We start from the raw sequence: 197,589 nt of genomic DNA, 5'->3' as shown, positions 1-197,589 counted from the left end.
ACGGCGTGGCCGATCACCACGTCCAGGGCCAGGTCATCGTCGAACTGGACCTGGGGGTTGGCGGCCACGAAGGCCATCAGGGTGAGCAGGGTCTCGATGCAGAGCCGGCGGTACTCCGGCGCTTCGATCTTGCTCAGCAGGTGCTCCACCAGGATCGCGAAGTTCTTCTCCCCCGGTGTCTTCTCGCGCAGCAGCGGGGCGCTCTCCAGACGGTTGCGCCGCTCCAGCTTGTCGCCGATCACCAGGCCCCGGCAGTGGTAGAGGAGGTCCCAGATGCCCGGATAGAAGTCCTTCGGCACCCGCTGCAGCGCCCCGAGCCGCATGCGGTGCTGCAGCCAGCTGCCGTCCTTGGGCAGTTCCGCCAGGGGATCGGGCACCTCCCAGCGCACCCGCCCCCGCAGGTGCAGCTGCTCCTTGCGCTGCAGGGAGGCCCGGGCGTGCTCCACGTCGGCCAGCACGGCCCGCAGACGGCGGCGGATGGCGTGGGGCGGCAGGCCGCAGAGGGCCTCGAAGGCCTCGCTGGGGCTGAGGTTGGCCTCCGCCGCCAGCTCGCCGGTGAGCAGCAGCAGAAACTGCCCCAGCTGCAGGGTGAGGCTGCCGCTGAGCAGATCCACGTCCGAGCGGGCCAGGGCGTCGATGGCCAGCAGCAGCTCCTGCTGCAGCATCCATTCCCGGCCATCCTCGCCACTGAAGCGGCGGACCATCGCCGCGATCGCCAGGCTGCCCTCCGGGTGGCTGAGCAGGGAATCGCGGGTGTAGTTGCGGCCCACCACCACCTGCTTCTGGCGCAGCAGCAGGTCGGTGAGGGCATCCTCCAGCTGGGGGTGCACCAGACCCATGGCGCCGGCAGCCCGGCGCACCACGCTCCAGTCGGCGTCGGCGAGGCCGCGGCGGTAGACCTCCTCCAGCAGCACCATCAGTCGCACGCCCGGGCCGCTGCGGGGTCCCTGCAGGCGGGCATTGGGGCCCAGCCGGCGGCTCAGCAGCTCCAGCACCTCGGCCTGCTCCTCCAGGGAGCGGCTGGCCCACAGCCGGTCCACCAGGTGGGCCAGCGGCACGTCCTCCAGTTCCTGCTCCTGGCGGGCGGTGAGCGGCTGGTGGCTGGAACTGGGCGGCAGCAGGGTGTGGCCGTCCGGCACCAGGTCGCAGGCCGCCAGCGCCTGGGGCGGCAGGTTGACCAGGCTGGCGAGCGGCACCAGCTCCTCCAGCGACACCAGCCGCACCGGCACCGCGCCCAGCTGGCCCTGCCGCAGATCGCGGCCCAGGTTCAGGAAGGCGTCGGGGTCGCGGCGGAAGGGGCCGGCGGCCACCGGCACGAGCAGCAGCGGGGCGCCGGAGCCACGCCAGTGGCGCTGCAGCACCCGCACCTCGGTGGCCACCGTGTCCACCAGCACCTGGGCATCGTCGGCCAGGTAGAAGGTGTCCTCCTCCAGCACCGCCGGCAGGAAGCCGATCAGCTCGCCGTCGTGGCGGTAGAGCCGGGCGGTGGCCTGGGTCTCCATGCGCACCGGCGGATGGCCCGAGAGCCCCAGGCGGCCGTTGGCGCCCACCGTGGCCAGGCGCCGGGCCAGCTCGCGGGAACTGGCCACCCGCAGGGGGGCCGCCCCGTCCGAGGGCCGCCGCACCGGCAGGCCGGCCTCCGCCAGGGCCGCGGCGATGGCGTCATCGGCCGGAGCCAGGGCCACCAGCACCTCCTCGGCGCCCGGGGGGCTGGGGTGGCGGCGCCCGCAGGGATCGAGATCCTCAGCGGTGATCAGGCCGTGCAGCAGCAGATCCGCCAGCCAGGTGAGGCTCTGGGTCCAGAGCAGGGGCACGTTCTCATTGGGGACGCGGATCTGGCTGCCCGGCTGGCGTCGCTCGGCCTCGATCAGCCGCTCCGGCACCAGATAGAGCTCCGGCAGCAGCGCCTCCCCGTCCACCGGCACGCTCAGCTCCTCCAGCTGCTCACGCCAGCGGCGGGCCTCCTCCCAACGGCCCTCGCAGCAGGCGGTGATGAGCTCATAGGCCAGGAACAGGGGCCATTCGCATTCGATGTGCTCGAACTGGGCCAGCTCCTCCCGTTCGTAGTGGAGCCTGGTCACGTCTTCGAGGACGGTCTGGTGGCCGTCGCGCCGGAAGCGTTTGTAGCCGTAGGACCCGGCCAGCTCGCTGCGGATCTTCTCGCGGGTGCGCTCCACCAGCGCTGGATCCTCCACGGCCCAGGCCGGGTAGCCGATCACCGACAGGCAGGCGCTGTCGGCTTCCTTGCTGGCCGACTCCCTCGGCAGCAGACCGCGCAGGGCGCGCCGCAAACGGACGATGGCGTCATGGGGGATGGTCAGGCAGCTGCTGCCGTCGCCATGGGGCCCGTAGAGATCCAGACCCACCAGGGTCTCGAGGGCGGCCTTCACCATGCCGATCGAGCTGGCGTTGCGCTCCGGCTGGCCGTGGTTGCCCTTGTCGCCCCGCTCCCAGATGCCGTAGTCAGCCACCCGGTAGGCCCGGGCCACGTAGTAGACGAGGTTCTGAAGAAAGTCGCGCTCGTGGCTGGTCTGCACGATCACCAGGCCCGAGCGGGTGAGCTGGGCGAGCTGCAGCAGGAACAGGGCGGTGGCGTCGAGCTGCAGATGGCCCCAGCCGTCGTCGGCCACCACCGGATCCCCCGTGGCGGTGTCGAACTTGGCGTGGATGGCGTCGAGGCGCTCGAGGCTGGTCTTGAAGCGCTCCACCTTCGCCGACTGGCGCATCATCGAGCGCATCAGCCCTCGCATCAGCTGCAGCACCCGCTGCTCCAGCTCGAAGCTGCGCCGGCAGGGCCCATTCAGCCGCCGATGGGCCAGGGACAGCCCCCAGACGCACTGAATGGAGTAGACGCAGTCCCGCACCCAGGCGTCGCCATAGTTCCCGTGCACGGTGCTGGCGGTGCTGGCGGGCAGCAGACCCGTGATCGGATGCTGGCGCCGCAGGACGACGTGCTCGATGCCGCGGTCGAGCCGTTCCAGGAGCTCTCTGGCCTCCGCCTCGCCGGTGGGGGGCGCGGGCGGATCGATCACGCCTCTGTCGCCATTGCTCGCCGTGCTCATCATGGTCGCGTCAGGACGGGGGGTGCCGGTGGCGGCGGCCGTGGAACCAGGCCATAGATTCTCCCCGCCGTCGTTCCTTCCCATGGCAGCCCTCGCGACCACGCCGGTCCGTGCCCGCGTCCTGGGCATTCCTGTGAATGTAAGCAACGACGTCTTCCGCGACGCCGTGGACCTGCACGCGGCCGGCGGCGGCCAGATCGTCACGCTCAATGCGGAGATGACGATGGCGGCCCGGGCGGATCCCGCCCTGGGGGCGGCGATCGAGGCGGCCCGGATGGTCATTCCCGATGGGGCCGGTGTGGTCTGGGCCCTTGGGCGGCAGTCGCACCGGGTGCGCCGGGCCCCGGGCATCGAGCTGGCCCGCCGCCTGCTCGACCATGCGGCCGCCAGCGGCTGGCGGGTGGCCCTGGTGGGGGCGAGTCCGGCAGTGATGGATCAGCTGCGGGACCGCCTGGTCCACGACCTGCCGGGGCTCAAGCTGGTCTTCAGCGTCCACGGCTACCAGAGCGCGGACGCCTGGCCCGGGCTGGAGGGACAGCTGCTGCAGTGCCGCCCCGATCTCGTCCTGGTGGCCCTGGGGGTGCCGCGCCAGGAGACCTGGATCCAGGCACTGCCCGGCCCCCGCAGTGGCCTCTGGATGGGGGTGGGCGGTAGCTTCGACATCTGGGCCGGCACCAAAAAAAGAGCCCCCGCCTGGATGGGCGCTCTCCACATCGAGTGGCTCTACCGGCTGATCAAGGAGCCCAGCCGCTGGCGGCGGATGCTCTCGCTGCCGGCCTTCGCCTGGGCGGTGCTGCGCGAACGCCGCTGAGGGCTGTGTTGCAGGAACTCCGCTGATCAGCGGAAGCCGACCGAGGCCTGCCAGACGAAGGCCAGCAGCAGGAAGAACAGGGGGATGATCGGCAGGATGTCCACCAGGGGGCCGAAGGCCTGGTACGCCTCGGGCAGCTGGGCGAGAGAGTGGGGCGCGTAGCTGGCCAGCAGGGAGAGAGCCATGCCTGGGGGAGAACCATTGCAATGGCCGGAACCTACCACGTGTGGGCGGCCGGGGAGTCGGGCTCCCAGGGAGCGAAATCCTCTGAAAAACATCCCTCGCCGATGGCCTGGGCCATGGCGGTCGTGAAGCGCAGCAGGGTGGTGAGGTTGTGCAGGCTCAGCAGGGTGCGACCCAGCAGTTCCTCGCTGCGGAACAGGTGGTGCAGATAGCTGCGGCTGTGGTGTCGGCAGGCAAGGCAGCCGCAGCTGGGGTCGAGGGGACCGTGGTCGTGGCGGAAGCGGGCATTGCGCAGGTTCCAGCGCTCCCCCCCCACCAGGGCGGTGCCATGCCGGCCCAGCCGGGTGGGCAGCACGCAGTCGAACAGGTCGAAGCCGTTGGCGACCGCGATCGCCATCTCCCGCAGGCTGCCCACCCCCATCAGGTAGTGGGGACGCTCCTGCGGCAGCAGGGGGCCGACCTGCCGCACCACCCGGTGCATCTCCTCGGCGGGTTCCCCCACGCTCACCCCCCCCACGGCGATGCCAGGCAGGTCCATCGACGCGACCACCCGCGCCGAGGCCTCGCGCAGATGGGGGAAGCAGCCCCCCTGGACAATCCCGAACAGGGCCTGGTCGCCGCCGCCGTGGCAGGCGACGCAGCGCTCCAGCCAGCGGTGGGTGCGCCGGCAGGCCTCGGCCACCGCCGCTTCGCTGGCGGGATAGGGCGGGCACTGGTCGAAGGCCATGGCCACGTCGGCCCCCAGGGCCCTCTGGATGGCCATGGAGCGCTCGGGGGTCAGGTCGATCCGCGAGCCGTCCCGGGGGGAGCGGAACACCACGCCGTCGTCGTCGATCCGGTTGATGGCGTCGAGGCTGAACACCTGGAAGCCGCCCGAGTCGGTCAGCAGGGGGCCCTCCCAGCCCATGAAGCGGTGCAGCCCGCCGGCCTCCGCCACCACCGCTTCTCCCGGCTGCAGATGCAGATGGAAGGTGTTGGCCAGCACCATCTCGGCCCCGGTCTCCCTGAGCTGGGGTGTGCTGACGCCCTTGACGGTGGCGGCGGTGCCCACCGGCATGAACCGGGGCGTGTGGACGGGGCCGTGGGGGGTGGTGAAGCAGCCGCAGCGGGCCCGGGTGCGCGGGCAGCGGGCGGTGATCGTGAAGTCGAAGGTGATGACGCCGCAGCGGCTCAGCGCTGACGCTAGGCGCCGCTGCTGCGACGCTACCCGGGGTTCCCGCCGCCACATCCACTGCCACCGCCCTGCCCATGTCCCGCCTGAGCGCTCCACCGTGGCTGCGGGATCTGGCCGGGGCCTGGATCTTCTATTCGGTGCTGCCGGCCTGGCCGGCGCCGGCGCCCCGGTTCGAGCGGATCGCCCGCTTCGCCCCCTGGATCGGTGTGGTTCTCGGCGCGTTGCAGGGGCTGCTCTGGTGGGTCCTGGAGGGGCGGGTGCCCCTGGTGGCCCAGGTGGCGCTGGTGCTGGCGCTCGGCCTGTGGCTGAGTGGCGGCCTCCATATGGATGGCGTCATGGACAGCGCCGATGGCCTGGCGGCGGGGGACCGCTGCCTGGAGGCGATGGCCGACAGCCGGGTGGGGGCGAGCGGTGTGCAGGCCCTGGTGCTGGTGCTGCTGCTGCGGGCCGGGGCCCTGGCGATGCTGGGGCCGGCGGCGCCGGTGGCGCTGGTCTGGGCGGCGGCCTGCGGGCGGGTGGCGCCCCTGCCCGCCATGGCCTGGTTCCCCTACCTGCGGCCCGGCGGCAGCGCCGCCTTCCATCGCGCCCACGGGGCCGGCCTGGCGGTGGAACTGCGGCCGGCCCTGCTGCTGCTCCCGGCCCTGCTGCTGCTGCCCTGGCCGGGCCTGGCCACCTGGCCCGTGCCCGTCGGAGCGCTGGCCCTGGTCCCCGCCCTGCTGGTTCCCCTGGTCCTGGGCCGCCGCCTCGGCGGCCACAGCGGCGACAGCTACGGCGCCTGCGTGGAGTGGACCGAGTCGCTGGGCCTGCTGCTCATCGCTGCGGCACTGACGGTGTGGGCAGGCTGAGCCGGAAGGCGTTGCCCTGCTCAGGCAGAGCCTCGGCCACGGCCCGGGGTGGCACCACCAGCGCCAGCTCGCCGCCCAGGCTGCGGGCCAGATCGCGGCCGAGGGCCAGGCCCAGGCCGGTGCCGGGCAGGTCCTGGCTCCGGGTTCCCCGCACCCCCCGCCCGAAGATCGCCTCCCGTTCCGCCTCGGGGATGCCCGGCCCGCCGTCCCAGACCGTGAGCTGGAGTCCGCCGGCGTCGCTGGCCCAGTGCAGGCCCACGGCGGCGCCCGGGGCGCTGTAGCGGAAGGCGTTCTCCAGCAGGTTGGCCAGGATCTCCGCCACCGATCCGCTGTCGCCGCTCCAGTCCGGCAGGGTCCGGGGACCGTGCCACTCCCGCCCCTGCAGGGTCGCGGTGGCGGCCGCCCGCTGCAGCAGCGGCTCGAGCAGCCCGGCCAGGGGCTGGCCCTCGGGTCCGCTCAGCAGGGGGGGCAGCAGCAGGGGCTGGGGGGAGAGGGGGGCGGCGAGCCGTCCCTCCGGGTGGACCAGCGCGCTGATGGCCTCCACATAGCGGTTGATCTGACGCTCCTCGGCCAGCAGGCCCTGCACCAGGGAGCGGTCGTTGTGGTCGGGGCCGAGGCGCCGCAGCAGCAGCTGGCCGAAGGTGCGCAGGGCCGTGAGCGGGTTCCGAAGCTGGTGGAGCAGCAGGCCCAGCTGTTCCTCGCGCTCCGAGAGTCGCTGCCGCAGCTCCCCGCCCTCCAGGTCCAGCCGCAGGGCTTCGGTGAGGGCCAGGGCCACGGCCTGAAGCCGCTGGGCGAGCGGCTCCGGCCAGGGGTTGCGGGCGGCCTCCACCTGCAGGGCACCGAGCAGGCGCTGACCGTCCCGCAGGGGCAGCCAGCGCCGCTGCTCCGCCGGCACCCGCAGCCGGCTGACGCTGTCCACCGCCGGCAGGGCCCGTTCGTCCGGGGGCCAGTGGCCGACCGGCAGCAGGCTGGGCTGGCCCGTTTCCCCCTGCTGGGTGACGTAGACCACCAGGGAGCGGACCTCCGGGCAGTCCACGAACTGGCCCAGCTGGAACCCCACCAAGGCCAGAAACCGTTGCGAGACAGGCATCACCAGCCGCGGACCGGGTCCTTCCGGGAAATTTTCAGGAGAGGCGTGTCGAAACGCAAAAAAAGTTTTAAGATCTTGGTAACGACCACTACTTCGCAGTCCTCGGACGGGCGGAAAGTTGCAGTCGTAACGGCCTGTGTTGCGCTTTGCCCGCAACCAAGGCTACAGCAGAGGCAGCTGCGCACCGCCTCTGTACCGGCCACGACCTCCTCCGGGAGCCGGCCGGCGTTACTGACGGTGATTCTCTCCGACCAGCCCCAGGTCGACAGTCGTATGGACGTGGACCCGCCACCTCTGGGTGGTCGGTCCTCCCTGTCGTTCGTCGCCGGCTTCGGCCTCCGTCGCACGTCTGCAGCCCCCCCCCACTCCACCTTTCGGTCTCCCTTCACCGGGATCCATGCCATGTCCAAGAAGCGCAAGCGGATCAGTCGCCGTCGTCTCGCAGGCCAGCGGGTCCTCGCCCATGTCCCGACCTTCAACCTCGAAACCGGCTCCCACAAACCGGTGACGGCAGCGCGCCGCTACATCGCCGAAACGGAGCTGACGGCTCCGGCGATTCTCAACGTGCGCCGCAACGAGCACACCACCGACCGCTTCTTCTGGGGGGAGAAGGGCCTGTTCAGCGCCCAGTACGCCGAGGAGAACCACTTCCTGTTCCCCTCCCTGCGGCTGATCGTCGACAGCATCGGGGAGGAGGTGCTGTTCGAGGGTCTCGAAGCCCTCGCCTCCGACGACTGGGAGGAGATGGAGGAGTACGAGTACGCCTTCGTCTGAGTGCCGCCTTGGGGCTCCTGGTCAGCGTCCCTGCCAGCCCCTGACCAGGAAGTCCCGCACCGGGGCGATCAGTTCGGCATCGATGCTGTGGCCCCCCGGGAAGGCGATTCGCCGCACCGATCCCCCGACGTCCGTGAGCGATCGCTGCAGGGCCTCACTGGCCGCGAACGGCACCACCGGATCCTGCTCGCCATGGGTGAGCAGGATCTCTGTCCTGGGCGTCCGGGGCTGCCAGTCGGGATGGGGATAGCCGCTGCAGGCCACCAGCCCCGCCAACGGCAGCGGCTCACTCCCTTCAGGGCCGCCGCCCGTGGCCACATCGATGGCCATGGCGGCTCCCTGGGAGAAGCCCAGCAGGCAGGTGTGCTCGAGCGGCACCGAAGCGCCCAGGGCCAGCAGCCGGCGCCGCAGCGCCTGGCGGGCTTCGGGCAGCTGGGGCCACTCGGGCTGCTGCAGGTCGTACCACTGGCGGCCAAAGCCGGCCGGATGGGGCAGGGGCGCCCGCAGGGCCACCACGCTCAGGCCGATGCTGGCCGGATCGGCCTCCAGGAGCACCGCCCCCAGATCGAGCAGGTCATCGGCGTCGGCGCCCCAGCCGTGCAGCAGCACCAGCCGGCGGTCGGCCTGGCGCGGGCCGGCGAACAGGGCGGTGGCGTCGTCTTCGCTCGGCTGGACGTCGGCGAGGGGATCCGTGGGCACGGTGGCGTTCGGCTGTTGCTGCGTAGGTTGGCTCCTCCCCAGCCCTTTCCGCCGTCATGGCTCCCACGGCCCTTCTGAGTGTGTCCGACAAGCGGGGCCTGGTGCCGCTGGCGGAGGGGCTGCTGGCTCAGGGCTATGCGCTGCTCTCCAGCGGCGGCACTGCCGCGGCCCTGGCCGCCGCCGGCCTGCCGGTCACGAAGGTGGCGGAGCACACCGGCGCTCCGGAGATCCTGGGCGGCCGGGTCAAGACCCTCCATCCCCGCATCCACGGCGGCATCCTGGCCCGCCGGGATGATCCGTCCCACCAGGCCGACCTGGAGGCCCAGGGGATCACCACGATCGATGTGGTCGTGGTCAACCTCTATCCCTTCCGCGCCACCGTGGCCGACCCCGCCGTCAGCTGGGAGACGGCCATCGAGACCATTGACATCGGTGGCCCGGCCATGGTGCGCGCCGCCGCCAAGAACCACGCCGACGTGGCGGTGCTCACCGATCCCGACCAGTACCCGGCCTTCCTGGGGGCCTTGGCGGCCGGTCAGGTCGACGCCACCCTGCGGCGCCGGCTCGCCCTGGCGGCCTTCGCCCACACCGCCGCCTACGACGCGGCCATCGCCAGCTGGATCGACGGCCGCCTCGGCGAGGAGCCGGGGCAGCCGCTGCGGCTGGAGCTGCCCCTGCGGCAGGTGCTCCGTTACGGCGAGAACCCCCACCAGGGCGCCCGCTGGTTCGGTGAGGCGGGCATGGGCTGGGGGGCGGCCCGCCAGCTCCAGGGCAAGGAACTCAGCTACAACAACCTGATCGACCTGGAGGCGGCCCTCACCACGGCGGCGGCCTTCGGCTACGGCCCCGGCGCCGAGCCGGCGGCGGTGGTGATCAAGCACACCAATCCCTGCGGCGTCGCCATCGGCGCCGACACCGCCGAGGCCCTGCTGCGGGCCCTCGATGCCGATCGGGTCTCCGCCTTCGGGGGCATCGTCGCCCTCAACGGCCCGGTGGACGGGGCGGCCGCCGAGCACCTGGCGGGGCTGTTCCTCGAATGCGTCGTGGCGCCGGCCTTCTCCGAGGAGGCCCGCCAGCGGCTGGCGGCGAAGGCCAACCTGCGCCTGCTGGAGCTCGACCCCGCCGCCGTGGCCGGAGCCGCCGGAGCCCTGCAGCTGCGCAGCGTGCTCGGTGGGGTGCTGGCCCAGCAGGCGGACGACGGCCCCGCCGATCCCGAGGCCTGGCAGGTGGTGAGCGAGCGCCAGCCCAGCGCGGACGAGTGGCGGGATCTGCGCTTCGCCTGGCAGGTGGTGCGTCATGTGCGCTCCAACGCCATCCTGGTGGCCCGGGGCGGGCGCACCCTCGGGGTCGGGGCGGGCCAGATGAACCGGGTGGGCTCGGCCCGGCTGGCCCTGGAGGCCGCCGGTGAGGCCGCCCGTGGGGCCGTGCTGGCCAGCGACGGCTTCTTCCCCTTCGATGACACGGTGCTGCTGGCGGCGGAGCACGGCATCCGGGCCGTGATTCAGCCCGGTGGCAGCAAGCGTGACGCGGATTCGATCGTCGCCTGCAACGCCAACGACATGGTGATGGTGATCACCGGCCGTCGTCACTTTCTGCACTGAGGGCACGGAGAAGTTGTAACTTCGATGCACTCACAGCCGGCCCTGGCCCGGTGGAGTTCCAACGCGTCATGTTCGCCGCCCTTCCCGCTTCGATCGCCTTCGGCCTCAACTTCGCCCACCCCCTGCTGATGTGGGTGCTGCTGGGCCTGGCGGGCTACGCCATGGTCCTCGGGATCAAGGCCAAGAAGACCCGCACGGCCAGCGCCGAGGACCGCAAGGAGCTGATCAAGGGGCAGTTCGCCAAGCGCCATTTCCAGTTCGGCAGCATCGTGCTGGCGCTGATGGTGCTGGGCTGCGTCGGCGGCATGGCCGTCACCTACATCAACAACGGCAAGTTGTTCGTCAGCCCGCACCTGCTGGTGGGGCTCGGCATGCTCTCCCTGATCGCCCTGGCGGCCTCCCTCTCGCCCCTGATGCAGGCCGGCAACCTGATCGCCCGCAAGGTGCACGTGGGCCTCAACATGACCCTCATGACCCTGTTCCTGTGGCAGGCCGTCAGCGGCATGCAGATCGTCAACAAGATCCTCACCGCTCCCGCCCCCTGAGGGCCCCAGCCCCTCAGAACTGGGCCCGGCGCCGGGGCGGGCAGGGGATGCCGTGGCTGGCGTGGAAATCCTCCTGGACCTTCCAGGTGAGCCGGCGGGAGATCTGCCGCACGATCTGCCGCAGCAGGTGGTCGCCGCTGCTCTGGACCAGGTGCTCCGGGAGCAGGGAGAGCATGCCGGGCAGGCGCAGCCAGACGGCCAGGTCAAGCTGCCAGCGCACCAGGGTGTGGAGCATCACCCCATCCACCTCCTCGTGGGACACCTCGGAGCCGCTGGCCTCGTCGAGGCACAGGGAGGCCGCGAACTCGACGTCGTAGAGCCCCCGCAGGGCCGCGTCGGAGTGGGGCAGGGGAACGGTGACGATGCGGTAGATCCCGGCGGCCTGGGGCAGCAGCTCCAGGCCGATGGTGGGCTCCACCTCGAAGCCGAAGTTGCCGAAGCGGCCGAGGGTCAGCACATACCCCTGGCTGCCGATGGGCTCGACCGTCATCGGGGCGGCGCAGCGGCGGAACCAGCCCTCATGGCGGTCGAGGTAGGCGCCCACCACGGCGGCCGGCGCCCGCATCTCCATCAGATCGGCGAAGGCGCTGGCATAGCGGCGAATGGCAGGGTCCGTCCTGTCGCGCAGGGGCTCGCTCGGAGTGGCCCCGGTGTCATCGGGACCCTGGTGCAGGGAGGAGCCTGCCGCCATCGTGGTCTGGGGCGTGCGGTGGGTCAGAGGGGAACGGCCAGAAAGGACGGGGGGTCTGATCTCCCGGGCGGCCCTGGGGGGAGGAAAACCTTTCGTGAATGTAAAGCCACCCGGTGGGGGTTCACTCTTCGCTGAGGCCCACCAGTCGCTCGATCACGTCCTCCACCACCCGGTCAGGGGTGGAGGCGCCGGAGGTGATGCCCACCCGCACCGGACCCTCCGGCAGGAAGGGCTCCAGGGTCTCGAGCTCGCCGCCCAGGGGCTTGTGCTCGATGCGGTTGCCCGGCCCGATGCGCTCGGGGGTGTCGATGTGAAAGGAGCGGATGCCGCGGCTGACGGCGATCTCCTGCAGGTGGGTGGTGTTGGAGGAGTTGTAGCCGCCGATGACCACCATCAGGTCGAGGGGCTCGTCCACCAGGGCGAACATGGCGTCCTGGCGCTCCTGGGTGGCGTCGCAGATGGTGTTGAAGGCGAGGAAGTGCTCGTCGAGCTCGGCGGGGCCGAAGCGCTGCATCATGGTGCGCTCGAACAGGCGGCCGATCTCCTCGGTCTCGCTCTTGAGCATGGTGGTCTGGTTGGCGACGCCCACCCGCACCAGATCCCTGTCGGGATCGAAGCCGGGGGAGCAGGCATTGGCGAAATGGCTCATGAAGGCCTCGCGATCGGTGGCCCCCTGGCCCCGCTCGAGGATGAAGTCGCTCACCATGCGGGCCTCGGCCAGGTCGAGCACCACCAGGTAGGTGCCGGCGAAGGAGCTCGTGGCCAGGGTCTCCTCGTGCTTCACCTTGCCGTGGATGATCGAGGTGAAGGCGTGCTTCTTGTGCTTTTCGACGGTGTTCCACACCTTCGAGACCCAGGGGCAGGTGGTGTCGACGATGTGGCAGCCCCGCTCGTTGAGCAGCTGCATCTCCTGCACCGTGGCGCCGAAGGCCGGAAGGATCACCACGTCCCCGGTGCCCACTTCGGAGAAGTCCTTGACGTCGTCGTCGACCGGGATGAAGCGGACGTCCATCTGGCGCAGATGGGCGTTGACCGAGGGGTTGTGGATGATCTCGTTGGTGATCCAGATCCGCTCGCTGGGGTAGTGGCGGCGGGTTTCGTAGGCCATCGCCACCGCCCGCTCCACGCCCCAGCAGAAGCCGAAGGCCTCCGCCAGGCGGATCCTGAGACGCCCGCGCTGCAGGACGTGGCCGTTTTCCCGCAGGCTGGCGATCAGGTTGCTCTGGTAGGCCTGCTCGAGGCTGCCCGCGACCTCGTCGCCCAGGCCGAAGCCGCGGCGGTTGTAGCGATCCGAGTGGTGGAGGGAGCGCTTGAAGGCACGGGTGTCCACAGGCAGGTACCGGGTTGTGCCGACTCTATGGGGGTCGGCGGTGGGACGGGCGAAAAAAAACCGCGGCGCAAGCCGCGGTCGGGTGCGGGAACGGGGCCCGCAGGGTCAGTTCGAGGCGGCCACGAAGTCCGGGTAGGCCTCCATGCCGTGCTCGCTGATGTCGAGACCGACCAGCTCCTCCTTCTCATGCACCCGGATGCCGCCGGTGAGGGCGCCGAGGATGCTCCAGAGGATCCAGGCGGTGATGATCGTGAAGATGGCGTAGGCGAAGACGCCCAGGAACTGCAGACCCAGCTGGTTGAAGCCCTTGCCGAAGAGCAGACCGGCGTCCTTGTTGAACAGGCCCACGGCCAGGGTGCCCCAGATGCCGCCGACACCGTGGACGGAGAAGGCGCCGACGGGGTCGTCAATACCGATCGAATCCATGAAGCTGACGGCGTAGACGACGATGGCGCCGCCGATGAAGCCCACGACCCAGGCCGCCCACATGGGGAAGCCGTCGCAGCCGGCGGTGACGCCCACCAGGCCGGCCAGGATGCCGTTGATGGCCATCGTCAGGTCGGGCTTGCCGGAGTGGATCTGGGAGATCAGGGTGCCGGCGATGCCGCCGCCCGCGGCGCCCAGGGTGGTGGTGACAGCGATGTAGGGGACGGTCTCGTTCATGGCCAGGACGGAGCCCGGGTTGAAGCCGTACCAGCCGAGCCAGAGAATCAGGCAGCCAAGGGTGGCCAGGGCCAGGCTGTGGCCGGGGATGGCCTGGGGCTTGGAGTCGACGTATTTGCCGATGCGGGGGCCGAGGATCATGGCGCCGACGACACCGGCCCAGGCGCCGACGGAATGGACCAGGGTGGATCCGGCGAAGTCGATGAAGCCGAGCTGGTTGAGCCAGCCGTTGGCGTTCCACTTCCAGCTGCCGGCGATCGGATAGATGATGCCGACCAGGATCAGGGAGAAGATCACGAACTCCTTGAACTTGATGCGCTCGGCCACCAGACCGGAGACGATCGTGGCGGCGGTGCCGGCGAAGGCGGCCTGGAAGAGGAAGTCGACGCTGGGAACGAGCTTGCCTTCGGTCACCATCTCAGGGGTGACGGTGGGGTCGAAGAACAGGCCCTTGAAGTGGAGCCAGCCACCGGCGATCGAGTCGCCGTACATCAGGGAGTAGCCGATGAACCAGTAGGCCGTCACCGCCAGGGCGAAGACGATCAGGTTCTTGGCCAGGATGTTGACGGCATTCTTCTGGCGACAGAGGCCGGCCTCCACCATCGCGAAGCCGGCGTTCATGAAGATCACCAGGAAGGCCGCGATGGCCAGCCAGAGGTTGTTGACCAGGAAGGCGGGGGTGAGCTCGGGCAGTTCGGCCGCGTGGGCCGAGAGGTTGAACACGCCCAGGATGAACAGGGCCAGAGGCACACAGGCGAACCAGGTCAGGCCCGCCCGTGAGGAGAGACCACGAACCTTGCGCATCAACAGAGCTGGGGCCTCAAGCAGGCTGGCCTCGCTCAGACTTTTCGGCGGTCGAACCTTGTGCGGGTGACTTGAATCGATCATGGGAACGTGGTGAAGTGAACGTTCGACTTCTGACGCCGGAGTAGGCATCAACAAGCTCCGACTATCCATGACGGACACCCGTTCCAATGTCTGATTCGCTACCAAATGAGCCCGAGGCCATCGCGCCGCCCGCCAGGCCGCGGCGGGAGCGAACCTTAAAGGATGCAAAGAGTTTCCCAAAAAGTTCAACCTGGACAGTGCAGAGGCGCTAGAAATGCATCAGGGAAGCCACGCCGGCCTCCCCATCTCCGCCTTTGTCGCCATGGCCCGTTCTGCCCTCTGCTATCGCGGTCTCCCCTACGACCACTCCCACGACGCGTCCCCTTCCCCCGCCCCGATCGACCACGTCTACCGCGGTCATCACTACGACGCACCGCTGCGGCACGAGCCGTCCCCGGTGGATGAGGCCCTGGACTTCGTCTACCGCGGCACCCATTACCACCATCACCACGCCTGAGCGGCCAGGCCCAGCCACGTCACCGCCGTGGCATCGAAGCTGTAGCGGCAGGGCAGCACCTCCACCCCGGCCGCCGCGGCGGCCCTGAACAGCTCGCCGTAGCGGGGGTCGGCGCTGTCCCCCGGCACGAAGCGCGTCACGTCGCCGCGGCTCAGGCACGGCACCAGCACGGCCCGGGCCGCGGGCACCAGGGCCGTGAGTTCCACCAGGTGCTTCTGGCCCCGTTCGGTCACCGTGTCGGGGAACAGGGCCAGGTCGCCATCGCTCCAGGTGGTGTTTTTCACCTCCACATAGATGGGCCGCGGGTCGGCGGCGCCCTCCGCCGGTGTCAGCAGCAGGTCGATCCGGCTGCGGCGCCCCTCGCCGTAGGGCACCTCGGCGCGGATGCTGCCGATGGGGCCCAGCCAGGGCTCAAGACAGCCTGCCTCGATCGTGGCCCGCACCAGCCGGTTGGGCAGGGCCGTGTTGACCCCCACCCAGACCGGGCCGCCGCCGTGGCCGGGCACCTCGGCCTGCTCCCAGGTCCAGGCCAGCTTGCGGCTGGGTGAGGGGTCATGGCGCAGGCGCACCCGCCCGCCCGGCCGCAGCACCCCGGTCATCGGCCCGGTGTTGGGGCAGTGGGCCGTCACCGTCCGGCCATCGTCCAGCTGCACGTCGGCCAGGAAGCGCTTGTAGCGCTTCAGCAGCACGCCTTCCACCAGCGGGCCGGTGGACAGCACGGGCTCGGCAACGGTCGCTGGGGCCATGGGGTCGGGTGCCCGGGGGGAGCCGGCCATACTGCCGTGCGTTCCGATGGGCACTGTCCCGCCGCCATGGCCCGATCCCTGCGCCGGATAGCCCTGATCGTGGGGGCGGCGACGGCCCTCAGCAAGGTGGCCGGTCTGCTGCGCCAGCAGGTGATCGCCGCCGCCTTCGGCGTGGGTGCGGCCTACGACGCCTACAACTACGCCTACGTGCTGCCGGGGTTCCTGCTGATCCTGCTCGGCGGCATCAACGGCCCCTTCCACAGCGCCATGGTGAGCGTGCTGGCCCGTCGGCCTCGCCATGAGGGCGCCCACGTCCTGGCCAGCATCAACACCCTGGTGGGGGCTGGGCTGATCATCGTCACCCTGCTGCTGCTGGTGGCCGCCGATCCGCTCATCGATCTGGTGGGTCCCGGCCTCGACCCGGAGCGCCACGCCCTGGCCGTGCTGCAGCTGCGCTGGATGGCGCCGATGGCCCTGTTCGCCGGCCTGATCGGTCTCGGCTTCGGAGCCCTGAACGCCGCCGACGTGTTCTGGCTGCCCTCGGTGAGTCCCCTGCTCTCCAGCGTCGCCGTCATCGGCGGCATCGGCCTGCTCTGGTGGCAGCTGGGCAGCGCCATCACCCTGCCCGCCGCAGGGGTGATCGGGGGCGTTGTGCTGGCCGCCAGCACCACGGTGGGGGCGATCCTGCAGTGGCTGATCCAACTGCCGGCCCTGGCCAAGGAGGGCCTCAACCGGCTGCAGCTGGTCTGGGACTGGCGCGATCCGGGTGTGCGGGAGGTCTTGCAGGTGATGGGGCCGGCGACCCTCTCCTCCGGCATGTTGCAGATCAACGTCTTCGTCTCGCTGTTCTTCGCCTCGGGGATGCCGGCGGCGGCGGCGGGCCTGGGCTACGCCAACCTGTTGGTGCAGACGCCCCTGGGCCTGCTCTCCAACGTCCTGCTGGTGCCGCTGCTGCCCGTCTATGCCCGGCTCACGGCGCCGGAGGACCGGCCCGAGCTGGTGACGCGCATCCGCCAGGGCCTGATGCTCTCCAACGCCACCATGCTGCCCCTGGGCGCGCTGATGGTGGCTCTGGCGGTGCCGATCGTGGCCCTGATCTACCAGCGCGGCGCCTTCGATCGCAGCGCCGCCGACCTGGTGGGCCAGCTGCTGATGGCCTACGGGATCGGCATGCCCGCCTACCTGGGCCGCGACGTGCTGGTGCGCGTCTTCTATGCCCTGGGCGACGGCAACACCCCCTTTCGCTGGTCCCTGGCCGGCATCGCCCTCAATGCGGTGTTCTGCTGGGCCTTCACCGGTGGCCCCACGCCGGGCTGGGGCCTCCAGTTGCCCATGCTCAACGCCGGTGCCGCCGGCCTGGTGCTGGCCACCGTGGCGGTGAACCTGATCACCTGCGCCGGTCTTCTGCTGGCCCTGAGCCGCCGGTTGGGGGGGCTGCCCCTGCGGCTCTGGGCGGCCGACAGCGGCAAGCTGCTGCTGGCCGCCCTGGTCGGTGGGGGGGCCTGCTGGTGGCTGTCGCTGGAGGTGGCCTGGCCTGCGGGCCTGGGGGGGCTGCTGCTCCAGAACATCCTCTGCGCCGCCCTGGCGGTCGGCCTTTATGGACTGCTGGCCAGCCTTGCCGGCGTGCCCGAGGCGGGCCAGCTGCTGCGGATGGTGCGCCGCCGGGCCTAAGGGAGCCGCACCTGGCGCTCCTCGCGGACCTGCACGGGGATCTCCAGATGGGAGCGGCCGATCATCTGGGGGCCATCGATGGAGAAGATCCGGGCCTCGATGCCGAAGTCCCGGAAGGCGCTCTCCAGTTCCTGGATCAGGACCTTCTCCACCTGGGCCTCCGCGTCGACCACCTTGCCGATCAGGCGCCCGCCGAGCCGGCCGATGCGCTGGCGCACCACATCGCGGGCATTGGTGACTTCGATGACCAGCACGACCCGCCTGCGTGGGGCGTCACCCTATCGGCAGACAGGCCTTCCGGCAGCAGGTGTCAGCAAAAGGGTTGCAGCACGTCTTCGAGATCCCTCAGCTGACCGGCGGGCACCAGGCGCGCCAGGGGCAGCCGCGTCGCACCACCGCCGATCGGCACCTGCACCGCCTCCAGGGCCTGGCGGGCGCAGACCTCGGCGCCCTGCTCGAGCCGGGCGGCGCATTCGATGGCCAGGGTCTGGGCCAGGCCCGCATCGCCCAGATAGAGATGCCAGCCGGCCACCTGCACGTACAGACGGTCGGCGATGGCCCGGGTGAGTTCCTCGAGATCGGTGGCGGCAAGCGTCATGGCTGGGGCTCGGGGCGTTGCAGCACCACCACGCTGCCATGGACCAGCAGCAGGGTGGCCCAGCCGATCGTCAGCCAGCTCAGGTGGGACCAGGGGTGGCGCAGGCCCTGCACGAACCAGAGGCCGCTGTTCACGGCAGCGAAGAGGGCGGCATGGAGGGTGAGGTTCACGATCCGCGCGAAGTGCCGGTAGGTGGGATCGTCGGGATCGGCGGGGCCGTACCAGCGGATCGGCATGGGGGGAGAACCGCCGCAGGCGGTGGTTGCGCTCTGTTGCGGACCCTATCGGGCCGGGGGTGGCGGCAGCGTTGTTGACGGATCGGCACCCCGTGGGGTGAGAATGACCGGGCAGGCGCTTGTAGCTCAGCGGATTAGAGCATCTGACTACGGATCAGAGGGTCGGGAGTTCGAATCTCTCCAGGCGCGTTCCTTCCCACACCGCCCCACGGGGCGGTTTTTTTCTGGCCACCACCGGCGTCCGGCCCCCGGCCTGTCCGAGCCCGGTCAGGCCTGCGGCGTTTGCCTACGATCGGTTTCACACCGAGTAGCCCCATGGCGGACCGAGCGGATCACGGCCCTGCGCATCCTGCAGCCTCCATCGACAGCCCCCTGGCCAGCGGCGATCCGGCCATCGCGGCCCTGATCGAGAAGGAGCTGCGCCGCCAGCAGACCCACCTCGAGCTGATCGCCAGCGAGAACTTCGCCTCCCGGGCGGTGATGGAGGCCCAGGGATCGGTGCTCACCAACAAGTACGCCGAGGGCCTGCCCCACAAGCGCTACTACGGCGGCTGCGAGCACGTCGACATCATTGAGGACCTGGCCATCGCGCGGGCCAAGCAGCTGTTCGGCGCGGCCTGGGCCAACGTCCAGCCCCACAGCGGCGCCCAGGCCAACTTCGCCGTGTTCCTGGCCCTGCTGCAGCCCGGCGACACGATCCTGGGGATGGACCTGTCCCACGGCGGCCACCTCACCCACGGCTCGCCGGTGAACGTGTCGGGCAAGTGGTTCAAGGCCGTCCACTACGGCGTCGACCCCGAGACCCACCAGCTCAACTTCGACACCATCCGCCAGCTGGCCCTCGAGCACCGGCCGAAGCTGATCATCTGCGGCTATTCCGCCTACCCCCGCACGATCGACTTCGCCGCCTTCCGTGCCATCGCCGACGAGGTGGGGGCCTACCTGCTGGCCGACATGGCCCACATCGCCGGCCTGGTGGCCTCCGGCGTGCACCCCAGCCCGGTGCCCCACTGCCACGTGGTCACCACCACCACCCACAAGACCCTGCGGGGTCCCCGGGGCGGCCTGATCCTCTGCAACGACGAGACCTTCGGCCGCCAGTTCGACAAGGCCGTCTTCCCCGGCTCCCAGGGGGGGCCGCTGGAGCATGTGATCGCGGCCAAGGCGGTCGCCTTCGGGGAGGCGCTGCAGCCCAGCTTCCGCAGCTACAGCCAGCAGGTGGTGCGCAACGCCCAGGCCCTGGCCGAGCGGATCCAGGAGCGGGGCATCGCCGTGGTCTCCGGCGGCACCGACAACCACCTGGTGCTGCTCGACCTGCGCTCCATCGGCCTGACCGGCAAGCTGGCCGACCGCCTGGTGAGCGACGTCAACATCACCGCCAACAAGAACACGGTGCCCTTCGATCCGGAGTCGCCGTTCGTGACCAGCGGCCTGCGCCTGGGCAGCGCCGCCCTCACCACCCGCGGCTTCGATGCCGAGGCCTTCCGCGAGGTGGCCGACGTCATCGCCGACCGGCTGCTCCACCCGGATGACGCCGCCGTGGAGCTCCGCTGCCGCGAACGGGTGGCTTCCCTCTGCGGCCGCTTCCCCCTCTATGGACGACAACGTGAGCTCCAGCACGCCTGACGGCCCCGTTCGCCCGTAACGTGTCGCCTTCAGGACCGCACTCTTCCGGCCCGCCGTTGTGACCCTCGCCTACAGCCCCAACGCGGCGGCCCTGCTCACGGCCACTGCGGCGGCCCTGCTCACGGCGCTGATCGTGCCTGTGGTGCGGAGGCTCGGTCTGCGCTGGGGGCTGGTCGACCCGCCCGACGACCGCAAGCAGCACACCCTGCCCATGGTCCGACTCGGCGGCGTCGGCATCGTGGCGGGCTTCAGCCTCTCGCTGGCCTGCACCTGGGCCTTCGGCGGCTTTGCCGAACTCCCTCCGGACAAGGACCAGCTGATCTGGACCACCCTGGCGGGGGCCCTCTGCTTCTTCGTGATCGGCCTGGCGGACGACCTGTTCGCCCTGCCCCCCCTGCCCCGCCTCTGCGGCCAGGTGCTCGTGGCGGCGGCGGTGTGGAACCAGGGCGTGCGCATCGGCAGCATCGACCTGCCCTTCGGCCTGGGCACCTCCGCCGCCGGCCTGCCCCTGCCGGAGGGGCTGAGCCTGCTGGCCACGGTGGTCTGGCTGGTGGGGATCACCAACGCGATCAACTGGCTGGATGGCCTCGACGGGCTGGCGGCGGGGGTGAGCGGCATTGCCGCCGTGGGGCTGCTCTCGGTGAGCTTCAGCCTCAGCCAGCCCGCCGCCGGCCTGCTGGCGGCGGCCCTGGCCGGCAGCTGCCTGGGCTTCCTGCGCCACAACTTCAACCCGGCCCGCATCTTCATGGGTGACGGGGGCTCCTACTTCCTCGGCTTCGCCCTGGCGGCGATCAGCATCGTCGGGCCGGCCAAGCGCCTCACCAGCGTCAGCCTGCTGCTGCCCCTGATGATCCTGTCCCTGCCCCTGGCCGACATGTCAGCGGTGATCATGGGTCGCCTCCGGGCCGGCCGCTCGCCCTTCTACCCGGATCGCCGCCACCTGCATCACCGCCTGCTGCGCGCCGGCTTCAGCCACCGCCGCACCGTGGTGCTGATCTACGCCTTCACCCAGTGGCTGGCGTCCATCGCCCTGGTGCTGGCCAATGCCGAGATGCGCTTCCTCTGGCTGGCGCTGGCCACGGCGGTGCTGATCGCGGTGCTGGTGGTCTGCCGCAGGCAGATGCAGGAGGAGGCCAAGTGAGCGGGGCCCCCGGCGGCGCCGGGGTGGAGGTGCTCTGCATCGGCACCGAGCTGCTGCTGGGCAACATCGTCAACGGCAATGCCCGCTGGCTGGCCGAGCAGCTGGCCGCCCTCGGGGTGGTGCACCACCGCCAGCAGGTGGTGGGCGACAACCGGGAGCGGCTGATCGAGGCGGTGCGGCAGGCGGCGGGCCGCTGCCAGGTGCTGGTCACCACCGGCGGCCTGGGGCCCACCCCCGACGATCTCACCACCGAGGCGATCGCGGCGGCCTTCGGCGCCGAGCTGGTGGAGCACGGCGAGATCTGGGCGGCGATCCAGGCCCGGATCACGGCCCGGGGCCGGATCGTGGCCCCCTCCAACCGCAAGCAGGCCCTGCTGCCTCGTGGTGCCGCCGTGCTGCCCAACCCCACCGGCACCGCGCCCGGAATGATCTGGACCCCGCTGCCGGGGTTCACCGTGCTCACCTTCCCTGGCGTTCCCAGCGAGCTGCGGGCCATGTGGGAGGCCACCGCGGCCCCCTGGCTGCGGGAGGCGGGCCTGGCGGGCGGGGTGTTCGCCAGCCGCATGCTGCGCTTCTGGGGGGTGGCCGAGTCCGATCTCGCCGAGCGGGTGCACGACCTGCTGGCGCTGGAGAACCCCACCGTGGCGCCCTATGCCGGCGCCGGGGAGGTGAAGCTGCGGGTCACGGCCCGGGCCGGCGACGCGGCCGCCGCCGCCGCCCTGCTGGCCCCGGTGGAGGAGGAGCTGCGCCGCCGCACCGGCACCAGCTGCTTCGGCGCCGACGGCGACAGCCTGGCCTCGGTGGTGCTGGCGGCCCTGCGGCGCCGGGGCGAGACCCTGGCGGTGGCCGAGTCATGCACCGGCGGCGGCCTCGGGGCGGCTCTGGTGGCGGTGCCGGGGGCCTCGGAGGTGTTTCTCGGTGGCGTGATCGCCTATGCCAACGCCGTGAAGCGGGACCTGCTGGGGGTGCCGGCCGAGCTGCTCGAAGCCCATGGGGCGGTGAGCGACCCGGTGGCCGAGGCGATGGCGGCAGGGGCCCGGCGCCTGACCGGGGCCACCTGGGCCGTGGCGGTGACGGGCATCGCCGGACCCGCTGGCGGCACGGCCGGGAAGCCGGTGGGTCTGGTCCACATCGCCGTGGCCGGGCCCGATGGCTGCCGCAGCGAGGCGGTGCGCTTCGGCAGCGGCCGCGAGCGCGGCTGGATCCAGACGCTGACGGTGGGGGAAAGCCTGAACCGTCTGCGGTTACGGCTGAACACTGGGGCGATCTGAGCCGGCCTGATCGGAACATCTGCTGCCGCGGCCGCCATCGATCACGAATCCTGAGGCATGGACTTTTCCCCCCTGCCTGGCCCTTTTCCCCCGAAAGCAGGGGTGTTTTCCACAGCTGGCGGCGGTCGGCCCGAGCTGCCGGAGGGGTCCTGGCTCCGGGCTGCGGGAAAGGCCTCCCCCCCTTGACCGCGACCCCCGGCAGGTACCGCTCCGGCGGCCACCCCCGGGCGGCGGCCGGGAAGCCGCCCCGCGCCGGGATTCTCAGCGGCGGTCCCTTGGGACCGGCCCGGTGGGGGTCGCTTTGACGCGGGGGGCGGCCCCATGGCCTGATGGGGGGGACCGACGACCAGCGCCGCATGAGCCAGATTCCCGACCACGCTCCCCGCACCGTGAGCATCGAGAACCAGATGCCGGAGGACCTCTTCGAGGCGATGCGGGAGTTCATCCGGGTGCACCCCCAATGGGACCAGTACCGCCTCATGCAGGCCGCCCTGGCCGGTTTCCTGGTCCAGCACGGCAGCCATGACCGCGCCGTGGCCCGCCACTACCTCAACGGCCTGTTCCGCCGGGAGCCGGCACCGGTGGAACACCCTCCTTCTAGGGTGGTTTCTGACCGTATCGATCCTTCCTCTTGAGCGCCGGCACCCTCTACGACAAGGTCTGGGAGTTGCACCGCGTCGCCGACCTCCCGGGCGGAGCCACCCAGCTGTTCATCGGGCTGCACCTGATCCACGAGGTCACCAGCCCCCAGGCCTTCGCCGCCCTCGACGACCTGGGCCTGTCGGTGCGCCACCCCGAACGCACGGTCGCCACGGTCGACCACATCGTTCCCACCACCTCCCAGGCCCGGCCCTTCGCCGACCCCCTGGCCGAGGAGATGCTCGCCACCCTGGAGGGCAACTGCGCCCGGCACGGCATCACCCTCCATGGCCTCGGCAGCGGCCGCCAGGGGATCGTGCACGTGATCGCCCCGGAGCTGGGGCTCACCCAGCCCGGCATGACCGTGGCCTGCGGCGATTCCCACACCTCCACCCACGGCGCCTTCGGTGCCATCGCCTTCGGCATCGGCACCAGCCAGGTACGTGACGTGCTCGCCAGCCAGAGCCTGGCGATGGGCAAGCTCAAGGTGCGCCGGATCCGGGTGGAGGGCACCCTGCAGAGCGGGGTCTACGCCAAGGATCTGGTGCTGCATGTGATCCGCACCCTGGGGGTGAAGGGCGGCGTCGGCTACGCCTATGAGTTCGCCGGTCCGGCGATCGAGGCCCTGTCGATGGAGGAGCGGATGACGCTCTGCAACATGGCCATCGAGGGCGGGGCGCGCTGCGGCTACGTCAACCCCGATGTGGTCACCTTCGCCTATCTGAAGGGGCGGCCCCATGCCCCCGCCGGCGAGGCCTGGGAGCGGGCCGTCGCCTGGTGGAGCGCCCTCGCCTCCGGCCCCGACGCCGTCTTCGACGACGAGGTGGTGTTCGATGCGGCCACGATCGCGCCCACCGTCACCTGGGGCATCACCCCGGGGCAGGCCATCGGCGTCGATGAAGCCGTGCCCACCCTCGAGCAGACCGACAGCGACGAGCGGCCGATCGCCGAGGAGGCCTACCGGTACATGGATCTGCGCCCCGGGGCGCCGATCGAGGGGCTGCCGGTGGATGTCTGCTTCATCGGCAGCTGCACCAATGGCCGCCTCAGCGACCTGCGGGCCGCCGCCGCCGTCGCCCGGGGCCGGCAGGTGGCGTCGGGCATCAAGGCCTTCGTGGTGCCGGGCAGTGAGCAGGTGGCGGCCGCGGCCGAGGCCGAAGGCCTCGATGCGGTGTTCCGCGAGGCCGGCTTCGAGTGGCGCGAGCCGGGCTGCTCGATGTGCCTGGCCATGAACCCCGACCGGCTCGAGGGACGCCAGATCAGCGCCAGTTCCAGCAACCGCAACTTCAAGGGGCGCCAGGGTTCCGCGTCCGGCCGCACCCTGCTGATGAGCCCGGCCATGGTGGCCGCGGCGGCAGTGAGCGGCCATGTGGCCGACGTGCGCCGCCTGATCGCCACCCCGTCCTCCCCAGAGCCCGCCACCACCCGAGCATGAGCGCCACCCCCTTCCCGGCCGGACCGATCCAGCACTGCCGGGGCCGCGCCGTCGTCGTGCCCGGCGACGACATCGACACCGACCGGATCATCCCGGCCCGCTATCTCAAGTGCGTCACCTTCGACGGCCTGGCGGAGGGCGTCTTCGCCGATGACCGCCGCGAGCGGGCCGGCGACCACCCCTTCGACCGCGCCGACAGCCAGGGCGCCGCGATCCTGGTGGTCAACCGCAACTTCGGCTGCGGCTCCAGCCGGGAGCACGCCCCCCAGGCGCTGATGCGCTGGGGCATCCGGGCGGTGATCGGCGAGAGCTTCGCCGAGATCTTCTTCGGCAACTGCCTGGCCCTGGGGATCCCCTGCCTCAGTGCCGACCACGACACGGTGCTGGCCCTCCAGGCCGCCATTGCCGCCCATCCCGGCGCCCGGCTGCAGCTTGATCTCGAGCCGCCCCGGGTGACGCTGGCGGCCGATGGCGAGCCCCTGGTATGGCCCCTGGAGCTGGCGGCCGGCCCGCGCCGCATGCTGGTGAGCGGGGAATGGAACGGCACGGCGCAGCTGGTGGCCCATGACGCCGAGCTGCGGGCCACCGCCGGCAGGCTCCCCTACCTGGCCAGCTTCGCCGCCACCTAGAAGGGGCGCTGCAGGGCTCCCTGGGTGGGGTGGTAGGGGATGAAGGGCGTTCCGGGCCCCTGGAAGTTGAAGTCGTTGAGCCGCACGCGGATGCCACCCAGTCCGTCGTAGGGGCTGTAGTAGACGCCGATTTCGTAGGAGCGCCTCTGCCAGCGCAGCTCCAGGTAGGAGCCGGTGACGTCGCCGTAGAAGCCGGAGTTGGGATCAACGTTGATGCCGATGCCGCCGCTGAAGACGAGCGGGCCGACCAGCTGCTGGGAGAGACCGATGCCCACCGTGCCCAGGTCGACGGCCCGGTCAAAGTTGAGCGGGCTCTGGCCCTGGCGCAGGGTGATGCCGCCGGTGACGGTGAGTTGGGTGTAGTCGAAGAACGGCTTCTCGAAGCGACCCAGGGTGAGGGTGGGGCCGAAGGAGAGGCCGATGGTGTTCTGGTTGGTGCCGTCGCTGAAGTAGGCGGCCACCCCGAGCAGGTTGGCGTTGAAGCGCAGGCCCGGAACGATCGGCACGGGGGAGTTGGCCAGGGAGACCACCGGCGGGCTGGTGGTGGGCTTGGCGGTCCAGATCGGGTAAGAGAAGTTCATCGACCCGATGGCGTTGGCGCGCCACACCTGCAGGAGGTCGGGGCTGTTGGCCTGGGCCGCCTGGAAGTTGCCCACCCCCATGCGCCAGTAATAGCTGCGGGCCAGTTTTCCCCAGCTGGGCAGTCCGCCCTGCTGCTCCAGCGAGACGCCGTAGGCGGAGTAGACGTCCTGCTCCCCCAGGGAGCCGTTCCAGGTGCGGAAGCGGTAGGCGCCGAAGATGCGGAAGGTGCTGAAGCCGATCACAGGCAGCTTCACCAGCCGGGCCAGGTCGCCGAAGCTGCGGGTGCCGTTGGCGAAGTTGTCGGGATTGAGGGTGGAGAGGGAGAGGCGGGCATCGGCGTTGAAGCCCAGCAGCGGTCCGGTGAGACGGGCATCCAGGCCGAAGTAGTCACCGCCCTTGGCGGGCTGCTCGACGATGTTGGTGGAGCCGGCCGGCGAGCCGGGCAGCGGATAGGCGTCGGTGTTGCCGGTGTAGAGGCGCTGCACCATCACCTGGGGCTGGAGGTTGAGGAGCCCCTTCTCGCCGATCTTGATCGGAATGTTGTAGCCGAGGAAGAAGCCGTCCCGGTCCTCCCGGTCGTTGCCGATCACGAGGGGATTGCTCACCTCGTCGTCCTTCTGGATGCGGCGCTGGCGCACCACCCGAATGGGCAGGCGATCCTCCAGGCGCAGCGTGTTGCGCCTGGCCTTCACCAAGGTGTCGCCGTTGGGGAGCAGGGTGATGACGACCTTCTCCGAATCCATCCACGACTGGGCCGGGGTGAACGGATCGTTGGTGAAGCCCACCCGATCGCCCGAGAGGGTGTTGGGGGTGATCTTGAGGCGCCGGGCCTGGATGCGCCAACGGCTCACCGTGCCCTTGATCAGCTCCTGGTTGCCTTCGGTGGTCTGGTCCTTGAGCTGCTCGGGCCGGGTGGTGCCGAAGTCGTTGGCGATTTCCGGTGTGGTGAACTCGCGCGGGAAGCCGAAGCGCCGCTCGGCCTTGAGGCTGCGCTCGAAGGTCACGTTCTCCACCCGCTGGGGGATCCGGGCGATGGCCTCACGGCGCAGCCGTTCCTGGTGCCGGGCATTGCGCCACACCCCACCTTTGTCTTCAGGGGGCTTGGCGGCGGGAGTCGGGGCCGGCTGCCGGCTGGTGCCGGTCCAGCCCGGTCCCATCGTCACCTGCTCGAGCTGCTGGGCCAGCCCATCGGGTTGCTCGCTGGCCAGGGGCGGGGCTTCCGGGCAGCCCTGGGCGGGGGGCACCGGCATCGGCTGACTGGCGGGCTTGTCGGAGCCGAAGCGGTAGCGCAGGCCGACCAGATAGGCGTTGCTGCCCTCGCTGACGCCGCTGAAGGTGCCATAGGCGCCGGAGCGGTGGTGGATGCGGCCGACGGCTGACCAGCGGGGGGTGACCAGCGCCTCCACCTCGAAGGCCAGATAGTTGAGCAGGCGTGCCGAGTTCTGGCGGAAGGTCTGCTCGTAGTTGCTCTTGGCGGTGAGGACGCTGAGGCCCTCGACGAAGAACACGTTGAGCCAGGGCCGCAGCCAGAGGCGCAGACCGAGACCACCGGTGAACTCCCCGAAGGTCTGGGAGGGGGTGTCGGAGAAGGGGACGGCCTGGTTGAAGCCGCCGCCAGGCTGGGCACTGGCCCGGTGACCCAGCAGGTTGGCATCGAACTCCAGCGACAGGGGCCCAGCCTGGAAAAGGCGGCGCTGCAGGCCGATGCCGCCCAGGTATTCGGGCCGGAAGCGGCCGCTGAAGGTGAAGGTGTCGCCGAATTCACCGGCATACATCTGGCCGGCCCAGGTGGTGACGGCCCAGGGGTACGGCTGCCACTCGGGCACGGCCGGATAGGAGGGGGTGCAGCTGATCGGCTCCGGCGGCGGCAGGGGCTGGGAGGCCTCCGCCTCGAGGTCGAAGTCCTCCTTGGTGGTGTCGAGATCGATGACGCCATAGACATCGTCGATCTCCCCGACCCCCTCCAGCAGGGCATAGCGGAGGCGGCTGCCCTGCAGATACTGCTGGCCGCGCTGAAAGCGCACGTTGCCCACCGCATAGATGGTGCGGGTGCTGGCCTCGAACTCCAGCCGGTCGGCCAGCAGCCGGCCACCGGCCAGGCGGGCCATGACGCTGCCGGTGGCCACGAAGCGCTGCAGTTGGCCGTCGTAGCCCTGCTGGTTGGCGGTCAGCTCCAGCTCCAGGGGCATGGCGTCGCTCGCCGGGGAGGCATCGAGACCCAGAACCGGCACGGTCGGGGTGGCGGGGTCGGCCGGGATCGGTTCCGGCGTGGGCGGGGGGGTGACCGCCAGGGGGCGGCGTCGGGGCGCCGGGGGCTGAACGGTGGGTGCTGGCTCCGCTGGGGGCTCGGCTCCGGCCTGGGTCCCGGCGGGCGGCGCCGGCAGGGGCTCGTCGTCGAAGGGATCGGGGGTGGAACCTGTGGTGGGGGTGGCTGCCGGGGCCGGGGCGAGCTGCGCCTGGGCGGCCTGGAGCCTGGAAGGTGTGTCCGGCCGTGCCTGGACCGGTGCGGCCGTCAACGCCAGCGCACAGGACGTGCCCAGCCACAGGCCCAGCCCAGGGGTCAGGCCTTCAGGGGCCTGGCGACGTCCCGAGCGGGGATGGAGCACCACAGGCAGCGGATGGTCAGCAAGAACGCGGCCGATCCTGCCATGGGAGTTCGGGGGCGACCCCCGCGGCGGTCCGGTTGTCCGGACGGGTGGCGGGTGGCGCCGCCGCCGAAGGGGTCAGTCCTCCAGGTCCTTGCGGCTGGGGGAGCGGGTGGGATCGCTGGCCAGGAAGCCGAAGACGAAGATCCCGATGAAGAAGAAGACGACGGAGTAAACCGAGATCTTGAGAGCGAGCATGGTCTGTCCGGCGGGTGACAGGGAGTGACAGGCGCCGGTACGGGTCTCGATGACCCCTCGGCAGCCGCATCATCTTATGGGTGGTGGTTGGCCATCCAGGCTGTCCGATGCCGTTTGGCGGGGGCAACCGGCTCCGATTGAAACGTTTCGGTCACGTTCCCCATGCCCCGGCCCCTGGATCTCCAACCCCTCTGGCAGGCCGACCAGCCCGGGGGCGGAAGCGGTCCGGCGCTGGGGGGGGCGTGGGGACGCGACCACCGTCCTGACTGGGCGGCCCGGGGCCTGATCATCTGGCCGCGGGGTGGCCAGTGGTGCCATCTGAGGCTGCGCTGCCCATGCCCGGAGGCCTGGGCCCCCCTGGCGGCGGGGGCCCGGGCCCGGCTGGCGCTGCGCTGGTGGGCCGACAGCGCCGAGCTCTGGGTGGATGGCGAGCGCATCCACAGCGGCGATCTGTTCGACACCGCCTGCCGCTGGCCCCTGCCCGAGCGCTGGTGGCGGGGGGAGGCCCTCGATCTGGAGCTGCGGCTGCGCAGCCCCCTGCACGACGACGGCGCCCTGATCAGCAGCCGCATCGAGCTGGAGCCCCTGGATCCGGCCGATCCCCTCGGCCTGCTGGCGGCCACCGCCGCCGAGCTGCGGGAGCTGCGCCGTGAGCACCGCCACGACGGGGAGCCCGGGGAGGGGGTGATTCAGGTGCTGGGCCACGCCCACCTCGATCTGGCCTGGCTGTGGCCGGTGGCCGACACCTGGCAGGCGGCGGAGCGCACCTTCACCTCCGCCCTCGATCTGATGGAGCGCTTTGGGACGCTCCACTTCGGCCATTCCACCCCGGCCCTGTATGCCTGGCTGGAGCGCCACCGGCCGGCCCTGTTCGAGCGGGTTCGCCGGGCGATGCGGGAGGGCCGCTTCGAGCCGCTCAACGGGCCGTGGGTGGAGAGCGACTGCGTGCTGCTCTCCACCACCTCGCTGCTGCGCCAGTTCCAGGAGGGCCAGGCCTACAGCCTGCGCAGTTTCCCGGAGTGGAGCCACCGGCTCGCCTGGCTGCCGGACAGCTTCGGCTTCGCCGCCGGCCTGCCGGCGCTGGCGGCGGCCACCGGGGTGCGCTGGTTCTGCACCCACAAGCTGGCCTGGAACGCCACCAACCCCTTCCCCCACCGGCTGTTCCGCTGGCGCAGCCGCTGCGGCGCCGAGGTGCTGGCCCTGATGACGGCGCCGATCGGCACCGACGGCGATCCGGTGGCGATGGAGCGCTACCGGCTGCAGTGGCAGCAGGCCAGCGGCTGCGCCGATGCCCTGTGGCTGCCCGGGGTCGGCGACCACGGCGGCGGGCCGACCGCCGAGATGCTGGAGCAGCTGGCGCTCTGGCAGGAGCAGCCCGTGGCCGCCGGCCAGCGCCACGGCACCCTGCGCTCCTATCTGGAGCCGTTGGAATCGCTGGCGGGGCAGCTGCCGGTGTGGCGCGACGAGCTCTACCTGGAGCTGCACCGCGGCTGCCCCACCAGCCGGCCGGACCAGAAACGCCACAACCGCACCCTGGAGCGGCTGCTGCGGGAGGCGGATCTGGTCGCGGCGCTCTTCGGCCGGCCGGCGCCGGCCGCCGCCGACGACTGGCGCACCCTGCTGTTCCAGCAGTTCCACGACATCCTGCCGGGCACGGCGATCCCGGAGGTGTTCGAGCAGGCCGAGCCCCAGTGGCGGGGCGCCCGGCGTCGGGCCGCCCGCCGCCGCGACCGGGTTCTGCGGCGGGGCCTGGCGGCCGAGGCGACCGGCGCCGCCACGGCCGGGACCGCCGCTGAGTCCTGGTGCGTCGTGCAGCTGCAGCCGCTGCCGGCCCAGCCCCGCACCCTGCGGCTGCCGGCCGGCGACTGGTGGCTGGCGGCGGAGCACGGCGAGCAGCGGCTGGCGGGCCAGCCGGCCCCCGGGGGCGGCCAGTGGCTGCAGATCCCTGGCCTTGAAGGAGTGGGGGTGCGGCGCCTGCGGCGGCAACCGGCGTCCGCCGGCAGCGAGCGGGCTGCGCCCGTGGCGGGGCCGGTCCGCCTGGAGCGGGTCGCCGGCGGCGGGCCGGACCACTGGCGGCTGGGCAACGGCCTGGTGTCGGCGCTGATCGGCCCGGCGGGGGTGGAGCAGCTCTTTGATGGAAACGGCCGGCCCCAGCTGGCGGGGCCGCTGGCCTGGTGCCGCTGGCGCGACCGGGGCGAGTTCTGGGATGCCTGGGATCTGGCCGCCGACTACCGCGAGCACCCGCTGGAATGGAGCTGGCAGGGGGTCCCCCAGTGGCTGGAGACGGGGCCGCTCTGCGCCCGGTTCGTCTGGCGCGGCCGCTGCGGCGAGAGCCCGGTGCGCCTCGACGGCCGCCTGCTGGCGGGCAGCCCCTGGCTGGAGCTGGTGCTGGGCACCCAGTGGCGGCAGCGCCACGAGCTGCTGCGGCTGGAGATTCCCCTGGCCGATCCGGCCTGCCGCTGGGCGGCCGACACCGCCGGCGGGGTGATCGAGCGGCCGGCCACGGCCCGCACCGCCCGGGAGCGGGCCCGCTGGGAGGTGAGCGCCATCAGCTGGATGGCCGCGGTGGGCCCCGGCCGCGGCGATGGGCTGGCGTTGCTGCTGGATGGCCCCCAGGGGGTGTCGGGGACGGCGGAGCGCCTGGGGGTGTCGCTGCTGCGGGCGCCCACCTGGCCCGATCCCGGCGCCGACAACGGCTGGCAGCGCCAGCGGCTGGCCCTGCTGCCCTGCCCCGGCGGCTGGCGGGCGGCCGCCGCGCCCCAGCAGGCCACCCGGCTGCGGGAGCCGCTCTGGTGCCGGCCGATGGCAGCGGCCGGCGGCGCGGGCGCTGGGGAGCCGGCCGAAACGCTGTTCCCCTCCCTCGGCGAGGACCTGCAATTGGTGGCCCTGCGGCCCCTGCCGGCAGAGGACGGCACCGAAGCAGACCGCGCGGTGAATGGCAGTGAGGTGGAGGCGGGCGACGTACTCCTCAGCGTCCAGAACCTGGGGCCCTGCCGGCGGCGCTTCTCACCCGGCCCGCACTGGAGCGTGCTGGGGGCCTGCGATGCCCTGGGCCAGCCTCTGGTGGCTGGTGAGCGGGAGGATCCGCCCGGCGAAGGGCCCGAACCCCTGGCGCTGGGACCGTGGCAGCTGGGGCACTGGCGGCTGGGGCGAGGGCCGGCGGGGAGCGCGACGGCTCAGTCGTCGTGATCGTCGAAGGGGTCGGTGAGGCCCTTGGACGGCGGCCCGAAGGCGGTGTACACCCCGAAACCGGTGAGGGCCAGCAGCACGGCGAGGACCGCGAGGGCCACGGAGAGGGCGGGGGAGGTGCTGGCGGCGGGATCCATGGAGGGGTCTCAGGCGGGGGAGGGGTCGCGGGGCCGGGGGGCTTCCGTCACAACTCTCGACAGCCCAACTCGGTGCGGCCGGCAAGACCCTTACAGTAAGCACCGCGATTCCGTGCCCGAGAGGTCCGAGCTGCCATGGCCCAACGCACCCGTCTGGGAAACCTGCTGCGCCCCCTGAACTCCGAGTACGGAAAGGTGGTGCCCGGCTGGGGTACCACCCCCGTGATGGGCGTGTTCATGCTCCTCTTCCTGGTGTTCCTGCTGGTGATCCTGCAGCTGTACAACAAGTCCCTGCTGCTTGAGGGCATCAACGTCAACTGGAACGGCGTCGGCTGATTCCTCTCGCCCCCTGTCCATGAACATCTTCGGCATCGGTCTGCCCGAGATGGCGGTGATCGCCGCCATCGGACTGCTGGTCTTCGGACCCAAGCGGCTGCCCGAGCTCGGCAAGACCCTGGGGCGCACCCTGCGCGGCTTCCAGTCGGCCTCGCAGGAGTTCGAGAAGGAGTTCCGCACGGCCGTGGGCACCGAGCAGCCCATCGACATCTCTGGTCCCCCTGCCGCCGTGCCGCCTGCGGCCGAACCCGCCGCGATCACGCCCGCTGCTGACGCGGCAACGCCGGCGGCGGTGGTCGAGGAGAGCGCCGCACCCTCCAACGGCCCCGCCAGCTGAGGACGGCCATCCGTTGGATCTGCAACTGCTGGTGGGCCTGGGCAATCCCGGCCCCCGCTACGCCGACACCCGCCACAACGTCGGCTTCATGGTGCTGGAGCGGCTGGCCCGCGCCGGCGGCGCCAGCTTTCGCAACCAGGGCCGCCTGCACGGGCTGCTGGCCGAGACCGGCCAGGGGGAGAGGCGGCTGCGGCTGCTGATGCCCCAGACCTTCATGAACGACAGCGGCCGCTCGATCCGCGCCGCCCTCGACTGGTTCCGGCTTGAGCCCGCCCAGATGCTGGTGCTGGTGGACGACATGGACCTGCCCCTCGGGCGCCTGCGGGTGCGGGCCGCGGGCGGCGCCGGGGGGCACAACGGCCTGCGCAGCACCATCGCCCACCTGGGCAGTGAGTCCTTTGCCCGGTTGCGGATCGGCATTGGTGCGCCGGGCGAGACCCCCGAGGAGCGCCGGGCCCGCACGGTGTCCCATGTGCTGGGCAAGTTCTCCGCCGCCGACCGGCCGGTGCTGGAGACGGTGCTGGAGGAGGTGGAGGCGGGCATCGACCTGATCCGGCGGGTGGGGCTGGAGAAGGCGGCCAACCGTTTGAACAGTTTTCGTGCCGATCCGCCGCCATCCTGAGAGCATCGATCGACACCGACGCCACCCCCGCCACCCGCCGCAGCCCCCGCCTCCCGTGAGCCGCCTTCCCGCCACCACCGCCCAGCTGCGGGTGCTGCGCCAGAGCTTCAGCCCCTGCCTGCTGGAGGGGGAGATCAGCGCCGGCAGCTTCCAGTGGCGCTTCCGCTGGGCCTTTGATCGGGGCGAGCTGCAGGTGGAGCCGTCCCTGGGGCGCGCCCTGATCCAGGACGCCCTGCTGCGCTTCCTGCTCAAGGCCGACTACCAGCTCGAACCCGGCGGCGACTACGTGTTCACGGTGCGGGCGTCGTTCTGATCAGCTCCCATCCCAGGCGCCGCTCCAGCAGCAGCTGGGCCACCACGTCGTCGTAATCGCGGGGGGGCTGGCGCAGGCCCAGGGGCAGGAGCCGCCGCCAGCCCCGGGCAGGGAACAGCTGCCAGTAACGGCGCCGCGCCGCCAGGGTGGTGCCGCGCTCATCCACCAGCTCCACCGGCAGCAGGGGCTCCAGGCGCCGCCGCCAGGGGCCGCTGCCGGTGCCGTCGCCGATCACCACGGCCGCCAGGCCCTGCTGGCGGTGCCACCGCTCCAGCCGCTCCCAGGCCGCTTCCGGGGGCAGCACCAGGGCCTCACGGATCTCGCGGCGCTCGGGGTCGGTGAGCACCAGGCCGCATTTGCTGCGGCCGGGATCGAGGCCCGCCAGGGGGCCCGGGCCCGCCAAAGGAGCGGTGGTCACGGCCGTCCCGGCCGGGTGGCTCCGGCGCCACCCGGCCGGAGCCAGCGCAGCTCCACCCCGATCGGGTCGGGGGTGTCGGCGTTCTGGAGGGCCACCGCCTCGAGGTTGGCGGTGACGCCGGCGGGGCGCTCGCTGAGTTCCCGGGCCAGGGCGTTGAAGCCGGCGGCATCGAACTGGAGGCCGTTGACCAGGGTGCCCTGGCGCTGGGCCTTGGCGAAGGCGGCGGCCAGCAGCAGGTTGAGGCGGCTGCGGACGGCGTCGATCTCGCGCACGTCGGGCTCCAGGGCGGTGCGGGAGAGCACCTCACCCTGCTCCACCACCTGGCGGTTGGGGCGCAGGTCGGGGAAGGCCAACACCTGGGCCTCGCCCCGCAGCACGTTGGCGGCCGAACGGATGCTGACCACCCAGACGCCCGGGGTGGCGAGCAGCGATTCGAGCCGGAGGATGTCGCTGCGGGGCACCAGCAGGATCTGGCGGTTGGGGGGCTGGCCGGGCAGCAGCTGCTGGAAGGCGGCCCGGTTGGCCTCCTGCAGCAGGGCATCGATCACCTGGCGGGCCTGGTCGGGCCGCTGCAGCTGCACCTTGGCGGTGGCCAGGGGCTGGCCGCTGGCGATCACCACATCGCCGCGGCGCAGGGCGATGACGTTGGTTTCCAGGTCCTTGAGTTCCTTCTCGCCGGCGGCGATGCGACGGCGCACATTGGCCAGTTCGGCCTCGGTGCGGCGGATCTCGGCGTCCCGGCCCTGCACCTCCCGGCTGAGCCGGGCCCGCTCGGCCTCCAGCCGGGCGCGCTCGGCCTGCAGGGGCTGGAGCTCGCGGCGCAGGGTGTCGACGCGGCGCTCGGCGGCCAGCAGCTGGTCGCGGGCGCGGCGCTGGCTGGCCAGGGCCTGGTCACGGCGCCGCTCGGCGGTGATCAGATCGAGGCGGCTGCGCTCCAGCTCCCCCCGGGTGCGGGTCAGCTCGCCTTCATTGCGCTTGAGGGCGGCGCGGCTGTCCCGCAGGCGGTCCTGGATCTGGTCGAGCTCGAAGAGCCCCACCCGCAGGCGCTCGCTCACCAGCAGCATCAGCCCCAGCGACACGGCACTGATCAGGCTGCCGGTGAGCACCGTGATCACCACGGCGGTCTTGCGGGGCCGCAGGTTGAACAGGCTGAGGCGCGCCTTGCCGACGCGGCTGCCGAGCCGGTCGCCCAGGGTGGAGAGCACTCCGCCGAGCACCAGGAGCGCGAGGATCAGCAGCCAACCCGACACCTTCCGAGCCCCGGTTCCGCGATCCACCAAGTATCCCTGCCGGTGGCCTCACGGCACCCGGCTGGGGCCGCCCGATCAGCTGAACCGCTTGGCCAGGGCGATGGGGTCGAAGACGGTGATCTTCTTGCGGTCGATCTGGACCAGGCCGTCGTTGCGCAGGTCGCCAAGGAGGCGGGTGATGGTGACTCGGGTGGAGCCGATCGCCTCGGCGATGGCCTGGTGGGAGAGGCGCAGGTCGATGGTGATCCCCTCGGCGCCGGGAACGCCGAAGTCGCGGCAGAGCACGAGCAGGAAGCTCACCAGCCGGGAGGACATGTCCCGGTGGGTGAGGGTCTCGATCATGGTCTCGGTCTGGAGGATGCGGGAGGAGAGGCCCTGGAGCAGCAGCAGGCCGACGCTGGCGTCCTGCTCAATGGCGCGCCGCACCGAGGTGGCCGGGGCCGTGACCATCTCCACCCGGGTGAAGGCGATGGCGTGATAGAAGCGGTCGGAGCGCTGGCCGGTGAGCAGGGAGAGCACTCCGAAGAGGCTGTTCTCGCGCAGCAGGGCCACGGTGATCTCCTCGCCCGACTCGTAGACACGCGAGAGGCGCACGGCGCCGCGCCGCAGCAGGTAGACGCGCTCGGCCGGGTCGCCGGGGAAAAAGATCGTCTTGCCGCGCTCGATGGTCTCGACGCTGCTGCCGGCCAGGCCGCGGATCACGTCCAGCAAGGTGGTGGCCAGGGCGCCGGGGGCGCCCATGGGGGTCACGGAGCCGGGGGATCCGCTGGAAGGGCTGCTGGGGTAGCGGCTGAAGCCACGCGTAGCGCCGACCATCAAGGCGTGGCGATTGGTGATGAACCTATGGATCGGTCTGGCCGATCCATGTAGCCAATGACACTCTTTAGCCGGTCGTGGTGCCTGGCGCCACAGCCAGGGCCTGGCGCTGGGCCTCCTGCAGGTCCCGCAGGCCCGGTTCGGCCAGATCCAGCAGGGCGTCGAGGCGGGAGCGGGAGAAGGGGGCGCCCTCGGCGGTGCCCTGGATCTCCAGCAGCCGGCCCTGCTCGTCCATCACCACGTTGAGGTCGACCTCGGCGCGGGAATCCTCGGAGTAGTCCAGATCCAGCAGGGCCACACCGTCCACCAGCCCCACCGACACGGCCGACACCTGCTGGCGCAGGGGCGAGGCGGCCAGCACGCCCTGGTGCTGGAGGCGCTCCAGGGCGGCGGCCAGGGCGATCCAGGCGCCGGTGATCGAGGCGGTGCGGGTGCCGGCGTCGGCCTGGAGCACGTCGCAGTCGACCAGCAGGGTGCGCTCGCCGAGGGCCTCCAGGTCGAGGGCGGCCCGCAGGCTGCGGCCGATCAGCCGCTGGATCTCCTGGGTGCGGCCGGAGAGCTTCATCAGCTCGCGGCCCTGGCGGCTGGGGGTGGAGGCGGGCAGCAGGCGGTATTCGGCGCTGAGCCAGCCGCTGCCGGAGCCCTTCCGCCAGCGGGGCACCTCGGGATCGAGGCAGACGCTGCAGAGCACGCGGGTGCGGCCGGCGGCGAAGAGCACCGAGCTGAGGGCGAAGCCCATCGGGTCCCAGTCGACGGCCACCGGGCGCAGGGCGTCGGCGGCGCGGCCGTCGTTGCGGGGGGCGTCGGCGGGAGTGGTCACGCGGCCTTTGGCGGAGCCGAGCCAGCGTAGGCGCCGCCGGTGGTACGTCTGTTCCCAGCCACTACCGATGGTGTGCCGGGCTGGCGAGGGCCGCTACATTCGGGAGGTGAGCGGCCGGGGCGATCCGTCCGGACCTTTCACACCAACGCTTCCGTGGGGTGTCCATGACCGCCAGCCTCATCGACCCCGGCCACCCCCGGCGCACGGCCGCCCCGGCGCGCCCGGAGCCGCTGGCCCTGGTGCCGCCGCTGCGGCTGGTGAGCCAGCCGGAGGGGCTGCTGCAGATCCACACGGCGCCGTTCCGGGGCAGCTTCGCGGCGGTGTTCAGCCAGGCCCTGCGCAGCGCCGGGCTGGGCAGCCGGGTGTTGGTGAGCCAGTTCCTCAAGGGGGGCGTGGAGCAGGGGCCGGCGGGCAGCCTGACGCTGTGCGGCCGGCTGGAGTGGCTGCGGCCGGGCACGCCCCACTGCCTCGATGGGCCGCCGGGCTCGCAAGGGGAGGAGGGGGCCACGGCCGAGGAGGCGCTCGAAGCGGTGGCGGAGGTGTGGGAAGTGAGCCGCGAGCGGCTGCTGAAGGGGGATCTGGATCTGCTGGTGCTCGATGAGCTGGGTCTGGCGATTGCCCTGGGCTATCTGAGCGCCGAGGCGGTGATCGAGGCGCTTGAACAGCGGCCGGCCCATCTGGATGTCATCCTGACGGGCCCCTCGATGCCGGCCAGCCTGATGGCGATGGCCGATCAGGTCACCCAGTTGCGCCGCGGCGGCTGACGCCATGCTCAAGAACGACCACTGGATCAACGAACAGGCCGCGGCCGGAATGCTGGAGCCGTTCCAGCCGACGCTGGTGCGCCACCTAGATCCGGAGGGCCGGACCGGGCCGGTGCTGAGCTTCGGGTGCTCGTCCTACGGGTACGACCTGCGGCTGTCGCCGAAGGAGTTCCTGATCTTCCGCCACGTGCCGGGCACGGTGATGAACCCGAAGCGGTTCAATCCGGCGAACCTGGAGCCGGCGCCGATGCACAGGGATGGGGACGGCGAATTTTTCATTTTGCCGGCCCATTCCTACGGACTGGGGGTGGCGCTGGAGAAGATGAAGGTGCCGTCGAACATCACCGTGATCTGCCTGGGCAAGAGCACCTATGCGCGGCTCGGCATCATCGTGAACACCACCCCCGCCGAAGCCGGCTGGGAGGGCCACCTCACCCTGGAGTTCAGCAATTCCTCCGGCGCCGACTGCCGCATCTACGCCGGCGAAGGCATCTGCCAGCTGCTGTTCTTCGAGGGCGACCCCTGCGCCACCACCTACAACGACCGCCAGGGCAAGTACCAGCACCAGCCTGAAAGGGTGACGCTGGCGAAGGTTTGAGGGGATGAACAGTTGGTTATCGGGTCCGACTAAATCGCCAGTCTGGGACGGGGCCATGGCGCTCAGGGCCTGCGGTGGAGAGGTTCCGGGGGAATTGCCGGCGCTGCAGCTTCTTCTTAAGCGGCTGAGAGCCTGCCTTTTGGGTGGTTATCGGAACCGTCATAAACAAGTGGCCATTTCCGAAGATGGGGATCAGCAAAGTGAGAGCTGAGATGAGAAGCGATTATGGAAGAATGCGATGAATAGCCAACATACCGACCTCACGTTCTTTACGAATGGGTCGAACCAGACCCTGCTGGATCGCTTCAAGGCTACACTGGCGGATACGCATCTTTTTGATGTTCTGGTCGGCTATTTTCGCGCCAGTGGTTTTTATCAGCTTTATGACAGTATCGAGCCGGTGGAGAAGACCCGTATCCTTGTAGGCTTGGGGATAGACGATGAGTCGAACCGGGCCATTCACGCCTACCGAAGCCAAACTGTTCTGGATTTTGAATCCCATAAAAGCGCCAAAGATCAGTTTCAGCAGAACCTGATCGAAGAGATCGAACAGTCAGAAGAGGCAGATGACAAACTCGAACTGGGGCTGAAGAAGTTTATTGAGTTCCTGAAAACGGAATGTGCCGATTCAGCCAATGACCGCAACCTAGGCGGCAATGGGCGGAAACTGGAAATCAGGGCCTTCCCGTCCAGAAATATCCACGCCAAGGTTTACATCGGCCGTTTTGCTCCGGATGACCGTGATTATGGATTTGTCGTAACCGGGTCGAGTAACTTTTCCTATTCCGGCCTGGTTGCCAACCGCGAATTCAACGTTGAGCTTCGGCAGCGCCGGGATGTTGAGTACGCCCTAGAGCAGTTTGAAGACTTGTGGCGGCAGTCTGTCGACATCTCCGACGATTTTGTCGACGCGGTGCAGAATAAAACCTGGCTCAATGACTCTATCACCCCTTACGAACTCTATTTAAAGCTGATTTATGAGTACCTGCAGGAAGATATCAACCTTCAAGACGATATCGAAGTTTTCCTCCCCGAAGGATTCATGTTGCTGCAATACCAGCAGCAGGCGGTACAGCAGGCGATCAAAAAGCTCAAGGAACACAATGGGGTCTTCCTGGCAGATGTCGTCGGTTTGGGCAAAACCTTTATCGCCGCGCAACTGCTGCAACAGCTCAAAGGGCGAGCTCTGGTCATCTGCCCGCCGGTTTTGAAAAGCTACTGGGAAGAGAGCCTGCACGATTTCCGCGTACCGGCGCGGGTCGAGTCGCTCGGCAAACTGGAGAAGGTGATTAAATTCGGCCTTGATCGGTTTGACTATGTGGTCGTTGACGAGGCGCACCGCTTCCGCAACGAGCGGACCCGTTCCTACGCCGATCTGCACGACATCTGCCGAGGGAAAAAGGTCATCTTGGTAACGGCCACACCACTGAACAACACCATCGACGATATCATTGCCCAGCTCAAGCTGTTCCAGGTGCCCAAGAACTCGACCATTCCCGGCATCCCGAACTTGGAGCGCTTCTTCGCTTCACTGCGCGGCCGTTTCAAAGGGCTGGACCGAACCGATCCAGCATACAAGGAGGCCATTAAATCGGTCTCGCGCGAAATCCGCGAACGTATCCTAAAGCAAGTCATGGTTCGCCGTACCCGATCCGATGTCATGACGTACTTCAAAAAAGACACCGAAAGCCAGGGACTCTTTTTCCCCGAAGTTCAGGACCCCCGCCGAATCATCTACGAATTTGAAGGTGAGCTGGAGGCAACCTTCAACCAGACCATTGGTCTGCTTCAGAATTTCCGTCATGCACGTTATATTCCGCTGCTTTACTACTCCGGCAGCAAGCAGCTTTCCGAATTCGAACGCCAGCAGCAGCGCAACGTCGGCGGCTTCATGAAGGGGATTCTGATCAAGCGGCTGGAAAGCAGTTTTTATGCATTCCGTAAAAGCATCCGACGCTTCATCGAATCCTACGAGCGGTTTATCGGCATGTACGAAGGCGGCACCGTTTATATCAGCAAGCATGTCGATGTGTACGATCTGCTCGACAATGACGACATTGATGTGCTGGAAAAATATGTCGAAGAGGAGAAAGCCGTCAAATACGCAGCCGAGGATTTTCGCGGCGACTTTGGCCCTGACCTTCATCACGACCTGGAACTGCTTCGGCAGGTTGAGGCGCTTTGGAAACACGTCGGTGAGGACCCCAAGCTGGATGCCTTCTCCAAGCAGTTAAAAACGGATCGCGCATTGAAAGAGCGTCTGGTCGTCTTTACGGAATCGAAGGAGACCGGTGATTACCTGTTTGACGAACTTAACCGGCAGTATCCGGGCCGGGTCATGTTCTTCAGCAGCCAGGGCGGACGTGCCGGTTATCCCGCCGTCACCCATAATCCTGCGTTGGCCCGTGACCTCATCAATGCCGCCTTCGACCCCAACCAGAAGGAATATGACGAGAACCTGCGCATCCTGATCACCACTGATGTTCTCTCCGAGGGGATTAATCTCCACAGGGGCAACGTGCTGATCAACTACGACCTCCCCTGGAACCCGACCCGCGTGCTGCAACGCGCCGGGCGCGTCAATCGCCTCGGCACGGTGCATCCCGATATCTTCATCTACAACTTCTTCCCGACCACCCAGGCTGACGTCCACCTCGGGCTCGAAGCCAATGTCACCAACAAGATCCAGATGTTCCACGACATTCTCGGTGAAGACGCCAAATACCTCTCCGACGGCGAGGAGATCGGGAGCCAGGAGCTGTTCGAGACCTTGAACCGAAAGCAGATTTATACCGGTGAAGAGGAAGAAGGCGATTCCGAACTGAAATACCTAGAGCTGATGCGCACTCTGCGGGATGAACAACCGGAGCTGTTCGAGAAGATCAAGCGCCTGCCGAAAAAAGCCCGCTCCGGGCGGAGCGTCGAAGGGCTGGGGGCGAACCAGCTGGTCAGCTTCTTCCGTATCGGCCCCTTGAAAAAGTTCTACTGCACCCAGGAGGGCGAAAGTGGCGAAATCACCTTTATCGAGGCGGTCAACCTGCTTGCCTGTCTGCCCGACACCCCTAGGCACTCCATTCCGAAGGAGTATTACCACTGGCTGGAGATGAACAAGCAGCGATTTGCTTTGGATTCCGTGCAGGAAGAAGAACCAGCCGCCCCCGGCGGCGGCCGCTCCAATGCCAGCTATATCGAAAAGCGCTTGAAGGACAAGGTGTTCCGCAGCTGCAAGAAATTCACCGATGCCGACGAGGAGTTCCTCGATGGCGTGCGCAAGATGATCGCCCAGGGCCTGATGGCGAAAAAGACCGCCCAGACCATCAAGAAAGCCTTCGAAAAAACCCTCGATCCGCTGGAGCTGCTCGCTATCCTGCGCAAGCACATCCGCGCCGTTGATGAGGGGAATGCACAGCCCCAACGCGCCAGCGGCGCACGGCGAGAGATCATTCTCTCCGGCTGCCAGATAGCCGCAGGGGGGAAGTAAGGCATGGATAAAAATCAGGCACACAAGCTGATCCAGCGGCTTTTCTCCCAGAGCTTCGATCTGGAGAGCTACCGGCATTTTGTCCGCAACCTGCTTAACCATTACGAAGATCGCAGCGGGCACTACACCGGCAACTACATCCCCGATGCCTTCAAGCAGCACGTCAACCAGTACTGGCGCATCGGCAAGTATGTCGACCCCGACGGCAACCAGCTTGATCTGCTGGTGGTGGAGGTCAAATCCCTCGCCAAGCTGGAGCGCGCCCGCTCATCCTTGCGCAACTTTGCCGTCAACCGTCTCAAGCAGTTCGAAAAAGAGGCGTCGCTGATCGCCTTCTATGCCCAGGATGATCATGGGGCGGACTGGCGTTTCTCTTTCGTCAAGATCGAGCACGAGGCCTACCAGGATGACAAGGGCAAGGTCAAACTCAAGCAGGAGCTGACCCCGGCGCGGCGTTACTCCTATCTGGTCGGCCAGCACGAAAACAGCCACACCGCCTGCAGACAGCTGCTGCCGGTCCTGGAGATGGACTACGCCGACCCGAAAGTCGAGGAGATCGAGGCGGCCTTCTCCATCGAAAAGATCACTGACGAATTTTTCGACCAGTACAAGGCGCTGTTCCAGAAGCTGGCCGAACAACTCAAGAAACAGACATGGTTCAGGCAAGCTAGCAATGAAGAGACCGACCAGGCGGTCAGTCGCTTCGCCAAGAAGCTGCTGGGCCAGATCGTCTTCCTCTACTTCCTGCAGAAAAAAGGCTGGCTGGGCGCAGCCAAAGGCAAGGCCTGGGGCGAAGGCTCCAGGCGCTTTCTGCGTGAACGCTACCAGCAGTCCGAACAAGTAGGCGGCAACTATTTTCGCGATTTCCTGCAATATCTCTTCTACGAGGCGCTTGCCTGCAAGCGCGATAAACAGGACGACCCCGGTTACTACGACCGCTTCCAGTGCCGGGTACCGTTTCTCAACGGTGGCCTGTTCGAATCCGATTACGACTGGCGTCAAGTCAATATCGAGATTCCCAACAGCCTGTTCCATAACGATGAGAAGACTAGGGCCGGCGATGTCGGCACCGGCATCCTTGATGTCTTCGACCGCTATAACTTCACCATCAAGGAAGACGAACCGCTTGATAAAGAGGTGGCCGTCGATCCCGAAATGCTGGGCAAGGTCTTCGAGAACATGCTGGAGATCACCGAGCGCAAATCCAAGGGTGCCTTCTACACCCCGCGCGAGATCGTTCATTACATGTGTCAGGAGAGCCTGATTCATTATCTGGACAACCGGCTCAACACCTACCCCACCAGCTACGAAGAGCTCGACTCGCCCCAAACCAGCCTGCTGGCCAACACCACAAGCAAGGGGCAACTCAAGCTGAGCTCTGAGCATCAGGACATCAAGGTACCGAAAGCGGACATTGAAACCCTGATCCGCAAAGGCCATTTAGCGCTGGAGAACGACACCCGAGTGCTCAGCAAGGGCAAGGAAACGAAGGATTATAAATTCCAGCTTCCCGAATCGGTGCGTGAACACGCCAATGCCATCGACGACTCCCTGGCCGATATCAAGGTGTGCGACCCGGCCATCGGCTCCGGGGCCTTTCCGGTGGGGCTGCTGCACGAGATCGTGGGTGCCCGACAGGCCCTAGCTCCGCACACCGGCAACAATCGGAGCGCCTACGACCTGAAGCGCCATGCCATTGCCGAATCGATCTACGGCGTCGATATCGACGCCTCGGCGATTGATATTGCCCGGCTGCGGTTGTGGCTGTCGCTGATTGTGGACGAGGAGGACTACGGCACCATCGCCGCGCTCCCCAACCTCGATTACAAGATCGTGCGGGGGGATTCGCTGGTTGGATTCCCGGAAAACTGGACCAGCCCGGCCTTTGCACAGCTTGAAGCCTTGAAAAAGCAATTCTTTGCCGAAACGGATAACGACAAGAAGGCTGCGCTTAAGACACAGATTGACATCCAGATTCAGGAACGGCTGGCCAATTCAAAGCAGGTGTTCGGCCATCAGGTGGATTTCGATTTTCGGCTGATGTTCTCCGAAATCTGGCACAAGAAGGGCGGGTTCGATGTGGTCATCGGCAACCCGCCGTATTTTAATATAGATACATTCGGAGCCAAGTCCCCCATTCAGGAGTTCTTGAAGAAGAACTACAAAGTCTATATGGATAAAAGCGACATCCTTTTTTATTTCTTCGAAAGAGGGTGCAGGATCTCATCTGGATTAGTTGTGCTTATCACATCGAATGCCTTCCTTAACGCCGAGAAAGCAAAAAAACTTAGAACCTTCCTTCTTGAAGGCGACTGGATACGCAGAATCATAAACTTTGAAAACTACATGGCATTCAAAGAGGCAAGCATAACAACAGCGATTAGTCTTTTGCGTAGAAGAGGAGCCCAGCCAAGTTACTTAAATCTACAGAAAGAGACCTACAAGGATGATGAGCTTCTAACGCTAATGGCCCAAGAGAGCAACTACGTTGTTGCTAATGATTGGAACGCTGATGGCTTCACGCTAGCAGATGCTAAGCTCTGGCCGATCATTAAATCCATTGACGGAAACAATCCAAGGCTTTTTGAAAAATATAAAATCGGCAGCGGAATGCAAACCGGTTACAACAATGCATTTGTCTTCAAAGAATACCCAAAAGAATTTCCTTCAGAGTGCATCAAAAAGAGAATTACAGGAGGAATCATTGAAAAATACACATCAAAACCACCTAAAGAATGGATCCTCTACATCGAAGATATTGATCATTTCGAGGACATTCCAAAACCAGTAAAGGATCATTTGACTTATTACAAGAATGAGCTTTCTGGCCGAGCGGATAAAAGAAGGCGGAAAACTGCAAAATGGTGGAACTTTACCTTCCCAATGCATAAAGATCTTTATGCTAACGAAAAGATATGGTGTTCATATCGCGCGCCTGAGAATAGGTTTTGCCTGGATGACACAAATGATTTCATAGGCCTTACTAATACAACGGTGATATTCAACACTAGCAAAACAGTCAATTTTAAATACACGCTAGCTTTGCTTAACTCTGAGGTGGCTACGTTCAGATATAGATTCATAGGTAAAAAAACTGGCAATAACCTTCTTGAATATTTCGAGAATGGTGTTGGGAAAATCCCACTTGTTATAGCTGATACCAGTGTGCAAGAGGTTATATCGATGTTAGTTGAGTTTATACTTAGTCTAAACCGTACTAATCATAAATTGGTTGCTCAGTTTTTCGAGCAACTAGTCCACGGATTGGTCTACGAACTCTACTTCCCAGCCGAACTCATAGCCGCCGGAAAAGACATCCTCCGTCACCTCGGCAAACTGGCCCCCATCACCGACGCACAGAGCTCTGAGGAAAAACTCGCCATTATTCAGCGCGAGTTCGACCGCCTCTACGACCCCCGCCACCCGGTGCGCAACATCATCGAAACCCTGGACAGCGTCGAGGTGGTGCACACCATCCGCGAGGCGTTGAAGCGATGAATCTCAAGGAGCTGACCAAGGAAGTTGCCCTCGGCGAAGATTCCACCCGCCAGTTCAAGGCGGATGTGAATATTGGCGATTCCCAGCCCTTGGAGATGACGGCCCCTGCCAATACCCATGGCGGCACCATCTTTATCGGCGTGTCCGATAACGGTGCGACGCCGGGGCTTTCGCAGCAGGATGTGGCCCGCATCAATCAGCACCTCAGTAATGCCTCCAGACAACTGGTGCGCAGCCCGCTGGCGGTACAGACCGGGAACCTGGCATTGGACAACGGCCGCATCTTTTCGTGCGAACCGTGCCAAAGGGAATCGACAAGCCCTATTTCGACAAGAACGGGGTGATCTGGCTCAAGGCCGGAGCCGACAAGCGGCGGGTGAACTCCTATGAAGAGCTGTGCCGCCTGTTTCAGCTCACCAACCAGTTCCGCGCCGACGAGCTGCCTACCAAGGCAGGGATCGACAAGCTGGACAAGTTCCGCTTTCGCGACTTCCTGCGCGAAATCCACAAGCAGGAGTACCCCTATTCCCCCGCCGTCCTGACCCGGCTATTGCAGAACATGAACCTTGCCTCTGATGGAGGCAATCTGAATCTGGCCGGGATGCTGCTTTTCGTCGAACAGCTGAAGTGTATCGTGCCTCAGTTCGTGGTCAAGACGATCCGCTACCCCGGCAACAACATCCACACCACCGACTATATCGACACGGAGGACTTTTCCGGACTGCTTCCGAAACCCTTTGAGGTGACATTGGCCTTTGTCATGCCCAACCTGCACAAGGTACAGGCCGGGCGCGGAGTGAATGCGCCGGGCTTGCCTGAGACCCTCGAAGTGCTGTTTGGGGAGCTGCTGGTCAACGCCCTGGTGCACCAGGATTATCTGGTCAGCGCTCCGATCCGCCTGTTAGCCTTCGACAACCGCATCGAGATCATCAGCCCCGGCCACCTGCCCAACAACCTGACGGTGGAGAAGATTCGAGCCAGAAACTCGAATATCCGCAACAGGATTCTGGTGTCCTCTGTTACCAAATGGCTGATGCCTTAGCTTGGCCTGGGTTCGCGCATCAGACGGGCGCTGGAGAAATGGACCGCTATCGACTTTGCCGATGTCCACGACGGTTGCCTGTTCACCGCAACAGTGCACCACACGTGGAAAGAACTGCTTTTGACCGAATGCCTGGGAAAAACGCAGGTAGAAATGCTGGTCAACACACCCGACCTGATCATGGCTGACCTCCGGAGAACGCCGCGTTCCACCCTGGCCGAGGTGGCGTCCACCATTGGGAAGTCTGTTTGCGCCGTTGAACGGGCCATCGCCAAGCTGGTTGATGCCGGGAAGCTGTGCCATGTCGGCTTCAAAATAGATGGGTACTTGACAGTCCTCGAATGAGAATCCAGACCATCGAAATCACCAACTACAAAGCCTTCCTCGGCACCCACAAAATTGAGGTCGGCGGCAAGAATGCCTTCATCTACGGCGAGAATGGCAGCGGCAAGAGTTCGCTCTATTACGCACTGAAGGATTTCTTTCAGTCCTCCATGGAGGATATTGACCTCACGAACTTGGAGAATGTCTTCGTCCCGGCTGGGAAAGAAGGCAAGACCGCCGTCAGGGTCACCTTCAAGCCGAATCACCAAAGGCAGAACAAGAAAAAGTCCTATTTGTTCAATGCCGCGATCAATGATGCCCGCGACCCCAGTGACACCAGCATCCGCGACGGCAACAGACTCAAGAGCTTTCTTACCTACAAGCACCTGCTCGCCATCCACCACCTGAAAAAGGATGAAGAAATCAATCTGTTCGACCTGCTGGTCAAGGGGGTGCTCAAGCATTTCAAATACTCGCTGACCCGCGGCAAGGAGCTGGGCGAACTTTGGGCCGATGTCGAAGAGACGATTGCCCGCAGCACCGGCAAGGAATACCCGATCAACAAGAAGAAGGGGGATGTCAACGCGGCGATCAAGGCCTTCAACGAGGCCTTCGGCGAGCTGTTCAAGCCGGAAAGTCCGGAATATATTCTCAGGCACGCCCAGCCGTTCCTTGACTACTTCAGCCACAATCTGGCCTTGCAACTGCGCTTTGCCCAGGTGCGGCCGACCGATGATTACTTGCGGCTGAATGGCGCTCAGGTGCGGGTCGAACTCAGCTACGCGGGCAAGGCCATCGACAAACCCCACCTGTTTCTGAACGAGGCGCGGCTTTCGGCCATTGCCATCTCCATCTATCTGGTCATGATCAAGCGCCATGTGCAGGGCATCCCCTGCAAGGTGCTGTTTCTGGACGACATCTTCATCGGCCTTGACATCGCCAACCGGCTGCCGCTGCTCACCATTCTTGATAACGAATTCCCCGAGTACCAGGTCTTCATCACCACCTATGACAAGCCATGGTTCGAGCATGCACGGGGCTTTCTTGAGCAGAAGATGGCGGACTGGAAAACCCTAGAGTTTTATGCTCAAGCTTGCGCAGATGGCGCGGAAACGCCTTTCATCATGGATGGTACGGATTTCTTTGCCAAGGCAGAGGCGCATCTGAATCGTTGCGATTACAAAGCTGCTGCGGTCTACGCCCGATCCGCTTTTGAAAAGCTGATTCGCATCCATTGCGAGCGCAAAAGTAAAGCCGTTACCTTCAAAACCAAGCTGAAGGATTACAAAACGGAAGACTTTTGGAGAGTCGTCAAAGGTGACTTGCCTGCGACCACCCAAGCCGATATCGAAACCTATCGCCCGCTTGTGCTCAACGCCTTCAGCCACTACAACACGGAGCGGCATGAGATCAAAACGGAACTGATCAGGACGATTCAGGCAATAAAGAACCTCAAGGTAGAGTTGGCGAAGCTATGAGTATGGATTGCATCTTCCGATTAGCGGAATCGAAATAGAAAAATATAGTGAAATGGGTAACGACAGGATCGAGCGGACGTCGCTCCGCGCCACGGCTGATGCTGAACGTCAGCAGTCGAGCCTATTGATTGTTATGTTTAGATGGTCATGAGATAATACCTTGAATGGCATGAAATGTATAATTGTCTTGCTGCTAGTGGCTCGGGTTGAAATGGCAATTTGGTAAGTGTGCCGCCAAAATGCTCCAATCACAGCCAAACACCCTGGCTGCCTGAGATCCATGCGCGGATCAGACCAGAGTGCAAGATACACCACGGATTCGCGGCAATGGGCAAGCTCGCTCATCCGGGCGCAGGGCTGCTGAACACGGACTCCAGCCAGTCGTAAGCACGCTGATGGAACAGTGAACGCGCCATTTCCTCGCAATGGCCGCCGGCGCCTTCGGCTGTGGTGAAGCGCACGAGGGTCCTAGGACACTGCAGCGCGTCATGCAGCTGCACCGCGAAGCGCGCGATCGGATCGCCTTCCGCCCAGGCCACCAGCGTGGGGCAGCGGATCTGTTCCGCGCGCCCCCTGAGGCTGTAGTCGCCGGCGATCCGGAAGTAATCGGTGAGGGAATCGAGGCCATGCACCCAGAGGGCCCGCTGGAACGTCCAGTGCAGGGATGGATTGGATCGGATCTGGTCCTGCAGGGCTTCAAGATCGGCGGGGGCGATTTCGGGCAGGCGTTCGCGCACGGCAGGCGGGAGCGGCAGGTTCGCCCGCAACGCTTCGAGAAGGTCCCACTGGCCGGGGTCGGCGATGCAGGCCGCCAGGCGGTGCTCCCCGCTGGCTGCACGGGGCGCCAGATAACCACCGAAACTCCAGCCGATCAGCGCCATCCGCTGCGGGTCCACCTCCGGGCGGGAGAGCGCGTAGTCGACAACCGGGCGCACCACGTTCTCCCAGTCGGAGCGGAACACCAGGCCCTGGTGGATGAGGGGTCGGCCCTGGCCGGGGCCGTCGAAGGTGAGGCAGTGGTAGCCGCGGCGCACAGCGGCCACGGCATGGGCAAAGTGCGCCTCGTGCACGGTGGCGTCGTAGCCGTTGGTGGCGATCACCAAGGGGCGCGGCTGGCCCGAGTCATCGGCACGTTGGAAGTAGCCGGGCAGGCTCGTGCCCTCGTAGGGGATTTCCACGGCCTCCACGGCTGGCGACATTCGGGCGGCTGCTCTGGCGAACGCCTCGGCCTCCCGGTCGAAGGCCTCCACCAGCCGGACGTCCACAGGTGCACCGAACAGCGGCAGGTAGGACGTGCGGTAGTAGTTGCTGGCCCGCAGGTAGGCCTCGCGGGCACTCACCGCGTGGCCGGCAGCGGCACAGGATTCGGCGATCTGAATCACACGGTCGGCGGTGGCGGTCCAGGCCCGATACCAGCTATCCGGATCCGCGGGCGTGATCTGAGAGGCCGTGACGAAGCACTCGCCGAAATCAGCACCCCCATAGAGCGCGTGCGACAGGGCGCGGACGGCAAACCGCTCAAAGAGCGGATCTTGAAAGAAGAGCCCCATCGAGACGATCTCCGGCGGCCGAGCGAAGACGACCATTGACGGTCTGCATCATCACCGAGGACTTCGGCGCCAGACTTCCCCAGTTCAGGACAAGCCAGGCAAGCCTGCGATGGCGACGCTGAAGGCGGGTGTCTCTGTCGGCCGATTGTGATCCAATCTGCTCTACAGCGCCTTTCTGGTCACTCCTCTTGGGAGTGGTTGGATCTGGGTGGCGCTCCATTCCATTGAGCGCTCGTTGCCGTTCCCAGGCAGGCTGCATCTTGCTGTAGATGATGGCGCCCGTGAATCCTTTGGCTGAGCCCGGCCCCACCACGGTTGGCATCGACGTGGGCGGCCCCCGCAAGGGATTCCATGCCGTTGCCCTCAGCGGCGGCGCCTACGCCGCCCAGTTGGCCACCAGGGATGCCGAGGCCCTCGCCCACTGGTGTCGCTCCGTGGTGCAGGCGCGCGTGATCGCCATCGATGCCCCCTGCCACTGGAGCCGCGATGGCCGCGCCCGACCCTGCGAACGGGAGCTGAGGCAGCAGGGGATCATCTGCTTCGCCTCGCCCACCCGGCAGGCCGCCATCGCCCACCCCACCGGCTACTACGACTGGATGCTGCAGGGGGAGGCGCTCTATGATGCCCTGGAGTCGTCCCACCCCCTCGTCCGCTGCCTGCCCATCGAAGGGCCGGCCTGCTTCGAAACCTTCCCCCATGCCATCACCTGGCACCTGCGCGGCGGCCAGGCCCAGGCCTCCCAGAAGCGCGCGCAGCGCCGGGAGTTGCTGCAGCAGGCGGGCCTCGACCTGGCAGCCCTCACCTCAATCGACTGGATCGATGCCGCCCTCTGCGCCCTCACCGCCCACCACGCCGCCAGCGGTGGCGCCTGCGTGGCCTACGGCGAACCGGAGACCGGCTGGATCGTGGTGCCTCAGTGAACCGCCGGGGCCTCGGCCCCGCGGCTAACGGAGATCACCGCTCCCACCAGGCCGAGGGCGGCCGCCAGGCGAAAGGCCAACTGCTGGGCGCCCAGAAAGGCCTCCAGCTGGGACCCGCCCAGCCGCGCTCCCACCTCCCCGGCCAGGGCGGCGTCGGCACCGGCGGCGCCGAGACCGTGGGCGAGCAGGGAGGCCGCCAGCGCCGTCCCGATCGCCTGGCCGAAGTTGCGTGCCGTCGACAGGAACCCGTTGGCCACGCTGAGGTGCTGCGCCGGCACCGTGTTGAGCGTGGCGCTGTTGTTGGGGGGATGGAACAGGCCGCCGCCCATGCCCAGCAGCACCAGCGGCCCGATGATGCTGGCGTCGCCAGCGTCCGGTCCCAGCCAGGACAGGCCCACCAGGCCCGCACTGACGCAGAGCATGCCGGCCGTGCTGAGGTTCCGCGCCCCGGCCCGATCCCCCAGGCTGCTCACCGTCAGGCTCGTGGCGGTGAGCACCAGCGAGAGCGGCACGATCAGCACCCCCGCCATCACCGGCGAGCGGCCCAGCACCAGCTGGGCATACAACGGCAGCAGGAAGTAGCAGGCCACCGCGGCCACGAAATAGAAGGCGGCGGCGACCGAGCCGAAGGTGAAGGCCCGCGATCGGAACAGGCCGAGGGTCAGCAGCGGTTTCGCCAGGCGCTGCTCCACCGCCACGAACAGGGCCAGAGCCGCCGCGCCGCCCAACAGGATCGCCAGGCTGGCCGGGTTCAGCCCCTCCTGGGAAAGCTGCTCGATCACCAGGAAGGGCGCGCTGGTGGCCACCACCGCCAGCACGGCCCCCGTCCAGTCCATGGCGCTGCGGTCCTGGCTGCGGGGGCGGGCCTTGAGGATCCGCAGGCTGAGGATCAGTCCCGCCAGGCTCACCGCCAGGATCACCAGAAACAGGGAGCGCCAGCCGAACTGGCCGATCAGCAGGCCGCCGAGCACCAGCCCAGTGACCTGGGCCAGCGCCAGGATCGAGGCGTTCACGGCCATGGCCTTGCGCCGCTCCTGCTTCGGGAAGACCGCGGTGATCTCGGCCATCACGTTGGCCAGCACCAGGCCGCCGCCCACCCCCTGGAGCACCCGGAAGGCGATCAGGGTCTCCACCGTCGGCGCCAGCGCGCACAGCACCGACGTGACGACGAGGACGCCCATGCCGATGACGACGATGCGCCGGCGTCCCCAGATGTCGGCCAGGCGTCCGGCCGGCAGCAGGGTGACCGTCACGGTGAGCAGGTAGGCGACGATCACCCACTTCAGAACCGGCAGCCCGACGCCGAACTGACGCGCCATCGCCGGCAGGGCGAGGGTGACGATGAACCCGTCCATGTAGACAACGAAGTTGCCGCATTCCACGGCGGCCAGGGTCCACCAGCGGTCGGGATTGGCCGGCGGCGCTTCCCCCGGACGCTGGACGGCTGGGTTGACTTGGTCCATGGCCGGTGTTGCCCTGATCTCCAGATGGCCTGCAGATACTGGCAGCGGTGCTGTTCTACCGACGTGGGTTTCGGCCGTGAGCAGGCAGAAGGACCTCAATCGAAATGTCCATTACGATGCCCTAATGGACATTTCCGTGACCGAGTTCCGTGCCCAGTGTCTGGAGTTGATCCGGCAGGTGGAGAGCGGCGGTGAGGTGGTGGAGATCACCCGCCACGGCAAGTTGGTGGCACGCCTCATGCCCCCGACCACGCGCTCCGCTCAGGGACTCCCGCCATGGACGACCCTGCGCGGTTCCGGAGTGCTCCACGCTGAGCCAGAGGAATCCCTGCTGGAGGCCCAGGCCTTCGATGCCCTGCGGTGAAGATTCTGCTGGACACCCATGTCTGGCTGTGGTGGCTGCTGGGTTCCGAGCGCCTCGTGGCCGGGGAAAGGCGTTCGCTGGATCGAATGGCTGCCGCCGGCAGCACCCACCTCTCGGCCATGAGCCTCTGGGAGGCGCAGATGCTCTCCGCCAAAGGACGGCTGGCGCTGGATCGGCCGTTTCAGACCTGGTTGCAGGAGGCCGCTTCCCCTGCGGTTGTTCAGATCATGCCCCTTGACGTGGAGGTGGTCATCGCCCTCCATCAGATGCCGGATGGGTTCCACGGCGATCCTGCCGACAGGCTGATCGTGGCCACGGGTTTGGCCCATGGGTTGGTGCTCGCCACCCATGACCAGGCCATCCGCAATAGCGGAGTGATCCCGATCTGGAGGGGGGCCAGGTCGTAGCCCGTTTTTCCTGCATTGGAAGCTCCGTTTTTCCTACATCAGAAGCTCCGCTTTTCCTACATTGGCTGCTGCCGCAGGCCTGCTGCGCTTTCGCCAGCAGATCGCTCTGGCCGCTGACGGCTTGAATAGGCAGCAGGCCAAAGAAGCGCCCATTCCAGGAGCAAGACATTGCCCTACGTGAACGTTCAGATCACCCGAGGTGCATCGCGGCAGCAGAAGGCCGAGATCGTCAGGGACATCACCGACTCACTCGTTCGTGTGCTCGGCAAGAAGCCCGAGCACACCCATGTCGTCATCCAGGAGATCGACGACGAGAACTGGGGGTTCGCCGGGATGCTCACGGACGACTGGAAGGCGGAACAGGCGGGGACATCGAGCCATGGGCGATAGACCTGCCAGCGATTGGGAGGCCAGGTTCCAGGCCAGCCGGGAGCCCCAGGTGAAGGTGCTGGAGAAGTCGTTCGCGGGCATCCCCGCCGGTGCCCGGATGCTGGGGCGACCCTGCGTCAGCGGCTGGCCGCGCGGCATGGGGCCGACGACGCCTGTCCGGTCACGCCGTTCTGGCGCGCGGTTGACCCCGACAGCGACCTGGCGGCCATTCAGATGGTGCTCGCCACCTATGCCGAGGTGGAGGCCGCGATCCTCTACGGATCCAGACCTGATAGGGCACGCCATCCGCCATCCCGCCCTTCTGGACCACATCCAACGTGCCAGCGTGCTGCTGTACCGGCGCTCGGATCCTCCTCGCTGACGCCTGCCCCATGGAACACGAGATCGCCACGCTCGAAGAGCAGCTCAGAGAGGCCATGCTGGCCTCCGATGTGGCAACGCTCGAGGCCCTGATCTCCCCGGATCTGGTCTTCGTCAACCATTTCGGCGCCGTGCTCTCCAGGGAGGAGGACCTTGCGCCGCATCGCTCCGGCGCCCTGAGATTCCATCGCCTCGATCCATCCGAGCGACGCATCCTGATGCTGCAGCAGGCGGCCTTTGCTGGCGTTCGTGTTCACCTCGCGGGTGTGTTCAACGGTTCCCCTTTTCAGGAGGATCTGCAGTTCTCCCGTCTGTGGCAACGCCATGCCAGTGGCGCCTGGCAGATTGTCGCCGGCCAGGCCACCCGCGTGCAGGCTCCGGCCCCACCATCCTCCTGATCGTTTCCCCCATCGGCCCTGTGCAGCCCGCTTCCGTTCGCCAAGCCACCGCCGCCGATCTCGAGGCCCTCGTACCGCTGTTCGACGGCTACCGGCAGTTCTACGGGCAGCCATCTGGGCCGGCCGATGTCCGTGCCTTTCTCCACCAGCGGCTGACGCAGGGGGATTCGGTGCTGTTCATCGCCGCAGCCGATGGCCGGGCGGTGGGTTTCACCCAGCTCTATCCGTCCTTCTCCTCGGTGTCGATGGCGCGGATCTTCATCCTCAACGACCTGTTCGTGCTGCCCGAGGCCAGGCGCTCGGGGGTGGCCCGCCTCCTTCTTGATGCCGCCGTACGCCACGGCCGCGAGGCCGGCGCCATCCGCCTCTCGCTCTCCACTGCCCTCACCAACACCGCCGCCCAGGCGCTCTATGCCTCAGCCGGCTGGGAGCGCGATGCGGTGTTCAGCGTCTATCACTTCACCGTTCAACAAGCCTGAGGCCCATCACACTGAGCGCTGTGGCCAGGAGAGACGCGATGCCCGTTCCCACTGGCACCACCCAGCAGCAGGAAGCGGTCCGGGATCGCATCCGCGAAGATGCCGCCTTCAGCACGACCCACCTGCTGATGAATGCGCTGGCGGCGGCGATCGCCACCTATGGACTGTTCGCCAACAGCCCGGCGGTGGTGATCGGCGCCATGATCGTGGCGATGTTGCTCGGGCCCATCGTCGGTGTTTCCCTGGCCCTGGTTGACAGTGATCCGGCCATTCTCGTCGACAGTGTGCTGTCGCTCCTCTCGGGAGTGGCCGTGGTGCTGGCCACGGCATTCCTCATCGGCGTTGTCCACCGCGACATGCCCATCACCAGCGAGATCCTGGTGCGCACCGCCCCCAATTACCTCGATCTGATGATTGCCCTGGCAGGTGGTGTGGCGGGTGCCTACGCCACGGTGTCGTTCCAGCTCAGCTTGGCCCTGGTGGGTGTGGCCATCGCCACGGCCCTGGTGCCGCCTCTGTCGGCGGCGGGAATTCTGCTGGCCCGCGGCGATGTCTCCCTGGCCCTGGGGGCCCTCGGGCTGGCCATGGTCAACTTCGTGGCCATTCAGTTTTCGGCTTCTGTTGTGTTGTGGCTCACAGGGTTCCGCCGCCTCACCCGCACCGCCGAACTCCCTCTGCGCCTCTTTCTCAGGCAGAACCTGCCCAGCATCATCATCCTGGTGGCCTTGGCCATCTCGCTGTCGGTGAGTTCCCAGGCGGCCATCGCCAACCAACTCTTCCAGACGAAGGTTCGCTACAGCCTCGAGCAGGACATCAATGCCTCCTCGGGCAGCCAGCTGGTGGCCGTGCGTTTCGAGCGGAACCCTGGGCAAACCATCGTGAGGGCCGTGGTACGCGGGCCGAATCCACCCACCGCGGCCCAGGTGGCCGCCATGGAGGACCGTGCACCCCCTGCTCCCAACGGCTCCAGGGTCAGCCTGCGGATTCGTTTTGTCCCGCTGGTGATCATTGGTCGTGACGGTCCGATCAACGCCGATCTCGACTTCGGCAGCGAGGAGTAGCCAGCCTCCGGTGGCGACCCGCGTCTCGCCAGGGAGATCAGAGCCCCTGTTCCCGGAAGAAGCGCTGCATGGCGTCCTCGGCCTGGGTCACCTGGGCCGGGGTGCAGGAGGAGGTCTTGCTGAACTGTTTCCCGGCCTTGTTGAAGTTGACCCGGCAGGCGCCCTCGAACTTCACCTGGTGGATGCCCAGCAGCAGCTTCACGATTTCCGGCGGTTTCGCCGCGGGCGTGGTGGGTGTGGTGCTGCTGGCTTCCTTGCCGTAGGGGGCGGGGTCCCAGAAGACAAAGATCGACTGGTTCTCCAGCCGGTACACCTGGCCGCGGTTGGCCTCCAGCATCTCCCGCCTGGCCGGTTCCCCCCGCCCATCGAAGTAGGCGTTGGGGGTGCTCTCGTTGGGCTTGAGTTCGATCGTCTGACCGCCCTTGAGCTGGATGGTGACGAATCCCTGCCGCTGCGAGAAGGTGCACAGCCCCGAGGAGGTGGCCTTGTCCTCTCCGGCGGGGAAGACATCGCAGCGGGCCTGCACGCTGTCGGCCAGCGCCGGCGCTGACACCACCACGGACGCCAGGCCCAGCAGGGAGGCGGCAAGGATCGGAAGTCGGCGCATCGGCAGGGTTGGGACTGCTCCGAATGTACCCATCGCGGCGGTCGGTGTCCGTGGAGTCCGGATCGGGGTGACAGGGCCCCTTGGTCTCGCTAGCAGTGCCCTGGGAGGTGTCGCGCCTTGATCAAGACCATCGCCACGGAGGGCGCATCGGAGGGCACCAGCGGCCCGCGCCTCCGTCCGACGATCCGTCTGGGGATCGCGCTCTGGCTCGCCTACAGCGCCCTGGCCGGAGTCCTGCAGTTCCGCACCGGCATTCCCTACACCGACTGGTTCAAGACGGCCGGCCATGCCTTCGCCACGGCGGTTGTTCCCCTGACTGTCGGCGGCCTGGCGCTGCTGGCCTTCAGCCGCTGGTGCCGTTGGGACCATGTCTGGCGGGATCCTGTGCGGCTGCGCTGCACCGGCCTGATGAAGCTGTCGATGCTGGCCTGGATGGCGATGATCGCCCTCCGCCTGGTGGGCATCCAGTGGGGCGCGGTGCCGCACGACCTGCTCCTGGCCATCCTCGCCGCCGGCGTCGGCGTGGGCTTCGCCGAGGAGCTGCTGTTCCGGGGCCTGTTTCTGCGCTGCCTGCGCCAGGGGGGCCGCTCGGAGGCCACCGCCGCGATCTGGACGGGCGTCTGCTTCGGGCTGTTCCATCTCCCCAACATGGCCATGGGGATGGGCTGGATCGGCGCGATCCAGGTGGTCCTGGCGGCCCTGAGCGGCATCCTCCTGTATGTCTTCCGCCGCTACACGGGCCTCATCTGGCCGGCGATGGTGGCCCATGGCCTGTGGGACATCTCGACGTTCCTGGCCGGTGGCTATGCCTATCCCTGGCTTTCGGCCGCTTCCTTTGCGGCGCAGGGGGTGTTCGTGGTGCTGGGCCTGCTCGTCTACGTGGGCCTCTACCGCAGCGACAGGGGCACGGTGGTGCTGCCTTCTCTTGAAGTGGCTACAATGTGACTACATGGTTGGAGCCGGGCGTGTGAGGGCCAAGCTGGTCAGGATCGGCAATTCACGCGGTCTTCGCCTGGCCAAGCCGCTGCTCGAGGAAGCTGGCCTGACGGACGAGGTGCACATCCACGCCGCCCCTGGAGTGCTGACGATCACGCCTGTGGCGGCACCGCGGGCCGGGTGGGCCGAGGCCGCAGCAGCCGTGGCGCCGGAAGGTCTCCTGGATGCGGCCACTCCCACCCACTTCGACGAAGGGGAGTGGGAATGGTGACGGACGTCGCCGTCAGCCGCGGTGACATCTTTCTGGTGGCGTTGCCTCCCACCCGTGGCCAGGAGATCCGCAAGACCAGGCCCTGCGTGGTCGTGTCGCCGGATGAACTCAACGCCCACATGGGCACGTTCATCGTGGCGCCGTTGACGACCGGTGCTCACCCCTACCCCTTCCGCGTTCCTTGTTCGTTCCAGGGCAAAGAGGGCCACGTCGTGCCTGACCAGCTGCGCACGGTTGATCGCGAACGGCTGGTGAAACGGCTGGGCACCCTGCCGAACGACACCCTGCTCCAGCTCCTGACCATCCTTCAGGAGATGTTTGCGGTCTGATGGCCCCCCTCACACCACCGCCAGCGCCGTGAGTGAACCGCTGTAGCCGGTGATCTCGACGATGGCGTCGCTGGCGGCCTGGAAGCCGGCGGTCCCGTCGTTCAGGGCCAGGAAGGTGCGGCTGCCACCGCCGCTGCCGCCGCCGGCCAGGGTGAAGGTGGCCCCGCCGTTGGCGGCGAAGCTGGCGGGGGTGAGCACGGCGGCCAGGGCGGCGGGGGTGAGGTCGGCCACCGCCCCCAGTTCGCGCAGGGCGGCGGCCGACACGGCCCGGGGACCATCGATGCGGTCGCTGCCGATCACCAGATCGGTGATCTGGTCGGGGGCGGCCAGCAGCGAATCGCGCAGGTTGGCGAGGCGGAACGTGTCGGCGCCCCCCAGGCCGGTGAGTACGTCGGCGCCGGGGCCGCTGCTGAGGGCATTGGCGGCGGCATTGCCCGTGAGGAAGCGGGGGTTGGCGGCGCTGAAGGCCAGCCGGCCGGCGCCGCCAAACAGGGCCGCCGCCGTGAGGGTGCCGCTGTGGCCCAGGGCCCGTCCCTGGCTGGCGTTGAAGCCCACGGTCACGCTGCGGCCGGGCTGGATCGCGCTGGCCCAGGCGTCGCCGCTGACGGTGTGGCGGAACAGCCCGCCCGCCAGCGCCGTGCTGCTGATCCGCACCCCCCAGGGGGTGCCGCTGGGCCGGTGCGGGCTCTCGAAGCTGAAGCTCCAGCCGTTCAGCGCCGCCGTGCCGGCGTTGCTGACGGTGAGCTGCACCGTCATCCCCCCGGTCCAGATCGCGCCGCCCACCACCACCGCCAGAGCCGGGCTGGAGGTGAGCGGGATGCCGTTGAGGGTGGCCGGCAGCGGGGCGCCGGGGGTGGGAATGGGCGTGGGGACCGGTGGCGGCGGTGTGGGAGTAGGTGTGGGCGTGGGGGTTGGCGTTGGGGTTGGCGTTGGCGTTGGTGTGGGAGTCGGTGTGGGGGGCGGCGTCGGCACCGGGGTCACCGGAGTTCCGCCGCTGCCCGGCCGCACCGTGATCCCGGGCAGGGCGTCGAGCTGGGCGTCGCTGAGCGGCACGCCGCCGCGGCGTTCGACACTGCGGGCGAAGGCACCGGTGAGCGCAGCGTTGTAGTCGAGGGCCACCTCATTGGCGACATAGTCGTCGCGGCGGTCCTGGTAGGCGAAGTCGTTGGCGCTGGTGGGGCCGCCCACCAGGGCGCCATAGAGGGTGTGGGCGTTGGGCTGGCCGTTGCGGAACCCGTCCCAGCCCACGCCCGAAGCCGCCCGGTGGTGGGGCTGCCGGGGCGCGTTGGCCCCGAAGCCCACTAGGTAGCTCGACTGGCGCGGATTGGCCCCGAGGATGTAGTCCACCGTTCCCTGCGAAAGACGGCCGTAGGCACCGCCGGGGTCGCGCACGTTGTCGGCGTAGACATCGGCCAGGAAGGCCGTGTTGGCGGCGTAGCGCAGGGAACCCCACTGGCTGATGTGACGCAGGCCGCCGGCGCTGATCGTCACCCCGTTGCCGCCGCTCACCCAGTTGTTCAGCCAGCCCTCCACGTCCTGCTGGATGCGGGCCGAGCCGGTGTCCTCCGCCAGGATCACGGCGGTGGCATAGGAGGCGTCGTCCCAGTTGCCCGTCCAGCCGCGTGAGAGGCCGCCGATGCTGCCGGTGTAGATCGACAGGGCCTTGTCGCGGTAGGCCGTGCCGTTGCCCCCCGCCGCGTTCACCGCCCGCGACAGCCAGGCGGCGCCGTAGGCGAGCTCGTCGTTGTAGCCGCTCCAGGAGTTGTAGAAGGAGCGCACCTCGGGGATCGCATCGGCATAGCTGCCCCGGTAGCTGTCGGCGAAGTCGTAGAGGGAGCGGGCGCGGTTGAGCAGCACGTCGGCGTAGGCGGCATCGCCGTTCTGGCGGAACAGCACCGACGCCGAGGCCAGCGCCGCCGCCGAGCCCGCCGCCACATCGGAGCCGGGTTTGCTCGGCGTCACCGCCAGTGCCGGCCGGGCGATCGTCTGGTTTTCGGGCGCGCTCCAGAGGGCGTGGTCGGCCCCCGCATCGCCCACCTGGGCCACGAAGTAGAGCGTGGTGCCGGCCGCATCGACGCCGTGGGCCTTGAGCAGATAATCGGTGCCCCAGCGCACCGCCTCGAGCAGCTCATCGGTCTGGCCGGTGACCGCATAGCCATCGGAGAACTCGATCCCACCCCAGGCGAGGGTGGCGAGGGTGGAGGCCAGCGGCAGCCCGAACTTCACGTGATCGCCGGCATCGTGGTAGCCGCCGCTGAGGTCGAGCGTCAGCCCGCTCTGCAGGTTGGCCGCCGAGCGCCCACCGAAGTACACCCCGTCGGCGCCGTCCCGCAGGCCGGCGTCGCCGCGCCAGTCGATCCGCTTGCGGGCCTCGTCGAGGTCGCCGGAGCGCTGGGCCTCATAGAAGAGGAAGCTTTTCTGCAGGGCTTCGGCGTAATTGAACCCCACCCCGGTCAGCGGATCGACGGACGCCATCGCTCAGAACAGATCACCCCCAACGGTTTACGGCGCCCCGCCAGTCCGGGGCGACCCCCTTCGGAGGGTGGTTGGTGGCGCGCCGGAGGGTGATCGGCTGCCACGGCTCGGGGGAGGGGCGGCTCAGCGCAGCCGGATCAGGCCCTGCCGCAGCGCCATGACCAGCGCCTGCAGCCGGTTGCGGGCGCCCATGTTCTGCAGCAGCCGCTTGGTGTACGACTTGGCCGTGCTCGGGCTGATCATCAGCCGCTCGGCGATCTCCCGGTCGGTGAGGCCGTCGGCCAGCCCCTCGAGGATCTCGTAGTCACGCGGACTGAGTTCGCTGATCGGCGCCGGCACCGGCAGGTCCCGCATCGAGGCGCTGCGGAAGTGGTGCCCGCCCAGCGCCGCCAGCACCGCCGCCTGCAGGGCGCCGCTGCGGAAGGTCATGTCGCGCTCCGCCACCAGCCCATCCACCCAGGCCGCCCGCACCAGCGCAGGGTCTTGGACCGGGGCGGTGCCGATCACGATCACCTTCAGCTGGGGATGGCGCTGCTTCACCGTGGCGGTGAGGCTGAGCACGTCGCCGCCCTCGAGGCTGTCGGAGCAGACCAGCAGCCCGTGGGGCTGCTCCGCCAGGCGGCGCAGGCAGCTTTCCGCGTCGGTAACGGCGCAGCCGATCAGGCCGTAGCCGAACAGCCCCACCGTGTAGCGCAGCAGCAGCGGCTCGTCGCCCATCGCCAGCGCCACCCGCGGCGGCAGATCGGTGGCGATCAGGGCCCGGCGCATCACCGCCCGCCGGATTTGCACAACGGGCAGATCGGCGGTGAAATCCACGGGGACCGGCGGGGGCTGTGGGGCAGGCTATGGGGATGGACCGATTCGGGGCGACACGTCGGAGCCGGCGGTGCGCCTTGGCGCCGCTGCTGCTCGCCGGCGGCCTGCTGCTGGCCGGGCCGCCGTGCCTGGCGGAGGGGGAACAGGCGGGCGTCACGGTGCGGACGCTGGTGCAATCCACCCGCTCCTGGAACGGCACCCCCCTGCCCGCCTACCCCAGCGGCCAGCCGGACGTCACCGTGCTGCACATCACCATCCCGCCGGGTGTGGCGCTGCCCATGCACCAGCACCCGGTGATCAACGCCGGCATGCTGATCCGCGGCCAGCTGCTGGTGACCAGCGCGGCCGGCGCCAGCCTGCAGCTGCAGGCGGGCCAGGGGTTGATCGAGATGGTCAACCAGCCCCACTACGGCACCAACAACGGCACCGAACCCGCCGAGATCGTGGTGGTCTACGCGGGGGTGAAGGGCCAGCCGATCACCGTGCCGGCGCCGGCGGCAGAGCCAGCCCGCTGATGGGGGGCCTTGCCGAGGGGCTTCGGCGAGGGGCCGCTGCGCTGAAGGGCTCTGGCGCCTGATCGGCGACCTTGATGTCTCTCTCGGAGCTCGGAGCAGACTTGTACAGGCTGTACAGCTTTGTGCGCTGCCCTGTTGAGCCCCTGCCGCCCGCCGGATGCCACGGGTTTGGAGTTGGATGGGCCCCAGTCCTGCGCAGGGAGCTGGGCCCAGTGGCCAGGCATCTCCGTCCCCTCCTGGCTGGCCTCCTGGGCGCCTACGTGCTGGGCTACGGCGTGGCCCGGGTGTCCATCTTCCACGCCGTGGAGCGTTACGGCGGCCTGGAAGGGAAGGGGCCCCCACGGCAGGACTTCATCACCCGGCGCGACCGTCCCCCTGGAGACGGCTGGGTGTATGGGCTGTTCCTGCCGGCCATCAAGGCGGAAGAGGCCACCCTGGGTTGGATCCACAACCGTTAGCCGCCAGCCCGTGGACAACCTTGAGTTACTGATCGATCTGCACCGCGATGGGGAGCGGCAGGGGCCGGGAGGGGAGGCCGAGACGGAGCTGGCGCTGCAGCTGGCCGGGGTCGATCGCGCGGCGCCGCTCCAGCTGGCCGATATCGGCTGCGGCACCGGCGCCTCCACCCTGCTGCTGGCCCGGCTGCTGGGGAACGCCCGGATCACGGCGGTGGATCGGCTGCCGGACTTTCTCGACGTTCTCCAGGCCCGGGCGCGTCACCTCGGATTGGCCGACGCGATCACCCCCTGCGCCGCCTCCATGGACAACCTGCCCTTCGCTGACGGGGAGCTGGGTGTGATCTGGTCGGAGGGGGCCATCTACAACATCGGCTTCGCCAGGGGCATCGCCGAGTGGCGCCGTTTCCTCAAACCGGATGGCTTGCTGGTGGTGAGCGAGATCACCTGGACCACCGCGGCGCGACCGGCCGATCTCCAGCGGCACTGGCAGACGGAGTACCCCGAAATCGACGTGGCCTCGGCCAGGATCGCCCTTCTGGAACGGCACGGCTACGCGCCGATCGGCTACGTCGTGCTGCCGCAGCACTGCTGGCTGGATCACTACTACCGGCCCCTGCAGGCCCGCTTCGATAGCTTCCTGCGCCGGCACGGCCACAGTGAGGCCGCCAAGGCCATCGTCAGCGCCGAAGAACACGAGATCCGTCTCTACGAAGCTCACAACGCCCACTTCAGCTACGGCATGTACGTGGCCCGGAGGGTCGGGTAGACCGGTCCTGCCGAACGGCGATCGGGTGAGGTCAGACACAGTGACGGATGGGCCCCGTCCATAGACTCGCTGCCGTGGTATCCACAGACGGCTCAGGTCTGGATATGGCTGATTCATCCACCACCAGAGCTGATTCGCCCCCAGTCAGAACCGACAACCTGGCGCCCATTCTTCCGAACGTTCCCTTGCTGTCCAGTGCTGGGGCAGGGTGGCAGGGGATCGCGCTGGAACAGTTCCGCTGCCCTCCGTTCGAAACCCCGGAGTATGCCTATCCCGACCACAAAATTGCCATCCATACCCGCATCCCGGAAGACCTCCAGGTCAAACGGACGTTGAATGGACGGGTGCAGGTTGAGCAGGTTGTTGCCGAGCAGGTGATCGTCGTCCCTGCCAAGGTGACGCATCAGGTTCAGTGGGATCAGGACGCGGAGTTCCTGATCCTCACCCTCAGGCCCGATGTTCTCGGTCGGGTGGCCTATGAGGCGATCGGCCCCGATCAGGTTGACCTGGTGCCGGGTCTGCCCCGGGTGGATGCCTTGGTTCGTCAGTTGGGGCTGGCCCTGCGCTCGGAGCTGGAGCTGAACGGGGGACGCGATCACCTGTACGTGGAATCGCTCGTGAATTGTCTGGCCGTGCATCTGCTGAAGACGTACTCGGCGGTTCCACCCCGATTCCCGGCTGCGGGGCCATTGCCGCCGTCCACGCTTGCCCTCGTGACCGGCTACATCCAGGACCATCTCGACCAGGCGCTTTCGTTGGCGGACCTGGCGGACCTGGTGGGACTGAGCACCTGTTACTTTGCCACTTTGTTCAAGCAATCCACGGGGACGTCGCCCCACCAGTTCATCGTGCAGTGCCGGCTGCAGCGATCGCAGCAGCTGCTGGCGTGCTCGGATGCAGCCATCGCCGCTATTGCCCTCCAGTGTGGCTTCTCCAGCCAGAGCCATCTGACGCGCGTGTTTCGCCAGCACCTGGGCACGACCCCCAGGGCCTATCGAACGTCCGTGAAATAGCCCACACCTCCCACGAAGATCAAAAGAATCTGCCATCTTCCAAAAGATGTTGAAAGATCCATTCAGGGTTCCTGGCTAGCCTGACCTTGAATCCATCCCAACGGCTTGCGTTCCGAGGACCCTGAATGTCTATCCCAGCCGGACTGCCGCCGATTTTCGCCGAGGTGCCTGTGGCGATCGCTCCATCGCATCTCGTTGCAGAGTTTCCACCCGGCACGTTCCTGGAAAGCATTGCGGTCAGCACCGATGGCACGTTGTTTGTCAGCAGCCATCTCGATGGCAAGGTGTTTCGGATGGGAGCCGATGGTGTGCCCGTGGTGCATGCGGCCATCGCTGGAAAAGCCACGGGGCTGGCCCTGACTCCTGCCGGAGACTTGTTGCTGACAGCCTGGGACGCCGACGGCCTTCCTGTCGTCTACTCGATTTCCCCCCAGGGTGCTGCGACGCTGCTGGCGACCATGACCGAGGCCATCTTCCTGAATGGATTGACACCCCTCTCGCCATCCACCTATCTGATTGCCGACTCCTATCGCGGTGCCATCTGGCACTTGAATCTGGCGGATCGGTCGGTCGGCCTATGGCTGGAGCATCCTCTGCTGGCGCGCCGTTCCGAGGACAGGGAGTTCCCGGCAGTCAACGGACTCAAGATCCATGGGCAGATGCTCTACGCGTCCAACACGGAACGGATGCAGTTGATCCAGATACCGATTCAGTCCAATGGGCAACCTGGTGAGCCGGAGATCTTTTTCGAACCCGTCAATCTCGATGACTTTGCCTTTGACCGGGAGGGCAACCTCTATGGCACCACCCACATTTACAACAGTGTGGTCAAGATTACGCCCGATCGCCGGATTACCATCATTGCCGAGGCAGAGCAGGGGATGGCCGGGAGCACGGCGCTGGCCTTTGGTGCCGGCGCGGGCGACCACACCAGTCTTTATGTCGTCACCAATGGAGGCCTGTCGTTCCCGCTGCCTTCGGGTCTGGAATCTGCCAGAGTTGTTCGCCTGGACATCGGCATCGCCGGACACCAACTCCTGCAGCCATGAGCGCTCCTGACCACCTGGATTCTGATCCGCCCACGACGGTGGATGTGCTGCAACGGATCAAACCGGGATGTGAAGCGGCCTTCGAAGCGGTTCTCGCCGAGCTGATTCAAGCGGCCATGGCCTGTGAGGGACATCTGGGCGTCAATGTGTTTCGCCCCTCCGATCCGGCCCATCCGGAATACCGGATTGTGTTCAAGTTCGATCGCATCAGCAGGCTCAAGCAATGGGAGGAGTCTCCGATTCGCCAACGCCTGTTGAACCGTGCCCGGCAGTTCACGGAGGGCACGGGCCAGTACGCGATGCTCACCGGCCTGGAAACCTGGTTCACCCTGCCCCATCGACCGGGGCTGCCTGCCCCACCTCGCTACAAAATGATGGTGGTCTCCTGGATCACGATCTATGTGCTGATCAATCTGATCAATGTCATCCTGGTGCCGCTGATTGGCACTCTCCCCGCCTTTCTGCGGACGTTGGTGGTGACGTTGGTTGTGGTCGCCGTGATGACCTATGTGGCCATGTCCCGCATGACGAAACTCTTCAAGGGCTGGCTGTATCCAGCCAGGCGACTGTGATGGCGACTTGCATGGAGATCATGATCTGCTGAACAGGCCTGTGCAGCGTGTACAGCTTCCGTCACGGCTTCTGTCGGCTTACCTCTGCTGAGTGGCGTGATGCCTTTCGCCGTATCCGATGTTCCTGAGCCGCCGCCTAGGATCGCCAGACAGATCAATGGAGCGTGAGGATGGTGCCCCCCAACACGATCTCTCGCAACACGATCTGCCTCTGGTACGACGGCACCGCCCTGGAGGCGGCCACGTTCTACGCCGAAACGTTCCCGGACAGTGCGGTGGGAGAGATCTTCCGGGCGCCGGCCGATTATCCGTCGGGCCAGCAGGGTGATGTGCTGACGGTGCTGTTCACCGTCGCCGGCCTCCCCTGCCTGGGCCTCAATGGGGGGCCGGCGTTCAGGCACAGCGAAGCGTTCTCGTTCCAGATCGCCACCGACGACCAGGCCGAGACCGATCGGCTCTGGAACGCGATCGTGGCCAACGGCGGCGAGGAGAGCGCCTGCGGCTGGTGCAAGGACAAATGGGGACTGTCGTGGCAGATCACCCCGCGCGCCCTCACCGCCGCCATTGCCGATCCCGACCGGGCCGCCGCCCGGCGCGCCTTCGAAGCGATGATGCAGATGACCAGGATCGACATCGCGGCGATCGAGGCGGCTCGCCGCGGGTAGGGTCCCTCGGCTGCGCCGCCATTCCTCAGCGATGACCCGCCAGCCGATCGTGATCCTCGGGGGCTTCCTGATCAGCCCGGAGGCCTATGCCCCGATGCTGGCGCGGCTGGAGCAGCTCAGCGGCCAGCCGGTGCGGCTGGTGCCGGTGGGCAAGCCCGAGTGGCTGCTCACCGTGTTCGCCTTCGCCTGGGCCGGGATCCTCGATCGGGTGCAGGCCACCGCGGCCGAGCTGGCCCGCACGTCCCCCAGCGGCAAGGTCACGCTGATTGGCCACAGTTCCGGCGGCATCATGCTGCGGCTGTTCCTCGATGACGCTCCGTTCCGGGGCGCCGCTACGACGGCAAGGCCCTGGCCGACACCCTGGTGATGCTGGGCAGCCCCCACACCGCCCTCAAGGCCACGGTGCTGCGCCGGATGGTGGCGGAGCGCCTGCCCGGTTCCCCCTTCGCCGATCGGGTGCGCTACGTCTCGGTGGCGGGGGATCTGGACCTGCAGGCGGCCTCCCCTCTGGCCCGACGCCTGGCCCCCACCGCCTACCGCAACAGCACGGGCGATGCCCACGACCGCGGCGACGGCCTGGTGCCGGTGGCCTCGGCCCTGCTGGAAGGCTCCACCCCCCTGGTGTTGCCGGGGGTGGCCCACGGGGGCGCCTTCGGCCCCTCCTGGTACGGCAGCCCGGAGGTGGTGGAGCGCTGGTGGAGCGCCGGTTTCAGCGCGCCTGGGGGTTCCCCCGGGTCGTCGCCTGCTGGCGCAGCTCACTGACAACCCCGCTGCGCTTGAGGGCGCTGATCGCCTGGTCGATGCGGTCGGCGGTGGCCTCCGGCAACGTCGGCGAGAAGGCGAACGCCTGGGATTCGGGCCGGATCCCTTCCAGCGCCAGGCTGGGTAGGAAGCCCTTGGTCTCCTCCTGGAGCAGCAGGTGGCTCAGCTGCAGGTTGTCCCCCAGCAGGGCGTCGATGCGGCGTTCGGCCAGAAGGTCTCCCCCTGCTCTGATGCTGGCCAGCGGCACGATCGTGGCCCTGTTGCCCGGGCTGGAGGCGTTGAGTTCCTTCAGCAGCGACTCGCTGACGGTGCCGCTCCGTACCCCCACCCGCAGGCCGCGCAGATCCGCCGGTGACCGGATCGCGCCCGTGGACCTGCCCTGGATCTCTCCGGCCACGTTCACGGTGAGATAGCCCACCAGCAGCGATGCCGAGACGATCCGCACCAGGTAGGCCAGGATCACGATCCCGTTGCCGCGGATGGTGGTCACGATCGTGTTGCTGCCCGGCCCGGTGGCCAGCACCTGGAACACCTTGCTGCAGTGGCGCAAGGAGCTCTGCCGGCTGGCCTGAGCAGGATGGGTGTGCGCCTCCAGGCGCAGGGTGAGCCAGGTGAGCCCCGCGATCGCCAGCAGGTAGCCGCCCAGCAGCTGCAGCAGGGTCGGCGTCAGCAGGGCCGCCAGGAAGGAGCGCCCCAGATCCAGCCGGCTCTTGACCACCATCACCGCCAGGCCGTCCTCCTGGAAGGGGAGGCTGAAGCGGTAGCGCTGCAGACGGTCGGGTGAGACGTTGATGCAGCCCACCGCCACGTCCAGCCGGCCCACGCGGCTGGCCTCCAGCAGCTGCCGCACCGACGGCCACTCGGACACCACGTAGGGCAACGACTCGAGGCTGGCCACCCGGTTCCACAGATCCACGGCCAGCCCCCGCCACACCCCCGCTTGCCGGTAGCTGCAGGGCGGTGAGCCGGCCACCATCCCCACCCGCAACACTGGCTCGGTCGCTGCCGACCCTGGGAGGCCAACCGCCAGGAGGAGGGCGATGCCCCAGCCCACCAGGGGAGTGCCCCTGGTGAAGCACCACCACCGCGGTCGTTGCGGGTCCCTGATGTCAGCGCCGGTGCGTTCCATGCCCGTTTCGGGAGCAGTGACGACCGTATCGCCGGCCATTCAGGGCGCCAGTCGCTTGCGCTGCAGCCCGCAAGCGTGAGATTGGCGGCGCAACGCCGGCATAGGGTTGGAGTGGAAAGGGTCAGCGGAGGATGGATTGATGCAGATTCAGATCAACACCGATCACAACATCGAAGGTGACGAAAAGCTGGCTCAAGAGGTGGAAACGGCCGTGAGGGGTGTTCTGGGTCATTTCAGTGCGCAGCTCACACGGGTGGAGGTTCACCTCAGCGACCAGAACAGCGACCAGAAGTCCGGGACCGAGGACAAACGGTGTCTCCTGGAGGCACGGCCTGCCGGCCATCAGCCGCTCTCGGCGAGCGACCATGCGGCCACGCTGGAGCTGGCCGTCGATGGCGCTGCCCACAAGCTGAAGCATGTTCTCGAGTCCACCCTGGGCCGATGACACCTCTGGCCTGCCTGTTCTTCAGGGGGCCAGCCGCGCCCGGTGCAGCCGGCTTTTCTCATACCAGTCGGCGAATTCCGGCACCCACTGCTGCAGGTGGGGCCACATCAGGTCGCAGAGTTCACGGATCTCCTGCTGGGCATCGAGCTTGGCCCGCAGGTCGAGGAAGTGCAGGAACGCCCGCAGGGTGAAGCTCACCACGAAGTGCTGGCGGTAGTCGAAGGGCAGGATGCCGCGGGCGTGCTCCTCGGCGTAGCCGGCATCGAGCAGGTCGCGGTAGCGCCCGGCCGCCGCCCGGCAGAGCTCCAGATCGATGGCCCGCTGGCTCTCGTCGTAGAGGTACTTCTTGCCCTGGCGGTCGCTGTAGGGACCCACCGGCCGCAGGTAGAACACCTCCTCCAGGTCGAGTTCGCCGTTGGCGGCCTGGCGGATGCGGTCGCCGGTGTAGCGCATGGAGTTGTGCACCACGAGGCCATTGGCCACGAAGTTGTGCCAGGGTTCGGCCACTTCAAGGTCGTAGGTCATCTGGGAGCCCAGAAACTCCACTTGAACCACGGTGAGCGGATGGGCCATCAGCCTCCGGCCCTGTGGGTGGGGCTTCTCGGGCCAGGCCTCGATCGGCCTCAGCGGCCGGAAGGTCGCGGCAAAGTCGGCCTCCTGGTGGTGTTTGTGAATGAAGGCATGGCAAGGTTGGCAAAGTGTGACGAGATTCTCGATCCGGCAGCCCAGGCTTGGATCCGCATAGACGGGCACCAAGTGGTGGGCATGGAGTTGTTGCTCGCTTCCACGCAGTCCACAGCGCTGGCAGGTGTGATCGAAGCGTCGATGGACTTGGGGAGCGATCTGTCGCGTCCAGGCAGCGATCAACACTCGCTCAGACGATGTGCCCCCTTTCCAGAAGTGTGACGCTGAGCCTCGACGGGTGATCCGTCGGCCATGGGCACGCCGCGCTTCCCGAGACGCTTCCGACAGCTGCAGGCGATAACCACCTCGCCCTTTGTTCCAGGGCCGCATGCCCTTCTGGAAAAATGGACGTTTATTGAGGGTCAGTCCGAAGTGATAGACCCACTTTTTGATGGCTTCAACGGAGCAGCCCGCGAGTTCGGCCATCTCCTTGGCACAAAGCCCGTTCTCCAGTTGTTGCTGCAGCCACTGTTGCTGGCGATAGAGAGCTGAAGGATTGTGATTCCAGGGCTTGAATCCCGGCTGAAAGCGCGTGTCGCTTTTCGCCAGGCGGATCTGATGCTTACGGGCCCAGTCACGGATCGTGGTGGTCGAGCAACCAGCCCGCTCCGCCATCTCGTCGGGGGTCGCCCCGGCTTCGACCTGTTGTTGCAGCCAGTCTCTGTCCCGGTAGGCCCCGTTGCCCACCGCCACGTTCCCATTCGCCAGCACCTGAGCTGTGCGTCGAAAACTGCGCACGGTGCCATTCTTGTTCACTCTCAGGGAGAGGGCGTCTCCCATGGTTTGCCAGCCTTCCGGCGTGAGCAAGCGATGGTTGGCGGTGCAGTCAAGAGTGCGGCCGTCCTCCATCGTCAGCCGATAGACCGGTTGCAGTCCACTGCACATCACATCCTTGAGATGGCTCGTTTCGAAGATGTTTGTGACTTCGTTCAGCACCCGCAACCGCATCTTCTGCAACCGCTTGCGGCAATCGCGTCGGTAGGTTCCAGGCGTTTCGCCTTGACGGCCACGGATCTGCCTGTGCCGTGTCGCACGCTCGCCATTCGTCCAGAGGTCGTGCAGTTCGGAGATCCTGATCTTCCGCAGGCCCCCTCCGGCATGCAGGAAGGTGATCTCGGTATCACCGGCAAGACACTGCACATCAAAGCTCACCCCCACCCGATGGGTGCGGGCCTGCTGCATCACCGAATGGGGGAACCAGCCCACGTTGAGCACGATCTGGGCGTGCTCCAGGGGCCCGTAGTGGCCGCGCTCGCCGGCCAGCAGTCGCTTGACGCAGATCTCCCCGGCTTTGGTTTCGTCGGGCCACTCGGCCCGGTCGGCGGCCACGAAACCCTCGCTGTAGTCCTGGTGCATCCCCGCGTAGACGCAGAGCTGCGGGTTCGGCGTGGCGGCGATCAGCTCGACCCGGAAGCGGGGATCCATGGGCGGGGGTTCGTGGGGAACGTGGATGGTGGGATCAGCCGTGGCTGCGAGGGCCGGCCTGGGGCGTGGCTTGGGGCTGGGGGCCAGAGCTTTCCGCTGCCGCCACGGTTTCGGTCAGGGCACTCACGGCCCCCACGCCCGCCAGCTGCGGCAGGGGCGTGCCGTCGACCAGGGCGCTGCTGAGGGCGTCGAGCTCGGGGCCGCTGCGGGCGCCGATCGAGCGGCCCACGGAGCCGCCGCCGGCATCGAAGAACTCCAGCTGGGGAATGCCGTTGACGTCGTAGCGCTCCAGTTGCGGCTGCCAGCGGGGGTTGTCGACATTGAGCAGCACCACATCCATGCGGCCGTGCTGCTGGCGCTCGATCCGCTCCATCGCCGGCGCCATCGAACGGCAGGCCTCGCACCAGTCGGCGTAGAACTCCACCAGGGTGGGCCGGCCGTCGGCCAGGGCCACGCTGAACTCGGGCGACTGGCGGGCGAGGCGCTCCAGGGGCGCTTCCGGGTGCAGGCCGCCCCGCAGCCACACCATCAGCACCACCAGCACGGCCGCCACGGCCGCCAGAACCATGCGCTCGGTGCGGCCGAGGCTGGAGGGGGGGGAACTGCCCGACGGGGCCATGGGCGGCGGCGACACGGAACGGCGCCCACTCTGGCAGCGGGGGCTGGACCTGGAGAGCGTTGCTAGCGTCAGCTTTCCCGGCCTGGAGCGGTGAAACGGCGCCTCACTCTCCATTTCCCCTCCGAGGCGGTGCACCAGCCGATCACCTACCGCCTCGCGGTCGACTTCGACATCGCCGCCAAGATCCTGCGGGCCCAGATCGCTCCCAACCAGAGCGGCACCATGGTGGTGGAGCTCTCCGGCGACATCGACGAGCTTGACGCGGCCGAAGACTGGCTGGAGAGCCAGGGGCTGGGGCTCAACCGCGCCCCCGGTGAGATCCGCATCGATCCGGAGCGCTGCGTCGACTGCGGCATCTGCTCCAGCGTCTGCCCCAGCGGCGCTCTCCACTACACCCCGGCCAGCCAGCGGCTCCATTTCGAGGCTTCGCGCTGCCTGGTCTGCGAGCAGTGCATCCCCAGCTGCCCGCTGGAGGCCATCACCCTGGTGCTGGAGCCATGAAGGAGATCGTCCGGCTGATGCTGCTGCCGCTCCAGGCCCCGATGCTGCTGGTGCTCGTGGGGGTCAGCACCTACCAAGGCATGCATTGGAGCCATGCCCTCGAGACCGGAGGCACGCGGGTGCAGGAGCTCACCACCTTGATCTGGTCGGCCGAGTGCCTCCAGGCCATGCTGATCGTGTTCGTCTGCAGCATGCCCGACCTGGTGATCCGGCAGCTGTCGATCGTGATGTCCGCCAGCCGGGTGGTGAGCCTGGTGGTCACCCTGCTGCTGGTGACTGTCGGCGGCCTGTACCTGCTGCACCTCAACGTGCTGGCCAACGTGCTGATCATGGGTTCGGCGGTGCTGCTGGCCCGGCTCGACCTGCTGCGGGTCCGGGTGGTGCCACCGCCGCTGGTGCTGGCCGGGGTGCTCACCCTGCTGGTGCTGGGGGGCGCCAACTTCGGCCGCATGCTGGTGCGCTGAATCAGCAGTCCGGCTCGCCGCCTTGCTGATAGCTCCAGACGTTGCCCAGCACCTTCTTCACGTACAGGCGGGTCTCGGGGTAGGGAATCGCCTCCACCCACAGCTCCGGGTCGCTGCGCAACTGGGGACTCACCCAGCCGGCCACGGCGCCGGGCCCGGCGTTGTAGCTGGCCACCGCCAGCAGGGGGTCCCCGTCCCACTGGCGCAGCATTTTGGCCAGATAGCGGCTGCCGAGGCTGGCGTTGCCGGCCGGGTCCTCCAGCACCTGCTCCGCCACCGGCCCACCGGCCAGCTCGGCCGCGGTGTCCGGCATCAGCTGCATCAGGCCCGTGGCCCCCACCGGCGAGCGCACCGCCGGGGTGAAGCGCGACTCCTGCTTGGCCACCCCCAGCAGCAGCTCCATCGGCAGCCCGGTCTGGCTGGCGGCCGCCCGGAAGGCGGCCTCGAACCGCAGCGGATGCAGGCTGCGCTCGAGTTCGCGCTCCAGGGCGCACTGGTCGCCATCGAGCTTCAGGCTGGCCTGCTCCAGCAGCCCGAAGCCGGTCCAGTCGTCGCCGACCCCCTGGCGCAGCCGTCCCTCCAGCAGCAGCTCCCGGCTGCCCTCCGGGGCGCGGCGGCCGCGGCGGTGGCGCCAGGTCTCCCAGGCTTCGGTGCGCTGGTCCAGCCGCCAGAGCCGATCGAGGCTCGGATCGCCGCTGGCCAGGGGCCGCCAGTCGCTGCCGTCTCCTGGGCCGTCGGCACGGGCCGGTGGGTGGGGGCCGGCGCCCAGCTGCAGATCCCCCCGGCCCAGGCGCACCGCGGCGCGCCAGCCGTAGTAGCCGCCGGGATGGCGCCGCAGCAGCGCCTCCCAGGTCGCCCTGGCGGCGGCCCCGTCTCCGAGCTGCTGCTGCACGAAGCCGATCCAGAAGCTCTGGCGGGCGGCCAGGGGCGGCGGCAGCTGGTCCGTTGGGATGGCCTCCAGCAGGGCCATGGCCCCCCGCCAGCGTCCGGCCAGCAGCCGCTCCCGCACGAGATCCCACTGCAGGGTGCGGCTGGCGGGGTCGAGGGGCCAGCGGCGCAGCAGCTCGAGGGCGGCGGCGTCGGTGCCGGGATGGGGGCCGTCTCCGGCGGGTTCGGCGTCCAGGATCCGCCGCGCCAGCACCGGGGCGCTGTCGCGCCAGCGGGGCGGCAGCCGGGCCAGGGCGGCGGCGGCGGCAGGGCTGCCCTGCTGGGCCAGCAGGCGCACGGCCGCCTCGGCCTCCGGCGTGGTGGGGGAGTTGCGGACCAGATCCAGCAGCAGCTGCTCCGCCTGGCCCTGCTGAGGCTCGTCCCCCGCCAGCAGGGCCCGGCCCAGGCTCAGCCGGCCGCTGGCCCCCAGGCCGTTGAGCGTGGGTCCCAGGCAGCGCAGGGCCCCCTCGGCATCGCCCAGCTCGGCCAGGCCCTCCGCCAGCTGCCCCCGCTGCTGGGCGCTCAGGGCCCGGCCGTGCTCCCGGCAGACCTGCCGCAGGCGGGCCTCGGCGCCGGGCCAGCGGGCGCCCCAACGGGCCAGGTGCAGGGCGCCGCGCCGCCGTTCGGCCGGCTCCGGGCCGGCGGCGAGGGCGGCGGCCAGGGCCGCGGGATGGGCCGGGAAGCGCTGCAGCAGCTGTCGGCGCTTGCCCGGATCGTCGCCGCCGAGGGCGTAGAGGGCATCGGCGCTGGCCGGATCCCCTGGGAAGCGGCGCTGCAGCTGGCGCCACAGGGCCTCGGCTGTGTCGGGACGATCGAGTGCCGCGGCGGCGAGGGAGTCCTGCTTCAGGACCAGCGCGGCCAGGGGATCGGGACCCCAGGCCTGGCCCCGCAGCCACTGGCGCTGCTCCTGGGGATCCTTGCTGCGGGCCGCCAGCAGCAGGCTGGCCTCCCGGCGCCGCCAGGGATCGGCATCCCAGTGCTGCAGCCACTCCAGCCGGTCGGTGGCGGTGGCGGGGGTGAGCGCCGGCTGGCGCGCAAGCAGGGCCCGGCCCCCCACCAGCGCCAGGCCGGTGCCCAGGCAGGAGAGGGACAGCAGCAGCGGGAGTCGGGCCAATGGCCGGGGGACGGCGTCCGGGGCATTCTGGGCATCCGCCTGCGCCGCCCCCGGTGCGACTGCCCTTCCTCCCCGCCCTGCCGCCGCTGTTCGACCGCCTGCCCGGGGCGGGCCAGCGCCGCCGCGCCGTGGCGGTGAGCGCGGTGGCCCTGCTCACCCTGCTGCTGCGGCCGCTCTGGCCGCTGCGGCTGCTGCCGGGTTGGTGCCTGGGCCTGCTGCTGCTCTGGGCCACCGCCGAACTGCTGCGCTGGCGCTGGTGGCCGCCCCGCTGGCGCTGAGCCCCGCCGGCAGAGCCGGCTGCAACGTCACCGGGAACGACGCGTAGCCTGCTCCCCAGTGATGGCAGCGGCATGGGAGAAGCGGCTTCGCAGGCGGCGGGGTTCCCCCTCGGGGCCCCCCTGACCGACGGCGTGGCCCGCTTCGGCACCGACGGCATCCGCGGCCGCGTCGGCACCAGCGTCACCCCCGCCCTGGCCCTGCAGGTGGGCTACTGGACCGGTGTGGTGCTCCAGGCCGACGGGCCGGTGGTGATCGGCACCGACTCGCGCCGCAGCGGGCCGATGCTGGTGGCGGCGCTCAGCGCCGGGCTGATGGCCGCCGGCCGCGAGGTGTGGCAGCTGGGGCTGTGCCCCACCCCGGCGGTGCCGGGCACGATCCGGCGCCAGGGGGCCGCCGGCGGCCTGATGGTCTCGGCCAGCCACAACCCTCCCCACGACAACGGCATCAAGGTGTTCGGCGCCAGCGGCGCCAAGCTTTTGGCGGCCCGCCAGCAGGCGATCGAGGCGGGCCTCCAGGGCCGCACCGCCCCGCCGCCGCTGGCGGGCAGTGGCCGGCTGGTGTCGCGGCCCGATCTACTGGCGGCCTACGTCGATTCCCTGCGGGCCAGCACCGGCGGCCAGCGCCTCGACGGCTGCCGCGTCGTGCTCGACCTCTGCTGGGGTTCGGCCACCGCCTGCGGCGAGGAGCTGTTCCGCTCCCTGGGGGCCGAGGTGCTGGTGCTGCACGGCGAACCGGACGGCGAGCGCATCAACCAGGGCTGCGGCAGCACCCACCTGGAGCCCCTGAAGCGGGCGGTGCTGGAGAGCGGCGCCGACATGGGCTTCGCCTTCGACGGCGACGCCGACCGGATGCTGGCGGTGGACGGCCGCGGCCGGGTGGTGGACGGCGACCACACCCTCTATCTCTGGGGCTCCGCCCTGCGCCGTGAGGGGCAGCTGCCCGACGACCGCCTGGTGGCGACGGTGATGTCGAACCTGGGCTTCGAGCGGGCCTGGCAGGCCAGCGGCGGGCTGCTGGAGCGCACCGATGTGGGCGATCAGCACGTCCACGCCGCCATGGAGGCCCTGGGGGCCGGCCTGGGGGGCGAGCAATCCGGCCACATCCTCTCGGCGCGCCATGGCATGAGCGGCGACGGCCTGCTCACCGCCCTTCAGGTGGCCACCCTGATCCAGGGCGGCGGCCTGAAGCTGGCCGAATGGATGGACGGCAGCTTCCAGCCCTACCCCCAGCGGCTGGTGAACGTCACCGTGCCCGACCGCCAGCTGCGCCAGCAGTGGCAGCAGTGCGAACCGCTGCGGCTGGCGGTGGCCGAGGCGGAGGCGGCCATGGCCGGCCACGGGCGGGTGCTGGTGCGGGCCAGCGGCACCGAGCCCCTGCTGCGGGTGATGGTGGAGGCGGCCGAGCAGAGCCAGGTCGACCACTGGAGTGAGTCCCTGGCGGCCGCCGCCGAGGAGCACCTCAATCGGGGCTGAGCCCCCGCCCGCCGGTCCTCACACCACGCCGTTGGCGCGGAACCAGGCCTGCATCTGCGTCCAGCCGGCGGCCGCGGCGGCCTCGCGGTAGGTGGGCCGGTAGTCGGCGTGGAAGCCGTGGGGCAGACCCGGGAACACCTCGATGCGGCTGGGGCTGCCGGCCGCCTTGAGGGCCGCCTGCATCCGCTCCACCGATTCCATCGGAATCCCGTCGTCCTGGCCGGCATAGAGCCCCAGCACCGGCGCCTTGAGCCGGGGAATCACATCGATCGGATAGAGGGGCTGGAGATCGCTGGCCTGGCCCACCAGCCGGCCGTACCAGGCCACCCCGGCCTTCAGCTTCGGGTTGTGGGCGGCATAGAGCCAGGTGATCCGTCCGCCCCAGCAGAAGCCGGTGATGCCGAGCCGTGAGACATCGCCGCCGCCGCTGGCGGCCGCCCAGGCGGCGGTGGCATCCAGGTCGGCCATCACCTGGGCATCGGGCACCGTCGCCACCAGCGGCAGAATCGAGGGGATGTCGGGCAGCACCGTGACATCGCCCTGGCGATCGAACAGGCTCGGGGCGATGGCCAGGTACCCCAGCCGGGCCAGGCGGCGGCAGACGTCCTGGATGTACGCATGGAGGCCGAAGATCTCCTGCACCACCAGCACCACCGGCAGGCCTGAGCCCCTGGCGGGGCGGGCGCGGTAGGCACGCACGGCGCCATCGGCCGCCGGCACCGACACCCAGCCGGCGTCGAGCCCCTCGGCGGAGGTGGTGACGGTGGAGGCGGCCACCGGCCGCACCGCCAGGGCGAAGCCGGCGGCGGCCGTCCCCAGCAGCAGCTCCCTGCGGCCGATCCGGAAGCCAGCGCCGGGCGTTGTGGAGAAGGGTTCCATGGGCCGCGGGGCCCGTCAGGGCGGTCAGGTGTTGCCTGATCGTAGGAATCGCCGGCGTCCGGGGGGCGGGCGACAGCCTCCAACCCCAACGGGGGGGAGCCTCCGGTGTCGTTTCTTCGCGGCCGCTCCCGCCTGGCCGGCTATCCGACCGCCTGGCTGGGGAGATTGCCGCCACGGCCGCCCGGGCGGAGTGGCCACATTGATGTGATCAATCTCTTGCGATCCATGGCTGGACAGGTTGGACGAGTCAGGCAGTGGCTGGCACGGCGCCTGCGCGCCGTCGCGGCGGTCCTGTGGCAGGAGACGCCACCACCTCCCCTGGCCCCGGCCCGCGCGGCCCTGGCCGCCAGCGTGCCCGAACCGGCCCTGACGAGGGCCCCAGCGCCTGATCCCGGCGCTGCCCTCCTTCCCGGTGTGCGGGAGCCCCTGTCAGTGGAGGCCGCCGTGCTCAGCAGGGACATGACCGTGCTCAAGCGGGAAGCGGCCGACTCCCTGGCGGCCCTGGGCGCGGCCCATGCCCTGGTGAGCTCCGACCGGCTCGCCCAGGTGCAGGAGCTGCGGCCCCGGGTCCTGGAAGGCCAGGCCTCCGGCGAGGCCCTGATGGCCCTTGCCGCCGACTATCAGGGATGGCAGGGCGACCAGGTGCGGATCTTCGACGCCCTGGCCCTGGTGCTGCGCATGCAGGTGCCCCGGGGCCTGGTGCTCGATCAGCTGGATCCCAACGTCCAGGAGCAGGCCCGCTCCCACCTGGAGGCCCTTTCGTTGGAGTACCAACGGCGCCTGCTGTCGGAACAGTTTCACACCTCCGTTTGAGGCCCGGCCTCGCCAGTCGGCTTCCGGCAGCAACGGCTACCATCCCGCTCCGTGTCCCGGCCGTCCTCCGGGAGACAACGTCCGATGGATCCCTTTCGGCTGCTTGAGCTCCTGATCCTGGTGGCTGTGCTGGTGGGGTTCGTCGGCCTGCTGCTACGCCGCAACCTGTTCCTCAAGGTGTTGGCCATGGACGTGATGGGGTCGGCCGTGGTCGGCCTGTTCGTGCTGGTCGCTGCGCGCTCCGGCCTGCAGAGCCCGATCCTGACGGCGCCCCTTGCCCCCGGTGCCGTCGCGGTTCCGCTCCCCATGGCCGACCCGATCCCCCAGGCCGTGATCCTCACGGCGATCGTGATCGGCCTCTCGATCCAGGCCCTGCTGCTGGTGGTGATCACCCGCCTGTCCCGCATCGACCCCAGCCTTGATCTGGCCAGCTTCGACGCCGGTCACCTCGACGCAGGGGGGCGGCGCTGATGGCGCCCCTCTCCGGCCAGTTCCTGCTGATCGGCTGGCTGCTGCTGCCCTACACGGCGGCCTTCCTGGCCGCCCTGCTCCCACCCCTCGCCCGCTGGCTGGCCGTGTTGTGCTGCCTGGCCACCGGCGCTGTGGCCGTCGCGATCCAGGCCGGTGCCCTCCCGGCGAGCCTCAGCCTGCTCGGCCCCTATGGGGTGGAGTTGCAGCCCGATGGCCTGGCGGCCCCGTTCCTGCTTCTCGATGCCCTGGTGTGCGGCGCGGTGGTGCTGGACGGCTGGCGACGGACGTTGCCCGGGCCCTTCCTGCTGCTGCTGATGGTGCTGCACGGCGGCCTGGCTTCCGCCTTCGTGGCGGTGGATCTGGTCAGCCTTTACGTGACCCTCGAAGTGGTGGGGATCGGCGCCTTCCTGCTGATCCTGGGCAGCCGATCGGAGCGCTCCCTATGGCTGGCGCTGCGTTACCTGCTGATCGGCAACACCGTGATGACCCTCTATCTGGTCGGCGCCGCCGTCGTCTATCTGACGCAGGGCAGTTTCCGGCTGGACGCCGTCGCCGGAGCCGGAGCCGCAGCCCTGGCCCTGTTGCTGGTGGGGCTGCTGACCAAGGCCGGGCTGTTTCTCTCAGGTCTGTGGCTGCCGCGCACCCACGCCGAGGCGCCGGCCGAAGTCTCCGCCCTGCTCTCCGGCGTGGTGGTCGCCGCCGGCATCGTCCCCCTGCTGCGGCTGAGCAGTGTGGTGCCCACCCTGGAGACGGTGCTCCCCATGATCGGTCTGGCCAGCGCCGGCCTGGGGCTGCTGTTCGCCCTGGTGGAGGCCGATGCCAAGCGGCTGCTGGCCTGGAGCACGCTCTCCCAGATGGGCCTGGTGGTGCTGGCGCCCGCCGCTGGAGGGCTCTACGCCCTCGGCCACGGGCTGGCCAAGGCCGCCCTGTTCCTGGTGGCCCGCCGTTTCCCTGGCCGCGACCTGGCCGGCTGGGCCGGTCGGCCCCTGGCCGCCGGCGTGTGGCTCCCGCTGTGGATCGGCTCCCTCTCGATCGTGGGGGTGCCCCCGCTGCTGGGCTTCTTCGCCAAGTCGGGACTTGATCGCGCCCTGCCGGAGCCCACGGGCCTGCTGCTCAGCCTGCTCACGGTGGGCTCCGCGGCGGTCTACGCGCGGCTCTGGGGCGCCCCCCTGCACGGCAAAGCCGCGCCGACCCCACCGGAGCCCGCCTGGTCCCCCGGGGTGCTGCTGCTGCTGCTGGCGCTGCTACTGCTCGGTGCTGCCGAGGCCACCCGCACCTGGAGTCCGGAGTTGCTGCCGGCGGCCGCCAAGGCGGCCCTGGTGCTGGCGGCCGGCGTGGGGGTGCACCTGCTGCTACAGCCCCTGCGGCGCAACCCCTGGTTCCGGCTGCCCGATCTGGAGGGGTTCCCCGATCTGGTGGGCGGCATCGGTGTGGTGGGGGCCGGCCTGCTGGTGTGGATCCAATGAGACGCCTGCTGCCCCTGCTGCTCACCACCGGTTTCCGGCTGGCGGTCTGGTGTCTGCTGACCGCCGACCTGAGCCGGCTCAACCTGCTGATCGGGCTGGTGGTGGCCCTGCTGCTCCCCCGCGCCCACTCCAGGCCCCTGCCGCTGCGGGCCCTGCTGCGGGCCTTTGGACGCAGCCTGCTGGCCGTCCCCCAGGCCTACCTGGAGGCCCTGCGGCTCATCGTCGGCCACGAGCCGGTGGAGGGGGAGACCAGCGAGGCCACCACTGACGGCACCATCCCCCTGCTGGTGTTCCTGGATGTGTTCCGCATCACCCTCACCCCCTTCACGATCGTGCTCGGCCTGGAGGACGGCGGTCGCCGCTACCGGATCCACGCCCTCACGCCCCGTCGCACCGGAGGGCCGACCCCATGACAGTGCTGCTCTGGGGGATGGTGCTGGCCCTGCTGATTCCGATCACGGTGGCCTGCCGGCCGTCCGATGTGTGGCACCGCCTGGCGGCCTTCTCCAGCGTCGCCAGCAAGGTGGCCCTGATCATCCTGGTGGTGGCGGCGGTGCGGGGCGACCGCATGCTGGCACTGGCCGGCGTGATCGTCCTGAGCGTCGGCAACGCCGGGCTGCTGCTGCTGGCCAACCTGCTGCGGGGGACGGAGCGATGACCCTTGCCGTCCTGGCCGATCACGCCAGCCTGCTGCTGCTGGGGGCCGGGCTGCTGCTCTGGTTCTGGGGCACCTGGCCCCTGCTGGAGAGCCGCAGCTATCTGAGCAAGCTGCACGCCCTTTCGGTGGCCGACACCCTCGGCTCGGCGCTGATGCTGCTGGGGCTGCTGCTGCGGATCCCCGGCCAGTGGCCCCTGCTGTTGCTGGCCCTGGTGGCGCTGATCCTGTGGAACACGATCTTCGGCTATGTGCTGGCCAACTGCTCGCTGGCCTCCCGCCGGGAGCCGGAGCCATGAGCGGCACCGTGTCCCTGCTCGGCGAACTGGATCTGCTCCTGCCGATCACCGCCCTGCTGCCCCTCACCGCCGTGCTGCTGGTGAGCCAGTCCAATCCCTATCAGACCCTGGTGCTGCGGGGCATCCTCGGGTCGGTGTCCACCCTGCTCTACGCCCTGCTCGGCGCGCCGGACGTGGCGATCACCGAGGCCCTGGTGGGCACCCTGCTGTCCACCACTCTCTACGCGGTGGCGCTGCGGTCCTCGATGGCGCTGCGGTTGTCCTATCCGGCCGACGCCCCCCCCAGCGAGGCCAGCCAGGCGCTGCTGCGCGACTGGCTGGAGCCTCTGTCGCTGCGGCTGCGCCTGCTGCCACCAGCTCCGGCGGAGGCCGCTGAGGCCGACGCGAGCCACGGTCGCCTCGGCCCGGGCCTGCGGCTGGAGGTCACCAACCCCAGGCTGGCGGAGCGGCTGCAGGCCCTGGAGGGTTATCGCCGCTGGCAAAGCAGCGGCGGTGAACTGCTGCTGCGGGAGCGGCCATGACCTGGCTCTACCTGCTGGCCGCCACCGCCCTCTGCCTGGCCCCGCTGGCCGCGGCCCTGCCACCGGTGCCTCCGATCGGCCCGGTGATCGCTTCCCTGGCCGCGATGACCGACGTGCCCAATCTGGTGTCGGGGGTGATCCTGCACACCCGCCTCTACGACACCATCGCCGAGGTGGTGGTGTTCACCCTGGCCTCGATCGGGGTGCGCTTCCTGCTGGCGGGGGAGCCCACCAAGACGAGCATCCGGGCCATCGAGGACGCGCCCTCGGTGGTGCTCTGCCAGCTCGGCGCCACCATGGCCGCCCTGATCGGGGTGGAGCTGGCCCTGCGCGGCCACCTGTCCCCGGGGGGCGGGTTCGCGGCGGGCGTGGCCGGCGGCACCGCCATCGGCCTGGTGCTGATCAGCGGCTCGGCCCGGCTCTCCGATCGCCTCTACCGCCGCTGGCGCGCCGACCTCTGGGAGAAGGCCGCCGTGATCGCCTTCGTGGTCCTCTCCGCCTTGGCCCTCGGCGGGGTCCCCCTGCCGGCCGGAACCTTCGGCACCCTGGCCTCGGGGGCCTGGATCCCCCTGCTCAACGTGCTGGTGGCCGTCAAGGTGACCCTGGGATCCTGGGCGATGGTGCAGCTGTTCGTGCGCCATCGGGGCTTGCTCTAGGCGGTGACGCCCACCCGCAGGCTGGAGCCGCGCTCGCCGGCGATCACTTCGATGCCGCCGCGGATGCGCTCCCGCAGGGCACCGACGTGGCTGATCAGGCCGATCAGCCGGCCCCCTTCCCGCAGCCGGTCGAGTTCGTCCATGGCCAGCTGCAGGTTGTCGGGATCGAGGCTGCCGAAGCCCTCGTCGATGAACAGGGCCTCCAGGGGCACACCGCCGGCGTGGGCCTGCACCGTGTCGGCCACCCCCAGGGCCAGGGCCAGGGAGGCCTGGAAGGTCTCCCCGCCCGAGAGGCTGCTCACCTCGCGCTCCTCGCCGGTGTAGGCATCCAGCACCCGCAGACCCAGACCGGCGTTGCGGCCGCCGTGGCCGCCCTCGTCGGTGAGCCGCAGCTGGTAGCGGCCGGAGGTCATCAGGGTCAGCCGCTGGTTGGCGAAGCCGCAGATGTCGGACAGGTAGGCGGAGAGCACCCAGCGCTGCAGGGAGATGTAGGGGGCCGCCTTGCCCTGGCAGCGGTTGGCCACGGCGCCCAGCCGCTCGGCCCGCTCCTGCTTCTGGGCCAGAGCGGCGGCCCCGGCCCGGTGCTCCGCAGCCAGCCGCCCGATCTCCCGCTGGGCGGCCCGGGCTTCGCTGTGGCGCTCCACCGCCCGGGTGCGGGCCCCATCCAGGCGGGCCACGGCCTCACCGGCGGCGCTGGTGTCGGGCCGGGCTTCGGGCGGATCGGCCAGATCGGGGGCGGCCAGGAGGTTGCGCTGCTCGATCACCGCCGCCTCGTAGGCCGCAATGCGCTCCACCAGCTTCCGGCGCCAGCTCTCCTCCTGCAGGGCCGCCGCGGCATCCGCCGCCGTGGCGAACGGTGAGGCGGCCAGTTCCTGGCCCAGCCGCCGGGCCGCCTGCTCCAGCTCGCTGCTGGCGCGGGTGTGGGCGCCGGCCCCGGCCACCAGGGCCTGGAGGGCGGCCTCCAGGGGCCCGAAGGCCCGCAGCACCGCGCCGGGCTCCAGCCCCTCCCCCAGCTCCAGGGCCACCTGCTCCGCCAGGGTCCGCTGCCGCTGGCTGGCCTCGGCCACGGCCCGGCGCTCCAGCGCGATCGCCGTGGCGGCGGCCTCGATGGCCTTGGCCAGCTGCTGGCGCTGCTGCTCCCGATCGGCGGTCCGCTGCTCCAGCGCCGGCAGACCGTCGGCCAGGGCCTGGGCCGCCTGGTGGGCCGCGGCCGCGCTGCCGGCGGCCTGGCGGGCGGCGAGCGGATCGGTGCCGTCGCCCGCCTTCTCCAGCACGGTGCCCAGGGCGGCCTGGGCGTTGGCCAGGGCCACCGCCGCTGCCTGCGCCGCCTGGGTGGCCGCGGCCAGGGTCCGTTCCGCGGCGGCGATCGCCGCGTCATCGACCGCGTTGTCCGAGGGCCGGGCCGGCGCCGGGTGGGACGTGGCGCCGCAGACCGGGCAGGGGGCTCCGGCGGCCAGACCCCCGGCCAGCCGGGCGGCCATGCCCTCGATCTGACGCCGCCGCAGCGCGTTGAGGTTGGCGGCCACCGCGTTGACCTCGCGATCGGCGCCGTTCCTGGCGACCTCGGCCGCGAGCTGCCGCTCCCGGGCCGGGGCGATCGCTTCGGCGGCCACGGCGCGGCCATCGGCCTCCCGGGCGGCCCGCTGCAGGCCCTCGAGCTGGTCGCGGGCACTGCGGGCCTGGGCGAGCAGCGCCAGCTCCCGCTCCTGCTCCGCCGCCAGCCGCTCCTGCCGGGCAACGGCCGCGCCCCGCCCGGCCTCGGCCTCGCCGGCCCGCTGGCTGGCGGCGGCCGCGGCCCCCCCGGCCTGGGCGGCCTCCTCGGCCTTGCGGGCCAGCTCCCGCACCTCGGCTCCCCGGGCGGCCAGGTCGGCACCGGCTGCGGCGAGGGCTTCGGCGGAGGGCAGCGCCACCAGATCCAGCCCCTGGACAGACACCGGCAGCGCCCGTGAGCCTTCGCGTGCCTGGAACGCCGCCCGCAGCTGCTCCTGCAGCCCCCGCTCCACCCGCTCCAGTTCCCGGCGGGCCCCCGCTTCGGCCACCAGGCTGGGGCGCAACGTTTCAGCCCGCTCCGCCTGGCTGAGCTTCTGGCGGTACGCCTCCACCATCTCCCGTTTGGCGTCCAGCTCACCCAGCCGGGTGGTGGCGGCGGCGCGCCGGTCCCAGCGCTCCGCCTGCGCCGTGAGAGCCGCCTGGGCCGCCTGGGCCGCCGTCAGGCTGGCGGAGGCCTCTTGCAGGGCGGCCTCGGTGCCCTGCACCACCACGCCGATCTGCTCCATCAGCGCTTCGAGGCCGGCCTGGTCGGCGGGTGGTTCGGGCGGTTCGGTCCCTTCCGGCAACTCGGGAGCCTGGGGGGCCCAGGCGTCGGCCGCCCGGCGCCGCAGCACCTCCTGCTCCCGGGTCTGGTCCAGCGCCAGGTTTCGCGCCGCGCGGGCCTGGTCCTCCAGCCACCAGCCGGCCCGCTCGTAGATCGCCGTGTCGAAGAGGGTCTTGAGCAGGGCTTCGCGCTCTTCGGCCTTGGCGCGGAGCACCTCGGCGAAGCGCCCCTGGGGCAGCAGGATCACCTGGCGGAACTGGGCGGCGCTGAGCCCCACCAGGCCCTCCACCTCCCGGGTCACCTCGGTGGTCTTCGCCGCCACGGCTCGCTCCGGCGACCCGGCGTCCAGGCGGAACAGGACCGCCTGGGCCGGTTTGTCGGTGGTGCCCTGGCCCCGGGCCTTCACGGCGGTGTGGGCCGGGGTGCGCTCGACGCGGTAGCGGGCGGTGCCGCAGGAGAACTCCAGGCTCACCCGGGGCACGGCAGCGGGGGGGGCGTGGTCGGAGCGCAGCCCCTTGACGCTGCGGTCGCCCGACACTTCGCCGTAGAGGGCGAAGCAGAGGGCATCGAGCAGGAAGGTCTTGCCGGCGCCGGTGGTGCCGTGGATCAGGAACAGCCCCTCGGCGGCCAGGGCGTCGAAATCGATCGCCACCGGATCGGCATAGGGCCCGAAGGCCTCGATCGTGAGCTGGTGGGGCTTCACCGCTCCCCTCCCCGTTCCGCCGCGTCCAGGGCGGCCTCCAGCAGCCCGGCCTCCGCCGCCGTGGCCGCCCGGCCCTGCTGGTCGGTGAAGAAGGCGGTGGCCAGCTCCAGCGGTGAACGGGCCTGGCGCACCTGGCGGTGGCGCTCGGCGTCACCGGCGCGGGCCACCTCGGGGGGCTCGTGGCGCAGCTCGGCGATGTGGGGGAAGCGGGCCCGCAGCCGGGCCATGGCCTGCAGGGGCAGGGTGTCGTCGGTGAGGATCGCCCGCACCCGGGCCTCGCTGGCGGCGGCGTGGCGGGGGTCACCGCAGAGCTCGTCGATGGGTCCCCGCAGGGTGCACAGCCGCCGGCCCACCCCGAGCGGCACCACTTCCACGCTGGGCGTGCCGTCGGCGGCCAGCTCCACGATCCGCACCGACTTGACGTGCCGCTCCTCGGAGAAGGAATAGGCCAGGGGGGTGCCCGAATAGGCCACCCGGGGGCCGTCCAGCTGCTGGGAGGCGTGCAGGTGGCCCAGGGCCACGTAATCGAAGCCCGCGAAGGCCGCCACGCTCACCCGGTCCACGTTGCCGATGGTGAGCTCCCGCTCCGACTCCGACGTCTCGCCGCCGGCCACGAAGGTGTGGGCCACCAGCACCGCACGGTGCGGCGGCCGTTCGCGGCGGTCGGCGTGGATGCCCTCGATGGCCAGCCGGGTCACCTCCTCGTGGCGCAGGCGCAGCGGTGCTCCGGCCAGGGTCGGTCCGTCCACCGCCGGCTCCAGGTAGGGCAGGGGATAGATGGCCACCGGCGCGCCGCCGTCCCTGGGCGTCACCAGCACCGGCTCGGTGGCCCGGCCCACATCGCCCCGCACCGTGACCCCGAAGGCCGAGAGCAGCGGGTCGTACACCGACACCCGCACATGGGAATCATGGTTGCCGGCGATGGCGACCACGGCGGTGCCATCGCGGCTCAGCCGGGCCAGGGCCCTGTTGAACAGGTCCACGGCCTCGGTCGGCGGGATGGCCCGGTCGTAGAGGTCGCCGGCGATCAGCACCGCATCGACGGCATGCGCGCGGGCCAGTTCGGCGATCCGCTCGATCGCCGCCTCCTGCTCCTCCAGCAGCGAGGCGCCGTGGAAACGGCGGCCCAGGTGCCAGTCGGAGGTGTGCAGCAGGCGCATGGGGGCCAGGCTACGGAGCCCCACGGCCAGCAAGGCGGTCCCGTTGCGGGCCGGCGGTGAAGCGGCGCAGGCGTCCGCAAGGGACTGGAGCGCCTGGAGGGGAGCAGGGAAGCGGGATCGGATCGAGGCAGCCGGCATCGAACTGGGAGGACCCCACCGGGACCGTGCCATCTCGGCAGACCGTGAGCTCCTGGCTGCGGTTGGGCGTGCTCCACTTCTGTCCTGCCCCGGCCCATCACGGCGTTGCCAGGGGCCGGGCTTGATCCAGTTTCAGACTGGCAGATTCCGCATTCAGTCCCAGTCTCAGCCCCGCGGCGGATTTGATGTCTGAGCGTTCGTGGCGCGGGGCGCCAGGCGTGGTCCGATCGCAACACTGCAAACGCTGCCGATGTTGCTCAACCGACCCCCAGGCAACTGCAAGGGCGAAGGAATGACGCAACGCGTCATTTGATCGGCTTCTGATGCTTCTTGCGCGTCTCCAGCCGATGCAGATTTTGCCCACCCGCCCGCGCGTCCATGCAACGCATGGGCAGGTCTTCGGCTTCAGTGGCGGCAGGACTGCTGCAGCATCCATGCAGCGCCTCCCTGTCCAGGCCGGAAGGAGTTCTGGGATGGTTTTGCAGATGAACCCCCTTAGGCTGCCAGGACTGCCGTGGCCGCGTTGCCCCGTGATGAAGACCTCACTGGATTGCATTCCCTGCCTGCTGCGGCAGACCCTGGAGGCAGCACGATTGATCACCTCCGATTCTTCCACCCATGAACGGCTGCTCAGGGAAGCGCTGCATTGGGCTGAACGAATGGACCTGAATCAATCACCGCCCGCCATGGCTCAACGCATCCACCGACGCCTGCGGGAGATGACGGGAGTGAATGATCCCTACCGAGAAACCAAGGAGTGGCAGAACCGTGTCGTGATGGAGATGCTCCCGGCGCTTCAGGCCGAGGTGATGGCTTCCGGCGACCCCCTCCTGACGGCCACCCGACTGGCGATCGCCGGCAATGCCATCGACATGGGCAGCAATGGCCAGCTCACGGAGCAGGATGTTCGCCAGGCTGTGCAGAAGGCGCAGATGGATCCTTTCTCTGGAGACGTGGAGCGATTTCGAGGCGCCGTCAGCCAAGCTGAAACGATCCTCTACCTGGCGGACAATGCCGGGGAAATCGCCATCGATCGCCTGCTGGTGGATCAGCTGCTTCCGAGGAGGATCATCGTGGTCGTGCGCGGATTCCATGTTCTCAATGATGCCACCCGAGTCGATGCAGAGCGGGTGGGACTTGATCCAGTGGTGGAGGTCATCGACAACGGCTCGGATGCCCCGGGAACCATCCTCTCGGATGGTAGCCAGGAACTGCGTGAGCGCTTTTCTGCCGCTGACCTGATCATCGCCAAGGGGCAGGGAAACTATGAATCCCTGAGCGATGAGCCTGGCAACATCTTTTTTCTGTTCAAGGTGAAATGTCGCGTGATTGCCGATCGTGTCGGCCAGCCGATGGGGACTCAGATGCTGCTCCACGCCTGAGCTGCCGCCGCGATCACGACCCCTTGCGGGCCAATCCCAGGGCGCGCACGAGGGGCCCGAATGGCTTGAGGAAGCGGCTTTCGTGCAAACCACCCTTGAGCACCCGGTGCCAGTACACCCAGGGGAACACCCGCGTTTCCACCAGGAACATGCTCCAGCGCTCCTTGGTGGGGTCCACCAGGAAGGAACTCACCGGCTGCAGGGTGTAGTCGAACTCCGCCATCACCACATCGTGGAAGCTGGTGATCAGGGGGCAGGCGGTGTAGCCGTCGTACCGGGCCGCCAGAGGCCGCCCATCCAGGTGGGCCAGCAGGTTGGCCACCAGCACCGGCGCCTGGCCGCGCACGGCCGCCAGACTCTTGGCCGTGGGCAGGGAACTCACATCGCCGAGGGCGAACACGTCGGCATGGCGTGTGTGCTGGCAGGTGTGGCGATCGACTTCCACCCAGCCCCCCGGCCCGGCGATCGCCAGGGGGCTGGCGGCGATCACGTCCGGCGCCGCCATGGGAGGCACCACGTGGAGCAGGTCGTAGGCCATCGCCTCGCGCCTGGGCTCACACCCCTCGGCCAGCACCTCGAAGACGGCCACCTTTTCCTCGGCGCGCACCTCGACCAGGTTGTGGAACAGGCGTGTCTCGATTCCCCGGCGCTCGACCACCCGCTCCACGGTGGCGTTGTAGGCCTCCACCGGATAGAGCTGCGCCTGGGCGCTGCAGAAGATCACCTTGGTGTTCACCCCAACGCCGCTGGTGGCCTGGAAGATGTCGTCGGCCAGATACATCACCTTCTGGGGGGCGCCACCGCATTTGATCGGTGTGGCGGGATGGGTGAAGAGGGCCGTTCCACCACGGAACGCGCGGATCGCCTTCCAGGTGGCGGCGACGTGGGGGTGGGAATAATTGCTGACGACCCCGTGGTGGCCGAGGGCCTCCGGCAGGCCCTTGATGCGGCTCCAGTCGAGCTTCAGGCCCGTGGCCACCACCAGCACCTCGTAGCTGAGGGTGTCCCCGGCCGCGGTGATCACCCGGCGGGCCTCGGGCTCGAAGGTGGCGGCACGGTCCTGGATCCAGACGGCGCCGGCCGGAATCACGGCGGCCTCCGGTCGATGGGTCTGGGCGTAGGGGAGCAGGCCGGCACCGGCCAGGATCCAACCGGACTGGTAGGCATGGACGGAGGCGGGCTCCAGGATCGCCACATCCAGGCCGGGGCGGGCGCGCAGCAGCTGGGCGGCAACGGTGATGCCGGCGGAACCGCCACCCACGATCAGAACCCGGTGGTGGCGGCGGTCTTTCGATGCAGCAGCAGCCATCTCCCCATCACGCCATGGAGTCCACTCTGGAGGCACCCGGCGGGGAACCGCAGCCCTGGACACAGAAGTTAATGCGCTCACACGCATAAACAGATAGAATCAGGGTCCAGTGTCGGGGTCAGGCCGATGGCTCCAGCTCAGCGGCCCGACCCTCCGGTCCCGGCGGCAGCGCCGGTGCCCCTTCTGAAGCATGGAGGCATCTTCACCGCCGTGAATCCGGCCGACTGGATCCGCCACTGGCGCCAGCCCAACCACCTGATGCTGGCGGTGCCCTGGCCGGGCTTCTTCGGACTGATCACGGCGGGTTATCTGCTGCTCCATCTGCTGTTCGCCCTGCTCTACCGGCTCGACCCCCACGGCATCGCCGGGGTGGCCGGTGAGACGACCAGCTTCTCGGAGGCCTTCTTCTTCAGCGTGCAGACCCTGGGGTCGATCGGCTATGGAACCTTCCATCCCAGCAGCCTGTTCACCCACCTGCTGGTCACCGTCGAATCCCTGCTGGGGTTGATCGTGATCGCCCTGATGACCGGGATGGCGTTCAGCCGCTTTTCCCGTTCCACCGCGCGGATCCTGTTCTCCGACGTGGCCACCGTCCACGATTACGAGGGCCTGCCCACCTTGATGTTCCGCCTGGCCAACGAACGCCGCAAGACGATCCTGGAGGCCAGGGTCCAGGCCTATCTCGCCATCGATGAGCGAACGCGGGAGGGTCACCGCATGCGGCGCCTGCACCCGATGGCCCTGACCCGCGACCGCTCCCCCCTGTTCCTGCTCACCTGGACCCTGATGCATCCCATCGATGTCCACAGCCCCCTGCGGGGACGGACGTCCGCCGACCTCAGGGCCGGCCAGGCGGAGATCGTGATGGCGTTCAGTGGCGTCGACGCCACCCTGGAACGGCCGATCTACGCCCATCACCATGTCCCGGCCCCCGGCGTGCTGTTCGGCCAGGGCTTCGACGACATGATGCAGGAGGAGGAGGGCCAGGGTCAGTGCTTCGACTTCGCCAACTTCAACCGCACGCACCCGTCCCCCTGGCACGGACCGGATTTGTCGTAATCGCGGTAGTGTTATAACGCCACTCTGAGCCGTATGCCATGTCGCTTCCCTGTCGCCGTCCTTCCCTGCTGAGGAGGTCCGTGCTGGCGCTTCTCCCCTGGCTGTTGGTCCTGCTCATGGGAGCCCCCCCTGCCCTGGCGGCCCAGAGCTGGTCGCTCAACGATGGGGCGGGTCATCGACTCAACGCCAGGGTTTTCGAGCAGCCGTTTCCGGAGTACCCCTCCGGCCTGCGGCTCCGCCTCAATGCCCTGGAGACCGGCACGCGGCTGGATCACCAGGAGGAACTGGTGCTGAGCGATTCCCTGGGCCAGGAATGGAGCCTGCCCAACCGCAGCGAGGAGCTGGTCGAGAAGGGCCGTGGGCCCATCCCCGCCGGTTCGGCCCAGTTCGACCTGGATGCCCTGATGCCCCGCCCCAGTGAGGCGTTGCCCCTGCATCTGACCGTGGCGTCGTCCGAAGGGGGCCTGGGGTTCGACCTCACACCCGATGAGGCGATGGCGCTGCACGCCATGGGATCGGTGCCCCGGGGCGGCGATCAGGCCTGAGCGGTCCCGGAGCCGTCCGGACTGGAAACGGCTTCGCCGGCGGCCTGCCAGCCGGCGAAGCTCGGCGGAAAGCCCCGCACATGGGTGTAGCCACGCAGGTGCAGAGCCATCACACCCATGGCCGAGCGAAATCCTGTGGAGCAGTAGAGAACGATTTCTTTGTCTGTGGGGATGTCGCTGAGTTGATCATCGAGTTCCCTGAGGGGGATGTTGATGGCCCCGAGGATGTGGCCGGCTCGGTACTCCGAAGGCTGGCGCACATCGATCAGCAGGGTGTTGCCGCCCGCCAGCTGGCGCTTGAGGGCTGGAACCGTCCTGAGCGTGTGGAAGTCTGCGGGGAGGGAATGGAGGTACTGGTCCACGGCACCCTGCAGGGCGGTGACCCCCTGCGGTTCCGCCAACGCTGAACCGGAGCCACCCCCCAGCAGCAGAACCAGCAGGGCGAGGGCGAGGCCTCTGAGCGCCTGGGACAGCGAGGTTTGCATGCGTGGGTGTCAGGGGGAGGATCAGGCTGTCCGACTCACCGGCGCAGGGCCTGGGAGCCTGCCAGCAGGGGGAGGGCCAGCTCGGGCGACAGGCGGAATGGCGCCGATCTCCTGGTTCAGGCCTTTCGTTCAGGCCTGTCGCTCAGGCCTTGTCGAGCTCGATGTCGACCTTACCGCGGAATGCGATGTAATTGTAGATGTTGTAAAAGAGCATGATCGGAATCAGAACGCCGATGAAGGTGAGCATGAACACCATCGACGTGACAGAGGAAGAGGCTTCGAAGATGGTGATTGAGGGAGGAATGATCGCCGGAAACACCATCACACCGAGACCCGCAAAACTGAGAACGAACAGCAGCACCGTGTACACGAAAGGCCATACTTCCTGACCCATGGCGAGGCTGCGGAACAGCTGCACGATCAGGGCGATGCCCAGCAGGGGCAGGAGCACGAAGAAGGGCAGGAAGGCCGGATCGAACAGCCGCGCCCGCAGGGTTTCCGAGACGAAGGGGGAGGTGACCGTGATCAGCAGGGCCCCCCCCAGGGTGGTGGCCGCGGCCAGCCGGGCGGTGCGCACGTGCAGCTGCTGCAGTTCGCCGCTGGTCTTGAGGATCAGGTAGGTGGAGCCGATCAGCACATACCCCTGGATCAGGGTGAGGGCCACCACCAGGCTGCTGCCGTTGAACCAGATCCAGGGGGAACCGATGAAGTGCCCATCGACGTCGGTGGGCAGGCCGGAGAGCACCGTGCCCAGGCAGATCCCCTGGGACGCGGCGGCCAGCAGGCTGCCGATGCCGAAGGTGAGGTTCCAGGGCCGCTTGTTGATGGCGTTCTCGCGGAACTCGAAGGCCACGGCCCGCAGGATCAGGCCGAGGATCATCAGGTAGATCGGCCCGTAGAGGGCCTTGAGGATCGTGCCGTAGGCGAGGGGAAAGGCCCCGAACAGCGCCCCGCCCATCAGCACCAGCCAGGTTTCATTGGCGTCCCAGATGGAGCCGAGCGAGGCCATCAGCAGCGTGCGCTGCTGCTCGCTGGGGGAGGTGAGCGACAGGATCCCCACCCCCAGATCGAAGCCGTCGAGGATCACGTAGAGGAGCAGAAACAGCGCCAGGATCACGAACCAGACCACCGGCATGAAGACATCGAGGAAGTCCATCAGTCGGTCGGCAGGGGGAGGGGCCCGCGGACGGGACCGGTCGGTGGCTCCAGGGTGAGATCGGGACCCTGGCGGATGATGCGGGCGCCGAAGACCAGGGCGAACAGCAGCAGGGTGGCGTAGAGCACCGTGAAGCCGCTCAGGCTGAGCAGCACCTCCTGGGCCGGCAGCTGGGAGGCGGCCTCGGAGGTGCGCAGCTGGCCGTAGACCGTCCAGGGCTGCCGGCCGACGCAGCGCACGATCCAGCCCGACTCGATCGCCAGGTAGCCGGCCGGGGCGGCCAGGATCCAGCACCAGCTCAGCCAGGCCTGACGGCGGAAGAACGCGGGGGTCAGGCCGGTGCGCCACCACAGCAGCACGGTCAGGCCCATCAGGGCGGTGACGGCGATGCCGATCCCCGCCATCAGACGGAAGGCGTAGAAGATCAGCCCCACCATGCGAGGGCGCTGGTCGGCAGGCCAGCTGTTCAGGCCCCGCACGTCCTGGCTGAGTCGGGGCCGGCCTTCGAGGATCCAGCTGAGCCCGCCGGGCAGGCCCACCGCCCAGCGGTTGCGGCCGCCGTTCTCATCGGGCGCGGCTATCACGGTCCAGGGGGGGGCCTCGCCGGCGGCGTGGTTCTCCCAGAGCGCCTCCATGGCGGCCAGCTTGGTGGGCTGGTGCTCGGCCACTTGCAGGCCGCTTTCGTGGCCCGCCAGGACCTGGAGGGGAGCGACCACGAGCAGGACCACCAGGGCCAGCCGGAAGGAGAAGGAGAAGAAGGCCTCCGCCTTGCCGGCCAGCAGCGACCAGGCGCTGATCGCCGCCACCACCAGCATCGAGGTTTCCACCGTGGCCAGGCTCATGTGCAGCACGCTGCGCAGCATGAACGGGTTGTTGATGGCGGTGAAGTAGTTCTCCACGTGGAAATGGCCCTGGCTGAAGCTGCCGCCGGCGGGAGTCTGCAGCCAGGAGTTGGCGCTGAGGATCCAGAACACCGAGAGGTTGGCGCCGAAGGCCACCATCACGGTGGAGAGGAAATGGATCACCGGCGGCACCCGGTTCCAGCCGAACAGCATGATGCCGAGGAAGCCGGCCTCGAGCATGAAGGCCATGGCGCCCTCGAAGCCGAGCACGGCCCCGAAGAAGTCACCCACGAACTCCGAGAGCGGCGCCCAGTTGGTGCCGAACTGGAACTCCATCGGCAGCCCGGAGGCCACGCCGATGCCGAAGTTGAGCACGTAGAGCCTGGCCCAGAAGCGGGCCTGCCGGTAGTAGAGGGGGTTCTGGGTGCGCAGCCAGAGGGCTTCGAGGATCACCAGAAAGATCGCCAGGCCGGTGGAGAGCACCGGCCAGAGCATGTGGAAGATCGCCGTCAGGGCGAACTGCAGGCGCGAGAGAACGAGGGTGTCGGCAAGCCAGTCCATCGGGAAGGCGCGGTGGTAAGGAGTTGCCAGGGCTGAGCTGGGGCCGCTTGATGGACCCTTCCGAGAGGCGGCTCACGCCCTCGTCAGGTTGCATCGGCATGCTGTGAGCACGATTCCGTTGTGAGCGGATGAACACAGGCCGCCGTTCACCGATGGCTTCATGCGACCAGGCCCATGTCGTGATGGGATGGGCCATGCTGGAGCCATGAACCCTTCCACGCCGGCCTCCACCGCTGAGGCGAGCCACTGGGACCAGCGCTACCGGCAGGGCGGCGACGGCTGGGAGCTGGGCCGGCCGGCTCCGCCCCTCGACCGGTTTCTGCGCACGCACCCGTCGGCACCCCGCCCGCCGGGGCTGGTGCTGGTGCCGGGCTGCGGCCGCGGCCATGAGGCCGCCCTGCTCGAAGCCCTCGGATTCGACGCCATCGGCCTCGATTTCAGTGGCGAGGCCCTGGGAGCCGCCCGTGCGCTCCATGGCCGGGAACGATCCAGCCTGCGCTGGCTGCAGGCCAATCTGTTCGACCGGCCGGCCCTGGAGGCGGCTGGCCTCACGTCCGGAACCCTTGCGGGGATCGTCGAGCACACCTGCTTCTGCGCCATCGATCCCGGCCGGCGCGAGGACTACATCGCCACCGCCAGCCATCTGCTGGCACCGGGCGGCTGGCTGCTGGCGCTGTTCTGGTGCCATGGCAAGCCGGGCGGTCCCCCCTGGGGCGGCGACCCCGGGGTGGTGGCCGGCCAGTGCCGCGCCGCCGGCCTGGTGCCGGAGATCTGGGAGCCGGCCACCGGTTCGGTGGACCAGCGCCGCGACGAATGGCTGGGCCTCTGGCGCCGAGCCGCAGCGCCCGGCTCCAGCGGGGGGAAACCACCATGCTGAGCGCCCTTGGGGATCGGCTGCGGGCCTGGGGCTTCTCCTGGGAGGGTCTGCGGGACAACCGCCACGGCGAATGGTGGGTGCTGGGGCAGATGGCCCTGATCACCGCCCACTGGCTGCCGCCGACCCCTCCCCCCTCGGCTCTGGGGTTCCACTGGCCCCTGGCCCTGCGCCTGCTCGGTGGGGTCACGTTCCTGATCGGGGTGGTGGTCGGCGCCCAGGGGGCCCTCAACCTGGGGGACAGCCTCAGCCCATTGCCGGAGCCGATTCCAGGCGCGCCCCTGGTGACCGAGGGGGCCTATGCCCGCTGCCGCCACCCCCTGTATCAGTCGCTGCTGCTCTGTTCCCTGGGGGTGGCGATCGCCCTCGGCAGCCTGCTGCACCTGGGCCTGCTGCTGGCCCTGGCGACACTGCTCAGCCTCAAGGCACGACGGGAGGAGAGGCGCCTGTGTCTGCTGCACCCCGGCTACGCCGAGGCCATGGCGTCCACTCCGGCGATCGTTCCCTTCGTGCCCGGCCTCGACTGGCGGGTGTGCTCAGACCCGGCCTGATCCCAGTGACACCCTGTTCCAGGGCATGGCGGCCAGCAGCCGGGCCATGCCACAGAAGCCGGAGACGCCGGCGAAGGTGAGCCCGGCCCCCACGAAGCCGCTCAGCCAGATCCAGCCCGGGGCCACGGTCTGGCTGAGGATCACCCCCACCAGCACCAGGCTGCCGGCGACGATCTGGACCTGGCGCATCAGCGGCAGCGGCGCCCCCTTGAGCTTGCGCACCGGCAGGCCGGCCTGCTGCCAGGCGGGCACACCACCGAGCAGGTCGGCGACGGGGTGGGGATGGCCCTGACCGAGCAGCTGGGTGAGTCCCTTGCCGCTGCGGTTGCCGCTCTGGCAGACCAGCACCAGCGGACCGCGGGGCAGGTCGGCCTGGGTCAGGCGGGAGAGGGGCACGTTGAGGCTGCCGGCGATGTGGCCGGTGGCGAACTCCATCGGCTCGCGCACATCGATCACGGTGACCTCACCGGCCGCCAGCTGGTCGGCGAGGTCGTGGGCACTGATGCGACTGGGGCTGGACATGGGCGTGGCGGTCATGGTCGTGGTGGTCATGGATCGAGGAGGAAGGGGAGGGAAATCCAGTGGGCTGTGGGTGCTTCAGGCCTGGACGACCCCCTCGAGGGGGAAGCCTTCGGCGGCCCAGCGGTTCAGGCCGCCGTGGAGGTTCGCCACCTGCTGGCGGCCGGCCTTGAGCAACTGCTGGGTGGCCAGGGCCGAGCGGCTGCCCGAATGGCAGACCACCACGAGCGGGCGACCTGTGGGGATCTCGCCGGAGCGGCTCTCCAGCTCCGGCAGGGGGATCAGCAGGCTGCCGCTCACACGCCCGTCAGGCCCGTCGAATTCCTCGGCGGAGCGCACATCGAGCACGGTGACATCGCTGCGATGGGCGGCGACCCAGGCCGGGCTGAGTTCGGGCAGTCCCGCGTAGCTGCGGGCCATGGGTGCCCAGGCGGGTGCGGCGCTGGCGTCGCGGGGCTTGCCGGAGCGCATGTTGCCGGGCAGGGCCTGGGCGATCCGGTGGGGATGGGGCAGCCGCATGTTCTCCATGTGGCCCACGAAGTCCCGCTCGGTGGCGTTGCCGCCGAGGCGGGCGTTGAAGGCCTTCTCCTCGGTGACGGAGGTGACGGTGCGGCCGGTGTAGTCGTGGCCGGGATAGAGCAGGCAGTGGTCGGGGAGGGTGAGGATCTGGCCGGTGATCGAGGCCCAGAGGGTGTGGGCGTTGCCCTGCTGGAAGTCGCAGCGGCCGCAGCCGCGCACCAGCAGGGCGTCGCCGGTGAAGGCCATCGTGTGGTCGTCGAGGACGAAGGTGAGGCAGCCGTCGGTGTGGCCGGGGGTGGCGCGCACCTCCACGTGGCGGCCGCCGAAGAGGACGCGGTCGCCGTGCTTCAGGGGACGGGTGACGTTTTCGGCGCCGACGCAGGCCGCCAGGCCGATGGCGCAGCCGGTGGCCTCGTGCATCAGCCAGCTGCCGGTCACGTGGTCGGCATGGGCGTGGGTGTCGATCGAGGCCACCAGTTCAAGGCCCAGCTCCCGGATCAGCGCCAGGTCGCGGTCGTGCTGCTCGAAGACCGAATCGATCAGCAGGGCCTGGCGGCTGGCCACATCCGCCAGCAGATAGGTGAAGGTGCCGGTGTCGGCGTCGAACAGCTGGCGGAACAGCAGCGGGGCGCCCCCGGCGGCGGCGGCGAGGGACAGGGAGGGCGCGGGCGCGACAGCCATGGGAGTTCAAACATCAACTGCTATGAGCATAGCCGCATAGCAGTGAAACAGTCACAGGGCCGCCGGGGTCTGTGCTGCGGTCAGCAGCTTCTGGACGATGGCCACCCCACTCAGCGCCTGCCAGCCGAACAGCAGCAGCACGCTGCCGTTGAGTGCCACATGCAGGCCCCGGGCCCAGTCCTTGCCCTTCTGCAGGGAGGGTGCCAGGGAGGCGGTGGCTCCCACGAGCACGACGACGGCCAGGCCGACGAACAGGTGGGGGCCCAGGATCAGCTTGCCGTTCTTCAGGAACGTGGCCCCCATCCCGCCGGCGGCCCCGAGCAGGGTCACAGCCAGGATCACCAGACCGAGCCGGCCGTGGCGCTGGCCGTACTGCAGCGGAAGCATCGCCTTGCGTTCTTCGGGCCCGACCTTGCGGATCTGGCTGGCCTTGAGTCCGAGGTAGCCCGAATAGAGCATCAGGCCCAGCAGCCCCCACATCAACACGGGGTGGACGAAGTTCAGGGCGAAGGGCATGGCACCGGGGCGAGGGAGGGGATCCGCTCTACGGCATCCCCTTCACTCTCGGCAGGTCGGCCTGGGGCGATTCCGCAGCCAACCAGGAGATTGCCGGCGGCCGCGATCGGCTCTCAGGGCGCCAGCCGCTCGATGGCCCAGGCCGCGCCGCCGCCCCCCTCCCCGGCAGGCTCGGCGGGCCGGTAGCGGAAGCGATCGTGCAGGCGATTTTCGCGGCCCTGCCAGAACTCAAACTCGAACGGCACCACCCGCAGGCCGCCCCAGGCCGGCGGCAGCGGCACCTGGCCATCGGCGAAGCGGCGCTTCATGGCGTCCCACTGCATCTCCAGGATCGAGCGGGAGCCGATCACGGCGCTCTGCTGCGACACCCAGGCCCCGAGCCGGCTGCCCACGGGACGGGAGAGGAAGTAGGCCAGCGACTCGGCGGGGCTGATCCGCTCGGCCCGGCCCAGGATGGCCACCTGCCGCTCCAGCCCGTACCAGGGGAACAGCAGGCTGACCTCCGGATGGGCGCCGATCTCGGTGGCCTTGCGGCTCTCGTAGTGGGTGAAGAAGACGAAGCCGCGGGCGTCGAAGGCCTTGAGCAGCACGGTGCGGGCGCTGGGGCGGCGGCCATCGCTGGTGCCCAGCACCATGGCGTTGGGCTCCTCCAGAGCGGCGGCCACCGCCTGATCGAACCAGCGGCGGAACTGCGCCACCGGATCGTCGGCCAGATCGCCCCGCCGCAGCGCCTGGCGCCGGTAGTCGCGGCGCAGCTGGGCGGGATCGGTAGGGTCCGGGGGCATCAGGTGCGCCTCAGGTGGGGATCAGGCGCAGGGCGGCGCTGCCGCCCGCCACGGCCCCAGAGCCCAGGCGGCGGTCGAAACTCACCAGCGTGCCGCCGTGGTGCACCGCCAGCGCCAACAGATAGGTGTCGGTGAGTTGCCCCGCCTCCAGCAGCTGGTTGGCGTCGACCAGCGGAGCTTCGCTCCCCGGCGCGGCGAGCAGGCTGATGGCATCGGGCCAGAAGTGGTGGCGTGGATGGCGGATCAGCTCCCGCATCAGGGGCGCCACCACCGCCGGTGGCCCCGGGCTGTTGGGGTAGCGGGGCTGACCGAGGATTCGCAGCACCGCGTTCTGGGTGAGCGGGCAGGTGGCCCAGCCCGGGCCCTGGGAGGTGGCGAACCAGTCATGGGCCTGCTCATGGTGCACATGGCGCCCGTCCAGCAGGGCGATCAGCACGTTCACATCCAGCAGGGCTTCGCTCATGGCAGCTCGTCGCGCAGGCTGTTGACGAGCGCGAGGTCCACCGGCGCGCCCTGCGGCTGCCAGGGCAGCAGGGGCAAGCCGTTGCGGTGGCTGGGACCGGTGCCAGCGGAGCCTGGGGGTGGCGCCACCAGCCCCTGGCGGGCCAGCGCACTGATCACGGCCCCCAGGCTGGTGCGCCGTTGCCGGGCCAGTACCCGGGCCGCCGCCAGCACGTCGTCATCGAGCTGCAGGGTGGTGCGCATCGGATGTGCACGCATCAATCATCAACCGTAGCCCGACCTTGGTGGGCCCGACGACGGCAGCGGAAGGCGCACCGTCTCTGCGCTGGCCATGGTGGTCGCAGTCGAGTGACGGGAGCCCTTCCCATGAGCAAGCCGCAACACCTGACGCCCGTCGGTTCGATCGAGGCGATGCAGAACGATCTTCCCCATGACGAAGCGATCGGCAAGAAGGCCTACAAAAGAGAACTCCAATCGCTCCAGATTGAACTGCTCAAGGCGCAGCGTTCCATCAAGGCTGACGGACAGCGCGTCGTCATCCTGTTCGAAGGGCGCGATGCGGCGGGCAAGGGTGGATCGATCAAGCGCTTCCGCCAACACATGAATCCTCGCGGCAGTGACCATGTGGCGCTGCCGAAGCCCAACGATGACGAACGGACCCAGTGGTATTTCCAGCGCTATGTCCAGCACCTGCCATCGGCCGGCGACATCACGATGTTCGACAGGTCCTGGTACAACCGGGCCGGCGTCGAGAAGGTGATGGGCTTCTGCACACCGCAGGAGCATGCCCTCTTCCTCCGCCAGGTTCCCGCCTTCGAACAGTCACTCGTCAGCAGTGGGATCCTGCTCTTCAAGATGTGGTTCACCGTGTCGCAGGGCCGGCAGAAGCGGCGTTTCGAAGCCCGCCGTGACGATCCCCTCAAGCAGTGGAAGATCTCGCCCATCGACGAGGCCAGCGTGGCGCAGTACGACGCCTACACCCATGCGCGCAACGAGATGCTGCTGGCCACTGACACCCTCGTGGCCCCATGGACGATCGTCAATTCCAACGAGAAGAGACGAGCCCGACTCGGCGCCATCCGCAGCGTCCTCCACGCCCTGGACTACGACCACAAGGACCGCGACGTTGTCGCTGAGCCCGATCCACGGGTCGTGCGGACGGCCCATTCCCTGTTCATCGACAACTGAACGGGAGTCCCGCGAGTGGTCTTGCTCCACCCCGAAGACGCGATACAACGCATTTGCCCCGTGCCCGTTCGATGGCCCCTGCCTCCCTCCGGCGGGCTCCAGTGCTGTTGCTGCTGCTCCTGCTGCTGCCCGGCGGCAATGCGGCTGCGGCGGGGACCGATCGGCCAGGGGCCCCTGGGGAGCCGCCGATCCCCGATTCCGCCACCGGGGCAGGTGCGGAAGCGCCGCCCGCACCTTTTCCCGAGCGGGTCGCCCCCGCCCCCGCCCCCACGCCGGCGGCCACCAGGCCCGAGCGTCCGGCGCTGCTGCCCAAGGAGGTGCCGGTGGGTGACCTCGCTCTCCAGGCCCGGGCGTCCGGGGCCGGTGAGGCCGCGGCGGGGCCGCTGGCGCCGCTGCACTATCCCTTCGACGTGGCGGCCTCGGAGCAGGACCCCTGGGGCTGGCGGTTTTCGGAGGCCCGTGGGGCCTGGCGCTTGCACACCGGTGTGGATCTGATCGCGCCGGAAGGAACCGCCGTGCTGGCAGTGCAGGCCGGCCGGGTGCAGCGGGTGGCGGAGATCAGCGGCTACGGCCTCACGGTGCTGATCGATCACGGTGGCGGCTGGTCGAGCCTCTATGCCCATCTGCTCCAGGCCTCGGTGGCTGAGGGCGACAGCGTGGGGGCCGGACTGCCCATTGGCGAGGTGGGCCAGAGCGGCAACGCCAGCACGCCGCACCTGCACCTGGAGGTGCGCCAACGCCAGCCCCAGGGGCTGGTGGCGGTGGATCCCACACCCCTGCTGCCAGCGCCTCCCGCCGGTGGTGCCATCGCTGGCGACCTGCGGCCCTGAGCGTTGGGCGGGCCCCCCACAACTGCCCCACCGCAGGCAGATTCCCCGCACCGCCGCCCAACATGATCCCTCTCTGCGCGCGGCGTTGGCGTTCCGTGGCCGCATCGGCAGAGTCCATTGAAACGCGACGCAGGGCTGGGTATTACCGGAAAATGATGGCTGGGAGTGGCGCTCCCAGCGAGATGCCGGCGGCTGAGCGGTTCCAGGCTGATGAGTATCAGTCAGGCCAATAGATACGTTGGCGTAGGTGGTGGGACGGCACGGCTAACCTCAATCCAGCAAGGTTGGGCCATGTCCGAGCAGGAACGCCAACTTCAAGAACTCGAGAGCCGGTTCCCGCCGGTTTCCGGTGAGGCCTTCGCCGCCGCGCGTGCCCAGGTACTGGCCTCAGGGCAAAGCGTGTTGCAATCCGAAGGCGGCTTCATCGTCCGTGTCTTCCCCGACGGCCGCAAGCAGCGGCTCAGGCCGATTGAGGCACCCACACCGGTCACGCCTGGCACCACCTTCACCATCCGGTGATCGAGGCCGCACCCAGGTTGCGGGTGTTCGCCGGACCCAATGGCTCGGGCAAAAGCGTGCTCAAGGCAGTGCTGCCGTCGCCCCTGCTGGGGGTGTACCTGAACCCCGATGAGATCGAAGCGAGCATCCGCCAGAACGGCTGTCTCGATCTGGGTGCCTTTGGTGTCAGCACTACAGCCGCTGAGCTTTTGCCGGCCTTCACGGGCTCGGAGTTGCTGAGATCTGCAGGGTTGCTGGAGCCGGCGCGACGACTGCGATTGGAGGGTGGACGGCTGGAGTTTGACGGGGTGAGGGTCAATGCCTACTTCGCCTCGGTGGTGGCGGATGTTCTACGCCAGGGCCTGTTAGTGCGCCGTGCCAGCTTTACCTGCGAAACTGTCATGTCCCATCCCGGCAAGGTGGCGCTGCTGGAGCAGGCGCAACGACTTGGCTACCGCACCTATCTCTACTTCGTGGCCACGGATGATCCAGAGATCAATGTTTCGCGTGTGCGCAACCGCGTGGGACTGGGTGGTCATCCTGTGCCGGAGGACAAGATCATCAGCCGCTACCATCGCTCGCTGGCGCTATTGCTGGAGGCCATCAAGCACACAAGCCGGGCCTACATCTTCGACAACTCAACCGACAGCTCCGACCCACAGCTCGCCTGGATCGCAGAAATCACTGATGGCCGGCAACTGGAGCTGAAGTCAGACCGGATCCCTGCCTGGTTCAAGAGGGCAGTGATTGAGAAGATCGCTTGAGCCTGTCATGGACGAGCAGCCCTCGGCAGCCGACTTCAGAGCCATGATGGGACGTATGCCTGATCACATACGCCAACAGTCGGGGCCACAGGTAGACCGCGCTCACTCCTGGAACGGTGAAGGCCGATCCATCAGCTCGCCTAGACCCTTAAGTGACAGTGCCGGCTGCTGATTCATGCGTTCCCAGGCGTCGAGTGCCTCAGGGTCGAGGCGGAACTCCACGCAGTCGGCCAGCACCTGCTGGGCGGCTAGGCGCCGATGGAGGGCGCGGCTGCCAGGGGCGTCCATCGGCCTGAGTTCTTGTCTGTTCACCGTACGGCCAGTGCCAGCTCATGGGTGTGAGACGCCGGTGGCACTTCCCTGTGCAGCCGCCCCAGCCCCTTGGCCACCCGCGCCGTTTATTCCTTCACCGGCTTTCCCGGCGTCCCGGAGCGCCACCTCTATCTCCACCACGACGGCTACCCCACCGGCGCCGCCTGGCGCTTCGCCTCGGCCCTGCGCCAGCGCCCGGAGCCGGAGGCCTTCGCGGCCGCGTTCCTGGCCAGCCAGCCCGCTGCCGAACTCCTGGCCGCCCCCGCCCAGGCCGCCGATGCCGAGTACCGCTACCGGGTGCAGCTGCTGGCCGGCGGCGGCGTGCTGCAGGTGGCCTGCTGGCGGCGGCTGCCGGGCGGCACCAGCTGGCAGCCCCGCTGCGGGCCGATGGCCCTGGAGCTGTTCATCCGCCGCTTCCTGCCCGGGGATCCGCCGTGAGCTGCTGTTGTGCCCGTGTCAGGGCACGGCGTGCTCCAACGGGCTCGCCAGCGTGGGGAAAGCCCGCAGCAGTTGGCGATCGGAGGTGATCAGGCGGGTCTGGAGTGCCAGGGCGGCCGCCACGAACTCACAGTCGTAGGCGCTGCAGTCGCTCGCCTCCACCAGCCGGAACACGTCGGCGGAATCCACCGCTACTTCCGATCCTTGCAACAACGCTTCCGCCTGGCCCTGGAGCCTCAGCACCTGCTGGTGATCCAGCTGCCCGCGTCGCAGGTAACCGCTGAGCACGTTGCGCAGCTCGCTGCGCCAGAGCACCGGAGCGGCCCATTCAGGGTCGTGAAGCAGCAGCGCCTCAGCCTTCTCGGTCTGGGGGCCTGCCAGCAACAGATAGGCCACCACGTTGGTGTCCACCACGATCACGGGCGGCCCTCGCGCTTGAAGGCATCGATCTGGTCGGGCGTGAACGCCGCCTCCGTCGGCAGGCTGTGGCGCAGGGCCCGGATCTGCTCCAGTCGCTCGGCGGCCGTGATGGCCTGGGGCGGAAGGGCCGCTTCCAGGCACACGATCGCTTCGTTATTGAGGCTGCGGCGATGTTGCCTGGCCGCTTGCTTCAGGCGGCCGTAAAGGTCGTCGGGGAGATTCTTGAGGGTGAGGCTCCTGGCCATGGCCGTTGCCGGGGCAGTGGCAACCATTCTGCAACCGAAACGGTGGCACTTCCCTGTGCAGCGGCTGGCGGGCGACTCGGCCCCGCTCCAGGTGCAGGTCTGGCAGCCCCGCTGCGGGCCGATGGCCCTGGAGCTGTTCATCCGGCGCTTCCTGCCCGGGGATCCGCTGTGAAGCGGCGGCGGGACGCCAGTCGTACAGTAACGCGTACATGTCGGAAGGTCTGCCGATGGACGCCATCACCTACACAACGGCCCGCGCCAACCTGGCGCAGACCATGAACCGGGTCTGCGCCGACCATGAGCCGCTGATCATTACCCGCAATGGGCAGAAATCGGTGGTGATGATGTCCCTGGAAGACTTCAAAGCCCTCGAGGAAACCGCCTACCTGCTGCGGGTCCCTGAAAATGCCAGGCGTCTGCTGGAGGCGACCGCCAGCCTGGATGCCGGCCAGGGCAGGGAGCATGCCCTCAGCGAATGAGGCTGATCTTCGCTGAGCAGGCCTGGGAGGATTACCTCCACTGGCAGGCCACCGACAAGGTCCTGCTCAAGCGCATCAACGCCCTGATCAAGGAAGCGTCTCGGACGCCGTATTCAGGCACCGGCAAGCCGGAAGCCCTGAAACACGCCCTCGCTGGCTATTGGTCACGCCGCATCAACGACGAGCACCGCATGGTCTACAAGGTTGATGGTGACGCTCTGCTGCTGGCCCAGCTTCGGTATCACTATTGACCCCTCTTCAGAAACCGCCGCACCTGAGCCGGCCAGTCGCCAGGCAGATCGCCCGGCCGCAGGCTCGTGCTGGCCATCGAGGCCAGCAGCGGCGTGCCCCCCAGCCGCAGGCTGTCGCCCACATGCAGCACCACGGCCAGGCCGATCAGCAGCCAGGCCGCCAGGTGCAGGCTGTAGGCCAGGTGGTGCAGCTGGCCGTCCCGCAGCCAGTCCTCCTGCATCAGCTTGCCGGTGGCCACCGCCAGCACCAGGGCCCCCAGGGCCATGGTGTTGGTGATCCGATTCAGGCGCGCCCGCCCCAGGGTGAGGGCGTAGGCGGCGAAGACCAGGCCCAGGGGCAGCAGCAGGAAGCCCGCCTGGCCGTGGAGGTCGATCCAGTTGCCGCCGGGGGTGAAGGGAAGCCGCCCCCAGCGCCCGTCGTAGCGGCTGTAGACGAACAGCCCGCTCAGCCAGGCGGCCAGCACCAGCAGCGCCGTGACGCCATGGGTCAGCCGCAGCAGGGAGGGTTGGTAGGGGGGGCGCGCCATCGCGTCAGCCTTTGGTGTCCACCAGCGTGTCACGGGCCAGCGGCGCCTCGGGGATGAACACGGCGTACATCCCCCGCAGGTCCCCTGCCTTGAAATCGAAGGCACGGTCGGCGGGATAGTTCTCCGTCACGAAGGCCGGCCGGCTGGCCTTCGTGCCGTGGCAGGCCAGGCAGCTGGGCTCCACGTTGATGCGGCGGTAGTAGTTCACGCCGGCGCCTTGCTCGGCCGTGGCCGGTTGCCACAGGCCGGTGATCGCCGGATGGCGGTGGAACAGGTCGATCACCTGCCGCTCCTGGGCATGGGCGGGGGCGTGGTCAGGGTTGCGGAACTTGGTCGCCACCTGGCGCACCTGCCAGCCGTTCTCCTCGCCGATCGCGGCGGCCTTCATCCCCACCGGCTTGCAGACCTCCTTCATGGTCTGCAGGGTGGGTTCCTCGCTGCGGCCCTCCAGGGTGGCGGCCAGGGTGATGCGCATCCGATCGAGACCCTCCATCGCCACCACGGCCTTGGCCAGGGCGGCCGGCTCCACGGGCGCAACGGCCGGCGACGCGTCGGCGGGCGCCGCCAGGGCCGACGGTGGGGCGAGGGTGAGCAGCAGGGCGCCGAACAGCACCATCGCTGCTGAGGCGAGGGCCGTCAGCGCCAGGCGCCGCAGGCTGGGAAGCAGGATCTGGGCCATGGGTTGGTGGCTCCGGACGAGGGGGGTGGGACGGATGGACAGGCGGAAAAGGGAAACGGGCCCGGAGCAGTCCGGGCCCGGCAGGGGCTCAGCGAGGGGTCGGCTGGGCGGGGTTCAAAGCCCCACTAACCGATCGACGGAGCCGTGAGGGCCACGGGGGTGGTGGCGGTGGCCGCCAGATCGAGGGGGAAGTTGTGGGTGTTGCGCTCGTGGATGGCTTCGATGCCCAGGCCGCCGCGGTTGAGGATGTCGGCCCAGGTGTTGATCACCCGGCCCCGGTGATCAAGCACGGAGTGGTTGAAGTTGAAGCCGTTCACGTTGAAGGAGAAGCTGATCACCGCCAGGGTGGCGAACCAGATGCCGATCACGGGCCAGGCGGCCAGGAAGAAGTGGAGGCTGCGGCTGTTGTTGAAGGAGGCGTACTGGAAGATCAGCCGGCCGAAATAGCCGTGGGCGGCCACGATGTTGTAGGTCTCCTCCTCCTGGCCGAACTTGTAGCCCCGGTTCTGGGACTCGGTTTCGGTGGTCTCCCGCACCAGGGAGCTGGTGACGAGCGAGCCGTGCATGGCGGAGAACAGGGCGCCGCCGAACACACCGGCCACGCCGAGCATGTGGAAGGGATGCATGAGCACGTTGTGCTCCGCCTGCAGCACCAGCATGAAGTTGAAGGTGCCGGAGATACCCAGGGGCATGGGATCGGAGAAGGAACCCTGGCCGATGGCGTACACCAGCAGCACGGCGGTGGCGGCACCCACCGGGGCGGAATACGCCACGGCGATCCAGGGACGCATCCCCAGGCGGTAGCTGAGCTCCCACTCCCGGCCCATCCAGCAGTAGATCCCGATCAGGAAGTGGAAGATGATCAGCTGGTAAGGGCCGCCGTTGTACAGCCACTCATCGAGGCTGGCGGCTTCCCAGATGGGGTAGAAGTGCAGGCCGATGGCGTTGGAACTGGGCACCACGGCGGCGGTGATGATGTTGTTGCCGTAGAGGAGGCTGCCGGCGATCGGTTCGCGGATGCCGTCGATGTCGACGGGGGGAGCGGCGATGAAGGCGATCACGAAGCAGACGGTGGCCGTGAGCAGGGTGGGGATCATCAGCACGCCGAACCAGCCCACGTAGAGACGGTTCTCGGTGCTGGTGACCCAGTTCTTGAAGCGATCCCAGGGATGGACCCCGGAACGCGACAGGGTGGTGAGAGTCATGACAGGACATCCGAAGATGGACAGACCGGCAGCGACGGGCAGCGACAACGTCTTGCGACCATGCCGCTTGCTGCTACCGGACGATAAAACGATAGCGTTGAACCGCCCCATCCCGGGACTGCCCCCCATGCGTGTTTCTGCTCAACCTGTTTCGGGCTCCCCCGTCGGTGGCCCACGGCCCTGGCTGGCGGCGCTGGCGGCCCTGTTGCTGGTGCTGCTGCTGACCCTGGCACCGAGACTGGCCGGAGCCGATGAGGGTCAGCGCTGGAGCCTGCGCGACCGGGACGACAACCGCTGGTCGCTGCGGATCTTCGATCAGCCCGATCCCGCCTACCCCAGCGGCGAGCGCCTGCGCCTCAGCGCCCTCACCCCGGGGATCGCGGTGGACCACAGCCGGCCCCTGCTGCTCAGCGACGGCGTGGGCGGCTCCTGGACCCTGGCCAATCGCAGCGAGGAGCTGGTGGCGGTTGGCGCCGGGCCTTTGCCGGAGGGTTCGGCCCAGTTCGACATGGCGGCCTTGCTGCCCCGCCCCAGCGACGCCCTGCCCCTGGTCCTCAGCCTGCCCCTGGCGGGTGAGGCATCGACGGAGCTGGTGCTGGGCCCCGAGGAGACCCAGGCCCTGCATGCGCTGCCCGGCTCCGTGGCCGGCGGCTGAGGCCCGGAGGTGCAGTCGCTGGCCACGGCCGTTCGTCATCGGCCGATGCGGATGGTGCGCAGAGAATCCATCAGGCCCAGCATGTTGAGGAGCCACACCACAACAGCGACCACCACGACAATGTTCAGGATGCGTTTGATCTTCCCGTCCATGGGGATGTAGTTGTTGACGAGCCACAGCAGGACCCCGACGACGATCAGGGTGATGATGAGCGAAATCAGGGAAATGTTGCGTTCTCCTGGTGGTTGAATCCGAGCTTGTTACGGCAGGCTTTATGGCCCCGCCGCCTTTTGGTTTCGATGAAGACCGAAGAAATTGGCTGCATCGAATACAAAATTAGGCTGATATGTTGTGATTCCATGCCTCTGGATGCTGCAGATCAGCCGCAGAATGGAACGCCGCTCGTGGTGCTGATTGCGCCATTCCTAGAGTCGTGGCCGTCCCTCTTTTCTGGTTGCCATGTCAGATTGTTTTGGGGACTATTTGCGCAGCATCGGCCGCATCCCCCTGCTGACACCAGCCGAAGAATTGCATCTCGGCGCCCTGGTTCAGGGCTGGCGCTCCCGGTCGGCCCCGGCCCCCAGCGAGGAGCGGCGAGGGCGCCGCGCCTTTGCGCGCATGGTGACAGGCAACCTGCGCCTGGTGGTGTCGATCTGCAAGCAGCAGCACAACCGCATCCGCCAGATGCATCTGGATCCGATGGATCTGGTGCAGGCCGGCAACCTCGGCCTGATCCATGCGGTGGAGCGCTTCCTGCCCGAGCGCGGCTACCGGTTCTCCACCTACGGCTCCTGGTGGATCCGCCAGGCGGTGCACCGCCATCTTCAGGAAACGACCGGTCTGATCCGGGTGCCGCCCCAGATGGCGGCCCTGGCCCGCAAGGTGCAGGCCCTGCGCCATGCCTCCCCGGAGCCCCTGACGCTGGCTGCGATCGGTGCCCAGCTGGGGGAGAGTCAGCGACGGCTGGAGACCGTGCTTCAGGCCTCCCATGACCTGCAGACCCTCTCCCTCGATCAGGCCCTGGGGAGCACCGACGGAGAAGTGAGTCTGACGGACCTGATCGGCGACCCCAGGGAGCCGGGCCTTCAGGACGATTACCTCTGGCTGCACCGTGCCCTCACCCGGCTGTCCCCGTTGGAGCGCCGGGTGCTGCGCCTTCGCTATGCCGACGCCGAGTCCCCGTCGCTGGCGAAGATCGGCGAGAGCATCGGTCTGTCCAAGCACAAGGTGCAGCATGTGGAGCGCAAGGCCCTGCTCGGGCTGCGGCGATGTTTGGCCGAGGAACCCTGACCGGCGCGCCGATGGCAGGTCATACGGTCCGACCACTGATCAGTCGGGCCGCAATCACGATCAGGGCAATGACCAGCAGCAGATGGATCAGGCCGCCCAGGGTGTAGGACGTCACCAGTCCGAGCAGCCACAGAACCACCAGAATGACGGCGATTGATTCCAGCAATGGGTCCTCCTTTTGGTGGTGATGCGTGGGTGACGCGTGGGCGGATGGGCCAGTGGTCTGATGGGCCGCTTACTTGATCTTGTTCGCCAGTTTGTCGGTGGCATCACTGGCCTTGCGGGCCACGTCCCTGGTGCCGTCCTTCACGGCTTCGGCCGCGTTCATGGCGGAGGCCTGCACCTGCTTGGCTTTGCCCTTCACCTGGTGACCCGTGTCACCGGTGATTTCGCCATAGGCCGATTCCATCTTGCCTTCGGCTTCCTTGGCTTTGGCGCTCATCTTGTCGGACATGGTGGCGAGGGCGACGGGGGTGAGGGATGGGGCATGGCTGGCCATGGCCATGGCTGGCCACTGGATCATCAGGGAGATAACCATGGCGGCCATGGAGGCGAGCGTGAACAGGCGTTGGCGGATGCGAATTCTCATCGGATCTGGCGTTGAGGTGGTTCACCTCTTCTCTACTGAGTGCGACGCCCCGCGAAGATTTCGATTGTCGCCATCCGGGCCGCAGGAGGCGGCCTTCGGCAGCTGTTCAGTGGTGTCAGTCCGTCTGGGCTCTGTAGCGATTCATCTCTTTTCTGCAGCACTCTGCGTCGTTTCTGCCATAAGCAGCCAGATCCGTGGTCAGGCCCCATGAAAACCACCCGTCTGGAGGCCTTCAGTGACGGTGTCCTGGCCATCGTCATCACGATCATGGTGCTGGAGATCAAGGTGCCCCAGGCCACCGAACCGGCGGCCCTGGTGCCCCTGATCCCTGTCTTTCTGAGCTATCTGCTGAGTTTCATCTATATCGGCATCTACTGGAACAACCACCACCACATGCTGCACACCCTGCAGCGGGTCAGCGGCCCGGTGCTCCTGGCCAACCTCCATCTGCTGTTCTGGTTGTCGCTGGTCCCGTTCGCCACCGGCTGGATGGGCCAGAACCACCGGGCGATCGCCCCTTCGGTCCTCTATGGCGCCGTGATGATGATGGCGGCCCTCGCCTATTTCATCCTCCAGGGGCGGATCATCGCCAGCCAGGGCCCCGACTCCCTGCTGCGCCGGGCCGTCGGCCGCGACTGGAAGGGGCACACCTCCCTGACGCTCTATCTGGTGGCGATGCTGGTGAGCCTGCGCTCCCCGGGCGTTGGCCAGGCGGTCTATGGGCTGGTGGCGCTGATGTGGCTGATCCCCGATCGCCGCATTGAGCGGGTGCTGTCCGACTAAGCGCTCAGAACGTGCACCAGCTCCTCGGCCGCGAAGACGGCCGCCTGCGCCAGCAGGCGCCGTTCCTCCTCATCCGCCCGGGTGCAGGCGAAGCCGTAGCGGGCCCGCACCCGCTCGGAGGCCTGCCGCAGCGCCAGGGTTCCCTTCGCCCGCAGCTCCGCCACGGTCACGGTCTGGCCTGGGGCGAGGTGCTCGAGGATCACGGTGGAGGGGGAATAGAGGCGGCTCCTGCCCCCGTCCGGCCATTCCAGTGTCAGCTCCACTTCCGGCATGGCGCCCCCCACCACCCAGCGAGGCCATTGTGTGCCGGGCCCCTTCCGGTTGCGGTGGCGATCACGACAGGTTGATCACGGCCGCCCGATCAGGGCAGCGCCCCGAAGCCGGTGAGCGGCGCCTCTCCTCGCCAGATCTCCTGCTGCTGCCCCCCCGCCGCCAGCACCAGCCGGCGCTCCGCCGTGAACGTGCCCACCTGGGCCAGCAGCAGGCCGCCGCAGGCGGCCACCCGCTCCGCCAGCCGCCCCTCCTGATCGGGTCGGGCGGCCAGCAGGAAGCCGAAGCTGGGGAAGCAGGTGAGCCAGGGCTCCAGCGCCACCCCATCGGGGGGCAGGATCGCCGCCAGATCCAGGCTCAGGCCGCAGCCGGCCGCCTCGCAGACCATGGCGGCGGTGCCCACCAGGCCGCCCATGCTGATGTCCTTGGCGGCATGGACGCTCCCATCGGCTGCCAACTCCGCCATCAGGGCCAGCTGGCGCCGCAGCCGGGCGGGCTCGGCGTCGGTGGCCGCATCCCAGCAGAGGGAGTCGCCGCGGAAGCCGCCGTTGGGGTCGATCAGCAGATGGCAGTGGTCGCCGGCCCTGGCGGCGCGGGCCGAGAGCACCGGGCCGGACGCCGTGCCCAGCACGGCCACCGCCAGGGCGTCGTAGGGGCTGTGCAGGTTGGTGTGGCCCCCCACCACCGGCACCCCGAACACCTCCGAGGCCCGGCGCAGGCCCGTCAGGATCGGTTCCGCCTCGGCGGCGCTGCGGCACCAGAGGCTGTTCACCACCGCGATCGGCGTGCCGCCCATGGCGGCGATGTCGCTGAGGTTCACCAGCACCCCGCACCAGCCGGCGAACCAGGGGTCGGACGCCACCAGGGCCGGGTCCAGGCCCTCACTGGCCAGCAGCAGTGGCGTGGCCACCGCCGGCAGCAGGGCGGCGTCGTCGCCGAGGGCCGCGGCGGGACCCAGCTCGGGAAAGGGCTGGTGGGGGAAGGTGGCCGCCGGGGACTGGATGTCGGTCTTGCCGGTGAGCCCGCCCAGGCGGCGCAGCCGGCCGGCGAGGGCCGCCAGATCAGGATCCTGCGGCCCGGGGCGACTCACGCCGCCGCCACCCCCGCCGGCTCGCCCACCGCCAAGGGGCGCCGTTCGTGGCCGGGCTGGTAGTAGGCGAGGTCGGCCTCCATCAGGTGGTGGGGCAGGCCGCGGATCTCCAGCGTGTCGATCGAGGTCCAGTGCAGGCGCTGGAAGAAGCGCACGTTCTGGAGCTGCACCGTGGCCAGGAAGCGGTCGCAGCCCCAGCCGTTGGCCGTCGTCACTGCCTTCCAGATCAGGCCCTTGCCGATCTGGTTGTGGCGGCGGTGGTCGCCGTGCACCCCGAGCCGACCGCCGTACCAGAGGCCGGGCCGCTCCTCCAGGATCCGCACCACCCCCACCACGCCGCTGCCGCTGCCGGTGCTGTGGTCGAGGGCGGCGATGGGATAGGCGTGGCCATCCTTCTCATCCCGGTCGGTGGCCTCGAACAGATGCTGCTCCTGGCAGAAGATGGCGCTGCGCAGCTGCCAGTAGCCCTCCTCCAGGGGCGTGCCGCGCCGCAGCAGATGGAAGGAGAAGCGCTGGGAGCTGGCCGTGGGCGAGAGGCGGAAGTCCTCGGCCTCGATCGCCACCCCCCGCCGCACCGAGGGGGTGAAGGCGGCCGGCGCGGAGCTGGCGCTGCGGCCGATGTCGTGGCTGGAGGGGTCGATGAAGAACATGGCCGCGCTCAGGGTGTGCCCGGCTCCGGGCCGGCTTCGAACAGGGACAGGGCCGAACAGGCGCCGCACTTGGCGCAGCCGGCCGCCATGGCCTCGGACCTGAGGTCGGAGGCCCGCAAGCGGTCGCCCACGGCCGTGTAGACCGCCACCATGAAGTCGGTGGAGGGGGCGGGATGGGCCTCCAGGGGGGTGCCGGCGATCGGCACGAAGGGCACCACGAAGGGGTAGACCCCCAGGGCGATCAGCCGCTCACTCACGGCAACGAGGGAGGCGGCGCTGTCCCCCAGCCCGGCCAGCAGGTAGGTGGACACCTGGCCGCGGCCGAACACCGCCACCGCCTCGGCGAAGGCCTCCATGTAGCGCTCCAGCCCCAGCTCCGATTTGCCGGGCAGAATCCGCCGCCGCACCTCCTCTTCCACCACCTCCAGGTGCATGCCGAGGCTGTCGACGCCGGCGTCCTTCATGCGGCGGTACCAGGCTGGGTCTTCGGGGGGCTCGCACTGGGCCTGGATCGGCAGGTCCACCTGGGCCTTGACGGCGGCGGCGGTCTCGGCCATCAGCCGGGCGCCCCGGTCGTCGCTGTTGGGGGTGCCGGTGGTCAGCACCAGCTGGCGCACGCCATCCAGGCGCACGGCCGCCTCGGCCACCTCCGCCACCTGGGCGGGCGTCTTTCGCACGAGGGTGCGGCCATCCTCCAGCGACTGCTCGATGGCGCAGAACTGGCACGACTGGGTGCGGTCGCGGAAGCGGATGCAGGTCTGCAGGAGGGTGGTGGCCAGCACGTCCCGGCCGTGCAGCAGGGCGATCGAGCGGTAGGGGATGCCCTCGGCGGTGGTCAGGCCGTAGAAGCGCGGCTCGGGCGGGGTCTCCACGGCCAGGGCCATGGTTTCGCCGCCGGTTTCGCCGCCGGCTTCGCCGCAGGCTGTCGCCGTGCCGCTCACCTGCAGTCCGCCGCTGAAGTCAGCCTCCAGCCGGTAGGGCGAGCTGCCGGCCAGGGCGTTGTAGACGGGCACCATCACCGTGGTGCCGTCGATGCTGAGGGCGCGGTGATCGGACGGGCCGGCGCCGCCGCGGCGGCCGGGGTTGCCCGGCACCGCCGGGTCGACCACCCCGTGCACCTGCAGTTCGGTGAGCCGCCGGCCCAGGGCGCGGCGATCGTGCTCAGCCATGGTGCAGTTCCTCCAGCACCGGCAGGCTCAGGGGTGTCAGGTCGCCACCGGACTCGATCGGGCGTTCCTGCAGCTGGCGGGCGTGGCTGCGGTCGATCAGCAGAGCCAGCAGGTCGGGGCGGCTGTAGTGGCCGACGCTGTCCATCATGCGTTTGCGTTTGGTGATCAGGCTCAGGTCGAGTTCGGTGATGGCCAGCCCCTCGCCATCGGGCAGCGGCCCGGCCAGGTAGCGGCCCTCCGGGCTGATCACCGCCGTGTGGCAGCCCCCCTGGCAGGCCTTCTGCAGCACCGGATCGGGCGTGATCCGCTCGATGTCCTCCGGCTCCAGCCAGGCGGTGGAGGACACCACGAAGCAGCCGGCCTCGAGGGCGTGGTGGCGCAGGGTGACGGCGGTCTGCTCGGCGAAGATCGGTCCCACCAGCGAGCCGGGGAACTGGGCGCAGTGGATTTCCTCGCCCTGGGCCATCAGGCTGAAGCGGGCCAGGGGGTTGTAGTGCTCCCAGCAGGCCAGGGCGCCGATGCGGCCGAGGGCGGTGGCCACCACCTGCAGGCCGGCCCCATCGCCCTGGCCCCACACCATCCGCTCGTGATAAGTGGGGGTGAGCTTGCGGCGCTTCAGCACCAGCTCACCGGTCGCATCGATCAGCAGCTGGGCGTTGTACAGGCTGCCCCCGTCCCTCTCGTTGATGCCCAGCAGCACGTGCAGGCCGAGCTGGCGGGCGGCGGCGGCGATCCGGCCCAGGGCCGGGCCGGGCACCGTCACCGCCTGCTCGTACAGCTTCAGGTGCGACTTCCCCATCAGCACCGGCGGCTCCACGAAGGAGAAGTAGGGGTAGTAGGGCAGGAACGTCTCCGGGAAGACGATCAGCTCCACCCCGGCCGCCGCGGCCTCCTCCATGGCCGCGACCACCCGCGCCACCGATCCCTCCAGGCTGTAGAGCACCGGACGGATCTGGGCGGCGGCGACGGTGACCGTGGCGGGCATTCAGAGCGTCCAGGTGTCGAGGATGAAGGCGCCTTCCTTGCGGTGCAGCAGCACGATGTCGAGCACATCGAGGGGGTTGACCGGGGTGATTCCCGGGATCAGGGCGCCTTCGCCGTGGCCGTAGAGGGCCTGGAGGGCGAAGCGGCAGGCGTAGACCTTGCCGCCCTGGTCCATGAACTTCTGGATGCGGGCGCCGAAGTTGAGGTGGCCGTCGAAGGCGGCATCACCGAGCTTCGGGAAGCCCCGCTGCAGCCCCAGGGTCACGCCCGGGCCGTACAGCAGGATCGAGGTCTCGAAACCCTTGTTGATCAGGCGGCTGGCCTGCAGCAGGTTCACCAGGCCGATGGAGCCCTCGAAGGCCACGGTGTGGAAGGTGACCAGGGCCTTCTCACCCGGTTCGGCCTTGACGTCGGGAAAGACCTTCTCCTCGTAGTCGACGAGGAACTCACCCGTCTGGTTGGCGGGACGGCTGACCTGGGGCATGGGGAGGTGCGGTCGGATGGATCGGCATGGGGGACCGTGCCATGGATGAACTTTTGTTCTGTGTCGCCGATGCCACCGAATCCCGGCGTCGGGTAGCGGTACTCACGGCGCCAGCCAATCCGTGCCGGTCGTTACAGGAGGTATCGCCTGCGGCGGCCAGCATCGGCTCTCGTTCAGGCGCCGGTGTGGCTGTGGCAGGGGGTTCGGAGTCGGCGCAGCGGCATGCTGTGGTGGTGGTGGGTGGCGGCCAGGCGGGCCTGTCGGTCGCCCATTGCCTGCAGAAACGGGGGGTGCGGCCCCTGGTGCTGGAGCGCCACCGCATCGGCCATGCCTGGGCCCGCCAGCGCTGGGAGTCGTTCTGCCTGGTCACCCCCAACTGGCAGTGCCGCCTGCCCGACTTCCCCTACGACGGCGACGACCCCCAGGGCTTCATGGGCCGCGAGGAGATCGTCCGCTACGTGCAGCGCTTCGCCGACCACATCCAGGTGCCCGTGCGCGAGGGCGTGGCGGTGAACCGCCTGCAGGCGAGTGGCAAGGGGTTCCTGCTCTCCACCGATGAGGGCGCCATCGAGGCGGAGCAGGTGGTGATCGCCACCGGCGGCTACCACCGCCCCCGGCGCCACCCCCTCGCGGCCCGCCTGCCGGAGGCGATCCTGCAGATCGATGCCCGCGACTACACCAGCCCTGAGTCGCTGCCCGCCGGACCGGTGCTGGTGGTGGGCAGCGGCCAGTCGGGCTGCCAGATCGCCGAAGACCTCTTCCTGGCCGGCCGCCGGGTGCACTTGAGCGTCGGCAGCGCCCCCCGCTCCCCCCGCCGCTACCGCGGCCGCGACGTGGTCGACTGGCTCGATCGCATGGGCTACTACGCCATGCCGATCGACCAGCACGCCGATCCCAAAGCGGTGCGGGGCAAGACCAACCACTACCTCACCGGCCGCGACGGTGGCCGGGAGATCGACCTGCGCCGGCGCGCCCTCGAGGGGATGGTGCTGCACGGCCGCCTGGCCGACCTCGGCCACGACCGCATCCGGTTCGCCGGCGATCTGGCCGCCAACCTCGACGGGGCCGATGCCGTGTACAGCCGCATCTGCCGCAGCATCGATGACCACATCGCCGCCCAGGGCCTCGATGCCCCCGAGGAGCCCCCCTACGTCCCCTGCTGGACGCCGCCCCCGGGTCCGCCCGAGCCCCTCGACCTGGCCGCCGAGCCCCTGGCGGCGGTGATCTGGTGCACGGGCTACCGGCCCGACTTCTCCTGGGTGGAGGTGCCCGTGTTCGACGGCGCCGGCCATCCGGTCCACGAGCGCGGCATCACCCAGGTGCCGGGTTTCTACGTCCTGGGCCTGCCCTGGCTGCATACCTGGGGCTCGGCCCGCTTCTGCGGCGTTGCTGAGGATGCCGAGTACCTGGCGGAGGCGATCCGCCTGCGGGCCTCGCGCCAGGCCGCCAGCCAGGAGCGGCTGGAGTGCACCGCCCTGCTGGGCACCTGAGCCCTCAGGCCACCAGAGCCGACCAGGTGAAGGCCAGGCCGATGCCCATCAGCAGACCGGCGGTGATGTTGACCGCACCGCTGGAGGCTCTGCGGCGCCAGCCCCGCACGGCCGTCAGGGCCACCAGCAGCAGCAGGCTCTGGCTCACCAGCAGACCCACCAGGTAGAAGCCGATCGGGGTCGGCTCCCAGCCGAGGACGGCGCCGCTGAGGGCGTAGCCGTGCAGGAGGAAGGCGGGCACCAGCACGGCGGGAGGCAGGCGCCGGGCCAGCACCAGGCCGGTGAGGGTCACCGAGAGGGCCACCAGCGGCTCGATCCAGGGGAAGCCCGGCAGGGCCAGCCCCAGGGCGTTGCCCACCAGCCCGCAGCCCAGCAGGGCCAGCACCCAGCGGAAGGGCTGGACGATGCCCACCAGGCCGATGGCCAGCAGGAACAGCAGATGGTCGGGGCCCAGGATCGGGTGGGCCAGGCCGCTCAGCAGGCCGGACACCACGCCCGGCTTCATGCCAGTGAGATCCATCAGGTGGTGCGCCGAGGCCGGGGCGGCCAGCAGCAGCGGCAGCGCGCACAGAGCGACGAGGGCGATGGCCCGGGGGGCGAAGGGCCGGGCGACGGGTCGCGGGGCCAGGGAAGCCTGTTTCATGGGATGTCTCCGGTCCTCGCCGGAAGCGAAAGTTTCGAGTGGGGGTGAGCGTTCTGACTGAGGACGCCGGGGCGGGGGCCACGGTGTCCATCACAGCTGCGGGACAGCGGCGGACTTGGGTCACCCCGCACCGCCTTTCCTCCTTGCGTCCTCCCCGTGAAGGGGAGGAACCTCCTGCGGGCCATCCTCCCCCCTGACCGGTCAGAAGCTGCGGTCATCGGGCGGCAACGTCACGGGCTGCGGGCACAATGGGCACACGGTTCCCGGGGTTCACCTCCGGGAGGAAACGAGGAAAGTCCGGTGCACGGCAGGGTTCTCCCTTCCATCATTCCGGCGCTGTCCCGCAGCTGTGATGGGGTCACCCTCAGCCAGAACGCTCGCCGTGAACCGTTCCTTCCAACCCCGGCGCGGACCGGGATCCTCGATGACCCAAATCTCCGGCCTTCGCTCCTGGACCCTGCTGGGCAGCGCCGCCGCCCTCGGTTTTGTTCTTATCGGCCAGCCGGCCCAGGCCCACGGCCTGGCCCACGGCGGCCTTGGCTACGGCTTCCTCCACCCGATCACCGGGGTGGACCACCTGCTGCTGCTGATCGGTGTGGGCGCGGCCGCCTCCTACGTGTCGGCCCAGCTGCTGCTCTGGGGACTGGCGGGCGCGGTGCTGGGGGGCCTGGCCGGGGCCATGGGCTTCACGATGCCCTTGGCTGAGGTGCTCGCCGCCCTGGCGATCTCGGCGGTGTCGCTGCTCGTCCTGCTGTCCCACCGCGAAGGGCGCAGCCCCGGCCTGGCCTTCGCTGGCGGCCTGGTGGCCGCGGCGGTGGCCCTGCATGGCGCCCTGCACGGCGGCGAGGCCCCGGCCGATGCCTCGGCCCTTGGCTGGTGGGCCGGCGCCCTGGCCGCCTCGGTGCTGGTCAGCGGTGGTTCCTTCCTGCTGATGCGCCGTCTTCCCCTGGTCTGGACCGCCCGCCTGGCCCTGCTGCTGGCGGTGCTCGGCGGCGCCCTGGCCCTCGTTCCCCTGACCGCTCAGGCCGGCTGAGGCCCCCGCGCCAGGGCCGCCGCCAGCGCCAGGGCCCCCTGGCAGGCATCGCCGGCGGCCCCCACCAGCCGGCTGCCCGGCAGGGCCAGGGTCAAGCTGCGACCGAAGGGGCCCCGCAGCTGCTCCAGGTGGTGCAACGCCCCGCCCATCGGGCACACCGCCGGAGCCACCAGATCCAGGCTCCGGGCCACTGCTGCCGCCATCGCCGCCAGCGCCCCAGCATTCCGCTCCATCACGGCGACGGCCTGGGGGTCGCCCGCAGCCGCCAGTCGGTCGAGCACCGGAGCCAGCCGGGCAAAGCCGGCGGGGCCGAACCCGTCGCCCACCACCAGTGCCTTGAGCCGCTGGGGGGATCCGGGGTCGTCGGTGTCCAGATCCAGGGCCTGCCACAGGGCCCGCCGCAGGCGGGTCTCGGCCAGGCGGCCATCGGCCATCTGCAGGCTCAGGGCCAGGCCGTCCCGGCCGATGTCCATGGCCGAACCGGCCCCATCCAGCAGCCAGCCCCAGCCGGCGCAGCGGTGCTCGCGGCTTTGGCCGTCGCGGCCGACGGCGATCGTGCCGGTGCCGCTGATCACCACGATGCCGGGGCCGGCAGGGAAGGCCCCGCGAAGGGCGGTGCGCTCGTCGCCGGTGACCGCCACCCGCTCCGGGGCCAGCCCCAGGGCGGACGCCGCCAGGGCCTGCCCCTGCTCCTGCACCGCCGTGCCCTGCTCGATGCCGCTGGCCCCCACGGCGGCCGCCACCAGCACGGCAGCGTCGGCCGCCGCCAGGGGCGCCATGGCCTGGCGCAGGCTCTCCCGCAGGGCTGCCGTGAAGCGTTCAGGTCCCTCCGGGGCAGCCAGGTGGCAGACGCCGGGACCGTCGCCTTCGCCGACCACCTCGCCCGGCCCGGCCGGCCCGCCATCGCCGGCCAGGGCCAGGCGGCAGGTGGTGTGGGTCTGGCCAGCGTCGAAGCCGGCGATCAGTCGCATGGCGCTGGATCCTTCTCCTGAGCTGAGGAGGCTGCCGCGGCGGCGAGGGTGGCGAGGCTGAACAGGGCGATCAGCTGCACCTCCGGCCGGAAGAAAATCGTGTCGGTGAGGCCCTGCACCCCCAGCCCGGCGAACACGGCCACCGCCGCCAGGCACGGCAGGGCCAGGGGGGCGCTGCTGCGCCACTGGGCCAGGCCCACCTTCACGGCGCTCAGCAACAGACCCAGCCCCGCCAGCAGCCCCGGAATGCCGGTCTCCACCAGCAGTTCCAGGGGGATCGAGTAGGCGCTGAGGGCGTTGAACTTGGGCTGCTGATACAGCGGATAGATCAGGTTGAAGGCGCTGTTGCCGGGGCCGATGCCGATCCAGGGGCGGTCCTGGATCATCGCCAGGGCCGAGGTCCAGACGTTCATGCGGAAGTTGTTGGAGCTGTCCTCCCGGCCCGCCAGCAGGCTCATCACCCGCACCCGCAGCGGCTCCACCTGGGTGACCAGCAGCACCAGCACCACGGTGGCGCCGGCCAGCAGCAGCAGGGGGAACAGCCGCCGCCACAGGGGCGGCCAGTCGCGGGTCTGGCGCAGCACCAGCAGCAGGGCCATGACGCCGAGGGAGGCCACCATGCCCATCCAGGCGCCGCGGCTGTAGGTGAGCACCAGGGCCACCAGGCCCAGCACCAGGCTGGCCAGGGCGAACAGGCGCCGGCCGCGCCCCTGCCAGCGCAGCAGGGCGACCACGGCCAGGGGCAGGATCGGCAGCAGGTAGCCCCCCAGCAGGTTGGGGTTCTCGAGGGTGCTGTAGATCCGCACCGTGCCTTCGGCCACCGAGTTGCTGTCCGACCAGCGGGCCAGGGCACCGGGGGCCTCATAGAGCTGGCGGATGCCGATCACGCTGGTGACCAGCTCACCGGCCAGCAGGGCGCCCACCAGCCGGTCCCACCACACCGGGACGGAGGCCAGCAGCTGGCGCATCAGGGCGTAGACGCTCAGGTAGCTGAGCAGCTTGACCAGCCCCACCAGGGCGGCCTTCGGCACGGGCGAGAAGCCGGTGGCCACCACCGCCACCGCGATCACCAGCAGCAGCCAGGTGTTGATGGCGCCGAGCCGGCCTGGCGGTGTGCGCAGGGCCCAGACCACCCAGAGCAGGGCGGAGGCGGCGATCAGCAGGCTGAGGCCCGCCCGGGTCACCAGGGGCAGCCCGGCCAGCAGGGCGCAGAGGATCCAGCCCGCCAGCAGGGGCAGATGGGCGCCGAGCCGGCCGGCGGGCAGCCCGGCCAGCAGCCCCTGCCAGCGCAGCAGCAGGGGCACGGGAGCTGGGGCAGGCACCATCAATCCGCTTCAGCGTCGTGGCGATTATCGACGCCACGGGTGGTGGGCTCCAGGTGGGCTTCCAGATCGGCCAGTGGCGGCAGGGGGGCGGTGCTGCGCCGGTAGAGGCTGCGGTGCACCGGCTTGCCCTCGGCCAGCACCTGGGCTTCGCGCTCGGTGGCCACCGGCAGGGGGTTCACCGTGGGGCCGCACTCCTCGGGCCCCGCCAGCTCGAAGGCGCCGCTGGCCTCCACCAGTTGCCGCATCGGAGCGATCAGCGCTTCCACATCGCTCTGCAGGAACAGGCGGCGGCCGGGGGCGAGGGCCGCGGCGATCGCCAGCAGCAGGGCGGGCTGCAGCACCCGGCGCTTGCGGTGGCGCAGCTTGAACCAGGGGTCGGGGAACTGCAGCGTCACCAGCTCCAGCTGCCCGGGGCTCAGCTGGGCCAGCCATTCGGGCAGGTTGACGTTGGCGTTGCCGTAGAGGAAGCGCAGGTTGGCGAGCCCGTCCCGGCGGCGGTCGGCCTCGGCGGCCTCCACCAGGGGCCGGCGGATCTCCAGGCCGAGATGGTTGCGCTGCGGCGCCAGGGGCGCCATGGCCAGCAGGAAGCGGCCCCGGGCCGAGCCGATGTCCAGGTGGAGGGGCAGGGAGGGATCGGCGAACAGCTCGATCAGCGGCGGCAGGGGCCGTGCCAGCTGGTGGATCCGGCTGAGGGGGTTGACGTGCTGGCGCACCATCAGAGCGGCGCGGCGGAGCCCCCGGGCGGGTCGTTGGGCACCAGGAACCCCCAGCTGGCGGTGTAGCCGTGGAGGTGGGTGGTGCCGCCGACCGGACCGATCTCGCCGTTGCAGAACAGGCCGGCGATCGGCACGGTGCCGAACACCTCGCGGCAGAGGCTCACGTCACCGTCGGCCTGGCCGTAGAGGCCTTCGCCCCGGCCCAGGCAGGCGAACAGGAAGGCGGCCAGGGGCTCGCTGCGGCGCCGGGCCTGGCCGGCCAGCAGCTGGCGGGATTCATCCCGGGAGGCATCGGCATCGCGGAGCTGGAACTGCACCTTCTGGCCCACCCGCATCCGTTCCCCCACCGCCACCGCCCCGTTGCGGGGATCGACGCCGATCAGGTTGCGCACCAGGAAGGAACCCGGGGCGTCGGCTACGGGGGTGAGGTCGGCGCTGGGGAGGCTGAAGTCGCTGCGGCCGACGCCGAGGAAGAGGGAATGCTTCACCTGCTCCCGCTCGGCGGGGGTGAGGTCAGTGAGGATCGACTGCAGGGCGGCCACGGGGCTGTTGCGGGTGCTGCCGCAGCTCACCTCGATGACCACGTTGCGCTGGGCCTGCTCCACCTCCAGCACCGGGCCGATGGGCCGGCAGCCCTGGGCCACCAGTGGATCGAGCCGCCAGGCCCCCTCGATCACACAGCCCACCGCACCGTTGCGGACCGTGTCGGCGGGGTCGCTGTCACCGGGGGCCCCGCTGCCGAACAGCAGCGAGCCGTGGGCGGCGCTGTGGGGGCCGGCGATGCCCCCCACCTTGGTGATGTTCGGGTAGGCGTAATCCAGGCCGCTGATCAGGTCGTTGATGGCGGTGCCGGTGGGATCGAGCAGCAGCAGCATCGACTGGCCCTCCTCCAGCTCGGCCCCCACCCGTTCGCGCCACGGCTCGGCCGGACCATCGAGGTCGGGCAGGGCGGTGGTGTCGATGGCGAAGGGGCGCAGACGGGCCCCGGGAAGCCGCAGCAGGGTGACGGCCAGGGCCGGCTGGTGCTCGATTTCATGGGGGACCCCCGCCGGATCGGTGCCCACCACGCCGCCGCCGACACAGCCCAGCCAGTGGCCGGCGCTGAGCTTCTGCTGCAGCAGGGGCAGCAGGCGGGGCAGATCGCTGGCGTAGCTGGCGGAGGCGAACACCAGCGCCAGGTCGGCCTCACCGGCCCCCCGGAGCTGCTCGAACACCTGGTTGACGGCTTCCTGTAACGAGGGATCCCGGCCGAGGGCGGTGCGGCACCAGGGGGCGGCGGGGCGACGCTGCAGCCAGGGAAAGGAGGGGAGGGAACCCATGAACGGACCCTATCGCCTGGGGGGCACACGGATAATGGCGCCTTACCGAACCAAGCGGACGTGCCGGAACAGCTCTATCGCTCCCTGGTCTGGCTCGACGTGCGGCTGGGAATGCTGTTCGCCGTGGGGCTGCCGCTGGTGCTGCTCCTCTGGGCCGTCCTGCGCCGGGAGCAGGCCCTGGTGCGGCTGATGGGCCTGTACTGGAAGGTGGCGAGCCTGCAGCTGATCGCCCTGCTGCTGCTCACCGACAACCGCCCCACCGGCTTCCTGCTGCTGGTGGTGGCGCCACTGCTGGTGGTGGCGAGCCTGTGGTTCTGGGTGGATCTCAACGAGGAACTGGCCGACATGCCCCCCTGGCGGGCCCTGCCGCTCACCCTGCGCATCTGGCGCTGGAGCCTGACCCTCCTGTCGCTGGCGGGGGCGAGCCTGGCCGTGACCGCCCTGCCCTGCATGGGCGGCGCCGGCGCCACCCTGCGCCTCTGCCGGGCCTGGCTGGAGGCGCCGCAGGGGCTGCACGGCGTGGTGGCCCGGGTGTTCGCCTTCGTGTTCGGCGGGGCGTGGACACCGGGGGTGGCCGCCTTCGTGGGTTACGCCGCCCTGGTGGCTTACGTGGTGGGGCTGTTCCAGTGGCTGGTGGTGCGGCTGCCGCGGCTGGGCCGGGTGGCCGGCGAGTTCTGAGTTGTGCTGCGGAGCTGTCCCCCATGACCGACGCCGCCTCCCCCTCCGTTGCCGCCCTGCTGGCCGCCCTCGAAGAGATCAGCCGCCAGCGTCCCGACCGGGTGCTGCGCCTGGTGGGCACCCTGCCGGCGCCGGGGGAGGACCCCGCCGGGCCGGACGAACCCTTCGAGCTGCTCATCTTCCGCGGCTTCTCCAGCAGCGTCACCCACCCCACCGCCTTCGACCCCGACCAGCCGGCCCTGCCGGTCTCGGCCAGGATCACGGCGGCCATGCTGCTGGCGGGACCCCTCAACCCCAGCGACGAGCGCTGCCTGGCGGGGCCGCTGCCGGCGGCGACCTACCTGGATCCGGGGGCCTGGGAAGGAGCGGCAGGAGGCTGAATCGGCGACCTGCCCGGTCGCTGGGGGGACGCCATCATGGAGTGGTCGTCAACAGCCGTTGGCGGATCCAGAGACCAACCAGGACATCCCGGCCATGCCCTGTCTCCCCCCTCACGGCCGCGTTGATTGCAACCTGTGCTTTGAAGGCAAGCCAGTCGTTTTCGACAAGACCAAGCGCACCCAGGGTGATTGGCGAATCACAAACAATCCACTCGCCTGGGGAAGTACCTCGCCTGACATCGTGGTGCTTGGCTTCTCAAAGGGGCCGACCCAGGCGGGTTCCTTGGCCACCACACCGCACGACAAGATTGCCTTCAAGAAGGGTCGTGGAAACGTCGCCAAAATCCTTGCCCATCTCGGATTGTTGCCGGAAGTGCCTGAGGAGAGGCGCAGCCAAGCCGTGGATGCATGGATTGCAGACCCATCCGGACGCTTTCATTTTGGCTCTCTGGTGCGCTGCACGGTCGAGCGCTTCGACAGAAAGTCAGCGGGGTGGAAGGGGTCTGGGGGTGGAATGCTCGATCAGTTTGTGGCCCTGCCGTTTGGGCACGACGTGGCCACCAGGTGTGCCACCCGCTTCCTCGGTTCCCTGCCTGAGACGACGAAGCTCATCGTCATGTTCGGCTTGGGTACTGCCCTCAACTATGTCGACGCAGCCATGAAGATAGTGGAGCTTGCCCGGCCCGGAGAGTGGCGAAAACTGAATGATGTGAGCTATACGGATGGGAGGGTTGTTGTGGTTCATGTCGAGCACTTCGCCTCCCAAGGCTCGTTGATCCCTGACTGGCTTGGACGGACGGGCAAGCCCCGCGCGCGCCTGGGGCGCCTGGCACAGGAGTCCGTCCAGGCCGCCCTAGGGCGAGAGATGTTCATCCTCTGAGCAGCAGCCTGAATTGCTTTGGGGATCAACTCCCTCTTGAACTTGAAGCGGTACGGATGATCCCCCACGTCCGATTGGCCCGTCCCGTGACGGATCTGCACCGCAAGGAAGTGTTGTGCTGCGACGGTCTGGGCCTCACGCGTCTCGACCATTTCGATGGCCGCGACGGCTTTGATGGGGTGATGCTGGGTGAGCCCGGCGGAACGGATCACTTTGAATTCACGTACTGCCGCACCCATCCCGTCGCTCCATCATCCACCCCGGAAGACTTGCATGTGTTCTTTCTTCCAGACAGGCAGGACTGGCTGAGCCGCTGTGAAACCATGCAGGCGGCGGGATGGGCGCACCTTTGAAGATCACGACGGCTATCGGATCGTGCTGCAGGGCGCACCCTGGCATCGATGAGCCGCGGCAGCGGCGGTGATGGAGGGCTCGATGGAGGGCCTCGGTAGAGTCGCCGCCTGAGAGCCCACGATGCGTTTGTTCCTGCCAGCCCTTCGATGCCTGGTTCCTCTGGGCGGTCTGGCGCTGGCGCTGGCCCTGCCTTCAGCGGCCCGTGCCGGCAGCTGCGAAGACAGCTTCGCCCAGAAGGGCAACCCCCTCTCCGGGACGCGTTTCAGCGCTGAAGTCTCCGTCGACGACCTGCCCGTGCCGGTGGCGATTCGCCAGCTGCGCGGCATCGCCGCCACCCGCGGCTACGACATCCTCAGCGAAGAGGCTGACGACGGCAGCATGCTGCTGGAGCAGCCCCGAGCGGGCTCCGCCCGGCCGTTCCCGATCATCGCCACCGCCCTGGCCGAGCAGGCCGCCGCCCGGGTGAAGCTGGAGGCGAAATTGCCGGCGGGCATGCTGGCGGGGGCCGGTGGGGCGCGGACCGAACTCTGCGCCATGCTGAACGCTCTCAAAGGGGGCCCGGAAGGCCTCGCCGCCGCCGAGCGCAGCGCTGGGGCGGTGTCTTCGGCCGGCCCGGTGGTCATCGATGCCTTGATGCTGTCGCAGCAGATCTCCCAGGAAGCCGACACCAACGCGGCTGTGATTCCCACCCGCTACCAGGGCAAGACCTTCACCATCAAGGGTCGGGTGGCCCATGTGGCCAAGGACGGTGGCGCCTACCGCATCGATTACGACATCCCCCGCTCCACCAACGACCTGGCCCTCCAGTTCGGCAAGTTCCGCTTCCTGACCCAGATCAGCTGCCTGGCCGCCAAGGGCCAGGGCGCCTATGCCCTCTCGCTGCGATCGGGCCAGGGCATCCGGCTGACGGGCCAGTACAAGGATTACGACCCGTCCCGGCACGTGATGTGGTTCGAGGGTTGCCGGCCGGTGGATTGAGGCCGTGACAGCCGGGTGAACATCCTGTTCTCCATGCATGGCGAGGCGGGCCATCATCTGGGCACGTTCCGGCTGGCCAGGGCGCTGGCGTCCCGGGGCCACCGGGTGACCTACCTCGGGCTGCCCCGGGTCCGGCAACTCGTCGAAGCTCAGGGCTTCGCGTTCATCGCCTTCGCGGAGGATCTCTTCACCACGTCCGGTGCCGCGCAGCAGAGCCCGGCGGCGGCGGCGGCCCTGTTCCGCCGCTACACCACCGCCATCGTCGACGGCCGCCTCGATGCCTGTCTGCGCTCGGCCCGGCCGGACCTGCTGCTGTGTGATGCGTTCCTCTGGTACGTCGCCCTGCGGGCCCAGCGGCTGGGCCTCCCCACCATCGGGATCTCCACCTCGCTCTTTCTCTTCGACAATCCCCGAATCCCCCCGGCGGTGACCTCGATCAGGCCGGGCCGGGGCGTGCTCTCGGCCCTGCGGATCTCCCTGGCCTGGAAGATGATGCACCTCAGGCATCTGGTCACCAAGCGCCTGGCCTCCCGGCTGGTGGGCGCCTACCGGGCCCCCCTGCGCATGCACCACCTCACCGACACCTTTGCGTGGGTGGCCCGCCAGTCCGGCGTCCGCCTGCGGCGCCACGTCACCCACCGGCTCGATGAGATCGGCCCGCACCTGATCCTGCCGGAGCTGGTGCTGTGTCCGGCCGCCTTCCAGCTGCCCGGCCCCCGGCCAGCGGAACGGCGCCATTGCGGCGATTTCATCGATCTGCAGCGGCAGGAGCCGCCGCTGCCGTTCGATCCCTCCGGCCGGACGATCATCTTCTGTTCGCTGGGCACGAGCGCGGCGGCCTACCGGCAGGCCCGGCGCTTCTTTGCGGCCGTGGCCGAGGCCAGCGCCCTGGCACCGGAGTGGTTCTTCGTGCTGCACATCAGCGATCCCGCCCTCATCGGCGCGTTGGCGTCATCCGCCAACCTGCTGGTGGTGCCCTGGATTTCCCAGCTCACACTGCTGCGCCATGCGGCGGTGATGGTGCACCATGGCGGGCTCAATTCGATCATGGAATGTGTGCACCGTGAGGTGCCCATGGTGATCCTTCCCTGCGCCAGGGACCAGCCGGGCAATGCCGTCCGGGCGGCCCATCATCAGCTGGCCCTGACCGCGGATGTGCGATCGATCACGGGCGACCGGCTGCGGCGGCTGATCGGGGAGGCGATGGGCGATGCGGCCTTGAAGCGGGGGCTGCGCCGCCTGAAGGATCAGATCGAACAGGAGCGTGGCCTGGAGCAGGCGCTGGCGTTCATCGAAGGTTTCACGGCCGGCTTCACGGCCGGAGGCAACAGCGACAGGCCTTAAATGATTCTGTCGCATCGTGATGTCGTGCTACGTTGAATCAGGCTTCCTTGGATGTCTCGATCATGGCAGCCCACCCGCTGACGCACCACCGGTTGCGGGATGTTCGTGTTCCCACGTACATGATGGAGATCACGACGGTGGTGGGCTGCAAGGTCAACTGCACCTTCTGTCCCCAGAAAAGTCTCCTCAGCCAATACAGAAGCCCGAAACGCAAGCTTTCCTTCGACGACTTCCGACTGGCGCTCGACAAGATGCCGGAGGATGTGATCATCATCTTTGCCGGTTTTTCCGAGCCGTTCCTCAATGAGGACTGCACGCGGATGATCCTCCATGCCCACCGCAAGGGCCACCCCCTGTGTGTTTTCACCACGGCCGTCGGCATGACGCTGGCGGACGTCGAGCAGATCAGGGCGATCCCCTTCAGCGCCTTTCCCCATGGGGGCTTCACCATCCATCTCCCCGATGCCAGGCGGCTGGCGAAGATCGATGTCACGCCGGAGTACCTGGAGGTGCTCGCAGCCCTGAAGGCGGCCAACATCGAGAACTTCTCCGTGATGGCGATGGATGCCATCCATCCGGATGTCGCCGCCATCTTTCCGCCCGCCAGTGTGTCGCTGCCGACGATGAATTCCCGTTCGGGCAATCTGGAGAAGCAAGGTGTCACCGAAGACTTCGTGGCCTCCTCCCATGAGGGCCCCGTGATCTGCGGGCGGGATGAATACATCTACAACAACGTGATGCTTCCCAACGGCGACGTTGTTCTCTGCTGCCAGGATTACCACATGGACCATGTGCTCGGGAACATCTTCGAGCAATCGTTCGCCGACGTCCTCCCCCGCCCCATCCCCGGTTACGACCTCTGCAGGACCTGCATCTACGCCATCAAGCTGCCCCAGAACTTTCCCGTCTTCGATTTCGCCAAGGCTCCGGCCTGAGGCCCGTGTGGTTGTGAGCGAGTCCTCCGCTTCACCCCCGTCGTCGCTCGCCTACGGGGCCCTGATCGACTCTTTTCTGGCAGCCCATCCCGAGCGCCCGGCGCTGGCGGAGCGCGCCTACGCCCTGGAGGCCGACCCCGCCACCGGAACCACCCGTCGCCGGATCCTGGCGGAGTTCCGCCCGATCACCTACCGGACCCTGCGGGATCGGGTCCGCTGCCTGGCCGCCGCCTGGCACAGCGATCCCGATGGCGCCATCCGCCGCGGCGAGCGGGTCGCGATCATCGGCTTCGCCAGCATCGACTACGCCGTCATCGACCTGGCCCTCGCCTACATCGGCGCCGTGCCGATGCCCCTGTCGGGCCACCATTCGGCCGCCGAGTACGACGCCATCCTGGAGCGGGCCACCCCAGCGGCGCTGGCGGTGTCCATCGCCCAGCTGCCCGCCGTGGTGGATCTGGTGCGGCGCCACGCCTGCCTCCGGCAGCTGATCGTCTTCGATGCCGACACCCGGATCACCGCCGAGCGGACCCTCATCGAGCAGGCCGAGGCCATGCTCCGGGCGGCCGGATCGTCGGTGCCGTTGCTGCTGCCGGATCTCATCGTCCGCGGCGATGGCCTCGCCGTCCCGCCTCCGGCGGCCGTTGAGGCGGAGGCGATGGCCCTGCTGATCCACACCTCGGGCAGCACCGGAGTGCCGAAGGGGGCCTGCATCTCCGCTGCGGCCCTGATCAACACCTGGCGCCAGGTCTCCGGTCCGGACCCGAAGGTGGCGGTGGTGCTGGCTCCCTTCCACCACATGATGGGCCGCGATGCGATGGTCACCGCCCTCAATGCCGGTGGCCTGGCCTGCTTCACCCTGAAGCCGGATCTCTCCACCGTCTTCGAAGACATCCGCGTGGCCCGCCCGACGGGGCTGGTGCTGTTTCCGCGTCTCTGTGAGTGGATTGATCAGCACGTGCGAACGACCCCATCCGACGACCTGCGTCTCTTCCTGGGCGACCGGCTGGAATCCATCGTCGTGGCTTCGGCGCCGATCGCGCCCCGCATCCGGGCGTTGATGGAGGAGACCTTCGGGGTGCCGGTGCATGAGGGTTACAGCAGCACCGAGACCGCCAGCGGCGGCCTGGCGATGAACGGCAGGCTCAATCCCAACGTGCTCGACTACCGGCTGCGGGATGTGGCGGAGTCGGGCTACTTCCTCAGCGACCGCCCCTATCCAAGGGGCGAGCTGTGCGTGAAGACGCGCTTCGGCATCCGCGCGTACTTCCGGAACCCGGAGGCGACGGCGGACCTGTTCGATGCCGACGGCTTCGCCTGCACGGGGGATGTGGTCGAGGAGCGCGGGCCCGGCCAGATCGCCCTCATCGACCGGCGCCGGAACGTCATCAAGCTGTCGCAGGGGGAGTACGTCGCCGTCGGCGCCCTGGAGCAGCTGTTCGCCGATGGCTGCGCCTCGGTGGCCCAGATCCATGTCCATGGCGAGAGCCGCCGTTCCTACCTGCTGGCGGTCGTCGTGCCGGACCCTGAGGCCCTGGCGCGGCGGCCCCGGCCCCCGGCCGATGACGCCGAGCTGATCGCCCTGGTGCGGGACGAGCTGGTGCAGCTGGCCGGCGAGCGAGGCCTGAAGAGCTTCGAGATTCCCCGGGATCTCCTGCTGGCGGAGGAACCCTTCTCCCATGCCAACGGCCTGCTGTCCTCCCTGGGCAAACCGCTCCGGCCGGCCATCCGCCAGCGGTATGCGGCGGCCCTGGCCGCGCTCTACGACCGCCACGACCGTCTCGGTGATGCGGCCCTCGCCTCCCTGCGGCAACCGGGCGCCGAACGGAGCCTCGAGGAGCGGCTGCGGCTGCTGCTGGCCGGCACCCTCGGCGTCCACGACCAGGCGTCCCTGCAGGACCGCTGCTTCCGTGAGCTGGGCGGCGACTCCCTGGCGGCGGTTCAGCTGTCGGTGCGGATCGAAGCGGAGTTCGGCGTCGCCATCGAGGCCAGCCGGATCCTGGGGCCCGACGGCACGATCGCGACCTGGGCGCGGATCCTGCGCGAGCACCGGGGCGAAGGCCCCCGGATCCCGCCGGCTGGCGGTGCCGATGGCCCGGGCCCGGTGAGGGAGCTTTCCGCCGCCGACGTCCGCGTGGAGGCGTTCATCGATGCGGCCACGCTCCAGGCCGCGGGGGCGCTGCCACCGGCTTCAGGACCGGCCCGCTCGCTGCTGCTCACCGGGGCGAACGGGTTTCTGGGCGGTCGCGTCGCCCTGGCCTGGCTGGAGCGCCTGGCCAGCACTGGCGGGCGGCTGGTCTGCCTGGTCCGGCCCAGCCACACCCAGTCGGCCCGGGAGCGCCTCGACGCCCGCTTCGCCCACCTCGATCCGGCCGTGGCGGCGCGCTGGCGCAGCCTGGCGGCGGACCACCTGGAGGTGGTGGCCGGCGACATCGGCGAGCCGCGGCTGGGGCTGGACGCCGCCACTTACCACCGGCTGGCCCACGGCATCGAGGCCATCGTCCACGGCGCCGCCCTGGTCAATCACCGGCTCGACTACCACCACCTCAGCCGACCCAATGTCATCGGCACCGCCGAGATCGTGCGGCTGGCGCTGACGCAGCGGCGCAAGTCGATCGCCATGGTCTCCACCATCGGCGTGACCCCGCTGAAGGAGCCCATCCGTCTCGATGGCTCCTATGCCAACGGCTACTTCGCCAGCAAGTGGGCCTGCGAGCAGTTGCTGCGCTCCACCCACGCCGCCACGGGCCTGCCGATCCGGATCCTGCGCTCGGGGCTGGTGCTGCCCGATCGGCACCTGGCCGGCGAACGCAACCCAGACGACATCCTCTCGCGGCTGATCCACAGCCTGCTGCTCACGGGCCTGGCCCCGCCGGGATTCCGGGCCAGCGGCCTTCCGGTGGATCAGCTGGCGCAGGCGATCGTGGCCCTCGGGGATGGTGCGCGCGAGGGCTTCGAGCTGCTCACCCTCGGTGGCCCCGCCGACGGCACCTTTCCGCTGGAGGCCCTGGTGGAGCGGATCGAGGCGGCCGGCTTCCCCCTGGAGCGGACGGCCAGCTACGGGGAGTGGCTGGAGCGGATCGAGCCGGCCCTGCTGCGGCTGCCGGCGGCCCAGCGATCGCTGTCGCTGCTGGACGTGCTGGAGGCGTACCGCCCCGCACCGGTCCCGGCGGCGGCGGGGCCGCAGGCCGAGACGTTCGCGGGCTTCCCGGCGACCTACCTGGACAAGGTCTGCGCCGACGCCATCGCCGCAGCTGGTGTCGCTGCCGCCTGAGCCAGGCCAGGCCACGACAGAACCACCGTCAGCGCAGGGCGGCGGGAGGTTGTCCCGCCAGCCAGTGCTGCTCGATGGCCTCCAGGCTCCGGCCCCGGGTCTCCGGCATCACGAAGGCCCAGAAGGGGAGCGCCAGGGCGGCGATGCCGGCATTGACGAAGAACACCACCGCCAGTCCCAGGGCATCGGCGAGCATGGGGAACAGGAAGGACGCCGCCATGCCGCAGAGGAGCTGGAAGGCGATCACGAAGCCGATGGCCCGATCCCTCACCGCCTGGGGAAAGATCTCCGAGACCACCATCCCGCAGACCGAGGCCAGGCTGAGGGAGAAGGAGGAAATGAAGAGGATGAAACAAAGCAGCACCAGATACTGAACCGCAGGGGTGCCCTGGGGCAGCACGGCGAAGATCAGCCCGAAGCCGATCGAGCTGGTGAGGACGCCGAGGATGCCCATCAGGAACTGGGCGCGGCGCCCCAGTCGATCGACGAGCAGGAAGGAGAGGGAGGACATGGCCAGGCCGAAGCCGCCGACCCCGATCGTGGTCAGCAGGCTGGCGGTGGTGGGATCGCTCACCCCGCAGGCCTGAAAGATCGTCGGGCTGTAGTAGGTGACGATGATGATGCCCGTGCACTCCTGGAAGAACACCATCGCCAGGCCGATCATCAGGGGGGGCCGGATCGTTGGCGAGAACAGGGGGATCGTCGCTGGGCCCGCCGGGGTGTGTTCGACGCTGGCCTTGATCTGCGCCACCGCCTCGGTGGGGTTGGCGACGCAGAGCCTCTGCAGCATCCGCTCCGCCGTGCTGAAGCGGGACCGGGAAATCAGCCAGCGGGGCGATTCCGGCAGGAACAGGGCGCCGATGCCCAGGAGCAGGGCCGGTACGGAACCCAGGTAGAGCATCGCCCGCCATCCCTCCGGCACCGCCATCAGCAGGGTGCTGGTGCCGTAGGCGGTAAGGGAGCCGATGCCCACCGCCAGATTCTGAATGTTGTTCAGCCTTCCCCGGATCGGGGCCGGGGAGATTTCGGTGATGTACAGCGGCACGATGCTGGCGGTCACCCCGGTGGCCAGGCCGGTGACGAGGCGACCGAGCACCAGGATCTGCACCGAGTCGGCGAGGCCGGAGACGGCGGTGCCGACGATCAGCACCACGGTCGTCGTCATCAGCATGTAGCGCCGGCCGAAGGCCCCCGCCAGATGGCCGCTGACGAACGACCCCAGGATCGCCCCGACCAGCACCGCGCTCACCACCAGCCCGCTGCTGAAGGGGGTGAGCGCGAATGCCGTGCGGATCTGCAGCAGCGCCCCGGCGATGATGGTCAGGTTGTAGCCGAAGAAGATGCCGCCGATGGTCACCACGGTGGTGGCCAGGGTGGCGGCGATTTCGTTGCGCTCATTGGCCGTGCCCGATCGGTGCCAGGTGCGGCGGATCTGGGAGAAGCGCAGCCGCCGGGTCTCGGGGTAGAGGACGAGAAACAGCGGAATCGCCACGACCGTGGTGGCGAGCGACACCCCGTAGATCGCCAGGGTGTCGGCCGGGGAATCGACCGACAGGGCGGCGACCACCATCACGGCATTGATCAGCCAGTTGACGGTGATCGGAAGGCTCATCGAGAGGCCCCGCACGGGCAGGGGATACATCTCGGCCACGAACAGCCAGGGCAGGGGGCCCAGGCCGATGGCGAAGAAGAACACGTACCCCAGGATCAGCCAGGGGCTGAACGCCTCCGGCAGCGGTGGGGCGCCGGTGGATTGGAGAAGCAGCCCGGCCAGGCAGATCGCCAGGCCCACCAGGCCCGCCAGCAGCAGGGGCCGGCGGCCGAGGCGATCGACGAGCAGCACGAACAGCAACGTGCTGAACAGATTCACCAGGCCGACCACGATCACCGGGTCCCAGCCCAGATCGAGGCCCGCAAACAGGGAACCGTCCCCCACCAGCTGCAGCACGAAGTTGATGCCGCTCAGCTGCTGGACGGCGAACAGCAGGATGCCGATCCCCAGAAGTTTTCGGTTCGCGGGCTCCAGCAGCCCCACCCACACATTCGGATGGCTGTCCGCCAGGCTCTCCTCGATGGCGGCCACCTCCGCATCCACGTTCGGCCCGTGGATCAGCTGCAGCACGGCGCGGGCGGCGTCCCCATCGCCCTGCTTGATCAGCCAGGCGGGGGAATCCGGCAGGATGATCGCGCCGATGCTGACGATCACGGCCAGGATGCCGCTGATCGTGTACAGCTGGGTCAGGTCCTGGTCGTCCACCAGCCGGGTCTCGATGACGAAGGCCAGCACGATCCCCAGGGTGATGCTCAGCTGGTTGAGGGACACCAGGGCGCCCCGGTGCCGGGCCGGGGAGATCTCGGCGATGTAGAGCGGGATCGCCAGGGAGGTGACGCCGACGATGATCCCGAGGAAGAAGCGGGCCACCACCAGCTCCTCGAAGCGCTCGGAGATGGCGCAGGCAAAGCCGAAGAAGGCGTAGCAGGCCGCACTGGTGGTGATCACATCGCGGCGGCTCAGGCCATCCCCGAAGCGGCCCATGAACACGGCCCCGAGGATGGCGCCGAGGAAGAAGGCGCCGCTGAGCAGCACCTGGGAGCTGAGGCCCAGCGACCAGTCATTGGCCGCGGTGGCGGCCACCAGCCCCAGGGTCGTGGCGTTGAAGCCGAACAGCAGGCCCCCCAGGGAGGCCACCAGCGCGAAGATCCAGACCCTGGCTATCACCGCTCAGGCGACCGTGCTGACGGCAGGGGTGGCGGCGGCGGCGGCGGGCCGGCCGACGCGGCCGGTCTGGGGGTTGTGGCGGGCGGTCTCCAGCAGCGCCAGGCGGCTGTCGAAGAGGGTGTCGGGGTCCACCGCCTTGCCCTCGCCGCAGACGCAGTTGAGGCTCATCGCCCGGAGATCGCGGTGCTCGCGCAGCAGGCGCAGGTTGCCGTACTCCTCCTTCTGATGGCAGGTTTCGGCGTACTGGCAGGGGGCATAGACCTCCTCCCGCAGGGCCGGAACGAAGCCGGGATCCAGCACCGAGCCCAGCCGGCCCGTGCGGGTGTCGGCATAGCTGGTGCAGGGGAAGACATCGCCCCAGTTGTCGACGATCAGGTAGTCGTGGCCGGCGGAACACAGCCGCCCCTTGCCGCCGTAGAGGCCCACCAGCAGGGCGGCCAGGAAGCGGATCTCCCGGCCCAGGGGTCCGCTGTCGGCCATGGTGCGGAACACCTCCAGGCCGGGTTCACCGGCCGCCAGCAGGGCCTCGATCGGGTCCTGGCTGAGGAAATGGCGGGCCCGCTTGTCCACATCGACGGCGTCGCTCATCGCTTCGGTGGGGGGCACATCGAAGCCGGGGAACTTCAGATCCGCCGAGGTGGGAATCGCCCGCTCGGCGCAGCGCGAGAGGGCTTCGCGGATGATCGCCACGTTGTCGGTGGCGAGCAGGGTGTTCACCACCACGTCGAAGCCCAGGTCGGCGGCCAGGGTGACGTTGGCCAGGAAGTCGTCGAGGGCGATCTCGGTGTGATGGAAGGTGCAGAAGAGCTTGAGCTTGGAGGGCGCGATGGGGCCGGCCAGTTCCGGCAGCCGCTTCCTGAACAGGGAGGCGTTGGTCTGCACCTCCACGAAGGCCACATTGGGCTGGGCGGTCAGCCAGATCAGGTCCTCGATCACATCGGCGTTGAGGAAGGGCTCCCCGTGCACGTCGTAGCGAACGCCGATGCGATAGGGCAGGGAGGCGGCCCATTCGATCGCCTGGCGCGCCATGCCCCGGCCCTGCTCGGTGCCCCACATGTTGCGCTTCGTGCCCCGGCTGTAGTCGATGCCGCTCACCTGGCTTTGGCCCGCCGCCGCCACGCAGTAGTTGCAGCTGAAGTTGCACTTCAGCATCCGCACGGAGATGCGGATCTTGAGGAACGTTTCGCCGTCCAGGGGAAAGGGGTTGGCCATGCGGGGGGAAGTGAAGGCGTTGGGGGGACGGTCAACCGGGGGCTGGGCAATCGGCGGGCTTGTCAATCGGCGAGCTTGACGACGATCTTGCAGTCGCCGCCGGCGATGTCGTCCGGGTGCTCGAGCACGGATCGCAGCCGCTCCAGCCCCTCCATGGTGCTGCTGACGATCCGGTCCAGCGGCAGGACCCCGGAGAGGCACAGGTCGATCAGCCGCTCATACACCCCGCCGAGGTGGCCGCGCAGCCCCATGACGCTGATGGCGTTGGTGATCATGTGGTCGACGGCTCCGATCCGCAGGGCCTCTCCGCCCCGTCCCAGCAGGGCCACCCGGCCGCCCGGGGCGATCTGGCGGAACACGGCATCGACGTTGGCGAGCACACCGGAGGCTTCCACCACCACGTCCCAGCCGCCCTCAGGGATCGGCAGCGTTTCGGCGGAGTCCGCCACCTGGTCAGCCCAGGTGGCCGCGAACTCCCGGCGGTAGGCCGAGGGTTCGACGACGCACACCAACGCGGCGCCATGGAGCCGGCGCGCCATCATCGCGGCGAGCAAGCCGATCGGACCGGCCCCGAACACCAGCACTTTGTCGCCGGGAGCGATCTGCGTCTTGCGGCAGGCCAGCAGGGCCACACCGGCCGGCTCCAGACAGGCGGCCATCTGCAGGCCCCGCTCGCTCCCGGCCAGCTCGCCGATGGCCACGGCCGATCGGGCCGGCACATCGGCGATCGCCGCGAACAGCCCGTCCTGCTCCATGCCAAGGAGCCGGGCATCGAGGCACTGGTTGAAGGCGCCGGAGCGGCAGCAGCGGCAGGCCCCGCAGCTGAGCACGGATTCCGGCGCCACGATGTCGCCGACCTGGAACCGGGAGACATCGGAGCCGGTGGCGATCACCCGGCCGATGCCTTCGTGGCCGAGCACCCGGCCCTGCGCCGGAATCGAGGCGGGCGCGGAACTGCGCACGAACCCGAGCGGATCCCGCTGGGTCATGTGAATGTCGGTGCCGCAGACGCCGACCCGCAGCATCTGCAGCCGCAGCGAACCGGGATGGAGGGGCTGGAGTTGCCGCGGCTCCAGGGCGATGCGGGGATCCCGGTAGCGCCGGTTGGCCTGGCGGGGTTCCTCGTCGTCGCCGGTTTCGGTGGCGTGATCTGTGGCGTGAAGCACCAGGCTGCAGGCGGTGGCGGCGCCGGAACTCATGCTTCCCATCCGGCATCCTCCATCTGCCGATGGTCGTTGCGGCACCGGCCGCTGTCAACCGGAGGGCCGTGGGCGCCGGCAGACAAACAAAGGGGGGCCGGCCATCATGACGGGGCCTGCAGGAGGGCCATGGCCACCAGGGACCCGATCCGCGACTTCTTCAGCTTCCTGCTGGGGGGCGTGCTCTTTTCGATGGGCGCGTTCCTGTTCTTCAACCAGGTGATGGTGAGCTCGGTGCCGATGGGCCTGGGCCTGCGCTTCGGCCGGCGTGCTGCCGGTGCCTGGGGCGGTGGCTATGGCTCGGCCTGGGGCGGCGGCTGGGGGGGCGGTTTCGGGCTGTCCCAGGGCCTGGGCGGCGGCTTCGGCCTGCTGCTGATCCCGCTGACGATCGGGGTGTGCCTGCTGTTCGCCCTGCGCAACCAGCGCTGGGGCTGGTTCCTGGTGTTGGCCTCGGTGGCGGCCCTGGCGGTGGGAGTGCTCCAGACCCTGATCATGAGCTTCCAGCCCACCTCGCTCTGGAACCTGCTGACGATGTTCGCCCTGATCGGCAGCGGCGGCGGGCTGATGTTCCGTTCACTGATGGCCTACGACGATGGCAAGGACCGGCAAGAGCGAGCCGAAGGCGACGACCGGGAAGACCGTTGAGGATCTGATCGTCGAGATGGAGCCGGTGCCGCCCGGGGGACGGCCCCCGAAGCCACCGGTCCTCCAGCGGCTGCTGGTGGTGGTGCTCGTGCTGCTCGGCTTCGGTGCCGGCTGGATGGCGGCCGGCCTGCGGGCGTCCCTGGCGGAGAAACCGAGAGCCGGTGGCCGGGGAGAGACCCGCCAGGACCTGCTCGCCGATGGCTGGGTGGAAGCGGACCAGGGGGTGTTCACCCGCCGCTGCCAGGGGATCTGCCGGCGGCCCCGGCTCTATGGCGGCGGCCTCATCGACGTGATGGAAGTGGCCTGCCTGGAGCGCCCCTGCGGGGACATCCAGGCGACGTTCGCCGTGCTCGACGGCCAGGGCCAGGAGGTCGACAAGGTGGTCGAGACCAAAAACGGACGCCAGGGGGAACGGCTGCAGCTCCTGATCGAATCGCAGAAGCCGGAGGCCCGGCGCTTCGCGTTGGTTGACTTCCGTGCCAAGGCCAGGGTGGAGTAAGGACCCTCTGGGTTCCAGGCCTTGAAGACACTCCCCTTCGACGACGGCGCTGCCATGCCGATGCTCGGCCTGGGCACCTGGAACGCCCCTCCGGGCGAGGTGGGTGCGGCGGTGACGGCGGCCCTGCAGCTCGGCTACCGCCACATCGACTGTGCCGCCATCTACGGCAACGAGGCGGAGATCGGCGAGGCCCTGGCGGCAGCGATCCGCTCCGGCCTGGTGAAGCGGGAGGAACTCTGGATCACCTCCAAGCTCTGGAACAACGCCCATGCCCCCGAGGACGTGGCCCCGGCCCTGGAGCGCACCCTGGCCGATCTGCAGCTCGAGCACCTCGATCTGTATCTGATCCACTGGCCCGTGGCCTTCCGGCCGGGGGTGGTGATGCCCGAGGGCGCCGACGACCTGGTGTCGCTGGAGACCCTGCCGATCGCGGCCACCTGGGCGGCGATGGAAGCGGCCGTGGACGGGGGGCTGTGCCGCCACATCGGCGTCAGCAACTTCGGCATGGTCACTCTCCGCAGCCTGCTGGGGCAGGCGCGCATCCGGCCGGCCATGAACCAGGTGGAGCTCCACCCCTACCTGCAGCAGAAGGGGCTGTTCGCCTTCTGCGAGGCCCACGGCGTGCACCTCACGGGCTACTCGCCCCTGGGCACCCCGGGCCTGCCCCCCCAGATGCGGCCCCCCGGCCAGCCGGTGCTGCTGGAGGACCCCACCATCACGGCGATCGCCACCCGGCGGGGCCTCACGCCGGCCCAGGTGGTGCTGGGCTGGGCCCTGCAGCGCGGCACGGCGGTGATCCCCAAGTCGGTGTCACCGGCGCGCCTGGCCGAGAACCTCGCCGCCGCCGAGGTCGAGCTGGCCCCCGAAGACATGGAGGCGATCGACGGGCTCGACCGCAGCCATCGCTTCATCGACGGCACCTTCTGGGTGAAGGAGGGCGGCCCCTACACCCTGGAGTCGCTCTGGGCCTGATCAGGCTGGTGAGCCGCCAGGCGCCAGCCGCCGGCGCAGGTAGGCGATGGCCAGGTCGCCGCATTCGGCCACCAGCAGCTCCCGGCGCCCCTGCTCCTGGGTGGCCGCCAGCCAGAGCAGGTGGCCGACGGTCTTGACCAGCACGTAGGCGATCAGGTGGCCCTCCTCCTCGCTGAGGGGGCTGCCTTCGGCGGCGGCCTTTTCGACGATCAGGCCGCTCCAGTCGTTGATCAGACGGACGTCGGCCTCCTCCTCGATGGCCAGCAGCTCGGGGGTGGCGCTCTGCACATCCAGGAAGATCGCCGGGTAGCCGGGGTGGTCGCGGAAGAAGCGATCGGTGAGGGCCACGGCGGCGGTGATCGAGGCCTCCAGGGAGAGGGTGCGGCCGTCCCCCCGGTCGAAGAAGGCCGTGAGCAGCTCGTGTAGCTGCTCGGCGTAGAGCTGGGCGAGGCTGCGCAGGATCGCCCCCTTGTCGGGGAAGAACTGGTAAAGGGAGCCGATCGGCACCCCGGCTTTGGCGGCGATGGCGTTGGTGGTGGTGCTGCCGACGCCGCCGGCCACGAACAGCTCCTCGGCCGCCGCCAGGATCCGCCGCACCCGTTCCTGGCTGCGGGCCTGACGGGGCTGGCGGCGCAGGGGCGAGGGCTCGCCGGGGGCGGCTGTGGAGTCGGCCATGGCGGGAAGTGGCAGACCGGGAAAACCTGAGCGATCCTCGCATCCCATTGACAAAGGCGAGGGACGCTCATATTTTCTTGGACGTGAGGACTGCTCACGTTCTTTCGCATTCATCCCGATGACCACCGCCGTTTTCCGTCCCAATCCCGCCCCCGCCGCAGCGTCGTTCGAGGCCCCGGAGCTGCCGCCCCAGCTGTTCCGCGTCCTCGGCACCTTCGTGGCCATGGCCGGCGGCGACACCGACCTGGAGCTGATCGGGGCCCTGGCCGACGCCCTGCTGGAGACGCCCTCCTATGCCCTGATGGCCGAGCAGCTGCGCCGCGATCCGGCCTGCGCCGCGTTGATCGAGGCGCGCTGGATCCCCCCGGCCCACGACCTGGAGCAGCTGGCCGACCTGCCCGAGGGCAGCCTCGGCCAGGTTTACGCGGCGTCGCTGGCACGGCTGGGTTACGACCCCAACCTGCACGCCGGCATGGCGCCCGCAAGTGATGCGGCCTATGTGGAGCTGCGGCTCAGCCAGACCCACGACCTCTGGCACGTGGTCACCGGCTTCGACACCACGGTGACGGGCGAGATCGGCCTGCAGGCCTTCCATCTCACCCAGTTCCCCTACCCCCTGGGGGCCGTGCTCACGGCCCAGGCCCTGGTGTCGGCCACCCTCGGGGCCCCCGAGCTGCTGCCGGAGCTGGTGGAGACGATCCGCACCGGGCTGCAGATGGGGTTGGAGGCCAGGCCCCTGTTCGCCCAGCGCTGGGAGGAGGGCTGGGAGCGGCCGCTGCACGAGTGGCGCGAGGCGCTGCAGCTGCGGCCGTTTGCCGAGCGGGTGGGACAGCTGTGAGCGGGAACGCAGTGAACGGATCCCTGCTGCTGCGGCCGGGCTTTCGCTGGCTCTGGCTGGGCCAGACGCTGCTGTTTGCCGGCGTCCAGTTCTGGTTCGTCGCCGTCACCTGGCTGATGCTGCAGCGCACGGGCTCGGGCACCTCCCTGGCCCTGGTGCTGATGGCGGCGGCCCTGCCCCGGGGGCTGCTGCTGCTGCTGGGCGGCGTGCTCAGCGACCGCCATCCACCCCGGACGATGGCGGTGCGGGCCGGAACGATCCTGGCGATCGCCACCGGGGTGCTCACCCTGCTGGCCAGCCGCGACGCCCTGGATCTGGGCCCGGTGCTGGTGCTGGCGGCCGTGTTCGGGGCGGCGGAGGCCTGCCTCTACCCCGCCGCCCTGGCCCTGCTGCCCCGCCTGCTGGAGGACCGCCATCTCGGCCGGGCCCACGCCTGGCTCCAGGGCAGCGAGCAGATCAGCAACGTGGCCGGGCCGGCTCTGGCGGGGCTGTCCCTGGCCGTGGCCGGGGCGACGGCGGCCCTGGCCTTCGACACCGTGCTGCTGGTGCTCGCCGTGGGCTGCTTCGTGCAGGTGCGGCCTTCCTTGGCCGCGGCGGACACGGTCCCGACGGGGGGCCTGGGGCAGGGCCTGCGGGAAGGGATCGCCTTCGCCTGGGGCCACGGGGCGATCCGCACGGGCCTGACGCTGATCGCCATGATCAACCTGGCCGTGCTGGGCCCGGTGGTGATCGGCGTGGTGGAGCTGGTGACGCTGCGCTTCGGCGGTGGCGCCGCCAGCTACGGCTGGCTCCAGGCCGCCTACGGCGTGGGCGCCCTGGTGGGGGTCTGGTGGGCCGGCCGGTTCGGCGCCATCGCCCATCCGGGGGGCGCGCTGGGCTGGCTGTCGGCCGGGCTGGGGGCGGGCCTGCTGGGGCTGGCGGTGGCCGGCCAGTGGTGGACGGCGGCCGCCCTGCTGGCGGCGATGGGAATCGGCGGCGGCCTGGTGGGGGTGCTGGCCACGGCCTGGCTGCAGCGCGAGACCCCGGCACCGCTGCAGGGCCGGGTGATGGCCCTGGCCATGCTGGCCGGCGTCGCCTTCGATCCCCTGTCCCAGGCCCTCTCGGGGGTGCTGATCGACATCTCTCTGCCGGGGCTGTTCGTGATCGCTGGGGGGAGCCTGCTGCTCACCGTGCCGTTTGCTCTGCGGAGTGCGCGGGGGTGAGGCTGGGATTGCGGCAGTCCCGTACGCCCAAGAGGTGGTCGTCATTAGTGTCACCACACGTGCCGACGCCAGGTGCATCCACCTTGGACTACATTTCTCTGTGGGTCTTGAACGACTCAATATGGGCATGCCCGTAAGCCTTTCGTATCGCTGGTTACAGGTGGTTATCGGACTCGTGAACCACTGCTAGAACGTGCAAGTTGCGCTTGAAAGTCTATGCAGTGGCAGGGTTTCCGGTAGTGCCCCCAGCCGCTCTCAGGGTGGTTCACAGCATGGGAGCAAATTGTGTTAGCGGTTCACGGAAACCTCCGAATAACAAGTTCGTCCTTTCAACTAGCTCAAATGAACTCAAAGCAACGCCAATACGCCGCATTGGTCGCGAAGCGAAAAGAGTGTCACTTGTGCGATGGTCTTGAAAATCCGGCATTGCCGCACTTGTGTGAGTTTGATTCCGACCATATTGGGCCTTGGTCTCAATTCCACGGCGACCTTGATGCACAGCTCATGGTTGTGGGACAAGACTGGGGCGATGTAGCCTACTTCAACAAGTACCGTGGTCTCGACGATCTTGGCAATCCGACGATGAGGAATCTCGAAACGATACTTGCTTGTACTGGACTTAAAGTTAGGGTTACATCTTACGCGGACGGAGATCGCAGCTTGTTCCTGACTAACGCGATTCTGTGCCTAAAGCGAGGTGGCCTTCAGGCGACAATTGATCCTCAATGGGTCACGAATTGTGAATCGCATTTCCTGCGTCAACAAATCGAACTAGTTCGCCCAAGAGTCGTTGTTGGGCTTGGGGCGTTTGCATTCAAGGCTGTGTTGCGGGTGTTCGGAAAGCCTCTGATTGAATTACGCCATGCGATTGAAGACACGAATGGCTGTGAGATATTGGATGGTGTTCGGCTGTTTGCGGCATATCATTGTGGTGCAAAGACTGTGAACATGAATCGCAACTTGGATCAACAGTGCAAGGATTGGGAGCGAATTCGTCAATTTATTATTCAGCCCAGCCCACAAGGACGAACACAGCGGTGAACCGGAGCCGCCGATGACGCGGGTTTTGAAATCAAAGTCGTTTGGCTGCGGCCCGGTTACCACTGCCGTTCGAAGGATCACTAGCCCTGATTCCTATTCAATCAGTCGAGGCCTAATCTGAATGCCCAAGAGGACAAATGATTATCAGTCCCTGGTCAAAAGGATCTATGAACAGATCGTTCCCGCCGGCGGGGTGGTAACTGAATCAGCGGAGGTCTGGGATAAAGAGGCAGGAATACTCCGGGAAGTAGACATTCTCGTGAGCCACGAATATGCAGGTCATGAGTTTAGCTTTGTTGTTGAGTGTCGAGATCGTTCAAGAAAAGAGACAGTGGAGTGGATTGATGCTCTTGTAGGCAAGACCAAAGCGCTTAATCTTGCCAAAGTTATCGCAGTGTCAAGTAGTGGATTTGCATCAAGTGCCATAAGGAAGGCCAAGGAGAATGGCATTGAAACACTTACGTTGAAAGAAGCGGGAGAACAGGATTGGACTCGCTATCCAACGAAGCCGGGTCTTCTTGTGGTGTCCGATGAAATCTATTTAATTCATCAAGTCTTCTATAGGGCTAGCGATGAGTATAGGCGCATAGATGATCTAGGTCAGAACTGTGAAGTTGAGCTAGATGGAGAGACTGTTGGTGATTTGGCTGGGCTTATTGAGTATTTCTTCAAGGAGCGCGTCGTCCCTGGGGTCGAAGCATACAGAAAACAACACTTTCTGGCTATATTCAAGACCAAGGAAGACATAGGCAGGCCAATGCTTGTTGAGAGCGAGCATGACTGGCCCAAAGTAGTTGCTACAGATAATCATGGCAACAGAGTTGAGATCACTAGGGTAAAGTATGTCTTCACGGGAGTCCGTCAATCAATGGACGTTCATCAAGCCCACTACGTCTTTAACAAGAAGATGATCTCAGTCGGAAGGCATCGAGATCCTGATGGTACGGAAATTGACTTCAGCCTTATTCAAGACTTGGGCTCGCCGACGCTTCGTGCTAGATGGACGAAACGGGCTGGGGATGCCGAGAATGCATAAAAGTCAATGTTGTGGGGTTCTTCTGTGCTCAGTGCTTTCGGCCATCATGACTATTGCCTTCAAATCTGTCGACAATGCTGACACTTCGAACAAGACTCTCGAGTGGATATGCCGCCATTAATTCTCTTCTACATCTCCCCAGGCTCTCTGCCTGCCACTCAGAGGCAGCGTTATCCGGAATTGAATTCCACGTGGGATTAGCCCTTGAATGATGGCGTATCGGCGAGGAGCAGCCACTTGTCCCACTGCGACGCAAGGTAAGTTTGTGTGAAAGGCCCGTTCATCGCGCCATTCCATTGCCTAGGCCATGGTCGGCCAACAACTGATGGACTGTGGTGATTCGCCCGTTTTTGTCCGAGTCGCTCCATTCAGTAAGATGAGCTGACAATCGCCCTGCTGATCAAACTGAGGTATGTATGAGGTGGATCTCTGCGCAAGACCTTCAAGAATGGTCAAATAGGATTCCTGCTCGAACGACGTTTCCTGGCCTCATTGCTGACTTGATCATCGCATCCGCTACGAACATCACTGAGTATCGATTCCCGAATCGTGAGAAGGGGCAGGTTCGAGGCTTTGATGGCGTTCTTGAGGCGACAGGCTTTCCTCCCTTCGTTCCTGACGGGGCTTCAATCTGGGAATTTGGCGTCACGGCCGATGTAGTAGTGAAGGCTGACAAAGACTTTGAGAAACGAACTGAGGACGTCGACGCGGCTGTCAGAGCGAACACAACTTTTGTATTCGCGACACCGAGGACCTGGGATCGCCCCAGCAAGCAGATTTCGGATTGGCTAAGTGAGAAACGGGCTCTTGGGCAGTGGAAGGGCGTTGAGTGCTTCGATGGCATTGCCCTAGAGCATTGGCTGGATAAACACCCTGCTGTCGCTGCAAACTATGCAAGGAATGAGCTTGGCCTTGCGCCTACTACCGGTGCGTGTAGTTCATGCGAGTTTTGGGACGAGTTCTCGACGCGCTTCTTGCCGGCTCTGACCGATGAAGTGGTGCTTGCCGGCCGGGAAGCACAAGCATCAGAGCTCCTTCTGCGACTGTCGGAGGGTGGCAGTCGGTTGGCATTTGCCGCAGACTCCGCCGACGAGGTCATTGCGTTCGTAATTGCCGCAATTCGACGAGCGGGTCCAGAGACTCGAGCCTTCTTAGAAGGCCGGGCCATGGTCGTCGATAGTGTAGACGCTGCTCGTCAACTGGCCTCAAAGAAGGGCTTGATATTCATGCCGAGAGGCCAGGCGCGGAAGCTTGTTGGGTTGTTGGCGCAGGCAGGCCCGACGGTAATCAGTGCCGGTGCAGATGAACAACGAGGCCAGCATGATGTTCTCGCTAGGCCTACAAATTCCGAATTGGCGAAGGCCTTCGTCTCGATGGGAATCACTGAGTCTGATGGCTATGAGTTGGCTCGTCGATGCGGTAGGAGCCTGGCAGTGCTGGCCCGTCAGAAGCCCAGCGGAACGGCGGAGCGTCCGGAATGGCTGCAGGCCGCGGAGGCGCTGATACCTGCGCTACTTGCCGGCGCATGGCAACCATCAGTACAAGCTGATACAGACGTGCTAAAGACGCTTGGCGGAAAGGCTATCTATGAGGAGGTTGAGGCGCCATTGAGGGGGCTAACAAGACTAAAAGACCCGCCCGTAGACCGGGTCGATGACGTGTGGGCCATGAGGTCATCTGTAGACGCGTTTGTGCATCTAGGGCACCTTATTGGTGGAGAACATCTGGCTCGATTTGCCGACCAATCCAGGATAGTGTTCTCCCGCGTGATTGAGGCTCCTAAAGCTGACGAAGTCTTTAGTCTCATGCAGCCTCAACGTGACGCGCATAGTCGATGGCTCCGGGAAGGGCTGATGACTACGTTGCTCCTTATGGCTGCGCTCCATGAGGAGGCAGGGTTTGTCGTAACAGGCTCGTCGCCTCAGCGTTTCGTTGACGACATTGTGCGTGGCCTGCCGAACCTGTCTACTGACCATCGTCTGCTTGAAAGTCTGCGAGGTCAGCTCCCGTTGCTCGCGGAGGCTGCTCCTATCCCTTTCTTTGAGGCCCTCGAGCGTCTGCTTGAGGGCGACGCCGAGAAAATCAGGCCCATCTTCTCGGAGCGCGACGACTTCTTCGCGCCCGCTAGCGCGCATACCGGAGTTCTTTGGGCCCTGGAACTCCTTGCTTGGGATGAAGGCCATCTTCTTCGCGCAGCGATGTGCTTGGCCAAGCTCGCAGCGATTGACCCCGGCGGTAAGCTCACCAATCGTCCATTAAACAGTCTTCGTGACATTTTTCTTTCTTGGTCGCCGCACACGAATGCGGGACACAAGCAGCGTTTCGGCGTTTTGTCCCACGTCGTACGAGCAGTGCCATCTATTGGTTGGCCTCTTCTTGTTAAGTTACTGCCGCAGGCTCACGGCAGCGTGAGTCCTACGCAGAAGCCAAAGTTTGCCGAAGCCTCACCGGGAGGACAAGAGACGCTCACCTACGGCGTCGTCTGGGCGACGCAAGATGCCGTGGTTGATTTGGCAGTCGAGCACGCACAGCTGCTGCCTGATCGGTGGCAGACATTGATTGGCGTTCTTGGCCAGCTTCGGCCCGATAGCTTCGAGCATGTCGTAAGGGGGCTGGAGGACTGTCTCGACAGGCAATGTGTCGACGACCGCTTCACAACCTGGGATGCACTCCGCAAAGAAGTGAATCGGCACCGTGCCTTCAACGGCATTGACTGGGCGATTAAGGACGAGCGGCTCGGCCGATTGGAGGCTCTGGTTTCGAGGTTCCAACCGAACGACCCAATTCTGGTTACTACTTGGCTCTTCGATGATTGGATGCCGAACATTGTGGGGCGTCGTGATAAAGACGATCCAACTGCTGATATCCAGTCCGCGCGATTTAAGGCTCTAGAGCGTGTCATGGCAGCTCAGGGAGTTCAAGGCCTGACCAAATTGGCGGCGAAGGTCAAGCTGCCGCAACAGATGGCTGAGTCGCTCACCATGCTTGCCCTCGGGGAGGAGGATACATCTTCACTGGTGAGGCAGCTACTGGAATTGAATGGAGAGGCAAAGTCCTTGGCATCCGTAATGGTGGCCAATGCCCTTGCGTCATTTGGATCCTCGTGGATGAAGCACCTTGACCAAATAAGAGTCGATCTTAACCTCTCGGCAGACGAGACCGCCTGCCTATTCTTGGCACTTGAAGACGGGAGACCAACCTGGGATATGGTTGCGGCTTTAGGTGCTGATGTGGACGATGCTTACTGGAGTCATAAGCGTGCGTTCAGTATTCTTGGAACCCCCGAAGAGATGGAGTACGCCGTAAGCCGATACCGTGCTTGCGGGCGCACACTCGCGGCGATTGAGGCGACCCATGAACGCCTGGAGGATATGACTTCCGCATCGATCGTGAACCTGCTTGAAGCGGCCATTCCTGAAATCAATGCGTCACCGGGAGGCAGTGGAGCCATGCTTGTGTACTACTTGGAACACTTGTTTGAAGAGCTGGGAAAGCGGCCAGATGTTTCGCGGGAAGCGCTGGCACGGATGGAGTTTTCCTACTTGCCCTTTTTCCACAGAAGAAAGGAGCCATTGACCCTGCATAAGATGCTCATCGAGAGCCCCGAGTTCTTTGTCTCGATAATCTGCACTGTGTATAAGCCTGCTAACAGTGAAGCGCCAATCGTTTCGGAGCAGGAGCAGAAGATGGCTACCGCAGCCTTTGAACTCCTTAATGGCTTGAACGTCTTGCCCGGTCAGGTTGACGATAGAGTTGACTTCGCGACGCTGAAGTCTTGGTCTGATGAGGTACGCCAGCGGGCTGCCCTAGCTGACCGAAGCGCTATCACAGACGCTCGCATCGGTCACCTGCTGGCCCACGCGCCGCCGGACCCAGACGACCAGGCTTGGCCTCACAGAGCTGTGCGGCGGCTCGTCGAGGAACTTTCTTCCGACGAAGTCGAGCAGGCTTGTCGCATCGAGCGGTTCAATATGCGGGGCATTTACAGCAAGACTATTGGTGAGGGAGGCCAGCAAGAAAGGGTGCTCGCCGACCAAGCGAAACGCTGGGCGCGTGGCATGCCGGAGTTTCCTCGCACAGCCAACTTGCTTTCTGCCATTGCCGACATGTGGCTTAGAGAGGGTGAAGCTGAGGATGCGCGGGCTGCGAAGGAGGCCTTGCGCTGGTAGGTGAGCGATGCAATCACCCCTATCTGTAGTTGGGCTCACCCACCACGTCATTGCACATGAGCGTGGATTCCTAGTTGGTGTCGTATCTCGCAGGCAGTCTGGCGCGGAGGCGGTTGCCTGGCATTGCAAGCGCTGGGTCCGATTAGAAGCGAAAGTGGATGATCAGTGGCTGCGTCACCAAAAATGTCGCACAGCATCCTCATCCACCTAACCGGCTACAGCAAGCTTCGCCCGCTTCCGCCAGCAGGTGATGCGGGGCGTTGGGCGTCATGGGTTGTGGGGAATCAGGACTCACCGAATCGTCGCCTACAGTTGCTAAGTTGAACAGGCAGCTATTGCCTACAAATCTGAACAAGGGCGCGCACCATGGTCCTAAGAGTAACTTTTGACACAAACGTGCTCGACTTGGCCTGTCGGCCAGAACGGTTCCCCATGGATGTGCGCCAACCATATCTTCCAAAAGTACGGGACGCGCTTGCCGCAAAGAAGATTGAGGGATTCTTTTCCATGACGATGCTCACCATCGAAGGCATCATGCGTACAGATCGAGCAGATGTCTTCGCTAGTACGCGAGTTTCAAGTCCGCCCGAGACATACTCGGTCACAAAGAACGAGGACCTTCCCGAAGTGATCCGCGCGAGCATAGGAGATGCCGATATCGAGACGATTAAGCAGAGGTTCGTCGCCGAGCAGCCGAGTCGTAGGCAGTTGCATCCCGAAGTAGTGGCTCGTGTTGACGCAGCGCGCGCGCTCGGAGTTCGCGCTCTAAAAGACGTTCCACGGGTGGGCGCTTTCACGATGACCGATCCCGCGGGTGAGATCTATCTCTCGAATGGAGAGGGAGATGACCTCCTTACTTGGCAGCAGAGAGCGCATGACGTAGCCCGAACTATTGAAGCCCGGGGACTTGGTATTGCCCAGGTTATTGCGCTCGGCACTGCCATGACAGCTGCGGATCCCGATAAGGCATGGTTTTCTGCATTGGCCGACGCCAAGGATATTCACGAACAGCGGGCTGTAGAGCGCGCATTCGGAGAATGGGCTGACGGCGACGCAATAGCTTCCCATGTCGCATACGGGATAGATGTTTTCTGCTCTGCCGACGTAGGAAACAGCAATGCCGCGAACTCGGTGTTGGACCCAGGCAATAGGGCCTGGCTGACAGCGACTTGCGGCGTAAGATTCATGACCTTCGAAGATCTCTTGGCATACTTGCCTTAGTCGCTTCTCTCAGCCTGGAAGGCTCCTTCCTTGGCGGCTTGGCAAGACCATTCTGTGACCCTGCAGGGAGATTCTGACGCCCAATATTCGCATTCACCTGTCCAGCTAGACTGAGCTTCGCCCGCTTGCGCCGGGAGGTGATGCGGGGCGTCGGGCGATCGGAGGCCTTTAAGTATGGAGCGCGATTCGGACCCACTCGTGCGGCGTTCTCAACGGGTGCTGCTGATGGTTCACGAGTTGCACAAGCTCGGCTATCAACGGCTGCGGATCGTGCCAGGCATGTCACCGTCTGGGATGCACTGGCGGTGTTCAGTTACCCACGTCGGAAACATCCAGCGCATCCACGGGGCAATGATTTGCGACTTCGACGATGCAGCCCACTACACAACGGGGCAGGACAATAGCTATTTCGGCTGGGAAGACGCTCAGAAGGACACGGCACGGAAGCTTGCTTCAAAGTTCCTCGAGCGCTTCCCCACCATCGCCCAGCTGGGCCAAGGTGCGGACTGGCCGTACGCCGGCTGGTTCGTCCAGATGCTCGGTTTGGCCGAACGTGGGGTACTCCCTGTCGCCTATGCCGACTGGTACGGCGAGCCAGACCCAGGATGCTTGCCGACCACCGCCGGCTTCAATAGCGGGCTTCCCATGCCGCCCTGCGTGGAGGGCATCCCAGACGCCGGACCAGAGACATCAGAGGACGGCGGAGGTGGGTCGACCGGTCAAAGGATGTGATGGCGAGCATCGACGTCTTTGAGAAGATCTTCACCAGCGACGCCGACATCCTTGCGGTGACGCGCCACACCGGCCATCCCTTCTAATCGCCCCCGGCTCCACCCCCTCCCCCATGGCCACCAGCGAATTCTTCCGCTCCGATTACCGCTCGGCCCGTGAGGCGTTCCTGGCCGCCGCCCGTGGCGCCGGCTCCCGGCTCAGCAGCCATGTCCTGCCCGACCATCGCGGCCCGGCCGGCGAGTCGCTCGCCATCGATGCGGCGGCCCTGGGCCCCGCCCAGCCCGAGTCTCTGCTGCTGCTGATCTCCGGCACCCACGGCGTGGAGGGACTGGCCGGATCCGGTTGCCAGGTGGGCGTTCTGCTGGATGAACTCCACGGCGCCCTGCCGGCCGGCGGCGGGGCGCTGCTGATCCATGCCCTCAACCCCCATGGCTTCGCCTGGCTGCGCCGCGGCAACGAACACAACATTGATCTCAACCGCCACGGCCTCGACTTCCGCGGCCCCCTGCCCGAGAACCCGGCCTACGACGCCCTCCGCGACGCCCTGCTGCCCGTCGACTGGGACGGGCCCGAGCGGCAACGGGCCGACACCCTGCTGGAGGCCTTCATCACTGGGCACGGGATGGCCGCCTACCAGGCGGCGCTGCAGCGCGGCCAGTACACCCATCCCACCGGCCTCTTCTACGGCGGCAGCCGCCCCAGCTGGTCGCTGTCCACCCTGGAGATGATCCTCACCGAGCACCTGGGCCCGGCCTGCCGCCGCCTGGCGGTGATCGACCTGCACACCGGCCTGGGCCCCTGGGGCTACGGGGAGCTCATCGGCAGCGGCAGCTCAGGCGACGACTGGGAGCGGCTGCAGCGTTGGTATGGCCCGGAGGTCACCCGGCCCGGTCAGGGCCCCTCCAGCTCGTCGGTGGTGTCGGGGTCGGTGCCGGTGTTTCTGCGCCGGATGTTCCCTGCGGTGGAGCTCACCTACCTGGCCCTGGAGTTCGGCACCCGGCCGATCGATCAGGTGCTGGCGGCCCTGCGCGCCGATGCCTGGCTGCACGCCGTTCCCGATCGCCCCACCCCCCACCGCGAAGCGATCCGCCGCCAGGTGCGCGACGCCTTCCTGATCGACAGCCCCGCCTGGCAAGCCGCTGTGTACGGCCGCTGCGCCGATGTGGTGTTGCGGGCTTGTCGGGGGTTGGGGGGATGAGCGAAGCCCTTGATGCCCTGTTATCCAACCCTGCTGACCTTTTTCAGGCGCAATGGGAATGTGCCCGCTTCTCTGGCAGATGTTGGATGGGTTGCCGCCGCGGTGAGGCCGTTGCCGGCGTGCCGGCCCCTCAGACGCGCTCCAGCACCTCGTGGCTGGCGGAGACCCAGGCGCCGGTGGCGTCATAACGGCGGATGAGGCGCTCCATCCGGCCCGGGGCCGGCAGCCAGCCGCCCACCAGCTCGAAGGCCGCCCGGTGGCTCACCTGCTCCGGCAGGCCCACGAAGCCGCCATCGGGCAGCAGCCGCAGCGCCTCCAGCTCCGCGGGCCCCAGCTCCAGCTGCACGTCGCTGAAGTCGGCCATGTCCCAGTCGGCGCGGACCGTGGCCGCCTGGCCCTGCCAGCGGCCCAGCAGCTGCTCGGCGTTGGCGCGCGCGGCCTCGGCGGCGTCGCTGCCGGCCCGGAACTCGCGGATCAGCACCAGCTGATCAAAGCGGCCGTCGGGGGTGTACAGCTGCACGATCCGGTGGCGCCGGTCGGCCGCGATGAAGCCGAACTCACCGCCGAAGACCGTGTTTGGCGCCACCTGCAGCGACCCCTTGTTGAACGCCCCGGAATCGAAGAACACCACCTGACGCCCGAGGGTCCGGTAGTCCTGCTCCATGGCGCGGCTGGGCTCGCCCGCCCCCGGCGCCGGTCCGCCGCCCGTGGCGATCGCCGTGCCGGCGGGCCAGCGCTGCAGGCTGAAGCGCACCAGGCGGTCGTCGTCGTCGCCCGCCGCCAGCGTCAGCACCGACGGATGGCTCTCCAGCACCTCGCCGCCGGCGCTGATCGTGGTGAAGCTGCCCCGCCACTCCCCCAGGTTGCGCAGAAAGTTCTGCCATTGGCTGGCCATGGGGAAGGGCGGCAAAGGGGCGATGGTAGGCAGCCCGCCGTGGCCGGCGAGCCTGGGTGCCGGGGTGGGGAGCAAGCGGGGAAACGGCTGGCCTTCCGGTGCCCTTCTTCTGCAACGAAGACTGGGCCTGTGCATCCATTCCGATGTGGTGCTGCGGGCCTGTCGGGGGTTGGCCGCTATCGGTCCCTAGGGGCAGCTGCCTGCCGTCACTTTGGCCCGGAAATGGGGCATCACCTCTTGTGCAAACAGCTCCAGATTTCGCTTCGTCTGCGCATGCGGCAGGCTGCCGAATTGCATGATGGCGCAGAGATGGCCGATGCCCAGCCGTTGCTCAAACTCCGCCAGGCGCTCACGGACGGTTTCGGGTGAACCCACCAGGAACATGCCGAGCTTGTCGACGGCCTCCAGGGAATGGTTAGCCATCAGCGTTTCGCGGCTGGTGATCAGGAGTGTTTTGAGGGAGGACACCGATGTGTAGCCCGGTGGCAACAACATCTCATTGGTCATGCGCAGAAACCTGTTGAAGAACGCCTCAATATGAGGCTTGGCTTCTCTTCGGGCGATCGCATCGGTTTCTGCCACATAAATGGGCAGGGCCATGCCCAGTTGTTCGGAGCTCGCGGTATAGCCGTACGCCTCGGCGCAGTTCCGGTAGGTGTCCATGAGCCCGCAGGCCACATCGATGTTGCTATACACATTCAGATAGACATATTTCCGTTTGGGATCGGACGCCCAGCGAATCGTTTCCAGGCTGCCTCCGGAGGGAATCCAGACGTCCGGATGGGGCTGTTGGAAAGGACGCGGCCACAGATTCACGTATTGGTAGCTGTAGTGCTTGCCTTCAAATGGAAAGGGACCCTCTTCCGTCCACGCCCGGATGATCAGATCATGCGCTTCATGAAAACGCTCCAGGGAATAGGTGGGATTGACGCCGGTGGCGTGATACTCCACACCAATCCCTCTCACAAAGCCAGCAATGAAGCGCCCGCCGGTGATGTTATCGAGCATGGCGTATTCTTCCGCCACCGTGAGTGGATTGGACAGCAACGGCAACGCCCGCCCCAGGATGCAGATCTTGCCTCGCTTCACGCTTCTGGAAAGCGCCCCCGCCATCACGGCCGGTGTGGGCATCAGGCCATAGGCCGACTGGTGATGCTCGTTGACGCACACGCCATCAAAACCGAGCTCATCGGCTAGTTCCAGCTCATCGAGATAGCGGTTATAGAGCTGATGGCCAATCTGGGGATCGTAATAGCTGTTGGGGAGCACCAGGCTCGCCGAGACATGTTTCTCGACGTAATCCAGATCGAGCGCCCCATAGGGCATCAAATGAAAGGAATAGAACTTCATGCGGATGCCTTGGCCGTGAATGCGTCCAGATGCTCGAGGTAGCGATCGGTGGCTTCCAGCATCGGGAAATGGCCGCAGTCCTTGTAGAGATGGAGCTGGGCGTGGGGAATCATGGCGTGGTAGCCGTGGGCATAGGCCACGGGGAAGAGCCTGTCGTTCTCACCCCATTGAATCATGGTTGGCATCGTCAGCCGATGCAACCACTTGCGTAGATGGGGATTGTGAAAGCGAGGATGCCAGGCCAGTCGCGCCGACATCTGTCTGGCTTTCAGCATCAGTTCGATGTCACGCTCGCTCGATGGCTTCGACCGCATGCTTTCCCTGGCCTGCGGATCAACGATCAGCTGGCCGATGGTGTCGTCCGGGTTCCACAGGAAGGCATCCCCCATCGGGCAGCCGTCAACCCGGATGCCGGCTGCGGCACACAAGCTCAGGCTCTTGAACCGTTGCGGCTGCATCACGGCAATTTCCGCTGCCAGCCAGCCGCCCAGGCAGTGGCCGGCCAGGTGGCATTGCTCGATCTGCAGCGCATCCAGAAAATCGAGGTAAAACAGTGCCAGATCAGCCATGCCGTCGATCCACTCCCCTGACCCCGATGCGCCAAAGCCGGGATGGTCGGGCAGGATCACATCGTGATGCTCCGTGAGCCTGGGAAGCACGCTGTCCCATGACGCTCGTCCATCCATGCCATGCAGCAGTAGGAGCGGTTCACCTTGGCCGCCACGCTGATAGGCGACTTGGCAGCCTCGAATGTCGATGCGATGGTCCGTGACCATGGGCCTACGCGGGCTTGCCGTCATGGGTCAAGTCCCGATAAAGCCGGTGGTGCCGCTCAACTGGATCCTTCCAGGAGAAACGCTTGCAGACGTTCAATCCGTTCCTGACCATGGCCTCCTTGGCGGAGTCTGACATCGTCATGAACCTGTGGATGGCGTTCTCGATGGCCTCGGCGCCCAGTCCGTCGATTCGGATCGCGCAGGCCTCATCGAGGTAGCCACTCATGCCTCCGGCAAAGGAAGCGATCAGGGGTGTGCCGCAGGCCAAGGCCTCGAGTCCAACCAGGCCGAAGGGCTCATGGATGCTGGGGAAGATCACAGCGTCGGCTGCTCGGATGATATGGAACTTGTCATCCCCTGCGGTGAAAGGAATCCGGTGCAAGTGATCGCGATCACGTGCCAGGTCCTCCAGTCGTTGATACAACTCCGGATTCGAGCCGGCCTCTCCCCCCATCACGATCAGATCGACGCCGCTGGGCAACCGGGCATCGAGCAGCCGCCCGACATTCTTCATCGTATCGATGCGCCCGAAATACAGGAGCTTGACAGGGTGATCCCCTGGAAGCTTCTTTTCTTCGAATGGAATCGACAGCACGTCCCCCAGATGGATGCCGTGCGGGATCACCTGTGAATCGTGCGGTCCGTTGAGCCGTGTCTGATCGCTCCGGTTCAGGAAGATGGCCCTGTCCGACGACTGAATGCTTTCGCGTTCCAGTCGTTCAATCTCGGCAACAATCGCCTGGTCGACGGGCGGAGCCGCCATCGACTCTTTGGCCAGATCCTCCAGCAACAGGGTGTAGCTCAATTGGGTTGTGTACACCGATTTGATGTCGCCTCCCCAGTAGCTGGCCAAGGCGTTGCCCACCGCTATGGACGTCCAGTCCTGCAGGTGAATGACATCGGGCCTCCTCAGGTTCTTGATGCCATAGATGATCTGAATCGGGGCATTCATCAGGGTCTGGACAATGAAGTCACTGCCCAGGCCATCCCGGTATCCGCAGGAAAACACCTCGATCTGATCGGTGATCGTCTGATGGCCGTCGTTCGATCGCAAATCCAACACCTGAATCCTGATCGACTCGTCTGCTTTGGCCAGGCCGTCAATGATTTCCTTGACAGAGCTCCCCATGCCGCAGGAGGCCCTGAAGGGGTTGTCACACAGGATGAAGAGGATCTTCATGCGCTGAAGCCAACGGAAACGGGACCCCAAGAGCGGTAATCCCGGCGTTCAGGTGGGAGGTTGTAGGCCAACCGATTCACTCCACCAGCTTCAGGAAGGCGATGGAACCAAGGATCGCACGCAGACCATGGAAGAACGAGGGTGATCCGCTGACAGGTCAAAGGCGATCTCCTGATCGACAGCCCCGCCTGGCGTGCTGAGCGCGCAGGGGCGAGACTGGCCTTCCCCGGCACCTCGCCCGATGCGTTCCCCCCTGGCGGCCCTGTGCACCCTTGCCGCCGCCGGCGCCGCCCTGGCTCTCCCGGCCAACCCCGAGGCCCACGCACAGACCGCCTGGCAGACCTGCCGCTTCAACGGCCGCAGCGAAGCCTGCCTGGTCGCGGGCGGCTCCACCTCGTTCACGGTCACCTACCGCTCCGACGGCAAGCAGATCGAGATGGAGAAGGTGGGCGAGCCCTGGACCTGCGGCCAGGGGGATCGGGAGGAATGCGGCAAGTTGCTGATCAACGAGCCCAGCAATGGCCGCACCACCCTGGCCACCTACCGGCAGACCGCCTCCGCCTTCCTGGTGCGCAGTGAGCGCGGCAACACCTACACGATTCCCTTCTGAATTAGCCTGCGCAGGCTGTGCAGCGCCCGCCTGGATGACCGCTTCAATGCCCGCCCCAACGACCGATCCTGAAGCCCCCAGGCCCCCCTTTCCCCCCTTCGATGCTGAAACGGCGGCAAAGAAAGTGCGCCTGGCTGAGGATGGCTGGAACAGCCGTGATCCGGCCCGGGTGGCGCTGGCCTACAGCCCCGGCAGCGTCTGGCGCAACCGGGCCGAGTTCGTCAGCGGCCGCGCGGCCATCGAGCAGTTTCTGGTCCGCAAATGGGCCCGGGAACTGGACTACCGCCTGATCAAGGAACTCTGGGCGTTCCACGGCCACCGCATCGCCGTGCGTTTCGCCTACGAATGGCACGACGATTCCGGCCACTGGTTCCGCTCCTACGGCAACGAAAACTGGGAGTTCGATGATCAGGGCTTCATGCACACCCGCATAGCCAGCATCAACGACCTGCCGATTCAGGAGAGCGAGAGGAAATACCACTGGCCCCTCGGTCGCCGCCCCGACGGCCATCCGGGCCTGTCCGATCTCGGCCTCTGACGTTCCCAGTCCCCGTTGCCCATCGCCGATGCGAGCGCGCCGGCTGGGGAATCGGTAGGCTCCGCCCAGTGATGCGTGGCGTGGCATGGAGGAGAAACTCGTCTTCGTGAGTGTGGGCGGTACAGCCACGCCGGAGCAGGAATCCTTCGTGCGGTCGATTGAGGATCGCCTGCGCAGTGAATCCCTGATCCCCAAGACCGTCGGCCGCAACACCTTCAGCGCCGATGCACCGCTGAAGGCCATCACCGAGCTGATGGAGAAGTGTTCCGGGATCGTCGTCATCGCCCTGGAGCGCAGTTACTTCCCCTCCGGCCTCGAAAGACGCGGCGGTCCGCGTCAGGGGACTCTGGTGGAGACGAAGCTGCCGACGCCGTGGAACCACATTGAAGCGGCGATGGCCTATGCGAAGCACCTGCCCCTGCTGGTGATCGTGGAAGACGGCTTGAAAGCGGAGGGATTGCTGGAGCAGGGTTACGACTGGTATGTGCAGAAACTTCCTCTGGCCGAGGCGGCCTTGGGCTCCAACGAATTCAACGGCGTGCTCGCCGACTGGAAGGAGAAGGTGCTGGCGCTGGAGCCGGGGCCTGGCTCAGCCGCCCCGTCACCGCCCCCGCCAGTACTGCGGGGGCTGAACCCGGCCGACCTCTCCGTGCTGGAGCTGGTCGGTGCCCTCCGGCCGGTCCAGCTGTGGAGTGTGGCGATCGCCCTGGCCGGCCTGCTGGCGGGGGCCTTCAGCCTCGGCGCCCGCCTTCTCCCGTTCGGTGAACGGCCCAAGCCTGTCCAGGGAGCCCTCAGGCCGGCGCAGGTTCCGGGCGCGGTTGAATGTCCGTGCCGAAGCTTTCCTCCTGGTACACCAGGCCGCAGTTCCGCCTGATCCAGTGGGGATTGGTGCCCCGCTCCTCCACAAGGGAAGGGAGACGATTGCCGTTCCATGCATACCACCGCAGCGGGAATGTCGAGACATCCGACCGCCCGGCCATGGCGTCGTGAATCATGCAATCCGGGATGTAGAGGCCGATGCTCTGGGTGGTGAGAAACCTCAGCAACTCCTGGCAGCCCTTGCGCGTGATGACGAAGGCATGGAGGCAATAGAGCGGCCCCTGCACCACATCGCCCAGCCGATGGGCGGGCCAGGGCCAGGCTCGCTGGCTCAGGCGCGTGAGTGTTCGGGAGCGATTCAACCGCCGAGCCGGATGCAGACGGGGCAGGGCGTCGTACTGAATCTGGGAGCCTAGGAAGAGCAGGTCGAACGTTCGGGGCGTGGTTCTCAGAAAGGCGGGTGCCAGCTGGTGCCACCGGCGGGAGAAGCGGATGTCGTCCTCGAAGATGCAGGCATGGGGATACCCCTGGTCGATGATGTGCTGGAGCAGCGTCAGTTGGGAAACGGCGCAGCCCTGGGCACCAGGCTGGCTGAGAAAGTGCTCCCGATCTGCCAGTTGATCGATGCCGAAATGCCGCAGACTCTCCCGGACGTTTCCCTTCGCCCCATCAAAGGCTGACCAGCGGCGAGCGTCGGTGAATCCGGCCCATTCCAGTTGGCTTCGACTGCTCTCCCATCGCTCCGGCCGGCGATCGAGATTGATCAGAAAGGCAGGGGTGTTCAGTAAGTCCTGCCAGGAGAGTTTGGCCATGCATCAAAGTGGTGCGCAAGCAGGTAGGGACTTCGGCATACGACGATGCATCAATGAGATGCATGTTATCATTGTTAAACGGCTTTTGATTGGCTATTGATGGACGCCCCCGTGCGCCCCGGCCTACGCGACGCTCCCGTACGCAACGCCCCCGCACGCAGCGTCGACTCCCACCCCCTGGTCACGGTCGTTGTCGTCTTCCGCGAGCGGTACAGCGTGGCCACCCGTTCGCTGTGCTCGATCCTCGAGCACCGGGATTACCCCTTCGTCCTCCACTACCTCGACAGCCAGTCCCCGCCCTCGGTGCGCCGGGAGCTGGAGGCGGCCCAGGCCCGCGGCGAGCTGATGCTGTTCCCGGCGGCACCCGGCACCCCCAACCAGCTGCGCAACCAGGCGCTGCGGTCGGTGACGACCAAGTATGTGTGCTTCATCGACAACGATGTGCTCGTCACCAGGGGCTGGATCGAGACCCTGGTGGCCACGGCGGAGCGCACCGGAGCGGGCATTGTTTTCCCCCTCTACCTGATGGGGGAGTTTGAAGCCGATCGCATCCACATGGCCGGCGGCAAGAACCATCTCTCGGAGCAAGACGGCCAGATCGCCTACAACGAAGAGCACCTCTTCGCCAATGCGCCAGCCTCCCGCATCGTTGGTTCTCTGCAGGGGGGCGATTCCGATTTCGGCGAGTTCCATTGCATGCTGCTCAGCATGGCGATGCTCCGGGAAGTGGGCCCCCTCGATGAGGCTTACCTCCAGGTGAATGAGCACATCGACATCGCCATGATGGCCCGGCAGGCGAACTACCGGGTCATCTTCGAGCCGAAGTCCGTTGTCAGCTACGTCTACGCCAACGAGCACTCCCCCTACTGGCTCTGCGACATCGAGCCCTTCCGCCGCCGCTGGAGCCATGAGCTGGCGGCCCGGGATGTGGCCCACCTCTCCAGCAAGTGGAAGCTGCGCTCCCTCCAGAGCATGACCTCCTTCCTCAATCGCCAGATCGGCAGCATGGAGCTGGTCCACCCCCGCACCCAGGCGCCCGCTGTCGCGGATGCCGAGGTCGTGGACAACCACGCCTATCCCTATGTGCACTCCTTTCCTCTGCTGGTGCGGCAGTGCCTGGCCCAGGGCCATTCCCCCCAGGAGATCGCGGCCCTGAACCGGGTGTTCGATGTCGCCGCCGAGCTGCACGGCGGCTCTTTCCGGAGCTCCAAGAAGACCTTCCCGGAGCATCTCGTGCGCACCGCCAGTGTGCTCGTCGTGCACGGCGCCCCCTTCGATCTGGTCAAGGCGTCCCTGCTGCATGCCGTCTACATGGCCAACACCAGCTCCGGCCGGCACCTGGCCCCCACCGAGCGCAACAGGGCCCTGCTGCGCGAGCTGGTGGGCCGCAAGGTGGAGGCCATCGCCCACACCTACGCGGCCGCCAGCGCCGCGGGTCCCCGCGAGGCACCGCCGCCGGCGATCGAGGAACTGCCGATCGTCAGTGCCCAGGCCAGCGTCGTGCGGATCGCCAACGAGATCGAGGACCTCCTCGACCATGCCGCCCTGCTGGAGCGCAAGTCGCTGAAGCAGTTCGCCCGGGTTCACGCTGCCCACGGGCCCGTCGCCGAGGCCTGCGGCTACAGCGCCATGGTGGCGGAGTTCGCCGAGCGCATCCGGTTGGCGGAGCTCGCCCTGGAGCCGGGCTCCCAGGATCCGGCGGCGGAGGCCTGGCTGATCGAGCTGCTGCGGGAGCGCTCCCCCCATCCCCTGCTGGAGTCCCATTCGCTGGCGACGCGCTCGCGCCGGCTGGCGGCCCGCCTCGTGCGCAAGCTCCCCAGACGGGGCGTTCCGCTGCCGCTCAAGCTGGCGGCCAAAAAGGTCCTCAGGCCCTTCGGGCTGGTCTGAACCGGTCCCGCCGGATCGGCCTGAATCGCGCCGGATCAGGCGGGCCCCGCCCCCTGGCGCTCCAGCACCCCCACGCAGCGCCCGCACAGGGTGGGATGGTCGGGGTGCTGGCCGATGTCGCTCTCGTGGTGCCAGCAGCGCTCGCACTTCGTCCCGGCGGCCCGCGCGATCCGCACCCGCACCCCCTCCTCCTCGGTCTCCGCCAGGAGGGTCTCCGCCGGCGGTGGCCCGCCGACCCGCAGGGCCGAGACCAGCAGCCAGTCGGCCAGGTTGTCGACCTCGGGGTGGGGGCTGGCCTCCACCAGGGCCAGGGCCTCCCGCAGGGGACCGGCCTCCGACGCCGCCTCCGCGGCCGTCTCTGCCAGCTCCAGCTGCACCTGGGCCTCAAGGGAAGCGCCCAGTTCCCCCCGGCCCCGGCAGCCCTCCAGCACCCGGTTCACCTGGGCGCGCAGCTCCAGGATCCGCTCCATCGGCGCCAGCAGCTCCGGGGCGGCCCAGCTCTGGGGCACCGTCGGCCAGCCCCGCTCGAACACCGAGGCCTCCGCCACCGGGTAGGGCAGGTTCTGCCAGATGTCCTCGGCCATGTGGCACAGCACCGGCGCGATCAGCCCCGCCAGCCGCTCCACCACCAGGTGCAGCACGGTCTGGCAGCTGCGGCGGCGGGCATCGCCGGCCGCACTCACATAGAGGCGGTCCTTGGCGATGTCGAGGTAGACGTTGGAGAGATCCACCACGCAGAAGTTCTGCAGGGCCTGGAAGAAGCGGTAGAACTCGAAGCGCTCGAAATCGGCACTCACCTCCTCGATCAGGCTGGCGGTGCGCTGCAGCATCCAGCGATCCAGCAGGGGCAGGTCCTCGATGGCCACGGCATGCTCGGCGGGCACGAAATCGTGCAGGTTGCCCAGCAGATAGCGGGCCGTGTTGCGCACCTTGCGGTACACGTCCGCCAGCTGTTTGACGATCCCGGGCCCCAGGGGCACGTCGGCGGAGTAATCCACCGAGCTCACCCACAGCCGCAGCACGTCGGCGCCGTAGGGCGGCTCCTGCTTCTCGTTCTTGCCCCCCTCCACCAACACAACGGGGTCCACCACGTTGCCCAGCGACTTGCTCATCTTGCGGCCCTTCTCATCGAGGGTGAAGCCGTGGGTGAGCACCCGGCGGTAGGGGGCATGGCCGTTCACGGCCACCGAGGTGAGCAGGCTGCTCTGGAACCAGCCGCGGTGCTGGTCGGAGCCCTCCAGATAGAGGTCGGCGGGGCAGCCCAGACCGCGTCCCTCCAGCACGGCGGCCCAGGAGGAGCCCGAGTCGAACCAGACATCCATCGTGTCGGTGCCCTTGCGCCACTGGTCGGCCTGGTCGGCCCAGGCCGGCGGCAGCAGGCCCGCCTCGTCCCGCTCCCACCAGACATCGGCGCCGTGCTCGGCGATCAGCGCTTCGGCGTGGGCCAGGGTGTCGGCGTTGAGCAGCACCTCGCCCGTCTCGCGGTGATAGAAGACCGGGATCGGCACTCCCCAGGAACGCTGGCGGGAGATGCACCAGTCGCCCCGGTCCCGCACCATCGCCTCGATGCGGTTGCGGCCGCTGGACGGCAGCCACTCCACCGCCGCGATCGCCTCCAGGGCCTGGGCCCGGAAGCCGTCCACGGAGGCGAACCACTGTTCGGTGGCCCGGAAGATGGTCGGTTTCTTGGTGCGCCAGTCGTAGGGATAGCGGTGCTCGTAGCGCTGCTCGGCCAGCAGCAGGCCGGCGTCCCGCAGGGCGGTGATGATCGCCGGGTTGGCGTCCTTGAGCACGTTGAGCCCGGCGAAGGGGCCCGCCTCGGCGGTGAGGGTGCCGGCCTCATCCACCGGGCAGAGCACCGGCAGGCCGTACTTGTTGCCGGTGTGGAAGTCATCGACCCCGTGGCCCGGGGCCGTGTGCACCAGGCCGGTGCCGGTCTCGGTGGTGATGTAGTCGCCGCCGATCACCACCGGGCTGGTGCGATCCAGCAGCGGATGGCGGTACTGGATCCCCTCCAGCTGGGCCCCCTTGAGGGTGAGCAGGGGTTCGAGCGGGCGCTCCAGGCTGGTGCGCAGCTGCTCCACCAGCTGGGCGGCCACCACCAGGTAGCGGGGCGTGCCGCCGTTGGTGGTGCCGTCGCGGCAGATGGCGTAATCGAGCTGGCCATTGACCGACACCGCCAGGTTGGCCGGCAGGGTCCAGGGGGTGGTGGTCCAGATGGCCACGAACAGCTGCTCCCGATGGGCCGCATCGGTAGGCCCGGCGATGCCGGCGGCCGCCAGCAGCCCGGCCAGCGGCTCCGGCAGCTCCACCACCGGAAAGGCCACATAGACGCTGGGGGAGGTGTGGCCGTCGGGGTACTCCAGCTCGGCCTCGGCCAGGGCGGTGCGGGAGCTGGGGCTCCAGTGCACCGGTTTGAGGCCCCGGTAGATGTGGCCGGCCAGCACCATCTTTCCGAAGACACCGATCTGGGCCGCCTCATACGACTTCTGAAGCGTCAGGTAGGGCGCGTCCCAGTCGGCCCAGATGCCCCAGCGCCGGAAGCCGCCCTTCTGGGCCTCCACCTGCTCGAGGGCATAGGCGTGGGCCCGGCGCCGCAGGTCGATGGGGGTGAGCTGCCGCCGCTCCTCGCTGCCCAGGCCCTGCAGCACCTTCAGTTCGATCGGCAGGCCGTGGCAGTCCCAGCCCGGCACGAAGCGGGCCCGCCTCCCCTGCAGCAGGGCGTGTTTGTTGATGATGTCCTTGAGGATCTTGTTGAGGGCATGGCCCACGTGCAGGGCGCCGTTGGCGTACGGCGGGCCGTCGTGGAGGGTGAAGGGGGCGCCCGGGTTGCCGCGGCTCAGCCGTCCGTAGAGATCGTGCTCCTTCCAGAAGGCCTGCAGTTCCGGCTCCCGCACCCGGGCGTTGGCCCGCATCGCGAAGGGCGTCTGCAGCAGGTTGAGCGTGTCCTTGTAGGACGCCGGGCTTGCCGTCACGTCGCCGGGGCGCGAGAAGGCTGGATTATCCCGCCTCGCCGAGACCCTCCCCGGCGGCAGCGGTCTCCGGCGGGCTGACGGTCTCCGGTGTCTCCGGCACGGCCTGCTCCAGCAGGGCATCGATCGCCTCGAAGCCGTCCACCACCAGCGGGCCGTCGTCCGGCACCGGCTCCTCGTCCGGTTCAGGTTCCGCGGCTGAGGTTTCGGCCACCTCTGCCACGGCGGCCACCTCCGGGGGATCCGCCTCGGGCCGCACCCAGCGTTTGCTGACGGCGGGGCGGGCGGCACGCCGCTCCGCCACCCAGGCCCCCAGACCGCTGACCACACCACGGGCCAGTTGCAGCAGCTGGGCCAGGGAGGCCCCCAGCTGGCTGAGGCTGGTCTGCCAGCGCTCCCACGACCAGAGCCGCTGCCGCTCCTCCTCGCTCAGCAGGCGCCAGCGGGCCTGGCCCACCTCCACACCGAGGCGCCCGATCAGCAGGCCGCCGCAGAGCACCGCCAGCATCGGGGCGCCCGTGAGCCGCTCGGCGCTGGTGACGAGCACCAGCCCCAGCAGCAACACCACCGCCCCCCACACCGAATCCCTCGCCCGGCTCAGTTCGGAGGCCAGCAGGGGCAGCAGCAGCAGCAGCAGCCCCAGCAGCAGGGCCAGGAAGCCTCCGAGGGTGGCAAGCATGTCCGCGGCGACGTCTCCTCCCATTCTGGGCGGTGACGACCGGGGCGCCGATCCCGCCGAATGGCGCCGGGGAACCTGTCTAGAGTCGAGCCGGCGCCCACCTGGCGGAATTGGTAGACGCGCTGGATTTAGGTTCCAGTGGCTCAGGTCGTGGGGGTTCAAGTCCCCCGGTGGGCATCCCCCCTGATCCGGAACCCCCGACGCGGGAAGAGACGCAGCTGGTGTCTTCGAGGACACACCTACGCTTCTCATCATCAGGATGGCCCCCATGACCCGCCCCTTCCGCCACCTCACGGCGCTTCTCCTGGGCGGGGGGGCACTGCTGACGGCGGCTCCCGCCTGGGCCCTCGAGGAGATCCAGCTCAGCCTGCCCCTGGTCGAGACGCCGTTCACCATCCAGGTCAGGGAGCTCCGGGATCAGCGCAGCCTGCTCTCGGGCAACAGTGATCTGGCCGAGCTCGACCGGGCCACCGACGGGGCGATCGGTCGTCGGCTGGTGGAGGCCTTCCAGACTCCCCTGCCCCTGCCGGTCAAGGCCTTCGCCCAGCAGTCGGTGGGCTCACCCCTGGTCAACCAGGTGCTGCTGCTGCTCTCCTCCCTGGTGGTGGTGGAGGGGGTGTCCCAGCCGATGGACTCCAGCCAGCTGGCGGCCTCGCTGGCGACCAGCCACGCCAAGGGGCAGCTGAACCTGCTGGATGTGCTCGAGGCCCTGCCCGGCAAGAGCGCCTCGGTGGACCTGCAGCAGGTGGTCTTCGCCATCGATCGGCTCACCACCCAGCAGCGCCAGGGCAGTGCCCTGGCCACCACCCTGCCCGCCGCCGGCATCGACCCGGCCCTCGCCCAGGCGGGGTCCCTGGCGGTGAAACGCCAGGAGCTGGCGATCCCCGTGAAGCACCGCCCCGAGCCGCTCCAGGTGGTCACGATCCAGCCGGAGACGGGCGCCAACGGCCGCCTGGTGCTGATCTCCCACGGCCTCTGGGACGACCCCGAAAGCTTCGAGGGCTGGGGCCGGCACCTGGCCAGCCATGGCTACACCGTGCTGCTGCCCCGCCACCCCGGCAGCGACAAGTCCCAGCAGCAGGCGATGCTCTCCGGCAAGATGCCGCCCCCCAGCCCGGAGGATCTGCGGCTGCGGCCGATGGACATGACCTCGGCGATCGATGCGGCCGCGGCCGGCAGCCTGGGTCTGCCGGCGGGGCTCCGCACCGACACCGTGGTGGCGATGGGCCAGTCCTACGGCGCCACCACGGTGCTGCAGCTGGCCGGGGCGCGCCCCAGTGCCGCCCTGCTCAAGCGCTTCTGTGGCGACGTCAGAAATCCGGCCCGCAACGTCAGCTGGGTGCTGCAGTGCAGCTTCATCACCTCCGCCGACCAGGCCGGCCTGGCCGACCCCCGGGTGAGGGCGGTGGTGGCGGTCAGCCCGCCGATGTCGCTGCTGTTCGACCAGGGTTCGGCCCGCGCCATGAACGGCCGGGTGCTGCTGGTGAGCGGCAGCCGCGACTGGGTGGTGCCCTCAGGGCCGGAGGCCCTCCGACCCATGGCCGGGGAAGCCCGCAACGTGGGTGGCGGCCATCGGCTGGTGCTGGCCAGGGATGGCGACCACTTCAACCTGCGCTCCCACTTCGAGAACGGCGGCGGGGCCCTGCGGGGTCTGCTGCTGGCCTGGACCGACGGCGCCTTCGCCGCCGGTGCCGCCGCTGCCCCGGGCCCCAGTGCCCCGCCCCTGCTGCCCCCCGATGGCTGGGGAGACACGGAGTTCCCCCTCGTGGACATCACCACCACCCTCCGCAGCCTGCCGATCACAGGCGAACTGCCGTGAACGCCCCGGTGCCGTCACTGTCGCGCCACCGGTGCGGGTTCCGTAATCTGGGGCCTCCCTCGGGGATCCGGACCTGGCCCAGGCCATGACAGACACGCTGGCACCCACGTCCGCCCCCGTGGCCGCCACCACACCCGTGCCGCGACTCAGTGTCCCCAGGGAGTACCTGGATCCCCCCGCCGCCTGGAACCCCACGGTGGGCCTGTTCCTGGCGGGGTACGGCCTGGCGGCCCTGACGATCTGGGGCTGGTTCGTGGGCGGCTGGCCCCTGCCGGCCCTGCTGGCCCTGGGTTTCCTGGCCCTGCATCTGGAGGGCACCGTCATCCATGACGCCTGCCACAACGCCGCCCATCCCAACCGCATCTGGAACGCGGTGATGGGCCATGGCGCCGCCCTGCTGCTGGGCTTCAGCTTCCCGGTCTTCACCCGGGTGCATCTGCAGCACCACGCCCACGTCAATGACCCCAAGCTCGATCCCGACCACATCGTCAGCACCTTCGGGCCCCTGTGGTTGATCGCACCGCGCTTCTTCTATCACGAAGTCTTCTTCTTCCGCCATCGCCTCTGGCGCCACAACGAGCTGTTCGAATGGATCCTGGCCCGCACCATCTTCGTCCTGATCGTGGTGGCGGCCGCCCGGCATAACTTCCTGCCGTTCGTCTTCAACTGCTGGTTCGCTCCGGCCCTGATGGTGGGCGTCACCCTCGGTCTGTTCTTCGACTATCTCCCCCACCGACCCTTCCAGTCCCGCAACCGCTGGCACAACGCCCGCGTCTATCCCAGCAGGCTGATGAACTGGCTGATCATGGGCCAGAACTATCACCTGATCCACCACCTCTGGCCGTCGATCCCCTGGTTCGAATATCAGCCGGCGTATCACGCCACAAAGCCGATTCTTGATGCCAAGGGTTCGCCCCAGCGGCTCGGGCTGTTCGAGAGCCGCGCCGACAGCCTCAACTTCCTCTACGACATCTTCCTCGGCGTGCGCTCCCATAAAAAGCGCCGCAGCCGTCTGCGCCCCCTGGTCCGGCTGATGCCCACCCGCCATGCCCGGCGGCGGGTGCTTGAACTGCTGCACCGCACCGCCATCGCGCCCGTGCGCTAGTCGCCCAGGATCCTGGGTACGCGGAAGAAATCGCCCTCCCGCTGGGGCGCCAGGGAGAGCAGCTCCTCCCGCACCGGGGTGGGGTCCACCGCGTCGGGCCGGGTCACATTGACCACCTCCACGGCCCGGGTGGTCGGCGGCACCCCTTCGGTGTCCACCTGCTCGAGGTGGGCGACGTAATCGAGGATCCGCTCCAGCTGAACGGTGTAGGTGGCGATCCGCTCCTCGGGCAGGGCCAGGCGGGCCAGCTGGGCCACCTTGCGGACATCGTCGGCCGTGATCCGCTCCATCGTCGCGCTCGTCATCGTCGTCCGAACCTAGCCGCGGCCCTCGCCGCCTCAGCCGGCCTCCCCGTCCGGCCCCAGGAAGTCGGCCAGGTCGTCGGCCAGGGCCGCCGCCGCCAGCTCCAGGAAGCGGGCCCCGTCCTCGGCGCTGGCCAGGAACGGGTCGGAGCCCATGCGGCCGTCGGGGTGGCGGCGGCGGAAGTCCTCGGGGCCGTGAATCGGTCCGGCGGGGGCCGCCTCCGGCAGGGGCCGCTGCTTGGCGGTGAGGCTGGGCTCCAGGTGCAGGGTGAGGGCGATCTCGCTGGGGGTGGCATGGTGCCCCTCCCGCTCGCCATAGCGATCGCGGGCCTCCCGCATCACCGGGCCGGCGGTGAACCAGTTGGCCAGACGGCAGCGCAGCCGCTCGGCGCCAGGCAGCCCGCGGGAGGCGGCCGTGCCGTAGGCCTGGGCGAAGGCGGCCCGGGCGGTGGCGATGTTGCCGCCGTGGCCGTTGATCACGTAGATGCGCTCGAAGCCGTGGCGCGCCAGCGAGAGCACCACGTCATGGAGCACGGCCAGCAGGGTGGAGGGCTGCAGGCTGATGGTGCCGGCGAAGCCCAGATGGTGTTCGGCCATGCCGAAGGCCTGGGCGGGGGTCACCAGCACCCCGGTGCGGCGACCCACCTCCAGGGCCACGGCCTCGGCGGTGAGGGCGTCGGTGCCGATGGCGCCGGTGGGCCCGTGCTGCTCGGTGGAGCCCAGCGGCACGATCACCCCCCGGCAGCGGCTCAGGTAGTCCTCCACCTCGGGCCAGCTGCGCAGCTGCAGCCGGATCGCCTCGGTGCTGGCGACGGGGCCCGGAACCGTGCTGGGGCCTGGGGCGGTGCTGGGCATCGATCGGGTCATGGTGAACATGGCGGCCGGCGCCGTGCTGCCTAGGATCGACCCTATCCGCGGCGTCACGATGCTGCATCGCAAGCTCGACCGATTTCGGCTCGAACAGCGGCCGGTCTGGGTCTATCTGGTCGACCAGCAGCGCCTGATCGAGAGGGCCCTGGTGGTGGAGATCGAGGGTGACCTGGTCACCCTCCGCTACGACGACGAGGACGGTGATGAGCGCCACAGCTGGGAGGAGAGCGTCCGGCTGGCCTCGATCGGTGCGGTCAGCACCCGCCTGGCCTCGGTGAGCCGTTCCGCCGATGCCGACGACCTGCCCACCACCGGCGATTGTCCCGAGGCCGAACGGCTCGGCCGTTCCTGATCCCTGGCTCAGTGGGCGGTGCCGTTGCCGTCGTAGTCGTCGGTGTCGTAGTAGCCGCCCTTGGTGCCGAAGAACAGGGTGGTGAGCACGAACAGGCCGCTGACGGCCAGCAGGACGGTGCCGAGGTTGAAGCTGGCGGTTTCCATGGTTGATCCGTTGATCGGCGGGCCCGTTGCGACTCTGGGCTGCCACCACTGTGGCCCCGCGCTGCCCCCTCGGCGGGCCTGGCGTGACCACGGTTCGCTTCCTCGCACCATTCCGCTGCGGTGCTGTCTGTGAACGCCCCTGAGGCCGCCGCCCTCCAACCGTCCTTCTTCGCCCGCCCCGCCGAGCTGGTGGCTCCGGAGCTCATCGGCGGCCTGCTGCTGCGGCGCCTGCCGTCCGGCGCCCTGCTGTGGGGCGTGATCGTCGAAACCGAGGCCTACTGCCAGAGCGAGCCGGCCTGCCACGGCCACCGCCGCCGCTCGGCGAGCAACGACACCCTCTTCGGGGAGCCCGGCCGCTTCTACGTGTACCTGACCTACGGCGTGCACCATTGCGTCAACGTGGTCACCGGCCGGCGCGACTGGGCCAACGGGGTGCTGCTGCGGGCGGTCGCCCTGCCGGGGGCACCGGAGCGGGCGGCGGCAGGCCCCGGGCTGCTGGCCCGCTGCTTCGCCATCGACCGCCGTCAGGACGGCCGGATCGCCGCGCCGGCCTCGGGCCTGTGGCTGGCCGCGCGGCCGCCCGCGCTGGCGGCGCTGCTGGAGGAGCCGGGGCCGGCGGAAGCCGCGCCACTGCTGCAGACCCAGCGCATCGGCGTCTCCCAGGGGCAGGAGCTGCTCTGGCGCTGGTACCTGCGTGCCAGCCGCAGCGTCAGCCGGCGGGCCCGCGGCGACCGCACGCCCCGACACGACCGGCTCGCCTCCCTGCTGGCCTCTACGGTTGGGGCGTTCGACGGGAGCAGAACGCCTTGAGCGGCTGGAGTCACCGCCACGTGCTCGACCTGGCGTCCTTCTCGGTCGACGACTTCGCCACCGTTCTCGAACTGGCCCAGCGCTTCCGGGCCCTGCCCGTGGCTGGGGCGCGCCGCCTGCCCGCCCTGCAGGGCCGGCTGATGACCAGCCTGTTCTTCGAGCCCAGCACCCGCACCCGCAGCAGCTTCGAGCTGGCCGCCAAACGGCTCTCGGCCGAGGTGCAGAGCTTCTCGCCGTCGTCGAGCTCCCTCAGCAAGGGGGAGAGCCTGCTGGACACCGCCCGCACCTACGTGGCCATGGGCGCCAACATCCTGGTGGTGCGCCACCGCTGCGCCGGGGTGCCCCACAGCCTCGCCCGCGACCTCGACCGGTGCGGGGAGAAAGTGTCGGTGCTCAGCGCCGGTGATGGCCTGCACAGCCATCCCAGCCAGGGCCTGCTCGACCTGTTCACCCTGGCGCGCCACTTCGAACCCGAGGCCCCCTCCCCCGAGAGCCTGCGGGGCCGCCGCATCGTCATCGTCGGCGACGTGCTCCATTCCCGGGTGGCCCGCTCCAACCTCTGGGCCCTCACCGCCTGCGGCGCCGACGTGGTGCTCTGCGGGCCGGCCACCCTGCTGCCCGATTGCTTCGCCGACTTCGTGCTGGCCCCGCCGCCGGGCCAGGGGGCCGACCCGGTGGCCGCCCGGGGCCGGGTGCGGGTCGAGCGGCGCCTGGAGGAGGCCCTGCCCGGCGCCGATGCCGTCATGACCCTGCGCCTGCAGAAGGAGCGGATGCAGCAGCACCTGCTCACCAGCCTGGACACCTACCATCGCCAGTACGGCCTCAGCCACCGGCGCCTGTCCCTCTGCGGTGACGCCGTGCCGGTGCTGCACCCGGGCCCGGTGAACCGGGGGGTGGAGATCGCCGGCGAGCTGCTCGACGATCCCGGCCGCAGCCTGGTGGAGGAGCAGGTCCGCAACGGCATTCCGATCCGGATGGCCCTGCTCTATCTGCTCGCCGCCGTCTGAGGGCTCAGCCGGCCTGAGGGCTGTGTCGACCCCTCAGAGCAGCTTGAAGCCATCCAGCAGCAGGCCGTAGAGCAGACCCATGCGGGCCATGTCCAGCACCTGCAGCCGCAGCTTCAGCGGCTGGGCCAGCAGCCGGCCCCGCAGCCGCGCCGCCAGCTCGATGGCCAGGACGCACACCAGGGCGCCGAGGGGATCGAACAGGGAGAGGGCGCCGGTGATCGAGCCGACGCTGCCGCCGATCACGAATCCGCCCAGCAGCACGATCAGCAGCAGGGAAAGGCGACGCCAGGGGTTCTGGGCCCAGGCCTCCAGCAGGTTGCCGGACTGGGTGATCCGCTGCTGGAAGCGGGTCTGCTGGAAGCGGGGAGGCAACGGTGCGAACCTGCCGCTGGGTGGAAAGGGGAGCAGGGGGCTCACCACCCAAGGGTGGAAAGCCGCTGGCGGTGATCCCCATCACCCGGCCCAATCCCTGCGATCTCTTGTCTACACCATCTCTGGCGTCTTGACAGCATTTTCCCCCCACCGATAGGGGATGCCAATAAAAAAGCCCGAGGCCGAGGCCCGGGCGGGGTGATGGGGACGACACCAGCAAACCAATCTCCAGCGGGTCGGGCAAGGGGGGGCAGCCGCTGACCGGAGCGTCCCTGCAGGGGCTTGACGGGTGGGGTGGTCGTTCTCAGACGTCGCGCTTCAGCCGTCCCCGTCCTTCTTGCGGGATCCCTTGCCTTCCAGCAGCTCGAGCAGGGCCTCCATCTGGGCCATCACACCCCGCACCTCACCGGCCTCCGGCAGCAGGCCGTCCTCCATCACCCCCTGGTGCATCTCCCGCAGCTCCTGGCGGATGTAGCGCAGATGACTGACAACCTGTTCGCGTTTGGACTGCGACATCGAGCGGGCCCCTGATCAACCCCCTCTTTTACCCCATCGCCGATTCACTTCCTGCCGAAACGCTCCTTGGCCTGCTGGTAAAAGGCGAGATCCACACCGTCGAGGCCGGCCTCGCGGGCCAGGGACTCGATCCGCCGCCGGATGATCGGCCGCACCACGAACGGGATTTCCTTCAGGCTGGTTTCCGCGTCGCTGCTCCAGTTCATCGGCGGCTGATCGGGACGGGTCGGTGCTGGGCCGGGGGGCGCTGGGACACCCTGACGGACCTCGGGAGACCCGGCCGGGGAGAATGGTGGATGGAGAATAGGGGAAACGGGGGTTTAGAGCGAGAATCGCTGAGACCCCTTGCTATCACTGGGGAGAATTTTTCGGGATCCCGGCCTATTGCACCCAGCGCTGCACCCAAAGCTGCACCCACAGGCCGCGCCTGTTCTCCACCTTCCGTAATGGTGCGCAGCCCAACCGCAGGGCCTGTGGGGCCGGCTGATGCTGGCGGGGTGCCATCAGCCCCTAGGAGCCACCTAGGAGCCCCTCAGAAGCCCTCCTAAGCCATGCAGAGCCCTTCCTTGCCCTTTGCCTTGGCCATCGCCCTGTTGCCTGTTGCTGGCTGGGCGGCTCCCTTCCAGTTCACGCCTGCCAGCTTCCAGCAGTGGCTCAATGCCAACCCCGGGCGCTGGCAGGAAGGTCGCCGGGTGATCTTCAGCAACCTCTCCGGCTGCTCCCCTGGCCAGTCCTATCCCGAGTCCTACGCCTGCTCACAAGGGTTTGCGCGGATCAGCGATCCCATGGGCACCAGGGTCTGCCGCGTCATGGGTGTGACATGGCGGGGTATCGACCTGCACGAGGAGAAGAGGCTGAAAGAGGTTTACGGCTCTGTTTCGATATTGATGCCGCAACCGGGGAAGACTCCTAAGACCAGTTTTCGCCAAGGCGACTGCCGCTGGAATTAAGCGCCTGAGCCAACCTCTGCTCCCCGACCGCCACGGGGAACCCTGTAGCCAGTCGCTCCACCACAATGAGCCGCTTCCTGTGGCACCTCGACCCCGACGGCTGGCCCCTCGAACGCATCGACACCCACACCGGTGAGCACGTACCCGTGCTCAACGGCCCTGAGGAGTTGGCTCAAGCCTGCTGCTACCCGAGGGTGGCGGGGGTGGTGTGCAGGCTTGGTGGTGACGGCCACCATGGCGAGGGCTGAAAGCGTGGAAGGATCGGCTACCTTTCCGGGGTCACTGGGGACAAGATCCCAGGCCCCGTCAGGATTTCATGCAGGCTGCGCAGTCCACAAAGTCTGAGAACGGGCGAACCACGACCAACCTTTCCTCCTTCATCTGGTCGGTCGCCGACTTGCTGCGGGGCGACTACAAGCGCAGCGACTTCGGCAAGGTGATCCTGCCTTTCACGGTGCTGCGGCGGCTGGACTGCGTTCTGGAGGCCACTAAGGCCGAGGTGCTGGCCGAGAAGAAGCTGCGCGAGGACGCCGGTCTGAACCCAGAGCCCTTCCTGCTGAAGAAGGCTGGGTTGCTCTTCTACAACACCTCACCGCTCGACATGAAGCGGCTGATGGGGGACCAGGACCACATCGGAGAGAACCTGCGGGCGTACATGCAGGCGTTCTCCCCGGCGGTGCTGGACATCTTCGAGAGCTTCGAGTTCCACACCCAGATCGACAAGCTGGCCAAGGCCGGGCTGTTGTACCTGGTCACCGAACGCTTTGCCGGGATCGACCTGCACCCGGAGGTGGTGAGCAACGCCCAGATGGGCACGGTGTTCGAGGAGCTGATCCGCAAGTTCGCTGAAGAATCGAACGAGACCGCTGGGGAACACTTCACCCCCAGGGAGGTGATCCGGCTGATGGTGAACCTGCTGTTCAACGAAGACGACAATGCCCTCAGCAAGCCTGGCGTGGTGCGGACTCTCTACGACCCGGCGGTGGGCACGGGGGGGATGCTAAGCGTCAGTGAGGAGTACCTGGCGGAACACAACCCCCAGGCCCGTTTGGTGATGTACGGCCAGGAGCTGAACGCAGAGTCCTATGCGATCTGCAAGGCCGACATGCTGATCAAGGGCCAAGACATCCGTAACATCATCTTCGGCAACACCCTCAACGACGACGGCCTACAGGAGAAGCAGTTCGACTACATGCTCTCCAACCCTCCGTTCGGGGTGGACTGGAAGAAGATCGAGAAGGACATCCGCAAGGAAGCCCAGCTGATGGGCTTTGAGGGGCGCTTCGGTCCTGGCCTGCCCAGGGTGAGCGATGGGTCACTTCTATTCCTGCTGCACCTGATCTCGAAGATGCGCCCGGCCGTGGATGGCGGCAGCCGCTTCGGGATCGTGCTGAACGGTTCCCCCCTGTTCACTGGTGGGGCGGGGTCAGGGGAAAGCGAGATCCGCCGCTACGTGCTGGAGAACGACCTGGTGGAGGCGATAGTCGCCCTGCCCACCGACATGTTCTACAACACAGGAATCAGCACCTACATCTGGATCCTGAGCAACCGCAAGCCGGTGGCTCGCAAGGGCAAGGTGCAGCTGATCGACGCCAGCAGCTACTGGCAGAAGATGCGCAAGAGCTTGGGGAGCAAACGGAAGGAACTGAGCCCTGAGCACATCGAGGAGATCACCCAGCTTTTTGGGCGATTCGAGGAGGCCGAGAAAGACGGAAGGCCGATCAGCAAAATCTTCCCCAATGAAGCCTTCGGCTACCGCACCATCACGGTCGAGCGGCCCACGCGGGATGATGCGGGCAAGGTGGTGGTGGGGCAGAAAGGCAAGGCGAAGGGCAAGCCGGTGGCTGACTCCAGCCTTCGCGATACCGAGAACGTGCCGCTCTCAGAGGACGTGGAGACCTACTTCGAGCGGGAGGTACTGCCCCATGTACCGGACGCCTGGATTGATCACGACAAGACCAAGGTGGGCTATGAAATCCCCTTCAACCGGCACTTCTACGTATTCAGCCCACCCAGGCCCCTAGAGGTGATCGACGCTGAGCTGAAGCAAGTGACGGATCGGATCCTGAAGATGATTGGGGGGCTCACGGCGTGAGCTTTCCGCGCTATCCGGCCTACAAAGAAGTGCCAATTCCGTGGATTTGCCAAGTCCCTGAGCATTGGCAATGGAATCCCATCTTTGCGGCCGCGAGAGAGCGAGGCGAGGACAACAAGGGGATGAAGGAAGACAACCTCCTCTCTCTTAGCTACGGCAGCATCGTCAACAAGGACATCAACACCTCCGACGGACTACTGCCTGAGTCCTTCGAGACTTACCAGATCGTGAGACTTGGCGACATTGTGCTTCGGCTGACCGACTTACAGAACGACAAGAGAAGCCTTCGCTCCGCACTTGTTACTCAGACGGGCATTATCACCTCCGCTTACCTTGCGTTGGAGCCCAAGCGAATTGATTCTAGGTATCTCAACTATCTGCTTAGAGCGTATGACGTGGCAAAGGTCTTCTACTCGATGGGAGGGGGACTTAGGCAGTCAATGAAGTACGGGGACATAAAGAGAATGCCCCTGGTCATTCCGTCCAAGGCTGAGCAACAAGCGATAGTCAACTTCCTCGACCACGAAACCGCCAGGATCGACGCACTGATAGCCGAGCAGCAGCGGCTGATCGAGCTACTCCAGGAGAAGCGCCAAGCCGTCATCTCCTATGCCGTCACCAAGGGGCTGAACCCAGACGCGCCGATGAAGGACTCAGGCGTGGAGTGGCTGGGGGAAGTGCCGGAGCATTGGGAGATTAAGAAGCTAAAATACGTCAGCCCACAAATAACGGTGGGCATCGTTGTAGAACCATCAAAGTATTATGTAGATGACGGAGTTCCCGCTCTCCGATCCCTCAATGTCAGCCAAGGGAAAATACGCCTTGAAAATCTTGTGTTCATTTCTGAAAATGCTAACAAGATTCACGAGAAATCAAGGCTGTCTACTGGCGACTTAGTGGCAGTTCGCTCTGGGCAGCCAGGCACTACTGCTGTAATTGAATCCGATCTTGATGGTTGCAATTGCGTTGACCTTATCATAATCCGAAAGCCATTCCTAACGAGCAGCCTCTTTCTCTCATGGTACTTAGCCTCTGATTTTGCAAAAGTACAGTTTTCATCTGGTTCTGGAGGCGCGATACAACAGCACTTCAATGTTGCCACTGCTGCTGAATTAATAATTCCAGTCCCGCCTAAAGAAGAGCAGGCAGACATTCTCCAGACCATTGAACTCCGAATTTCTCAACTTGACCTGCTCGGTTCCCAGGCTCAACAAGCTGTCACGCTCCTCCAAGAACGCCGATCAGCCTTGATCTCATCGGCCGTCACCGGCCAAATCGATGTGCGGGGTCTGGTCCCTTTGGAGGCAGCTGCATGACTTACTCACCAATCGGAAAGCTCCAGAGGGTTCCCCTTCGTGAAGTCTGGAAGCATGAGGCTTACGACTTCACGCAATGGCTGCAGCACAACATTGACGTTCTCAACGACTCCTTAGATCTGAACCTCATCACGGCAGATCGAGAGCAGGCAGCTGGATCGTTCAGCATTGATCTCGTTGCTGAAGACGAGGACGGCATCACCTATGTGATTGAAAACCAGCTTGAGAAAAGCGATCACGACCACCTAGGTAAACTGATCACTTATTTGACAGCCAGGAGTGCACGCGCTGCAATCTGGATCGTTTCCGAACCACGACCTGAGCATGTTGCAGCCATGGCATGGCTCAACGAATCTCTCAATGCTGATTTCTACCTAGTGAAGGTTGAAGCTGTTCGTATCGGCGATTCCCCTGCGGCGCCCCTGCTTACCCTGATCGTTGGGCCATCAGTCGAGGCCAAAGAAACTGGTCGAGCCAAGCAAGAGCTGTCAGAGCGCCATGAGATCCGCAAGAGATGGTGGACAGCACTTGTTTCCCATCCTGACGCAAAGCTCCATGCGCACATAACTCCAGGATTTGGTTCCTGGCTCGGTGCTTCATCTGGAATTCCTGGGTTTGGATATTGGTACAGTGTAACCATGAAGAGCTGTACGGCTGAGCTGTACATCGATCTAGGAACAGGTGACTCTGAGCAAAACAAGCAAATTTTTGATCGAATAAAGGAATCTCAGGCTTCGATTGATGCCTCTATCTCCCTGCCTGTCTCCTGGGAGAGGCTCGATGGTCGGAAGGCTTGCCGAATCCGACTCAATCTTCCCGGCGGCTACCGCTCACCTGAAGAGGAGTGGCCCAACATCCAATTCCAACTGATCACAGCGATGAATGAGTTGGAACAGGCTCTCAGGCCTGTTCTGAAGTCTCTCTCCGTGAGCCAATGAACCTCCACCACGAGATCAAGTTCGAGGTGGAGATCACCCAGCATCTGGGAGCCCATGGCTGGCTCTACGCCGATGGGGACTATCAGGCCTATGACAGGCCCCGTGCCCTGTTCCCTGCGGACGTGGTGGCGTGGGTCCAGGAATCCCAGCCCGATGCCTGGGAGGTGCTGCAGAAGAACCATGGCTCAACTGCCACCGACACCCTCTTGAATCGCCTGCGGGCCCAGCTAGATCAGCGCGGCACCCTTGATGTCCTCCGGCAGGGCATCGAGCTGCTGGGCCTCAAGAAACCGCTGCAGCTGGCCCAGTTCAAGCCGGCCCTGGCCCTCAATCCCGAGATCCTCAGCCGCTACGCCGCCAGCCGTCTACGGGTGGTGCGTCAGCTGCGGTACTCGACCCACAACGAGAACAGCATCGACCTGGTGCTGTTCCTCAATGGCATCCCTGTGGCCACTGCCGAACTCAAGACCGACTTCACCCAGTCGATCGACGACGCGGTGGATCAGTACCGCTTCGATCGGAACCCCCGGCCAAAGGGGCAGAACCCCGAACCGCTGCTGACGTTCCCCAGCGGCGCCCTGGTGCATTTCGCGGTGAGTACCCGTGAGGTGAAGATGACCACCAAGCTCATCGGATCCGACACCAGATTCCTGCCCTTCAACCGGGGCGACGAAGGCGGGGCTGGGAACCCCCTCGACCCCGAGCGCGGCTACCGCACCGGCTACCTGTGGGAGGAGGTGTGGGAGCGCCACAGCTGGCTGGAGATCCTCGGCCGCTACTTGGTGGCCAGCCGCGACAAGAAGAAGCAGATCAAGGAGATGGTCTTCCCCCGCTACCACCAGCTCGATGCCACCCGCAAGCTCCAGGCCGCCGTGCTGGCCGAGGGTGCGGGCAGTAAGTACCTGGTGCAGCACTCCGCCGGCTCCGGCAAAACCAAGTCGATCGCTTGGACCGCCCACTTCCTGGCTGAGCTGCACAGCGCAGACCACAGCAAGGTGTTCGACACGGTGCTGGTGGTCTCCGACCGCAATGTGATCGACAGCCAGCTGCAGGAGGCCCTGTTCGACTTCCAGCGCACCACCGGGGTGGTGGCCAGCATCACCAACGCCGACGGCAGCAAGAGCGGCAAGTTGGCCGAGGCGCTCTCTGGGGACAAGAAGATCGTGGTCTGCACCATCCAGACCTTCCCCTTTGCGCTGGCGGCCGTGCGGGAGCTGTCAGCCACCCAGGGCAAACGCTTCGCCGTGATCGCCGACGAGGCCCACAGCTCCCAGAGCGGAGAGGCCGCCGCCAAGCTCAAGGCGGTGCTCAGTGCCGAGGAGCTGGCCGATCTCGAAGACGGCGGCGAGGTGAGCATGGACGACGTGCTGGCCGCCCAGATGGCTGCCCGCGCCAAGGAGAGCGGCATCACCTTTGTGGCCTTCACCGCAACCCCCAAAGCCAAGACGCTGGAGTTGTTCGGCAGGCGTCCCAACCCAGCCGAGCCAGCCAGCGACACCAACAAGCCCGAGCCGTTTCACGTCTACTCGATGCGCCAGGCGATCGAGGAGGGCTTCATCCTCGACGTGCTGCGCAACTACACCAGCTACAAGCTGGCCTTCCGCCTGGCCCACAACGGCGCCAGCTACGACGAAGCCGAGGTGGAGAAAAGCGCCGCCCTCAAGAAGATCATGGGCTGGGTCAGGCTCCACCCCTACAACATCTCCCAGAAGGTGCAGATCGTTGTCGAGCACTTCCTGGAGTTCATAGCCCCCCTGCTCAATGGCACCGCCAAGGCGATGGTGGTGGTGGCCAGCCGTCTGGAGGCGGTGCGGTGGCAGCTGGCGATCGAGAAATACATCAAGGAGAAGGGCTACGGCATCGGCACTCTGGTGGCCTTCTCCGGTTCGGTGAGCGACAAGGAGAGCGGCCCCGACGACTTCACCGAGACCAGCTCCGCCCTCAACCCTGGCCTCAAGGGTCAAGGTATCCGCGAGGCCTTCGACACCGGCGATTACCAGATCCTGCTGGTGGCCAACAAGTTCCAAACCGGCTTCGATCAGCCGCTGCTGTGCGGGATGTACGTGGACCGGCGGCTGGCTGGCATCCAGGCGGTGCAGACTCTCTCGCGGCTCAACCGCTGCCACCCCGGCAAGGAGGACACCTTCGTGGTGGACTTCGTGAACGAACCCGCCGAGATCCTCGCAGCCTTCAAGACCTTCTACGAAACCGCTGAGCTGGCCGGCACCACTGACCCCAACCTGGTGTTCGATCTCCGGGCCAAGCTCGATGCGGCCGGCCACTACGACGACTTCGAGGTGGAGCGGGTGGTCAAGGTGGAGCTGGACCCCAACGGCAAGCAGAGCGAGCTAGCCAAGGCCCTGGAGCCTGTGGCGGATCGGCTGCTCAAGAAGTTCAAGGCTGCTCAGAACGCCCTCTCCGTTGGTAAGGAGCTGGGGGATGCCAGTGTCATCAAGGACGCGGAAGACGAGCTGAACGCCCTGACGATGTTCAAGTCCGACATGGGTGCCTTCCTGAGGCTCTACACCTTCCTCTCCCAGATCTTCGACTACGGCAGCACTGGAGTGGAGATGCGCTCGATCTTCTACAAGCGCCTGCTGCCTCTGCTGGAGTTCGGCCGTGAGCGGGAAACCGTGGATCTATCCAAGGTGGTGCTCACCCACCACAACCTCAGGAAGCTAGGCAAACAGAACCTGAATCTCGGTGAAGGCGAAGCCACCAAGCTCCAGCCGATGACCGAGACAGGCACCGGCCAGGTGCAGGAGAAACAGAAGGCCCTGCTAGAGGAGATCATCGCCAAGGTCAACGATCTGTTCGAGGGCGAGCTCACTGATTCCGACAAGCTTGCCTACGTCTATGTGATTAAGGAGAAGTTGCTTGAGTCGGACCGGCTGCAGGAGCAAGCAGTTAGCAACACCAAGGAGCAGTTCAGTAACTCACCAGATCTCACTACAGAGCAGATTAATGCCGTAATCAACGCTCTTGATGCCCACGCACTTATGAGCACACAGGTCTTGAATCAGCCAGCCAAACAGGCTGGACTGAAAAGCCTCCTTCTGAACAACGCTGGTTTGTATGAGGCGCTTAGGGAGCGGGCTGGCCTTAACGACTACTGCTAATTTATTGCCACACACCAACTTCCCCGGGGCGTTAGCCATCAAGGCCACGATTGAGCAATGAGAACGCATCGTCCTTTTGGCATGTGTAGATTACTTCATAGTCGAAACTGGCCATAGCCATAGATCTCTATTCTTTCACTATTTTCGCAAAGCTCCTTACTCCCTAGGCGCGGATCCAGCATGTTCTTGAGCATAAGACGCGGACAACGAGGTAGCTTCTGCTCCACCCAGGCCTAAAGCGGCAGCTTTCAGCAAGTCATAGCAGTCTATGCAGGCTATCTTGTTATCAATATTCCAGATAACTAAAAACACACTTACAACAGAAGGGAACAGGAATAATCCCGCCCAACTTCGGGCATCTTTCCAATCAAATGGGGCATTTTTGTAAATTATATTGTATAGCGACTTCAGCAAGGATGCAATTACTGCCGCACCAATTAGATGAGAGGCCTTGCCAAGTACTTCAAATTCAAACATCTACAATTAATTCCTAGCCTTTTTGGCCAATGGAGCCTCTCCAGACATGCTATTCAGAAGCACTGATAGCAATGGCGTAGTTTCCCTGTACTTCGTTTTGGTAGTAAAAAAAGGAGTTCCGTCTTCGCCAAGGTTCTTTGACCTGATAAAAATGTTTCGGTCTGATAGAATCTCAACAACTTCGGCAATGCCTAGCCTAAGCTCTTTCGCGATTGAGTTTGGATTGCGCCATGTGAAAGGAGAGCCGTTAATTGCGTTTTCAACTCTTTTCATGCTTGATAGAACCGGTTTAGCACGCCTTTGAGTCTTAGCTCGCTTTGGGTTGCCTTCAATAGTTACAGAAAAACCTTGGCCACTTTCCCGACCCTGCAGCTGTTGCGAAGAAGAGGCGTTTGCGGCCCCAGTCGTTACATCAACTATTGGCATTAGCCTAAAAGAAGAAGGAAAGGAACTAACTGCGCCGCAAGAGAATTGGCCATAAACGGCCTTGACGCAGCAGGAGTGTACTCAAAGGCACAAAGCCAGCATTGCAGGCGTTTGCGTGGTTTTACACCATAAAACATGACAGCGCCATATGGCTGTGTGCATTACCGACACCTGACGCCGAATGAAAGGCCATGGCCCGCAGCGTCTAAGTCATGTAGTGCTCAAAAGGCCCACTACCGACATGAGAAAAATGAATTTTTTGTTACGGACACTAAGAATAGTGCTTGCCGTAAGCGTGTGCACTACATATAGGGTGGCTCCCCCATGTTAGGGGTCGGACGATCTAGGCCCATTCACTGCGCCGCTTGGGGTTCATCCCCCCCCCTGGGGTGGTGGGCTGCCGTCCATGTGGCCACCCTGCCAGCTGTGGCGCACTTGGTCAGCATCGGCGCTGGGAGCATCAGTTCGGTAGGCAATTGTTGCGCGTGAAGACATCTCCTTCTAGTCACGCAGTCAGGAGCTAGCGTGGTAAAGGCAGGAGTCAGGGCTGCATCGGGCGCCGGACGCACCGCAACCTGCACCGCCTCCCGCCTGGGGTGCTGTCTCCCCCATTGCTTCTGCATCCAGGACCATCACCTCGATCGGCTTCTCCCCGCCGATCGTGCACGGCTCCCAGGTGTGCGCACCTCGATCGCGCCACCTCCTTCCTAGGGCACGGCCTCTGCTTTGACCGCGATGGCCAAAACACCACCTCGGGCCTCTATCCAGAGCGGCTTTGGCTGGTGATCGACCACCTGGAGAGGCGCACCAGAACTGGCAGGGGGATGCACTGACCCGCTGAGGGTGCCGGCTGGCCTGGCTGGCCAGCTCCCCCATCGATCACAATCACCTCCACTCCATGACCACCACCACACGCCCAGCAGTTGTTCCGCAAACGGCCGATTTCGGCACACCCGATCGAGGCCGAGACCGACCACGGAGGGGCAATAGGTCTGCTGTCCCGCAACCCTGTTCTGTTTCGGTTGGGGAGCCTGCACCGTTTGCGGAACGGCCGGGGGCCCGCATTGGCTACGGCAGGGTCTCCACTGCCGACCAGGACGCCCAGGCCCAGGTGCTCCGGCTGGAGGCGGCCGGCTGCACACGCACCTTCGCCGAGACGATCAGCAGCAGGATCAAGGACCGGCCGCAGTTGGCCGCCTGCCTCGATTACCTGCGCCCTGGGGACGCCCTGGTGGCCGTCAGGCTGGACCGGCTGGCCCGGAGCACCCGCGAGCTGCTGGAGCTGGCCCAGGGGCTGGAGCAGCGCGGCATCGACCTAGTGGTGCTGGACCAGCAGATCGACACCCGCACCCCAGCCGGCCGGCTGCTGTTCACGATGCTGGCCGCCATCGGCGAGTTCGAGCGCGATTTGATCCGGGAGCGCACCATGGACGGCCTGGCCCGTGCCAGGGCTGAGGGGAAGACCGGCGGCCGGCGGGCATCCATCACCGGCGCCAAGGCCCAGCTGGTGCGACGGCTGGCGGCCGAGGGCCAAAGCATCCGATCGATCGCCGCGTCCATCGAGGCCAGCCCATCGGCGGTCCACCGGCTCCTCAAGGACAGCGAGGGCTGATGTCGCCCACCCTGCTCGCCACCTTGCCCTGGTCTTCCCGAAGCTGTCCTCCTGGCAGACAACTACCGCCAGTGGATTTGAGATCCGCTGTCAGCTCAGCCGTGCCAGGGGTTGCGCCCTGTCCGATGCGCCAGCTGGTGCGTTCCAGTGCCGCTGCTTGCTACGCCCCGCACCAGGGGGCAGGGCGCGTGGAGGCCCAGGGGGCTACTGGCGGGCTTCAGGCGGCTTCATGGCCGTTCCCCTGCTCCAGCTGCTGGCGGAGCCCTTCCAGGCGGTTGAGCTTCGCCTGCTGGGCATCGTGAGCGGCGACCAATTCGGCCAGCTCCAGCTCCTCAGCCGCCGCCCTGGCCTCGGCCTCGACGCCGGCAAGCTCCCTGGCGAATGGCGTCAGCCGGTCCCCGATGGCCGACTGGAACTGATCGAGAACCCAGCCCCTTCGGGTCTTCCCGCCCACCGAAGCCAGGCCAGGGTGGATCAGGAAGTACAGGCGGGCGGAATGGGGGGCACGGGTCGCAGGGTCTGGCATCGACGCCCTCTCCTTGGCCGAAAGCTCATGGAGGGGCGGCGCCGTGCAGCGCACCACCAGGCCGACCCTGCGGAGCCGCTGGATCGAGCTGCACACGCACCCGGGGATCGCTTGATGCTCGGCCGCCAGCTCTGACGCCGAGGACCACACCCTGCCGGTGCTGGTGTTCATCCGGGCCACCATCGCCTGCAGAAGGAACATCGCGCGGGTGGTCAGCTCCCTTTTGAGCACCAGCCTCTCCACCGCCAGCAGTCCCAGCCGATGGAACATCACGAAGTCCGTAAGCCTCTCGTGGTCGAGAACAGTCACCGGGCCAGGTATCCAGAACGGGTCTGTATGAATACTTACGCACTCGCTGAAGCAAGTACACCTCCCCGTCGCCACTGCACCTATGCGTCGCCGCACCACTGGAGGTGATGCAGGCCGATGGAATGGGGCCCAGGGAGGGGGTTCGCACGGTTTGGGGGTTTGCACGGTCCTCTCCCACTCATTCGTGCAAACCGGGCAAACCGTGCAAACCGTGCAAACCCCATAGGGACAGAGTTTTGACGGAACCTCTCTTTACTGATGAGAGACCCATGCACGGTTTGCACGGTTAAAACGGTTTGCACGGGCAAGTAGGGGACAAACCGTGCAAACCCCTCTGTGGCTCGGCTCAGGCATCCGGCACAGGGATGTAGGTAGCAGCAGGGCGGCCTCCATCGGGTGCCGGTTCGGTCGGGATGGTCTTGATCGCCAACCGTTTCTGAACCAGTGCTCCCAGGGTGTCCTGGGCCCGCTGACGACTCAGGTCGAGGGCTGTCACCGCGTCAGCGACGGTCGTTGACTCCCCAGCCTTCGCCCGCTGGATCAGCAGCCGCAGGGCCGACTGCTGGCGATCGGTGAGATTCTCCCTGGCCTGCTCCCTGGCCTGGGCCTCCATGGCAGCAGCGGCGTCGCCGTGACAGATCCAGCCCTCGGCATCGGTGCGCTCGATCAGCAGCTCCTGAGGCATCCCGCCGCGTCCCTCGGTCTTGAGGACGAGGCGCCGCTCTTTGTTCCCCTGCGGGCCCCCAGCACCGGTCTGGAGACGGTTGAGGCTGATCATTTGGCTGGCGACGGCAGGGAGGGCTGTTGAGCCCCTGGAGGCGGCCACGGCGCCATCGTTGGCGCGGCCCTTGTTGGCGTGGTGGATCAACAGGACGGTGGCGCGGTGAGGCTCCAGAGCACTCATCAGATCCCGCACCGGTTCGGCCACCTCAGCGGATTCCTCTTTCAACCCCAGGGGGCTGATGCAGGCGTGCAGGGAGTCGATCAACACCACCAGACCGGGATGCTTCTCCGCGTAGGTGGTGATCCGGTCGATCCCCTCGGCGTCCAGGTGCAGTGGGCGGCCAGCTGTGAACAGGCCGACGATTTGGGGGTTCATCCGCCGGTTGTGATCGAGCAGACCGAACTGCGCCAGCATCCGCCCCCAGTCGTTCTCCGGCTGATCGGTGCCGACGATCAATACCGGAGGGCATGGGGTGGCCGGAAGGCTGCAACCCAGGAAGGTCTGCAGCCCATGGATCCAGGCGCCAAGGAATCCCAAGGCCCACGCTGTCTTGCCGATCTTCGGGAGGGCGACGATCAGGTTCAGGGCGCCTGCCATCACGATCCCCTCCAGCAGCCATGGGGTCGGCGCCAGGGAAAGCGGCTGATTGGCGGTGAGCGGTTGCACCGGGCCGGCGTCGCCGTTGCGGGCCTCCCACAGCAAGGTGCGGATCTGCTGCTGGCCAAGGGCAGGAAGTTCCAGCGCATGAGCTGCCAACCGCATGGCCAGCTCCTGCTCCACCTTGCGGGGGTGCTCCTCCAGCACCTGCCTGGCACGGCCGCGTAACAGCTCGAAGCGTTGGGATTCGGTGAGAGGAATTGGCGCCGTCGCTACTACCTGCCCAGCCGTGGCGCCATCAACCACTGGGGATTCCTCGATGTCGGGGAAGACGTTCACCTGGGCCACCACCTCCTGAACCGGGGCGCTGACACCCATCGCCTCCTGAAACTCCGCCCAGATCCCTGCCCATTCGCTGGGTTCGATCAGGGCCAGCGTCTCCTCGATGGCAGCTACACGCTCGGTGGGGGTGCCACTGGCGTCATCGATCGAGCCACCATCCGGCAGGGTCTGCCACACCTCAGAGGCCGGCAGCACCACCAGCTGCAGACCCACCGCTGCAGCTGCCTCCAGGGCCACCTGCGCCCGCCTGAGGCCGGTGATGTCCTGATCTGCCAAGTAGATGACCCCGACGACCCCAGCGGCCCCCAGGGCGCTGTAGCGGGCCTTGATCTGCTCGACCGTGTGGGCGTGGCCGGGCTGGCTGATGGCGACCAGGCCACCTTCACGGGCAATCTCAGCGGCCTTCTCACCCTCGACTTCCAACACCCAGCCGCCTGGGTTGGCCATGGCCACCGCGAACGCTTCCTGCTGACGCCATAGCGGCCACGGGCCGGGGCCTTGGCCGGGGATCCAGCGGCCGCCCCGTTTGTGTTCGGGGAGAAATCGCTTTCGGGTCCCGTCTTCTGGCGCCAGCCGGCGAGCCCTCTGGGAGGGGCTGTATGTGAAGTCGGCCTCTACGAAATACCTGAACTCTCGCTGTTGTCTCCTGTCCCAGAGCACAACAAGCTCGCGGGTTTCATTGTCCGGGTCAGATGGTGCAAGCCGCACCACATCGGTGGGGGCTTCAGGAAGGTGGAGCAGCTGGAACGGCCCCTGAGGGACCGCTGGAAGCGCCGCTGGAGGCTGGGGCGGGGATGCCTGCCGCCTGGTGAGGGCCTCTGACGGGAAGGCAGGGCGGCGGCCGTTGCTGGTCGCCTGAGGGGGCAGCCCCAGGTGGCGCTCAACCTCCTCGGCAGCCCGCCTGAAGTCCCAACCGGTGACGGACTGCAGGAGTGCCATCCCATCGCCAGCACCGGCCTCCCTCCCTGGCCGGGTCGGGCACTTCCGGCAGATCCAGCTGCCGCTGCCGTTCTTGTCATCGAAGGTGAAGCGGTCGTCCCCCTCGCCACAGATGGGACAGGCGCGAGGCTTCCCATCGAGCAGGGCAGGATCGACACCACCAGGGCCGGCGAGGATGTCGAACCAGTGCCCGTTGGCGGCGGTGATGCAGGTTGAGCTGGTCATGCCGCCACCCCCGCCCGGCCAGCTGCGAGGAGTTGCTGGGGTTGGCGATCAGCCACCACATGCAGATCCATTGATGCCCGCGTCATGCCGACATAGGCGAGCTGATTCAGCCCTGCCGCCTCCTGATTGCGGTCCAGATCGGGATGCAGGAACACCTGCTCAAAGGTGCTGCCCTGAGCCTTATGAATCGTCAGGGACCAGACCGGATTGATGGCCCCGAAGCGATCCTTACGAGCCCAGAAAATGTTCCAGGTCGGCTTGGCAGCGTCCTTGCCATCGGCCTCCTTCTCCTCCTTGGCCAGGGCCGCGATGGCGTTGTTCGCCTTGCGCCAGGCCAGCAGCTGCTCCGGGTCCGGGTTCAGCACCCGGAACTCAACCGGCATCCCTGTCGAGCCAGCAACCTGGGCGCGGATGTCGAACCATTTCCACGGCGCGATCAATTCACCGGCCTTGCTCTTGCGCTTGCCGAGCAGCGCCTCACGGACCACCAGCAGCTCATCACCATGCACAGCCCCCTGACCGGGGGTGACCTCCAGCAGCTGCATCTCGCAGGTGGAGCCGACGATCACGCTGCCGTCAGGGCCGAGGATCACATTGCTGGAGACAACTGGCTGCCCAACCACATACGGAGGGGCGTTGATCCCGTAGATGGCCTTATGCAGTTCGCGGTTGAACTTGTCCGCCGCTGCATTTGTCCAGCTGAGAACCCTGGCGGCGTCGGTGTTGCCGGTGCGGTTGGCCTCGATGCAGGCTCGCAGTGCGGCCTTCCGCCACTGGGGGAAGCTCCCGTAGGCCGTGATGGCGCTCTGAGTCCCCTGGACCGTGCGGAACACCGGGCGGCCGCTGCCCAGCTCCCTTGTGGCTGTCGCAAGCTCAAGGATCGGGCCGGCATGACGCACCACCTCCGACAGATGGGCGCTGATCGCTGCCTCGAACAACGGGCAGAGCGTCGGATCCCCGACCGGCTGCAGCTGGGCCGGGTCACCGATGGCCACCAGGGCGGCATCCGACGGCAGGGCATCCAACAGGTGGGTGGTCAGCTCGGCGGAAACCATTGAGGTTTCATCCACCACCACCAGGCGGGTGTGCTCCCCGATCAGGCACTTGGCCGTGGGGTCGGGCTGGAAGACTTCTTGCCCTCCGTCCCGCACCGGGCGCAGGCCCAGCGCGGAGTGCAGGGTGACAGCCTTCAGCTTGATCCCGCAGCCATCCATCGCCCGCTCCAGCTGGCGGGCCGCCTTATGGGTCGGGGCGGCAACCACCAGGGCGGGGAACTTCTCCCATCGCCCCCGCTGGTCGCGTACCCCTTCAGCGCCGGGGATGCTGGTCAGGGACTGCTCGCTCAGCCTTGCGGTGAGGGTCGTCTTTCCGGTGCCGGCGAAGCCGGTCAGCGTTGCCTGGGCGCCTGGTGACTCCCCTCGGAAGATGGGGCTGAGCAGATCGAACGCCTGCTGCTGGCCGTCGGTGAGCCGCAGCTGGCTGGGGAATGATGGCAGGATGGTTTGGGAGCCAAACCCATTTCGGCCGTGGGCCGAGACACTGCCCTGAGGGTCACCAGCCCTCGGGGCTTTGTTGTAGGGAGCCATTTCTCAGCCCTCCCCGGCGGTGGAGGGGGTCGAGGCATGAAGGTCTGCAGGGTCCGCCGTGGGGGCCGACCTGAAGGACCGGCGGCTCAGGGCTTCGGTGCGAATCTCTTCAGCCAGGCCGGGACGCAGTCCAAGCCGGGCGGTGTAGTCCACCAGGGCCAATCTCAGCAACCCGGAGGTGCTGACGCCCTTGGCGAGTGCGGCCTCTTGGGCCAGTTGACGGAGGCGTCGGGTCGAGTAGCACTGCAGCGCAGGCGCACCCGTGACCGACCCCGCCGAGGCATTGCTGCTCATCGGTAAGGAAACGGTCCAGCTGGGTCCGGCCTCTGCTGCGCGGTCCCTTACTGGGAGGTGCCGCCGCTGACTGTATTTGCCTGCAACTACCAATACCACCGTGGGTAGTATGGGGTCAAGATCCTGGCCACCATCAATGGTGTCTCGCTCTCAGAAAGCCCCAGGGAGCCCCCCAGGTCTGCGCTCAAGGGCGATCGACCCAGGCCCGCTGCGGCAACTGGTGGGGATGCTGGGAAGCGGGATGGAGTCGGCCCAGGTCTGGCCGCTCGTGCACACCTGGGGCCTGAGCGTCCTGCTGTCCGGCGCTAAGATCAAGGCCCCATCCCCCGGCCAGAAGCTCCAGGAGGCGCCCCGCTCCTACCGGCTGGCGCAGGGGGCCCTGGAGCAGCTGATGGCTGGCGATCCCGACGCCCCCATCTCGGCAATCAGCCGCCACAACAGCCTGGCTGGATTGGTCAATGCAGCCCAGAGCGTCATCTGCCAGCCAGGCTGGTTCCTCGATCCCTCCCAGGCAGTGCTGGTCGCTGCCGACCAGGCCGAACTCGATGAGCTGATGGCCCTGCTGCGGCAGCCGATGGCTGGCCAGGGCAGTGACGAGGATCCGCTGGCGGCGGCGCAGTGGGTGGCGGAGAACCTGATGGCCCTATACCCCGGCTGGAAGTTCGGCGGCGCCCTGCCGGTGCGGCTCGCCTCTGAGATCGGGCCCGAGGACTCATGGCGGGAGGTGTTCCTCTCGCCACGCTGCCTGAAACTGCTGGCCCTGGAGGTGCTGCCGGCGGTGCGGGCGGCAAAGGTGGGCCTCCACATCCCAGCGATGGGGGGAGAGGACGCGGTGGCGGGCGTGAAGCGGCATTGGCGTCAGTGGGACTGGGAGGAGCAGGACCGGAAGCAGGACCGCAGGCTCGCCGAATTGATGGCTCAGTCAGAGGAGCAGTACCGGGACAGGCTCAACGCCGCCGAGGAGGCCCGCAAGGCAAGAAGGGAACGAGAGGCCCAGAGGGAGGCTGCTTGGCGGGCCAAGGTTGGAACGGATGTTGCGGACCGGCTAGGGCAGCTGGAGCAATTAGAAGCCGCTTGGAGGGCTCGGGAAGTTGCGACACCCTTATTGCAGTCTGACCAGGATTCTGATGAGGGTGGTGCTTATCCGGTTGTCGAGGAATTGCACTGATGGAATCAGCTGTTGTTGATAGAGCTGGCGTGGTTTCTCGGCAATGAATCATGTCGCTATTCGCTGGTACAAGATGCTGGCCAAAGCTCAGCAGTCAAAAGCGACAGCCTGGACTTGTTTCGGATGTTTATTTGCCTTGTTAATTGCAGTTATGATATTGAGCCCTTGGGGAGGTTCGCCGGGCGGCCTAGGCATTAGAGGGAGCGAGACCACCATTGTGGAGAGAGATAAAAACTGGCGGGTTACAAAATACTCAATCCAGGCTGGAGTTAGCAGAACTGCGTGGGATTGGGCCGGGCTGATTGGCGTGCCAGTTACTTTAGCGTTTTTGGGTATCTGGTTTCAATCGCAAGAGCAGGCAAGAGCGGCTCACGAAGCTAAGCAGCAGCGTAGATTGGTGGCGGAGGAGAACAAAGAGGAGACGCTCCAACGCTACTTGGACCGCATCTCCCAGCTTCTAATGGATAGAGATTTGACCGAACGCGCGTCTGCGTTGGAGGATCCTTCTATGGATGATCCAGTTGTCCAGTCGGCTTCTGATCTAATCAGAGCAAGAACGCTATCGGTCTTGAGGTCATTTTCTAGCGACGGCGAAAGAAAGAGTAGCGTAATCTACTTCCTTGCCGAATCTCAGATACTTAAAAAGCTAAGACTCTCATTGGCCGATGCTGACCTAAGTAATGCACATTTGAACTGGGCTGACTTGGGCGATGTAAACCTCAATGGTGCTGACCTCAGTGACGCTGACCTTAGCGGGGCAAATCTGAGCAGGGCTAGCCTAGGCGGAGCGAAGATTAGAAGAGCAAAATTGATCGGGACTCATTTTCGGCGAACCAACCTCAGCGAGGCTGATCTCACGGAGGCCAACCTTCAGAGTGCCAACCTCAGCGGCGCTGAGCTCATGATGGCCAATCTGAATAATGCTGATCTGAGCGAGGCCAACTTGTTTGGGGCTGATCTGACTGGGGCGAATCTCGATGGAGCCAGCCTAAAAGGAGCCCATTTCAGTAATACTATCTTGCCGGATGGAAAGAAAACTGGTCCGGCTCATTCTGTCTTCAACGACCAGATTCTGGGCATGATCACACGCTCACAGTAAAGTGCCAAACTCCTGGCTGATGGTCAGGCTGGATTTAGATTGAGCGCGACGCTTTATACATCATCGCTTCGTACCGCTTAGCAATGGATGGCAGGCGACTCATGAGGGCATCGCATCTACCTCCTCACTTGGGATGGTTCTAAATGTTCTTGAGGGCCGAGACATTCGATCGTCTCGGCCTTCCAACTGCCGCTCCCCTGAGCCAAGTGATCAGCAGGAGGGCTCAGGCACCCACCCCCAGCTGCGCCGATCCATCGCCTCCTTCAGCAGCGTCAGCGGCACCCCGCCCCTGGAGTACCTGGCCGTCATGGATCTGGAGGTGTGCCCCAGGATCTGCTCGATCACCCTCTGCTCAGCGCCGGCGTCCACCAACTGCTGGGCGGTGAAATGCCTGGAGCTGTGGAACACCGCTGATCGGTCTTCGATGCCAGCCTGGGCTCGGAGCAGCTTCCCCAGCCGGACGCTGGCGTAGTGGCTAAGCCTGGGATCCGTCGTTGGTGGTGGTGGTTCGGGGAATAGGAGGCCTGGCCCCTGCTGCTGCACCCAATTGGTGAACCCCTCGGCGACCAACGCTTCGGGAATCGGCAGCAGGCGGGCGCTGCTGTCGTTCTTCAGCCGCCGGTCGGCGCTCGGCTGGATTGACACCACCCAGAGCCCTTCAGCCTGGTGCACGTCCTCCTTCCGCAATCCCGCCAGCTCCTCAAGGCGGGCGCCAAGAGCCAGGCCAAGGGGAAAGCCCCAACGATCAAGCGGCCGTCCGCCACCTTGCTGCCTGCTGATCTGCCACAGGACCGATGCCTCGGCATCTGTGAAAGGTCGCCGCTCTCGCCGGGTGCCTGTCGCATCCCTGAGGCTCCGGCCGGCCAGGCGTTCGAGAACCCCGCCCTGCAGCGGCACCCCGTCGCCGGCAGCAGCCACCAGAACCGCCCGCACCATGGCCAGCTTCCGTTTCGCCGTGCTGGCGGTGCCCCCCTCCAGCAGAGCATCCCGCCATCCACTCACCTCTGCAGGTGTCAGATGGTCCAGCCGGTTGTGGCCGGTGTGCCTGGCCAGTTCCTGCAATCGAGCTGCCGCATCCAACTGGCTCTTGTGCGCTGGCTGCCGCAGCCTCACCCACCGCTCCAGGGCCACCTCGAAGGTGAGCCGCCCCCCGCCACCGTTGGACCCATTCCCCACCGGCGGCGGCGGGAAGGCGGGCAGGGGATCGGGTAGCCGGCCGGCCTCGATCTCGGCTACCTGTCGGCTGAGGTGCACCGCCGTGGTCACCAGCCGCAGGGCCACCGCCTGCACCTCTGCCGGGCTCACCGTCAGCCCCAGGGCCTTGAGCTGCTGGCGGGCCTCCTTGATCCAGCGGCCGATCCCCAGCCGGCACAGGGCCACGGTCTCCGCCAGGTGGGCCAGCGCCCCCTCGGGGGTCATCTCGCCGTGGAGCACCTCTGCGTCCTGGTGCCAGAAGCTGGGGTGCGGGATGGTGTCGATCCTCTGCGCCATGCACCGCACCGTCTCCACCACGTCGGAGTCCCTGGCCTCCACCGGGGGCGCCTGCCACTCCTCGCCCAGTGGGAACGGCAGCACGATCTGGAGCTCATCGAGGGCTAGCAGCACCGCCTGCGCTTCCATTGCGTCGAAGCCGGTCTCCGTGGTCTGGGGAGGGGCCAGCGTCGCCCACCGACCTGCCACCCCCAGCTGCTCCTGGGCCGACAGCTTCGGCAACGCCTCCGCGCCAGCCAGGGCGGCCTCCGCTTGGCCGTGGATCAGGTCATAGGCCCTACGGAACTCCCGGCTCCCTGGGGCACCGCTGAGCCTGGCGGTGAAGGTCGAGCGGCCAATGGCCGACCGCAGCTCAGCCGGCACCCTGCGCTTGTAGTACGGCAGACGCGCCGCTCCGCGCAGCACGACGTACGGCAGGGCCTGATTGCCTGAGAATGGGGCAAGTGGAGAACTGCTCTGCACCCAGCACTGCACCCAAGACTGCACCCAAGCTATGCCTGACTACCCTTGAGACGACTGGGATTTCAGTTGTGGCAAGTGGACTAATGTGAGACCATGGAGAATAGGGGACTCGAACCCCTGACCTCTGCGGTGCGATCGCAGCGCTCTACCAGCTGAGCTAATTCCCCTTCGATCGCCATTATCACCATCCCGTCCCCCTTCCCGGCCGCCCCCCTTGGTTGATTCCAGCCTGTCCATCACCCCCGAGCGGCTCGCGGCCTTCGACGACGCGTCCATCGCCGAGCTCGCCCGGCGCCTCGAGGAGGACGACTACCCCACACCGTTCGCGGGCCTCGCCGACTGGCACCTGCTGCGGGCCCTGGCCATCCATCGCCCCGACCTGATCCGGCCCTACGTCCATCTGGTGGATCAGGAACCCTTCGATGAGGAGTGAGGCGGACGCCCTTGCGGGACGCCGCGTGCTGGTGCTGATCAGTGGCAGCATCGCCGCCGTCAAGCTGCCCCAGCTCGTCAGCGCCCTGGTGCAGCGCGGGGCCCTGGTGCGCTGCGTGCTCAGCCCCGCTGCCGAGCGGCTGGTGAGTGCCGTGGCCCTGGCCAGCCTCAGCCGCTCCCCCTGCCACATCGAGGCCGACCAGTGGAGCCACCGGGAGGCCCGGCCCCTGCACATCGCCCTGGCCGAGTGGGCCGAGGTGGTGCTGGTGGCGCCGCTGAGCGCCAGCAGCCTGGCCCGCTGGGTGCACGGCATGGCCGACACCCTGCTGGCCAGCACCCTGATCGCCTGTGAGGCTCCTGTGGTGGTCGCCCCGGCCATGAACAGCGCCATGTGGGCCGCCCCGGCGGTGCGCCGCAACTGGAGGGAACTTCAGGGCTGGGAGCGGGTGCTGCCCCTGGAGCCCGGCAGCGGCCTGCTGGCCTGCGACCGGGTGGGGGACGGGCGCATGGCGGACCCGGCGCTGCTGCTGCTGGCCCTGGAGTCGGTGCTGGTGGCTGGCTGCCGCCGCGACTGGCGGGGCCGCCGCCTGCTGGTGAGTGCCGGCCCCACCCGGGAGGCCCTCGATCCGGCCCGCTGCCTCACCAACCCCAGCACCGGGCGCATGGGCGTGCTGCTGGCTCAGGCCGCCCGCCTGCGCGGCTCCACGGTCGATCTGGTCCACGGCCCGCTGGCGGTCGATCCGGCCTGGCTGGAGGGCCTCCAGTGCCACCCCGTCGTCACCGCGGCCGAAATGGAGGCGGCGCTGCTGCGCCTGCAGGACGGCGCCGATGCGGTCGCCATGGCCGCCGCCGTCGCCGACCACCGCCGCTCCAGCCCTGAGCAGGGCAAGCTCCCCAAGGAGGCCCTCGAGGCCTCCCTCTCCAGCGGCTGGGAGCCCGTGCCCGACCTGCTGGCGGGGCTGGTGCGGCGCCGGCCTCCGGCCCAGGCGATCCTGGGGTTCGCCGCCCAGAGCGGCGAGGTGCTCCAGGAGGCCCGGGCCAAGTTCGCCCGCAAGGGCTGCGACCTGCTGTTCGCCAACCCCATCGACAGGCCCGGCGCCGGGTTCGGGTCGGCCGGCAACGAAGGCTGGCTGCTCGGTCCGGGAACCGGGGAGCGCCGGCTGGAGCCCATGGGCAAGCTGGCCCTGGCCCACCGGCTGCTCTCGGCCCTCGCCGAAGCGGCGGCCCTCAGGGCTCCGGTTCGGGCGCCAGCAGATCCATGAACGTGCGCAGCTGCAGCCGGGGGATGTAGGGCCAGCCGCCGCTGCTCTCCATCTCGGCGAGCAGGGTGAACAGGCCGTTGCGATCGCCGGGGAGGCTGCTGCGGAAGGGTCCGTCCTGGATGGTGCGGTGCAGGTGCTCGATGCGGCGCAGCAGATCGAGCAGGGCTTCAGGCTGCTCGGCGCGCTGCTCGGCGATCCTCAGCAGGGTGTCGAGGGCCCGCTGGAGTTCGGGGTCGGCGGCTGGGTCGAAGGCTGGGTCGGGCGCGGGTGCGGACGTCGGCGGAGAGGTCGTGGATTCGTCGATCGGGTGGGTGCGGCTCAGGGACATCCCCCTCTCATACAGGTTGTTGAGAGCCCATGCAAGCCACCAGGAATGGGCGTTTTGCACCGGTAGGATCCCGGCCAGCCCGGTTCCTGTTCCGTCTCTGCGGCTTCTCCCCATGCGTTTCCGTCCCCTGCTGGCCCTCGTGCTGGCTCTGTGCCTGACCCTGGTGTCCGCATGCAGCGGCGGGGCCAAGGCCGTTGATCGGGCCAACCTCACCTACGAGGACATCCACAACACCGGTCTGGCGAATGACTGCCCGACCCTGCCCGATTCCGCCCGCGGCACGATCAACCTGGATCCCTCGGCGACGTACCAGCTCAAGGAGATCTGCATGCACCCCTCCGAGGTCTTCGTGAAGGGGGAGCCCGCCAACAAGCGCCAGGAAGCCCAGTTCGTCGCCGGCAAGATCCTCACCCGCTACACCTCCAGCCTTGATCAGGTCTACGGCGACCTCAAGGTCAGCGGTGACCAGCTCACCTTCAAGGAACTGGGCGGCATCGACTTCCAGCCGATCACCGTGCTGATGCCCGGCGGTGAGGAAGTGCCCTTCATGTTCTCCAGCAAGGAGCTCAAGGCCACCGCCGACGGCACCGCCTTCTCCACCAGCACCGACCTCAAGGGTGAGTACCGCGCCCCCAGCTACCGCACCAGCAACTTCCTCGATCCCAAGGGCCGGGGCCTGACCACCGGCTACAGCAGCGCCGTGGGTCTGGTGCCCGCCGGTGATGAGTTCGCCGGGGAAACCGTCAAGCGCTACGTGGATGGCTCCGGCACCATGGACCTCTCGATCACCAAGGTCGACCCGAGCACCGGTGAATTTGCCGGGGTGTTCACCGCCATCCAGCCCTCCGACACCGACATGGGCACCAAGGCCGTCGTCGACGTCAAGATCACCGGCGAGCTGTACGGCCGCCTCGAGGAGGTCTGAGGCCCGGGCCGTCTTTCGCCCCAGGCCCCCTCACCACAACCCGTTGATCCCAGGGGCCCACGGGCCCCTTTTTCATGGCCGCCCTTTTTCATGGCCGAAGGTTGGTCTGGGAGGATGGGCCTATTCCCTGTGCAGCCCCGGCCCGTCGCCATGACGCTCGCCAACACCGCCGCCCGTTCCGATCTGATCGCCCCCCACGGCGGCAGCCTCGTTGATCTGATGGTGCCGCCCGACCAGCAGGAGGGTGTGCGCGCCTCGGTGGACAAGGTGCTGGAGTGCAGCCACCGCAACGCCTGCGACGTGGAGCTGCTGATCGTGGGCGGCTTCTCGCCCCTGCGCGGCTTCATGCACCAGGAGGACTACGACGCGGTGGTGGCGGGCCACCGCACCACCAGCGGCCTGCTGTTCGGCCTGCCGATCATCTTCGACACCGACGACGCCGCCGTCGCCGTGGGCCAGCGGCTGCTGCTCACCTACCAGGGCCAGGACCTGGCCGTGCTCACCGTGGAGAGCCGCTGGGAACCCGACAAGGTGGTCGAGGCCAAGGGCTGCTACGGCACCACCTCCCTGGAGCACCCGGCGGTGCGCATGATCGCCACCGAGCGCGGCCGTTACTACCTGGGCGGTCGCCTCCAGGGTCTGGCCCTGCCGCAGCGGGTGTTCCCCTGCAGCACCCCGATGGAGGTGCGCGCCACCCTGCCGGCGGGCCAGGACGTGGTGGCCTTCCAGTGCCGCAACCCCATCCACCGGGCCCACTACGAGCTGTTCACCCGCGCCCTCGAAGCCCCCAACGTGAGCAAGGGGGCCGTGGTGCTGGTGCACCCCACCTGCGGACCCACCCAGGAGGACGACATCGCCGGCGAGGTGCGCTTCGCCACCTACGAACGGCTGGCCGCCGAGGTGGACAACCCCCGCATCCGCTGGGCCTACCTGCCCTACGCGATGCACATGGCCGGCCCCAGGGAGGCCCTGCAGCACATGATCATCCGCAAGAACTACGGCTGCACCCACTTCATCATCGGCCGCGACATGGCGGGCTGCAAATCGTCTCTCACCGGCGAGGACTTCTACGGCCCCTACGAGGCCCAGGACTTCGCCCGCGACCAGGCCACCGAACTCGGCATGGAGACGGTGCCCTCCCTCAACCTCGTCTACACCGAGGAGGAGGGCTACGTCACCGCCGAGCATGCCCAGGCCCGGGGGCTGCACATCCGCAAGCTGAGCGGCACCCAGTTCCGCCAGATGTTGCGCGGCGGCGAGGAGATCCCGGAATGGTTCGCCTTCCGTAGCGTGGTGGAGGTGCTCAGGGCCGCAGCCTGAGCCCCGTCCGACCGCGGACGCCCATTAACATTCTGTTACTTTCACTCTCACACAGGAGACAGGGTCGTGAAGAAACGCTGGCGCAACGCGGGGCTCTACGTGCTCCTGGTGATCGTGATGATCGCCGTGGGCACCGCCTTCCTGGAGCGGCCCGACCCGTCCCGAGCCCCCCGCACCCTGCGTTACAGCGACTTCGTCGAGGCCGTTCAGGCCAACGAGATCTCCCGGGTGCTGATCTCCCCCGACCGCGGCACCGCCCAGGTGGTGGAGAACGATGGCCAGCGCGCCGTGGTCAACCTGGCCCCCGACAAGGACCTGCTCAAGCTGCTCACCGACCACAACGTCGACATCGCCGTGCAGCCCAACCGGGAGCCGGCGGCCTGGCAGCAGGCGATCGGCAGCCTGATCTTCCCGCTGCTCCTGCTGGGTGGTTTGTTCTTCCTGCTGCGGCGCGCCCAGGGCGGCGGCGGCAACCCGGCCATGAACTTCGGCAAGAGCAAGGCCCGGGTTCAGATGGAACCCCAGACCCAGGTCACCTTCGGCGACGTGGCCGGCATCGAGGGCGCCAAGCTCGAGCTCACCGAGGTGGTCGACTTCCTCAAGAACCCCGACCGCTTCACCGCCGTCGGCGCCAAGATCCCCAAGGGTGTGCTGCTGGTGGGCCCCCCGGGCACCGGCAAGACCCTGCTGGCCAAGGCCGTGGCCGGTGAGGCGGGCGTGCCGTTCTTCTCGATCTCCGGCTCGGAGTTCGTCGAGATGTTCGTGGGTGTCGGCGCCAGTCGGGTGCGCGACCTGTTCGAGCAGGCCAAGAAGAACGCCCCCTGCATCGTCTTCATCGATGAGATCGATGCCGTGGGCCGCCAGCGCGGCGCCGGCCTCGGCGGCGGCAACGACGAGCGCGAGCAGACCCTCAACCAGCTGCTCACCGAGATGGACGGCTTCGAAGGCAACACCGGCATCATCATCGTGGCGGCCACCAACCGACCAGACGTGCTGGATTCGGCCCTGATGCGGCCGGGCCGCTTCGACCGCCAGGTGGTGGTCGACCGTCCCGATTACGCCGGCCGGCTCCAGATCCTCGGTGTTCACGCCCGCGGCAAGACCCTTGCCAAGGATGTCGATCTCGACAAGGTGGCCCGCCGCACCCCCGGCTTCACCGGCGCCGACCTGGCCAACCTGCTCAACGAAGCGGCCATCCTCGCCGCCCGGCGCCAGCTGGCCGAGGTGTCGATGGATGAGGTCAACGACGCCATCGAGCGCGTCATGGCCGGCCCCGAGAAGAAGGATCGGGTGATGAGCGAGCGCCGCAAGCGCCTGGTTGCCTACCACGAATCCGGCCACGCCTTGGTGGGCGCCCTGATGCCGGATTACGACCCCGTCCAGAAGATCAGCATCATTCCCCGCGGCCAGGCCGGCGGCCTCACCTTCTTCACCCCCAGTGAGGAGCGCATGGAGTCGGGCCTCTACTCCCGCTCCTACCTGCAGAACCAGATGGCCGTGGCCCTCGGTGGCCGCGTCGCCGAAGAGATCGTCTACGGCGAAGATGAAGTCACCACTGGCGCATCCAACGACCTGCAGCAGGTGGCCCGCGTCGCCCGCCAGATGGTCACCCGCTTCGGCATGAGCGACCGCCTCGGCCCTGTCGCCCTGGGCCGCGCCCAGGGGGGCATGTTCCTCGGCCGCGACATCGCCGCCGAGCGTGACTTCTCCGAGGACACCGCCGCCGCCATCGACGAGGAGGTCTCCCAGCTGGTGGCCGACGCCTACCGCCGCGCCACCGAGGTGCTGCTCGCCAACCGGGCCGTGCTCGATGAGCTGGCCGAGCTCCTGGTCGAGAAGGAGACGGTGGACGCCGAGGAGCTCCAGGAGCTGCTCATCTCCCGCGATGTGACGGTGGCCGCCTACGTCTAGGTCTCCCTGCGAGTCCCTGATCCAGTCCCTGCACCACCAGCCCCTGCTGGTGGTGCTTCGTGCTGAGCGGCCAGCGCTCCTGGCCCCCCAGCTGGGCCAGTTGGCCGTGCTCGGGGTGCGCCATGTGGAGATCGCCTGGGGGCCTGGGCCGGCCTGGATCCCCGACTGCCGGCGCCTGATCGAGGCGTTCCCCGATCTGCATCTGGGGGCAGCCTCGATCTGCACCTCCGCGGCCCTGGCGGCGGCGCTGGAGGCGGGTTTCTCCTATGGCGTCTCCCCTGTCCTGGAGGCGGAACTGCTGGAGACGGCGGCCATGGCCCGCTTCGCCCTGGTCCCCGGGGTGATGACCCCCACGGAGGTGAACCGGGCCCGCTCCCTGGGTTGTCCGATCGTCAAGCTGTTCCCTGCCGTCAGCGTCGGCATCGGCCATTGGCGACGCCTGCGGGATCCCCTCGGCCCACCGCTTCCCTTCTGCATCGCCGCCGGCGGTCTCCTGCCTGGCGATGTCATTCCCTGGCTGGAGGCCGGGGTCGATGCCGTCGCCCTGGGCTCCTCGCTGGTGGCCCGGGGGCCGGAGCCCCTGCGGCAGGTGCTGGCGGACCTGCCGCAGAGGCCCTGATCGGGCCAATCACCAGAGGCTGCACTGGGCCTGCTGGCGCAGCAGGTGATCGGCCAGCACCAGGGCCACCATCGCCTCCACCATCGGCACGGCCCGGGGCAGCACGCAGGGGTCGTGGCGTCCCTTCGCCGCCAGGGTGGTGGCGGCGCCGCTGGCATCGATGGTCTGCTGTTCCTTGCGGATCGTGGCCGTGGGCTTGAAGGCCACCCGCAGCTGGATCTCCTCGCCGTTGCTGATGCCCCCCTGGATGCCCCCCGAGTTGTTGGTGGCGGTCCGCAGGCGGCCGTCGTCGCTGGGCAGGAAGGCGTCGTTGTGTTCGCTGCCGCGCAGCAGGGTGCCACCGAAGCCCGAGCCGATCTCGAATCCCTTGGTGGCCGGCAGCGACATCACCGCCTTGGCCAGGTCCGCCTCCAGTTTGTCGAACACCGGCATGCCCAGACCCACCGGCGGCCGCCGCACCAGGCATTCGATCACCCCGCCGCAGGAATCCCCCTCCCGCCCGATCGCCTCGATGCGCTCGATCATCCGCTCGGCGGTGTCGGCGTCGGGACAGCGCACGATGTTGGCCTCCACCGCCTCCAGGCTCACGCTGGCGGGATCGATCACGGCCTCGATGGTGTGAATCCGGCGCACCCAGGCGATCACCTCGGTGCCGTGGGTGCGGGCCAGCAGCTGTTTGGCCACCGCCCCGGCGGCCACCCGGCCGATCGTTTCCCGGGCCGAGGCGCGGCCGCCGCCACTGCGGGCCTGGATGCCGTACTTGGCCTGGTAGGTGGCGTCGGCGTGGGAGGGCCGGAAGGCCACCTGCATCTCCTGGTAGTCCCCGGGACGCTGGTCCCTGTTGCGGACCACCATGGCGATCGGCGTCCCGAGCGTCACCCCGTCGAGCAGGCCGCTGAGGATCTCGACCCGGTCCTCCTCCTTGCGGGGGGTGGTGATGCGGCTCTGGCCGGGCCGGCGTCGGTCGAGATCGGCCTGGATCTGCCCCAGATCCAGCGGCAGCCTGGGGGGACAGCCATCGATGATCACCCCCACGCCACCGCCGTGGGATTCGCCGAACGTGCTGATCCGGAAGAGATCACCGAAACTGCTGCCCATCGCACCGCCCTGCCCATCGGGCTTTCCGAAGCAGGGAGCCTACCC

At 67.6% G+C, this 197,589-nt stretch carries 199 protein-coding genes, 3 tRNA genes, 6 pseudogenes and 2 riboswitches; of the genes and pseudogenes, 120 read left to right on the top strand and 88 right to left on the bottom strand.

Translation table 11 applies throughout. The features are described from left to right. Positions 1–3,065 (bottom strand): glycoside hydrolase family 15 protein (locus tag VB738_RS08700; RefSeq protein ID WP_416233164.1); only part of this gene is annotated, 3,065 nt, incomplete at its 3' end. A gap of 79 nt (positions 3,066–3,144) precedes the next feature. On the opposite strand from VB738_RS08700, the gene VB738_RS08695 reads away from it, so the two are divergent. Beyond that, the gene (locus tag VB738_RS08695) at positions 3,145–3,873 is read left to right on the top strand and encodes a WecB/TagA/CpsF family glycosyltransferase (RefSeq protein WP_323305367.1); all 729 of its coding nucleotides are present in this window, start codon (positions 3,145–3,147) and stop codon (positions 3,871–3,873) included. A gap of 26 nt (positions 3,874–3,899) precedes the next feature. Here the strand turns inward: VB738_RS08695 and VB738_RS08690 are convergent, their stop codons facing one another. Both VB738_RS08690 and tgt read right to left on the bottom strand, forming a co-directional pair. Continuing rightward, on the bottom strand, positions 3,900–4,058 hold the full coding sequence (locus VB738_RS08690; protein WP_416233163.1) for a photosystem II reaction center protein K: 159 nt from the start codon (positions 4,056–4,058) through the stop codon (positions 3,900–3,902). A 32-nt stretch (positions 4,059–4,090) separates the two neighbouring features. Then, positions 4,091–5,212, bottom strand: coding sequence for a tRNA guanosine(34) transglycosylase Tgt (tgt, locus tag VB738_RS08685; RefSeq protein WP_323305439.1), 1,122 nt, complete (start codon positions 5,210–5,212; stop codon positions 4,091–4,093). A gap of 92 nt (positions 5,213–5,304) precedes the next feature. Between tgt and VB738_RS08680 the strand changes: the two genes are divergently transcribed. After that, entirely contained in the window at positions 5,305–6,075 is a 771-nt protein-coding gene (locus tag VB738_RS08680) for an adenosylcobinamide-GDP ribazoletransferase (protein ID WP_323305366.1), read from the top strand. On the opposite strand, the gene VB738_RS08675 is transcribed toward VB738_RS08680, so the two are convergent. Then, entirely contained in the window at positions 6,041–7,165 is a 1,125-nt protein-coding gene (locus tag VB738_RS08675; RefSeq protein WP_323305365.1) for a HAMP domain-containing sensor histidine kinase, read from the bottom strand. The genes VB738_RS08680 and VB738_RS08675 overlap by 35 nt on opposite strands. A gap of 402 nt (positions 7,166–7,567) precedes the next feature. Here VB738_RS08675 and VB738_RS08670 point away from each other — a divergent pair, with 402 nt between their 5' ends. Further along, entirely contained in the window at positions 7,568–7,939 is a 372-nt protein-coding gene (locus VB738_RS08670) for a DUF3155 domain-containing protein (protein WP_015109652.1), read from the top strand. 21 nt (positions 7,940–7,960) lie between these two features. On the opposite strand, the gene VB738_RS08665 is transcribed toward VB738_RS08670, so the two are convergent. After that, positions 7,961–8,638 (bottom strand): esterase, encoded by a 678-nt coding sequence (locus VB738_RS08665; protein ID WP_323305364.1) that lies wholly within the window; start codon positions 8,636–8,638, stop codon positions 7,961–7,963. 56 nt (positions 8,639–8,694) lie between these two features. Here VB738_RS08665 and purH point away from each other — a divergent pair, with 56 nt between their 5' ends. Beyond that, complete coding sequence (gene purH, locus VB738_RS08660) at positions 8,695–10,239, top strand: bifunctional phosphoribosylaminoimidazolecarboxamide formyltransferase/IMP cyclohydrolase (protein WP_323305363.1); 1,545 nt, start codon at positions 8,695–8,697, stop codon at positions 10,237–10,239. Between the two features lie 68 nt (positions 10,240–10,307). Beyond that, a complete protein-coding gene (locus tag VB738_RS08655; RefSeq protein WP_323305438.1) occupies positions 10,308–10,784 on the top strand; it encodes a DUF4079 domain-containing protein in 477 nt (158 codons plus the stop codon). A gap of 13 nt (positions 10,785–10,797) precedes the next feature. Here the strand turns inward: VB738_RS08655 and VB738_RS08650 are convergent, their stop codons facing one another. From VB738_RS08650 to VB738_RS08640, 3 genes are all read right to left on the bottom strand, one after another. Beyond that, positions 10,798–11,475 (bottom strand): DUF1997 domain-containing protein, encoded by a 678-nt coding sequence (locus tag VB738_RS08650; RefSeq protein ID WP_323305362.1) that lies wholly within the window; start codon positions 11,473–11,475, stop codon positions 10,798–10,800. A 121-nt stretch (positions 11,476–11,596) separates the two neighbouring features. After that, positions 11,597–12,805, bottom strand: a complete 1,209-nt coding sequence (locus VB738_RS08645; RefSeq protein ID WP_323305361.1) for a 4-hydroxy-3-methylbut-2-enyl diphosphate reductase — start codon at positions 12,803–12,805, stop codon at positions 11,597–11,599. A gap of 105 nt (positions 12,806–12,910) precedes the next feature. Beyond that, positions 12,911–14,356, bottom strand: a complete 1,446-nt coding sequence (locus tag VB738_RS08640; protein ID WP_323305360.1) for an ammonium transporter — start codon at positions 14,354–14,356, stop codon at positions 12,911–12,913. A gap of 262 nt (positions 14,357–14,618) precedes the next feature. Between VB738_RS08640 and VB738_RS08635 the strand changes: the two genes are divergently transcribed. Next, positions 14,619–14,813: a DUF4278 domain-containing protein gene (locus tag VB738_RS08635; protein WP_323305359.1), complete on the top strand. Its 195-nt coding sequence runs from the start codon at positions 14,619–14,621 to the stop codon at positions 14,811–14,813. On the opposite strand, the gene sfsA is transcribed toward VB738_RS08635, so the two are convergent. Continuing rightward, positions 14,801–15,559, bottom strand: a complete 759-nt coding sequence (gene sfsA, locus VB738_RS08630) for a DNA/RNA nuclease SfsA (protein ID WP_323305358.1) — start codon at positions 15,557–15,559, stop codon at positions 14,801–14,803. The genes VB738_RS08635 and sfsA overlap by 13 nt on opposite strands. Positions 15,560–15,625: 66 nt before the next feature. On the opposite strand from sfsA, the gene murJ reads away from it, so the two are divergent. Next, positions 15,626–17,230, top strand: coding sequence for a murein biosynthesis integral membrane protein MurJ (gene murJ / locus VB738_RS08625; RefSeq protein WP_323305357.1), 1,605 nt, complete (start codon positions 15,626–15,628; stop codon positions 17,228–17,230). On the opposite strand, the gene VB738_RS08620 is transcribed toward murJ, so the two are convergent. From VB738_RS08620 to VB738_RS08610, 3 genes are read right to left on the bottom strand one after another with little or no spacing between them, the layout of a single operon-like run. After that, complete coding sequence (locus VB738_RS08620) at positions 17,227–17,484, bottom strand: cytochrome-c oxidase (RefSeq protein ID WP_323305356.1); 258 nt, start codon at positions 17,482–17,484, stop codon at positions 17,227–17,229. The two genes, murJ and VB738_RS08620, sit on opposite strands and share 4 nt — an antisense overlap. 56 nt (positions 17,485–17,540) lie before the next feature. Continuing rightward, on the bottom strand, positions 17,541–17,828 hold the full coding sequence (locus tag VB738_RS08615) for a DUF3181 family protein (RefSeq protein ID WP_323305355.1): 288 nt from the start codon (positions 17,826–17,828) through the stop codon (positions 17,541–17,543). Next, complete coding sequence (locus tag VB738_RS08610; RefSeq protein WP_323305354.1) at positions 17,825–18,064, bottom strand: hypothetical protein; 240 nt, start codon at positions 18,062–18,064, stop codon at positions 17,825–17,827. The genes VB738_RS08615 and VB738_RS08610 overlap by 4 nt, the downstream gene beginning before the upstream one ends. 115 nt (positions 18,065–18,179) lie before the next feature. Between VB738_RS08610 and VB738_RS08605 the strand changes: the two genes are divergently transcribed. From VB738_RS08605 to VB738_RS08575, 7 genes are all read left to right on the top strand, one after another. Next, positions 18,180–18,253, top strand: a tRNA-Arg gene (locus VB738_RS08605). Positions 18,254–18,379: 126 nt separating this feature from the next. After that, the gene (glyA, locus tag VB738_RS08600) at positions 18,380–19,690 is read left to right on the top strand and encodes a serine hydroxymethyltransferase (protein WP_323305353.1); all 1,311 of its coding nucleotides are present in this window, start codon (positions 18,380–18,382) and stop codon (positions 19,688–19,690) included. 58 nt (positions 19,691–19,748) lie between these two features. Continuing rightward, positions 19,749–20,831, top strand: coding sequence for an MraY family glycosyltransferase (locus tag VB738_RS08595; protein WP_323305352.1), 1,083 nt, complete (start codon positions 19,749–19,751; stop codon positions 20,829–20,831). Then, entirely contained in the window at positions 20,828–22,102 is a 1,275-nt protein-coding gene (locus VB738_RS08590) for a competence/damage-inducible protein A (protein ID WP_323305351.1), read from the top strand. The genes VB738_RS08595 and VB738_RS08590 overlap by 4 nt, the downstream gene beginning before the upstream one ends. A gap of 329 nt (positions 22,103–22,431) precedes the next feature. Beyond that, on the top strand, positions 22,432–22,737 hold the full coding sequence (locus VB738_RS08585) for a DUF2811 domain-containing protein (RefSeq protein WP_323305350.1): 306 nt from the start codon (positions 22,432–22,434) through the stop codon (positions 22,735–22,737). Further along, on the top strand, positions 22,734–24,176 hold the full coding sequence (gene leuC, locus VB738_RS08580; RefSeq protein ID WP_323305349.1) for a 3-isopropylmalate dehydratase large subunit: 1,443 nt from the start codon (positions 22,734–22,736) through the stop codon (positions 24,174–24,176). Before VB738_RS08585 ends, leuC begins: the two co-directional genes overlap by 4 nt. Then, a complete protein-coding gene (locus tag VB738_RS08575; RefSeq protein ID WP_323305348.1) occupies positions 24,173–24,805 on the top strand; it encodes a 3-isopropylmalate dehydratase small subunit in 633 nt (210 codons plus the stop codon). The genes leuC and VB738_RS08575 overlap by 4 nt, the downstream gene beginning before the upstream one ends. On the opposite strand, the gene VB738_RS08570 is transcribed toward VB738_RS08575, so the two are convergent. Beyond that, positions 24,802–27,996 (bottom strand): DUF3769 domain-containing protein, encoded by a 3,195-nt coding sequence (locus VB738_RS08570; RefSeq protein WP_323305347.1) that lies wholly within the window; start codon positions 27,994–27,996, stop codon positions 24,802–24,804. The two genes, VB738_RS08575 and VB738_RS08570, sit on opposite strands and share 4 nt — an antisense overlap. 114 nt (positions 27,997–28,110) lie before the next feature. After that, on the bottom strand, positions 28,111–28,230 hold the full coding sequence (locus VB738_RS08565; RefSeq protein WP_015109632.1) for a photosystem II reaction center protein I: 120 nt from the start codon (positions 28,228–28,230) through the stop codon (positions 28,111–28,113). A 162-nt stretch (positions 28,231–28,392) separates the two neighbouring features. Between VB738_RS08565 and VB738_RS08560 the strand changes: the two genes are divergently transcribed. After that, positions 28,393–31,419, top strand: coding sequence for an alpha-mannosidase (locus VB738_RS08560; RefSeq protein ID WP_323305346.1), 3,027 nt, complete (start codon positions 28,393–28,395; stop codon positions 31,417–31,419). On the opposite strand, the gene psbN is transcribed toward VB738_RS08560, so the two are convergent. Continuing rightward, on the bottom strand, positions 31,407–31,556 hold the full coding sequence (gene psbN, locus VB738_RS08555; RefSeq protein ID WP_015109630.1) for a photosystem II reaction center protein PsbN: 150 nt from the start codon (positions 31,554–31,556) through the stop codon (positions 31,407–31,409). The two genes, VB738_RS08560 and psbN, sit on opposite strands and share 13 nt — an antisense overlap. A gap of 135 nt (positions 31,557–31,691) precedes the next feature. On the opposite strand from psbN, the gene psbH reads away from it, so the two are divergent. From psbH to VB738_RS08535, 4 genes are read left to right on the top strand one after another with little or no spacing between them, the layout of a single operon-like run. Then, positions 31,692–31,892: a photosystem II reaction center phosphoprotein PsbH gene (gene psbH, locus VB738_RS08550; protein ID WP_015109629.1), complete on the top strand. Its 201-nt coding sequence runs from the start codon at positions 31,692–31,694 to the stop codon at positions 31,890–31,892. Between the two features lie 19 nt (positions 31,893–31,911). Next, complete coding sequence (locus VB738_RS08545; protein WP_323305345.1) at positions 31,912–32,229, top strand: TatA/E family twin arginine-targeting protein translocase; 318 nt, start codon at positions 31,912–31,914, stop codon at positions 32,227–32,229. 13 nt (positions 32,230–32,242) lie between these two features. Further along, entirely contained in the window at positions 32,243–32,851 is a 609-nt protein-coding gene (gene pth / locus VB738_RS08540; protein WP_323305344.1) for an aminoacyl-tRNA hydrolase, read from the top strand. Between the two features lie 55 nt (positions 32,852–32,906). Further along, a complete protein-coding gene (locus VB738_RS08535; protein WP_190611239.1) occupies positions 32,907–33,164 on the top strand; it encodes a DUF3146 family protein in 258 nt (85 codons plus the stop codon). Here VB738_RS08535 and VB738_RS08530 read toward each other — a convergent pair. The 4 genes from VB738_RS08530 to rph all read right to left on the bottom strand — a co-directional run bounded on the left by VB738_RS08530 (position 33,142) and on the right by rph (position 36,468). Continuing rightward, positions 33,142–33,582 carry a resolvase gene (locus VB738_RS08530; RefSeq protein WP_323305343.1) on the bottom strand — a complete coding sequence of 147 codons (441 nt, stop codon included), beginning with the start codon at positions 33,580–33,582 and terminating at the stop codon, positions 33,142–33,144. The two genes, VB738_RS08535 and VB738_RS08530, sit on opposite strands and share 23 nt — an antisense overlap. Continuing rightward, complete coding sequence (locus VB738_RS08525; protein WP_323305342.1) at positions 33,579–34,832, bottom strand: DUF3084 domain-containing protein; 1,254 nt, start codon at positions 34,830–34,832, stop codon at positions 33,579–33,581. The genes VB738_RS08530 and VB738_RS08525 overlap by 4 nt, the downstream gene beginning before the upstream one ends. A gap of 75 nt (positions 34,833–34,907) precedes the next feature. Next, entirely contained in the window at positions 34,908–35,573 is a 666-nt protein-coding gene (gene ntcA, locus VB738_RS08520; RefSeq protein ID WP_416233167.1) for a global nitrogen regulator NtcA, read from the bottom strand. A 142-nt stretch (positions 35,574–35,715) separates the two neighbouring features. After that, positions 35,716–36,468 carry a ribonuclease PH gene (gene rph / locus VB738_RS08515; protein WP_323305341.1) on the bottom strand — a complete coding sequence of 251 codons (753 nt, stop codon included), beginning with the start codon at positions 36,466–36,468 and terminating at the stop codon, positions 35,716–35,718. A gap of 164 nt (positions 36,469–36,632) precedes the next feature. On the opposite strand from rph, the gene VB738_RS08510 reads away from it, so the two are divergent. The 8 genes from VB738_RS08510 to VB738_RS08475 all read left to right on the top strand — a co-directional run bounded on the left by VB738_RS08510 (position 36,633) and on the right by VB738_RS08475 (position 47,653). Continuing rightward, positions 36,633–37,232: a cob(I)yrinic acid a,c-diamide adenosyltransferase gene (locus VB738_RS08510; protein ID WP_323305340.1), complete on the top strand. Its 600-nt coding sequence runs from the start codon at positions 36,633–36,635 to the stop codon at positions 37,230–37,232. Between the two features lie 4 nt (positions 37,233–37,236). Further along, positions 37,237–37,830, top strand: a complete 594-nt coding sequence (dcd, locus tag VB738_RS08505) for a dCTP deaminase (protein ID WP_106220931.1) — start codon at positions 37,237–37,239, stop codon at positions 37,828–37,830. A 238-nt stretch (positions 37,831–38,068) separates the two neighbouring features. Further along, the gene (locus VB738_RS08500; protein WP_323305339.1) at positions 38,069–41,311 is read left to right on the top strand and encodes an SNF2-related protein; all 3,243 of its coding nucleotides are present in this window, start codon (positions 38,069–38,071) and stop codon (positions 41,309–41,311) included. A gap of 3 nt (positions 41,312–41,314) precedes the next feature. Continuing rightward, positions 41,315–44,809: an Eco57I restriction-modification methylase domain-containing protein gene (locus VB738_RS08495; protein ID WP_323305338.1), complete on the top strand. Its 3,495-nt coding sequence runs from the start codon at positions 41,315–41,317 to the stop codon at positions 44,807–44,809. Next, positions 44,806–45,153: an ATP-binding protein gene (locus VB738_RS08490; protein ID WP_323305337.1), complete on the top strand. Its 348-nt coding sequence runs from the start codon at positions 44,806–44,808 to the stop codon at positions 45,151–45,153. Before VB738_RS08495 ends, VB738_RS08490 begins: the two co-directional genes overlap by 4 nt. Beyond that, positions 45,099–45,851, top strand: a complete 753-nt coding sequence (locus VB738_RS08485) for an ATP-binding protein (protein ID WP_323305336.1) — start codon at positions 45,099–45,101, stop codon at positions 45,849–45,851. Before VB738_RS08490 ends, VB738_RS08485 begins: the two co-directional genes overlap by 55 nt. Positions 45,852–45,971: 120 nt before the next feature. Further along, positions 45,972–46,196: a hypothetical protein gene (locus VB738_RS08480; protein ID WP_323305335.1), complete on the top strand. Its 225-nt coding sequence runs from the start codon at positions 45,972–45,974 to the stop codon at positions 46,194–46,196. After that, positions 46,193–47,653 carry an AAA family ATPase gene (locus VB738_RS08475; RefSeq protein WP_323305334.1) on the top strand — a complete coding sequence of 487 codons (1,461 nt, stop codon included), beginning with the start codon at positions 46,193–46,195 and terminating at the stop codon, positions 47,651–47,653. Before VB738_RS08480 ends, VB738_RS08475 begins: the two co-directional genes overlap by 4 nt. Positions 47,654–47,994: 341 nt before the next feature. On the opposite strand, the gene VB738_RS08470 is transcribed toward VB738_RS08475, so the two are convergent. Beyond that, the gene (locus VB738_RS08470) at positions 47,995–49,239 is read right to left on the bottom strand and encodes an alpha/beta hydrolase family protein (protein WP_323305333.1); all 1,245 of its coding nucleotides are present in this window, start codon (positions 49,237–49,239) and stop codon (positions 47,995–47,997) included. Between the two features lie 245 nt (positions 49,240–49,484). Here VB738_RS08470 and VB738_RS08465 point away from each other — a divergent pair, with 245 nt between their 5' ends. Beyond that, positions 49,485–50,123 carry a DUF429 domain-containing protein gene (locus VB738_RS08465; RefSeq protein WP_323305332.1) on the top strand — a complete coding sequence of 213 codons (639 nt, stop codon included), beginning with the start codon at positions 49,485–49,487 and terminating at the stop codon, positions 50,121–50,123. Here the strand turns inward: VB738_RS08465 and VB738_RS08460 are convergent. Further along, a complete protein-coding gene (locus VB738_RS08460; protein WP_323305331.1) occupies positions 50,117–51,586 on the bottom strand; it encodes an MFS transporter in 1,470 nt (489 codons plus the stop codon). The genes VB738_RS08465 and VB738_RS08460 overlap by 7 nt on opposite strands. A 124-nt stretch (positions 51,587–51,710) precedes the next feature. Between VB738_RS08460 and VB738_RS08455 the strand changes: the two genes are divergently transcribed. The 6 genes and pseudogenes from VB738_RS08455 to VB738_RS08430 all read left to right on the top strand — a co-directional run bounded on the left by VB738_RS08455 (position 51,711) and on the right by VB738_RS08430 (position 55,045). Then, positions 51,711–51,950 (top strand): type II toxin-antitoxin system Phd/YefM family antitoxin, encoded by a 240-nt coding sequence (locus VB738_RS08455; protein ID WP_323305330.1) that lies wholly within the window; start codon positions 51,711–51,713, stop codon positions 51,948–51,950. Beyond that, on the top strand, positions 51,947–52,357 hold the full coding sequence (locus VB738_RS08450) for a type II toxin-antitoxin system VapC family toxin (protein ID WP_323305329.1): 411 nt from the start codon (positions 51,947–51,949) through the stop codon (positions 52,355–52,357). The genes VB738_RS08455 and VB738_RS08450 overlap by 4 nt, the downstream gene beginning before the upstream one ends. Before the next feature lie 162 nt (positions 52,358–52,519). Then, positions 52,520–52,747: pseudogene (locus tag VB738_RS08445) on the top strand (tautomerase family protein); the annotation flags it as partial. A 371-nt stretch (positions 52,748–53,118) separates the two neighbouring features. After that, a complete protein-coding gene (locus VB738_RS08440; protein ID WP_323305328.1) occupies positions 53,119–53,505 on the top strand; it encodes a nuclear transport factor 2 family protein in 387 nt (128 codons plus the stop codon). 20 nt (positions 53,506–53,525) lie between these two features. Then, positions 53,526–53,984 (top strand): GNAT family N-acetyltransferase, encoded by a 459-nt coding sequence (locus VB738_RS08435; RefSeq protein WP_323305327.1) that lies wholly within the window; start codon positions 53,526–53,528, stop codon positions 53,982–53,984. A 38-nt stretch (positions 53,985–54,022) separates the two neighbouring features. Then, positions 54,023–55,045, top strand: a complete 1,023-nt coding sequence (locus VB738_RS08430) for a DUF389 domain-containing protein (RefSeq protein ID WP_323305326.1) — start codon at positions 54,023–54,025, stop codon at positions 55,043–55,045. Between the two features lie 37 nt (positions 55,046–55,082). Here VB738_RS08430 and VB738_RS08425 read toward each other — a convergent pair whose 3' ends face one another. Further along, positions 55,083–55,652, bottom strand: coding sequence for a hypothetical protein (locus tag VB738_RS08425; protein WP_323305325.1), 570 nt, complete (start codon positions 55,650–55,652; stop codon positions 55,083–55,085). Between the two features lie 117 nt (positions 55,653–55,769). On the opposite strand from VB738_RS08425, the gene VB738_RS08420 reads away from it, so the two are divergent. Genes VB738_RS08420 through VB738_RS08410 form a run of 3 tightly spaced genes read left to right on the top strand, consistent with a single transcriptional unit; the run spans position 55,770 to position 57,188 of the window. After that, positions 55,770–56,597: a CPBP family intramembrane glutamic endopeptidase gene (locus tag VB738_RS08420; RefSeq protein ID WP_323305324.1), complete on the top strand. Its 828-nt coding sequence runs from the start codon at positions 55,770–55,772 to the stop codon at positions 56,595–56,597. 22 nt (positions 56,598–56,619) lie between these two features. After that, positions 56,620–56,859 (top strand): AbrB/MazE/SpoVT family DNA-binding domain-containing protein, encoded by a 240-nt coding sequence (locus VB738_RS08415; RefSeq protein WP_323305323.1) that lies wholly within the window; start codon positions 56,620–56,622, stop codon positions 56,857–56,859. Beyond that, on the top strand, positions 56,853–57,188 hold the full coding sequence (locus VB738_RS08410) for a type II toxin-antitoxin system PemK/MazF family toxin (RefSeq protein WP_323305322.1): 336 nt from the start codon (positions 56,853–56,855) through the stop codon (positions 57,186–57,188). Before VB738_RS08415 ends, VB738_RS08410 begins: the two co-directional genes overlap by 7 nt. A gap of 9 nt (positions 57,189–57,197) precedes the next feature. Here VB738_RS08410 and VB738_RS08405 read toward each other — a convergent pair whose 3' ends face one another. Together VB738_RS08405 and VB738_RS08400 are read right to left on the bottom strand one after the other, a co-directional pair. Next, positions 57,198–59,663, bottom strand: a complete 2,466-nt coding sequence (locus VB738_RS08405; protein ID WP_323305321.1) for a glycoside hydrolase family 9 protein — start codon at positions 59,661–59,663, stop codon at positions 57,198–57,200. A 123-nt stretch (positions 59,664–59,786) separates the two neighbouring features. Continuing rightward, complete coding sequence (locus VB738_RS08400; protein WP_323305320.1) at positions 59,787–60,479, bottom strand: response regulator transcription factor; 693 nt, start codon at positions 60,477–60,479, stop codon at positions 59,787–59,789. Between the two features lie 77 nt (positions 60,480–60,556). On the opposite strand from VB738_RS08400, the gene VB738_RS08395 reads away from it, so the two are divergent. From VB738_RS08395 to VB738_RS08360, 8 genes and pseudogenes are all read left to right on the top strand, one after another. Next, positions 60,557–60,994 carry a cupin domain-containing protein gene (locus VB738_RS08395; RefSeq protein ID WP_323305319.1) on the top strand — a complete coding sequence of 146 codons (438 nt, stop codon included), beginning with the start codon at positions 60,557–60,559 and terminating at the stop codon, positions 60,992–60,994. A 212-nt stretch (positions 60,995–61,206) separates the two neighbouring features. After that, positions 61,207–61,452, top strand: a complete 246-nt coding sequence (locus tag VB738_RS08390) for a hypothetical protein (RefSeq protein WP_323305318.1) — start codon at positions 61,207–61,209, stop codon at positions 61,450–61,452. Between the two features lie 10 nt (positions 61,453–61,462). Then, positions 61,463–62,218, top strand: a complete 756-nt coding sequence (locus tag VB738_RS08385; RefSeq protein WP_323305317.1) for a class I SAM-dependent methyltransferase — start codon at positions 61,463–61,465, stop codon at positions 62,216–62,218. Positions 62,219–62,403: 185 nt separating this feature from the next. Then, on the top strand, positions 62,404–63,231 hold the full coding sequence (locus tag VB738_RS08380; RefSeq protein WP_323305316.1) for an AraC family transcriptional regulator: 828 nt from the start codon (positions 62,404–62,406) through the stop codon (positions 63,229–63,231). Positions 63,232–63,356: 125 nt separating this feature from the next. Continuing rightward, positions 63,357–64,280, top strand: coding sequence for a gluconolactonase (locus VB738_RS08375; RefSeq protein ID WP_323305315.1), 924 nt, complete (start codon positions 63,357–63,359; stop codon positions 64,278–64,280). Next, positions 64,277–64,852: an antibiotic biosynthesis monooxygenase gene (locus tag VB738_RS08370; protein ID WP_323305314.1), complete on the top strand. Its 576-nt coding sequence runs from the start codon at positions 64,277–64,279 to the stop codon at positions 64,850–64,852. Before VB738_RS08375 ends, VB738_RS08370 begins: the two co-directional genes overlap by 4 nt. A gap of 170 nt (positions 64,853–65,022) precedes the next feature. Then, positions 65,023–65,517, top strand: coding sequence for a VOC family protein (locus VB738_RS08365; protein WP_323305313.1), 495 nt, complete (start codon positions 65,023–65,025; stop codon positions 65,515–65,517). Positions 65,518–65,548: 31 nt separating this feature from the next. After that, positions 65,549–66,279: pseudogene (locus VB738_RS08360) on the top strand (esterase/lipase family protein). Here the strand turns inward: VB738_RS08360 and VB738_RS08355 are convergent. Beyond that, positions 66,227–67,255: a transporter substrate-binding domain-containing protein gene (locus VB738_RS08355; protein ID WP_323305312.1), complete on the bottom strand. Its 1,029-nt coding sequence runs from the start codon at positions 67,253–67,255 to the stop codon at positions 66,227–66,229. The pseudogene VB738_RS08360 and the gene VB738_RS08355 sit on opposite strands and share 53 nt — an antisense overlap. Positions 67,256–67,547: 292 nt before the next feature. On the opposite strand from VB738_RS08355, the gene VB738_RS08350 reads away from it, so the two are divergent. Then, positions 67,548–67,853, top strand: a complete 306-nt coding sequence (locus tag VB738_RS08350) for an HPF/RaiA family ribosome-associated protein (RefSeq protein WP_323305311.1) — start codon at positions 67,548–67,550, stop codon at positions 67,851–67,853. 21 nt (positions 67,854–67,874) lie between these two features. Here the strand turns inward: VB738_RS08350 and thyX are convergent. The 4 genes and pseudogenes from thyX to VB738_RS08330 all read right to left on the bottom strand — a co-directional run. Beyond that, positions 67,875–68,309: pseudogene (gene thyX, locus VB738_RS08345) on the bottom strand (FAD-dependent thymidylate synthase); the annotation flags it as partial. 3 nt (positions 68,310–68,312) lie between these two features. Then, positions 68,313–68,867 (bottom strand): annotated as a pseudogene (locus VB738_RS08340) (HNH endonuclease); the annotation flags it as partial. Positions 68,868–69,665: 798 nt separating this feature from the next. Beyond that, positions 69,666–69,962: pseudogene (locus VB738_RS08335) on the bottom strand (FAD-dependent thymidylate synthase); the annotation flags it as partial. A 34-nt stretch (positions 69,963–69,996) separates the two neighbouring features. Continuing rightward, positions 69,997–70,581 carry a thioredoxin domain-containing protein gene (locus VB738_RS08330; RefSeq protein ID WP_323305310.1) on the bottom strand — a complete coding sequence of 195 codons (585 nt, stop codon included), beginning with the start codon at positions 70,579–70,581 and terminating at the stop codon, positions 69,997–69,999. A 90-nt stretch (positions 70,582–70,671) separates the two neighbouring features. On the opposite strand from VB738_RS08330, the gene VB738_RS08325 reads away from it, so the two are divergent. Both VB738_RS08325 and VB738_RS08320 read left to right on the top strand, forming a co-directional pair. Then, positions 70,672–71,082: an NIL domain-containing protein gene (locus tag VB738_RS08325; protein ID WP_106220860.1), complete on the top strand. Its 411-nt coding sequence runs from the start codon at positions 70,672–70,674 to the stop codon at positions 71,080–71,082. Next, the gene (locus VB738_RS08320) at positions 71,079–71,546 is read left to right on the top strand and encodes a hypothetical protein (RefSeq protein WP_323305309.1); all 468 of its coding nucleotides are present in this window, start codon (positions 71,079–71,081) and stop codon (positions 71,544–71,546) included. The genes VB738_RS08325 and VB738_RS08320 overlap by 4 nt, the downstream gene beginning before the upstream one ends. Position 71,547: 1 nt before the next feature. On the opposite strand, the gene VB738_RS08315 is transcribed toward VB738_RS08320, so the two are convergent. Then, positions 71,548–73,587, bottom strand: coding sequence for a lytic transglycosylase domain-containing protein (locus VB738_RS08315; protein WP_323305308.1), 2,040 nt, complete (start codon positions 73,585–73,587; stop codon positions 71,548–71,550). 53 nt (positions 73,588–73,640) lie between these two features. Here VB738_RS08315 and VB738_RS08310 point away from each other — a divergent pair, with 53 nt between their 5' ends. Beyond that, entirely contained in the window at positions 73,641–73,865 is a 225-nt protein-coding gene (locus VB738_RS08310) for a hypothetical protein (RefSeq protein WP_323305307.1), read from the top strand. Positions 73,866–73,937: 72 nt separating this feature from the next. Then, the gene (gene glmM / locus VB738_RS08305; protein WP_323305306.1) at positions 73,938–75,338 is read left to right on the top strand and encodes a phosphoglucosamine mutase; all 1,401 of its coding nucleotides are present in this window, start codon (positions 73,938–73,940) and stop codon (positions 75,336–75,338) included. An 18-nt stretch (positions 75,339–75,356) separates the two neighbouring features. On the opposite strand, the gene VB738_RS08300 is transcribed toward glmM, so the two are convergent. After that, positions 75,357–76,217 (bottom strand): dienelactone hydrolase family protein, encoded by an 861-nt coding sequence (locus VB738_RS08300; RefSeq protein WP_323305305.1) that lies wholly within the window; start codon positions 76,215–76,217, stop codon positions 75,357–75,359. A 225-nt stretch (positions 76,218–76,442) separates the two neighbouring features. Between VB738_RS08300 and VB738_RS08295 the strand changes: the two genes are divergently transcribed. From VB738_RS08295 to VB738_RS08260, 8 genes are all read left to right on the top strand, one after another. Further along, the gene (locus tag VB738_RS08295; RefSeq protein ID WP_323305304.1) at positions 76,443–77,030 is read left to right on the top strand and encodes a hypothetical protein; all 588 of its coding nucleotides are present in this window, start codon (positions 76,443–76,445) and stop codon (positions 77,028–77,030) included. Between the two features lie 84 nt (positions 77,031–77,114). Continuing rightward, positions 77,115–77,501 (top strand): cation:proton antiporter subunit C, encoded by a 387-nt coding sequence (locus VB738_RS08290; RefSeq protein ID WP_323305303.1) that lies wholly within the window; start codon positions 77,115–77,117, stop codon positions 77,499–77,501. Continuing rightward, positions 77,501–78,967: a proton-conducting transporter membrane subunit gene (locus tag VB738_RS08285; protein ID WP_323305302.1), complete on the top strand. Its 1,467-nt coding sequence runs from the start codon at positions 77,501–77,503 to the stop codon at positions 78,965–78,967. The genes VB738_RS08290 and VB738_RS08285 overlap by 1 nt, the downstream gene beginning before the upstream one ends. After that, entirely contained in the window at positions 78,964–79,380 is a 417-nt protein-coding gene (locus VB738_RS08280; RefSeq protein WP_323305301.1) for a Na+/H+ antiporter subunit E, read from the top strand. Before VB738_RS08285 ends, VB738_RS08280 begins: the two co-directional genes overlap by 4 nt. Then, on the top strand, positions 79,377–79,625 hold the full coding sequence (locus VB738_RS08275; protein WP_323305300.1) for a hypothetical protein: 249 nt from the start codon (positions 79,377–79,379) through the stop codon (positions 79,623–79,625). Before VB738_RS08280 ends, VB738_RS08275 begins: the two co-directional genes overlap by 4 nt. Then, positions 79,622–79,921 (top strand): monovalent cation/H(+) antiporter subunit G, encoded by a 300-nt coding sequence (locus VB738_RS08270; RefSeq protein WP_323305299.1) that lies wholly within the window; start codon positions 79,622–79,624, stop codon positions 79,919–79,921. Before VB738_RS08275 ends, VB738_RS08270 begins: the two co-directional genes overlap by 4 nt. After that, positions 79,918–80,442 (top strand): hydrogenase subunit MbhD domain-containing protein, encoded by a 525-nt coding sequence (locus VB738_RS08265; protein ID WP_323305298.1) that lies wholly within the window; start codon positions 79,918–79,920, stop codon positions 80,440–80,442. Before VB738_RS08270 ends, VB738_RS08265 begins: the two co-directional genes overlap by 4 nt. Next, entirely contained in the window at positions 80,439–81,098 is a 660-nt protein-coding gene (locus VB738_RS08260) for a Na(+)/H(+) antiporter subunit B (protein WP_323305297.1), read from the top strand. The genes VB738_RS08265 and VB738_RS08260 overlap by 4 nt, the downstream gene beginning before the upstream one ends. On the opposite strand, the gene VB738_RS08255 is transcribed toward VB738_RS08260, so the two are convergent. Together VB738_RS08255 and VB738_RS08250 are read right to left on the bottom strand one after the other, a co-directional pair. Continuing rightward, positions 81,095–84,115, bottom strand: a complete 3,021-nt coding sequence (locus VB738_RS08255) for an SMC family ATPase (RefSeq protein ID WP_323305296.1) — start codon at positions 84,113–84,115, stop codon at positions 81,095–81,097. The genes VB738_RS08260 and VB738_RS08255 overlap by 4 nt on opposite strands. Next, a complete protein-coding gene (locus VB738_RS08250) occupies positions 84,112–85,413 on the bottom strand; it encodes an exonuclease SbcCD subunit D (protein ID WP_323305295.1) in 1,302 nt (433 codons plus the stop codon). The genes VB738_RS08255 and VB738_RS08250 overlap by 4 nt, the downstream gene beginning before the upstream one ends. A 533-nt stretch (positions 85,414–85,946) precedes the next feature. Between VB738_RS08250 and VB738_RS08245 the strand changes: the two genes are divergently transcribed. Further along, positions 85,947–86,795 carry a damage-control phosphatase ARMT1 family protein gene (locus VB738_RS08245; protein WP_323305294.1) on the top strand — a complete coding sequence of 283 codons (849 nt, stop codon included), beginning with the start codon at positions 85,947–85,949 and terminating at the stop codon, positions 86,793–86,795. Positions 86,796–86,808: 13 nt separating this feature from the next. Here the strand turns inward: VB738_RS08245 and VB738_RS08240 are convergent, their stop codons facing one another. Continuing rightward, positions 86,809–88,104 carry an FAD/NAD(P)-binding oxidoreductase gene (locus VB738_RS08240; protein WP_323305293.1) on the bottom strand — a complete coding sequence of 432 codons (1,296 nt, stop codon included), beginning with the start codon at positions 88,102–88,104 and terminating at the stop codon, positions 86,809–86,811. A gap of 126 nt (positions 88,105–88,230) precedes the next feature. Between VB738_RS08240 and VB738_RS08235 the strand changes: the two genes are divergently transcribed. Continuing rightward, positions 88,231–89,163, top strand: coding sequence for an ion channel (locus VB738_RS08235; protein ID WP_323305292.1), 933 nt, complete (start codon positions 88,231–88,233; stop codon positions 89,161–89,163). Between the two features lie 38 nt (positions 89,164–89,201). Continuing rightward, entirely contained in the window at positions 89,202–89,708 is a 507-nt protein-coding gene (locus VB738_RS08230) for a DUF3122 domain-containing protein (protein ID WP_323305291.1), read from the top strand. Here the strand turns inward: VB738_RS08230 and VB738_RS08225 are convergent. The 3 genes from VB738_RS08225 to VB738_RS08215 form a co-directional block, all read right to left on the bottom strand. Beyond that, positions 89,699–90,193 carry a rhodanese-like domain-containing protein gene (locus tag VB738_RS08225; protein WP_323305290.1) on the bottom strand — a complete coding sequence of 165 codons (495 nt, stop codon included), beginning with the start codon at positions 90,191–90,193 and terminating at the stop codon, positions 89,699–89,701. The two genes, VB738_RS08230 and VB738_RS08225, sit on opposite strands and share 10 nt — an antisense overlap. Positions 90,194–90,335: 142 nt before the next feature. Next, on the bottom strand, positions 90,336–91,349 hold the full coding sequence (gene cydB / locus VB738_RS08220) for a cytochrome d ubiquinol oxidase subunit II (protein WP_323305289.1): 1,014 nt from the start codon (positions 91,347–91,349) through the stop codon (positions 90,336–90,338). Beyond that, on the bottom strand, positions 91,349–92,752 hold the full coding sequence (locus tag VB738_RS08215) for a cytochrome ubiquinol oxidase subunit I (RefSeq protein ID WP_323305288.1): 1,404 nt from the start codon (positions 92,750–92,752) through the stop codon (positions 91,349–91,351). Before VB738_RS08215 ends, cydB begins: the two co-directional genes overlap by 1 nt. 205 nt (positions 92,753–92,957) lie before the next feature. On the opposite strand from VB738_RS08215, the gene VB738_RS08210 reads away from it, so the two are divergent. After that, positions 92,958–93,629 (top strand): class I SAM-dependent methyltransferase, encoded by a 672-nt coding sequence (locus VB738_RS08210; protein ID WP_323305287.1) that lies wholly within the window; start codon positions 92,958–92,960, stop codon positions 93,627–93,629. Then, a complete protein-coding gene (locus VB738_RS08205; protein ID WP_323305286.1) occupies positions 93,623–94,177 on the top strand; it encodes a methyltransferase family protein in 555 nt (184 codons plus the stop codon). The genes VB738_RS08210 and VB738_RS08205 overlap by 7 nt, the downstream gene beginning before the upstream one ends. Here VB738_RS08205 and VB738_RS08200 read toward each other — a convergent pair. The 6 genes from VB738_RS08200 to VB738_RS08175 all read right to left on the bottom strand — a co-directional run bounded on the left by VB738_RS08200 (position 94,163) and on the right by VB738_RS08175 (position 97,902). Then, positions 94,163–94,729, bottom strand: coding sequence for a rhodanese-like domain-containing protein (locus tag VB738_RS08200; protein WP_323305285.1), 567 nt, complete (start codon positions 94,727–94,729; stop codon positions 94,163–94,165). The two genes, VB738_RS08205 and VB738_RS08200, sit on opposite strands and share 15 nt — an antisense overlap. Positions 94,730–94,774: 45 nt before the next feature. Continuing rightward, positions 94,775–95,896 carry a rhodanese-like domain-containing protein gene (locus VB738_RS08195; protein ID WP_323305284.1) on the bottom strand — a complete coding sequence of 374 codons (1,122 nt, stop codon included), beginning with the start codon at positions 95,894–95,896 and terminating at the stop codon, positions 94,775–94,777. 51 nt (positions 95,897–95,947) lie between these two features. Then, positions 95,948–96,412 (bottom strand): DUF4079 domain-containing protein, encoded by a 465-nt coding sequence (locus tag VB738_RS08190; RefSeq protein ID WP_323305283.1) that lies wholly within the window; start codon positions 96,410–96,412, stop codon positions 95,948–95,950. Between the two features lie 113 nt (positions 96,413–96,525). Beyond that, positions 96,526–97,200 (bottom strand): pyridoxamine 5'-phosphate oxidase, encoded by a 675-nt coding sequence (pdxH, locus tag VB738_RS08185; RefSeq protein WP_416233166.1) that lies wholly within the window; start codon positions 97,198–97,200, stop codon positions 96,526–96,528. Positions 97,201–97,207: 7 nt separating this feature from the next. Next, positions 97,208–97,660, bottom strand: coding sequence for a TA system VapC family ribonuclease toxin (locus VB738_RS08180; RefSeq protein WP_323305281.1), 453 nt, complete (start codon positions 97,658–97,660; stop codon positions 97,208–97,210). Beyond that, positions 97,657–97,902, bottom strand: a complete 246-nt coding sequence (locus tag VB738_RS08175) for a CopG family transcriptional regulator (protein ID WP_323305280.1) — start codon at positions 97,900–97,902, stop codon at positions 97,657–97,659. The genes VB738_RS08180 and VB738_RS08175 overlap by 4 nt, the downstream gene beginning before the upstream one ends. A 123-nt stretch (positions 97,903–98,025) precedes the next feature. On the opposite strand from VB738_RS08175, the gene ppk2 reads away from it, so the two are divergent. The 4 genes from ppk2 (at position 98,026) to VB738_RS08155 (ending at position 100,939) form a co-directional block, all read left to right on the top strand. Next, positions 98,026–98,847 (top strand): polyphosphate kinase 2, encoded by an 822-nt coding sequence (gene ppk2, locus VB738_RS08170; protein ID WP_323305279.1) that lies wholly within the window; start codon positions 98,026–98,028, stop codon positions 98,845–98,847. A 71-nt stretch (positions 98,848–98,918) separates the two neighbouring features. Continuing rightward, entirely contained in the window at positions 98,919–99,677 is a 759-nt protein-coding gene (locus VB738_RS08165) for a M23 family metallopeptidase (protein ID WP_323305278.1), read from the top strand. Between the two features lie 291 nt (positions 99,678–99,968). Then, entirely contained in the window at positions 99,969–100,196 is a 228-nt protein-coding gene (locus VB738_RS08160) for a hypothetical protein (protein ID WP_323305277.1), read from the top strand. Positions 100,197–100,213: 17 nt separating this feature from the next. After that, on the top strand, positions 100,214–100,939 hold the full coding sequence (locus tag VB738_RS08155; RefSeq protein ID WP_323305276.1) for a hypothetical protein: 726 nt from the start codon (positions 100,214–100,216) through the stop codon (positions 100,937–100,939). Positions 100,940–101,041: 102 nt separating this feature from the next. On the opposite strand, the gene VB738_RS08150 is transcribed toward VB738_RS08155, so the two are convergent. Next, a complete protein-coding gene (locus VB738_RS08150) occupies positions 101,042–101,227 on the bottom strand; it encodes a hypothetical protein (protein ID WP_323305275.1) in 186 nt (61 codons plus the stop codon). Positions 101,228–101,320: 93 nt separating this feature from the next. Between VB738_RS08150 and VB738_RS08145 the strand changes: the two genes are divergently transcribed. Continuing rightward, on the top strand, positions 101,321–101,689 hold the full coding sequence (locus VB738_RS08145) for a hypothetical protein (RefSeq protein ID WP_323305274.1): 369 nt from the start codon (positions 101,321–101,323) through the stop codon (positions 101,687–101,689). Between the two features lie 18 nt (positions 101,690–101,707). Here VB738_RS08145 and VB738_RS08140 read toward each other — a convergent pair whose 3' ends face one another. Then, positions 101,708–102,109 carry a type II toxin-antitoxin system VapC family toxin gene (locus VB738_RS08140; protein ID WP_323305273.1) on the bottom strand — a complete coding sequence of 134 codons (402 nt, stop codon included), beginning with the start codon at positions 102,107–102,109 and terminating at the stop codon, positions 101,708–101,710. Beyond that, positions 102,106–102,354, bottom strand: a complete 249-nt coding sequence (locus tag VB738_RS08135; RefSeq protein ID WP_323305272.1) for a FitA-like ribbon-helix-helix domain-containing protein — start codon at positions 102,352–102,354, stop codon at positions 102,106–102,108. The genes VB738_RS08140 and VB738_RS08135 overlap by 4 nt, the downstream gene beginning before the upstream one ends. A 16-nt stretch (positions 102,355–102,370) precedes the next feature. On the opposite strand from VB738_RS08135, the gene VB738_RS08130 reads away from it, so the two are divergent. Genes VB738_RS08130 through VB738_RS08120 form a run of 3 tightly spaced genes read left to right on the top strand, consistent with a single transcriptional unit; the run spans position 102,371 to position 103,084 of the window. Then, positions 102,371–102,526 carry a hypothetical protein gene (locus tag VB738_RS08130; protein ID WP_323305271.1) on the top strand — a complete coding sequence of 52 codons (156 nt, stop codon included), beginning with the start codon at positions 102,371–102,373 and terminating at the stop codon, positions 102,524–102,526. 55 nt (positions 102,527–102,581) lie between these two features. Beyond that, complete coding sequence (locus VB738_RS08125; RefSeq protein ID WP_323305270.1) at positions 102,582–102,833, top strand: type II toxin-antitoxin system prevent-host-death family antitoxin; 252 nt, start codon at positions 102,582–102,584, stop codon at positions 102,831–102,833. Continuing rightward, complete coding sequence (locus VB738_RS08120) at positions 102,830–103,084, top strand: Txe/YoeB family addiction module toxin (RefSeq protein WP_323205379.1); 255 nt, start codon at positions 102,830–102,832, stop codon at positions 103,082–103,084. The genes VB738_RS08125 and VB738_RS08120 overlap by 4 nt, the downstream gene beginning before the upstream one ends. On the opposite strand, the gene VB738_RS08115 is transcribed toward VB738_RS08120, so the two are convergent. The 3 genes from VB738_RS08115 to psbA all read right to left on the bottom strand — a co-directional run bounded on the left by VB738_RS08115 (position 103,078) and on the right by psbA (position 105,495). Next, positions 103,078–103,611, bottom strand: a complete 534-nt coding sequence (locus VB738_RS08115) for a cytochrome b/b6 domain-containing protein (RefSeq protein ID WP_323305269.1) — start codon at positions 103,609–103,611, stop codon at positions 103,078–103,080. The genes VB738_RS08120 and VB738_RS08115 overlap by 7 nt on opposite strands. Positions 103,612–103,615: 4 nt before the next feature. Next, complete coding sequence (locus tag VB738_RS08110; protein WP_323305268.1) at positions 103,616–104,290, bottom strand: DUF3365 domain-containing protein; 675 nt, start codon at positions 104,288–104,290, stop codon at positions 103,616–103,618. 125 nt (positions 104,291–104,415) lie between these two features. Then, complete coding sequence (psbA, locus tag VB738_RS08105; protein WP_323305267.1) at positions 104,416–105,495, bottom strand: photosystem II q(b) protein; 1,080 nt, start codon at positions 105,493–105,495, stop codon at positions 104,416–104,418. A 127-nt stretch (positions 105,496–105,622) separates the two neighbouring features. On the opposite strand from psbA, the gene VB738_RS08100 reads away from it, so the two are divergent. Beyond that, positions 105,623–106,150 (top strand): DUF3122 domain-containing protein, encoded by a 528-nt coding sequence (locus VB738_RS08100; RefSeq protein WP_323305266.1) that lies wholly within the window; start codon positions 105,623–105,625, stop codon positions 106,148–106,150. A 35-nt stretch (positions 106,151–106,185) separates the two neighbouring features. Here the strand turns inward: VB738_RS08100 and VB738_RS08095 are convergent, their stop codons facing one another. Continuing rightward, a complete protein-coding gene (locus VB738_RS08095) occupies positions 106,186–106,359 on the bottom strand; it encodes a Thivi_2564 family membrane protein (protein ID WP_323305437.1) in 174 nt (57 codons plus the stop codon). Positions 106,360–106,609: 250 nt separating this feature from the next. Between VB738_RS08095 and VB738_RS08090 the strand changes: the two genes are divergently transcribed. Then, complete coding sequence (locus VB738_RS08090) at positions 106,610–107,440, top strand: sigma-70 family RNA polymerase sigma factor (RefSeq protein WP_323305265.1); 831 nt, start codon at positions 106,610–106,612, stop codon at positions 107,438–107,440. Between the two features lie 19 nt (positions 107,441–107,459). On the opposite strand, the gene VB738_RS08085 is transcribed toward VB738_RS08090, so the two are convergent. Together VB738_RS08085 and VB738_RS08080 are read right to left on the bottom strand one after the other, a co-directional pair. After that, the gene (locus tag VB738_RS08085) at positions 107,460–107,606 is read right to left on the bottom strand and encodes a lmo0937 family membrane protein (protein ID WP_323305264.1); all 147 of its coding nucleotides are present in this window, start codon (positions 107,604–107,606) and stop codon (positions 107,460–107,462) included. 69 nt (positions 107,607–107,675) lie between these two features. Beyond that, positions 107,676–108,029: a CsbD family protein gene (locus tag VB738_RS08080; RefSeq protein ID WP_323305263.1), complete on the bottom strand. Its 354-nt coding sequence runs from the start codon at positions 108,027–108,029 to the stop codon at positions 107,676–107,678. A gap of 207 nt (positions 108,030–108,236) precedes the next feature. Between VB738_RS08080 and VB738_RS08075 the strand changes: the two genes are divergently transcribed. Continuing rightward, the gene (locus VB738_RS08075; RefSeq protein WP_323305262.1) at positions 108,237–108,812 is read left to right on the top strand and encodes a TMEM175 family protein; all 576 of its coding nucleotides are present in this window, start codon (positions 108,237–108,239) and stop codon (positions 108,810–108,812) included. Here VB738_RS08075 and VB738_RS08070 read toward each other — a convergent pair. The 6 genes from VB738_RS08070 to VB738_RS08045 all read right to left on the bottom strand — a co-directional run bounded on the left by VB738_RS08070 (position 108,809) and on the right by VB738_RS08045 (position 113,459). Next, positions 108,809–109,084, bottom strand: coding sequence for an MSMEG_0570 family nitrogen starvation response protein (locus tag VB738_RS08070; RefSeq protein WP_323305261.1), 276 nt, complete (start codon positions 109,082–109,084; stop codon positions 108,809–108,811). The genes VB738_RS08075 and VB738_RS08070 overlap by 4 nt on opposite strands. Before the next feature lie 89 nt (positions 109,085–109,173). Then, the gene (locus VB738_RS08065; protein WP_323305260.1) at positions 109,174–110,172 is read right to left on the bottom strand and encodes a sll0787 family AIR synthase-like protein; all 999 of its coding nucleotides are present in this window, start codon (positions 110,170–110,172) and stop codon (positions 109,174–109,176) included. Continuing rightward, entirely contained in the window at positions 110,169–110,822 is a 654-nt protein-coding gene (locus VB738_RS08060; protein ID WP_323305259.1) for an MSMEG_0567/Sll0786 family nitrogen starvation N-acetyltransferase, read from the bottom strand. Before VB738_RS08060 ends, VB738_RS08065 begins: the two co-directional genes overlap by 4 nt. Positions 110,823–110,830: 8 nt before the next feature. After that, on the bottom strand, positions 110,831–111,991 hold the full coding sequence (locus VB738_RS08055; protein ID WP_323305258.1) for an MSMEG_0568 family radical SAM protein: 1,161 nt from the start codon (positions 111,989–111,991) through the stop codon (positions 110,831–110,833). Next, entirely contained in the window at positions 111,984–112,976 is a 993-nt protein-coding gene (locus tag VB738_RS08050; RefSeq protein ID WP_323305257.1) for a Nit6803 family nitrilase, read from the bottom strand. The genes VB738_RS08055 and VB738_RS08050 overlap by 8 nt, the downstream gene beginning before the upstream one ends. Beyond that, complete coding sequence (locus VB738_RS08045; protein ID WP_094585861.1) at positions 112,977–113,459, bottom strand: MSMEG_0572/Sll0783 family nitrogen starvation response protein; 483 nt, start codon at positions 113,457–113,459, stop codon at positions 112,977–112,979. Positions 113,460–113,644: 185 nt separating this feature from the next. Between VB738_RS08045 and VB738_RS08040 the strand changes: the two genes are divergently transcribed. After that, a complete protein-coding gene (locus tag VB738_RS08040) occupies positions 113,645–114,949 on the top strand; it encodes an MSMEG_0569 family flavin-dependent oxidoreductase (protein WP_323305256.1) in 1,305 nt (434 codons plus the stop codon). 4 nt (positions 114,950–114,953) lie between these two features. Here VB738_RS08040 and VB738_RS08035 read toward each other — a convergent pair whose 3' ends face one another. Beyond that, on the bottom strand, positions 114,954–115,592 hold the full coding sequence (locus VB738_RS08035) for a HupE/UreJ family protein (protein ID WP_323305255.1): 639 nt from the start codon (positions 115,590–115,592) through the stop codon (positions 114,954–114,956). Positions 115,593–115,617: 25 nt separating this feature from the next. Then, positions 115,618–115,782, bottom strand: a riboswitch (cobalamin riboswitch). A gap of 50 nt (positions 115,783–115,832) precedes the next feature. Beyond that, a riboswitch (cobalamin riboswitch) is annotated at positions 115,833–115,992 on the top strand. Positions 115,993–116,016: 24 nt separating this feature from the next. Between VB738_RS08035 and VB738_RS08030 the strand changes: the two genes are divergently transcribed. Continuing rightward, a complete protein-coding gene (locus VB738_RS08030) occupies positions 116,017–116,625 on the top strand; it encodes a HupE/UreJ family protein (protein ID WP_323305254.1) in 609 nt (202 codons plus the stop codon). Here the strand turns inward: VB738_RS08030 and VB738_RS08025 are convergent. From VB738_RS08025 to VB738_RS08010, 4 genes are read right to left on the bottom strand one after another with little or no spacing between them, the layout of a single operon-like run. Then, a complete protein-coding gene (locus tag VB738_RS08025) occupies positions 116,613–117,596 on the bottom strand; it encodes an N-acetylglucosamine kinase (RefSeq protein WP_323305253.1) in 984 nt (327 codons plus the stop codon). The genes VB738_RS08030 and VB738_RS08025 overlap by 13 nt on opposite strands. Next, positions 117,587–118,921: an IctB family putative bicarbonate transporter gene (locus VB738_RS08020; protein ID WP_323305252.1), complete on the bottom strand. Its 1,335-nt coding sequence runs from the start codon at positions 118,919–118,921 to the stop codon at positions 117,587–117,589. The genes VB738_RS08025 and VB738_RS08020 overlap by 10 nt, the downstream gene beginning before the upstream one ends. After that, positions 118,921–119,634 (bottom strand): tRNA (guanosine(46)-N7)-methyltransferase TrmB, encoded by a 714-nt coding sequence (gene trmB, locus VB738_RS08015; RefSeq protein WP_323305436.1) that lies wholly within the window; start codon positions 119,632–119,634, stop codon positions 118,921–118,923. Before trmB ends, VB738_RS08020 begins: the two co-directional genes overlap by 1 nt. Before the next feature lie 2 nt (positions 119,635–119,636). Then, complete coding sequence (locus tag VB738_RS08010; RefSeq protein WP_323305251.1) at positions 119,637–120,956, bottom strand: FIST signal transduction protein; 1,320 nt, start codon at positions 120,954–120,956, stop codon at positions 119,637–119,639. A gap of 60 nt (positions 120,957–121,016) precedes the next feature. Here VB738_RS08010 and VB738_RS08005 point away from each other — a divergent pair, with 60 nt between their 5' ends. The 8 genes from VB738_RS08005 to VB738_RS07970 all read left to right on the top strand — a co-directional run bounded on the left by VB738_RS08005 (position 121,017) and on the right by VB738_RS07970 (position 129,779). Beyond that, positions 121,017–121,634, top strand: coding sequence for a DUF3177 family protein (locus tag VB738_RS08005; RefSeq protein ID WP_323305250.1), 618 nt, complete (start codon positions 121,017–121,019; stop codon positions 121,632–121,634). A 23-nt stretch (positions 121,635–121,657) separates the two neighbouring features. After that, a complete protein-coding gene (locus VB738_RS08000; protein WP_323305249.1) occupies positions 121,658–122,014 on the top strand; it encodes a hypothetical protein in 357 nt (118 codons plus the stop codon). Positions 122,015–122,072: 58 nt separating this feature from the next. Further along, positions 122,073–122,894, top strand: a complete 822-nt coding sequence (locus tag VB738_RS07995; RefSeq protein WP_323305248.1) for a hypothetical protein — start codon at positions 122,073–122,075, stop codon at positions 122,892–122,894. Positions 122,895–122,980: 86 nt separating this feature from the next. Next, entirely contained in the window at positions 122,981–123,247 is a 267-nt protein-coding gene (locus tag VB738_RS07990; RefSeq protein WP_323305247.1) for a hypothetical protein, read from the top strand. A 127-nt stretch (positions 123,248–123,374) separates the two neighbouring features. Next, a complete protein-coding gene (locus VB738_RS07985) occupies positions 123,375–124,226 on the top strand; it encodes a hypothetical protein (protein WP_323305246.1) in 852 nt (283 codons plus the stop codon). 15 nt (positions 124,227–124,241) lie between these two features. Beyond that, entirely contained in the window at positions 124,242–125,570 is a 1,329-nt protein-coding gene (locus VB738_RS07980; protein WP_323305245.1) for a glycosyltransferase, read from the top strand. A 62-nt stretch (positions 125,571–125,632) separates the two neighbouring features. Next, positions 125,633–126,505 carry a radical SAM/SPASM domain-containing protein gene (locus VB738_RS07975; RefSeq protein ID WP_323305244.1) on the top strand — a complete coding sequence of 291 codons (873 nt, stop codon included), beginning with the start codon at positions 125,633–125,635 and terminating at the stop codon, positions 126,503–126,505. Between the two features lie 13 nt (positions 126,506–126,518). After that, complete coding sequence (locus VB738_RS07970; protein WP_323305243.1) at positions 126,519–129,779, top strand: SDR family oxidoreductase; 3,261 nt, start codon at positions 126,519–126,521, stop codon at positions 129,777–129,779. Between the two features lie 28 nt (positions 129,780–129,807). Here the strand turns inward: VB738_RS07970 and VB738_RS07965 are convergent, their stop codons facing one another. The 3 genes from VB738_RS07965 to VB738_RS07955 form a co-directional block, all read right to left on the bottom strand. After that, complete coding sequence (locus tag VB738_RS07965; RefSeq protein WP_323305242.1) at positions 129,808–132,498, bottom strand: sugar porter family MFS transporter; 2,691 nt, start codon at positions 132,496–132,498, stop codon at positions 129,808–129,810. A gap of 3 nt (positions 132,499–132,501) precedes the next feature. Beyond that, a complete protein-coding gene (locus tag VB738_RS07960; protein ID WP_323305241.1) occupies positions 132,502–133,710 on the bottom strand; it encodes a hypothetical protein in 1,209 nt (402 codons plus the stop codon). A gap of 62 nt (positions 133,711–133,772) precedes the next feature. Next, positions 133,773–134,909, bottom strand: a complete 1,137-nt coding sequence (locus tag VB738_RS07955; RefSeq protein WP_323305240.1) for a zinc-dependent alcohol dehydrogenase — start codon at positions 134,907–134,909, stop codon at positions 133,773–133,775. A 129-nt stretch (positions 134,910–135,038) separates the two neighbouring features. Here VB738_RS07955 and VB738_RS07950 point away from each other — a divergent pair, with 129 nt between their 5' ends. The 3 genes from VB738_RS07950 to VB738_RS07940 are packed head-to-tail and all read left to right on the top strand — an operon-like array spanning position 135,039 to position 137,025. Continuing rightward, the gene (locus VB738_RS07950; RefSeq protein WP_323305239.1) at positions 135,039–135,554 is read left to right on the top strand and encodes a hypothetical protein; all 516 of its coding nucleotides are present in this window, start codon (positions 135,039–135,041) and stop codon (positions 135,552–135,554) included. Continuing rightward, positions 135,502–136,053 carry a hypothetical protein gene (locus tag VB738_RS07945; RefSeq protein ID WP_323305238.1) on the top strand — a complete coding sequence of 184 codons (552 nt, stop codon included), beginning with the start codon at positions 135,502–135,504 and terminating at the stop codon, positions 136,051–136,053. Before VB738_RS07950 ends, VB738_RS07945 begins: the two co-directional genes overlap by 53 nt. Before the next feature lie 21 nt (positions 136,054–136,074). Further along, entirely contained in the window at positions 136,075–137,025 is a 951-nt protein-coding gene (locus VB738_RS07940) for an aldo/keto reductase (RefSeq protein ID WP_323305237.1), read from the top strand. On the opposite strand, the gene VB738_RS07935 is transcribed toward VB738_RS07940, so the two are convergent. Next, positions 137,026–137,700, bottom strand: coding sequence for a TetR/AcrR family transcriptional regulator (locus VB738_RS07935; RefSeq protein WP_323305236.1), 675 nt, complete (start codon positions 137,698–137,700; stop codon positions 137,026–137,028). A 118-nt stretch (positions 137,701–137,818) separates the two neighbouring features. Here VB738_RS07935 and VB738_RS07930 point away from each other — a divergent pair, with 118 nt between their 5' ends. The 8 genes from VB738_RS07930 to VB738_RS07895 all read left to right on the top strand — a co-directional run bounded on the left by VB738_RS07930 (position 137,819) and on the right by VB738_RS07895 (position 149,137). Next, entirely contained in the window at positions 137,819–138,538 is a 720-nt protein-coding gene (locus tag VB738_RS07930) for a Coq4 family protein (protein WP_323305235.1), read from the top strand. Positions 138,539–138,549: 11 nt separating this feature from the next. Continuing rightward, a complete protein-coding gene (locus tag VB738_RS07925; RefSeq protein WP_323305234.1) occupies positions 138,550–139,740 on the top strand; it encodes an MFS transporter in 1,191 nt (396 codons plus the stop codon). A 342-nt stretch (positions 139,741–140,082) separates the two neighbouring features. Next, complete coding sequence (locus VB738_RS07920; protein WP_323305233.1) at positions 140,083–140,781, top strand: uracil-DNA glycosylase family protein; 699 nt, start codon at positions 140,083–140,085, stop codon at positions 140,779–140,781. A gap of 121 nt (positions 140,782–140,902) precedes the next feature. Further along, on the top strand, positions 140,903–141,817 hold the full coding sequence (locus VB738_RS07915) for a restriction endonuclease (protein WP_323305232.1): 915 nt from the start codon (positions 140,903–140,905) through the stop codon (positions 141,815–141,817). 500 nt (positions 141,818–142,317) lie between these two features. Then, positions 142,318–145,986: a hypothetical protein gene (locus VB738_RS07910; protein WP_323305231.1), complete on the top strand. Its 3,669-nt coding sequence runs from the start codon at positions 142,318–142,320 to the stop codon at positions 145,984–145,986. 432 nt (positions 145,987–146,418) lie between these two features. Further along, positions 146,419–147,207 carry a hypothetical protein gene (locus VB738_RS07905; RefSeq protein WP_323305230.1) on the top strand — a complete coding sequence of 263 codons (789 nt, stop codon included), beginning with the start codon at positions 146,419–146,421 and terminating at the stop codon, positions 147,205–147,207. Between the two features lie 174 nt (positions 147,208–147,381). Next, a complete protein-coding gene (locus tag VB738_RS07900; RefSeq protein WP_323305229.1) occupies positions 147,382–147,939 on the top strand; it encodes a hypothetical protein in 558 nt (185 codons plus the stop codon). Positions 147,940–148,051: 112 nt separating this feature from the next. Next, positions 148,052–149,137 carry a M14 family metallopeptidase gene (locus VB738_RS07895; RefSeq protein ID WP_323305228.1) on the top strand — a complete coding sequence of 362 codons (1,086 nt, stop codon included), beginning with the start codon at positions 148,052–148,054 and terminating at the stop codon, positions 149,135–149,137. Between the two features lie 130 nt (positions 149,138–149,267). Here VB738_RS07895 and VB738_RS07890 read toward each other — a convergent pair whose 3' ends face one another. From VB738_RS07890 to VB738_RS07875, 4 genes are all read right to left on the bottom strand, one after another. After that, complete coding sequence (locus VB738_RS07890; protein ID WP_323305227.1) at positions 149,268–150,032, bottom strand: DUF3598 family protein; 765 nt, start codon at positions 150,030–150,032, stop codon at positions 149,268–149,270. 186 nt (positions 150,033–150,218) lie between these two features. Next, positions 150,219–151,382: an LLM class flavin-dependent oxidoreductase gene (locus VB738_RS07885; protein WP_323305226.1), complete on the bottom strand. Its 1,164-nt coding sequence runs from the start codon at positions 151,380–151,382 to the stop codon at positions 150,219–150,221. Next, entirely contained in the window at positions 151,379–152,158 is a 780-nt protein-coding gene (locus VB738_RS07880) for an alpha/beta fold hydrolase (protein WP_323305225.1), read from the bottom strand. Before VB738_RS07880 ends, VB738_RS07885 begins: the two co-directional genes overlap by 4 nt. A 4-nt stretch (positions 152,159–152,162) precedes the next feature. Then, on the bottom strand, positions 152,163–153,338 hold the full coding sequence (locus tag VB738_RS07875; RefSeq protein ID WP_323305224.1) for a glycosyltransferase family 4 protein: 1,176 nt from the start codon (positions 153,336–153,338) through the stop codon (positions 152,163–152,165). Positions 153,339–153,579: 241 nt separating this feature from the next. On the opposite strand from VB738_RS07875, the gene VB738_RS07870 reads away from it, so the two are divergent. The 3 genes from VB738_RS07870 (at position 153,580) to VB738_RS07860 (ending at position 155,360) form a co-directional block, all read left to right on the top strand. Further along, on the top strand, positions 153,580–153,948 hold the full coding sequence (locus VB738_RS07870) for a hypothetical protein (RefSeq protein ID WP_323305223.1): 369 nt from the start codon (positions 153,580–153,582) through the stop codon (positions 153,946–153,948). Positions 153,949–153,994: 46 nt separating this feature from the next. Continuing rightward, positions 153,995–154,486 carry a nuclear transport factor 2 family protein gene (locus VB738_RS07865; protein ID WP_323305222.1) on the top strand — a complete coding sequence of 164 codons (492 nt, stop codon included), beginning with the start codon at positions 153,995–153,997 and terminating at the stop codon, positions 154,484–154,486. Positions 154,487–154,571: 85 nt separating this feature from the next. Next, on the top strand, positions 154,572–155,360 hold the full coding sequence (locus tag VB738_RS07860) for a hypothetical protein (protein WP_323305221.1): 789 nt from the start codon (positions 154,572–154,574) through the stop codon (positions 155,358–155,360). On the opposite strand, the gene VB738_RS07855 is transcribed toward VB738_RS07860, so the two are convergent. Continuing rightward, positions 155,278–156,117, bottom strand: coding sequence for a glycosyltransferase family 25 protein (locus VB738_RS07855; RefSeq protein ID WP_323305220.1), 840 nt, complete (start codon positions 156,115–156,117; stop codon positions 155,278–155,280). The two genes, VB738_RS07860 and VB738_RS07855, sit on opposite strands and share 83 nt — an antisense overlap. Positions 156,118–156,216: 99 nt before the next feature. On the opposite strand from VB738_RS07855, the gene VB738_RS07850 reads away from it, so the two are divergent. Next, entirely contained in the window at positions 156,217–158,004 is a 1,788-nt protein-coding gene (locus VB738_RS07850) for a glycosyltransferase family 2 protein (RefSeq protein WP_323305219.1), read from the top strand. 35 nt (positions 158,005–158,039) lie between these two features. Here the strand turns inward: VB738_RS07850 and ileS are convergent, their stop codons facing one another. After that, positions 158,040–160,979, bottom strand: a complete 2,940-nt coding sequence (gene ileS, locus VB738_RS07845; RefSeq protein ID WP_323305218.1) for an isoleucine--tRNA ligase — start codon at positions 160,977–160,979, stop codon at positions 158,040–158,042. Between the two features lie 25 nt (positions 160,980–161,004). After that, positions 161,005–161,655, bottom strand: a complete 651-nt coding sequence (locus tag VB738_RS07840; RefSeq protein ID WP_323305217.1) for a Ycf66 family protein — start codon at positions 161,653–161,655, stop codon at positions 161,005–161,007. Positions 161,656–161,750: 95 nt separating this feature from the next. Here VB738_RS07840 and VB738_RS07835 point away from each other — a divergent pair. The 3 genes from VB738_RS07835 (at position 161,751) to crtR (ending at position 164,579) form a co-directional block, all read left to right on the top strand. Beyond that, a tRNA-Leu gene (locus VB738_RS07835) sits at positions 161,751–161,832 on the top strand. 91 nt (positions 161,833–161,923) lie between these two features. Continuing rightward, a complete protein-coding gene (locus VB738_RS07830; RefSeq protein WP_323305216.1) occupies positions 161,924–163,474 on the top strand; it encodes an alpha/beta hydrolase family protein in 1,551 nt (516 codons plus the stop codon). An 85-nt stretch (positions 163,475–163,559) separates the two neighbouring features. After that, positions 163,560–164,579 (top strand): beta-carotene hydroxylase, encoded by a 1,020-nt coding sequence (gene crtR / locus VB738_RS07825; RefSeq protein ID WP_323305215.1) that lies wholly within the window; start codon positions 163,560–163,562, stop codon positions 164,577–164,579. On the opposite strand, the gene gatC is transcribed toward crtR, so the two are convergent. After that, on the bottom strand, positions 164,576–164,869 hold the full coding sequence (gene gatC, locus VB738_RS07820) for an Asp-tRNA(Asn)/Glu-tRNA(Gln) amidotransferase subunit GatC (RefSeq protein WP_254947933.1): 294 nt from the start codon (positions 164,867–164,869) through the stop codon (positions 164,576–164,578). The two genes, crtR and gatC, sit on opposite strands and share 4 nt — an antisense overlap. Before the next feature lie 48 nt (positions 164,870–164,917). After that, positions 164,918–165,736: a creatininase family protein gene (locus tag VB738_RS07815; protein WP_416233165.1), complete on the bottom strand. Its 819-nt coding sequence runs from the start codon at positions 165,734–165,736 to the stop codon at positions 164,918–164,920. Between the two features lie 70 nt (positions 165,737–165,806). Here VB738_RS07815 and VB738_RS07810 point away from each other — a divergent pair, with 70 nt between their 5' ends. Beyond that, complete coding sequence (locus VB738_RS07810; protein ID WP_323305214.1) at positions 165,807–166,103, top strand: DUF6679 family protein; 297 nt, start codon at positions 165,807–165,809, stop codon at positions 166,101–166,103. Between the two features lie 8 nt (positions 166,104–166,111). Here VB738_RS07810 and VB738_RS07805 read toward each other — a convergent pair whose 3' ends face one another. Then, the gene (locus VB738_RS07805) at positions 166,112–166,249 is read right to left on the bottom strand and encodes a hypothetical protein (protein WP_015109478.1); all 138 of its coding nucleotides are present in this window, start codon (positions 166,247–166,249) and stop codon (positions 166,112–166,114) included. A 129-nt stretch (positions 166,250–166,378) separates the two neighbouring features. On the opposite strand from VB738_RS07805, the gene VB738_RS07800 reads away from it, so the two are divergent. Further along, positions 166,379–167,059, top strand: coding sequence for a DNA-3-methyladenine glycosylase (locus VB738_RS07800; protein ID WP_323305213.1), 681 nt, complete (start codon positions 166,379–166,381; stop codon positions 167,057–167,059). Further along, the gene (locus VB738_RS07795) at positions 167,056–168,066 is read left to right on the top strand and encodes an aspartate carbamoyltransferase catalytic subunit (protein ID WP_323305212.1); all 1,011 of its coding nucleotides are present in this window, start codon (positions 167,056–167,058) and stop codon (positions 168,064–168,066) included. The genes VB738_RS07800 and VB738_RS07795 overlap by 4 nt, the downstream gene beginning before the upstream one ends. 33 nt (positions 168,067–168,099) lie before the next feature. Here VB738_RS07795 and VB738_RS07790 read toward each other — a convergent pair whose 3' ends face one another. The 3 genes from VB738_RS07790 to VB738_RS07780 form a co-directional block, all read right to left on the bottom strand. After that, positions 168,100–168,438 carry a DUF565 domain-containing protein gene (locus VB738_RS07790; protein WP_323305211.1) on the bottom strand — a complete coding sequence of 113 codons (339 nt, stop codon included), beginning with the start codon at positions 168,436–168,438 and terminating at the stop codon, positions 168,100–168,102. A 318-nt stretch (positions 168,439–168,756) separates the two neighbouring features. Then, positions 168,757–168,954 (bottom strand): hypothetical protein, encoded by a 198-nt coding sequence (locus tag VB738_RS07785; RefSeq protein ID WP_015109473.1) that lies wholly within the window; start codon positions 168,952–168,954, stop codon positions 168,757–168,759. Between the two features lie 44 nt (positions 168,955–168,998). Continuing rightward, positions 168,999–169,160: a PCP reductase family protein gene (locus VB738_RS07780; protein WP_254947928.1), complete on the bottom strand. Its 162-nt coding sequence runs from the start codon at positions 169,158–169,160 to the stop codon at positions 168,999–169,001. 345 nt (positions 169,161–169,505) lie between these two features. Here VB738_RS07780 and VB738_RS07775 point away from each other — a divergent pair, with 345 nt between their 5' ends. The 7 genes from VB738_RS07775 (at position 169,506) to VB738_RS07745 (ending at position 179,887) form a co-directional block, all read left to right on the top strand. Further along, entirely contained in the window at positions 169,506–169,904 is a 399-nt protein-coding gene (locus VB738_RS07775) for a hypothetical protein (RefSeq protein WP_323305210.1), read from the top strand. 65 nt (positions 169,905–169,969) lie between these two features. After that, complete coding sequence (locus tag VB738_RS07770; RefSeq protein WP_323305209.1) at positions 169,970–170,152, top strand: hypothetical protein; 183 nt, start codon at positions 169,970–169,972, stop codon at positions 170,150–170,152. A gap of 68 nt (positions 170,153–170,220) precedes the next feature. Next, complete coding sequence (locus VB738_RS07765) at positions 170,221–171,999, top strand: class I SAM-dependent DNA methyltransferase (RefSeq protein ID WP_323305208.1); 1,779 nt, start codon at positions 170,221–170,223, stop codon at positions 171,997–171,999. Continuing rightward, positions 171,996–173,315, top strand: a complete 1,320-nt coding sequence (locus tag VB738_RS07760; protein WP_323305207.1) for a restriction endonuclease subunit S — start codon at positions 171,996–171,998, stop codon at positions 173,313–173,315. Before VB738_RS07765 ends, VB738_RS07760 begins: the two co-directional genes overlap by 4 nt. Then, complete coding sequence (locus tag VB738_RS07755; RefSeq protein ID WP_323305206.1) at positions 173,312–174,253, top strand: DUF4268 domain-containing protein; 942 nt, start codon at positions 173,312–173,314, stop codon at positions 174,251–174,253. Before VB738_RS07760 ends, VB738_RS07755 begins: the two co-directional genes overlap by 4 nt. After that, the gene (locus tag VB738_RS07750; protein ID WP_323305205.1) at positions 174,250–177,372 is read left to right on the top strand and encodes a type I restriction endonuclease subunit R; all 3,123 of its coding nucleotides are present in this window, start codon (positions 174,250–174,252) and stop codon (positions 177,370–177,372) included. The genes VB738_RS07755 and VB738_RS07750 overlap by 4 nt, the downstream gene beginning before the upstream one ends. 1,801 nt (positions 177,373–179,173) lie before the next feature. Continuing rightward, complete coding sequence (locus VB738_RS07745; RefSeq protein ID WP_323305204.1) at positions 179,174–179,887, top strand: recombinase family protein; 714 nt, start codon at positions 179,174–179,176, stop codon at positions 179,885–179,887. Positions 179,888–180,104: 217 nt separating this feature from the next. Here the strand turns inward: VB738_RS07745 and VB738_RS07740 are convergent, their stop codons facing one another. The 4 genes and pseudogenes from VB738_RS07740 to VB738_RS07725 all read right to left on the bottom strand — a co-directional run bounded on the left by VB738_RS07740 (position 180,105) and on the right by VB738_RS07725 (position 185,135). Next, positions 180,105–180,722 (bottom strand): hypothetical protein, encoded by a 618-nt coding sequence (locus tag VB738_RS07740; protein WP_323305203.1) that lies wholly within the window; start codon positions 180,720–180,722, stop codon positions 180,105–180,107. A gap of 346 nt (positions 180,723–181,068) precedes the next feature. After that, positions 181,069–182,832, bottom strand: a complete 1,764-nt coding sequence (locus tag VB738_RS07735) for an AAA family ATPase (protein WP_323305434.1) — start codon at positions 182,830–182,832, stop codon at positions 181,069–181,071. 504 nt (positions 182,833–183,336) lie between these two features. Beyond that, positions 183,337–183,549: pseudogene (locus tag VB738_RS07730) on the bottom strand (primase-helicase zinc-binding domain-containing protein); the annotation flags it as partial. Further along, positions 183,546–185,135, bottom strand: a complete 1,590-nt coding sequence (locus VB738_RS07725; protein ID WP_323305202.1) for an ATP-dependent DNA helicase — start codon at positions 185,133–185,135, stop codon at positions 183,546–183,548. The pseudogene VB738_RS07730 and the gene VB738_RS07725, both read right to left, overlap by 4 nt. Positions 185,136–185,820: 685 nt before the next feature. Here VB738_RS07725 and VB738_RS07720 point away from each other — a divergent pair. Together VB738_RS07720 and VB738_RS07715 are read left to right on the top strand one after the other, a co-directional pair. Continuing rightward, a complete protein-coding gene (locus VB738_RS07720; RefSeq protein WP_323305201.1) occupies positions 185,821–186,597 on the top strand; it encodes a hypothetical protein in 777 nt (258 codons plus the stop codon). Between the two features lie 73 nt (positions 186,598–186,670). Continuing rightward, the gene (locus VB738_RS07715) at positions 186,671–187,696 is read left to right on the top strand and encodes a pentapeptide repeat-containing protein (RefSeq protein ID WP_323305200.1); all 1,026 of its coding nucleotides are present in this window, start codon (positions 186,671–186,673) and stop codon (positions 187,694–187,696) included. Between the two features lie 210 nt (positions 187,697–187,906). Here the strand turns inward: VB738_RS07715 and VB738_RS07710 are convergent, their stop codons facing one another. Continuing rightward, positions 187,907–189,592 carry a tyrosine-type recombinase/integrase gene (locus VB738_RS07710; RefSeq protein WP_323305199.1) on the bottom strand — a complete coding sequence of 562 codons (1,686 nt, stop codon included), beginning with the start codon at positions 189,590–189,592 and terminating at the stop codon, positions 187,907–187,909. Positions 189,593–189,743: 151 nt separating this feature from the next. Continuing rightward, positions 189,744–189,816: transfer RNA gene (locus VB738_RS07705), tRNA-Ala, on the bottom strand. Between the two features lie 47 nt (positions 189,817–189,863). Here VB738_RS07705 and VB738_RS07700 point away from each other — a divergent pair. Both VB738_RS07700 and coaBC read left to right on the top strand, forming a co-directional pair. Beyond that, positions 189,864–190,082: a DUF2555 domain-containing protein gene (locus tag VB738_RS07700; RefSeq protein ID WP_254947927.1), complete on the top strand. Its 219-nt coding sequence runs from the start codon at positions 189,864–189,866 to the stop codon at positions 190,080–190,082. Then, entirely contained in the window at positions 190,072–191,343 is a 1,272-nt protein-coding gene (coaBC, locus tag VB738_RS07695) for a bifunctional phosphopantothenoylcysteine decarboxylase/phosphopantothenate--cysteine ligase CoaBC (RefSeq protein ID WP_323305198.1), read from the top strand. The genes VB738_RS07700 and coaBC overlap by 11 nt, the downstream gene beginning before the upstream one ends. Here the strand turns inward: coaBC and VB738_RS07690 are convergent. Continuing rightward, a complete protein-coding gene (locus VB738_RS07690; protein ID WP_323305197.1) occupies positions 191,309–191,671 on the bottom strand; it encodes a hypothetical protein in 363 nt (120 codons plus the stop codon). The genes coaBC and VB738_RS07690 overlap by 35 nt on opposite strands. Before the next feature lie 112 nt (positions 191,672–191,783). Between VB738_RS07690 and psbO the strand changes: the two genes are divergently transcribed. From psbO to VB738_RS07670, 4 genes are all read left to right on the top strand, one after another. Continuing rightward, positions 191,784–192,596 (top strand): photosystem II manganese-stabilizing polypeptide, encoded by an 813-nt coding sequence (gene psbO / locus VB738_RS07685; protein ID WP_323305196.1) that lies wholly within the window; start codon positions 191,784–191,786, stop codon positions 192,594–192,596. A 150-nt stretch (positions 192,597–192,746) separates the two neighbouring features. Beyond that, positions 192,747–193,916 carry a sulfate adenylyltransferase gene (gene sat, locus VB738_RS07680; RefSeq protein WP_323305433.1) on the top strand — a complete coding sequence of 390 codons (1,170 nt, stop codon included), beginning with the start codon at positions 192,747–192,749 and terminating at the stop codon, positions 193,914–193,916. Between the two features lie 66 nt (positions 193,917–193,982). After that, complete coding sequence (ftsH3, locus tag VB738_RS07675; protein ID WP_323305195.1) at positions 193,983–195,827, top strand: ATP-dependent zinc metalloprotease FtsH3; 1,845 nt, start codon at positions 193,983–193,985, stop codon at positions 195,825–195,827. Positions 195,828–195,876: 49 nt separating this feature from the next. After that, a complete protein-coding gene (locus VB738_RS07670; protein ID WP_416233162.1) occupies positions 195,877–196,446 on the top strand; it encodes a bifunctional 4-hydroxy-2-oxoglutarate aldolase/2-dehydro-3-deoxy-phosphogluconate aldolase in 570 nt (189 codons plus the stop codon). Between the two features lie 9 nt (positions 196,447–196,455). On the opposite strand, the gene aroC is transcribed toward VB738_RS07670, so the two are convergent. Continuing rightward, positions 196,456–197,544 carry a chorismate synthase gene (aroC, locus tag VB738_RS07665; RefSeq protein WP_323305194.1) on the bottom strand — a complete coding sequence of 363 codons (1,089 nt, stop codon included), beginning with the start codon at positions 197,542–197,544 and terminating at the stop codon, positions 196,456–196,458. Positions 197,545–197,589 lie beyond the last annotated feature (45 nt).

Source organism: Cyanobium gracile UHCC 0139, from assembly GCF_034931325.1.
GTDB lineage: Bacteria > Cyanobacteriota > Cyanobacteriia > PCC-6307 > Cyanobiaceae > Cyanobium > Cyanobium gracile_B.
The sequence above is the reverse complement of the archived record's forward strand: the minus strand, read 5'-3'. Positions and strand labels throughout refer to the sequence as shown.

Coding starts and splice junctions, on each gene's coding strand:
- VB738_RS08695 (WP_323305367.1), top strand. CDS start 3,145: ATGGCAGCCCTCGCGACCACGCCGGTCCGTGCCCGCGTCCTGGGCATT.
- VB738_RS08690 (WP_416233163.1), bottom strand. CDS start 4,058: ATGGCTCTCTCCCTGCTGGCCAGCTACGCGCCCCACTCTCTCGCCCAG.
- VB738_RS08680 (WP_323305366.1), top strand. CDS start 5,305: ATGTCCCGCCTGAGCGCTCCACCGTGGCTGCGGGATCTGGCCGGGGCC.
- VB738_RS08675 (WP_323305365.1), bottom strand. CDS start 7,165: ATGCCTGTCTCGCAACGGTTTCTGGCCTTGGTGGGGTTCCAGCTGGGC.
- VB738_RS08670 (WP_015109652.1), top strand. CDS start 7,568: ATGTCCAAGAAGCGCAAGCGGATCAGTCGCCGTCGTCTCGCAGGCCAG.
- purH (WP_323305363.1), top strand. CDS start 8,695: ATGGCTCCCACGGCCCTTCTGAGTGTGTCCGACAAGCGGGGCCTGGTG.
- VB738_RS08655 (WP_323305438.1), top strand. CDS start 10,308: ATGTTCGCCGCCCTTCCCGCTTCGATCGCCTTCGGCCTCAACTTCGCC.
- VB738_RS08650 (WP_323305362.1), bottom strand. CDS start 11,475: ATGGCGGCAGGCTCCTCCCTGCACCAGGGTCCCGATGACACCGGGGCC.
- VB738_RS08640 (WP_323305360.1), bottom strand. CDS start 14,356: ATGATCGATTCAAGTCACCCGCACAAGGTTCGACCGCCGAAAAGTCTG.
- VB738_RS08635 (WP_323305359.1), top strand. CDS start 14,619: ATGGCCCGTTCTGCCCTCTGCTATCGCGGTCTCCCCTACGACCACTCC.
- sfsA (WP_323305358.1), bottom strand. CDS start 15,559: ATGGCCCCAGCGACCGTTGCCGAGCCCGTGCTGTCCACCGGCCCGCTG.
- murJ (WP_323305357.1), top strand. CDS start 15,626: ATGGCCCGATCCCTGCGCCGGATAGCCCTGATCGTGGGGGCGGCGACG.
- VB738_RS08615 (WP_323305355.1), bottom strand. CDS start 17,828: ATGACGCTTGCCGCCACCGATCTCGAGGAACTCACCCGGGCCATCGCC.
- VB738_RS08610 (WP_323305354.1), bottom strand. CDS start 18,064: ATGCCGATCCGCTGGTACGGCCCCGCCGATCCCGACGATCCCACCTAC.
- glyA (WP_323305353.1), top strand. CDS start 18,380: ATGGCGGACCGAGCGGATCACGGCCCTGCGCATCCTGCAGCCTCCATC.
- VB738_RS08585 (WP_323305350.1), top strand. CDS start 22,432: ATGGGGGGGACCGACGACCAGCGCCGCATGAGCCAGATTCCCGACCAC.
- VB738_RS08575 (WP_323305348.1), top strand. CDS start 24,173: ATGAGCGCCACCCCCTTCCCGGCCGGACCGATCCAGCACTGCCGGGGC.
- VB738_RS08565 (WP_015109632.1), bottom strand. CDS start 28,230: ATGCTCGCTCTCAAGATCTCGGTTTACTCCGTCGTCTTCTTCTTCATC.
- VB738_RS08560 (WP_323305346.1), top strand. CDS start 28,393: ATGCCCCGGCCCCTGGATCTCCAACCCCTCTGGCAGGCCGACCAGCCC.
- psbN (WP_015109630.1), bottom strand. CDS start 31,556: ATGGATCCCGCCGCCAGCACCTCCCCCGCCCTCTCCGTGGCCCTCGCG.
- psbH (WP_015109629.1), top strand. CDS start 31,692: ATGGCCCAACGCACCCGTCTGGGAAACCTGCTGCGCCCCCTGAACTCC.
- VB738_RS08545 (WP_323305345.1), top strand. CDS start 31,912: ATGAACATCTTCGGCATCGGTCTGCCCGAGATGGCGGTGATCGCCGCC.
- ntcA (WP_416233167.1), bottom strand. CDS start 35,573: ATGGGCGCCCCCGGCGCCCTGGCCACCACCTTGCTGGACGTGATCCGC.
- VB738_RS08510 (WP_323305340.1), top strand. CDS start 36,633: ATGACCGCCAGCCTCATCGACCCCGGCCACCCCCGGCGCACGGCCGCC.
- dcd (WP_106220931.1), top strand. CDS start 37,237: ATGCTCAAGAACGACCACTGGATCAACGAACAGGCCGCGGCCGGAATG.
- VB738_RS08500 (WP_323305339.1), top strand. CDS start 38,069: ATGAATAGCCAACATACCGACCTCACGTTCTTTACGAATGGGTCGAAC.
- VB738_RS08495 (WP_323305338.1), top strand. CDS start 41,315: ATGGATAAAAATCAGGCACACAAGCTGATCCAGCGGCTTTTCTCCCAG.
- VB738_RS08490 (WP_323305337.1), top strand. CDS start 44,806: ATGAATCTCAAGGAGCTGACCAAGGAAGTTGCCCTCGGCGAAGATTCC.
- VB738_RS08475 (WP_323305334.1), top strand. CDS start 46,193: ATGAGAATCCAGACCATCGAAATCACCAACTACAAAGCCTTCCTCGGC.
- VB738_RS08470 (WP_323305333.1), bottom strand. CDS start 49,239: ATGGTCGTCTTCGCTCGGCCGCCGGAGATCGTCTCGATGGGGCTCTTC.
- VB738_RS08460 (WP_323305331.1), bottom strand. CDS start 51,586: ATGGACCAAGTCAACCCAGCCGTCCAGCGTCCGGGGGAAGCGCCGCCG.
- VB738_RS08455 (WP_323305330.1), top strand. CDS start 51,711: ATGGACATTTCCGTGACCGAGTTCCGTGCCCAGTGTCTGGAGTTGATC.
- VB738_RS08440 (WP_323305328.1), top strand. CDS start 53,119: ATGGAACACGAGATCGCCACGCTCGAAGAGCAGCTCAGAGAGGCCATG.
- VB738_RS08430 (WP_323305326.1), top strand. CDS start 54,023: ATGCCCGTTCCCACTGGCACCACCCAGCAGCAGGAAGCGGTCCGGGAT.
- VB738_RS08425 (WP_323305325.1), bottom strand. CDS start 55,652: ATGCGCCGACTTCCGATCCTTGCCGCCTCCCTGCTGGGCCTGGCGTCC.
- VB738_RS08410 (WP_323305322.1), top strand. CDS start 56,853: ATGGTGACGGACGTCGCCGTCAGCCGCGGTGACATCTTTCTGGTGGCG.
- VB738_RS08405 (WP_323305321.1), bottom strand. CDS start 59,663: ATGGCGTCCGTCGATCCGCTGACCGGGGTGGGGTTCAATTACGCCGAA.
- VB738_RS08375 (WP_323305315.1), top strand. CDS start 63,357: ATGTCTATCCCAGCCGGACTGCCGCCGATTTTCGCCGAGGTGCCTGTG.
- VB738_RS08370 (WP_323305314.1), top strand. CDS start 64,277: ATGAGCGCTCCTGACCACCTGGATTCTGATCCGCCCACGACGGTGGAT.
- VB738_RS08365 (WP_323305313.1), top strand. CDS start 65,023: ATGGTGCCCCCCAACACGATCTCTCGCAACACGATCTGCCTCTGGTAC.
- VB738_RS08355 (WP_323305312.1), bottom strand. CDS start 67,255: ATGGTGGCCGGCTCACCGCCCTGCAGCTACCGGCAAGCGGGGGTGTGG.
- VB738_RS08350 (WP_323305311.1), top strand. CDS start 67,548: ATGCAGATTCAGATCAACACCGATCACAACATCGAAGGTGACGAAAAG.
- VB738_RS08330 (WP_323305310.1), bottom strand. CDS start 70,581: ATGGCCCCGTCGGGCAGTTCCCCCCCCTCCAGCCTCGGCCGCACCGAG.
- VB738_RS08320 (WP_323305309.1), top strand. CDS start 71,079: ATGAAGGAGATCGTCCGGCTGATGCTGCTGCCGCTCCAGGCCCCGATG.
- glmM (WP_323305306.1), top strand. CDS start 73,938: ATGGGAGAAGCGGCTTCGCAGGCGGCGGGGTTCCCCCTCGGGGCCCCC.
- VB738_RS08300 (WP_323305305.1), bottom strand. CDS start 76,217: ATGGAACCCTTCTCCACAACGCCCGGCGCTGGCTTCCGGATCGGCCGC.
- VB738_RS08295 (WP_323305304.1), top strand. CDS start 76,443: ATGGCTGGACAGGTTGGACGAGTCAGGCAGTGGCTGGCACGGCGCCTG.
- VB738_RS08290 (WP_323305303.1), top strand. CDS start 77,115: ATGGATCCCTTTCGGCTGCTTGAGCTCCTGATCCTGGTGGCTGTGCTG.
- VB738_RS08285 (WP_323305302.1), top strand. CDS start 77,501: ATGGCGCCCCTCTCCGGCCAGTTCCTGCTGATCGGCTGGCTGCTGCTG.
- VB738_RS08280 (WP_323305301.1), top strand. CDS start 78,964: ATGAGACGCCTGCTGCCCCTGCTGCTCACCACCGGTTTCCGGCTGGCG.
- VB738_RS08275 (WP_323305300.1), top strand. CDS start 79,377: ATGACAGTGCTGCTCTGGGGGATGGTGCTGGCCCTGCTGATTCCGATC.
- VB738_RS08270 (WP_323305299.1), top strand. CDS start 79,622: ATGACCCTTGCCGTCCTGGCCGATCACGCCAGCCTGCTGCTGCTGGGG.
- VB738_RS08265 (WP_323305298.1), top strand. CDS start 79,918: ATGAGCGGCACCGTGTCCCTGCTCGGCGAACTGGATCTGCTCCTGCCG.
- VB738_RS08260 (WP_323305297.1), top strand. CDS start 80,439: ATGACCTGGCTCTACCTGCTGGCCGCCACCGCCCTCTGCCTGGCCCCG.
- VB738_RS08250 (WP_323305295.1), bottom strand. CDS start 85,413: ATGCCGGCTGCCTCGATCCGATCCCGCTTCCCTGCTCCCCTCCAGGCG.
- VB738_RS08245 (WP_323305294.1), top strand. CDS start 85,947: ATGAAGACCTCACTGGATTGCATTCCCTGCCTGCTGCGGCAGACCCTG.
- VB738_RS08240 (WP_323305293.1), bottom strand. CDS start 88,104: ATGGCTGCTGCTGCATCGAAAGACCGCCGCCACCACCGGGTTCTGATC.
- VB738_RS08235 (WP_323305292.1), top strand. CDS start 88,231: ATGGCTCCAGCTCAGCGGCCCGACCCTCCGGTCCCGGCGGCAGCGCCG.
- VB738_RS08230 (WP_323305291.1), top strand. CDS start 89,202: ATGTCGCTTCCCTGTCGCCGTCCTTCCCTGCTGAGGAGGTCCGTGCTG.
- VB738_RS08225 (WP_323305290.1), bottom strand. CDS start 90,193: ATGCAAACCTCGCTGTCCCAGGCGCTCAGAGGCCTCGCCCTCGCCCTG.
- cydB (WP_323305289.1), bottom strand. CDS start 91,349: ATGGACTTCCTCGATGTCTTCATGCCGGTGGTCTGGTTCGTGATCCTG.
- VB738_RS08215 (WP_323305288.1), bottom strand. CDS start 92,752: ATGGACTGGCTTGCCGACACCCTCGTTCTCTCGCGCCTGCAGTTCGCC.
- VB738_RS08210 (WP_323305287.1), top strand. CDS start 92,958: ATGAACCCTTCCACGCCGGCCTCCACCGCTGAGGCGAGCCACTGGGAC.
- VB738_RS08205 (WP_323305286.1), top strand. CDS start 93,623: ATGCTGAGCGCCCTTGGGGATCGGCTGCGGGCCTGGGGCTTCTCCTGG.
- VB738_RS08200 (WP_323305285.1), bottom strand. CDS start 94,729: ATGACCACCACGACCATGACCGCCACGCCCATGTCCAGCCCCAGTCGC.
- VB738_RS08195 (WP_323305284.1), bottom strand. CDS start 95,896: ATGGCTGTCGCGCCCGCGCCCTCCCTGTCCCTCGCCGCCGCCGCCGGG.
- VB738_RS08190 (WP_323305283.1), bottom strand. CDS start 96,412: ATGCCCTTCGCCCTGAACTTCGTCCACCCCGTGTTGATGTGGGGGCTG.
- VB738_RS08180 (WP_323305281.1), bottom strand. CDS start 97,660: ATGAGCGAAGCCCTGCTGGATGTGAACGTGCTGATCGCCCTGCTGGAC.
- VB738_RS08175 (WP_323305280.1), bottom strand. CDS start 97,902: ATGCGCACCACCCTGCAGCTCGATGACGACGTGCTGGCGGCGGCCCGG.
- ppk2 (WP_323305279.1), top strand. CDS start 98,026: ATGAGCAAGCCGCAACACCTGACGCCCGTCGGTTCGATCGAGGCGATG.
- VB738_RS08165 (WP_323305278.1), top strand. CDS start 98,919: ATGGCCCCTGCCTCCCTCCGGCGGGCTCCAGTGCTGTTGCTGCTGCTC.
- VB738_RS08160 (WP_323305277.1), top strand. CDS start 99,969: ATGTCCGAGCAGGAACGCCAACTTCAAGAACTCGAGAGCCGGTTCCCG.
- VB738_RS08150 (WP_323305275.1), bottom strand. CDS start 101,227: ATGGACGCCCCTGGCAGCCGCGCCCTCCATCGGCGCCTAGCCGCCCAG.
- VB738_RS08135 (WP_323305272.1), bottom strand. CDS start 102,354: ATGGCCAGGAGCCTCACCCTCAAGAATCTCCCCGACGACCTTTACGGC.
- VB738_RS08125 (WP_323305270.1), top strand. CDS start 102,582: ATGGACGCCATCACCTACACAACGGCCCGCGCCAACCTGGCGCAGACC.
- VB738_RS08120 (WP_323205379.1), top strand. CDS start 102,830: ATGAGGCTGATCTTCGCTGAGCAGGCCTGGGAGGATTACCTCCACTGG.
- VB738_RS08115 (WP_323305269.1), bottom strand. CDS start 103,611: ATGGCGCGCCCCCCCTACCAACCCTCCCTGCTGCGGCTGACCCATGGC.
- VB738_RS08110 (WP_323305268.1), bottom strand. CDS start 104,290: ATGGCCCAGATCCTGCTTCCCAGCCTGCGGCGCCTGGCGCTGACGGCC.
- psbA (WP_323305267.1), bottom strand. CDS start 105,495: ATGACTCTCACCACCCTGTCGCGTTCCGGGGTCCATCCCTGGGATCGC.
- VB738_RS08100 (WP_323305266.1), top strand. CDS start 105,623: ATGCGTGTTTCTGCTCAACCTGTTTCGGGCTCCCCCGTCGGTGGCCCA.
- VB738_RS08090 (WP_323305265.1), top strand. CDS start 106,610: ATGTCAGATTGTTTTGGGGACTATTTGCGCAGCATCGGCCGCATCCCC.
- VB738_RS08080 (WP_323305263.1), bottom strand. CDS start 108,029: ATGAGAATTCGCATCCGCCAACGCCTGTTCACGCTCGCCTCCATGGCC.
- VB738_RS08075 (WP_323305262.1), top strand. CDS start 108,237: ATGAAAACCACCCGTCTGGAGGCCTTCAGTGACGGTGTCCTGGCCATC.
- VB738_RS08070 (WP_323305261.1), bottom strand. CDS start 109,084: ATGCCGGAAGTGGAGCTGACACTGGAATGGCCGGACGGGGGCAGGAGC.
- VB738_RS08060 (WP_323305259.1), bottom strand. CDS start 110,822: ATGTTCTTCATCGACCCCTCCAGCCACGACATCGGCCGCAGCGCCAGC.
- VB738_RS08055 (WP_323305258.1), bottom strand. CDS start 111,991: ATGGCTGAGCACGATCGCCGCGCCCTGGGCCGGCGGCTCACCGAACTG.
- VB738_RS08050 (WP_323305257.1), bottom strand. CDS start 112,976: ATGCCCGCCACGGTCACCGTCGCCGCCGCCCAGATCCGTCCGGTGCTC.
- VB738_RS08045 (WP_094585861.1), bottom strand. CDS start 113,459: ATGCCCCAGGTCAGCCGTCCCGCCAACCAGACGGGTGAGTTCCTCGTC.
- VB738_RS08035 (WP_323305255.1), bottom strand. CDS start 115,592: ATGAAACAGGCTTCCCTGGCCCCGCGACCCGTCGCCCGGCCCTTCGCC.
- VB738_RS08030 (WP_323305254.1), top strand. CDS start 116,017: ATGACCCAAATCTCCGGCCTTCGCTCCTGGACCCTGCTGGGCAGCGCC.
- VB738_RS08025 (WP_323305253.1), bottom strand. CDS start 117,596: ATGCGACTGATCGCCGGCTTCGACGCTGGCCAGACCCACACCACCTGC.
- VB738_RS08020 (WP_323305252.1), bottom strand. CDS start 118,921: ATGGTGCCTGCCCCAGCTCCCGTGCCCCTGCTGCTGCGCTGGCAGGGG.
- VB738_RS08010 (WP_323305251.1), bottom strand. CDS start 120,956: ATGGGTTCCCTCCCCTCCTTTCCCTGGCTGCAGCGTCGCCCCGCCGCC.
- VB738_RS08000 (WP_323305249.1), top strand. CDS start 121,658: ATGACCGACGCCGCCTCCCCCTCCGTTGCCGCCCTGCTGGCCGCCCTC.
- VB738_RS07975 (WP_323305244.1), top strand. CDS start 125,633: ATGGCAGCCCACCCGCTGACGCACCACCGGTTGCGGGATGTTCGTGTT.
- VB738_RS07960 (WP_323305241.1), bottom strand. CDS start 133,710: ATGGCCAACCCCTTTCCCCTGGACGGCGAAACGTTCCTCAAGATCCGC.
- VB738_RS07955 (WP_323305240.1), bottom strand. CDS start 134,909: ATGAGTTCCGGCGCCGCCACCGCCTGCAGCCTGGTGCTTCACGCCACA.
- VB738_RS07950 (WP_323305239.1), top strand. CDS start 135,039: ATGGCCACCAGGGACCCGATCCGCGACTTCTTCAGCTTCCTGCTGGGG.
- VB738_RS07945 (WP_323305238.1), top strand. CDS start 135,502: ATGGCAAGGACCGGCAAGAGCGAGCCGAAGGCGACGACCGGGAAGACC.
- VB738_RS07935 (WP_323305236.1), bottom strand. CDS start 137,700: ATGGCCGACTCCACAGCCGCCCCCGGCGAGCCCTCGCCCCTGCGCCGC.
- VB738_RS07930 (WP_323305235.1), top strand. CDS start 137,819: ATGACCACCGCCGTTTTCCGTCCCAATCCCGCCCCCGCCGCAGCGTCG.
- VB738_RS07920 (WP_323305233.1), top strand. CDS start 140,083: ATGAACTCAAAGCAACGCCAATACGCCGCATTGGTCGCGAAGCGAAAA.
- VB738_RS07915 (WP_323305232.1), top strand. CDS start 140,903: ATGCCCAAGAGGACAAATGATTATCAGTCCCTGGTCAAAAGGATCTAT.
- VB738_RS07905 (WP_323305230.1), top strand. CDS start 146,419: ATGGATGTGCGCCAACCATATCTTCCAAAAGTACGGGACGCGCTTGCC.
- VB738_RS07900 (WP_323305229.1), top strand. CDS start 147,382: ATGGAGCGCGATTCGGACCCACTCGTGCGGCGTTCTCAACGGGTGCTG.
- VB738_RS07895 (WP_323305228.1), top strand. CDS start 148,052: ATGGCCACCAGCGAATTCTTCCGCTCCGATTACCGCTCGGCCCGTGAG.
- VB738_RS07890 (WP_323305227.1), bottom strand. CDS start 150,032: ATGGCCAGCCAATGGCAGAACTTTCTGCGCAACCTGGGGGAGTGGCGG.
- VB738_RS07885 (WP_323305226.1), bottom strand. CDS start 151,382: ATGAAGTTCTATTCCTTTCATTTGATGCCCTATGGGGCGCTCGATCTG.
- VB738_RS07880 (WP_323305225.1), bottom strand. CDS start 152,158: ATGGTCACGGACCATCGCATCGACATTCGAGGCTGCCAAGTCGCCTAT.
- VB738_RS07875 (WP_323305224.1), bottom strand. CDS start 153,338: ATGAAGATCCTCTTCATCCTGTGTGACAACCCCTTCAGGGCCTCCTGC.
- VB738_RS07870 (WP_323305223.1), top strand. CDS start 153,580: ATGCGTTCCCCCCTGGCGGCCCTGTGCACCCTTGCCGCCGCCGGCGCC.
- VB738_RS07865 (WP_323305222.1), top strand. CDS start 153,995: ATGCCCGCCCCAACGACCGATCCTGAAGCCCCCAGGCCCCCCTTTCCC.
- VB738_RS07860 (WP_323305221.1), top strand. CDS start 154,572: ATGGAGGAGAAACTCGTCTTCGTGAGTGTGGGCGGTACAGCCACGCCG.
- VB738_RS07855 (WP_323305220.1), bottom strand. CDS start 156,117: ATGGCCAAACTCTCCTGGCAGGACTTACTGAACACCCCTGCCTTTCTG.
- VB738_RS07850 (WP_323305219.1), top strand. CDS start 156,217: ATGGACGCCCCCGTGCGCCCCGGCCTACGCGACGCTCCCGTACGCAAC.
- VB738_RS07840 (WP_323305217.1), bottom strand. CDS start 161,655: ATGCTTGCCACCCTCGGAGGCTTCCTGGCCCTGCTGCTGGGGCTGCTG.
- VB738_RS07830 (WP_323305216.1), top strand. CDS start 161,924: ATGACCCGCCCCTTCCGCCACCTCACGGCGCTTCTCCTGGGCGGGGGG.
- crtR (WP_323305215.1), top strand. CDS start 163,560: ATGACAGACACGCTGGCACCCACGTCCGCCCCCGTGGCCGCCACCACA.
- gatC (WP_254947933.1), bottom strand. CDS start 164,869: ATGGAGCGGATCACGGCCGACGATGTCCGCAAGGTGGCCCAGCTGGCC.
- VB738_RS07815 (WP_416233165.1), bottom strand. CDS start 165,736: ATGCCCAGCACCGCCCCAGGCCCCAGCACGGTTCCGGGCCCCGTCGCC.
- VB738_RS07810 (WP_323305214.1), top strand. CDS start 165,807: ATGCTGCATCGCAAGCTCGACCGATTTCGGCTCGAACAGCGGCCGGTC.
- VB738_RS07805 (WP_015109478.1), bottom strand. CDS start 166,249: ATGGAAACCGCCAGCTTCAACCTCGGCACCGTCCTGCTGGCCGTCAGC.
- VB738_RS07785 (WP_015109473.1), bottom strand. CDS start 168,954: ATGTCGCAGTCCAAACGCGAACAGGTTGTCAGTCATCTGCGCTACATC.
- VB738_RS07780 (WP_254947928.1), bottom strand. CDS start 169,160: ATGAACTGGAGCAGCGACGCGGAAACCAGCCTGAAGGAAATCCCGTTC.
- VB738_RS07775 (WP_323305210.1), top strand. CDS start 169,506: ATGCAGAGCCCTTCCTTGCCCTTTGCCTTGGCCATCGCCCTGTTGCCT.
- VB738_RS07770 (WP_323305209.1), top strand. CDS start 169,970: ATGAGCCGCTTCCTGTGGCACCTCGACCCCGACGGCTGGCCCCTCGAA.
- VB738_RS07765 (WP_323305208.1), top strand. CDS start 170,221: ATGCAGGCTGCGCAGTCCACAAAGTCTGAGAACGGGCGAACCACGACC.
- VB738_RS07755 (WP_323305206.1), top strand. CDS start 173,312: ATGACTTACTCACCAATCGGAAAGCTCCAGAGGGTTCCCCTTCGTGAA.
- VB738_RS07750 (WP_323305205.1), top strand. CDS start 174,250: ATGAACCTCCACCACGAGATCAAGTTCGAGGTGGAGATCACCCAGCAT.
- VB738_RS07745 (WP_323305204.1), top strand. CDS start 179,174: ATGACCACCACCACACGCCCAGCAGTTGTTCCGCAAACGGCCGATTTC.
- VB738_RS07735 (WP_323305434.1), bottom strand. CDS start 182,832: ATGGCCAACCCAGGCGGCTGGGTGTTGGAAGTCGAGGGTGAGAAGGCC.
- VB738_RS07725 (WP_323305202.1), bottom strand. CDS start 185,135: ATGGCTCCCTACAACAAAGCCCCGAGGGCTGGTGACCCTCAGGGCAGT.
- VB738_RS07720 (WP_323305201.1), top strand. CDS start 185,821: ATGGCTGGCGATCCCGACGCCCCCATCTCGGCAATCAGCCGCCACAAC.
- VB738_RS07715 (WP_323305200.1), top strand. CDS start 186,671: ATGCTGGCCAAAGCTCAGCAGTCAAAAGCGACAGCCTGGACTTGTTTC.
- coaBC (WP_323305198.1), top strand. CDS start 190,072: ATGAGGAGTGAGGCGGACGCCCTTGCGGGACGCCGCGTGCTGGTGCTG.
- VB738_RS07690 (WP_323305197.1), bottom strand. CDS start 191,671: ATGTCCCTGAGCCGCACCCACCCGATCGACGAATCCACGACCTCTCCG.
- psbO (WP_323305196.1), top strand. CDS start 191,784: ATGCGTTTCCGTCCCCTGCTGGCCCTCGTGCTGGCTCTGTGCCTGACC.
- sat (WP_323305433.1), top strand. CDS start 192,747: ATGACGCTCGCCAACACCGCCGCCCGTTCCGATCTGATCGCCCCCCAC.
- aroC (WP_323305194.1), bottom strand. CDS start 197,544: ATGGGCAGCAGTTTCGGTGATCTCTTCCGGATCAGCACGTTCGGCGAA.